The sequence below is a fragment of the Vibrio sp. 1CM8B genome (assembly GCF_023161685.1).
In the GTDB taxonomy this organism is placed as follows: domain Bacteria; phylum Pseudomonadota; class Gammaproteobacteria; order Enterobacterales; family Vibrionaceae; genus Vibrio; species Vibrio coralliirubri.
On sequence record NZ_JALNTU010000006.1, the window covers coordinates 115344 to 303826 of the forward strand.

156 protein-coding genes, 1 tRNA gene, 1 other RNA gene and 1 pseudogene (1 of these 159 only partly in view) are annotated in these 188483 nt (G+C 44.7%); 44 read left to right on the forward strand and 115 right to left on the reverse strand.

Features of this window, described 5'->3' with window-relative positions:
• The 18 genes from mutT to rsmI all read right to left on the reverse strand — a co-directional run.
• On the reverse strand, window positions 1-14 hold the 5' portion of the coding sequence (gene mutT / locus MSG36_RS14065) for an 8-oxo-dGTP diphosphatase MutT (protein WP_048618233.1). The gene continues 385 nt to the left of window position 1, outside the view; 14 of the gene's 399 nt are visible here — the first part of the coding sequence; the start codon lies at window positions 12-14; its stop codon lies off the left edge, out of view.
• A 307-nt stretch (window positions 15-321) separates the two neighbouring features.
• Complete coding sequence (gene secA, locus MSG36_RS14070) at window positions 322-3048, reverse strand: preprotein translocase subunit SecA (protein ID WP_061039495.1); 2727 nt, start codon at window positions 3046-3048, stop codon at window positions 322-324.
• 390 nt (window positions 3049-3438) lie between these two features.
• Complete coding sequence (gene lpxC / locus MSG36_RS14075) at window positions 3439-4356, reverse strand: UDP-3-O-acyl-N-acetylglucosamine deacetylase (protein ID WP_010434751.1); 918 nt, start codon at window positions 4354-4356, stop codon at window positions 3439-3441.
• Between the two features lie 96 nt (window positions 4357-4452).
• Entirely contained in the window at window positions 4453-5682 is a 1230-nt protein-coding gene (ftsZ, locus tag MSG36_RS14080; RefSeq protein WP_017059291.1) for a cell division protein FtsZ, read from the reverse strand.
• A gap of 31 nt (window positions 5683-5713) precedes the next feature.
• Window positions 5714-6982: a cell division protein FtsA gene (ftsA, locus tag MSG36_RS14085; protein WP_010434747.1), complete on the reverse strand. Its 1269-nt coding sequence runs from the start codon at window positions 6980-6982 to the stop codon at window positions 5714-5716.
• Entirely contained in the window at window positions 6975-7754 is a 780-nt protein-coding gene (locus MSG36_RS14090; protein ID WP_029235089.1) for a cell division protein FtsQ/DivIB, read from the reverse strand. The genes ftsA and MSG36_RS14090 overlap by 8 nt, the downstream gene beginning before the upstream one ends.
• Before the next feature lie 191 nt (window positions 7755-7945).
• Window positions 7946-9406, reverse strand: coding sequence for a UDP-N-acetylmuramate--L-alanine ligase (gene murC, locus MSG36_RS14095; protein ID WP_017059288.1), 1461 nt, complete (start codon window positions 9404-9406; stop codon window positions 7946-7948).
• Window positions 9407-9419: 13 nt separating this feature from the next.
• Window positions 9420-10481 carry an undecaprenyldiphospho-muramoylpentapeptide beta-N-acetylglucosaminyltransferase gene (gene murG / locus MSG36_RS14100; RefSeq protein WP_081230866.1) on the reverse strand — a complete coding sequence of 354 codons (1062 nt, stop codon included), beginning with the start codon at window positions 10479-10481 and terminating at the stop codon, window positions 9420-9422.
• Between the two features lie 12 nt (window positions 10482-10493).
• Window positions 10494-11690 carry a cell division protein FtsW gene (gene ftsW / locus MSG36_RS14105; protein ID WP_048609688.1) on the reverse strand — a complete coding sequence of 399 codons (1197 nt, stop codon included), beginning with the start codon at window positions 11688-11690 and terminating at the stop codon, window positions 10494-10496.
• Window positions 11691-11712: 22 nt separating this feature from the next.
• On the reverse strand, window positions 11713-13029 hold the full coding sequence (gene murD / locus MSG36_RS14110) for a UDP-N-acetylmuramoyl-L-alanine--D-glutamate ligase (RefSeq protein WP_248368426.1): 1317 nt from the start codon (window positions 13027-13029) through the stop codon (window positions 11713-11715).
• Window positions 13030-13086: 57 nt separating this feature from the next.
• Window positions 13087-14169 carry a phospho-N-acetylmuramoyl-pentapeptide-transferase gene (mraY, locus tag MSG36_RS14115; RefSeq protein ID WP_019824581.1) on the reverse strand — a complete coding sequence of 361 codons (1083 nt, stop codon included), beginning with the start codon at window positions 14167-14169 and terminating at the stop codon, window positions 13087-13089.
• A complete protein-coding gene (murF, locus tag MSG36_RS14120; protein WP_248368428.1) occupies window positions 14166-15539 on the reverse strand; it encodes a UDP-N-acetylmuramoyl-tripeptide--D-alanyl-D-alanine ligase in 1374 nt (457 codons plus the stop codon). Before murF ends, mraY begins: the two co-directional genes overlap by 4 nt.
• The gene (gene murE / locus MSG36_RS14125) at window positions 15539-17023 is read right to left on the reverse strand and encodes a UDP-N-acetylmuramoyl-L-alanyl-D-glutamate--2,6-diaminopimelate ligase (protein WP_248368431.1); all 1485 of its coding nucleotides are present in this window, start codon (window positions 17021-17023) and stop codon (window positions 15539-15541) included. Before murE ends, murF begins: the two co-directional genes overlap by 1 nt.
• 18 nt (window positions 17024-17041) lie before the next feature.
• A complete protein-coding gene (locus tag MSG36_RS14130) occupies window positions 17042-18799 on the reverse strand; it encodes a penicillin-binding transpeptidase domain-containing protein (protein WP_048618225.1) in 1758 nt (585 codons plus the stop codon).
• Window positions 18796-19113 (reverse strand): cell division protein FtsL, encoded by a 318-nt coding sequence (gene ftsL, locus MSG36_RS14135; RefSeq protein WP_019824585.1) that lies wholly within the window; start codon window positions 19111-19113, stop codon window positions 18796-18798. Before ftsL ends, MSG36_RS14130 begins: the two co-directional genes overlap by 4 nt.
• Window positions 19114-19116: 3 nt before the next feature.
• The gene (gene rsmH, locus MSG36_RS14140) at window positions 19117-20067 is read right to left on the reverse strand and encodes a 16S rRNA (cytosine(1402)-N(4))-methyltransferase RsmH (RefSeq protein ID WP_248368433.1); all 951 of its coding nucleotides are present in this window, start codon (window positions 20065-20067) and stop codon (window positions 19117-19119) included.
• 228 nt (window positions 20068-20295) lie between these two features.
• Window positions 20296-20735, reverse strand: an RNA gene (rnpB, locus tag MSG36_RS14145) — RNase P RNA component class A.
• 176 nt (window positions 20736-20911) lie between these two features.
• Window positions 20912-21778 carry a 16S rRNA (cytidine(1402)-2'-O)-methyltransferase gene (rsmI, locus tag MSG36_RS14150; protein ID WP_019824587.1) on the reverse strand — a complete coding sequence of 289 codons (867 nt, stop codon included), beginning with the start codon at window positions 21776-21778 and terminating at the stop codon, window positions 20912-20914.
• Between the two features lie 61 nt (window positions 21779-21839).
• On the opposite strand from rsmI, the gene MSG36_RS14155 reads away from it, so the two are divergent.
• From MSG36_RS14155 to MSG36_RS14170, 4 genes are read left to right on the forward strand one after another with little or no spacing between them, the layout of a single operon-like run.
• On the forward strand, window positions 21840-23657 hold the full coding sequence (locus MSG36_RS14155; RefSeq protein ID WP_050622289.1) for a penicillin-binding protein activator: 1818 nt from the start codon (window positions 21840-21842) through the stop codon (window positions 23655-23657).
• Entirely contained in the window at window positions 23644-24042 is a 399-nt protein-coding gene (locus tag MSG36_RS14160; protein ID WP_048614934.1) for a YraN family protein, read from the forward strand. The genes MSG36_RS14155 and MSG36_RS14160 overlap by 14 nt, the downstream gene beginning before the upstream one ends.
• A gap of 2 nt (window positions 24043-24044) precedes the next feature.
• Entirely contained in the window at window positions 24045-24635 is a 591-nt protein-coding gene (locus MSG36_RS14165) for a phosphoheptose isomerase (protein ID WP_004729817.1), read from the forward strand.
• A 16-nt stretch (window positions 24636-24651) separates the two neighbouring features.
• Window positions 24652-25257: a BON domain-containing protein gene (locus MSG36_RS14170; RefSeq protein ID WP_017059276.1), complete on the forward strand. Its 606-nt coding sequence runs from the start codon at window positions 24652-24654 to the stop codon at window positions 25255-25257.
• 91 nt (window positions 25258-25348) lie between these two features.
• Here the strand turns inward: MSG36_RS14170 and sspB are convergent, their stop codons facing one another.
• From sspB to zapE, 8 genes are all read right to left on the reverse strand, one after another.
• A complete protein-coding gene (gene sspB / locus MSG36_RS14175; RefSeq protein WP_017072808.1) occupies window positions 25349-25843 on the reverse strand; it encodes a ClpXP protease specificity-enhancing factor in 495 nt (164 codons plus the stop codon).
• A 6-nt stretch (window positions 25844-25849) separates the two neighbouring features.
• Window positions 25850-26485, reverse strand: a complete 636-nt coding sequence (gene sspA, locus MSG36_RS14180; protein WP_009848943.1) for a stringent starvation protein SspA — start codon at window positions 26483-26485, stop codon at window positions 25850-25852.
• Window positions 26486-26582: 97 nt separating this feature from the next.
• Window positions 26583-27320 (reverse strand): cytochrome c1, encoded by a 738-nt coding sequence (locus MSG36_RS14185; protein WP_048614931.1) that lies wholly within the window; start codon window positions 27318-27320, stop codon window positions 26583-26585.
• On the reverse strand, window positions 27317-28582 hold the full coding sequence (locus tag MSG36_RS14190; protein WP_017061435.1) for a cytochrome bc complex cytochrome b subunit: 1266 nt from the start codon (window positions 28580-28582) through the stop codon (window positions 27317-27319). The genes MSG36_RS14185 and MSG36_RS14190 overlap by 4 nt, the downstream gene beginning before the upstream one ends.
• Complete coding sequence (gene petA / locus MSG36_RS14195) at window positions 28582-29172, reverse strand: ubiquinol-cytochrome c reductase iron-sulfur subunit (protein WP_017061434.1); 591 nt, start codon at window positions 29170-29172, stop codon at window positions 28582-28584. The genes MSG36_RS14190 and petA overlap by 1 nt, the downstream gene beginning before the upstream one ends.
• 330 nt (window positions 29173-29502) lie before the next feature.
• The gene (gene rpsI / locus MSG36_RS14200; RefSeq protein WP_004740758.1) at window positions 29503-29895 is read right to left on the reverse strand and encodes a 30S ribosomal protein S9; all 393 of its coding nucleotides are present in this window, start codon (window positions 29893-29895) and stop codon (window positions 29503-29505) included.
• Window positions 29896-29908: 13 nt separating this feature from the next.
• A complete protein-coding gene (rplM, locus tag MSG36_RS14205) occupies window positions 29909-30337 on the reverse strand; it encodes a 50S ribosomal protein L13 (RefSeq protein ID WP_010434689.1) in 429 nt (142 codons plus the stop codon).
• Window positions 30338-30584: 247 nt separating this feature from the next.
• Window positions 30585-31688 carry a cell division protein ZapE gene (gene zapE / locus MSG36_RS14210; RefSeq protein WP_248368435.1) on the reverse strand — a complete coding sequence of 368 codons (1104 nt, stop codon included), beginning with the start codon at window positions 31686-31688 and terminating at the stop codon, window positions 30585-30587.
• A 219-nt stretch (window positions 31689-31907) separates the two neighbouring features.
• Between zapE and zapG the strand changes: the two genes are divergently transcribed.
• The 3 genes from zapG (at window position 31908) to degS (ending at window position 35068) form a co-directional block, all read left to right on the forward strand.
• Window positions 31908-32363: a Z-ring associated protein ZapG gene (zapG, locus tag MSG36_RS14215; RefSeq protein ID WP_019824592.1), complete on the forward strand. Its 456-nt coding sequence runs from the start codon at window positions 31908-31910 to the stop codon at window positions 32361-32363.
• A 126-nt stretch (window positions 32364-32489) separates the two neighbouring features.
• Complete coding sequence (locus tag MSG36_RS14220; RefSeq protein WP_048609680.1) at window positions 32490-33845, forward strand: Do family serine endopeptidase; 1356 nt, start codon at window positions 32490-32492, stop codon at window positions 33843-33845.
• A 158-nt stretch (window positions 33846-34003) separates the two neighbouring features.
• The gene (gene degS, locus MSG36_RS14225) at window positions 34004-35068 is read left to right on the forward strand and encodes an outer membrane-stress sensor serine endopeptidase DegS (RefSeq protein ID WP_017061430.1); all 1065 of its coding nucleotides are present in this window, start codon (window positions 34004-34006) and stop codon (window positions 35066-35068) included.
• A 102-nt stretch (window positions 35069-35170) separates the two neighbouring features.
• On the opposite strand, the gene parC is transcribed toward degS, so the two are convergent.
• From parC to nudF, 6 genes are all read right to left on the reverse strand, one after another.
• Window positions 35171-37429, reverse strand: coding sequence for a DNA topoisomerase IV subunit A (parC, locus tag MSG36_RS14230; RefSeq protein WP_248368437.1), 2259 nt, complete (start codon window positions 37427-37429; stop codon window positions 35171-35173).
• Between the two features lie 3 nt (window positions 37430-37432).
• Window positions 37433-39313 (reverse strand): DNA topoisomerase IV subunit B, encoded by a 1881-nt coding sequence (gene parE / locus MSG36_RS14235; RefSeq protein ID WP_017061428.1) that lies wholly within the window; start codon window positions 39311-39313, stop codon window positions 37433-37435.
• 239 nt (window positions 39314-39552) lie between these two features.
• Entirely contained in the window at window positions 39553-40158 is a 606-nt protein-coding gene (yqiA, locus tag MSG36_RS14240; RefSeq protein ID WP_050649506.1) for an esterase YqiA, read from the reverse strand.
• 15 nt (window positions 40159-40173) lie between these two features.
• Window positions 40174-40998: a 3',5'-cyclic-AMP phosphodiesterase gene (cpdA, locus tag MSG36_RS14245; protein WP_017061426.1), complete on the reverse strand. Its 825-nt coding sequence runs from the start codon at window positions 40996-40998 to the stop codon at window positions 40174-40176.
• Window positions 40999-41057: 59 nt separating this feature from the next.
• Window positions 41058-41498: a DUF1249 family protein gene (locus MSG36_RS14250; protein WP_008222561.1), complete on the reverse strand. Its 441-nt coding sequence runs from the start codon at window positions 41496-41498 to the stop codon at window positions 41058-41060.
• 4 nt (window positions 41499-41502) lie between these two features.
• A complete protein-coding gene (nudF, locus tag MSG36_RS14255) occupies window positions 41503-42132 on the reverse strand; it encodes an ADP-ribose diphosphatase (protein ID WP_017061425.1) in 630 nt (209 codons plus the stop codon).
• 227 nt (window positions 42133-42359) lie between these two features.
• Here nudF and tolC point away from each other — a divergent pair, with 227 nt between their 5' ends.
• Window positions 42360-43688 carry an outer membrane channel protein TolC gene (gene tolC / locus MSG36_RS14260; RefSeq protein WP_048614922.1) on the forward strand — a complete coding sequence of 443 codons (1329 nt, stop codon included), beginning with the start codon at window positions 42360-42362 and terminating at the stop codon, window positions 43686-43688.
• 90 nt (window positions 43689-43778) lie between these two features.
• Here tolC and hldE read toward each other — a convergent pair whose 3' ends face one another.
• The 3 genes from hldE to MSG36_RS14275 all read right to left on the reverse strand — a co-directional run bounded on the left by hldE (window position 43779) and on the right by MSG36_RS14275 (window position 49661).
• Window positions 43779-45209, reverse strand: coding sequence for a bifunctional D-glycero-beta-D-manno-heptose-7-phosphate kinase/D-glycero-beta-D-manno-heptose 1-phosphate adenylyltransferase HldE (gene hldE / locus MSG36_RS14265; RefSeq protein ID WP_061039505.1), 1431 nt, complete (start codon window positions 45207-45209; stop codon window positions 43779-43781).
• 121 nt (window positions 45210-45330) lie between these two features.
• Complete coding sequence (gene glnE, locus MSG36_RS14270) at window positions 45331-48180, reverse strand: bifunctional [glutamate--ammonia ligase]-adenylyl-L-tyrosine phosphorylase/[glutamate--ammonia-ligase] adenylyltransferase (protein WP_061040381.1); 2850 nt, start codon at window positions 48178-48180, stop codon at window positions 45331-45333.
• Window positions 48181-48404: 224 nt separating this feature from the next.
• Window positions 48405-49661 carry a methyl-accepting chemotaxis protein gene (locus MSG36_RS14275; RefSeq protein WP_048614916.1) on the reverse strand — a complete coding sequence of 419 codons (1257 nt, stop codon included), beginning with the start codon at window positions 49659-49661 and terminating at the stop codon, window positions 48405-48407.
• 97 nt (window positions 49662-49758) lie between these two features.
• On the opposite strand from MSG36_RS14275, the gene MSG36_RS14280 reads away from it, so the two are divergent.
• Window positions 49759-50508 carry a potassium channel family protein gene (locus MSG36_RS14280; protein WP_050643150.1) on the forward strand — a complete coding sequence of 250 codons (750 nt, stop codon included), beginning with the start codon at window positions 49759-49761 and terminating at the stop codon, window positions 50506-50508.
• Between the two features lie 51 nt (window positions 50509-50559).
• On the opposite strand, the gene MSG36_RS14285 is transcribed toward MSG36_RS14280, so the two are convergent.
• Window positions 50560-52077: an inorganic triphosphatase gene (locus MSG36_RS14285; RefSeq protein ID WP_017102953.1), complete on the reverse strand. Its 1518-nt coding sequence runs from the start codon at window positions 52075-52077 to the stop codon at window positions 50560-50562.
• Window positions 52078-52284: 207 nt separating this feature from the next.
• On the opposite strand from MSG36_RS14285, the gene MSG36_RS14290 reads away from it, so the two are divergent.
• The 3 genes from MSG36_RS14290 (at window position 52285) to MSG36_RS14300 (ending at window position 55173) form a co-directional block, all read left to right on the forward strand.
• Complete coding sequence (locus MSG36_RS14290; protein ID WP_010434644.1) at window positions 52285-52965, forward strand: TIGR00153 family protein; 681 nt, start codon at window positions 52285-52287, stop codon at window positions 52963-52965.
• Window positions 52966-53093: 128 nt separating this feature from the next.
• Window positions 53094-54356, forward strand: coding sequence for an inorganic phosphate transporter (locus MSG36_RS14295; protein WP_048609672.1), 1263 nt, complete (start codon window positions 53094-53096; stop codon window positions 54354-54356).
• A gap of 205 nt (window positions 54357-54561) precedes the next feature.
• Entirely contained in the window at window positions 54562-55173 is a 612-nt protein-coding gene (locus tag MSG36_RS14300) for a TIGR04211 family SH3 domain-containing protein (RefSeq protein WP_048614910.1), read from the forward strand.
• A 105-nt stretch (window positions 55174-55278) separates the two neighbouring features.
• On the opposite strand, the gene MSG36_RS14305 is transcribed toward MSG36_RS14300, so the two are convergent.
• Window positions 55279-56226 carry a general secretion pathway protein GspB gene (locus MSG36_RS14305; RefSeq protein ID WP_248368439.1) on the reverse strand — a complete coding sequence of 316 codons (948 nt, stop codon included), beginning with the start codon at window positions 56224-56226 and terminating at the stop codon, window positions 55279-55281.
• The gene (locus tag MSG36_RS14310) at window positions 56226-57896 is read right to left on the reverse strand and encodes an ExeA family protein (RefSeq protein ID WP_248368441.1); all 1671 of its coding nucleotides are present in this window, start codon (window positions 57894-57896) and stop codon (window positions 56226-56228) included. The genes MSG36_RS14305 and MSG36_RS14310 overlap by 1 nt, the downstream gene beginning before the upstream one ends.
• 36 nt (window positions 57897-57932) lie before the next feature.
• On the opposite strand from MSG36_RS14310, the gene MSG36_RS14315 reads away from it, so the two are divergent.
• Window positions 57933-59249: a multifunctional CCA addition/repair protein gene (locus MSG36_RS14315; protein WP_248368442.1), complete on the forward strand. Its 1317-nt coding sequence runs from the start codon at window positions 57933-57935 to the stop codon at window positions 59247-59249.
• A gap of 92 nt (window positions 59250-59341) precedes the next feature.
• On the opposite strand, the gene MSG36_RS14320 is transcribed toward MSG36_RS14315, so the two are convergent.
• The 3 genes from MSG36_RS14320 to folB are packed head-to-tail and all read right to left on the reverse strand — an operon-like array spanning window position 59342 to window position 60999.
• Entirely contained in the window at window positions 59342-60145 is an 804-nt protein-coding gene (locus MSG36_RS14320; RefSeq protein ID WP_010434624.1) for an undecaprenyl-diphosphate phosphatase, read from the reverse strand.
• 15 nt (window positions 60146-60160) lie between these two features.
• Complete coding sequence (gene folK / locus MSG36_RS14325; RefSeq protein ID WP_017061413.1) at window positions 60161-60643, reverse strand: 2-amino-4-hydroxy-6-hydroxymethyldihydropteridine diphosphokinase; 483 nt, start codon at window positions 60641-60643, stop codon at window positions 60161-60163.
• Window positions 60640-60999 carry a dihydroneopterin aldolase gene (gene folB, locus MSG36_RS14330; RefSeq protein ID WP_004735969.1) on the reverse strand — a complete coding sequence of 120 codons (360 nt, stop codon included), beginning with the start codon at window positions 60997-60999 and terminating at the stop codon, window positions 60640-60642. Before folB ends, folK begins: the two co-directional genes overlap by 4 nt.
• 138 nt (window positions 61000-61137) lie before the next feature.
• Here folB and plsY point away from each other — a divergent pair, with 138 nt between their 5' ends.
• Complete coding sequence (gene plsY, locus MSG36_RS14335; protein WP_193840835.1) at window positions 61138-61734, forward strand: glycerol-3-phosphate 1-O-acyltransferase PlsY; 597 nt, start codon at window positions 61138-61140, stop codon at window positions 61732-61734.
• 43 nt (window positions 61735-61777) lie between these two features.
• Here the strand turns inward: plsY and MSG36_RS14340 are convergent, their stop codons facing one another.
• Both MSG36_RS14340 and tsaD read right to left on the reverse strand, forming a co-directional pair.
• The gene (locus tag MSG36_RS14340) at window positions 61778-62593 is read right to left on the reverse strand and encodes an alpha/beta hydrolase (protein WP_248368443.1); all 816 of its coding nucleotides are present in this window, start codon (window positions 62591-62593) and stop codon (window positions 61778-61780) included.
• A 105-nt stretch (window positions 62594-62698) separates the two neighbouring features.
• The gene (tsaD, locus tag MSG36_RS14345) at window positions 62699-63715 is read right to left on the reverse strand and encodes a tRNA (adenosine(37)-N6)-threonylcarbamoyltransferase complex transferase subunit TsaD (protein ID WP_019826876.1); all 1017 of its coding nucleotides are present in this window, start codon (window positions 63713-63715) and stop codon (window positions 62699-62701) included.
• 258 nt (window positions 63716-63973) lie between these two features.
• On the opposite strand from tsaD, the gene rpsU reads away from it, so the two are divergent.
• The 6 genes from rpsU (at window position 63974) to MSG36_RS14375 (ending at window position 70185) form a co-directional block, all read left to right on the forward strand.
• On the forward strand, window positions 63974-64189 hold the full coding sequence (rpsU, locus tag MSG36_RS14350; RefSeq protein ID WP_004396009.1) for a 30S ribosomal protein S21: 216 nt from the start codon (window positions 63974-63976) through the stop codon (window positions 64187-64189).
• 25 nt (window positions 64190-64214) lie between these two features.
• Entirely contained in the window at window positions 64215-64658 is a 444-nt protein-coding gene (locus tag MSG36_RS14355) for a GatB/YqeY domain-containing protein (RefSeq protein ID WP_017069475.1), read from the forward strand.
• Between the two features lie 119 nt (window positions 64659-64777).
• The gene (dnaG, locus tag MSG36_RS14360) at window positions 64778-66529 is read left to right on the forward strand and encodes a DNA primase (protein ID WP_017061408.1); all 1752 of its coding nucleotides are present in this window, start codon (window positions 64778-64780) and stop codon (window positions 66527-66529) included.
• A 99-nt stretch (window positions 66530-66628) separates the two neighbouring features.
• Complete coding sequence (gene rpoD, locus MSG36_RS14365) at window positions 66629-68473, forward strand: RNA polymerase sigma factor RpoD (RefSeq protein ID WP_017061407.1); 1845 nt, start codon at window positions 66629-66631, stop codon at window positions 68471-68473.
• 163 nt (window positions 68474-68636) lie between these two features.
• Window positions 68637-68712 (forward strand) — tRNA-Ile (locus MSG36_RS14370).
• A gap of 204 nt (window positions 68713-68916) precedes the next feature.
• Window positions 68917-70185, forward strand: coding sequence for an O-acetylhomoserine aminocarboxypropyltransferase/cysteine synthase (locus MSG36_RS14375; RefSeq protein WP_146490501.1), 1269 nt, complete (start codon window positions 68917-68919; stop codon window positions 70183-70185).
• A 421-nt stretch (window positions 70186-70606) separates the two neighbouring features.
• On the opposite strand, the pseudogene MSG36_RS14380 reads toward MSG36_RS14375, so the two are convergent.
• From MSG36_RS14380 to MSG36_RS14490, 23 genes and pseudogenes are all read right to left on the reverse strand, one after another.
• Window positions 70607-70809 (reverse strand): annotated as a pseudogene (locus MSG36_RS14380) (transposase); the annotation flags it as partial.
• Between the two features lie 128 nt (window positions 70810-70937).
• Complete coding sequence (locus MSG36_RS14385) at window positions 70938-71378, reverse strand: DUF411 domain-containing protein (RefSeq protein ID WP_237304580.1); 441 nt, start codon at window positions 71376-71378, stop codon at window positions 70938-70940.
• 19 nt (window positions 71379-71397) lie between these two features.
• Window positions 71398-71958, reverse strand: a complete 561-nt coding sequence (locus tag MSG36_RS14390) for a hypothetical protein (protein ID WP_248368445.1) — start codon at window positions 71956-71958, stop codon at window positions 71398-71400.
• A gap of 18 nt (window positions 71959-71976) precedes the next feature.
• The gene (locus MSG36_RS14395) at window positions 71977-72531 is read right to left on the reverse strand and encodes a cupredoxin family protein (RefSeq protein WP_182287720.1); all 555 of its coding nucleotides are present in this window, start codon (window positions 72529-72531) and stop codon (window positions 71977-71979) included.
• A gap of 67 nt (window positions 72532-72598) precedes the next feature.
• Entirely contained in the window at window positions 72599-75724 is a 3126-nt protein-coding gene (locus MSG36_RS14400; RefSeq protein WP_248368446.1) for an efflux RND transporter permease subunit, read from the reverse strand.
• Window positions 75724-77433: an efflux RND transporter periplasmic adaptor subunit gene (locus MSG36_RS14405; protein ID WP_248368448.1), complete on the reverse strand. Its 1710-nt coding sequence runs from the start codon at window positions 77431-77433 to the stop codon at window positions 75724-75726. Before MSG36_RS14405 ends, MSG36_RS14400 begins: the two co-directional genes overlap by 1 nt.
• Window positions 77434-77446: 13 nt before the next feature.
• Complete coding sequence (locus tag MSG36_RS14410; RefSeq protein ID WP_248368519.1) at window positions 77447-78766, reverse strand: TolC family protein; 1320 nt, start codon at window positions 78764-78766, stop codon at window positions 77447-77449.
• A 164-nt stretch (window positions 78767-78930) separates the two neighbouring features.
• Entirely contained in the window at window positions 78931-79353 is a 423-nt protein-coding gene (locus MSG36_RS14415) for a hypothetical protein (protein WP_054963215.1), read from the reverse strand.
• A gap of 77 nt (window positions 79354-79430) precedes the next feature.
• On the reverse strand, window positions 79431-80750 hold the full coding sequence (locus MSG36_RS14420) for a heavy metal sensor histidine kinase (RefSeq protein WP_054963216.1): 1320 nt from the start codon (window positions 80748-80750) through the stop codon (window positions 79431-79433).
• On the reverse strand, window positions 80747-81430 hold the full coding sequence (locus tag MSG36_RS14425; RefSeq protein WP_054963217.1) for a heavy metal response regulator transcription factor: 684 nt from the start codon (window positions 81428-81430) through the stop codon (window positions 80747-80749). The genes MSG36_RS14420 and MSG36_RS14425 overlap by 4 nt, the downstream gene beginning before the upstream one ends.
• A gap of 30 nt (window positions 81431-81460) precedes the next feature.
• Window positions 81461-81802 carry a P-II family nitrogen regulator gene (locus MSG36_RS14430; RefSeq protein ID WP_248368450.1) on the reverse strand — a complete coding sequence of 114 codons (342 nt, stop codon included), beginning with the start codon at window positions 81800-81802 and terminating at the stop codon, window positions 81461-81463.
• Window positions 81803-81854: 52 nt separating this feature from the next.
• Complete coding sequence (locus tag MSG36_RS14435; RefSeq protein ID WP_237304587.1) at window positions 81855-82235, reverse strand: DUF3316 domain-containing protein; 381 nt, start codon at window positions 82233-82235, stop codon at window positions 81855-81857.
• Between the two features lie 283 nt (window positions 82236-82518).
• On the reverse strand, window positions 82519-82761 hold the full coding sequence (locus tag MSG36_RS14440) for a hypothetical protein (RefSeq protein WP_054963220.1): 243 nt from the start codon (window positions 82759-82761) through the stop codon (window positions 82519-82521).
• Window positions 82762-82780: 19 nt separating this feature from the next.
• A complete protein-coding gene (locus MSG36_RS14445) occupies window positions 82781-83068 on the reverse strand; it encodes a hypothetical protein (RefSeq protein WP_054963221.1) in 288 nt (95 codons plus the stop codon).
• A gap of 180 nt (window positions 83069-83248) precedes the next feature.
• Entirely contained in the window at window positions 83249-85969 is a 2721-nt protein-coding gene (locus MSG36_RS14450; protein WP_077461582.1) for a heavy metal translocating P-type ATPase, read from the reverse strand.
• Window position 85970: 1 nt separating this feature from the next.
• Window positions 85971-86405: a MerR family transcriptional regulator gene (locus MSG36_RS14455; RefSeq protein ID WP_237304589.1), complete on the reverse strand. Its 435-nt coding sequence runs from the start codon at window positions 86403-86405 to the stop codon at window positions 85971-85973.
• A gap of 388 nt (window positions 86406-86793) precedes the next feature.
• Complete coding sequence (locus MSG36_RS14460) at window positions 86794-88422, reverse strand: Tn7-like element transposition protein TnsE (protein WP_237304590.1); 1629 nt, start codon at window positions 88420-88422, stop codon at window positions 86794-86796.
• Window positions 88423-88432: 10 nt separating this feature from the next.
• Window positions 88433-89950, reverse strand: a complete 1518-nt coding sequence (locus tag MSG36_RS14465; protein ID WP_239032805.1) for a TnsD family Tn7-like transposition protein — start codon at window positions 89948-89950, stop codon at window positions 88433-88435.
• Between the two features lie 2 nt (window positions 89951-89952).
• Complete coding sequence (locus MSG36_RS14470; protein ID WP_248368452.1) at window positions 89953-91611, reverse strand: AAA family ATPase; 1659 nt, start codon at window positions 91609-91611, stop codon at window positions 89953-89955.
• Window positions 91611-93695, reverse strand: a complete 2085-nt coding sequence (locus tag MSG36_RS14475) for a transposase (protein ID WP_237304592.1) — start codon at window positions 93693-93695, stop codon at window positions 91611-91613. The genes MSG36_RS14470 and MSG36_RS14475 overlap by 1 nt, the downstream gene beginning before the upstream one ends.
• On the reverse strand, window positions 93682-94512 hold the full coding sequence (locus tag MSG36_RS14480) for a TnsA endonuclease N-terminal domain-containing protein (RefSeq protein WP_237304593.1): 831 nt from the start codon (window positions 94510-94512) through the stop codon (window positions 93682-93684). Before MSG36_RS14480 ends, MSG36_RS14475 begins: the two co-directional genes overlap by 14 nt.
• A 139-nt stretch (window positions 94513-94651) precedes the next feature.
• On the reverse strand, window positions 94652-96484 hold the full coding sequence (glmS, locus tag MSG36_RS14485; protein WP_146490500.1) for a glutamine--fructose-6-phosphate transaminase (isomerizing): 1833 nt from the start codon (window positions 96482-96484) through the stop codon (window positions 94652-94654).
• Window positions 96485-96590: 106 nt separating this feature from the next.
• Complete coding sequence (locus MSG36_RS14490) at window positions 96591-97361, reverse strand: DeoR family transcriptional regulator (protein ID WP_146490499.1); 771 nt, start codon at window positions 97359-97361, stop codon at window positions 96591-96593.
• 429 nt (window positions 97362-97790) lie between these two features.
• Here MSG36_RS14490 and pykF point away from each other — a divergent pair, with 429 nt between their 5' ends.
• Both pykF and MSG36_RS14500 read left to right on the forward strand, forming a co-directional pair.
• Window positions 97791-99203, forward strand: a complete 1413-nt coding sequence (gene pykF, locus MSG36_RS14495; protein WP_017061403.1) for a pyruvate kinase PykF — start codon at window positions 97791-97793, stop codon at window positions 99201-99203.
• 176 nt (window positions 99204-99379) lie between these two features.
• Window positions 99380-100051 carry a GntR family transcriptional regulator gene (locus MSG36_RS14500; protein ID WP_019826885.1) on the forward strand — a complete coding sequence of 224 codons (672 nt, stop codon included), beginning with the start codon at window positions 99380-99382 and terminating at the stop codon, window positions 100049-100051.
• Between the two features lie 580 nt (window positions 100052-100631).
• Here the strand turns inward: MSG36_RS14500 and MSG36_RS14505 are convergent.
• From MSG36_RS14505 to MSG36_RS14550, 10 genes are all read right to left on the reverse strand, one after another.
• The gene (locus MSG36_RS14505; RefSeq protein WP_248368454.1) at window positions 100632-102515 is read right to left on the reverse strand and encodes a diguanylate cyclase; all 1884 of its coding nucleotides are present in this window, start codon (window positions 102513-102515) and stop codon (window positions 100632-100634) included.
• A gap of 113 nt (window positions 102516-102628) precedes the next feature.
• Window positions 102629-103123, reverse strand: a complete 495-nt coding sequence (ilvN, locus tag MSG36_RS14510) for an acetolactate synthase small subunit (RefSeq protein ID WP_008219984.1) — start codon at window positions 103121-103123, stop codon at window positions 102629-102631.
• A gap of 1 nt (window position 103124) precedes the next feature.
• On the reverse strand, window positions 103125-104864 hold the full coding sequence (locus MSG36_RS14515) for an acetolactate synthase 3 large subunit (RefSeq protein WP_048618189.1): 1740 nt from the start codon (window positions 104862-104864) through the stop codon (window positions 103125-103127).
• Window positions 104865-105324: 460 nt separating this feature from the next.
• The gene (locus MSG36_RS14520; protein ID WP_017062927.1) at window positions 105325-107133 is read right to left on the reverse strand and encodes a long-chain fatty acid--CoA ligase; all 1809 of its coding nucleotides are present in this window, start codon (window positions 107131-107133) and stop codon (window positions 105325-105327) included.
• A 201-nt stretch (window positions 107134-107334) separates the two neighbouring features.
• On the reverse strand, window positions 107335-108294 hold the full coding sequence (leuO, locus tag MSG36_RS14525) for a transcriptional regulator LeuO (RefSeq protein WP_019826889.1): 960 nt from the start codon (window positions 108292-108294) through the stop codon (window positions 107335-107337).
• 346 nt (window positions 108295-108640) lie between these two features.
• Entirely contained in the window at window positions 108641-109696 is a 1056-nt protein-coding gene (locus MSG36_RS14530) for an MJ1255/VC2487 family glycosyltransferase (RefSeq protein ID WP_048609658.1), read from the reverse strand.
• Between the two features lie 54 nt (window positions 109697-109750).
• Complete coding sequence (locus MSG36_RS14535; RefSeq protein WP_017068816.1) at window positions 109751-110275, reverse strand: phosphatase PAP2 family protein; 525 nt, start codon at window positions 110273-110275, stop codon at window positions 109751-109753.
• A 312-nt stretch (window positions 110276-110587) separates the two neighbouring features.
• Window positions 110588-113695 carry an efflux RND transporter permease subunit gene (locus MSG36_RS14540; protein ID WP_248368457.1) on the reverse strand — a complete coding sequence of 1036 codons (3108 nt, stop codon included), beginning with the start codon at window positions 113693-113695 and terminating at the stop codon, window positions 110588-110590.
• Window positions 113692-115029 carry an HlyD family secretion protein gene (locus tag MSG36_RS14545; protein WP_248368460.1) on the reverse strand — a complete coding sequence of 446 codons (1338 nt, stop codon included), beginning with the start codon at window positions 115027-115029 and terminating at the stop codon, window positions 113692-113694. The genes MSG36_RS14540 and MSG36_RS14545 overlap by 4 nt, the downstream gene beginning before the upstream one ends.
• Window positions 115029-115688 (reverse strand): TetR/AcrR family transcriptional regulator, encoded by a 660-nt coding sequence (locus MSG36_RS14550; RefSeq protein WP_048609655.1) that lies wholly within the window; start codon window positions 115686-115688, stop codon window positions 115029-115031. The genes MSG36_RS14545 and MSG36_RS14550 overlap by 1 nt, the downstream gene beginning before the upstream one ends.
• A 568-nt stretch (window positions 115689-116256) precedes the next feature.
• Here MSG36_RS14550 and leuA point away from each other — a divergent pair.
• The 5 genes from leuA to MSG36_RS14575 all read left to right on the forward strand — a co-directional run bounded on the left by leuA (window position 116257) and on the right by MSG36_RS14575 (window position 122079).
• Window positions 116257-117804 carry a 2-isopropylmalate synthase gene (gene leuA / locus MSG36_RS14555; RefSeq protein WP_019826902.1) on the forward strand — a complete coding sequence of 516 codons (1548 nt, stop codon included), beginning with the start codon at window positions 116257-116259 and terminating at the stop codon, window positions 117802-117804.
• 97 nt (window positions 117805-117901) lie between these two features.
• Window positions 117902-118993 (forward strand): 3-isopropylmalate dehydrogenase, encoded by a 1092-nt coding sequence (gene leuB, locus MSG36_RS14560; RefSeq protein WP_248368463.1) that lies wholly within the window; start codon window positions 117902-117904, stop codon window positions 118991-118993.
• 117 nt (window positions 118994-119110) lie between these two features.
• Window positions 119111-120523 carry a 3-isopropylmalate dehydratase large subunit gene (leuC, locus tag MSG36_RS14565; protein WP_248368466.1) on the forward strand — a complete coding sequence of 471 codons (1413 nt, stop codon included), beginning with the start codon at window positions 119111-119113 and terminating at the stop codon, window positions 120521-120523.
• Between the two features lie 14 nt (window positions 120524-120537).
• Complete coding sequence (gene leuD / locus MSG36_RS14570; RefSeq protein ID WP_017061388.1) at window positions 120538-121140, forward strand: 3-isopropylmalate dehydratase small subunit; 603 nt, start codon at window positions 120538-120540, stop codon at window positions 121138-121140.
• Window positions 121141-121296: 156 nt separating this feature from the next.
• Window positions 121297-122079: a DUF547 domain-containing protein gene (locus tag MSG36_RS14575; RefSeq protein WP_248368468.1), complete on the forward strand. Its 783-nt coding sequence runs from the start codon at window positions 121297-121299 to the stop codon at window positions 122077-122079.
• Between the two features lie 100 nt (window positions 122080-122179).
• Here MSG36_RS14575 and MSG36_RS14580 read toward each other — a convergent pair whose 3' ends face one another.
• Entirely contained in the window at window positions 122180-122725 is a 546-nt protein-coding gene (locus MSG36_RS14580) for a DUF924 family protein (protein WP_248368470.1), read from the reverse strand.
• 57 nt (window positions 122726-122782) lie between these two features.
• On the reverse strand, window positions 122783-123637 hold the full coding sequence (gene djlA / locus MSG36_RS14585; RefSeq protein WP_248368472.1) for a co-chaperone DjlA: 855 nt from the start codon (window positions 123635-123637) through the stop codon (window positions 122783-122785).
• Window positions 123638-123786: 149 nt separating this feature from the next.
• Here djlA and lptD point away from each other — a divergent pair, with 149 nt between their 5' ends.
• The 6 genes from lptD to MSG36_RS14615 all read left to right on the forward strand — a co-directional run bounded on the left by lptD (window position 123787) and on the right by MSG36_RS14615 (window position 130555).
• Window positions 123787-126120: an LPS assembly protein LptD gene (gene lptD, locus MSG36_RS14590; protein ID WP_248368474.1), complete on the forward strand. Its 2334-nt coding sequence runs from the start codon at window positions 123787-123789 to the stop codon at window positions 126118-126120.
• Window positions 126121-126163: 43 nt separating this feature from the next.
• The gene (gene surA, locus MSG36_RS14595) at window positions 126164-127462 is read left to right on the forward strand and encodes a peptidylprolyl isomerase SurA (protein WP_048609649.1); all 1299 of its coding nucleotides are present in this window, start codon (window positions 126164-126166) and stop codon (window positions 127460-127462) included.
• Entirely contained in the window at window positions 127449-128441 is a 993-nt protein-coding gene (gene pdxA, locus MSG36_RS14600; RefSeq protein WP_017062941.1) for a 4-hydroxythreonine-4-phosphate dehydrogenase PdxA, read from the forward strand. Before surA ends, pdxA begins: the two co-directional genes overlap by 14 nt.
• The gene (rsmA, locus tag MSG36_RS14605; RefSeq protein ID WP_017062942.1) at window positions 128438-129253 is read left to right on the forward strand and encodes a 16S rRNA (adenine(1518)-N(6)/adenine(1519)-N(6))-dimethyltransferase RsmA; all 816 of its coding nucleotides are present in this window, start codon (window positions 128438-128440) and stop codon (window positions 129251-129253) included. Before pdxA ends, rsmA begins: the two co-directional genes overlap by 4 nt.
• 88 nt (window positions 129254-129341) lie before the next feature.
• Window positions 129342-129722: a Co2+/Mg2+ efflux protein ApaG gene (gene apaG / locus MSG36_RS14610; RefSeq protein WP_004735899.1), complete on the forward strand. Its 381-nt coding sequence runs from the start codon at window positions 129342-129344 to the stop codon at window positions 129720-129722.
• A gap of 29 nt (window positions 129723-129751) precedes the next feature.
• Window positions 129752-130555 carry a symmetrical bis(5'-nucleosyl)-tetraphosphatase gene (locus MSG36_RS14615; protein ID WP_248368475.1) on the forward strand — a complete coding sequence of 268 codons (804 nt, stop codon included), beginning with the start codon at window positions 129752-129754 and terminating at the stop codon, window positions 130553-130555.
• A 56-nt stretch (window positions 130556-130611) separates the two neighbouring features.
• On the opposite strand, the gene folA is transcribed toward MSG36_RS14615, so the two are convergent.
• From folA to rplU, 6 genes are all read right to left on the reverse strand, one after another.
• Entirely contained in the window at window positions 130612-131091 is a 480-nt protein-coding gene (gene folA, locus MSG36_RS14620) for a type 3 dihydrofolate reductase (protein WP_248368476.1), read from the reverse strand.
• Between the two features lie 39 nt (window positions 131092-131130).
• On the reverse strand, window positions 131131-131604 hold the full coding sequence (locus tag MSG36_RS14625; protein WP_017062945.1) for a threonine/serine exporter family protein: 474 nt from the start codon (window positions 131602-131604) through the stop codon (window positions 131131-131133).
• The gene (locus tag MSG36_RS14630) at window positions 131604-132371 is read right to left on the reverse strand and encodes a threonine/serine exporter ThrE family protein (RefSeq protein WP_048657975.1); all 768 of its coding nucleotides are present in this window, start codon (window positions 132369-132371) and stop codon (window positions 131604-131606) included. Before MSG36_RS14630 ends, MSG36_RS14625 begins: the two co-directional genes overlap by 1 nt.
• 164 nt (window positions 132372-132535) lie before the next feature.
• A complete protein-coding gene (gene cgtA, locus MSG36_RS14635; RefSeq protein WP_017061377.1) occupies window positions 132536-133708 on the reverse strand; it encodes an Obg family GTPase CgtA in 1173 nt (390 codons plus the stop codon).
• A 323-nt stretch (window positions 133709-134031) separates the two neighbouring features.
• Window positions 134032-134289, reverse strand: a complete 258-nt coding sequence (rpmA, locus tag MSG36_RS14640) for a 50S ribosomal protein L27 (protein WP_004735905.1) — start codon at window positions 134287-134289, stop codon at window positions 134032-134034.
• A gap of 19 nt (window positions 134290-134308) precedes the next feature.
• A complete protein-coding gene (gene rplU, locus MSG36_RS14645; RefSeq protein WP_004740823.1) occupies window positions 134309-134620 on the reverse strand; it encodes a 50S ribosomal protein L21 in 312 nt (103 codons plus the stop codon).
• Between the two features lie 268 nt (window positions 134621-134888).
• On the opposite strand from rplU, the gene ispB reads away from it, so the two are divergent.
• Window positions 134889-135860 (forward strand): octaprenyl diphosphate synthase, encoded by a 972-nt coding sequence (ispB, locus tag MSG36_RS14650; RefSeq protein ID WP_248368477.1) that lies wholly within the window; start codon window positions 134889-134891, stop codon window positions 135858-135860.
• A gap of 96 nt (window positions 135861-135956) precedes the next feature.
• Here the strand turns inward: ispB and MSG36_RS14655 are convergent, their stop codons facing one another.
• Together MSG36_RS14655 and mdh are read right to left on the reverse strand one after the other, a co-directional pair.
• A complete protein-coding gene (locus MSG36_RS14655; RefSeq protein ID WP_017061375.1) occupies window positions 135957-136148 on the reverse strand; it encodes a hypothetical protein in 192 nt (63 codons plus the stop codon).
• A 124-nt stretch (window positions 136149-136272) separates the two neighbouring features.
• Window positions 136273-137208 (reverse strand): malate dehydrogenase, encoded by a 936-nt coding sequence (gene mdh / locus MSG36_RS14660; protein ID WP_009847834.1) that lies wholly within the window; start codon window positions 137206-137208, stop codon window positions 136273-136275.
• 332 nt (window positions 137209-137540) lie between these two features.
• On the opposite strand from mdh, the gene argR reads away from it, so the two are divergent.
• The 4 genes from argR to MSG36_RS14680 all read left to right on the forward strand — a co-directional run bounded on the left by argR (window position 137541) and on the right by MSG36_RS14680 (window position 142702).
• On the forward strand, window positions 137541-138011 hold the full coding sequence (gene argR / locus MSG36_RS14665) for a transcriptional regulator ArgR (protein ID WP_004740827.1): 471 nt from the start codon (window positions 137541-137543) through the stop codon (window positions 138009-138011).
• A gap of 342 nt (window positions 138012-138353) precedes the next feature.
• Window positions 138354-139322 carry a TAXI family TRAP transporter solute-binding subunit gene (locus tag MSG36_RS14670; protein WP_017061374.1) on the forward strand — a complete coding sequence of 323 codons (969 nt, stop codon included), beginning with the start codon at window positions 138354-138356 and terminating at the stop codon, window positions 139320-139322.
• Between the two features lie 255 nt (window positions 139323-139577).
• Window positions 139578-142157 (forward strand): TRAP transporter permease, encoded by a 2580-nt coding sequence (locus MSG36_RS14675; protein WP_248368478.1) that lies wholly within the window; start codon window positions 139578-139580, stop codon window positions 142155-142157.
• 107 nt (window positions 142158-142264) lie between these two features.
• Window positions 142265-142702, forward strand: a complete 438-nt coding sequence (locus MSG36_RS14680) for a universal stress protein (RefSeq protein ID WP_048609641.1) — start codon at window positions 142265-142267, stop codon at window positions 142700-142702.
• A 104-nt stretch (window positions 142703-142806) separates the two neighbouring features.
• Here MSG36_RS14680 and MSG36_RS14685 read toward each other — a convergent pair whose 3' ends face one another.
• Window positions 142807-143769 (reverse strand): D-2-hydroxyacid dehydrogenase, encoded by a 963-nt coding sequence (locus MSG36_RS14685; RefSeq protein WP_248368480.1) that lies wholly within the window; start codon window positions 143767-143769, stop codon window positions 142807-142809.
• A 34-nt stretch (window positions 143770-143803) separates the two neighbouring features.
• Window positions 143804-144538, reverse strand: a complete 735-nt coding sequence (locus tag MSG36_RS14690; RefSeq protein WP_248368482.1) for a pseudouridine synthase — start codon at window positions 144536-144538, stop codon at window positions 143804-143806.
• Window positions 144539-144696: 158 nt separating this feature from the next.
• On the opposite strand from MSG36_RS14690, the gene MSG36_RS14695 reads away from it, so the two are divergent.
• Complete coding sequence (locus MSG36_RS14695) at window positions 144697-145974, forward strand: divalent metal cation transporter (RefSeq protein WP_248368483.1); 1278 nt, start codon at window positions 144697-144699, stop codon at window positions 145972-145974.
• A 111-nt stretch (window positions 145975-146085) separates the two neighbouring features.
• On the opposite strand, the gene rapA is transcribed toward MSG36_RS14695, so the two are convergent.
• Entirely contained in the window at window positions 146086-148995 is a 2910-nt protein-coding gene (rapA, locus tag MSG36_RS14700) for an RNA polymerase-associated protein RapA (protein ID WP_248368485.1), read from the reverse strand.
• 466 nt (window positions 148996-149461) lie between these two features.
• Between rapA and MSG36_RS14705 the strand changes: the two genes are divergently transcribed.
• Window positions 149462-150841, forward strand: a complete 1380-nt coding sequence (locus MSG36_RS14705; RefSeq protein WP_248368487.1) for a PhoH family protein — start codon at window positions 149462-149464, stop codon at window positions 150839-150841.
• 108 nt (window positions 150842-150949) lie between these two features.
• Here the strand turns inward: MSG36_RS14705 and tldD are convergent, their stop codons facing one another.
• The 26 genes from tldD to MSG36_RS14835 all read right to left on the reverse strand — a co-directional run bounded on the left by tldD (window position 150950) and on the right by MSG36_RS14835 (window position 181534).
• A complete protein-coding gene (gene tldD / locus MSG36_RS14710) occupies window positions 150950-152395 on the reverse strand; it encodes a metalloprotease TldD (protein ID WP_017061366.1) in 1446 nt (481 codons plus the stop codon).
• Between the two features lie 19 nt (window positions 152396-152414).
• Window positions 152415-153227 (reverse strand): carbon-nitrogen hydrolase family protein, encoded by an 813-nt coding sequence (locus MSG36_RS14715; RefSeq protein ID WP_248368490.1) that lies wholly within the window; start codon window positions 153225-153227, stop codon window positions 152415-152417.
• A 95-nt stretch (window positions 153228-153322) separates the two neighbouring features.
• The gene (locus MSG36_RS14720) at window positions 153323-157198 is read right to left on the reverse strand and encodes a YhdP family protein (protein WP_248368491.1); all 3876 of its coding nucleotides are present in this window, start codon (window positions 157196-157198) and stop codon (window positions 153323-153325) included.
• 10 nt (window positions 157199-157208) lie between these two features.
• Complete coding sequence (gene rng, locus MSG36_RS14725; protein WP_017061363.1) at window positions 157209-158678, reverse strand: ribonuclease G; 1470 nt, start codon at window positions 158676-158678, stop codon at window positions 157209-157211.
• Between the two features lie 20 nt (window positions 158679-158698).
• Window positions 158699-159322, reverse strand: a complete 624-nt coding sequence (locus tag MSG36_RS14730; protein ID WP_052880166.1) for a Maf family protein — start codon at window positions 159320-159322, stop codon at window positions 158699-158701.
• Window positions 159323-159329: 7 nt separating this feature from the next.
• Window positions 159330-159818 (reverse strand): rod shape-determining protein MreD, encoded by a 489-nt coding sequence (gene mreD / locus MSG36_RS14735; RefSeq protein WP_017061361.1) that lies wholly within the window; start codon window positions 159816-159818, stop codon window positions 159330-159332.
• Window positions 159808-160695, reverse strand: a complete 888-nt coding sequence (gene mreC / locus MSG36_RS14740) for a rod shape-determining protein MreC (RefSeq protein ID WP_004735927.1) — start codon at window positions 160693-160695, stop codon at window positions 159808-159810. The genes mreD and mreC overlap by 11 nt, the downstream gene beginning before the upstream one ends.
• 94 nt (window positions 160696-160789) lie before the next feature.
• On the reverse strand, window positions 160790-161833 hold the full coding sequence (locus tag MSG36_RS14745; protein WP_017062957.1) for a rod shape-determining protein: 1044 nt from the start codon (window positions 161831-161833) through the stop codon (window positions 160790-160792).
• Window positions 161834-161983: 150 nt separating this feature from the next.
• The gene (locus tag MSG36_RS14750) at window positions 161984-165916 is read right to left on the reverse strand and encodes a DUF6701 domain-containing protein (protein ID WP_248368494.1); all 3933 of its coding nucleotides are present in this window, start codon (window positions 165914-165916) and stop codon (window positions 161984-161986) included.
• Between the two features lie 2 nt (window positions 165917-165918).
• Window positions 165919-166371, reverse strand: coding sequence for an MSHA biogenesis protein MshP (locus MSG36_RS14755; protein WP_248368496.1), 453 nt, complete (start codon window positions 166369-166371; stop codon window positions 165919-165921).
• Entirely contained in the window at window positions 166361-167083 is a 723-nt protein-coding gene (locus MSG36_RS14760) for a prepilin-type N-terminal cleavage/methylation domain-containing protein (RefSeq protein WP_017062960.1), read from the reverse strand. The genes MSG36_RS14755 and MSG36_RS14760 overlap by 11 nt, the downstream gene beginning before the upstream one ends.
• Entirely contained in the window at window positions 167083-167445 is a 363-nt protein-coding gene (locus MSG36_RS14765; RefSeq protein ID WP_017062961.1) for a type II secretion system protein, read from the reverse strand. Before MSG36_RS14765 ends, MSG36_RS14760 begins: the two co-directional genes overlap by 1 nt.
• Complete coding sequence (locus MSG36_RS14770) at window positions 167442-167939, reverse strand: prepilin-type N-terminal cleavage/methylation domain-containing protein (RefSeq protein ID WP_248368497.1); 498 nt, start codon at window positions 167937-167939, stop codon at window positions 167442-167444. The genes MSG36_RS14765 and MSG36_RS14770 overlap by 4 nt, the downstream gene beginning before the upstream one ends.
• Before the next feature lie 152 nt (window positions 167940-168091).
• Window positions 168092-168562 carry a type II secretion system protein gene (locus MSG36_RS14775; protein WP_248368498.1) on the reverse strand — a complete coding sequence of 157 codons (471 nt, stop codon included), beginning with the start codon at window positions 168560-168562 and terminating at the stop codon, window positions 168092-168094.
• A gap of 35 nt (window positions 168563-168597) precedes the next feature.
• On the reverse strand, window positions 168598-169173 hold the full coding sequence (locus MSG36_RS14780) for a prepilin-type N-terminal cleavage/methylation domain-containing protein (RefSeq protein ID WP_248368499.1): 576 nt from the start codon (window positions 169171-169173) through the stop codon (window positions 168598-168600).
• Window positions 169174-169252: 79 nt separating this feature from the next.
• On the reverse strand, window positions 169253-169708 hold the full coding sequence (locus tag MSG36_RS14785) for a hypothetical protein (RefSeq protein ID WP_048618132.1): 456 nt from the start codon (window positions 169706-169708) through the stop codon (window positions 169253-169255).
• 3 nt (window positions 169709-169711) lie between these two features.
• On the reverse strand, window positions 169712-170935 hold the full coding sequence (locus tag MSG36_RS14790; protein ID WP_048609623.1) for a type II secretion system F family protein: 1224 nt from the start codon (window positions 170933-170935) through the stop codon (window positions 169712-169714).
• Window positions 170936-170947: 12 nt separating this feature from the next.
• Complete coding sequence (locus tag MSG36_RS14795) at window positions 170948-172672, reverse strand: GspE/PulE family protein (protein ID WP_048614829.1); 1725 nt, start codon at window positions 172670-172672, stop codon at window positions 170948-170950.
• Entirely contained in the window at window positions 172662-173828 is a 1167-nt protein-coding gene (locus MSG36_RS14800; RefSeq protein WP_248368500.1) for an MSHA biogenesis protein MshN, read from the reverse strand. Before MSG36_RS14800 ends, MSG36_RS14795 begins: the two co-directional genes overlap by 11 nt.
• A gap of 2 nt (window positions 173829-173830) precedes the next feature.
• Window positions 173831-174670 (reverse strand): AAA family ATPase, encoded by an 840-nt coding sequence (locus tag MSG36_RS14805; RefSeq protein ID WP_050622248.1) that lies wholly within the window; start codon window positions 174668-174670, stop codon window positions 173831-173833.
• Window positions 174671-174723: 53 nt separating this feature from the next.
• On the reverse strand, window positions 174724-176367 hold the full coding sequence (gene mshL, locus MSG36_RS14810) for a pilus (MSHA type) biogenesis protein MshL (RefSeq protein ID WP_086971235.1): 1644 nt from the start codon (window positions 176365-176367) through the stop codon (window positions 174724-174726).
• Between the two features lie 15 nt (window positions 176368-176382).
• Window positions 176383-176715, reverse strand: a complete 333-nt coding sequence (locus tag MSG36_RS14815; RefSeq protein ID WP_017061346.1) for a hypothetical protein — start codon at window positions 176713-176715, stop codon at window positions 176383-176385.
• Window positions 176708-177355 (reverse strand): type 4a pilus biogenesis protein PilO, encoded by a 648-nt coding sequence (gene pilO / locus MSG36_RS14820; protein ID WP_248368501.1) that lies wholly within the window; start codon window positions 177353-177355, stop codon window positions 176708-176710. Before pilO ends, MSG36_RS14815 begins: the two co-directional genes overlap by 8 nt.
• Window positions 177355-178797, reverse strand: coding sequence for an MSHA biogenesis protein MshI (locus MSG36_RS14825; RefSeq protein ID WP_248368502.1), 1443 nt, complete (start codon window positions 178795-178797; stop codon window positions 177355-177357). Before MSG36_RS14825 ends, pilO begins: the two co-directional genes overlap by 1 nt.
• 2 nt (window positions 178798-178799) lie before the next feature.
• Window positions 178800-180815 carry an RNase E specificity factor CsrD gene (csrD, locus tag MSG36_RS14830; RefSeq protein ID WP_248368503.1) on the reverse strand — a complete coding sequence of 672 codons (2016 nt, stop codon included), beginning with the start codon at window positions 180813-180815 and terminating at the stop codon, window positions 178800-178802.
• Window positions 180816-180976: 161 nt separating this feature from the next.
• Entirely contained in the window at window positions 180977-181534 is a 558-nt protein-coding gene (locus MSG36_RS14835) for a single-stranded DNA-binding protein (RefSeq protein ID WP_017061342.1), read from the reverse strand.
• 278 nt (window positions 181535-181812) lie between these two features.
• Here MSG36_RS14835 and MSG36_RS14840 point away from each other — a divergent pair, with 278 nt between their 5' ends.
• From MSG36_RS14840 to MSG36_RS14855, 4 genes are all read left to right on the forward strand, one after another.
• Complete coding sequence (locus MSG36_RS14840) at window positions 181813-182460, forward strand: LuxR C-terminal-related transcriptional regulator (protein ID WP_029405754.1); 648 nt, start codon at window positions 181813-181815, stop codon at window positions 182458-182460.
• A gap of 156 nt (window positions 182461-182616) precedes the next feature.
• Window positions 182617-183489, forward strand: a complete 873-nt coding sequence (galU, locus tag MSG36_RS14845) for a UTP--glucose-1-phosphate uridylyltransferase GalU (RefSeq protein ID WP_248368504.1) — start codon at window positions 182617-182619, stop codon at window positions 183487-183489.
• A gap of 149 nt (window positions 183490-183638) precedes the next feature.
• Complete coding sequence (gene uvrA, locus MSG36_RS14850; RefSeq protein ID WP_248368507.1) at window positions 183639-186470, forward strand: excinuclease ABC subunit UvrA; 2832 nt, start codon at window positions 183639-183641, stop codon at window positions 186468-186470.
• Window positions 186471-186566: 96 nt separating this feature from the next.
• Window positions 186567-188330 (forward strand): PglL family O-oligosaccharyltransferase, encoded by a 1764-nt coding sequence (locus MSG36_RS14855; RefSeq protein ID WP_248368510.1) that lies wholly within the window; start codon window positions 186567-186569, stop codon window positions 188328-188330.
• Window positions 188331-188483 lie beyond the last annotated feature (153 nt).

A 188483-nucleotide genomic window follows, 5' to 3' on the forward strand; every position in this document is an offset into this window, starting at 1 on the left:
TGGATTCTTTTCATGTGTTGGTGTTCCTTCTATGTCCCTAGCGTCATTCCCTACAATGAGGAACGAATTAGATAGGGAATCTGCTCTTTTGTTAGTTCGAAAGATCCCCGACTCGCTCGTCCCTCACTCTCGAGGATGACGCTATCGAAACCTTATTATTTTCACATACAAAAAGAGCCGCCTAAGCGACTCTTTTTATCAATAAGTTTGTGTGAAGCTAAGCTGTGACGTGGTGAGTGCAAGGAGGAGGCACAGAGCTTACGTTAGTAAGTGAGTACCTCCGACACTGCAATCATCCGTTACAGCAACGATTCACCAGACTTAGTCTATTTTACCGTGACACTGTTTGTACTTCTTGCCACTTCCACATGGGCATGGTTCGTTACGACCCACTTTACGCTCATCACGTACTACCGTTTGTGGAGATGCCGCTTCAGCTTCATCGTCAGCTAGCTGGTTTTCAGCCGTTGCATGTTGTGCTTGTGCACGACGCGCCGCTTCTTCAGCTTGAGCTTGACGTTGAGCTTCCATCTTTTCAACTTCTTCTTGTTGCTGAACGCGAACTTTAGAAAGGATGGTAACAACGTCTGTTTTTAGTACATCTAGTAGGCCTTCAAACAGTTCAAACGACTCGCGCTTGTACTCTTGTTTCGGGTTCTTCTGAGCGTAACCACGTAAGTGGATACCTTGACGAAGGTGATCCATCGCAGCCAAGTGCTCTTTCCAAAGACCGTCTAGCGTTTGTAGCATCACAGATTTCTCGAAGTTACGCAGTACTTGAGCACCAACCACTTCTTCTTTCTGTTTGTACGAATCAACCGCCATACCAAGAATACGCTCACGCAATGCTTCTTCATAAAGCTTGTCGTCTTCGTCTAACCAACCTTGAATATCAAAGTCTAGATCGAAGTCATTCTTCAGACGATCTTGTAGACCCGCGATATCCCACATGTCTTCAAGAGACTGAGGTGCGATGTATTCATCAATCACTGATGCTAGTACATCTTCACGGTTGTGTTCGATCATTTCGCTGATGTCGTCAGAACTCATCAGTTCATCACGAAGCTCATAAACCACTTTACGTTGGTCATTGGCTACATCATCGTACTCAAGAAGCTGCTTACGAATATCGAAGTTACGACCTTCAACTTTACGTTGTGCTTTTTCAATTGAGCGAGAAAGCATCTTAGATTCGATAGCTTCGCCCTCGTCCATACCACTTTGGATAAGACCAGCCATACGATCCGATGTGAAGATACGTAGCAGAGAATCTTCCATTGATAGGTAGAAACGAGAAGAACCCGCATCACCTTGACGACCAGAACGACCACGTAGCTGGTTATCGATACGGCGAGATTCATGACGCTCAGTACCAATGATGTGCAGACCACCTGACTCAAGCACTTTATCGTGGATTACCCTCCAGTCAGCTTTGATCTTCTCGATCTGCTCTTTGGTTGGATTCTCTAGCTTCTCAACTTGTGCCTGCCAGCTACCACCTAACACGATATCGGTACCACGACCAGCCATGTTAGTTGCGATAGTTACCGCGCTCGGCATACCAGCTTGTGCAACGATCTCTGCTTCCATTTCGTGGAATTTAGCATTTAGAACGCTGTGCTTAATTTTTGCTTTTTTCAGTGCGTTAGACAGTAGCTCAGACTTCTCGATAGAAACCGTACCAACCAATGATGGCTGACCAGCTGCTACACGGTCTTTGATGTCTTCAATGATCGCATTGAACTTGTCTTCTTCAGTACGATAAACCACATCTGGCATATCGTTACGAACCATAGGTTTGTTGGTTGGGATAACCACCGTTTCTAGGCCGTAGATAGACTGGAATTCGAAAGCTTCTGTATCGGCTGTACCTGTCATACCTGACAACTTTTCGTATAGACGGAAGAAGTTCTGGAATGTAATCGATGCTAGCGTCTGGTTTTCATTCTGAATCTTCACACCTTCTTTAGCTTCAACAGCTTGGTGTAAACCTTCAGACCAACGACGACCTGGCATAGTACGACCAGTATGTTCATCAACGATAACCACTTCGCCTTCTTCAGTAACGATGTAGTCGACGTCTTTCTCAAACAGTACGTGTGCACGCAGCGCTGCATTAACATGGTGCAATAGGCTGATGTTTGTCGGAGAGTAAAGCGTATCACCCTCTTCCATCAGGCCGTTTTTGACCATTAGCTCTTCTACAAATTCTTGACCGTTTTCAGTCAGGTGAACTTGTTTCGATTTCTCGTCCATGGTGTAGTGACCTTCACCACGGTACTCTTCAGAATCTTCTTTATCTTGGCGCTCAAGGTTAGGGATCAACGTGTTAATACGCGTGTAAAGATCTGAACTATCTTCAGCTGGGCCAGAGATAATAAGTGGAGTACGAGCTTCATCGATTAAGATTGAGTCAACCTCATCGACAACAGCAAAGAAGCGCTCACGTTGAACACGATCTTCAGCACGGAAAGCCATGTTGTCACGTAGGTAATCGAAGCCAAACTCGTTGTTTGTTCCGTATAGGATATCCGCTTGGTACGCTTCTTTCTTCTCTGGTGGAGCCATGTTTGGCACGTTCACGCCAACAGTCATACCAAGGAATTCAAATAATGGGCGGTTTGTTTCCGCATCACGCTTCGCTAGGTAGTCGTTCACCGTTACTACGTGAACACCTTTGCTAGGTAGGGCGTTAAGATAAGCTGGTAGGGTTGCTGTAAGAGTCTTACCTTCACCAGTACGCATTTCTGCAATTTGGCCAGCATTTAGAACCATGCCACCAATCATTTGCACGTCAAAGTGACGCATGCCGTAAACACGCTTAGACGCTTCACGTACCGTAGCAAATGCTTCAGGTAGAAGTTGGTCTAGCGATTCACCTTTATCTAAGCGCTCACGAAACTCAACCGTTTTTGCTTTTAGTTCTTCGTCTGAAAGAGCTTCAAACGTTGGTTCGAAGTTATTAATTTCTTTTACAATTTTTCTAAGGCGGCGCAGTGTTCTGTCATTGCGACTGCCAATTACCTTTGTCAGCAGCTTAGTAATCATGTGCTTGGAATCTCTTCGTTCTCAGATCGTCCGCGATCTATTTTAAATGCCGTCAGTGTCTCTACTAGCTATGAACTAGTCTTCAGTTACTAACCAAGGATACTGAGATAAATCTAGTATCTTTGATATTGTACTTGAGAGTAGAGTTTTCAAGGCTTGAGTTAAAATTAATGCCCTTTAGTGTAAGTAATTTTCACACCAACAACCATTTATAACCCCATTTGTTTGATGTGCTTGGAACTTTTCTTTCTAATTGCTGATGGATTAGCCAGACTGCAGCTCATTGGGAGACAACTTTCGGATGTTGACGACACTGTATCTGGAAAATAGATACAAAAAAACCAGGTCAATGACCTGGTTTTCGAAATCTTATATTGTTGTAAACAACAATTACGCTAGAACCATTCCTGGCTCAGCAAATGCAACAGGAGAGCCTACCTCTTCTTCGAATGTTGCCCATTCCCAAGCTTCTGCGTCAGCAAGTACTGCACGTAGTAGTTGGTTGTTTAGGCCGTGACCTGATTTGTATGCTCGGAACTCACCAATAATAGCGTGTCCACACATGTACAAGTCACCAATCGCATCTAGTACTTTATGAGTTACGAACTCATTGTCAAAACGTAGACCTTCTTCATTAAGAATTCGGTACTCGTCAAGTACGATAGCATTATCAAAGCTACCACCAAGTACTAGGTTTTGAGATTGTAGATACTCAATGTCGCGCATGAAGCCGAAAGTACGAGCGCGAGAAATTTCTTTCACAAAACCTTGTGAAGAGAAATCAAACAACAAACGTTGCTCATCAGATTCAATTGCTGGGTGGTTAAAGTCGATCTCAAAGTCCATACGGAAGCCGTTAAATGGAACAAATTCTGCCCACTTATCGCCATCTTCAAAACGGATAGGCTTTTTGATACGAATAAAACGCTTCGCTGCATTCAGTGTTTCTACACCCGCTTGCTGTAGCAAGTATACGAATGGGCTTGCGCTACCATCCATAATTGGGATCTCAGGAGCATCTACTTCAACAATAATGTTGTCGATGCCCATACCCGCTAAAGCTGCGTTAAGGTGTTCCACTGTAGAGATACGTACGCCTTCGTCATTAACAAGAGCTGTACATAGCATAGTGTCACGAACTGACGCTGGATCAGCTGGGAAATCTACAGGTGGATTTACATCTGTACGACGATAAACAATACCTGTATTTGCAGCTGCCGGGCGAAGAGTAAGTGTGACTTTACGACCAGAGTGGAGACCCACACCAGTTGTTTTCACAATTTCTTTCAGAGTACGTTGTCTGATCATCTGCTTGCCTCGTTATCAGTGCTACAAATCACGGTCAGTATTTACCGACCGCGAATTTTACCATTAATTCGACGATAGTCAAATTTTGGGTATTTGTTAATCAGCCTGACGTCGTAAGAATGCTGGAATATCTAAGTATCCACTCTCTTTCTCAGCCTTAGGTGCTGCACTTTGGCTAGCGCCTGTACCTGAAGAAACAGGTGACGTTGTTGGCTGCGGCTTAACTTGAGGTTTAACCTCAGTTTTTTCTTGCAATGGTTGTGCCACTTTCTCTTCCACTTTTGGTGCAGTTTGAGCCGCTACCTGTGGTTGAGGAGTTGGTGCCACCTTAGCTTTACCACCAGCAACTAATGTAATGTCTGGTTTTTTCTCTGTGCCGATACCAGTTGCTACAACAGTTACACGGATTTCATCCGTCATATCAGGGTCTAGAGAAGTACCAATCACAACTGTTGCGTTATCAGATGCGAATGCCTTAACTGTATTACCTACTGTTTCGAACTCATCTAGACGCATATCTAGGCCTGCTGTGATGTTCACAAGAACGCCACGTGCGCCAGCTAGGTCGATGTCTTCTAGTAGTGGGCTAGAAATTGCCGTTTCAGCAGCTTCTTCAGCACGGTCTTCACCTTTTGCGATACCGCTACCCATCATTGCATGACCCATCTCAGACATTACGGTGCGAACATCCGCGAAATCGACGTTAATCATACCAGGGCGAGTAATTAGCTCAGCGATACCTTGTACAGCGTTTTTAAGTACATCATTGGCACTTGCGAAAGCTTCTAGCAGAGTTACGCCGCGGCCAAGTACTTTAAGTAGCTTCTCATTTGGAATCGTAATTAAAGAATCCACATGTTTAGAAAGCTCTTCAATACCTTGCTCAGCAAACGCTAAACGCTTTTTGCCTTCAAAGCTAAATGGCTTAGTTACAACAGCAACCGTTAGCACACCCAACTCTTTCGCAACTTCAGCAATAACTGGAGCAGCACCTGTACCAGTACCACCGCCCATACCAGCTGCGATAAATACCATATCGGCGCCAGTTAGAACTTCTTTAATTCTTTCTCGATCTTCGAGAGCTGCATCACGGCCTACTTGTGGGTTTGCACCAGCGCCCAAACCTTTAGTGATATCACCACCAATTTGGATCACGCTGCTCACGCTTGTTTTACGAAGTGCTTGTGCATCAGTGTTAACACTGATGAATTCTACGCCTTCGATTGATTCACGTACCATGTGCTCAACAGCGTTACCGCCACCGCCACCAACTCCAACGACTTTAATTACTGCATCGTCAGACATTTCCATCATCGGTTCAAACATGTGTTATCTCCGTTTTTTCCTGCAACTCAGGTTAAAACTCTTTTTGTATCCAATTACGCAATTTGCCAAATAAACCAGACATAGAAGGTGCTGAACGCTTAGGTTCGCTGTAATCACCTTCATCACTGATCTGACAATCTCTTGCGTAATGAAGTAAACCAACCGCCGTAGAATGATACGGCTCTTTAACATAGTCAGTTAAGCCACTAACTTCTAATGGCTTACCAACTCGAACTTGATTGCGGAAAACACGTTCCGCACACTCTACCAACCCGTCAATTTGTGCCGCTCCACCAGTGAGAACGACGCCAGCTGCAAGGTGGTGTTTAATACCTTCATCTCGTAGCTGTAATTGAACCGTATCAATAGTTTGGTTAACGAGACCCATAAGTTCAGTGTAACGTGGTTCAATCACTTCCGACAAAGTTTGTCGTTGCAAACTTCTCGATGGGCGACCACCAACACTTGGGACGTTAACAGAATCATCCTTGCTTACGAGTTCACTCAGAGCGCAACCATGGTTTACTTTTATCTCTTCAGCATCGCTCACTGGCGTGCCGAAAGCGAAGGCAATATCACTGGTTACTGCATTTCCTGCGTAGGAAAAGACTTCTGTGTGTCGAAGTGCGCCGCCAGTCCAAATGGAAATATCCATTGTACCCGCACCGATATCTACCACACACACTCCAAGCTCTCTCTCGTCCTCAGTAATTACCGCATTGCTTGAGGCAAGTCCTGAAAACACGATTTGTTCTACAGTGAGACCACATCGTTCAACAGCTTTAATAATGTTTCTCGCCATGTCGCTATGGCAAGAAATTAGGTGAACACTGACTTCCATTCGAACACCAGATAAACCAAGTGGGTTCTTAATCCCTTCTTGATAATCAATGGTAAATTCTTGTGGGATCACGTGCAGAATTCTCTGCTCATCACCTATTTTAATTGATTTCGCGGTATGGATCGCTCGATCCATATCGTCTTGAGACACCTCTTCATCAGAGATAGTGCCCATGCCTTTTTCAATTCGGCTTGCGATATGTTTACCCGATAGCGAGATAAATACATTGCTGATTTGGCATTCCGCCATCAACTCTGCTTGATCAATAGCTCGCTGAACCGACTTAACTACCGACTCTAGGTCGTTTACACCACCTTTATCCATACCTCTGGATGGGCTTTGCCCAGAACCAATGATATTGATTTGACCATCAGGCAATATTTCACCAACCAGAGCTGATATGGTCGCAGTGCCTATATCAAGACCAACGATTATGTTGTCATCTGCGGTCTTAGTCATCTGTGCTCTCTTCTAACTCTTGCTCTGGAAACCAGCCTACAGCGGCTCCCGTATCATACCTGAGGTCGATGTAGCTCACTTGATTCGCTTTACTACCAAGTTCGTTGTAAAGCGAAATGAAGCGTTCAACACGCTCATCTAAAGAATCTTTACCTAGTTCTAAACGGATACCGTTATCTAGGATTATTTGCCAAGCGCGACGCTCATTGAGAACGAGTGAGGTAACGGTTAACCCTAGACTGTTAATCAAAGGGGTTATCTGTCGCCACTTTTCTATCACTTCTTGGCTGGTGCCGTCTGGGCCGTAAAGCTTAACTCTATCGCCCTTCAACAGGCCGATATCACCATTAAACACCTGACCATCATCATTCAGCAGCATGTTACCGTTCCAGATTGCTGCTGCATGGTACTCAGTCAAAAATACTTTTATTGTGTCTGGCCACTGCTTACGAATGGAGACCACTGAGACCCAAGGTAACGCTTCTAAACTGTCTTGCAACACACCGATGTCTTGCGACATGAAGGTTCCAATATGCTCTAGCTCGCTAAAGGCATGTTGAACATCACCAGCGGTTACGTAAGTTAAGTCGCCTTGAAGTACTATTTTGGAGAGAGGCAATCGCTGATCGTCCCACATCCAAGTCAGTGTGGTATAGAAAAGAAACCCAATGAATAGCAATACCATGACAAAAAAAGACCCACCTAAGGCGTGTTTCTTGAGCGACGGTAAACTGAATAGGTGGCGGTTTTCGCTAAAAGTACTTTCTACCAAAGCCCGCATTCCCTGTCGTTGGTTCGCAATTCTATTCCCTATCTTCGTAATAGAGGTAAAAGCACTTACTTTAACCTATGAATTATACTGAGCAAAATCAAACTATCAAACGTTGATAATAAGATTTTTGGTCAATTTTAGGTCAATCGCAAGAAGTGAGCGATTGACCACAGTCTGTAGACAGTATTCTGTTACGCGTTCTGCATTTTATTAATGTCTAACTGTAACGATTCCAACTGCTTCGCTACTCGACCAACATCGCCCGCACCCTGCGTTAAAACAAGGTCACCACCTTGAATTACGTTAGCTAAAGCCGATGGCAGTGCGTTGATATCGGCAACAAAGATTGGATCTATCTTACCACGCCCGCGAATAGTTCGACTTAATGAACGTCCGTCAGCCCCTGCAATAGGTTTCTCACCCGCAGAATAAACATCTAACAGAATTAGGACATCAACCTGCTCAAGAACGTTCGCAAAATCATCATACAGATCGCGAGTACGGCTATAACGGTGCGGTTGGAAGATCATTACAAGACGTTTATCAGTCCAGCCACTTCGTGCTGCTTGAATCGTCACATCAACTTCGGTTGGGTGATGACCGTAATCATCGACCAACATTGCAACGCCTTTACCTGTTTCGTACTCACCTAGGTGATCGAAACGACGCCCCGTGCCTTCAGTTCCCGCCATCGCTTTGAGAATCGCTTCATCGCTGATGTCATCTTCTGTTGCAACAGCAATCGCCGCGGATGCATTCAATGCATTGTGACGACCTGGAATGTTTAACGTGATATCAAGGTTTGCTTTACCTTCACGTACTACCGTGAACTTACCTTGTTGACCTTCTTGTACGTAGTTCTCAATACGAATATCCGCATCTTCAGAGAAACCATAAGTAATCACCTGGCGACTTACCTGAGGGATAAGCTCACGCACTACTGGATCATCAACACACATCACAGCCTGACCGTAGAATGGTAGGTTGTGTAAGAAATCGATAAACGTCTGCTTTAGCGTTTCAAAATCGCCGCCGTAGGTATCCATATGATCCGCTTCAATGTTAGTTACGATACTAACCATTGGTTGCAGATGTAAGAATGACGCATCACTCTCATCGGCTTCAGCGATAAGAATACGGCTTGAACCTAAACGTGCGTTAGTGCCAGCACTTTTCACCAAACCACCGTTTACGAAGGTTGGATCTAGACCTGCTTCCGAGTAAATCTGTGTCACTAGCGCAGTCGTGGTTGTTTTACCGTGCGTACCTGCCACAGCAATGCCGTGACGAAAACGCATCAGCTCAGCCAGCATTTCTGCACGACGAACGATCGGTGTGCGCGCTTCACGAGCTGCAATAATTTCTGGGTTTTCTTCGTTGATAGCGGTTGAAACCACCACCACACTTGCGTCGGCAACGTTGCTTGCTTGGTGACCGATATAAACGGTCGCACCCTTGCTAACTAAACGATCAGTCACTGGGTTTTGAGCAATATCAGAACCCGTGATCTGGTAGCCTTCATTTAGCAAGACTTCAGCAATCCCGCTCATTCCGGCACCACCAATACCAATGAAGTGGATAGATTTAACACGGCGCATCTCTGGCACCATTGCACGGATTTGCGCTAAGTCTTGGGTATGTTCAATCGTCATCAATTCAATCTCATTATTTTGCTAAAGCTTTAATCGCTTCAGCGACGGTCACATCAGCATCAAGCTTGGCGGCTTGACGAGCTTTTGTAGCCATCATTTTTAATTCATTTCTATCAAGCTGCGCGATAGTGTTCGCCAGCTTATCAGCCGTTAGTTGAGGCTGTTCAATCATTAACGCTGCGCCACATTCAACTAAATGGTCGGCATTCAACGCTTGTTGTCTGTCTTTGTGCATAAACGGAACGAAGATAGATCCGACACCTGCCGCAGACACTTCTGATACGGTTAATGCACCTGAGCGACACACTAATAGATCTGCCCACTCATAAGCTTGCGCCACATCATCAATAAATTCAGTCACTTGAACATTATCAACAGAATGTGATTTGTATTGCTCAATAACTTGTTGTTGATTGTTCTTACCCGCTTGGTGCATCACAGTGAAGCCTTCACCAAGCTGCGCCATCGTTACTGGCATGGTATCGTTTAGGATTTTGGCGCCCTGACTGCCGCCCATAACCAATATGCGGATGTCACCATCTCGCTCAGCCATGCGTTGCTCGGGTTCAGCTAAGGCAACCACATCTTCGCGTACTGGGTTACCCACCACTTCTGCGGTAGGGAAAGCACCAGGGAAAGCTTGGAAAACCTTTTTAGCAATCTTAGACAGCCATTGGTTGGTTAAACCTGCCACTGCATTTTGTTCATGCAGAACCACTGGAATGCCAGACAACCATGCCGCGATACCACCCGGGCCACTCACGTAACCACCCATGCCAAGCACCACATCAGGTTGCCATGCTTTAATGTGTTGTCTTGCTTGAAGTATGGCATTAATAATCTGAAACGGCGCTTTAATTAACTTGCTAATGCCTTGACCACGCAGGCCTTTCACCTTGATGAAGTCGATCTCAATACCATGCTTTGGTACCAAATCCGCTTCCATTCTGTCTGCCGTTCCTAACCAGCGAATTTCCCAGCCTTGTTGCTGAAGCTTTTTAGCTACCGCTAACCCTGGGAAAACGTGACCGCCAGTACCACCAGCCATCACTAAAAGTTTTTTGTTTTGTTTCATCACGTTAGATTCTTATTCTACTAATTCGTTTTGATTATCGGCTTGTTCTTTTTGTTGCATTCGACATTCGTGATCGATACGCAGCAGCATAGACACCGCCACCGACATCACGATAAGGCTTGAACCACCATAACTGATCAGCGGCAAGGTTAGACCTTTGGTTGGGACAATGCCTGAAGCTGCACCCACGTTAACAAGCGTCTGAAATGCAAACCAAATACCGATACCAAATGCTAGATAACCACTGAATACTTGGTCATTTTCAAAGGCCTTTTTACCAATAAAAATGGCTTTAAAAACCAAGCTAAAGATCAGTATCAACACCAAGGTCACGCCAACAAAACCCAATTCTTCTGCCAACACAGCAAATACAAAATCGGTGTGCGCTTCGGGTAGGTATTCGAGTTTCTGAATTGAGTTACCGAGCCCTTGTCCCATCCAATCACCACGGCCGAAAGCCATCAATGACTGAGTTAACTGGTAACCACTGCCGAACGGGTCGTTCCAAGGTTCCCAGAATGAGGTAACACGTCGAACACGATAAGGTTCTATAACAATCAAACCGACGACCGCAGCAATACCTGCCACCATCAAGGCGATAAACTGTGAAAGCTTAGCACCAGCAATGAATAGCATGCCGAACAGGGTCACTAGCATTACGACCACAGTACCTAAATCGGGCTGGCCCAGTAGCAACACGGCAAAGGCGCCGAACACCATGATCGGTTTACCAAAACCACCGAAGAAGGTTTTTCTCACTTCGTCCTGTTTACGGACCAAGTAGCCCGCCATAAAGATAAACAGCGATAACTTGGCGACTTCAGCAGGTTGTAAGTTAAATAGCCCTAAAGGGATCCAACGCGATGCGCCGTTAACCGATTTACCGACGGCCAATACCACAATCAGCAAGAAGAAGGACAAGCCCAGTAGATACATACTGTATTGAAACCAGCGCTGCATCGGGATTTGCAATATGACGCTGGAGACACCTAACGCCAACACAAGGAAGATGGCATGACGGAACATAAAGTGAAATGGCTGATCGGTTAAACGAGCACTGATAGGAAACGAAGCCGACGTTACCATCACTAAGCCCGTCAGCATCAGTCCAAGAGCAATCCATACCAATTGACGATCGTAAAGCGCCTCTGGTGTGGCACGGTTAAGCCATTGCCAAATAGATTGATTGATCTCTTTCACTCTTTGCACTGAATGTTAGTCCTTCAACACGTTAGGCATACTCATGAGCAAGTTCAGTGAACGCATCACCTCTCGCCATGAAGTTATTAAATTGATCGAAGCTAGCACACGCTGGGGACAACATCACCATATCACCGGCAACTAACTGCTTCGAGATACTCTCAATAATGTCACCCATAGTTTCAAACGTCTTAGACGATGGGTGTAACGGCATAAATTGCGCGGCATCTTCACCAAAACAACACAGTTGAACGCGCTCTAGTTGCGACAACACTGGCTTAAGCTCGCTAAAGTCGGCACCTTTACCAACCCCACCAACCAGAAGATACAAAGTACCTTGGCACTCTAAGCCCGACAGAGCCGCTAATGTACTGGCTACATTAGTCGCTTTTGAGTCGTTAACCCATTTGATTTCGCGTTTGTCAGCCACCACTTGGCAGCGATGCGTCAAACCATTGTAGGCCTTCAAGGCTTCAAGGCTTTTGCTGTAATCAATACCGACTTGTTTAAGTAGTGCTAGCGAGACTAACGCATTTGCCACATTGTGACGTCCAACCAATGTTAAATCTTGGGTAGCAAGTACAGGCTTACCGTTGTCCATTAGCCATTCGGTACCATCAACTGTCGCGACACCAAACTCTTGGTCATCGAGTCCGAATGTTACTAGTGACATGTTGTGGTCTGGATACGTCTCTTTGTCGTCGCGGTTAACAATCGCATATTGAGCATTGTTAAAGATTCTTAGTTTGGCATCGCGGTAATCGGCCATGCCTTGGTAGCGATCCATATGGTCTTCTGACAGATTCAGAAATGCTGCTGCTGCTAAGTTTAGGCTTGATGTTGTTTCTAACTGAAAGCTTGAAAGCTCAAGAACATATAAATCAGCATTAAGCTCTAGAAGATCTAAGGCAGGGATACCAATATTGCCACCGACACCGACATTCAAACCCGCCGCCTTTGCAAGTACACCAGTAAGGTCAGTCACTGTGCTCTTGCCGTTTGAACCCGTGATAGCCACAACGGGTTTGTCTACCGCCCAGCCAAACAGTTCAATATCGCCAACAACCGGAGTTCCCGTTTGAATAACATCTTGAATTTCCGGTGTCGCTAAAGCGATACCTGGGTTAGCAACCACCAAATCAGCTTCCGCTAACCATTGACTATTCCAACTTCCAGAATGCAGCTCTACCGATTCAGGCAAAGATTCTCGGCCCGGTGGTAGCTCTCGCGTATCAATCACCTTCACATGCGTATGAGGCTGATATTTTACGAGATGTTTAACGACAGAGAGCCCGGTAATACCGAGCCCCACAACCACTACATTTTGAATATTTTGCCAACGTTCCATTTAAACAAGATGCTCTTAATAGTTTTAAAGAGCCCCTACTCAGAGGCTCACATAGGATTAACGAACTTTCAGTGTCGCTAGGCCAACCAGTACTAATACCATTGAGATGATCCAAAAACGCACGATTACACGCGGCTCTGGCCAACCTTTGAGTTCATAGTGGTGGTGAATCGGTGCCATGCGGAAAATACGCTGACCACGTAATTTGTAAGAGCCCACCTGCAGAATCACTGACAGAGTCTCCATTACAAACACACCGCCCATGATAACCAGTACCAACTCTTGGCGAACTAACACAGCAATCACACCCAATGCACCGCCAAGTGCTAGTGAGCCAACATCGCCCATGAATACTTGTGCTGGGTAGGTGTTGAACCATAGGAAACCTAGGCCTGCACCGACGATAGCAGTACATACAACCACAAGCTCAGAAGTGTATGGGATGTATGGAATGTGTAGATATGCTGCGAAGTTAACGTTACCTGTCGCCCAAGCAATCACAGCAAAACCAGCAGCAACCATCACCGTTGGCATAATCGCCAAACCATCTAGGCCGTCTGTTAGGTTTACCGCGTTACTGGTACCCACAATAACAAAATAAGTCAGTACGATGTACAATAAACCTAATTGTGGCATCACATCTTTAAAGAAAGGAACAACCAGTTGGGTTGCCGCAGTATCATGTCCGTGAGCATACAGAGCAAACGCCACAACCAATGCAATAGCCGATTGCCAGAAGTACTTCCAACGAGCAATCAAGCCATCTGTGTTTTTACGAACCACTTTACGGTAGTCATCAACAAAGCCAACCGCACCGTAACCGCCAAGGACAACCAATACCGCCCAAACGTAAGGGTTAGAAAGATCAGCCCACATTAATACCGTAATAATAATGGCAGCTAGGATCATCACGCCGCCCATGGTTGGTGTACCACGTTTGCTAAAGTGAGATTCAGGGCCGTCATTACGAACAACTTGGCCAATTTGTAGCATTTGCAGACGCTCAATTAAACGAGGTCCCATCCACAGCGACAGACATAAAGCCGTCAAAATACTCGCGATTGCACGAAACGATAGGTATTCGAACAAACGGAAAAAAGAAAGGTGTGGCTGTAGTAGCTCTGCAAGCCAAATTATCATGAAAAGTTCTCCTTTAAAGCAGCGGCTATTTTACTCATTCCTGCACTATTCGCGCCTTTTACCAACAAGGTATGTGACGCGTTTTCTGGCAAGCATAAGTGCTGCTCTATGTGCGCGATCATCGCTTGATGCGTTGCAAAGTGGGTACCATTACAGACCTCACTAATCACCTTGGTATCATCACCGTAAGTGAGTACATGCTCAAAAGCGAATGGGGCAGCATATTCACCGACTTGACGGTGAAGTGCAAGGCTTTCATCGCCTAATTCAGCCATATTGCCTAAAATCAACCAACGCTGACCTTTGAAGCTCGACAGCAGTTTGGCTGCCGCCTTCATCGCGGGTACGCTGGCGTTATAACTGTCATCTATCAACTTGATATTCTGACTTAATTGTTGAACCTCAACTCGCCCTTTGACAGAGATAAGATTCGCTAAACCATTTTTTATTTCTTCAAGCGTGGCACCAAACTGAATGCTCAACGCTGCTGCCGCCAACGCATTTGCTACGTTATGCTGACCAATAATGCCAAGCTCAACCGGCATAGCGCCTTGCGGTGTTTGCATCTCAAAGCACGCTTCGCCCTGCTCATTAATGCGAATGTTCTTAGCAAAGTAATCTGCCGTGTTGTCGCTCTCTGAAAATGTCAGTACCGTTTTATCTGCGAGTACTTCATTCCAAAAGTCGCCACCGTTGCTTTCTAGATTAACAATAGCAGTATCACCAGCAGCAAGCCCCTGAAAGATTTCACCTTTCGCTTGTTTAACACCATCAATTGAACCAAAGCCCTCTAGATGCGCGGCTGCGACGTTATTCACCAACGCCACCTGTGGTTTCACAAGCTGCGTGGTATAGGCAATTTCACCAATGTGGTTCGCGCCCAGTTCTATCACGGCATAGTCGTCATTGGGTTCACTGCGCAGCAAGGTTAGTGGTACTCCAATATCATTATTGAAGTTACCCGCTGTAAACAACACCTTGCCACGTTGTTGTAGAATACTCGCGACCATCTCTTTGACGGTCGTTTTGCCACAGCTTCCTGTTATCGCCATGGTTGGCACGTTACATTGTTTGTGGATCCAAGTACTTAGCTGACCTAAAGCAAGTTTAGTGTCTTCAACAACAACTTGAGTAATATTTAGGTCAAGTTTTCGTTCGACTAACAACGCGCTCGCATTTGCCTCAACCGCTTGATGACAAAAGTCATGCGCATCGAAGCGTTCTCCGACAATAGCCACAAACAATGCGCCTTCTTCAACGGTGCGAGTGTCGGTAGAAACGGCATTAATTGCGGCATTGTTTGAGTTACCAGCCTCAATCAACTCACCGCTGACCGCTGAACAAATCTGTTCGAGTGATACATCAATCATTATGAAATACCTAAAAGTTGAAGCGCAGACTCTCGATCTGAGTAATGGATCGTTTCGTCTTTTAATACTTGGTAATCCTCATGGCCTTTACCAGCCAAAAGAATAATGTCATTGCTGTCTGCCTGTTCAAGCGCGAACTTAACCGCTTGGTAGCGATCGTGTTCCACAAATGCAGATTCTGGTTTGCTTAAGCCTGCCAGCATGTCTTTGACAATCAGGGCCGGATCTTCGCTACGAGGGTTGTCATCTGAAATAATGATTTTATCGGCGAACTGCTCTGCGGTCGCTGCCATCATAGGACGCTTACCAGTGTCACGGTCACCGCCGCAGCCAAAGATAGCCCACAATTTTCCAGAACAGTGAACTCGCAGTGCTGCTAATGCTTTTTCTAAAGCGTCTGGCGTATGCGCGTAGTCGACAACCACTTTTGCTTTGTTCGGCACTTGGAATAGCTCCATTCGGCCAATCACAGGTTGCAGCTGAGGCGCAGTGTCGACCAAGACTTGCTTATCGATACCTAATGACAGCAAGGTCGAAAAGGCAACCAGTACGTTTGATGCGTTGAACTGGCCAATCAATGGAACCGAAAGATCGCCTTGTCCCAAACTACCATCGAAAGAGAGCTTAATCCCAGTTTCAGCATAGGCAACATCAGATGCCCATACCGACTGTTGATAGCCTGTTAATGGAAGTAATGAAACAGCAATCGCATTCGATAAATCTGTCATCCAAGCTTTGCCCACTTCGTCATCAACATTTATCACAGCGTGCTTGCATTTGTGCTCAGTAAACAGGCTCTTCTTAGCCAAAGCGTACTCTTCCATCGTGCCATGGTAATCAAGATGGTCACGGCTCAAATTAGTGAATACACCGACTTCGAAGTCCAAGGCTTTAACGCGACCTTGCACCAAGCCATGAGAAGATATTTCCATAGCTGTGTAAGCCGCGTTTTCTTCAGCTAACTCACTCAGTGTGCGTTGTATTTCAATCGCACTACCTGTGGTATTCGCCGCGGTTTTTAGATTGTCTAAAAAGCCATTACCTGTGGTGCCCATTACCGCAGAGCGTTGACCAACGAGGTCAAGCCACTGAACAATCAATTGAGTGATGGTGGTTTTGCCATTGGTGCCGGTAACACCAATCAGCTTAGTTGCTTGAGACGAGTAAACACGACCGGCCAACTCAGATAACACCAAGTTAAGGTCTTTAATATAAACAACCGGAACAACATCCAACCACTCAATCAGACCATGGGCCTTTTCAGCATCCGCTTGTGCGATAACGGCATTGGCTCCCTGTGCGACCGCTTTGTCGATGAAACGACGGCCATCAACAGCATGCCCAACTACCGCAACAAAAATATCGCCGTCTTTGATGGCACGACTATCTAACTCCAACTGTTCAACGGCAATCGCATCCAGCTCAGGTGAACTAAAGTCACCCCAAGGAGAAAGTAAAGATGACAGCGTGAGGCTATTACTCATATTGAATCCTGATTGGCTCTATTCTTGAAACTTGTTTTCATCAGCAGGGACATTCAGTATTTGCAGTGCACCCTTCATGATTTCAGAAAAAACGGGGGCTGCAACTGAACCGCCATAGTAAAGGTCACCTTGAGGCTCATTGACCACAACAACCAGCGCGACTCTTGGGTCACTAACCGGGGCAAAACCTGCGGTAATCGCAATGTATTCGTCGCTGTATCCGCCAGCTTCAGCCTTACGAGACGTACCCGTTTTTGCTGCAACTCGGTAACCAGGAACCGCCGCTCTTGTTGCTGTGCCGCCTTTTTGAGTCACCCCTTCGAGCATATTCAAAACCAGTTCAGCGTTCTCGCGCTTGATGATCTGCTTAGAAAAGTCTTGGTCGTTACTCTTAATAATATGAATCGGTTCATACATGCCTTTGTTGGCTAGCGTCGCATACGCATGAGCCAACTGCATCGGTGTAACAGACAGACCGTAACCGAATGATAGTGTTGCAATTTCAAACTTAGACCAGCGACGACGATTCGGAAAAATACCGCTCGTTTCACCGATTAAGTTCAGCCCTGACATTTCGCCCAGACCAACAGAACTGTACATCCCAAGCAGAGCTTCTAAAGGCATGTTAAGTGCCAGCTTCGCCACACCGATGTTACTCGACTTCTTGAGGATCAACGCTAAATCAGCCTTACCGACTTTAGACGAGTCTCGCACACGACTGCCACCGATCTGCATGATGCCGTTGCCAGTATCAATAACGATATCTGGATCAGCAGTACCGTTCTCTAGTGCTGCTAAAACCACAAAAGGTTTCACGGTAGAACCGGGCTCCATCGCATCGGTAAGTACGCGGTTACGCATCTTAAAACTTTGCAAGTCAGCACGATTGTTCGGGTTATAAGAAGGGGCATTGACCATCGCCAACACAGCGCCGGTTTTTACATCCAACAAAATAGCAGAGCCAGAAGTCGCCTTATGATCGGCCACCGCCTGTTTAATAGCTCGGTAGGCGATCGCTTGTAATCGTTGATCGATCGTTAGCTCGAGTGGTTTGCCTTCTTCACGCTCTTCCAAAGCAATGTTTTCAACAACACGTCCGTAGCGGTCTTTACGAATCGTTCGCTTACCCGCCTCGCCTGTGAGCCACTTGTCATAGCTGCGCTCAACGCCTTCTAGGCCGTGTCCATCAATGCCGGTAACACCGATAAGGTGCGCACTGACTTCGCCTGCAGGATAGTAACGTCGAGATTCAGCTTTCAGGCCAACACCCACCAGCTTAAGCTCACGGATATACTTAGCCATTGCAGGGCTAACTTGTCTTTGCAGGTAAATAAATCGGCGGGATTTGTTGCTAGAGATCTTATCGATCATCGATTGTCGCTCTAAGCCAAGTACATCGGCTAACGCGTACCAACGATCAATTTGGGCCATGCCATTTTTATCGAAAATGGTTTTAGGATCGGCCCATACCGCTTCAACTGGAACACTCACAGCAAGCGGCTCGCCATTACGGTCTGAGATAATACCGCGAGCAGAAGGAATGGCCTTAACACGTACCGAGCGAAGGTCGCCCTGACGAATTAAGTTATCTGGTTCAATGATTTGGATGTAAGCCACACGACCAACCAGTGCAGCAAAGGCAAGAAACACGAAAGCAATAACGACGTTGAAACGCCATTTAATAAGAATTGGATCCGAATCCTTTTCGCTCGTCACACGCTCTTTCGTTGATTTCTTAACGGTTTTTGCGGGTGCTTTTTCCTTTTTACCGGTCATTTCAGTGTGATCACAACTTCTTTTTCAGAGTCTGGACGTTTCATGTCTAGCTCTCTTTTTGCCGATGCTTGAACGCGACTATGTTCAGCCAGAGCTGTCTCTTCAAGCATTAAATTTCGCCACTCATCATCAAGCTGTTCTCGCTCCACCAACGCCGTGTCTTTTTGCGTGATCGCCTGACGTGACATATGTGTCGTAAGAACGACCCCCATCGCACTCGCAAAGATGCAGATAAGAAGCATCAATGGGACCTTGCCCACGGAGATCAAATCAAAAAATATTATCTTGGCTAAGTTCGGTTTGGAGGTCTTCATTGACTATAGCTTTTCTGCGATTCGTAATACTGAGCTACGCGAACGAGTATTCTCATCCACTTCATCTTTAGAAGGCTTGATCGCTTTACCAACAGGTTTAAGATCGGCACTACCTAAAGCTTTAATTTGATCTTCTGTTAGCGGTAAACCATGAGGAACCTGTGGCCCTTGGCTCTCTTTACGGATAAAGCGCTTCACCATGCGGTCTTCAAGAGAGTGGAAGCTGATAACAGAGATACGACCTTGAGGAGCAAGAATGCTTGCTGCACCTTTCAGTGCGGTATCGATCTCTTCAAGTTCGCTGTTGATATAGATACGAAACGCTTGGAAAGCACGTGTTGCTGGGTGCTTTTTCTCTTTGAAGCTTTTTGGAGCTACATCCGAGATAAGCTTAGCCAGTTGACCAGTACGCGTTAGTGGTTCGTTCTCTTCATTCTCTTGATAAGCAATGATGCCTTTCGCGATACGACGAGCATGTTTGTCTTCACCGAACTCACGGATAACCCATGTGATGTCATCAAGATCGGCTTCAACTAACCACTGAGAGACAGGAATACCGGTTGTTGGGTCCATACGCATATCAAGCGGGCCGTCTTTCATGAAGCTAAAGCCACGCTCAGCGTCATCTAGCTGTGGTGAAGAAACACCTAGATCCAGTAACACGCCATCCACTTGACCGACTAAGTCATAACGCTCTGCATATTCAGCCATACCTGAGAACGGGCCGTGAATAATCGTAAAACGAGGGTCATCAATCTTTTGCGCTTCTGCAATCGCTTGTGGATCGCGGTCAATACTAAAGAGTCGTCCATTCTCGCCCAGTTTAGACAGGATTGTACGGCTGTGACCACCACGGCCAAAAGTACCATCTATGTAGGTACCGTCAGGTTTGATCGCAAGTCCGTCAATAGATTCGTTAAGCAATACTGAAATATGTTTGAATGCTTCTGTCATAGTCTTCTCAGTGAGTGGATTGAGCCATTAGTTCGGCAATAATTTGTTCTATTAACGTTTTAGTGTACTGATTTCACGCCGTATCTCCACCATATTGTGTATAGGCTTTGGGAATTTTTGACCCAAGCTCATATCAGGGTGAAGGATTCTAAGGAAATCTAAATAATTTACGTCAATATAAAGCAAAAAACCCATCACTACCGTTAAGTAATGATGGGTTCTTTATATAGGTGGAGTTGACACATACGCCGGGTTCTGTTCCGCTTGCGCGGCGGTAACCATTCGTCTAGGCCTGCAATCGCTCACAGGCTCAAGCAATCTACCCGCCCCCATACGCGAGCAACGCAATGTGAGGGCCTATTTGATCTTGCTCCGGGTGGAGTTTACCTTGCTACGAACTGTTGCCAGTCGCACGGTGCGCTCTTACCGCACCCTTTCAGCCTTACCTGTGCCCCTTCCGAAGAAATGAGGCCATCGGCGGTCTTCTCTCTGCTGCACTTGTCGTGGGCTCGCGCCCCCCAGACGTTATCTGGCACCCTGCTCTATGGAGCCCGGACGTTCCTCCCCTCTACCAGTCTCCCGAAGGACTTCAACGTCAGTTTCCCGAAGGACCTCAACGTCAGTCTCCCGAAGGACATCAGCAAAGCAGCGATTACCCGTTCAACTCCGAGGGCGGATTGTATAGAGATTAGGGTGCAGTGTCTAGCGAGATCACAAATATGGTGCAAACCTCTAAGCAACTGCGTGATTTTCACACAATTCAGACAAAAAAAGAGGAATGACGGCAATACCATCATTCCTCACAAGCTTTTCAATACAGGTTAGCTACTCTATAAAGAGGCTTCTAGTTGTCTAGATGCTCTAGGCCCCATTTGTATAAAGCGTTCTTTTTCAGATTGTAGATTTCTGCCGTCATCGCCGCCGCTTTTTTAAGCGGCAGTTCTTTGGTTAGAATGCCTAGTGTGCGAGTCGCTTCGTCTGGCAATTCTGTGCTCGCTTCTTCACGGTGGCCGTGAATCAGTAACACCATCTCACCGCGTTTACGGTTCGCGTCTTCTTCAATCCACTCAATAAGTTCACCGAGTGGCAGCCCTTGGATGGTTTCGAAGGTTTTGGTTAGCTCACGCGCCAATACAACCTCACGGTCAGGGCCAAGAATCTCGAGCATATCTTGTAGAGAGTCTGAAATACGGTGCGGTGATTCATAAAAGATGCAGGTGCGCTCTGCCTTTGCGATCTCTAAGAACTTGTCTTTACGACCTTTGCTTTTTGGCGGTAAGAAGCCTTCAAAGCTGAAACGATCTGACGGTAAACCAGAAGCACTTAACGCGGTAATCACAGCGCAAGCACCAGGAAGTGGCACAACTCTCACACCCGCTTGACGACATTGTGAGACAAGATGGTAACCTGGGTCACTAATTAAAGGAGTACCCGCATCAGAGACTAATGCGATAGACTGACCTTCTAATAACCTTTCGACTAGAACTTGCGCTTTAGTTTGTTCATTATGATCATGTAAAGCGAACGTTCTGGTTGATATATTGAAGTGAGCAAGCAGCTTACCCGTGTGGCGTGTGTCTTCGGCTGCAATAACATCGACACTTGATAAAATTTCAATTGCTCTTTGAGTGATATCTCCCAAATTTCCGATTGGGGTTGGCACAATGTAGAGAGTTGGGCTCTCTGTGAGCAAGGTTTTGTTATCTGTCATTTGTTTACCATCACTTCAACGATTAATATAGATACAAATTTATACGGAATTTAAAGAACTCATGGCAACGATGAACCATAAGAGACTCAGTGTACCACGCTTACTAACTCCAATTGCATTAGCAATTACATTGGCGGCTTGTTCTTCAGGTCCTCAAGCACCAACGAGCGTTGATATTACACTAGATCCAGCGCAATCAACTGAAAGTTACATGATGCAGGCGGATAGTAGCAAAGGAAGTCTACAAAACGACTGGTTAATCATGGCGCTTAAGGCTTCTGTGCAAGCTGGAAAAACCGATCAAGCAACTCTGCTTATTAAACGCTTAGCAAAACAAGAGCTGAGCGAAACGCAACAAGCGGAATGGCAATTAGCTCGCGCTCAACTGTTGGTAAATAACTCGCAGCCTGAACAAGCTTATAGCCAACTGAACTTCCAGCCTTGGTGGAAACTTCCGAACGAGCAGTGGAAAGATTATCACGAGCTACGCGCGAACATTTCTGAAATGCAAAGCGAGTATTTTGAAGCAAGCCGTGAGTTAGTTCTTTATTCAGAATATCTAGACGCTGACGACGAGCTCCAACAACAAGCTGCTGACCGTATTTGGCAAAACCTAAATAGCTACTCTCAATATGAGATTCTAGAGCTTAAGACGTCACCTACAGAAGACGTTCTTGCAGGTTGGTTACAGCTGGCGATTTACATGAAGACGCTGAACTCAAACCTTCCAAACCTGCAGGAAACCCTGTCTGATTGGCTAGCAGAGAATCCTCAACACCCAGCAGCGACATACACACCTCAGGCGATCACTGACATCTTAGCGCTAGAGATCAGCAAGCCAACCAGCACTGCACTATTACTGCCTCTAACCGGTAAGTACGGCAAGCAAGCACAACTTGTGCGTGACGGTTTCATCTTTGCGATGATGAATGACAAAGAGCGTGAAGAAGATGCAACGCTGACGGTAATGGATACCAACGTGCAAAGTGCAGCTGAGATTAAAGCGACACTGGAAGAGAACAACGTTGATTTCATCGTTGGCCCGCTGATCAAGAGCAACATCACTAAGCTTCAGCAAGCGCAGAAAAACCACGAAAACTCGATTCCAGCTTTAGCTCTGAACATTCCAACGCAACTAGAACCTGATACTAACATTTGTTATCTCGCTCTATCGCCAGAACAAGAAGTTGCTCAGGCAGCGAAACACCTATTTGCTCAAGGCTACAAGTATCCGCTTATCCTTGCGCCAAGAGGACGTTTAGGTGAGCGTGTTGAGCAAGCGTTTAAAGAAGAGTGGAAAAAATACAGCAGCAACGATGTGGCTATCAGCTTGTTCTCTGACAAACGCCAACTGCAACGTAATGTGAATCAGGTATTTGGCTTGCAAGAGAGCCAACAACGTATCGCTCAAATGGATGGGTTACTGAACCTAGACCTAGAAACAGAGCCACGCAGCCGTCGTGATATCGATTCTGTCTACATTGTGGCTAAGAACTCAGAGCTAACGCTAATCAAACCCTTCATTGAAGTTGCAATTAACCCAGATGCGAGCCAACCCGCTCTGTTCTCAAATTCACGCAGCAACAGCGGTGATAAGCAGTATGAAGACCTAACCGGCGTGTTCTACAGCGACATCCCACTATTGGTTGAGAACAAAAACGAGCTTAATAAAGAGCTCAACGACCTATGGCCTGCACACTCAAACGGCCAAAAGCGTCTGCAAGCACTGGGAATGGATGCATACTACCTAATGGATGCACTGCCACAGATGAAAGCCGTACAGGGTTACAGCATTCCAGGTGAAACGGGTGTGCTAACCATCGATAACAACTGTGTGGTTCAACGTGAAATCAGCTGGGCAGAGCATGGGGCTTTTTAGCCGAAAGTTCCTATCCAAACCAAGCATCACCCACAAACAAGTGGGTGATAAATACGAGACCGTGGCAAAATCTTATCTGATTAACCACGGTTTATCGTTAATAGAACAAAACTTCATAGCAAAATGTGGCGAGATTGATCTTATAATGCGCCATAACAATACGGTTGTGTTTGCCGAGGTAAAATACCGCAAGCAAACCCGCTACGGACATGCCGCCGAAATGGTGACTGCCAAGAAGTCACAGAAACTGCTCAAAACAGCCAATGTTTGGCTTATGCAGCAAGGCTTGTCGGTGCACTCTACAGATTTCAGGTTTGATATTGTTGCCATTGAAGGGCCGAATGACACTATCGACTGGATTCAAAACGCGATTACCCAAGGATAAACATGCTAGACAGCATTAAAGAAAGTTTCACAGAAAGTATTCAAATCCAAATTGCGGCTGCAGAAGCTCTGCCTGACGCAATCACGCATGCCGCTCAAGCCATGGTTGCGACCTTGCTTAACGGAAACAAAATTCTTTGTTGTGGTAATGGTGGTTCGGCGTCGAATGCTCAGCAATTTGTGTCGTGCCTACTCAACCGATTTGAAACAGAGCGCCCTAGCCTTCCAGCGATGGCACTCACAGCAGACAACACCACGCTAACGGCTGTGGCTAACGACTACCACTATGAAGAGATCTTCTCTAAGCAGGTGCGTGCATTCGGTCAAACTGGCGATATTCTGTTGGCTATCTCGACTAGCGGTAACAGCAAGAACATCATCAAGGCAATGGAAGCGGCGGTAACTCGCGACATGACAATTATCGCCTTTACAGGTAAAGATGGTGGTGAGATGGCAGGTTTGCTTGGTGAACACGATGTAGAGATTCGTATCCCCTCACACCGTACAGCGCGTATTCATGAAGTACACATGGTGACACTACACTGCCTATGTGACCTAATCGATCAAGTACTCTTCCCTGCTCACGAAGAGTGATATACGGAGCATCACAATGAAATCATTAACCTCTATGAGGCTGTTTAAGCTGATTAGTGTTTCGCTACTTACACTGTCTCTGTCTGGTTGTGCTGGCATTTTCATTGCTGGTGCAGCAACCACTGCAAACCTAGTCACGGATACGCGAACAACCAAAGAGATTTGGAACGACAACAACATCGAATTTGAAGTTGCAGCGATTACCAATAAACAACCATTCCGTGGCAACGTACGTGTCACGGCAAGCTCTTACCGAGGTTCGGTGGTACTGATGGGGCAAGCAACCACAGATTCAGAGCGCCGCGCTTTTGAAAACCAAGCCAAAGAAGTGGCTGGCGTTGAGAGTATCCACAATCAGGTTCGAGTTAAAGAACCTTTGTCTGTGAGTGCAATCAGTAAAGACAGTTGGATTACCACTAAGGTGAAATCAGCTCTGCTTGCAAATGCTGAGCTTAACGGCATCAAAGTAAAAGTGATTACTGAGGATTCAGAAGTATTCCTGCTTGGCCTCGTGACTCGAGAGCATGCCGATATCGCGACAGAAGTTGCACGTAATATCTCTGGCGTAAAACAGGTCATTCGAGCGTTTGAATATGGTGAAGAAGAGACGGCTGTTAACTAGCCTAAAGCCAGTCAATTGAATGCTATAAAGCAGAAAAGAAAAAGCAGCGACGAGTCGCTGCTTTTTTATTTGGTTCGTTATTTAACTAACGTTATTTGATAACACGAAGGCTTGGGCGACCTTTCGCTGGGCGAGGTGGCTCAGGATCTGAGTCAGGCTCTTCAGCATCTACATCTGCCGTTGCTACGCTCAAAGATGGGCCTTTTTCTGGTTCTTCAAAAGGACTTTCTTCAATCCCTTCTTCAAACGCTTCCATGTAAGCCTCTTCAGGTTCAAACATGGTACCAGCACCATTTTCACGAGCATAAATCGCTTGTACTGCGTAAAGCGGAACGATCACAGAGTGTGGACGACCACTAAAGCGAGCACTAAACGTCACAGCTTCGTTACCCAGCTCAAGTTGTCCAACCGCACGAGGCGCGATGTTCAGAATGATCTGACCATCTTGAACAAACTCTTCTGGAACTCGCACGCCCGGTAATGTTGCTTCAACAACAAGGTGTGGAGTTAGTTCGTTATCAACCAGCCACTCATAAAATGCACGAAGCATGTATGGTCGGCGTGGAGTCATATTAGAAATATCCATAAACGCTTAGCGAACGAGTCGCATCTCACGCTCAGCTTCAGTTAGAGAAGCTAGGAATGAATCACGTTCGAATACGCGGTTCATGTAAATCTTAAGCTCTTTAGAACCAGGACCAATTAGTTCGATACCAAGCTCAGGTAAACGCCATAGTAGCGGAGCTAGGTAACAATCAATTAGGCTAAACTCTTCGCTCATGAAGTATTCATATTCAGCGAAGATAGGAGCAAGAGTCAGTAGGTCGTTGCGCAGTTTAACGCGAGCTGCTTCAGATTCTTCAGCGTTGCCTTTAACGATCTTCTCTGCAACTGAATACCAGTTACGCTCAATGCGGTACATCATTAGACGGCTGTTACCACGAGCAACCGGGTATACAGGCATCAACGGTGGATGAGGAAAACGCTCATCTAGGTATTCCATGATGATCTTTGAGTCATATAGAGCAAGCTCACGATCAACAAGAGTAGGTACTGATTTGTACGGGTTCAGTTCAACAAGCTCTGCTGGTAGATTTTTTTCATCAACCAACTCAACTTCAACACTTACGCCTTTTTCAGCAAGAACGATGCGCACCTGATGGCTATACATATCAGAAGCACTTGAGAAAAGAGTCATTACAGAACGTTTATTGGCAGCTACAGCCATGGAGCCCTCCAGTACACTTTAAATAAAAACAATGGAGGCCTAAAGCCTCCATTGAACATTAACATAATTTGGGAATTAGCACGGTATTATAGCACAATTAGTGCACATCACGCCAATACTCTTTCTTCAGCAAAATCACGATGATAGTGAAGATTACTAAGAAGGCCATTACCCACCAACCCATAGCGTGACGCTCAAGTTGAACTGGGTCGCCCGAGTAAACCAAAAAGTTAACAAGGTCACGAACTGCTTCGTCGTATTCACCAGCACTTAATTCGCCAGAGCCATCAGTCTCAGTGCCAACAACCACCGTCACTTCCTCGCCATCTACCATATGAGTATCGTAGATTGGTGTTGGGATACCTTGCAGTTCTTCAAGAACGTGCGGCATACCAACGCTTGGGAAAACAATGTTGTTCACGCCAAATGGACGAGACGGATCTTCATAGAAAGTACGAAGGTAAGTGTACAGCCAGTCTGCGCCACGAACACGAGCAACCAATGTTAGGTCTGGTGGCGGAGCACCAAACCAACTTGCCGCTTGATCAGAAGGCATAGCATTAACCATCAGGTCACCAATTTTCGCTTCAGGGTCGAAAATCAGATTTTCCTTCATAAGATCAACTGGGATCTCTAAATCATTCGCAACACGTTCATAGCGCTGGTACTGCGTTGAGTGACAAGCAAAACAGTAGTTCATGAACATCTTAGCGCCATTTTGCAATGAAGCTTTGTCTGTTAAATCATTGTTCGCTTTGTCTAATGGTACGTTTGCACCCGCTGCCATCGCCAGTGACGGCAACATAGCAAATAAAATTACAATCCACTTTTTCATTTGAATGTCACCCTTTCTGGTAATGGTTTCGTCGCTTCATTTTTACTGTAGAACCACAGTAGAACGAAGAACATGAAGTAACCTAAGCTAAAGATTTGAGCCAGTAGTGTGTATGTTGGCGTTGCTGGAAGCGCACCAAGTACACCAAGCGCAATAAAGCTTATTGTGAATTGGATGATGTTAATCAAATGAAGTTTGCTACGGTAACGGTAAGAACGCACTTTACAACGGTCGAACCATGGTAGTAGGAATAGCACAACAATAGATGCGCCCATTGCTACAACACCTAGCAACTTATCAGGAACAGCACGCAGAATTGCGTAAAACGGCGTGAAGTACCATACCGGAGCGATGTGCTCTGGTGTTTTCAGTGGGTTAGCAGCTTCAAAGTTTGGCGGCTCAAGGAAGAACCCACCCATCTCTGGGTTAAAGAACAGCACATAACAGAAGAAGAATAGGAAACCGGCCACACCAACCATATCTTTCACGGTCCCGTATGGGTGGAAAGGAATAGAGTCAATGATGTCGTATTTCTTAGTGTAATCCTTGTGGAATGGGAACTGCGTTTTGTAGTCGTCGCCCATTGTGCCTTTAGGAAGTTTCGTCTCGATACCGTCTGGGTTGTTCGAACCCACTTCGTGCAGTGCTAGTACGTGAAGTACGATAAGCAGCAGAAGTACGATTGGTAGAGCGATAACGTGCAGTGCGAAGAAACGGTTCAGCGTTGCACCAGAGATGATGTAGTCACCACGGATCCAAAGCGTTAGGTCATCACCGATAACAGGGATCGCACCAAACAGAGAAATGATTACCTGAGCACCCCAGTAAGACATTTGACCCCATGGTAGTAGATAACCCATGAAAGCCTCAGCCATAAGCACTAAGAAGATCAACATACCGAAGATCCAAAGTAGCTCACGAGGTTTTTGGTAAGAACCGTAAATTAGGCCACGGAACATATGCAGGTAGATAACAACGAAGAATGCCGAAGCACCTGTTGAGTGCATGTAACGTAGTAGCCAACCGTATTCCACATCACGCATGATGTATTCAACAGAAGCAAATGCACCCTCACCTGACGGTACGTAGTTCATTGTTAGCCAAATACCCGTAAGGATTTGGTTAACCAGTACCAACATTGCCAAAGAACCGAAAAGGTACCAAAAGTTAAAGTTCTTAGGCATTGGGTATTCAGATAAATGCTTTTTATAAGCATTCATCGCGGGTAGACGTTTCTCTACCCAATCAAGCAATCCTTGCATTACGCGTCTCCCTCGTCCACACCGATCATGATCTTAGTGTCACTCAAATACATATGCTTTGGTACAACAAGATTCAATGGAGCTGGTACGCCTTGGAATACTCGACCTGCCATATCAAACTTTGAACCATGACAAGGACAGAAGAAACCAGACTTAACACCCTGAACTTGTTCTGCAAAAGAATCCGGCAGGTAAGTTGGAGAACAACCTAAGTGCGTACAGAAACCAACAGCAACGAAGAATTCCGGCTTAATTGAACGGAACTCGTTCTGTGCGTATTCTGGTTGTTGTTCAGCTTCAGATTGAGGGTCACGAAGTTGACCACCGATCGATTTTAGGTTTTCTAGTACCGACTCAGCACGGCGTACAACCCATACAGGTTTACCTTGCCACTCGACACGAACCATTTGTCCCGGTTCTAACTTACTGACTTCCACTTCCACCGGCGCGCCCGCAGCTTTCGCCTTGGCACTCGGATTCCATGATTTAATAAAAGGCACGGCTACAGCAGCTGCTCCTAAACCACCAACAACGGCTGTTGTTGCGGTTAAGAAACGCCTGCGACCGTTATTTAAAGGCGCGTTGCTCATCCAAACATTCTCCCATTTGCTCCTTGTGGATTGAAATAATTCCGATTAAAGAGCATGGCTAACAAAATATGTATTTAGTTCTATTTATTGACGGCAAATGATAAATAAAACCCTACTTTTTGACAAGATAAAGCTACCTTTTTGTAACAATCATGAGGCAAAGCGCACATTGGGTTACAAAAGCTTTCTAAATATAAGAATTTGGAAATAAAACGAGGGAGGGAAAGCGTTTAGAGGGGGTATAAAAACAAAAAGCCCGGCATATAGCCGAGCTTTGAACCACAATTCCAGTCGTAAAACTGGGAGCGTGTACTTTTTCGTAAAGAAAAATTAACGCTTAGAGAATTGAGGTTTACGACGTGCTTTACGTAGACCAACTTTCTTACGTTCAACGCAACGAGCGTCACGAGTAACGTAGCCAGCTGCACGTAGAGCAGGACGTAGAGTTTCATCGTACTCCATAAGAGCGCGAGTGATACCGTGGCGGATTGCGCCAGCTTGACCAGAAATACCACCACCAGAAACAGTGATGTAAAGGTCAAGTTTCTCAGTTAGTTCAACTAGCTCAAGAGGTTGCTTAACAACCATACGAGAAGTTGGACGACCGAAGTAAACATCAAGGCTACGCTTGTTGATTACGATCTCACCAGAGCCTGGTTTGATGAAAACACGAGCTGCTGAGCTTTTGCGACGACCAGTGCCGTAGTATTGATTCTCTGCCATTTTCATAATCCCCTTAGATGTCTAGTACTTGTGGCTGTTGAGCAACATGGTTGTGCTCAGTACCAGCGTACACTTTAAGCTTACGGTACATCGCGCGGCCTAGAGGACCACGTGGAAGCATACCTTTAACTGCTAGTTCTAAAACCATTTCTGGTTTCTTAGCAATTAGCTTTTCAAAAGTGATAGTTTTAAGACCACCTGGGAACTCAGAGTGACGGTAGTAAACCTTACCCTTAGCTTTGTTACCAGTTACAGCAACTTTCTCAGCGTTAACAACGATGATGTAATCACCAGTGTCTACGTGAGGAGTGTATTCTGCTTTGTGCTTGCCGCGTAGGCGAGAAGCGATTTCACTTGCTAGACGGCCAAGAGTTTTGCCTTCAGCGTCTACAACATACCAGTCGCGTTTTACAGTTTCTGGTTTAGCAACGAAAGTTTTCATGCTAATAATTACCTATTTAAAAAATTTACACTTAAGGAATACTCGCGTATTCCCACTGTCTAAGAGTTACCATTCATCACCCCTTCGAGTGTTGGAAAACTCTTGGCATAACGTGATTTTACTCATCGCTAGAGGCCCGCAGTAACGGTAGGTCGCAGGATTATAGAGAAGAGCGAAGAAAAAATCACCTCTTTTTGAACAAAATCACGATTTTTTTAATTCTATTTCTTATTCGAGATAATCAAAGCTAACTTAAGTGTTCTTTTGCCAAATATTCATGACTCTGCATTTCAATTAAACGCGACTGACAACGTTTAAATTCAAACTCTAGCTGACCATGGGTGTATAGCTCTTCTAGCTCCACTTCCGCTGAAATAATCAGTTTCACATTGCGCTCGTAGAACTCATCAACTAATGCAATGAAGCGCCTCGCAGCGTCATCTGAAGTCGCGCCCATTTGCAACACATCCGCCAATAGAACCGTGTGATAAACCCGAGACAACTCAATATAGTCGTTCTGGCTACGAGCCGACTGACAAAGCTGAGCAAAAGTACCATGCAGTACGCCATCACTCGCTTCGACTACATCTAATTGACGGTGATTAACCTCTATCTGCTTAAGCTTCTCTTTATCTTCGCCAACCAGCTGAGCGTAATACTTTTCGAGATTGATATTCGCTTGGCTATCTAGCGGGTAATGGTAAATCTCAGCCTGTTCTAAGGTGCGTAGACGATAATCAATGCCACTATCGACATTAAGGATATAACAGTTGTCTTGAATGAGCTTAATGGCCGGTAAGAAACGCGCTCGCTGTAACCCGTTGCGATACAGATCCGCAGGTGGGATATTAGAGGTCGCAACCAAGATAACGTTTCGAGCAAATAACTCTTGGAACAAGGTTCCTAGGATCATCGCATCGGTGATGTCTGAAACAAAGAATTCGTCGAAACAGATAATGTCCGCTTCTTCCTTCAACTTGTCTGCGACTAAAGGCAATGGATCACTCACATTACCTAGCGCCTTTAGCTCATCATGAACTCGATACATAAAGCGGTGAAAGTGAACACGCATTTTTTTAGTGGTCGGTAAGGCATCGTAGAACGTATCCATTAAGTACGTTTTTCCTCGCCCTACGCCCCCCCAAAAATAGAGACCTTTCGGTGGCTGTGGCAGTTCTGGCTTTTTGCCCAGTAATTTCTGGAAGCGAGTCAGTTGAGGAATGGGCGTATTCATGTAATCTTGAAATTGATGAAAGAGTTCATCTAAAGATTTAACGGCTTGCTCTTGTGCTGGATCTCTTTGAAATCCATGTTCTTTTATATCTTGTTCGTATTTTTTAATGGGATTCATGACGACATTTCCACAATGAAAGCAATATCAGACAACAACTAAAAATGAGCCCAAACAGTACGAGGAATAACGTGATGTGGTGAATAATGCAGCATCAAACTGCTAACTAGCGCACACGCATTTCTCTTTATACTGCGGCTTTCTCATAGTACCATGGAGCCGTATCACGTGTAACTAAGCAGTAACAAACATGTTAAAAAACAATAATAAGGAGCTGTTATGCCTTGGATGTATGCCGTTGCCGGTTTACTAGTCGGAGTTATTTTAGGGGTCGCTATCTCTCGTCTCATGACACCTGAATACAAAAAACAAAAGAACGTACAGAAAGAATTAGATAGCGCAAAGTTTGCCCTTGAGCAGCAGCGACAAGAGCTGGCTGATCACTTTGCGAAATCCGCAGAAATGTTGGACACCTTAGGTAAAGACTACACAAAACTGTACCAACACATGGAAAAAACAAGCTCAGAGCTGATTCCTAACCTGCCAGAGCAAGATAACCCGTTTGTGAAAACAGCCGCTGCCCATTCGGACAAACCACAAGAGAAGTCTTCAGCAAAAGAGGCGACACTTGAGGAACAACCGAAAGATTACGCTAATGGCGCAACCGGTTTATTTACAGAGCAGAAGAAAGAAATCATGGATGCTCCCGATGTTGTAACAGCAAAAGCATCGTAAACATTTAACACTTCTGTGAACTTTACAAAGGTTTTTGAGTCATAACTTTCACTCAGGTCATTTGAAACTTCTCATACTTATTAAACGTATAAGAGGGTTAAGACCTTAACTAGAGAGGAGTTTATGATGAAAAAACCTTTGCTTGCTTTATCAGTACTGACTTTAAGCTTAAGTTCAATCATCACCCCCATTCAAGCAACAGCCGCACTGCCATTAAGTGTGGGTAATGAACAATTACCGAGCCTTGCTCCTATGCTTGAACAAGTGACCCCCGCTGTGGTTAGTATTGCCGTAGAAGGCAAACAGGTACAACGTCAGCAAATCCCTGAACAATTTCAATTCTTTTTTGGTCCCGAACAAACACGAGAGCGTCCATTCCGCGGATTAGGCTCTGGAGTCATCATTGACGCCAAGAAAGGTCATATCGTGACCAATTACCATGTCATTAATGGCGCGGACGATATAAAAGTAAAACTGCATGATGGTCGAGAGTACGATGCTGAGCTTATCGGCGGCGACCAGATGTCTGATATCGCACTGCTAAAATTAGAAGAAGCCAAGAACCTTACCCAGATAAAAGTCGCAGACTCAGACAAACTAAGAGTTGGTGATTTTAGTGTCGCGATCGGTAACCCATTCGGACTTGGGCAAACCGTAACATCCGGTATTGTTTCTGCGCTCGGTCGTAGCGGCCTGAATCTAGAAAACTTTGAAAACTTCATTCAAACCGATGCAGCAATCAACAGCGGCAACTCTGGTGGCGCGCTAGTGAACCTCAACGGTGAGCTAATTGGTATCAACACCGCCATTCTTGGCCCTAACGGAGGTAATGTCGGTATCGGCTTTGCAATCCCTTCTAATATGATGACAAACCTGACAGAACAAATTCTCGATTTCGGTGAAGTAAAACGCGGCATGCTTGGCGTTCAAGGCGGAGAAGTGACCTCCGAATTGGCAGAAGCACTCGGTTATGAATCAAGTAAGGGCGCCTTTGTTAGCCAAATCGTCCCTGACAGCGCAGCAGATAAAGCAGGACTGAAAGCGGGCGATATCATTGTCTCTATTAATGGCAAACGCATTGATACCTTCAGCGAGTTAAGAGCTAAGGTCGCAACACTCGGCGCTGGTAAGCAGATTGAGCTAGGTGTGGTTCGTGACGGTAAGAGCAAAACCTTTGATGTGACGCTTGGTGAATCCACCAATAATAAAACACAGGCTGAGAAGCTCCATGAAGGACTGGCCGGTGCTGAGTTAACCAACACAACAGAGAGTGACTCGGCAACGGGCGTCAAGGTATCGAATGTTGCTCAAGGCTCACCAGCCGAAGCCTATCAACTTCTGAAAGATGACATCATCATCGGAGTAAACCGTCAAACGGTTAAGAACCTTGCTGAGTTTAGAGAGATTCTTGAAAAACAACCTGGTGTACTGGCGCTTAATATCCAGCGAGGCGACCGAACTATCTATCTTGTAATTCGATAGTCTTACGTCAGCGCAATTACAGGGAGGCTCAGTAAGTTTGCTTTAAACTTACTCAGTCTCCCTTTTCTTTAGATCAATCAAAATGCTATGCTTCACTTGTAATCAAGTCAGTCATCCATTGATGGAGGCTTCACACCTTACTTGTTGAAGAGGGAAACATGCTGTCCTTTCTATTTCGTTCTATTTCCCTTGGACTCGTTTCAGCGGCGCTTATTCTTCTCGCATTCCCGAGCTTAAGACCAGCGATTGTTGCTGACGTCACTAGCCCTAAAGTCGATAATATTGGCTCTCTTCAGATTTCATTTAATCAAGCAGTTCGCCGTGCGGCACCTGCAGTGGTTAACATTTATAGCCGTAAATACGCTGAAAGCGATCGCAACAAACTGCTCACTCAAGGTTTGGGCTCTGGGGTGATTGTTAGCGAAAAAGGCTACATCATTACCAACTTCCATGTAGTGGCTCAAGCAGACCAAATAGTTGTGGCACTTCAAGATGGCCGAGTTGCCGCTGCACAATTGGTTGGCTCAGACAAGCGCACCGATATCGCGATACTTAGAGTCAGCGGTGACAACCTACCAGTGATCCCACTCAATCCTAATTACAAAGCCAACGTCGGTGATGTAGTACTGGCTATCGGTAACCCATACAACCTAGGTCAAACAACAACCTTCGGTATCATCTCTGCAACCGGCCGCTCTTCGATCAGTGCTGATGGCCATCAAGCCTTTATCCAGACCGATGCGGCAATCAATGAAGGTAACTCAGGTGGCGCGCTGGTGAACTCACAAGGTGAGCTAGTCGGTATCAATACCGCTTCTTTCCAACAAGCTACCGACATGGAAACCTATGGGATCTCATTTGCTATCCCCTATCCGCTTGCTAATAAAATCATGGAAAAAATCATCGCCGATGGTCGTGTGATTCGTGGCTATATTGGTATCGATGGACAAGACATCAACTCAGTCACCTCACGCATGTTGGGTACTAAGAATATCGGCGGGATCGTTGTGTTGGGGATAGACCCTAATGGTCCGGCTGCCGATGCGGGTTTTGAAGCTCAAGACATTATTGTCAGTATCAACGATAACCAAGTAAATGGTCGCCAGAGTGTAATGGATATCGTTACCGACCTGCGACCGGGTACAGTTATCGATGTGGGTATATTGCGCCAAGGTGAAAGCAAAACCTTAAAGGTGACCATCGCCGAAGATACTCGCCTGTAGAGCAAACTCTGTAAGCAGTGATTCAAGCTGCTAATACACAAGTACAAAAAACCCAGCTCATAGGCTGGGTTTTCTTTTATCTAAAGATTGTTTCAAGTATCTCTACGATTCACTTTGCTCTTCGATATCGATGCGAGTCACTCGCTGTAGTCCTCTAGGCAGTAGACCACCACGACGACCACGTTCACCACGGAAGTTTTCAAGATCCGCAGGTTTCAAACCAAGCTTACGTTTACCGGCGTAGATAGTCAGCGTCGCATTCTCTGGGATAGCCATAAGATGCGAGACAAACTCTTCACGCTCTTTTGCTTTCGCAGAAGGAATGTTGATGATCTTGTTACCCTTACCTTTACTCAACTGAGGTAGGTCTTTAATCGGGAACAACAACATGCGGCCTTGATTAGTAATCGCCAGAATCTGGTTACTGTCCAAGTCAGCAATCGGGCTTGGCAACATCACTTCAGAAGCTTGTGGCAAGTTAACTAACGCTTTACCACTCTTGTTCTTAGACAATAAATCACTGCCTTTACAAACAAAACCGTACCCAGCATCAGAACCCACTAACCATAGCTGCTCATTCTCTCCCATCACCACTTGGCGAATCGAAGTGCCAGGGCTGACGTTCAGGCGGCCTGTAATAGGCTCACCTTGGCTTCGAGCCGACGGTAATGAATGAGACTCAAGGGAGTAACTTCGACCATCACTGCCCAGGAATACCGCTTGTTGGTTACTCTTACCCTTAGCGCTCGCCAAGAATTTATCACCAGATTTGTAGTTCAAGCCTTCAGCATCAACCTCATGCCCTTTAGCATGACGAATCCAACCTTTCTCAGACAACACAACCGTGATTGGTTCGCTTGGTACTAAGTCGCGCTCTGTTAGCGCTTTCGCTTCAGCACGCTCAATCAGAGGCGAACGACGATCATCGCCATATTTATCCGCATCTGCTTGGATTTCTTTCTTGATCAGCGTATTCAAGCGACGCTCTGAACCGAGTAGCTTTTCAAGCTTTTCACGTTCAGCTTCAAGCTCTTCTTGCTCAGCTCGAATCTTAAACTCTTCTAACTTAGCTAAGTTACGAAGTTTAATATCAAGAATCGCATTGGCTTGAATTTCAGAAATGTTGAAACGGCTCATTAGCACAGGACATGGTTCGTCTTCTGTACGAATGATCTCAATCACTTCATCGATATTAAGATAAGCGGCAAGCAAACCTTCTAAGATGTGCAAACGTGCTAGTACTTTATCTAAACGGTACTGCAAACGACGGCGAACCGTTGTGCGACGGAACTCAATCCACTCTTTCAGGATTTGAACTAAGCCTTTCACTTGAGGACGGTTATCTAAACCAATCATGTTCAAGTTAACGCGGAAGTTTTTCTCTAGATCTGTAGACGCGAACAAGTGACTCATCAATTGGTCACAGTCGATACGATTTGAACGAGGAACGACAACAATACGCGTTGGGTTCTCGTGATCCGATTCATCACGCAAGTCGTCAACCATTGGCAGCTTCTTAGCGCGCATCTGGTTGGCGATTTGTTCTAGTAACTTCGCACCTGACACTTGATGAGGTAAAGCCGTGATAACAATATCAGAGCCTTCCTTGTGCCAAACCGCGCGCATCTTGATGCTGCCACGTCCAGTACGGTAGATCTTTTCGATGTCCGATTTCGGAGAGATAATCTCAGCTTCTGTCGGGTAATCTGGACCTTGAATGAAACCCATCACATCTGAAAGCTCAGACTTAGGCGTATCAATTAGGTGAATGGCTGCATTAGCGACTTCACGCACGTTGTGTGGTGGAATATCGGTCGCCATACCTACCGCGATACCAGTGATACCGTTAAGCAGGATATGAGGCAGACGGGCAGGCAACATTTGAGGCTCTTTCATGGTGCCATCAAAGTTTGGTTGCCAATCAACAGTACCTTGACCTAGTTCACCTAGAAGAACCTCAGCAAACTTAGATAATTTCGCTTCGGTATAACGCATCGCAGCGAACGATTTCGGGTCATCCGGAGCACCCCAGTTACCTTGACCATCGACCAATGGGTAGCGGTAAGAGAAAGGCTGCGCCATCAATACCATCGCTTCGTAACAAGCAGAGTCACCGTGTGGGTGATACTTACCTAATACGTCACCAACGGTACGTGCTGATTTTTTGTATTTCGATGCAGCCGACAAGCCTAGCTCAGACATCGCGTAGATAATACGACGCTGTACTGGCTTCAAGCCATCACCGATATACGGCAATGCACGATCCATAATCACGTACATTGAGTAATTTAAGTAGGCATCTTCGGTGAACTTGCGCATTGGCAGCTGTTCAACGCCATCATATGTAATTTCGTTAGACATCCATTATACCTCGGCCATATCACCGTTAGTCTGTAGCCATGTACGGCGATCATCTGCACGTTTCTTACCAAGCAGCATGTCCATCATCTCGTTGGTCGCTTCGCTGTCATCAATCGTTAACTGAACAAGGCGACGAGTGTTTGGATCCATGGTGGTTTCACGCAACTGAAGTGGGTTCATTTCACCCAGACCTTTGAATCGTTGCACGTTGATCTTGGCTTTCTTCTGCGATAATCGCTCAAGCACACCGTCTTTCTCTGCGTCATCAAGTGCGTAGAACACTTCTTTACCGCAATCGATACGATACAGAGGAGGCATTGCCACATAGATATGACCCGCTTCAACCAATGCATGGAAATGGCGGGTAAACAATGCACAAAGCAGTGTCGCGATATGAAGACCATCCGAGTCCGCATCGGCAAGGATACAGATCTTACCGTAACGCAGGCCTGATAAATCATCGTTGTCCGGGTCGATACCCAGAGCCACCGAAATGTCGTGCACTTCTTGCGAGGCCAATACTTGGTCTGCTGACACTTCCCATGTATTTAGGATCTTACCGCGAAGTGGCATCACCGCTTGGAACTCACGGTCACGAGCTTGTTTAGCAGAACCACCCGCCGAGTCCCCTTCCACGAAGAAGATTTCGGTACGGCTTAAATCTTGAACTGAACAGTCAGTTAGCTTACCCGGCAGTGCTGGGCCTGAAGCGATTTTCTTACGCACTACCTTTTTGCTTGCGCGCATACGGCGATGGGCATTCGCAATACAAGCTTCTGCTAGCTGTTCTGCCAGTTGTGGCTTTTCGTTCAACCACAGGCTAAACGCATCTTTTACCACACCAGACACAAACGCAGCAGTTTGACGGGAAGACAAGCGCTCTTTTGTTTGACCAGCAAACTGCGGATCTTGCATCTTCACCGAGAGTACGTACGAACAGCGATCGAAGATATCGTCGCCCGTTAACTTAACGCCACGCGGCAGCAAATTACGGAATTCACAGAACTCACGCATTGCATCAAGAAGACCTTGGCGAAGACCGTTTACGTGTGTACCACCTTGTTTAGTCGGTACTAAGTTCACGTAACTTTCGGTGATCATGTCGCCGCCTTCTGGCTGCCAGATGATCGCCCAGTTTGCCATTTCTGTTTCAGCAACGAATTCGCCAACATACGGTTCTTCAGGCAGCAAGGTGTAACCTTTCACGCCTTCGGCAAGATAGTCTTTTAGGCCATCTTCATAGAACCATTTATGCTCTTCACCACCGACTTTGTCGATAAAGGTAATTTCTAAACCTGGGCAAAGCACTGCTTTTGCACGTAGGTTGTTAATCAGACGAAGTGTCGAAAATTTAGGGCTATCGAAGTACTTAGGATCAGGCCAGAAATGTACTGATGTACCGCTGTTACGATGACCACAAGTGCCCGTTACAGTAAGCTCTGTTACTGCATGACCGCCTTCAAGTGCGATCTCGTGAACCTGACCTTCTCGGCGTACGGTCACTTCAACACGTTTTGACAGCGCGTTTACAACCGAGATACCTACACCGTGCAGACCACCAGAGAACTTGTAGTTGTTGTTTGAGAATTTACCGCCAGAGTGGAGCTTAGTTAAAATCAGCTCAACACCTGAGATCCCTTTTTCAGGGTGGATATCGACAGGCATACCACGGCCGTCATCGGTAACTTCTAACGATTGGTCTGCATGAAGCACCACTTTGATCTTCTTAGCGTGTCCCGCTAGTGCTTCATCGACCGAGTTATCAATGACTTCTTGGGCAAGGTGGTTAGGTCTTTCTGTCTCGGTATACATTCCCGGGCGGTGTCGCACAGGATCGAGACCTTCAAGTACCTCGAGGTCTTTTGCATTATATTGTTCAGTCATAATACGGAGTTTACTCAAAAAGTTTGCGTCAGTTCGCTGGCTCCAGTTTCACTAAAGCAGAATCATTACTATGAACCGTCATAGTAGAACGAACGAGCGAAGTATTGGGGAATATAGTCTGGAAGCTGAGTAATGATGTCAAGCTAGTTCAAAAACTAAGACATCAAACTATGATATTTCACCATTGATAGATGAAATAACAGGCAAACAAGAGAAAATCACTTGGTTGGTGGAACAGATTAAAGATTTAGAAAGGTGATGATTTGTTGTGGGTAGCGTTCAAAATCAACAAAGCTATGATCCCCGCCCTCTTCTACTGTCTGTGTTGCACCTTGGTACTTCTCTACCGCTTGTCGGTAATCCAGAACTTCGTCTTCCGTTTGCTGAAGTAACCAGAAGTCGCTCGGCTTAGCGATAGCCGAAACCTCTAACGCCTTCAGTTCATCAATATGTTTTGTTTCCAGTACATATCGTTCATCTGTGTATGGGTTTACTTGTTCACCTAAATAGTCAGCAAGAAGCTCATACGGCTTCACTGCTGGGTTTACAACCACCGCTTTAAAACCATAGTGACTATTCAGCCATGTTGAAAGATAGCCACCCAGCGAGCTACCGACCAACGCTATTTGATATTGCTCTTTATATTGCTCCACCAGCTGCTGCAAATGAAGTGCCGCTTGCTGAGGGAAACTCGGCAGTTGAGGAGTTACAACTTTAATATCAGCGCGATGCTCCGCACAGTAATCTGCCATCACATTCGCTTTATGAGAACGTGATGAGCTGTTAAACCCATGAATATAGAGAAGCAGCGGTGGCTTAGTCGCTTGCTGATTAGAACCTGGCATCAATAACCACCTTCATTAGTAACCAGCAGCCTTAAAATCAGGCAAGAACTGTCCATGAGGCAGACGACGAACTTGCGTGCTGACGGTACCGTCTTGATGTAATTCAATCTCTCTCCAACCCGGAGACAAAGTATCAACCGCGAAGTCATCTGAGTTAGGTTTGAATTGCACACAAGTCGACGGTGTTGCCATGACTTGTACACCATGATGATCTCGGTTCATGTCTTGATGAACGTGACCACACAGTACGGCTTTAACATTGGTGTGCTGTTGAACCACATCCCAAAATTGATCGGCGTCTTTTAGGTTATGTTGATCCAACCATGCGCTGCCAACCAATAATGGATGGTGGTGCAATAGAACCAAGGTATTACGTTCAGGGAACTCCGTCAGCTTTTGTTCTAACAGATCAAGCTGTTGATCGCTGAGGCGACCATGAGGCACACCAACCACCTGCGAGTCTAGCATCACCATCTGCCAGTTATCGCCTAGCAAGACATGCTCAACACACTGTATTTGTGGTGATGGTAGAACACTGCCCATATTAGGCTTAAAGTCATGGTTCCCTGGCAGCCAATAGCATGGCTTTTCCAAAGGTTGAATCCCTGACTCAAATTTCTGGTACGACTCAGCACTGTGATCTTGAGAGATATCACCGGTTGCTAAAATCGCTTGATAGTCAAAACCCTGACTAACAATGCCATCGACTACAGCACGAAAGCTATCTTGAGTGTTGATGCTTAATAAGCTGCCATTGCTCGGCGCAAATAAATGCGTGTCCGTTAGCTGCACAAGCTTAATAGTGCTCTCATCAAATTTTGAAGTGTGTGATAATTCCAAAATAACAAATCCAGATACGTTACTGTTTAGACTTTAAAAGTGTTGATAAATCGGCTCAATTAAAAGGCAATTGGGGTTCGGCTGATACCAGTTTTTAAACAAAACGTTAACCATTCCCCAAGAAATTTATTCAATTGAAATTTCTCGTCCTTTTGCAGAAGCTTAGTGTTGGGGTAGTCATATTTCGCTTTGACTCGCGAAAAATCCCCGCTAGCGCACACTTCTGCAACTCGAGCGTCGTGATATAGCCTGACAGACATTTTTGGCAAAGGAAACACTGGCATCGCGTCACTCTGACATATATCTATTAATGTGGTGTATTTTGTGACCTCATTCACTGTCAATTGATACACCATATTAACGGCTTGGTAACAGCGAACGTCACCAACCTCATGCCCAACCGGTAACAAAGCGTTCAGTTTGGCATAGTTAGTCTCGTAAACTCGCATCAATTCAGCAAGATCAACATGATACGGTTTTTTGACCGCGATATTTGGCATGGCGTTAATCTATCCACTCTGACTGTAATTCTTGGTAGTTCAATTGTAGCCACTGTAGCGCAATGATTGTGGCTCCATTTTCAAATACACCATCTTTTACCAACTGATAAGCAGCTTCGCGACTCATCACTTGTACACGAATGTCTTCACCTTCGTAGTCCAATCCGTGTACCCCTTTGGCTGTCGTTGCATCAACACAGCCAACAAAGACGTCGAGCTTTTCAGAGCAACCACCAGATGAAGGGTAATACGAAGTAATAGGCAACACAGATCCGACTTCGACTCCGGCTTCTTCCATCGCCTCACGACGAGCGACATCTTGTGGTGATTCATCGGTATCAATGATCCCAGCAACAATTTCGTATTGCCATGGGTTCTCATGCTCTAAGGCACCGACACGGATCTGTTCGACGATCACCACTTCATCACGCACAGGATCATAAGGTAGCAAAGCGGCAGCATGTCCACGCTCAAACATCTCACGCTCTATTGGTTGACTCCAGCCGCCCTCAAACAGTCTATGTTTAAATGTGTACTTAACCATTTTGAAAAAACCACGAAACAGCGTCTCTTTTGAGACTATTTCCACATCTTGCGGAGTAAACTCATGTCGTTGATTGTCATACTGTTGCATTTGGTACCTCACTAAGTGATCTTTATAGTTTACTCATTGTCCGAGTTAACTACCAAGGATAAGGTTCAACTTTTTATATAAAATTTATAATTAAAGTTAAGTTTTAAAAAATAAATATTGCACAAGTGGACAGTTAACTGTAAAAAAGTGCAAAGTTTCGAGTAAATTACCACCAAACTGGGTTAAACTCTTCTAAAGAAAATTCCATAAAAGGCAGGAATAGGAAAATGAAAAAACTGCTTCCACTATTTATCAGTGCAGCAATTGGCAGCCTGAGTTCGTCAGCTTTTGCTGATACGCTAGCTGAAGTTTACGACCAAGCAAAACAGAACGATCCACAACTTCTTCGTTCAGCAGCGCAGCGCGATGCCGCTTTTGAAGCAGTAACGTCAAGCCGTAGCTCTTTGTTACCGCAAATCAACCTAACTGCGGGATACAATTTAACTCGTGGAGAGACTGATCTTGATGCTGGTCCTACAAACGACAACGATAGAAATGCATTAACTGCTGGTATTAGCTTTTCTCAAGAGCTTTACCAACGCTCTTCTTGGATCACACTAGACACGGCAGAGAAAACTGCTCGTCAATCTGATTCAGCTTACGCGGCAGAACAACAAGCCTTGATCCTTCGAGTTGCGACAGCATACTTCGAAGTGCTTAGAGCTCAAGATAACCTAGAGTTTGTTCGTGCAGAAAAAGCAGCGGTTGCTCGTCAACTAGAACAAACTAAACAGCGTTTTGAAGTGGGTCTTTCAGCAATCACCGATGTACACGATGCGCAAGCTCAGTACGATGGCGTTTTGGCTGATGAAGTTCTTGCAGAGAACGACCTAACGAATAGCTACGAAGGTCTACGTGAGATTACAGGTCAGGAACACTCTAACCTAAGCATCCTAGATACTGATCGTTTCTCAGCAAGCAAATCTTCTGAATCTGCAGTTGCACTTGTTGAACAAGCAGAACAAAAGAACCTTAGCTTATTGGCTGCACGTATCTCACAAGATATCGCAAAAGACAATATTTCCCTTCAGAGTTCAGGCCACTTACCATCTTTAACACTTGATGGTGGCTATGATTATACTGATATCGGTTCAAGTGCAACTTCCGACGGTACAACAAACGACTTCAATGTGGGCATTAACTTAAACGTTCCTCTATACACGGGTGGTAGCACAACTTCTTTGACTAAACAGGCTGAATACAACTACGTTGCAGCAAGTGAAGATCTAGAAGCAACTTACCGTAGCGTTGTAAAAGACGTACGTGCATTCAACAACAACATCAGCGCTTCGATTGGTGCTCTACGCGCTTACGAACAGTCTGTAGTGTCTGCTCAGTCTGCTCTAGAAGCAACAGAAGCTGGTTTTGATGTAGGTACTCGTACTATCGTTGACGTACTAGACTCGACTCGTCGTCTATACGATGCGAACAAAAATCTTTCAGATGCTCGTTACAACTACATCCTAAGTGTACTTCAGCTTCGTCAAGCGGTTGGTACGCTAAGCGAACAAGACATTGTTGATGTAAACGCAGGTCTAAAAGTAGCAAGTAAGTAACTCTTAATTACTCAAGTTACCGTTACAAAAATGCCGCTCATTGAGCGGCATTTTTATTATCTATCAAATATTGGTATTGAGCGCTATAGCTTAGCCTCGACCACCTTTAATCGCTTTAATGATTTCAGTGGTAGAGCAACCATCTTCAAAGTTAAGTACTTTCACTTCACCACCTGCAGCAATCACTTCCTCACCACCAGCAATCTCTTCAGGTTTGTAATCACCACCTTTCACAAGAATGCTTGGCAATACCTCAGAGATCAAACGTTGAGGTGTATCTTCAGAGAATGGTACAACCCAATCAACCGCCCCTAAGCCAGCCAATACCGCCATACGACGATCAGTTGGGTTCACAGGGCGACCAGGGCCTTTCAAGCGTTTCACTGATTCGTCAGTATTCACCGCAACGATCAAACGGTCACCAAGCTCAGCCGCGTGATTCATGTAAGAAACATGACCAGCATGCAGAATATCAAAGCAGCCATTGGTCATCACCACTTTCTCGCCTTTCGCACGAGCACGCTTCACCGCTTCAACCAGTGCCGCTTCAGAGATAACCCCGTAGTCTGTGTCTTGGCTACCGTGAATCGCTTCCGCCAACTCAATCGTAGATAGAGTAGATGTACCAAGCTTACCTACTACCACGCCCGCAGCAGCGTTCGCCAGAGCACACGCCTCGTCCAGTGGCTTGCCAGCAGCAACCGAAGCCGCCAGTACCGAGATAACCGTATCGCCGGCACCCGTCACGTCATATACTTCTTTCGCTTGAGTCGGCAAATGGAATGGGGCCTGACCTTTACGAAGCAGCGTCATACCATGTTCACTGCGAGTCACTAACAATGCTTCAAAGTCGTATTTTTCGATTAAGGCAATGCCTTTCTCGATAAGGTCTTCTTCAGATTTAACCTTACCAGCTACCAACTCGAACTCTGCCATGTTTGGCGTAAGCAACGTTGCACCACGGTAACGCTCTAAATCAGCCCCTTTTGGATCGATGAATACCGGAACATTCGCTGCACGCGCTTTTTGAATAAAGCTTTGCACATGCTCCAACGCACCTTTTGCGTAATCAGATAAGATTACCGAACGCACATTTGGCAGCGCTTGTTCCATGCGAGACAGTACCAATTCAGGGTCCGTATTCTCGAATTTATCTTCAAAATCAAGACGGATCAACTGTTGACCACGACTCATCACACGCAGTTTAGTAATGGTTGGGTAGTCTTCCAACTCAACGAAATCACACTTAACCTTTAGTGCGCCTAAGGTATTTTTTAATACCTCAGCAGGCTCATCTTTACCAGTTAAACCAACGACATGAGCATGGCCACCAAGAGAGGCAATGTTCATTGCAACGTTGGCAGCACCACCAGGACGCTCTTCGTTATTTTCTACTTTCACAACGGGAACTGGTGCTTCTGGTGAAATACGGCCAGTTGGGCCATACCAGTAACGGTCAAGCATTACGTCACCGACAATAAGAACACCTGATTGGCTGTAGTCAGGTAGAATTGGTTTCATTGTTGAGCTCCAAAAATCGAATCTGGCTAGAGTCTAGCACACTGATTACAGTGGCTAAACTACAGATAAATGAGTAAAAGCCTATCAAGATAAACATAGCACTCACTACGCTATGACTGAATTATACTTCCATCCACTGCTTCCATGCTTGAACAACATGTTCTCTTTCCATTTCAAATTTTTCAATCGCCACATCCGCATCAAGATTGAGTAGATTGCGGTGGTGGATTTCATCTCTTAACGTTGTATAAGCATGAGTTAATGCCATCCCTTGCTGCTCATCCATAATCCCTTGTGACAACAAGCTTTCGAAGATTCGTACATTGTCACACCAACGAGTAAGCTTTGGCTTCTCATTACTGTATCGAAGGACTAAATATTGCGCCAAAAACTCAATATCGGTAATACCACCCGCATCTTGTTTGAGCATGAATCGATCAGCTTTTTTACCGCCTAAATGGCCGCGCATTTTTTCACGCATATCCACAACGGACTTTTTGAGTGTTGCCTCATCACGCGCCAAGCACAAAACCTCATGACGCGTTTTGTTAAATGCCGAAGCCAATAAGTCATCACCATAAATCATACGAGCACGAGTCAAGGCTTGGTGTTCCCAAGTCCACGCGTCATTGTGCTGATACTCGTCAAAGGCATCGGTTGGACTCACCAACAGGCCAGATGCACCTGAGGGGCGTAGGCGAGTGTCGACTTCGTACAGAATGCCAGAAGCGGTTCTGGTCGAGAAAATATGAATAATACGCTGCGCCAGTCTTAAGTAGAATTGGCGTCCATCGATCTCTTTCTTACCATCAGTATAGATGTGTACCGGGCAGTCGTGCATGAACACGATATCGAGATCGGAGTTATAACCAAGCTCCCAACCACCGACTTTGCCATAACCAACGACAGCAAAACCGCGACCTTCGCGATCTTTAACATGGGTCGGTTCACCAAACTTGGCGGAGACTTGTAACCAAGCTTGATTGACCCCCGCCTCCACAATGGCTTCTGCTAAGTAGGTAAGGTGATCGCTGACCTTCATGACAGGTAGAGCACCCGCTATATCCGCGGCTGCAATTCTCAAAATACAGGTCTGCTTAAACTGACGCAGGCCTTCCATCTGTTGCTCCATATCATCTTCAGGGATACGGGCTAGGTAATCACGCAGCTCGGTCTTGTAAGACTCTAAAGGCACTGGATTGTAAAGTTGTTGAGGGTCGATAAGCTCATCTAACAGGATTGGATAACGACCCAACTGCTCCGAGATCATCGGACTTGCCGTACATAAACGAACTAACTGAGTCAACGCGGCTGGGTGTTCATCTAGTAGTTCAAGGTAAGTGGTACGCGTAACAATTTTATGCAGCAGATGCAGTACTCGCGACAAACCAAACTCGGCATCCTTAGCGGTGTACAGTGCTTGAAAGACTTTTGGCATCAGTCGATTGAGGACTTCACGACCGCGTGGGCCAAGGGTCTTCTTCGCTAGATCGGCTTTAAACTGAATAATCGTTTTCGCGGCTTCCGGTGGGTTAGCAATCGCAATATCATGCTCCAGAACATGTTCAATCACATCTGGTTTATGAGCCATATCCCACAGTTCGCTAAAATGACTCGCGATCGGATTAGCGTCATCTTCATCAACGCCTATCAGGTCTTCGAACACGGTATGTACATTCGCCATATGGGCGCGAGTTGCAGTAATCAAGCTATCCCAATCAGAAAATTGCATGGCAACCGCAAGCTGAAGTTGCTCGAATTCACCGTCAGGTAAGGTTTGAGTTTGCTTATCAGCCATTGCTTGCAATAGGTTCTCAAGGCGACGCAAAAACAGATAAGCCTCACGTAGGTGCCCTACCTCTTCAGACTCTAGCAGATGAAGAGATTCAATAGCACTTAACGTTTCCAACAGCCCTCTACCACGAAGGCTCGGTTCACGACCACCGCGAATCAATTGGAAAACTTGAGCGATAAATTCCACTTCGCGAATACCACCAGAACCAAGCTTGATGTTGTTCGAGAGGCCACGACGGCGTACTTCGCTGCTGATCATGGACTTCATTCGGCGCAGAGATTGAATCGCACTAAAATCAATATAACGGCGGAACACAAACGGGCGTAGCATTTGGCGAAGCTCTTGATACTCCGGATACATCTCACTGCCCATCACGCGCGCTTTAACCATGGCGTAGCGTTCCCAATCGCGCCCTTGCTCTTGGTAATAGTCTTCAAGTGCAGCATAGCTCATCACAAGTGGACCACTCTCACCAAACGGGCGCAGGCGCATGTCGACTCGATAGCAGAATCCATCGAAGGTTTGCTGATCAAGCGCCTTGATAATACGTTGCCCTAGACGGGTGAAGAACTGCGCATTGGCAATACTGCGTCTTGCACCTTGGGTTTCGCCATTCTCTGGGTAGGTGAAGATCAGATCGATATCGGAAGAGAAGTTAAGCTCACCGCCCCCTAGCTTGCCCATACCAATGATCAACATCGGCTGTGCTTCGCCTTGTTCATTACAAGGCATGCCCCACTCTTTACAACAAATATCATACTGCCATTGATAGGTCTCGAAGATCATCGCCTCAGCCAACATCGATAGATGATTTAGGCTCTGCTCTAGTTCCCACGAACCCATGAAATCACGCCAAGCAATGTAGGTCATTTCTCGATTGCGGAATTGACGCAGCACGCGTTGACCGCTCATTTCATCGGCGCAACCAGAAAGTAATTCAGCTAGTCGTTCTCGGTACGCTTCAGCACGTTCTTCGCATGCCAACATATCAGGTAAGTCACCGCATAAAACCGTATCACGCTGTAGGCAATCTCCAACAAAACAGCTTAAACCGAGTACACGTTTAAGATCTTCAGTCAGTGGCTCAGACCAAGTATTGATGGCTTCACTTTGATGCTCTAATAATTGCTCAAAAGCAGACTGGGAGTGAGTGATGAGTTGAGAAGGCAATGGCATGTTTCTTCCTTGTATAAGCTGCGCGCCGAACAATCGGTTTATCGATTCAGTTCTTCAATAACGAGTTTTCATAACTAAAGGTAAGTTATACCAAAGTTACGCCAATAAAAAACGCCCACATTAGCAATGTGGGCGTTTTATCGATTAACTTATCTGGTTGAGCTTACAACCGAGAAAAAGTGTCTGGGAATAAGCCTTTACCGATGAAGATTAGGTGCTAAGGACTAAACCTTAAACTGCTTAATCTTACCGTCGAGTTCTTGCGCGTTGCTTTCCATAAGCTGAGAGGTCTCTAGCAGCTCACTAACAACAACCACAGAAGCTTCAACAAGCTCGCGAACATTGGTTAGGTTAACACTCATCTCTTCAGCAACACTGCTCTGTTGACCTGCAGCGGTCGCGATCTGGAAGTTCATATCATTAATTTGGTTTACTTGGCTTACGATGCCATCAAGCTCTGTTCCTGCATTGGTTACCAGATCAACGCCTTCCGCCGCTTCTACAACACTCTTCTCCATCAGCTCTACCGCAGAATTAGCGCTGCTTTGTAGATGACTGATCATGTCTTGAATCTCTACCGTTGCTTGCTGAGTGCGCTGTGCAAGGTTACGAACCTCATCGGCAACAACCGCAAAACCACGACCCGCTTCACCTGCACGTGCCGCTTCAATCGCAGCGTTCAATGCTAATAGGTTCGTCTGTTCTGAAATGCCTTGGATAGTACCAACCACACTGCCAATTGAGTCAACGCGTTCTTCTACTTGGTTTACCGCTGCTGCTGATGCTGCGATATCTGAAGATAGCTCACTCATCTTAGACACTGATCCTTGCACGAACTTCTGACCAGTAAGAGCTTGACCTGATGCCTGTTCCGTCAATGACGAAGCGCTTTGTGCGTGCTCAGCAACAGTTTGTACCGTAGACGTCATCTCACTCATTGCTGTTGCCAACTGATCGATCTCGTTGAACTCTTCTTGAGCTGACTCTTTGGTTTCAGACATGCTGATGGTCATCACTTCCGTCAGAGCAAACAGCTCATCAGAAGAGGCCACCTGAGTTTTGATCATATCGTTCAGTTGAACGCGAGTTTTTTCGAGTTCACGTGCCACATCGCCGTATTCATCTTTACAGTCCATTTGAATCGGCACGGATAAGTTCTTGTCGGCCATGGTTTTAATGGCGTCATTAAGGTATTGAGTCTGACGCAGCATAACGCGCGCCGCTGCTAATAGAAGAACCACAAACACAATGATCATCAAGGCTGTTTGCCAAGCCACTTGAACTAGGTAAGTCTCGTAATGCTGCTGTGCGACTTGCGCATTGTTGGTTACAGCAAGCAATGAATCGTAAAACGTACTTGCGTCCCAAAGCTGCTTCGAAATGATCAAGATAGTACTGAATATCATCAGCATGACCATTTTTGGAACGAGTCGAACGTCAGAGATTATCCTTTCCCACGGCTTGAATGACAGTTTAGTCATTGTCAGTTCTCCATTAATTCTTATATATTGATGGCTTCTATATCCGCGAGGTGGCTATGTCAGTCAAAGTTCGCGATTTATTTTGAGCCTCGTATGAATGTTGAATAATACCAAAGACGCCACCAAGCCGATGAGCTTATTGTCACTGATTCTCTCTTTCTTAGCGTTATTTGTGATCTCAGGCTTATTGTTCGTACCGATCGATAAAGAATCGAAACAAGTCCTTATCGGCCTCGATTTTATAATCTGTAGTGTTTTTCTTTTTCAGCTCACAATTGATCTATTCAGGTCACAAAACAAAAAAGAATATCTAAAAGTACACTGGATCGATTTCTTAGCAAGCATCCCAATGATCGAGCCACTTCGTTTCGCTCGCATTTTTCAGATCCTGCGTGTCATTCTTGTGCTTCGCTCGGGTAAACGTGTTTTCAGAGAGCTCTTTCGTAATCGCAAAGAAACCACCCTCGCCTCAATTATATTGCTGCTGGTCATTCTCCTAACCATAGGGGCCGGAACAATATTGCTGTTAGAACACAAAGATCCCGGTGCCAACATCACCACTGGCCAAGATGCTTTATGGTGGGCTTTCGTGACCATCAGTACGGTGGGATATGGCGATCATTATCCAGTCACGAGCTCCGGAAAATTAGTCGCGTCTCTGGTGATCATTTGCGGTGTCGGTGTGTTTGGTATGATTTCAGGCTTGATTACTTCTTTGATCACCTCCCCAACTCATCATGAGAATCAACGAGCGGAAAACAAAGAGAAACACCTTGAGAAGATCATCGAGCAGCAACAGAAGATCTTAGAGCGACTCGAAAAGCTTGAGCAACAAACAAAAAAATAGGGCCGAAGCCCTATTTTCAAATTCATACTTATATTGATATAGATATTGAATCTAGTCTTGCCAGTATGGCTCAACCTCAACACTGATTTGGCGTGTCTGTTCCATCGCATGCAGAATGGACACTTCTTGACGAGCTAGCCAACGCTCTAGCTGAACCTTCTCATCACCTTCTAACTTCTCAGTCAAAGGCTCCAGTGTTTTAAGTGCCAACAAGTCATCAATGCCTTGCACCATATCGGCCCATGGCAAGCGGAAACTGTTTCGCTCAGCGTCATCATATAAACTCGCGAAACCAACACCAGAATACAGATTACGCATCAAACGGTATTGCTGCTCAATATACGCTTGGCTGGTCATCACTCGCTCTGGCGGGAAAGCTTCCATCAAGTCTGCCCATGTGCGATCGAGTTGCTGCACGGAAAACCATTCGATACCACGACCCATTTGCTCACGCGCTTTCTCATCTAAGAAAGGCTGCCAGCCACGAGACAAGATCCAACGGCTCAGATCCAACAATAAACCGGTGTAACGAGCAGAGCTCAGCAAGGTAAGCAGATCTTCACGATCTGGCAGTTGCTCTTGCATCTCTTTAAGCTCAGCGACTAAGAACTTACGCGCATCGAGTTTACGTAGTACGTGTCCTTTATCTTCCAGCAAGTCTTCGAAGTGATCATAGCTTTTCAGCCAGTCGAGCTCTTGCTCAAGCCATTTCAACTCTTGACGTAAAATAGCACTCGCGCGTCTTGGGACAATGCCACCGTAGATAGTGAAGGTTTGACGAATAAAACTCAGCGAGTGACTGATCTCATGCAGCGCTTCAATCGATTGGCGCTCGGTGAAGATCTGCTCGTGATAGTGCCAATGAGCGAGAGCATGCTCTAAAGATTGAATGAAACACGATTCAACGGTATCACTTTTGTCAGTATCAACTAAGGTCAAAGGAGTGACTTCATCTCCTTGATAACCTTGAGCAAGGCGGTAACCCTTAGCTGCTTTGCTTAGGTTACCCAAACGCATACCACCTTGTTCGCAGAATTGGCGAGACAATGTAAATAGTGCATCCGTCTGACCGGATTTAAGTTCCAACTCAACTTCGCAAATCGGTTCTTGCAGGTCGCCTGATTCAACAAAGCCTTGATCGAATGCGACCTCGACTTGGCTACCATCAGGCATACCAATCAACCACTGCTCACGCGTGAAGTTAGTAGAGAACAGAGGAGTCAGCTCAGCTTGCAGCGTTTCGATGTCTTTACCTGCTGGCCAGATATCCTCTGGGTGCAAGGCTAGCTTAGGTTCGTTGCTGTCGTGCTCTGCATTGTATTCAGGCCTTTGGTGCAGGCCAGCAACCACACGACCAGCAGTCTTTACGGTTTGTACAAATACGTCATCAAAGCGTCGAATGCGTAAGCCTGTATCGTGCTTACGTAGCCAGTTGTCAGCGGTGTCAAAGTAGATGTTACCTAGCTCACGACAACTGTGCTGAAGTACTTTAGTTTCAGCAATTTTATTGCGTAAAGTCTCTGAAAATTCAGGAGAAACAAAAAACTTCAGTTCTATCTCGGTTTCCATAGTTATACCTTTCTGTGAAGATAGGGACAGGATATTGCCAATTTGAAAAGTCGGCAAGTCAGAAATATCGCCCTTATGATGATCTAAAACAGTTTTAATGAGAGATTGATTAGGTTAACATGCGCGACTTTGTAGCCATCGCTTAACATTTCACCATGAATATGGTGTATGTTGTTTTAAGGTTATTATTTATTAGGTTGGATGACCATGCCAGTAAATACAATTATGGGGTTATTTGCAAAGTCCCCAATTAAACCTTTGCAGCGTCACGTAGTATGCGTGAACGAATGTTGTTCTCACCTAGTTAATTTCTTTGAAGTTTCTTCAAAAGGTGACTGGGAAAAAGCATCAGAAATTCGAGCTCAAATTTCTCACCTTGAGAAAGAAGCTGACGTACTAAAACGTGAAATTCGCCTTAAACTTCCTCGTGGTTTGTTTATGCCAGTTGATCGCACCGATATGTTGGAGCTATTAACGCAACAAGACAAACTCGCAAACCTAGCGAAAGACATTGCTGGCCGTGTATATGGTCGTCAACTTGTCATTCCTGCTCCAATGCAAGAAAACTTCATCGCTTACGTTAAACGTTGTCTAGATGCAGCGAACCAAGCACAAAACGTAATCAATGAATTAGACGAATTACTTGAAACTGGCTTTAAAGGCCGTGAAGTAACACTCGTTGCCGAAATGATTCATCAATTAGATGTAATTGAAGATGACACGGATGCGATGCAGATCGAACTACGCCAACAACTAATGGCAATTGAAGGCGATCTGAATCCAGTTGATATCATGTTCTTATACAAAATTCTTGAATGGGTTGGTGGTATTGCAGATCAAGCACAGCGTGTAGGCGCTCGTCTTGAAGTAATGCTTTCTCGATCTTAAATCATACGTTAACCATATAACGAAGAGCATTTTTTGAACAAACCACTTATGCGCTGAGTATTTCTCTCGCTGAGCGGTTTTTTGCGTCTAAATTTGTTCCGCTTGTTATCAAACAACTAGGTATTACGATGGATATCCTTGCTAACTACGGCACTGTCCTGATTATTGTTGCAGCAGCTTTCGGTTTCTTGATGGCTATTGGTATTGGTGCAAATGACGTTGCGAACGCAATGGGCACCTCAGTAGGCTCTAAAGCTCTAACCGTTAAACAAGCGATCATTATCGCAATGATCTTTGAATTCGCAGGTGCTTACCTTGCGGGCGGCGAAGTAACAGACACGATCCGTAAAGGTGTTATCGAAACGTCTCTATTCGCTCATCAACCTGATGTACTTGTGTACGGCATGATGTCAGCACTTCTTGCTGCTGGTACATGGCTACTTCTCGCTTCTTACATGGGCTGGCCTGTTTCTACGACTCACTCAATCATCGGTGCAATCATCGGCTTTGCGTGTATTTCTGTAGGTACTGAAGCTGTAGACTGGAACAGTGTTCAAGGTATTGTGGGCAGTTGGATTATCACACCCGTTATTTCCGGCTTCTTCGCTTACGTCATATTTGTAAGTGCTCAACGACTGATTTTTGATACAGAGAACCCGCTATTCAACGCGAAACGCTTTGTACCGGTATACATGTTCATCACAACGATGGTGATTGCACTTGTAACCATCAAGAAAGGTCTCAAGCACGTTGGTCTTCACCTAAGCAACACTGAAGCATGGGTTTGGGCTGCTGCCGTTTCTGCGCTTGTTATGGTCGGCGGTTACCTATACATCCAGAAGAAATTTGCTAATCGTGAAGAAGACCACGGCTTTGCCGGTGTTGAAGGCATCTTCTCTGTACTAATGGTTATCACAGCTTGTGCGATGGCATTTGCACACGGTTCAAACGACGTTGCGAACGCGATTGGTCCACTGTCTGCTGTTGTATCAACCGTTGAGCACATGGGTGAAATCACAGGTAAGAGTACTATCGCATGGTGGATTCTTCCTCTAGGTGGTTTCGGTATCGTTGTTGGTCTTGCAACAATGGGTCATAAAGTAATGGCAACCGTTGGTACTGGTATTACAGAACTAACACCTAGCCGTGGCTTTGCTGCACAACTTGCAACTGCATGTACAGTTGTACTAGCTTCAGGTACTGGCCTTCCAATCTCTACTACACAAACACTCGTTGGTGCAGTATTAGGTGTTGGTTTTGCTCGTGGTATCGCAGCACTAAACTTAGGGGTTGTACGTAATATCGTGGCTTCTTGGATTGTGACATTGCCAGCTGGTGCTCTACTTGCTGTTGTGTTCTTCTACGGAATTCAAGCTGCGTTTACTATGTAATCGCTACTGCGTTAGTGAATACTAGCGTCAGAACAGTGTGAGCTTCAGTAGCGATATGTAAATGCCATGTCATTATTGACTCAAACGCACAGAAAGGGAGGCTTTGCCTCCCTTCTTTGTTGCACCGCATAAAGAAACTAAATATTATTTGCTGATTGAGGCTGACTCATACGCCTACCCAATTTGAATCGTTAAGGGATTTACTGTGAAAAAACTGATTAGCTTAGTTTTGTTCGCAATGCTTGCGGCTCCAGCTGCCTTTGCACAAGAACGTTATATTGCTGACAAACTATTTACTTATATGCATTCTGGCCCAAACAACACATTCCGTATCATCGGTAGTGTTGATGCTGGTGAAAAGATTACATTCCTACAAACTAACAAGAGTACGGGTTACACCCAAATTCAAGACAACCGTGGCCGTAAAGGTTGGGTTGAAAGCAAGTTTGTGAGCACTCAAGAAAGCATGGCACTGCGTATGCCTAAGCTAGAGAAAGAGCTGACGGAAGTTAAAGGTAAGCTAGCGAATGCTCGTCAGAGTGCTGACAGCGAAAAAGCTGGCCTAGCAAGCTCTCTAGATTCTCGTAACAAGCAGATTGCTGAACTAGAACAGAACTACAGTGAAATTAGCCAACAGCTAACGAGCTCTCAAACAGAGAACCGTGAACTGCGCGCTAAGCTAGACACTCAAAAAGACGACCTGCTATTGAAGTACTTCATGTACGGTGGTGGTGTTGCGGGTATTGGTCTACTTCTAGGCCTTGTTCTGCCACACATCATGCCTCGTCGCAGAAAATCACCAAACGGTTGGGCGTAGACGTAACGCTTGTATCAGGTACAGTAAATTCAGTATCGAATATCAAAAAGGAGCACCGAGGTGCTCCTTTTTATTTGTCTGTTCTCTAGATGCGTTTAGAGCTATCTAACCTTTCCACTCATACAGAGCTGGGATTTCTATCTTCTGCTGATTGAATTCTATGATCACCGATTGTGGCTTAATCTCCAATAATTGAATGTCTTGTCCAATCCAATCTCCTTGCGCCACTTCTTGGCCGTTCACTTTTACCCAACGCTTGGTTTCGCTACTCGAGTACATATGGGTTTGTAGGTCTAACTTAGGAAGGACTCCTGATAAGCTATTGGTGTGCGTTTCCAACTCAATGACCTGAGAACCTCTTTGCCCTGCGGGTCTAGAGTCCATTGGTTCAGGAGCGCTTTGTTGCTCACCCATAATGGATTCAAGCTTCAATGCCAAATCAGGTGGCAACTCACTGAGGTCTAGCCCTTGCAGCAGGTCGCTGTCTGATTGCTGATAATTGCCTTTATCGCTTACACCAGGTCCAACTTCAGGCTCAGCTAATGACAGCTCTGAATCATCTATCGTTCGCGTACTGCTCTCGGCTATGACTACCGGCACAGTAACTCCACTAGAGAGGTTAGTGCTGTCAAAATAAACCTGAGCATAAACCTCTTGCCGAGGTAACGACTTTAACGCCTTACTTGTCGGTGCTGAACGCACCACAAACAGAGGCCCATCTTCCATTTCTTCTTCCGCATTCAAGTCAGCCGTTTCGACATCCTTGAATTGAGCTGGCTGTGGTTCTGTGTTCGAAGTGGTGACAGCTTGGCTAGCCGTTTGCTGTTGATGGTAAGATTGATAAGCCAGAACGCCACCTACCAACAAAGAAGGAACCAAGATTAAGAGTAGCCCCATCGCTAACGATGAACCTCGCTTGTTGCTCATCCCTTTTGCAGAATTAGGAACATGATGATTCTGGTAGCCTTTGAAGCTTAGTTTGCTAAGAGAGTGCTGATTAATAGAAGACGGCTTGTGAGACGACTGTTTAAGTTCGTGCATAATACGTGACATTAACTTTCGTCCCCTTCTAGTGACATCAGCTTAGGCGAATCGAGTTGAGCTAATCTCTGCAACCTTGCCAAGGTGCGCTTACCTGCAATGCCATCAACAGACATACCCTGCCACGTTTGAAATGCTTCGATTTTCATTTTTAACTCATAATCAAATACATCACTACCGGAAACAACCTCTCCTAAAACTTCAGAAAGCAGTAGATCAAGTAAAGCAACCGCTTCACCTTGATAGCCCTCTTTGAGGGTCTCTCGCAGCGGCTGTTTCCAAATAGCGACATAATCGCCTTGCCAGATTTGCTCTAAGGATTGCTTCGGCATCACCAACAACTTTTCATTCACCAGTAACTCGACAGCATCCTCAGACACACCATACAGCACAGCAAACACTGGCTTTTGGTCTATGTCGAGATTAAGTACCACAGGCACGCCTAGTTCTAACAATGTATCCAAATTGGCCTGTTGCTGCTCGCATACAAAGACACTTTGTGGCTCACTTAAACACAAGCCATCACGCAGTGAAGATTGATATCCCCACAGCGTATACAAGTCTTTGATAGCAAGAGAACGATTGGTCCCCTGCATCAAATGTTGTTGAATGTGTTGTGGCAATTCAAACTTGGCAGGTTTTGGCTCGGCAACAAACTTAGGAACATCTGCCACCAATGAACGCTGAGTGTGTGCTAACACTTCAGTCTGCGCTTCACCTGAAGTTTCGGCAGATAGCCATGAATTGATATAGCTTGGAGCGAAGTTAAAGGTCGCAATTGCAAGACCAACGCTTAACGTCGCAATCCCTGCGTATTGGAATAACTTGGGCGCAACACGAGAAGTTCGAGGTTTCTCGACGTGATACACATCGGCCTGAAAGGACATAACCTGCTGACATGCTCGGTTAACCGTTTCATTGCTCGGTAGCTGCTCTCCATCATGAAAAGCCAACTGCAGTGCTTTATCACACACCAAGTTAATGAGCCTTGGTATACCATGCGTATATTGAGCAATCAGCTTGATAGAGCGGTTCGAAAACAACATCTGCTCGCCACCCGCCGTCTCCAAACGAAACGCGATGTACTTGCCGGTTTCTTCGGTATTAAGAGGCAGTAAGTGATAACGACCAGTAATGCGCTGTGCTAGCTGACGTAGCTGCGTGGTTTGTAAGTGCTGTTGTAATTCAGGCTGGCCGACCAACAGTACTTTTAACAGCTTGCGACTGTCGGTTTCCAAGTTTGTTAGAAGGCGTAACTGCTCCAACACATCGGCAGCGAGGTGTTGGGCTTCATCGATCACCAATAGGGTTTGAATGCCTTCGGCATGGCTATCCAGTAGAAAATAATGAATAGCCTGACTGAGCTGTTTCAACGATGCCTGTTCTGGGTACTCGACCTCAAACTCATCGCAGATAGCTTCAAGTAAATCGGTATTGGAAAACGTAGGGTTAAGTATAAGGCCAGCCTGAGTATGACTATCCAATGAAGACAACATCGCCTTAGCGACCGTTGTTTTCCCTGTACCAACCTCACCAGTAAGCATCGCAAAGCCCCCACCCTCGCCTAAACCGGCTTGTAGGTTCTGCATCGCTTCTTGATGGCGCTGACTCAAAAACAAGTAGCGAGAATTTGGTACAATCGAAAATGGCATCTCAACGAAGCCAAAATATTCCTTATACATGTGCTGCCCTATAATTACGATTAATGGAAAGTACCATTGCTTGCAGTAAAGTCCAGCAGTGATAAAACATTTCGAGGTGATAAGTTGCAAATTTACGATAGCCTACCAAAAGACAACGGGCTACAACGCTATCTAGTCGGTGGAGCAGTGCGCGATAAGCTGCTCAATATTGATAGTTATGATAGAGACTGGGTCGTGGTAGGGAGTACCCCTCAACAGATGGAAAACCTTGGCTTTACTGCTGTGGGAAAAGATTTCCCCGTATTCTTGCACCCAAAAACCAAAGAAGAGCACGCACTGGCTCGCACTGAGAGAAAATCCGGTTCCGGTTACACTGGCTTTGAGTGCTACTTCGCTCCAGACGTGAGTTTGGAAGAAGATCTGATGCGTCGAGATCTGACCATCAACGCTATAGCTCAAGATGATAAAGGCCAACTTCACGATCCTTACCATGGTCAGAAAGATCTCTCAGATCGTATCTTAAGACATGTTTCAGACGCTTTTGTTGAAGACCCTCTTCGTGTGCTGCGTGTGGCTCGCTTCGCCGCCAAGCTTCACCATCTTAACTTCACGGTTGCACCTGAAACCATGGATATGATGAGTGAGATCGTTCAATCTGGTGAGCTGGCACACCTCACTGCAGAGCGAGTTTGGCAAGAGTGGCATAAGTCTCTTAGTACGCCGCACCCTGAAGTGTTCCTCTCTGTATTGAAAGAGTGTGGTGCATTGGCAGTCGTATTACCTGAGATTGACGCTCTATTTGGCGTCCCTCAACCTGAAAAGTGGCACCCTGAAATCGACACCGGGATTCACACGCTGATGGTTGCTCAACAAGCAGCGCTATTAAGCCCATCGTTACCAGTACGCTTTGCTGCTCAAGTGCATGATTTAGGTAAAGGCGTCACGCCAGAAAGCGAATGGCCAAGCCACAAAATGCATTGCCACACAGGTTTGAAGATCATTAAGAAGCTGTGTGAGAGAGTCAGAGTGCCCAATGAGTTCAGAGATCTTGCGTTGTTAGTGTGCGAGCAGCATTCTAATATCCACCGCGCAGGTGAACTTAAGCCAACCACCTTTCTCAAGGTTCTCAACAAGTTTGATGTTTGGCGTAAGCCAGATAGACTCGACGATATACTGCTTTGCTGCCAAGCCGATCACGCAGGCCGAAAAGGATTAGAAGATCAGCCGTATCCTCAAAAAGCGCGTTTTGAAGTAGCTTACCAAGCGGCGCTTCAAGTCGAAGTCAAAGCGATCATTGCCGATGGTTTTAAAGGTAAAGATATTCGAGAAGAACAAGAGAAACGCAGAGCCATCGCAATTGAAGGTGCCCTATCAGAACTCGCTGCCAGTTAATCGTCACCGCTCTAATTCAAACGCATTAAAAAGCCCGCTGTTAAGCGGGCCTTTTGTTTCAATCTTTACAGCGAGACCGATGTCCGCGTCTGTTACTGCATCATTAAGAAAGCAAACAGACCACAACCTAGAATCAGGCGGTAGATAACGAACGGTGTCATGCCCATACGAGAGATAAGCTTCAAGAAGAAGTGGATACAGATGTAAGCACTGATGAAAGACACCGCAACGCCCGTTAGCAAAGTGCCAACATGGATTGGGTCACCGCTTGTCACCAACTTAAGACCTAAATAACCACCAGCCAGAGTGATGATTGGGATAGACATTAGGAAAGAGAATCGAGCTGCCGCTTCACGAGTGAAACCAAGGTAAAGCGCCGCGGTAATGGTTGCGCCAGAACGAGACGTGCCCGGAATGATCGCCATTGCTTGAGCAAGACCAATAAACAGCGCCTTTTTCCAACCAGCTTGGTATTCGTCATCGCGCAGGCTTGAGTTCTTGTCCACCCACCATAGCAATAGACCAAAGATAATCGTTGTCGTCGCGATCACCCACGCACTGCGTAAGTAAAGCTCAACAATATCTTTCATCAACAAGCCAAAGATACATGCAGGAATCGTCGCGAGAATGATCATCCACGCTAACTTCGCTTCTTTACTGCGATCGCCTTTAAACACGGAGCCAAAGAATGCGCTCAACAGAGAGACCACTTCTTTACGGAAATAGATAACGACAGCTGCCAAAGTACCAACGTGGACAGCCACATCAAAAGCCAAGCCTTGATCTTCCCAGCCTAAAACAGCAGAAGGAAGGATTAGGTGTGCAGAACTGGAAATAGGTAAAAACTCAGTAAAGCCTTGCACCAACGCCAATATAAACGCTTCAAAATAACTCATTACTTACCTTAAAAATTATAGTTTTATATCTACGACAGAGAGCGAGTCTAATTGCTGCATCTTCTGCCATATTTCACTGACGGTTCTTCCGTCTTGCGGGATCACTCGCGCAGGACAAAGATCATAAAGCGGTTGTGTTACAAAAGGATATTTGTAGATATCACTGCGTGGTAATTCTGGTTCACGCTCAGAAACCTCCTCTCCAAACAGCACAATATCAAGATCGAGTTTTCGATCTTGTAGTTTGTGCGCATCTTGAGAGCGACCCCATTTAAACTCAATTTTACGCAGCTGCTGTGAAAATTCAGTCAATGAGAGTGACGTGTCGAGCTCTATCACAAAGTTATAAAACGGATGGCTATTAAAACCGACGGGCTCACAGTGATAGATTTTAGAGCATTTAAGGTTAGTCCCTAACGATTGAAGCTCTGTCCATGCCACCCTTGCATGCTTATCGCGGTCTATGTTCGTGCCAACACCAACATAGGCTACTGTCATGCTTGACCTCGTTCGATGATCACGCCAACGGCTTTTGCTTGTGGCACTGCGCCAGGTTTCGCTAAGCGGATTTTAATCCACGGCACAGAGAATTGAGTCATGATCAATTCAGCGACTTCTTCAGCCACACGTTCAACCAATAGGAATCGGCCATTCGCAATGTGGTCAAGCACAGCAGTACTCACAGTCGAGTAGTCCAGAGCATCAACTACATCATCACTCTTACCCGCTGGGCGGTTGTCATGAGCCATTTCAATATCAAGCACAAGTTTTTGTTTAATCTCTTGTTCCCAATCGTAAACACCGATCGTTGTAATTACTTCTAGCTGTTCAATGAAAACTTTATCCAGTGCCATGACTTGTCCTTTTAGAGGTCGGATACCCATATGGGGGAAAAAAACGTATTATTTGCGTAATTCGAGATATGATATCAATTACTCTTGGATTGAGCATTATTTTCCCATCGTTAGGCTTATAACCGTTTAAGGAAAGACATGACCCCATTGGCACTAATCATGATCATTGCAGCCTATTTGCTAGGTTCAATCTCTAGTGCGGTCTTGATATGCCGAGTCTTAAGACTTCCTGATCCAAGAACGGTAGGCTCCAATAACCCGGGCGCCACCAATGTACTGCGCGTTGGCGGCAAAGGCGCAGCAGCAGCCGTCCTCCTGTGTGACATGCTGAAAGGCACTATCCCTGTCTGGCTTGGCTACTACCTCAAGATCGACCCAATCATTCTAGGGATTGTGGCAATTGCGGCGTGCCTAGGTCATATGTATCCGATCTTCTTCCACTTCAAAGGTGGTAAAGGCGTGGCAACCGCACTCGGCGCTATCGCCCCAATAGGATTCGATCTAACAGGAATGATCATGGCGACTTGGTTAGTGGTCGCGTTTTTGTTTCGTTACTCTTCTTTAGCGGCACTGGTTACTGTGCTACTTGCCCCTTTCTACGCTTGGTTAGTCAAACCTCAATACACACTGCCTGTAGCCATGCTGTGCTGTTTGATCGTGTTGCGTCACCATCAGAATATCCGCCGCCTACTCGATGGCAGCGAACCAAAGCTCGGACAAAAAAAATCGGCTTAAACTGTCACGTCTAAGCCGAACCATAATATTCAGTATTTAAAGCTTATAGCAGATGTTTATCTAAAAACGTCTTCAGCATTGTGTTCACAAACTCTGGTTGCTCTAACGAGCTAATATGACCTGCGCCAGGAATCACCACTAATTCACTGCCCGTAATGCAATCGTGCATTAGGTATGACTCAAGTACCGGACGTGGTTTATCTTCTTGTCCTACAGCAATCAAAACAGGCAGAGCAAAGTTCTCTACCGATTCAATCATATCGCGACGTCCAAACACCATTCGACCGATGCGTGCCACTTCTTCAGCGTTGTCGCCCTCAAGAGCTGATAACTGCTGAGTAAAACCTTCAACTAAAGCTGGCGTGTTGGTTTGAGCATCATTAGCGAAGAACAGTGGCACAACCGCTTCAACAATTGGCTGAGGAACCGTCTTGGTTTGAGTGATGGTATCTAACATGTTGAAGTACTTAGCGTGAGCAACTTCTGGTTCTAAACCCACAAAAGTATCCATTAGAACCAAAGACTTAATACGTGCAGGTGCAAGCTCCGCTAACTCAGTCCCCCACATACCGCCAACCGATAAGCCAACCACTGAGAATTCTTCGATCTCTAAGTGATCAAGCAGAGCCAAAACGTGCTGAGCGTAATCTTTCAAGTTACGCATCGAAGTGGGTGCTGCTTGAGATTCACCATGAGACCAAAGCTCTGGAACAATACAGCGATACTGAGCCTTTAATGCTTCGATCTGCGGCTTCCACATTGCACTATCCCAAAGGTAACTGTGGCCGAGTACAACAACAGGGCCTTGACCTTCATCTAGGTACGCCATCGATTGATTGTCTACTGTGAACTTGTTCATTTTCTTCCCTAATCTCTATCAGCAATTATTTATCGACATACAGTCGGTAAGCTAGGATATAAAACGGCCGCACAAGGCGACCGTTTATCGAAACACTATAGTCAATTACGCAATTGGCTCTAGCTGGTCAATAGGCCAACGCGGTGTGGCATGAACAGACAAATCAGCCGTTTCGCCATTCTTCAGGCGCTGCATGCCCGCATAAGCGATCATCGCACCATTATCTGTACAGAACTCAGTGCGTGGGTAGTACACCTCACCACCGATTTTCTTAGCAAGAGCTTCAAGCTCAACACGCAGTTGCTTGTTAGCACTTACACCGCCAGCAATCACTATACGTTTCATGCCTGTTTCTACCAAAGCGCGCTTACACTTGATTACTAAGGTTGCACAAACAGCTTCTTGGAATGCGTAAGCGATATCAGCGCGAGTTTGGTCATCATTATCGTTATCACGAATGGTATTCGCTGCGAACGTCTTCAGACCAGAAAAGCTCATATCTAAACCCGGACGATCGGTCATTGGACGCGGGAACTTAAAACGACCCGGAGTGCCTTTTTCTGCTAAGCGAGATAGCAGTGGGCCGCCAGGGTAATCTAAGCCCATCAGTTTCGCGGTTTTATCAAACGCTTCACCCGCTGCATCATCAATCGATTCACCAAGGATTCGGTATTCACCAATACCTTTCACTTCTACCATCATGGTATGGCCGCCAGAAACCAGCAGAGCCACAAATGGGAATGGAGGTGGATTGTCTTCCAACATTGGCGCAAGAAGGTGACCTTCCATATGGTGAACAGGCACAGCAGGCACGCCCCACGCATAAGCAATACTGCGACCAATCGTTGCACCGACAAGCAGTGCACCCACTAAACCTGGACCAGCCGTGTAAGCCACACCATCAATGTCTTTCGACGTTAGGTTCGCTTCAGCTAATGCCGCTTTAATAAGAGGAATTGTTTTTTTCACGTGGTCACGCGAAGCTAGCTCAGGCACCACACCACCGTAATCGGCGTGCAGCTTTACTTGGCTATATAATTGATGAGAAAGCAGCCCTTGCTCATCATCATAAATCGCGATTCCTGTTTCATCACAAGAGGTTTCAATACCAATAATGCGCATAATTTTCTCGGCACGCTTTCGTCTAAAATGGGAAATTAGCGCAATATTACCCTGCCTAAGCTCTTCAAACAAATATTGTACAGACTATAATCGACAAAGTGCTTTACAAAGCCACTATGATCGGATTAAAATTCCGCACCATTTTTGATCAAGCTGGTTAATGGCCAAACGCGAATAGAGAGTTAGCTCGATGGGTAACTTCTCTGATTTGGTACTGAGTGGCCAGCGATAATGAATAACCCCTGAGGTGAAAGGCATATGCCAATAGTTAAAGTACGTGAAAACGAACCGTTCGACGTTGCACTACGTCGTTTCAAGCGCTCTTGTGAAAAAGCAGGTATCCTTTCTGAAGTTCGCCGTCGCGAGCACTACGAAAAGCCAACTACAGTTCGCAAACGCGCTAAAGCAGCAGCTCAAAAGCGTCACGCTAAGAAGCTAGCTCGCGAAAACGCACGTCGCGTTCGCCTGTACTAATAACTTAATCCATAAGGACTGAGTTATGGCTCTTATTGAACAACTCAAAGAAGAGCAAAAATTAGCGATGAAAGCCAAGGATAAACCGCGCCTTGGCACTATCCGCTTAGCTCTTTCAGCAATTAAGCAACGTGAAGTTGACGAACGGATCACTCTGAACGACGACGACATTCTTGCTGTATTAGTTAAAATGGTTAAGCAACGTCGCGATTCTGTTGCTCAATATGAATCGGCAAATCGTCAAGATCTTGCTGACGTGGAAAAAGCAGAAATTACGGTACTTGAAGGCTTTATGCCTCAACCGCTAACTGATGAAGAAGTTATTGCACTACTTGATAGCGCAATCGCCGAAGCTCAACCAGCGGGCATGCAAGACATGGGTAAAGTAATGGCTATCTTGAAACCACAAATTCAAGGGCGTGCAGATATGGGTAAAGTTAGTGGTTTAGTTCGTTCTAAACTCGCTTAATCCCAAATCAAATTGCAACAAGCCGTGCAATCCTTCGGAACGCACGGCTTGTTTGTATCTGTAACCTATTCAAACTATTATTATCCACACTCTCAGTTAGTGCATTTTTCTAAGGTTTTATGGCAGGACACATCCCGCGTAGTTTCATCGATGATCTCCTAGCGCGTCTCGACATTGTTGACATTGTGGACGCACGCGTGAAACTTAAGAAAAAAGGCAAAAACTATGGTGCTTGTTGCCCATTCCACAACGAAAAGACCCCTTCTTTTAGCGTAAGCCAAGAAAAACAGTTTTATCACTGCTTTGGTTGTGGCGTACACGGTAATGCTATCGACTTCATTATGGAGTTCGAACGTCTCGATTTTGTTGAAGCTATTGAAGAGCTAGCCTCTTTCTTAGGTCTCGATGTTCCTAGAGAACAGCGCAGCGGCGAGATATCAACAGCACCAAGAGCCAACAGCGAACAAAAACGTAACCTCTACGATTTGATGGGCGGCATCAGTAATTTTTACCGCTCTCAACTGAAAATATCAGCCAACAAACCTGCGATTGATTACCTAAAGAATCGTGGCCTTTCTGGCGAGATTGTCCAGAAGTTTGGTATTGGTTATGTGGCCGATGAGTGGGACTTAGTTCGTAAGAACTTTGGCCAACAGAAAGAAGCCCAAGACATGCTCGTGACTGGCGGCATGCTAATTGAGAACGATAAGGGTAACCGATACGACCGATTCCGTGGACGCGTAATGTTCCCGATTCGTGATCGTCGTGGCCGTGTGATTGGTTTTGGTGGTCGTGTATTAGAAGACGGCACACCCAAATACCTCAACTCACCAGAAACGCCTATCTTCCATAAAGGTAAAGAGCTTTACGGCCTTTATGAAGTGCTGCAAGCCTACCGTGAACCGCCGCAAATACTTGTGGTTGAAGGTTACATGGATGTCGTGGCACTCGCGCAATATGGTGTCGATTACTCAGTAGCATCACTGGGCACCTCGACAACTGGCGACCACGTTCAAATGTTGTTCCGTCAAACCAGCACTGTGGTTTGTTGTTACGATGGTGACCGAGCAGGTAAAGAGGCCGCATGGCGCGCACTAGAAAACGCACTTGAGTATCTGAAAACAGGTAACACGCTTAAGTTTCTGTTCTTGCCCGACGGTGAAGACCCAGACAGCTATATTAGAGAGCATGGCAAAGCCGCTTTTGAACAGCTGGTCCACAATGCGACGCCACTGTCGACCTATTTGTTCGATAACCTGATTGAAATACACAAGTTAAACTTGGGAACAACCGAAGGGAAATCAGCACTGCGTGCACACGCCAGCGCCTTGATTAATAAAATCCCTGACAGTTACTTCCAAGAATTGCTCGAAAAACTGCTCGATGAGCGAACTGGATTTGATAACCAATTGAGACGTGCGCGTGTTCATACACAGAACCCGACACCTCAACCACATAAAGAGCTGAAGCGCACTCCAATGCGTGAAGTTATCGCTTTGCTTATCCAAAATCCGAGCTATGCTGATATGGTACCGGATTTATCAAGTGTCAAAGGCTTACAGTTGCCCGGACTAAGTTTATTCGTCGAAGTACTTGATAAATGCCACGAGCATCCCCATATCAACACAGGCCAATTATTAGAGCATTGGCGACACAATAAACATGAGGCTCTTCTGTCTCGTCTCGCGAGCTGGGAAATCCCCCTCGACGAAGACAATCAAGAAGACATATTTTTAGACTCATTGGACAACATACTTGCCCAGTGCGTTGAAAAACAAATTGAAAACCTGCAGGCCAAAGCAAGAAGCGTCGGTTTATCAGCCGAAGAAAAAAGGGAGCTACTAGCTTTAATGCTAGATCTAAAAGCGTAACCCTGTTTGATTAGTCAGCATTTAATAAATTTGTTAACATAATTGGTTTGCATTTGAGAATGCAACGTCCTTCACCAGACCTGAAGTTGGATATCATCTATGGATCAAAATCCGCAGTCACAGCTAAAATTACTTGTTATTAAAGGCAAGGAACAAGGCTATCTGACCTACGCCGAAGTAAACGACCACCTACCTGCAGAAATCGTGGATTCTGAACAGGTAGAAGACATCATTCAAATGATCAACGACATGGGTATCAAGGTAGTTGAAACTGCACCTGATGCTGATGATCTAGCACTTAATGATGACGATGCCAATATAGATGAAGATGCAGCCGAAGCTGCAGCTGCTGCGCTTTCAAGCGTAGAAAGCGAAATTGGCCGTACTACTGACCCAGTTCGTATGTACATGCGTGAAATGGGTACGGTTGAACTACTGACTCGTGAAGGCGAAATCGACATTGCGAAACGTATTGAAGATGGTATCAATACAGTTCAACTATCGGTTGCTGAGTACCCAGGCACTATTCCATACATCTTGGAACAGTTTGACCGCGTACAAGCAGAAGAGATTCGCTTAACAGACCTAATCAATGGCTTTGTTGACCCAGACGACGATGGCACAGCTGCGCCAACTGCGACTCACATCGGTTCAGAACTTGCTGAAACTGATCTGGAAGACGAAGACAAAGAAGACGCTGAAGACGACGAGGAAGAGGAAGAAGAAGATACAGGTATCGATCCTGAGCTTGCTCTTGAGAAGTTCACAGCGCTTCGTACTAGCTACCAGAACCGTCAGCTAGCGATCAACGAGTACGGCCATGAAAGCCCGAAAGCAACGCTTGCAACGACAATGATGCAAGACGTATTCAAAGAGTTCCGTCTAACACCAAAACAGTTTGATTACCTAGTAAACGAACTGCGTAACTCTATGGATCGCGTACGTACTCAAGAACGCCTAATCATGCGTCAAACGGTTGAGTACGGCAAAATGCCGAAGAAATCTTTCATTGCTCTATTTACTGGTAACGAATCTAGCGAAGCATGGTTGGATGAAGTTCTTGCTTCAGACAAGCCATACGCAGAAAAGATCAAACGTAACGAGCACGACATCCGTCGCTCTATCCAAAAACTGGATATGATCGAACGTGAAACGTCTCTTACTGTTCAAAGCATCAAAGATATCAGCCGTCGTATGTCTATCGGTGAAGCGAAAGCTCGTCGTGCGAAGAAAGAGATGGTTGAAGCGAACTTACGTCTAGTAATCTCGATTGCTAAGAAGTACACAAACCGTGGTCTACAATTCCTGGATCTAATCCAAGAAGGTAACATCGGTCTGATGAAAGCGGTAGATAAGTTTGAATACCGTCGTGGTTATAAGTTCTCTACTTACGCTACTTGGTGGATCCGTCAAGCAATCACTCGTTCGATTGCCGACCAAGCTCGTACTATCCGTATTCCGGTTCACATGATCGAAACGATCAACAAACTAAACCGTATCTCTCGTCAAATGCTACAAGAGATGGGTCGTGAACCACTTCCGGAAGAACTGGCTGAACGCATGCAAATGCCTGAAGACAAGATCCGTAAAGTACTGAAAATCGCTAAAGAGCCAATATCAATGGAGACACCAATCGGTGACGACGAAGATTCGCACCTAGGTGATTTCATCGAGGATACAACGCTAGAACTACCTTTAGACTCTGCGACGGCAACAAGCCTACGCGGTGCAACTAAAGACGTTCTTGCTGGCCTAACACCTCGTGAAGCTAAAGTACTGCGTATGCGTTTCGGTATCGACATGAACACTGACCACACTCTTGAAGAAGTGGGCAAGCAGTTCGACGTAACTCGTGAACGTATCCGTCAGATCGAAGCAAAAGCACTGCGTAAACTTCGTCACCCAAGCCGCTCAGAAACTCTGCGTAGCTTCCTAGACGAGTAATCACACGCTTTAGTGTGGTTAGCTTTTAAGCATAAATAAGAAAAGGTGAGCGTTGGCTCACCTTTTTTTTATCTGTGTGATTTAAGTGGCTAAGATGTAAGCGGAATTGCCCCTTATAGTGTCTAGACACCACTGAATGCTTCCCCTATAATCTATGCCCTACGGCCCCTTAGCTCAGTGGTTAGAGCGCACGACTCATAATCGTTCGGTCCCCAGTTCAAATCTGGGAGGGGCCACCAAATTAGAAAAGCCAGAACAGTTCATGCTGCTCTGGCTTTTTGCTTTTCTAAATCTGTACAACTCACGCCCTGCACTTCCTAACCAATATCGAATCGTCCCGCATACAATTCCAATTGCCTCTCTGTGACTAAACATACTTTTCTTTTATAAAAAAATCGGCAATATGAGTGCACACAAATCATTCAATAGTTCAGGGAAGACTCATGAAAGACGAAACACTCTCGATTCACTTCGGTTACGACACTGATCCAACAACCAAATCGGTTGCCACACCTATTTATCAAACCGTCGCGTACGAATTCGATGACGCACAACACGGCGCCGATCTCTTCAACCTTGCGGTGCCAGGTAATATCTACACACGGATAATGAATCCAACCAATGACGTGTTAGAAAAACGCATGGCGGCCTTAGAAGGTGGGATTGCAGGCTTAGTCGTGAGTGCGGGCAGTGCTGCGATCAACTACGCGATTCAGACGTTGGCACAAATAGGTGACAACATTGTTTCAACGCCTCAACTTTACGGTGGTACTTACACTCTATTTGCTCACATGCTGCCAAACCAAGGAATTGAAGTTCGTTTTGCTAAAGACGACAAACCTGAAAGCTTAGCGGCACTGATCGATGAAAAAACTAAGGCGGTTTACTGTGAAAGTATTGGTAACCCAGCAGGTAATATTATCGACTTAGAGCGTGTTGCAGAACTTGCTCACGCACAAGGTGTGCCTGTAATTGTTGATAATACGGTGGCAACGCCTGTGCTGTGTAAACCTATCGATTTTGGTGCCGACATCGTGGTGCACTCACTAACCAAATACGTGGGTGGTCACGGTACAACGTTAGGTGGCGTGATTGTCGACTCAGGTAAATTCCCATGGGCACAGCACAAGGACCGCTTCCCTGTGTTTAATCAGCCAGAGCCTTCTTATCATGGCGTGGTTTATACCGAAGCCTTTGGTGAGGCTGCATTTATTGGTCGCGCTAGAACGGTTCCACTACGCAATACAGGTGCAGCACTGTCACCCATGAATGCTTTCATGTTGATGCAAGGTTTGGAGACGTTGTCGTTACGCATGGAGCGACACACAGAAAACGCATTGAAAGTAGCGGAGTACCTTCAGCAACATGAGAAAGTAAGTTGGGTGAGCTACGCTGGTTTACCAACGTCTGAGTTCTACCCGCTTGCTGAAAAATACATGCAGGGTAAACCATCGGCTATTCTGTCTTTTGGTTTGAAGGACGGTTATGAAGCAGGTGTCCGCTTCTACGACGCGCTACAAATCTTCAAGCGCTTGGTGAACATTGGTGATGCCAAGTCTCTGGCTTGTCACCCTGCTTCTACAACACACCGTCAATTAAGCGAAGCTGAACAGAAACAAGCCGGAGTATCACCAGAGATGATTCGCCTCTCAGTAGGTATTGAGCACATTGACGATATCTTGGCTGACCTAGAGCAAGCACTGAGCGCTTAGTGACGCTAAAGCTTTAAGTAACAGACATAAAGAAGCCCATCACTGGATGGGCTTCTTGTTATCTTGTCGAAGGACATTAAAGTTTGAAACTTTTCTCTCCTGTAAGGTTTAATACCAAGTAGCTCTAGATACAAAAAGTGACAATAAAGTTTGAAACTAAATTGATCAATAACCTTCTGTACAACAGAATTATGACAGTAAAGTTTGAAACTTTTTGAGCGTTACAAGAGACAGTCCTTTCTAATCATTTAGTGGTTGGTCAACCCGAGTCTCGCTTAACAAACTTTTGGATAAAGCGGAATGATGGGGGCTCGTTGCAGTTAGTGTAAGTGCTGCTTTTAATTAACTTAACAACCACCTACTAAAGTAGGTGGGTTAGTATTGCGGACTGAAAGTCCGGATACGGGTCAAAGACCCGTTGTTAGTCGTTTTCAGTTCGAAAGTTATCTTCGACCTTCGGCTCAAAATGATGCTCTAGATATTCTTCGATCATTGTTTCACTTGGATCCGTTCGGTGGCTAATACCAAAAGATGCACGTGATCTTTGCTGACCCCTTTGAGTATGTCGATTTCAAACATTTGACATACTTGCCTGATTAGCTCTCGTGCTTTCAATCCAACTTCAACTATGTGCAAAGCTGTAAAGTATCATAGCTAAAGCTGACCGACTAAAGTCGGTGGTTTTAACCTTCTAGGAGACTAATAAAAGAGCTCCTCTCTTACCTCAAGAGCCCAAAATGCTTAATCGACTTTTAGTACTTATTGTACAGCTTCATGTGACCTGTCTTGTCAAAAGACACCACATTAAAGCCGTTATACTCTTGCCCTGGTCGTGCCATTCCCGGCGAATGCTGCGGCATACCAGGAGCGGCAATTCCTGAAATATTTTCAGGTTTCTCCTCAAGCAAACGTTTGATATCAGACTCAGGAACATGCCCTTCAATCATATAGCCATCAATGACAGCTGTATGGCAGGACATCAGTTGATTAGGCATACCAAACTCTTGTTTGACATCACTCCAATCACGAGCATGGTTAACATTCACTTCATAGCCTTTCTTCTCCATAATTGCAGCCCATTCCTTGCAGCAACCACAAGTAGGCGATTTATAAAGCTCAATAACAGGCTTAGCAAAGACGTTAAAACTCAAAATCAAAGATGAAAGTGCAATAAGTCTCAATTTTTTACTCATAAAGTTACCTAACTAAAATCTATTTTACGTTAATACTGACGGCTTCATCGCCATAACTCAGCTCATATACTCCCTTTTCAGGAAGCCACTCAAAGTACTGAGTTTCATACGGCTCTACACGCAGTGTTAAATGTTTACCAGCCAAAGGGGAGAGATCAATTGACATCGACTCAAACGTTTTATTTAGTACCACCAACTGACTCTTCTCACCGCTATCTATAGAGACTGAAAGCAGCGCCCCTTTGGTGCCTTCATACATCCAATCCACTAATTGAAACGCTCCAAGATACTCCATGTAATCTGCTAGGTTTATCTTATCCTGTTCACTTAGTGCATCGCCTAAAAGCTTCATTGTTTGTTCATACTCTAGGCTATATTTCAGATCATTTAAGGAGCGACCTCTGATGTTCCCACCAACGTTACCTCCCCCTTGACCGTATAGCCCATGACACGCAATACATCCATATCCACCTACAGTACGAAAAGTGGACTCACCGGCAGAAATTGAGCCTTCCGAAGCATAGGTATGCAAGCTCACACTAAACATACCCGCTAGCATGAATGAGCGCTTTAACATCATTAAACTCCTTTATAGCGCCTATAAACTCACTTTTTTAATCATGCCTGCTTCTGCATGCCCTGGAATATTGCATGCAAATTCAACCTTGCTATCCCCGTGGAAGTGCCAAAACAACTGCTTAGCTTTACCCGGTTTTACTGTAACTGCATTCCCAGAATCATGCATATGATGAGGCATTTTCTTCATCATTTCTCGATGTTCAAGTTGCTCTTTCGCTGAACCAATAGTGAACTCGTGATCAATCTTGCCAGCATTCATAACCACAAATTGAACTACATCATTCGGTTCAATTTGTACTTCTTTTTTGAACTTGATTGTCATGTCATCTGCCAACACAACATGGACCACTTTATCTGGCTTTGCACCTGTTGCTGGCATACCAACATCCAACATTCCCTCCATATTCATCATAGAGTGATCCATTTTTGAATGGTCCATATCTCCATTATTCATATTACTGTGGTCCATGCTCTCACGGTTCATAGAACCGTGGTCCATCTTTGAATGATCCATCTCTGCCATAGCTGACGCTGCTGTCATTGAAAGTAATACGGCTAGTAGTGTCTTTTTCATGGTTATATTCCTTACTATTTCATTAATAAGTTTACGGGCTAAGTTCGTTCTTAGCCCGAATGTGTGTTTAGTCGTGTTTCAGTTCGCGTGTTTTCCAAAGCTTGAAAATCGCTGGAAGAACAAGAAGTGTGAGTAACAGAGCTGAGGCCATGCCACCAATCATCGGTGCTGCGATACGCTGCATTACCTCAGAGCCAGTGCCCTCACCGTACATGATTGGGATAAGACCGATGATCACCGTAAGTACCGTCATCATTACCGGACGAACACGTAATCCAGCTCCCTCTCGAATCGAGCTACTCAAATCATCTACATTCAGTGATTTGCTCTGTTCTTGTGCATCCAGTTTGGTGTAGTGCCATGCTTGGTTGAGATACACCAACATGATGACCCCGATCTCGACGGCAACCCCAGCCAAAGCAATAAAGCCAACGCCCACCGCGATAGAGAAATTGTAGCCAAGGTAATACATCAACCACAGCCCCCCAACCATGGCTAACGGTAGAGTTAGCATGATGATCATCACTTCACCAATACGGCGGAAACTCAAGTAAAGCAAAAGCATAATGATGGCAATCGTAATAGGCACCACGACAACTAAGCGCTCTTTCGCTCGCTCCATGTACTCATATTGGCCTGACCAAGCAAGTGAATAGCCAGCTGGCATATCAAGTTGTTTTGCAACCGCCTGCTTTGCCTCTTCAACGTAAGAGCCTAAGTCTCTGCCATCAATATCAACAAACACCCAACCATTTGGACGAGCATTCTCTGTTTTAATCATTGGTGGACCATCTTCATAGCGAATATCGGCAACATCAACTAAAGCAATTCTAGCGCCACTTGGGGTAACCAATGGTAATTGCTGTAGCTTAACGACTGAATCACGATAGCCTTGAGGGTAGCGAACATTAATTGGGTAACGCTCGAGGCCTTCAATCGTTTCACCAATGTTCATGCCACCTACTGCGGTAGAAACAACTTGTTGGATCTCCTTAATGCTAAGAGCGTAGCGAGCTGCAGCTTTGCGATTGATATCAATAGTCACATAGCGACCACCAGCAACACGCTCTGCATATACAGATGCAGTGCCTGTAATGTTGTTTAGGATAGGTTCAAGTTGAGCACCTATTTTCTCAATTTCAGCTAAATCACTTCCAGCTATTTTTATTCCAATTGGAGTTTTGATACCGGTTGCCAACATATCGATGCGCGTCTTTATAGGCATCACCCATGCGTTAGTTAAACCAGGAAATTGAATCAAGTCATCAAACTCTTTTCGTAGTGACTCAGTTGTCACGCCCTCACGCCACTGATCACGCGGTTTAAGCTGAATAACGGTTTCAATCATAGTTAAGGGAGCAGGGTCTGTCGCAGTGTCAGCACGACCGACTTTACCCCATGTTGTCTGTACTTCGGGTACCGTCTTAATTAGCTTGTTTGTCTGCTGAAGCAACTCTCGCGCTTTACCAATAGAAATACCTGGATAGGTGGTTGGCATATACATCAAGTCACCCTCATCAAGAGGAGGAATGAACTCACTACCGAGCTTCATTGTTGGATAATAAGCAGACCCCATAAGAGCAATAGCCAATACAATCATGCTTTTCGGGTGCTTGAGACTAATATTCAGTAAGGGCTTGTAAAGGGCAATTAGACCTTTATTAATAGGGTTCTTGTTCTCTGGTAATATTTTACCGCGAACAAGATATCCCATGAGCACCGGCACTAACGTAATAGCAAGGCCGGCTGCTGCCGCCATTGCATAAGTTTTAGTAAAGGCGAGTGGCGAGAACATCTTGCCTTCTTGACCTTCCAATGCGAATACAGGAACAAAACTTAGCGTGATGATCAGTAGCGAGAAGAACAGCGGTGCACCAACCTCTTGCGCCGCATCACCAATCACTTGCCATCGGTTTTTGTCAGTCAATGGAGTCCGTTCAATGTGCTTATGTACGTTTTCTATCATAACGATAGCACCGTCTACCATTGCACCTATCGCGATTGCAATCCCTCCTAGCGACATGATATTGGCGTTGATACCTTGCCAATGCATGACAATAAAGGCTCCTAAAATACCGACAGGGAGACTCAATGCGATAACGAGCGAAGACCGAATATGGAATAGGAACAACGCACATACAATAGCGACAACAATGAACTCTTCTGCAAGCTTTTTCCAAAGGTTCTCAACCGCTGCATTGATTAACGTAGAACGATCGTAAGTAGCCACTATCTCAACACCATCAGGCAAGCTACCCTGAAGCTCGTTTAGCTTATCCTTAACATTATTGATCACTTCGCTCGCGTTTTCTCCAAAACGCATGACAATTACGCCACCTACGGCTTCGCCCTCTCCATTTAATTCAGAGATTCCTCGTCTCATCTGTGGTCCGAGGTCAATATCAGCAACGTCACCTAATAATAGGGGGGTTCCTTTTTTGCTTACCTTGAGTGGAAGCGCTTTAATGTCATCAATACTAGACAAGTAACCAGTGGTTCGAACCATGTGCTCAGCTTCAGCAACTTCTACTACAGACGCGCCACTTTCTTGGTTACCATTTTGAATAGCCATATTGACTTGTTGTAAGGTAAGGTCATATGCGCGTAATTTAGCTGGATCAATTTGTACTTGGTACTGTTTAACCATACCGCCAACAGTTGCAACCTCAGACACCCCATCAACAGTTTGCAGCTCATATTTCAAGAACCAATCTTGTAAGCTACGCAGTTCAGCAAGGTCATGCTTTCCAGTTTTATCTTGCAATACATAATTATAAATCCAGCCCACACCTGTCGCATCTGGACCAAGGGTTGGCTTAGCGCTTGGGGGAAGGTTTGGCGCAACTTGACTTAAATATTCAAGCACTCGCGAACGTGCCCAATACATGTCTGTTTTGTCATTGAAGATGATATACACATAGGAATCACCAAAGAACGAATATCCACGAACAGTTTCAGCGCCAGGAACCGCAAGCATCGCCGTTGTCAGAGGATACGTAACTTGGTCTTCCACCACTTGGGGTGCCTGACCCGGGTAACTTGTTTTTATGATAACTTGTACGTCTGATAAATCAGGTAAGGCATCTACAGGAGTGTTTTTTACGCTATAAAGCCCACCAAATACGAGGGCAAAAGTGGCTACCAACACTAAGAAGCGATTGTTGATAGACCAGCGAATAATGGCACCTATCATTACTTATCCTCACTTTTAACTAACTCTTTGAGAAGATAATCGGATCCTTGTTTCTCAACTAGAAACCGAACTTTGTCACCCTCCTGAAAACCTGAGAGTTCAAAGTCACCACCGACTGAAAAGTTGAGCTCACCTGCATCCCAGGACCAATCAGCCACAGGGGCATGATTTAGTGTCACCATACCAAAGTCCGCCATTAACATAGAGACATCACCGTCTATCCATACTTCTGTATTTATGCTCAGCTCACTTACTTTGTAATCAACGATTTCATATTGACCCGATTCAGATTTTTGCATTTCAAAATCAATCGTTTGACCTTTTGAAAGTTGGTCCATTTCAACGTTCTCTGATACCATAAAATTCATGGTCATTCTTGGCCAGTCCCACTCAGGAACAGGTTTATGATTAATAGTTAGCATTCTATGCCCAGCCATTACGTCTGTAATTTCGCCGGTTGCCCACGCCGTTTCAGCAGTTGGCTCAACACCATTGATTCTGGATAGATCGGCAGACTGACTTGATTCAGAGTCCAACATGAAGTGCGCGGACGTAACAACACGATCTCCTCGTTGCATTCCCTTTATGACCTCAATCTTGTCAGCGGACTCACGACCAACTTCAATTCTGGCAGAGCGATATTTTCCATCTCCCTCAGCCAGAACCACGCGAGTCATACCGCCAGAGCGGATGACTGAGGAACGTGGAATGGTTAACACTTCATCACTTGATACCGGTTTTAGCGCGACGTTAGCGAACATATTCGGCTTAAGTTCACCTTGTGGGTTATCGAATCGAAGGCGGACACGCAATGTACGCGTGCTAGGGTCAAGAATGGGATAGACATAATCCACTTCACCATTCCATTCTCCACCTGGTAAGGCATCCAATGTCATCGATGCTTGACTGCCTTGTTTAATCCAATGGGATTGACGTTCAAAGACTTCTGCATCTACCCATACTTGATTCAAAGGACCTGCGCTGATCACCGCTTGAGCTGGAGAAAGGTAGCCACCTTCACGAATATTGAGGCTTGCAATAACGCCGTCTGCCGGTGCTTTAATTTCAATGGTTTGTGACGCTTTACCTCGACGGGCGATGGATTTAATTTGATTGCGGTCAACCCCCAAAGTGATCAAACGATCGGTAGCACCTTGTATCATTCCTTTACGTTGGGTCTTATAGGCACTGATCAGTTCTTCTTGTGCTTTTACAAGCTCTGGGGAATACAGAGTGAACAGCGTGTCACCTTGATTCACTTTTTCACCAACGGCATTGATATAAAGCTTTTCAACCCAACCCGATACTCGAACATTGGTCTGCCAAAGTTGACTCTCATCAAAGGCGACATAACCGACAGTTTCGATGCGTGGTGCTAGGACCTCTTGCTTTACGGTATCTGTTTTTACACCGAGGTTATTTTCAACCGCAGGATCGATTTTTACTGTTCCAGGCTTGTCGTTACTACCATTGAGGTCATCAGCATACACAGGAATAAGATCCATCCCCATAGGCGACTTTCCCGGTTTATCTCGCTGATAGTTTGGGTCCATCGGTGCGACCCAATACAGTGGTTCATCACTTGATTTAGACTCAGAAACTGTCATTCCAACCATGTTATAGTTCATGCCTGAAAGGTAAATATTCGCTCCATAACCCAATGCGCTGCCGATTAGTAACGCTAGGCTTGCAACTTTAAATGTACTCATCTTGATTCCTTTATTATTGTTCTTTGTACTGAGTGTTTGGCGCAGAAACTTGATATTCGAAACCACCAAGTAACATGGATAACTTGCTATTGACCTGGTTCATATCGGTTATTAGGCGAGCAAGCTCCATTTGAAGAGCCAATTCATCGGTTGATGCAGTAATGACATCACCAAACTGAGCAGTATTGTTCTGATAACCGCGCTCTATCGCTTCAATGCGGGCTTTGGACTGAGGTAATAAGCGCTCTTGGTAGCGCTGAATGCGTTCAATGAGATTCATTCTGTCCGTCATTAATGCGTTTACTTGGGCGTTCATTTGAGCGAGCAGCGTATCTTTTTGATATTGCGCTGCGCCCACTTGGTATTGAGCGGCCGCTACATTTTTATCTTGGCGGTTATCAGTGAACAAAGGGATATCCATAGTAAGATAGGCACTCAGCAAATCTGAAGCTGGTTCACCTTTCATGTTGTCAGATTGACGGTAGGCATACATCACTTCGACACCAAATTGTGGTGTATAAGATTGTTCAGCAACCTCAACTTGGGTGCGATTAGCAGAAATGTTGGCGTCAGCCATTTGCGCCATAGGATGTTGGTTAAGCAGTGAGTAGTACTGAGTGTTGCTGGTTTGCTGCTCTAAAAGCGTATTCAAACGCGGCCAGTCTAATTGATAGCCTGCCTGATTCGAATCAATGGAACGATGATTTAACCACTCTGAGCCTAGCCATTCTGATAACTGAGCTACGGCTCGATTTTGCATTTGTTGATTCGATTGCAGCTTTTCGTCGAGCTTATTGACTTGAAGTTGGGTGTTAAGCAGATCTTGCGCTTCGCTCTTACCAATTGAGTAATTGGTTTGAATATACTGCTCCATCTCTACCATGAGACGTTGATTAGATTCAATCAACGTTTCTGCGTATTGAAGGTAGCCCAGCTCCAACCATAGTTGAGTAATACTATTCGCCACTTCACGTTCACGAACTTGAACCTGATACGCCATACCATCGGCCTGTTGATTCGCTTTACGTTGGTTAAGATCTAACGTTGCACCTCGTTCAAACTGTTGCATTAATCCAACAGAAATGTTCGTCATAGGATCTTCGTCAAACTTAAATGAATCCACAGGTAAACCGCCAAAGCCCACCTTAAGTTTTGGATCCATGAGAGTCGAGCTTGCAACGCCCGTTTCACGCATCGCCTGTGACTGCGCAGCATATTGAGAGCGACTCGTATCATTTGCTAGAGCCGCTTCAATTAGGGCGTTCAACTGCTGCGTCGAAGCCGCGATAGTTTGTGGAGTCGCGTTCGACCCCGCATGTGACAGGGCAGGCATTGCATAAAGTGCAATTGCAAACCCAAGGCTCAGGGGGTTAAATGCCCTGAAACCGTTTAATTCAATACTCATTGTTGTTTATCCACGATAAAACGATATGGACATACCTCAACTTCTGCCTTCCAGCAGATAGAATTGAGAGCTAAATAGTTATGATAGTTGAATTAAACAGAGGGTGGACGCAGTAAGCTCTGAATACGAGTTACTGTTACGCCTATTTTGATTGGGTGACGCAGAGCCTGTTCAGGTTCAGAGATGCTGATTAATCGAGAAGATGAGAGTGGAAAAAATACGCTAGTACACACACTTTTACAGCAGTCCCCACCAGAGGTAGATGAACCATCGCAATGAGTAGAACTATCGCTCTTTGTCATCTCTATATCCATCGGTGGGCAGCCTATCATCGCATGATGGCTTGCTGTAGTCTCAGACATTTCCATCGAGTCATGGTGAGAACGTTGGGTTTGAATTGAAGAGGACGATATTGCACTCATATCCATCATTGGCATACTCGAGACGTAGCTCGACATCAACATCGCTAAGATGCTGATAATCAAAATACTTGTTTGTCTCAAAGAGTCTGTCATATCGTACCTTTTCACTACGCGTTCATAATACATTATAAAAACTGATGAACAATAGTGATATTTCAAATTTATTGGTGTTAAAGATTATTGAAAATAAAGACGAATTCAGTTCGCTCATCCTTCGCATTTACTAAGATATCTCCGTGATGTGCTTTCATGATAGCCTTAGCTATAGGAAGTCCTAATCCAGCCCCAACACTTCCGTTATGGGCACGCGACTTATCTGAACGATAGAACCGTTCAAATATATAGGGCAAAGAGCTCAAAGGTATAGGCTCACCAACATTGCTGATTATCACCTTGTTGCTCGTTTCTGATTCGGAGATTACTACCGATATATCCGTATTATGGAAGCAGTGCCTCAACGCATTAGACAACACATTACCAAATGCTCGTTGAAGCATATCTTTGTCACCGAACAGAGTCGAGGAACCATCTAGGGTAAATCGAACATTTTTTTCTTCTGCCAACACATCATAATATTCAAGCAAAGGGTTGATTACTTCTCTCAACTCTAACTCTGCATCGGTCTTGTGCAGAAGCCTATTCTCTGATTTAGCTAGGTATAATGTATCTGAAATGGTCTTATTGAATCGCTCTAGCTCTTCGATGTTTGATACTAGAATGTCTTGATACTCTTCAACGGAGCGCTCTATACCAAGTGCCACTTGAGTCTGGGTCAAGATATTGTTCAACGGTGTTCTTAACTCATGAGCAATATCTGATGAAAACTCACTCAACCTGAGATAACCTTCTTGCAACCTCTCTAGCATTTCATTTTGAGAAATAATTAAGTTGCTTAACTCCTTTGGAAGTGAGTCACTTGGTATACGAATGCTGAGGTTGCTAGTATTCACTTGCTCGATATACTCTTTTAATTGTTTCAGTGGCTGTAACCCATTTCTAACAATGATTAATGCATAAGCACCCGATAAACTCAGTGTTAAAACTAATGTCCAAAATAGAATGGTATTTAGCTTGTCGAAAAACAGCTTGTGATGAGTCACATTCATTGCGAGCACGATCGCACCGTTTTCTACCTCAGGATAATCGAACTTAAAAGCATGAAAACGGTTGTTGCCTACACTCCATTCATATGAAGAGCTACCTATCAGCTCAGATGGAAGGTCAATAGCTTCATTGTTCGTTTGCACCACCTGTTGATTGTTTAATATCCAGGCTGAGATATCCCATGACTGGAACAAGTCTAGATCTCGCTCAACAGTACTTATTAAAGGAAGGAGTTTTGTTTCTAGGTGCCTATAGTCCTGCTCATTAAAATGGTTCTTGATAGCGTGTTGGATCGTTAAAGCAAACACGACTAAAACTACAAAAGAGGCTGTGACAAACATAAACACCAATTTGCGTGCAATTGATTGATTTAGTAATTTTTTCATTCTACGGCGTCATCAAGCTTGTACCCCATACCTCGCACGGTCTGGATAAGTTTGTTCTGATAAGGCTTGTCGATTTTCGTCCTCAATCTTTTCACTGCTGCATCAATGACATTCGTATCACTATCAAAGTTCATATCCCAAACAGCGGACGCTATCTGAGTGCGAGTGACAACTTGACCCCTCTTCGTAAATAAATATTCCAGCAAAGAAAACTCTTTTGCCGTCAGAGGGATCGTGTCATTGTTTCGAGTCGCCTTTCGTTTAAGTAAGTCGAGGCTCAAATCAGCAATACTTAGAACAGACTCAGTTTTGACCGTGGTAGTTTGGTGACGTAATGCATTTTTGACTCTTGCAAGCAATTCGACAAAGGCAAAAGGCTTAACAAGGTAGTCATTCGCTCCAAGTTCAAGTCCTTTCACTCGATCTTCAACCTGATCTTTAGCTGACAAAATAATGACAGGTGTAGATATTTCACTGCTGCGAAGTGTCTGCAATAACTGCCACCCATTCAACTTTGGTAGCATAATGTCTAAAACAATGAGATCATATTCATAAGTGGTCGCTAAGTACAACGCATCAACACCATCGGTAGATAGATCTACAGTGTAGCCTGATTCAATTAGGCCCTTTTTAAGATAAGCTCCAGCTTTCTCTTCATCTTCTACAACGAGTAATTTCATATAAGAAAAATGCCTTCATTTCCTTGGATGTTATACATCGAGCTTGTGATTATATGATGGGTTAGAAATTTGATTTTTCGTATTATTATCAAACAACAAAACGTTTTCTATGACAGACGTAACACCATTTCCTTCTTGTGACACACATAGAGTATCTAGTAATGCACCAACCAAACTCTGAGTATGGCTATGACCAATGAAAACATCTAGTTGGTAATGTGTATTTAAAGCATGGGTATCAATTAGGTTTGCATGACTTCCACGCCCTTGTACTTGATAAATCGTGAAGTTTCGCACCCCTTCCTCTGCGAGAACTGATTCAATATCCTCAAGCTTTTGTTCCTGAAATATTACCGAAACTTTATCAATCATAGCTGCTCCTTAGCCCTTAGAACAAGTTAAGGTTCTAAGGGCTCTGCTGAGTTTAGTTGTTGCCATCTCGTTCTTTATAATGGACATAAAGATGTACTTTCGCTACATATTCTAGCTGACCTTGAGTATTCAATCTTTCTTGAACAGTTACATACCCTCCATCTTCTAGGTGAGTCTTATCTCGACCAATACCATAACTTCTTATAAGGACTAGAGCTGCATTTAAGTCTCGCCCGCTCATACCCTCAAACTCTAACAGTTTTTCTGCCCCTAACGTGTATGCTTCTTGTTTAGAGCCCACTGCATCAGTAGATACCGTTTTATGATCTACTCGACTAATGTAATTGCCACCGGTATACAACGGCTGAGCAATTGCAGCGGCGCTAGTCAGCAAAATAGAGCTAGTTAATAGCATTTTGTTTAATAAGTTCATTTACTTTTCCTTTTCTGTTTTGATGAACTCAGTTTAGCTAAATTATTGTGACGATTTCCGGCACTCAAATATGACATTTTTGTCATATTGAGATTTAGGTGGTAGGTAATCAAAAAACTTTTCACCACAACAAAATCAAGCAACCCTATAAGCAGCCTTGTTGTAATTGCGATGAATCCTGTGGCAATAAACGATAAAGAGCCGCCCAGTTAGCTGAGGCGGCTCTTTTTTACTAGAAAAAGTAAAGGGGATCTCTTTTTCTGATTACGAGTATTTCATTGGTTCAGCTACTCATCATTTTTTTGCACTCTTCTGGCATGTCTTCCATGTTCATGCTTTGCATCATTTGCATGTGTTCCATCATTCCTTCGTGATCCTTCACTTGATCCGTATGAGGTCGATTAGCATGTACTTTCTCATTTTGAACGGCATGGTGGTCTCGATGCTGATCATCGATGGAACTTGTTGCTAGCACTGGCATCGCAACTAGACCACTTAATAACACTGATACATATAACTTTTTCATAAAATCACCTAACCCTTACTTATGCTTTGAACTGTTGATTGTTTTCAATTTTTTCCACCGATTGCTCGTTGGCTTCGGAGCCTTTCTTTTCACTCGGCATCATCATCTTCATCATTAAACCATGCATCGCTAAACAGATGATTAATGGAACAATCGCACTACTAAGGTATGCCCAACTAAACATCTCTTGGCTAGAAGAGAGAATAAATAATGGAATACCCACCATTAGTAACGCGCATAGAACCATCATCCATCCATGACCTTTATGATGACCATTCTTGTGACAATCTGATTTTTTGCTTTTCATTCTCTTGCTCTCCAAAATAACTTTAACTCGTTTAACTGAGATTCAGTTTATCGCAACGTTTAGATCAGGAGTGGGGAGGGATTCATGACAGTTTTGTCACCTTAGCCGTTTTTCTTACCCCAAAACCACCAGACTATAAACACGATTGCTGTAAGACCTAATATATTGACTAACATAGTATTACTCCTCATTGGTTGTAGAGGCTGAAGCTGGTGTATAAAAGCGCAAGCGATTAGCATTGGTTACAACAGTAACAGAGGACAGTGACATCGCAGCCCCAGCGATGATCGGACTTAATAGCCAACCCGTGAACGGAAACAGAAGCCCTGCTGCCACAGGAATACCCAAGCTGTTATAGATAAACGCCCCCCACAAGTTCTGCTTAATGTTTTTCATTGTGGCAGTACTGATCCCAATCACATCTGAGATACCGTGGAGTGAGCTGCGCATCAAGGTAATATCGGCACTTTCAATCGCGACATCCGTACCACTGCCAATAGCAAAACCAACGTCTGATTGAGCAAGTGCTGGCGCATCATTGATACCATCACCGACCATGCCGACAACATGCCCTTTCGCTTGCAACTGTTTAATCCAGTCAAGCTTATCCTCAGGCATCAATTCCGCATGATATTCATCAACATTCGCGAGTGATGCCACCGCCTTCGCTGTATTGTGGTTATCCCCCGTTAGCATCACGACATGAATGCCTTGCTGATGAAAACGATTTATCGCACTTCGAGCATCATCTCGAATCGGGTCACTGATACCGAACAGCGCTTGCACTTGAGCGCCTATCGCAAAATACACCACTGTGGTGGCTTCTTGCTCCCACTGCAATGCATGCTCTGTAACCAATTCAACATTGACGTTAAACTGTTTCATCAGCTTGCGATTGCCAAGCAACACGCGTTGACCCGCATACTGAGCCTGAACACCAAGTCCGGTTAATGACTCGAAATCTGACACTTCTGGTAAGCGCGCTTCATCACGCACCTCACTTTGAGTAAATGCGATTAACGCTTTAGCTAGCGGATGGTTAGATCCTTTCTCCAAAGCATTGACCAGAGGCAGAAACTCTGAATCATCTGACAACGAGACAAAATTTGTTACTTCAGGTTTACCTTGAGTAATCGTACCGGTTTTATCCAGTACGACGACATCCAACTCACTGGCTCTTTGTAACGCTTCTCCATTTCGGATTAGCCCGCCAAACTCGGCTGCCTTACCGACACCGATCATAGTAGAAATCGGCGTTGCTAGACCAAGTGCACAAGGGCATGCGATGATCAACACCGAGGTAGCTGCCACTATCATATAGACTAAGGAAGGTTGAGGGCCAAAGTTATACCAAACCAGCGCTGTCAGAATCGATAGAATCATCACGGTTGGTACAAACACTGAAGACACTTTATCGGCTAGATGGCTGATTGGTGGCTTTGAGTTTTGCGCGTTCGACACCATGCTGATGATCTGAGCAAGAACGGTATCACTGCCCACTTTCTGCGCCTCAAAAACGAAACTTCCGTGGTCATTAATCGTCCCGGCAGACACTGAGCTGCCCACTTGTTTAACAACAGGAATTGGCTCTCCAGTGAGCATAGACTCATCAATCGTTGTCTCGCCCTCTGTAATCACACCATCAACCGGGACTTTTTCACCGGCTCTAACCCGAATCAAGTCGCCTGTGATAACTTGTTCAATCGATAAAGACATCTCCTTGCCGTCACGAATCACCATGGCAGTTTTGACTCTCAAATCAAGCAAACGCTTGATAGCCTGCGAAGTTCTGCCTCGAGCCTTTAACTCAAGCGCCTGTCCTAAATTGATTAAACCAATGATCATGGCTGTAGCTTCAAAGTAGAGGTGCCTTGCACTTTCCGGAAGCCACTGCGGCCCGACAACGACCACCATTGAATAGAGCCAAGCGGTACCCGTTCCCAGCGCTATTAATGTGTCCATGTTCGCATTACGGTTCAGAAAGGCCTTCCAAGCTCCAGTAAAAAAGTGCTTGCCCGCACGGACTAAAATGAAAAATGTCACTAAACCTAAGGCCAACCATAGTAACTGCTCAGATTGCGTATTGACATTCATTGGTCCGCCGAACAGACCGTACACCATCAACGGTACTCCGAGACCAAGACCAATAACGCTTTGTTTTACTTTAAAGCGATACTCCTCAGATTCACGCTCTTCTTTGAGGTCATTTGCTAACGCCTGATCGACAATTTCTTCTGCGTCATATCCTGCGCCTTGTATCGCCTCAATTAGTACGCTGGCAGGCTGACTTGAAACCACGGTCGCCGTTCGATTCGCAAAGTTCACGTCAACAGAGTCGACACCTGACACCGATATAAGAGCACCTTCAATCGTGTTAACACAACTTGCGCAAGTGACACCGATTAATGACAGCTCGATACTGACATCCAACGCCTGTGTTGTTTTCACTTTGTTCGATTTAATTACATCCGTAGTTTGTGGTTGCGTGTCATCAGTCATATCGCTATAACCCAGTTCGACTAATACGCTTTCAATGTCATTGCCGTTCAAACTGCTATTCACAACCAATGTTTGATTTTCTAAATCAACAACCACTTGAGCAGCACCATCCAATGCACCTATCGCTTGAGTGATTTTACCCACACAGTGTTGGCAAGTAACATTAGATACTGATGTACGGTACTCTTGTTGCGTAGGTATTGAAGCCGCATAACCTAACTTTGCAAGGACTTCTATCGCGCTTTCTGGCAGCAACGTGGTTATGAGCTCTGCTCTGTTTTTCGTATCATTAATAGTGAAAGATACATCAGGGTCTCTTTCACGTAACCCATCTACAATTTTAGCGACACATCGGCCACAGTTAATGCCGGAAAGTGCTAGAGAATACTGTGTTGTGTTCATGTTAGTTTTCCTCGGGTAATACTTGATGGTGCTTCTCAGACCAGTCCTCGATTAAGCAACATAATGCGTTGCCGTTGGGCTCCATATCCGGTTTTTCATTCCACTCTGCGTAAGTTGCTTCCATCATGGCTAAATGGCGTTGTTGCTCTTCGATCTTTTGCTTGGTTTCTACGATTTTATCAGTCAGCATTTGCCTCACAGCTGGGCAAGGAGTCAGCTCTTGCTCGGAGTAATCAATGATTTCTTGAATCTGGCTAAGGCTAAAACCAATAGATCGCGCATGAGAAATGAACTTCAGGCGATTAACGGCACTTTGCTGGTACATCTTGTAGCCATTGTTGGGATCTCGCTCTGCATAAAGAAGGCCTTTTCTAGTGTAAAACCTGACTGTTTCAGCAGTCACACCTGCTGCTCTCGCAATTTCAGTTGTCAACATAATCCATGCCTCTGAAGGTTTAACGCACATGAAACTTTATTCGTTTTATGTTGCTAGCCAAAAATAAATGCGACTAAAAATATAATCACAAACAACCCAATAAACAGTTTAAGTAACAACTTAGGGTCACTGCTCCCACCGTTTGGGGCTTTGTTACAACAACTCATAACTATCTCCAATTCGTTACCAATGTGTATTAGTTGTAGCTTAAAACCTATGTGTTAGACATAGGTCAAGCATATTGAGAAAAAATTTAAGAGGAATATTATTGGTGAGGGATAAATTGGAAGCTAATTAAAAACAATGTAATGGACATTAACTCTAAATCATTTGGAGGCACTTCGAATTCAGATAGTGCCACGAATCGCTTGCCACATAGCTAAAAACACTAGAGTTTCTCAGCAACCCTCCCGGCCCAGTCTAAGATAGATTCAGTTGGAATACCTGTAGGGTGCCCCTCTACTGATTTAGGGTGAGAAATGCCAATGTGCTTTTTGAAGCCAAACATGGCATCCATTTCTTGTGTTGGCCATCCAAGAGATTTTGTCACCACGCCTTTTTTGATTCTAGAAAACTGATTTTTCCAGTTACGAGTATCGTTCTGCCTAACGCATTTGGTTGAGAGCCATTTATTCAGGCCCGTTACATCAACTTCGAGCAAGTAATTCACATGACTATTTCGCTCCACGACAACGCAACGAATCGTTCTCTTTGCATCAGAGTCAATCAAGTGGCATTTACTACGTCCAACCTGATCTAGCTCATGAGTGTACGAGTCAATGATTGTGCAGGCGTATTTTTCCTCTAGCATTTGCACCATCATGTTAAAGGCCGTAAAACGAGAGGCATACTCCTCTGATCTATCAGTGCAATCTTGCATACCTCCACCCATGTCTGCCGAAGGTATCTCACCATTACTGCCAGGTTCATTGGTACTGACCATATCACCAGCTTTCTTAGCTGCATCTTTGCTTCTATCTGGCCGATGACTTCTTTTAGGCGTTGTTGCTTTCGACGTTGAAAAACGATTTTTAAACCTTACTGAGCAAGTATTTTCACCTAGTAAGAATGCATGGTTAGCATCGGAAGCCTCACGCTCATCATCGATAATATGCTCTTCTGGCCGCTCGTATGGTTCAGGGCATTTTCCACCAGTGGTTGACTCTTGGCCTTCATCTGGATGCGTAAAAGAAGGATTATGGAAATAGACCCTAGACGGCATTTGAGCATTAATTCCAATATCCGTGATCTTTTCAACCAGAAAGTAGCGGCCACTTGCATCAAGCCGGCCTTCATACGAGAAAGACCACCCAGACATTTGAGGGGGGTCGAAGTGAAATAGCCAGCGCTTATACCCCATAGATACATCTCGGTCCTTCTCGACGTTAAAGTATCTAAAAATCGATTCAAATGAACGCTTTGCATTGCTATCAATAAGTAACCAGCTCAACATTGCTCTTGTTGCAGAATCATTGAATGCGGAAGGAGGGAAGTTTGATGTTTGCAACACTTCGATATTGGTATAATCCTCCTTGGTGTTGACTTCGACTTTGAAGTCGGTGAGCAAACGAGAAGACATTAATGACGCTCGCGATAAGTAAGAGCTGGCATAAAATAGGACCCTTGCCAACTCTAGCTGAGGAATAATCAGTTTAGGGGCAGCGCCTCGGTCTAATACAAATGCATGTTGCGCTGACTCTTTCTTTCTCAAAGACTCTGCTGACTCTGAGTCGGGGAACTCACTCAAGTTACTGTGTCGAAGGAGCTCATTACTTCTAAATTTATGACGCCCTCGTTTAGCGTAACTTTCTGATAACCCTCTTTGATTAATTATTTTTCCTCGATACAAAGCAGGAACGTTAGAAAATGCAGTCGCATGAAAATTATTTTTCTGCTGTGGGGGATAGCACCAAACCTCAATTAAAGGCCGGTAAGACTTATCACTTTCCCGCACCAATATCTTACCAGTATGAACTACACGCACATCATCATCACACTTGTAAAACCTCGCTCCCATCAGTCCATCCTTATTTTAGATTTGATCCCGTGGCTACCCAGCCAAGTAAGTCGTCGACGATTGGCACTATTCTTTCTTTAGGAAGGCTTGCTGAACGCATCAATTGCCAGCAACTCATTCCTAAACCTGTTTTTGATTTTGCGATTACAGCTATGACTAGCCGACGAGCTTGAAACTCAAAGACGCTTTCTTGATACCGATTCAAAGCAAAAGATAGCAAGGGTAATAAGTTCAGTTTTTTGCTCACCGAACCGTAATCATCTAGCTGCTTAAGTAAGAAATTTTTGCTTCTTCGAGGACCATCAACAACAGTATCTAATCGTTCTACAATCCTAATAAACTGCTTAGTTAGTGATCGGTCTCTTGCTCTCCAATCTACTTTTTTCTGCCTTACATGCGATTGGGATTGATGGACTCGATTGAAAGCTAATAGCCAATCTCTATCATTTCGGTATAGCCAAGCATACAGTGCACCACCACCAGGAAGTTTGCGTGCTCTCTTAACCGGGGCGTTACCTATTAAATGACGCCACAGCTCACGTTTTTCTTCACTTGGATTTGGCACAAGCTGAGCATTGTCCTTCGGGATCGATACCGTCACTTTATCTTTTGATTTTACTTCTTTTATGATCTCACTAGCCGACATTTCAGGAATAAAAGCACACCAAACCGTTAAGTGCTGTAGATAGCTAAAAGCTTTACGATGACGGCGAAATAACGTGCGAAGCCAGTTAGTATCTCTATCAGAGTTGATGGTTAGCTCAGGGGTAACGATCTTGCTTACAACTAAGTCCGCAATCTTATCGTGAGCAATCTGTTTAGGGCCTTTTCCACACCCAAAGTCGTGTGCTAGATGATTGTAGAAAAGGCTCCATTGATGCTGAGTCGGGGAGCCTTGGGCTGGTAAACACATTACCTCTTTAGCTTTGCTCGCTAAGTAAGCAAACCGCTGCGCTGTTATATTCTGGTGGTTACATAAAAAGGGCTGACATTGTATTCGGCCACATGCATGGTACGTGTGCCGACTATCATGGTAAGAGGTTGTCGATTTATTCAGAAGGCCGTGCTCAGGGCAATAAGGTAAGGATGGTAAAAACCACAACCTAGACCAATAACTTTCTCCATATTTTTGCTTTTGCTCCGCGACACAAGCTGGGCAAACACGAAAGTTATCCGATGTTTTTACAATAGAAGCTGGGGCTCCCAGCATTAGATGAACAGAGCCCTTAGCGCAATGTTCCATTCGCTCCATCGCTCTAATCCTAATGCTTTCATCAACAAAAGGAGCGTAAATCGGGAACATTGTATGCTCATAAATAAGCTCTTGAATATCAAATCGTCCCGTGTTGATTAGCAGCTCTGATATCGATGACAAATGACTAGGCAGGTCAATTGTCGCAATCACTCTTCTGTCACCAAACACTTCATCTAGTAGCTGTTTAGAACTTGTTATCGCACTGCGAATTCCAGCTCTAGCCACCAAGCTATAGATTAATTCATCTGGGTATGGGACAGGGAAGCAGCGCAATATTAAACCGCCTTTTCTAGCAATGACTGAATGTCTAAAATCAAACCAGACTTTGACATTGCTGTGTACACTTCTTTATCAGAACCAGATTGAGAGTGAACAAATCTCAAGTCCTCACTATCAAGCGTATGCCACTGAGTCTGTTTGATTGATGATGCCCTCTTGCCCTTACTTGGCTTAGCCTCTTTTTTAGATTGTAACTGTTCAGGATTAGTGAGATGTTCATGTACCAGTGGCAGTAAGCTTATCCATGTCAAATCAGGATATTGATCAAATAGCTGTCGTATTACAGGAGCTAAAAGCGTTGAGTCAAACTCATCTTTTAGGGCCATATACACTCGCCGCTCTTCATCGGTTCTAAGCTGTTGATATGCAAACTCCTCTGGTGTCTGCTGAGCAGTTGTGGCTACCTGTTTTTGCAGCTCAAGCAACCTTTTATCAGTGTTGCTTAGTTTAAGATCTGAAAATTTAATCATTTCTTCAACGTCACCAGAACGCAGGGCTGCTAGCATTGGATGGACAGGTTTTAATTCATCCTCGTAAACCTGTTGCATTAATTTAGGCGTAATCCTTTCTACTTTTGTCGCGATTGCTCTCAACTGACACAAGACATATAGCTTAACCACAATATCTAGAACACCTTGGCTCAGGTCATACCATAGAGAACGAATGTCATCCGACAGCACCTCATCACGTTTTTGTAGCCATTGAAGAGTCCATAACTTATCCGTGAGCGCTTTCCACTCTCTTCCTTCTTCCATTGGATCCCAAAAAATCGCACCAAGACCAGAGCCTCGCCTTGCAGATCTCATATCAGCTTCAAATATCTCGCGAGCTCGTGGTGTTCCGACCAAAATAACAGGAAGACCAATGGTATTTACTAATGTCACAAAAAAATTGAGCATTTTCTCAGATCCACCAGAGCGAGAACGGCTAAGATGCTGTATTTCATCAATAATAAGAACACCTACTGCGTGAGTATTTGCAACTTGGGCCATTGCAGCCAAAAGTGTTTCAATACTGGGCCTTTTGCTCATCGAGTATTGTCTTTCGTAGTTGGATGTTCCTAATGCTCTATCCATCGCACGAAAAAAGTTCAAGCACAGCTCTTTAAGTGATCCATCATGGGAGCAGTCAATTTTTAGATAAACGACTTGCTCAAGATTTCTGTCAGGGTGGTAAATAACTTGAGGATATAACGACAAAAGCTGCTTGATCGCTGTTGTTTTGCCATTGCCGCTACATCCAATCAATGTCATGCTTTGGGCTGTAGAACAAACTTCCGTGAACTTTATCGCCTTCAAATCACCAGATAAAACACGCTCGTAACCATTTTGTATATGTCTTGCCCAATCACCTGTTTCGGGATTTCTTCCAACATAGCCACGCCGTATCATCAATGAAAGTCGTTCATGTAACTGTATGTGCTGACTGAGGGGCTGGAAAAAATCATCAATAACACGACAGATACTATGCGCTCTTTCAATGCCATTTCGATGAATATCTTCTGCGGTGCACCTTAACGAGCCCTTTAGAGCAATCGAATCGACCAGGAAACTATTTATCGGTGGTAGTGCTTCTATCAGCGGGTTATCTCGATAAGCTGAGAGTGTTGCACTTTGATAGACGGCAACTACACGATGATCTTGGCATTTTTTCATCAGTTATCATCCTCATCATCAAATAGCTCCGGTATGAAGTCAGGCAGTTGATAACTTTCCTCCTCTCCCTTTATAGGTATCACCAGCGCGACTTCTTCTTGTTTTGCCCTAGCGGGCTGTATTGCTAATTCCTTTCTCTCTTTCTCTCGCGCATTCCGTTTATTGTCTTTAATTTCATTTATCTTTTGCGCGTTGCTCAATGTACTGGTTTTACGATTCTTTTTAGCCTTCTTCAGTTTCTTTTCAAGAAGATCATCAAAATCCCGTTCTACTGGTGCAAATTGATAGTTAGCCTCAGCCAAACTCTGTTTTTGAGCCGCTTGACGTTCCCATACTTGATACCAAGTTAGATCACGGAACTCTCTACTTCGACTAGAAAGATCACAAACCCAAAATGTATTTTTTCCTTCTTCAGGAAAAAGATATATGTGATTAGCAGAACCAAGCTCATAAGCTGCAAATAGTTTTTTAGGTCTAGATACTTCCGAAGAGCGGTGCATCCATCCTATCTGAATAATTTCTTTTCCTGTGTAGGTTAATCCCCATAACTTTATGCCTAACTCGGATACAGTGACTTTTTGACGCGGTAACAGCAGTACCTTTGCAAGATCCGTATCAATGGCTCGTATACGTCCAGTACGATGTTGAAGCCCCCACTTCCAAAGTTCAATTGGGATCGAGGGAAGGTTTTCTGGCATATCAGGAGCACGATCGTACTTTTCTAAAGGTTTATTTAAGTTGTGAGCAAGTATTGAATAGAGCAATATCTCAACAAAGTCAGATCTCGCCACAGCAGCTTCAACTCTATAATCTTTTTCACCGTGCTTCTTAACCTTGTTACCAGTTACGACACCTGGCATATAGGGCTTGAACTTAGCCTGTAATGTGCCAAATGATCTCTCGACAATGCCTTTAGCATCGCCTCTTCGAGGTGGAGCACTTTCAAGTCGAACACCAATAGCATCAACCAAATAATTTGCTTGGTGGCTCATCAATTCACCGCGATCAGCTAGCAATACATCAGGAATACCTATGCATGGCCACTGTTCTTCTGAAATATCGATACCATATTTTGCGCAGGTTTCTACTTTGCTGCTAAAGCTGCATATCAGGGCTTTCATTGCAACGGGGAAAGATGGATTATCGAAACCAATATAAAAACCAGCAACCATTCGACTAAAAACATCAATGACCATATAAATCGTCGGCCGACCGATAACCTTGTCTGCATCGTCATCATCTACTAAGTAAATATCTGCAATGGTGGCATCAATCTCATATCGACTACCTGGGCCTAAAGCTTGCTCGGTTGCAGTTCCATGTAGTGGCCTAACATCTTTATTGTAATTGCCTTGAGGTGTTTGAACGGTAAGCTTTGTGACCTTGCTATACTCGGTTTTGTAGAAATATCTAAATTGGCGGAGTGTTGGAATTTCATGCTCTTCAGCATCTGGGTTCTTTAATTTATATGCTTTTGAAAACTTCCTATGTGCATAAGCAACGGAGTTCCCTTTATCATTCATCAAATATTTATCACAAATAATTCGGAACTGTTTTCTGATTTCTTCAGTGACTTGTTTGCCATCACCGACGCCGTAAACCCTAGACTTACCAGCTTTATTTGTTGTGAAGTTTCTTCTCTTTCCGGCAGCGCCTGAGTTTTTGTAATCTGGTATTAGAGCATTTTTTATTTGTCCACGCTGCCAATATCTCCGAACTAAACGATAGATGGTCGATTTTGTTTTATTTGAACTGGCAACCGCATGACTAAACCTTTTTGCTCGAACTCTTTTGTCAAACGCTCCTTCGCCATCTACGATAGGCTTAATCAAATCAAAGTCGTTGTGCCTTTCCTGATATACATTTGACTCTTTGCTCCAAGATTCTCCTTGAAGATATGAATAAGGGTCAGGAATTTTTTCTATACGCCCTTCATCGACCCAGTTGCGGCATTCATCAAAATAGACTCTTTCAGGTAAACCTTTATCCTCATCAATAGCGATCCAATAGAAGTAACTTGTCTCAGTAAAAAGCACGCGGTACGCCTTACCGTTAAACGCTAGAGTTTCGTTAACTGGCCACATTACGATGCCCCCCGAACAAAGATCCGCTTCTAAACGCAATTTCTTTAGCTTTCAAACTATAAAATGGTAAACGAATATCGAACGTAATAAGCCTTGCTGCACACATTAAACGAATATCATAAAGTGACTGACCAAGATCTTGCTGGTATGCCATGTCATACTCTTTACACAGTTCAACGACTTTTCTTTCTGGGTGTTGAACAAAATAAGCACCGATATGCCCAAAAGTAAGCGATAGCTCATCCGTTATTACTTCATCAAAGTATCCCTTAACCCCGTATAGCCACTCAATATTCGATACGACTGTTTTGTCTATCTCTTTATCTGTCACTAGGAACCAGGGGATTTTTTTGAGCTGCCAATAACGGCGTTCTATTTCAAGCTTTTCAATGGTTCTTGGGTCTTTTAAATCTTTGGAGTACTTTGCTTGAATAGCAAACTTAGGCTGGGTTTTAGAAGCTGTGTTAATCAAAAAATCTGAGGACATGACAAGGTTTATCCCTCCTTGCGAAGGGTGCCAAAGCTGACCTTCCTTGGAAATATTAAGAGTGTCATCCCTGTTGAGTGGAAACTGCTCACGAATGTCTGTTACGGCAGGGTTATGGTCTAGAAGTAGAAAGACTGCGAACTCAAGATCCGATAGTACATGATGAATTCGGCCAGTTAGGTGAGAGTAGACTCTCTGAGATCGGCCTTCTGAAGGAACCTCAGTAACATACAGCCACGGCTTATAGTTGGAAAGCCTTCCTGCACCTCGGCCTTCATTTATCCGCTTGATGATTTGTTTTTCAGTTAAAACGTACTTTGATTTTGCCATAACAAAAACCCGGTTAACTTTTAATCAGTTTAACCGGGTTTAAAAAGTTTTCAACTTTAGTGTTACAGTTTCAAACTTTAATGTCACAGTTTCAAACTTTAATGTCTACCGACATATCTATATCTTAGCAAGTGCACGATTATTCAACGGTAACAGCTTTCGCTAGATTACGAGGTTGGTCAACGTCGGTACCTTTGATCAACGCAACATGGTAAGACAGCAGCTGCATTGGTACTGTGTAGTAGATAGATGCCGTTACTTCACTTACGTGAGGCATCTTGATAATCTTCATGTTCTCATCGCTTTCGAAACCAGCAGCTTCATCTGCAAATACATACAACAGGCCGCCACGAGCACGGACTTCTTCAACGTTTGATTTCAGCTTCTCTAGCAAGTCGTTACTTGGTGCAATAACGACAACTGGCATATCTGCATCGATAAGAGCCAAAGGACCGTGCTTAAGCTCACCAGCCGCGTATGCTTCTGCGTGGATGTAAGAGATCTCTTTCAGTTTAAGAGACGCTTCCATCGCGATTGGGTAGAACTCACCACGACCTAAAAACAGAGTATGGTGCTTATCAGCAAAGTCAGGTGCTAACGCTTCGATCTCTTTGTCAAACGCGAGTGCTTTCTCAATGTCAGCTGGCAAGTCGTGCAGTGCTTTTACGATTTCCGCTTCTTTCTCTTCATTGATACGACCTTGTAGGCGACCAATTGAAGTAACCATCATCAGCATTGCTGCTAGTTGAGTTGTGAACGCTTTCGTAGAAGCAACACCGATCTCCGTTCCTGCGCGAGTCATAAAAGCAAAGTCAGATTCACGAACCAGCGAAGAACCGGCAACGTTACAGATGGTCATTGCTGACATGTAGCCCTTCTCTTTTGCAAGACGAAGTGCAGCAAGCGTATCCGCAGTTTCACCAGACTGAGACAGAGTCACCAACAGGCTATTCGGGCGAACAACGAAGTCACGGTAACGGAACTCAGAGGCGATCTCTACGTCACAGCTTACGCCAGCTAGAGATTCAAACCAGTAGCGAGCTGCCATGCCTGAGTTATAAGAGGTACCACATGCGATGATCTGTACGTGTTCAACCTTGCTGAGGATCTCTTCCGCTTTAACACCGATTGCGTTAGTGATAACCGAAGTGTCAGAGATACGGCCTTCCATTGTGTTGATCAGCGCGGTTGGCTGTTCGAAGATCTCTTTCTGCATGAAGTGACGGTATTGACCTTTATCACCAGCATCATGTTCTGCGTTTGATTCTACGATTTCACGCTCTACACGCTCACCCGCTACATCAAATACCGTTACATCACGACGAGTAACCTCAGCAACATCACCTTCTTCTAGGTACATGAAGCGACGAGTTACACTTAGCAGTGCAAGTTGGTCTGATGCCAGGAAGTTCTCACCCACACCAAAACCAATAACGATAGGGCTACCAGAACGAGCCACAACGATACGGCTAGGATCTTTACGATCAACAACAACCGTGCCGTACGCGCCGTCTAATTGTTTTGCGGTTTTCTGTAGCGCTTCAACCAAAGAAGCTGAAGTGCGAAGTTCCCACTCAACTAAGTGAGCGATAACTTCTGTATCTGTTTGTGAAGTAAACACGTAGCCACGCTCTTGCAGCATAGCGCGCAGTGCTTCGTGGTTTTCGATAATGCCATTGTGCACAACGGCAATATCGCCAGACATGTGTGGGTGGGCGTTCGCTTCAGATGGCTCACCGTGTGTTGCCCAACGAGTGTGAGCGATACCTGTACCACCAATCACATGTTGCTCGTCTACCGCGTCAGCGAGCTCTTGTACTTTACCAAGGCGGCGGACACGAGTTAAGTTAGCTTCGGTATCAACTACAGCGACACCCGCTGAATCGTAGCCTCGGTATTCTAGGCGGCGAAGGCCTTCTACTAAAATTTCGGCTACATCACGCTGTGCTACTGCACCAACAATTCCACACATAGTTTTACTCCATCAATTTCGTTTATTCCTATTGGCAGCAAGCAAAGGCCATATCTTTATTAAGATCAATTATAGGAAGGTAAATGCATAATACTTAAATTTGTTTTTACGCTGGATCGGTCAGGATCACGCGAACATCATGTGATTCGATACTTGCTATGGATTCTTCGCCTAAGTCTGTATCTGTAATTAAGATGTCAATGTGTTCCCATGCCAGCTCTAAGTTCGGGATCTTTCGTCCCACCTTTTCCGACTCAACCATCACGATCACTTCTCGTGACACTTCAGCCATTACTTTGCTTAGGCCAACCAACTCATTAAACGTGGTTGTACCTCTATCAAGGTCGATACCATCGGCCCCGATGAATAGTTGGTCAAAATCGTAAGCGCGAAGCACCGACTCTGCGACTTTGCCTTGGAAAGAGTCCGAATGCGTATCCCAAGTGCCGCCAGTCATTAATAATGTAGGCTCGCTTTCAAGCTCATTAAGCGCATTAGCGACGTGCAATGAGTTGGTCATAACAACCAAGCCACGCTTGGCATTAAGCTGCTGAATTAGGGCACCTGTAGTACTGCCACTATCGATCACGATGCGGTTATGGTCGCGAATTAAATCTGCAGCGGCTTTTGCCAATGAAACCTTTCGAGTCGAAACTTGTTGACCCAGTTCTTCATTAACAACCTCTTTCGGTAACGAAATCGCACCACCATAACGGCGTAAAAGCTGACCGTTTTTCTCTAAAGACGCCAAGTCCTTTCTAATAGTGACCTCTGAGGTTTCGAACTTAGCGGATAATTCATCAACACTAACCTCCCCTTTTTCATTCACTAGGTTAGAAATTGCATGTCTTCTGAGCTGCGTGTTTCGTTTCGACATTTAAAAAAGACCATTAAGTTTCGATATGAAAGATATTATAGTTACAACGAAACTATTTAGTCCATTTATTTTGATCCAAAAAATTAATAAATAGCGATAAAACCTTGTCCTAAGACAATTGTTAAGCAGTGATATTGAACTCATTAGGTGGTAGAATCCGCACCCGAAAAGAAAAAAAATTACAAAACTGACTGTTATTTTTTTGCAACTTACCGCCTATATAGTGGGGTAAGTCACATAAAACCGATATTGAATCAAAATCTTTTGGTCATAAAATGACTAAAATTGATGAAAGACTTACAACTCTGAAGGACATATTGGAAGTCCCGCGCTTTTACACAACAGGCACAAAATGTTGATGTAGCGGACCAATCTTCAGAACTTAAATAAATTTCAAATTGTAACAATACTTACCGGAGAGTACCTTCCATGAAAAAGACCAAAATCGTATGTACGATTGGCCCTAAAACTGAATCTGTAGAGAAGCTAACTGAACTAGTAGATGCTGGCATGAACGTTATGCGTCTTAACTTCTCTCACGGTGATTTCGCAGAGCACGGCACTCGTATCGCGAACTTCCGTAAAGTAATGGAAAACAAAGGTGAGCAACTTGCTATCCTTCTAGATACTAAAGGTCCAGAAATCCGTACTATCAAGCTTGAAGATGGTAACGACGTAGATCTAGTAGCTGGTCAAGAGTTCACTTTCACAACTGACGCAACAGTTGTTGGTAACAAAGACGTAGTAGCAGTAACTTACCTAGGTTTCGCTAAAGACCTAACAGCGGGTAACACTATCCTTGTTGATGACGGCCTAATCGAAATGGAAGTTATCGCAACAACAGAAACTGAAGTTAAGTGTAAAGTTCTTAACAACGGTGCTCTAGGCGAAAACAAAGGTGTTAACCTTCCTGGCGTTTCTGTTCAACTTCCAGCTCTTTCTGAGAAAGACAAAGCTGACCTTAAGTTTGGTTGTGAACAAGGCGTTGATTTCGTTGCTGCTTCTTTCATCCGTAAAGAAGAAGACGTTAAAGAAATCCGTGAGCTTCTAAACGCTAACGGCGGCGAGAACATCCACATCATTTCTAAGATTGAAAACCAAGAAGGTGTAGATAACTTCGATTCAATCCTTGAAGCTTCTGACGGCATCATGGTTGCTCGTGGTGACCTAGGTGTTGAAATCCCAGCTGAAGAAGTAATCTTCGCTCAGAAGATGATGATCGAGAAGTGTAACCGTGCACGTAAGATGGTTATCACTGCAACTCAAATGCTTGACTCTATGATCAGCAACCCACGTCCAACTCGTGCAGAAGCGGGTGACGTTGCGAACGCAATCATGGATGGTACTGATGCTGTAATGCTTTCTGGTGAAACTGCTAAAGGTAAGTACCCAGTTGAAGCTGTTACTATCATGGCTCAAATCGCGAACCGTACTGATTCAGCTCTTAAAGCCGAGCTAGGTTCTCGTCTAGACAGCCCACGTCTACGCATCACTGAAGCAGTATGTAAAGGCGCTGTAGACACTGCAGAGAAGCTAGCTGCTCCTCTAATCGTTGTTGCAACTGAAGGCGGTAAGTCTGCACGTTCAGTACGTAAGTACTTCCCAACTGCAAACATCCTTGCTCTAACAACTAACGAAAAGACAGCTGCACAGCTAGTTCTTACTAAAGGTGTTAAGCCAGTTCTTGTTGACTCTATCGAGAACACAGACGCGTTCTACATCAACGGTAAAGAAATCGCTCTACAATCTGGCCTAGGTAACAAAGGCGACATCGTAGTTATGGTTTCTGGTGCTCTAGTAGCTTCTGGTACTACAAACACGGCATCTGTTCACGTTCTATAAGAATGAACCGATTCGCATAAAATATAAAAGAGGGCTTCGGCCCTCTTTTTTTATGAAACAAAATCTTGCCTAACTTTTCAGTACGCTGTATTATCATTCACAATAGAACTACGTACTGTTAACTTCCAATTGGCTCTTTCTAAGAGACGGATTAGCAGACTAGAAATCATATATAGATGAGGTTTGTAATGTCTAGTCCTACGCTCACTGACAAAGTATCAAAGATGATTCGCCAAGATATTCTTAATGGTGAGTTAACCCCAGGCCAAAAGCTCGTTGTTGCTGATCTAAAAGCACGCTACAACGTTGGCGCATCCCCTATTCGTGAAGCCTTGGTACAATTATCTTGGAGCAAATACGTAAAGCTTGAGCCACAAAAAGGCTGCTGGGTATCTCCTGTATCAAAGAAAGAACTGAATGACCTCTACGAAAGCCTTCGTGTTGTCTCTTCTGTTCTGCTTAAAAAAGCGATTTCAGCGGGTGATGAGAGCTGGGAACTAGATGTATTAACGTCTTACCATAAACTGTCGCGAGTGCAGTACGTATCTGAAGAGTTTGATTGTGTTGAGTGGGAAGAGCGCCATCAGCAGTTCCATGTTGCGTTACTTGAAGGCGCTGATTCAGAGAACATGTTTAAGTTCTTTGATGACCTAATTAACCAAGTGAAACGTTACCGCTTCCTCGCTATGTCTGCAGAAAGCGCATCTGATGATCTGTTCAATATTGATGAGCACGAAATGATCATGAAGCTAGTACTCTCTAAGAATGTAGAACAAGCGACAGAACTGCTTGATCAACACTTACTAGGTTCAATGAAACGAATTGAAGAAGTTATCGAAGCGGCATAATGCCAAGATAGATTCTCACCAAATAAAAACGGAGCCCAACGGCTCCGTTTTTTTTCCAGTACCACGACTGAACTACCACCCAAAAAACTCTTTGTGATGAGTATTGAGCAGCACAACCATAGGTAAAAAATACAATGCACTAAGCTGAAAGCCAAGAATGGCTAATGTGCCTATGGTTAACCTCACTAAAAAATCGACAAACATACCACGCCTCTTTTAACCAGACTGTATGATCCCCAAACTCTTGCTCCAGCTAACCTAATTCTACTGCTGCCTTTCAAGCTATTGATAAGGCTAGCTAACCAGCTGAATTAAGTTAACGGTGTCATCCTTTTACATCTGGTAAACACTCTATTTATTACATCGTTTAACACGATGTAATCTGAAGCAAAGTAGTTTACTTACTGTTCATTTTAGCTCAAATTCTCACCAGCATTAGACTTTAGTCTAACTGTATAGATTTTGTAACACAGGTCGCTCAAAAGTGAGATTCCTAATAAAAAGAGGGAAAGGAAAAAGGAGTCGGGGCGCGACTTGAAGAGGTGAAGCAAATAGAAGACAGGACTAGATAGAAGCGAGCCTAAGCGACATCATCATAGCTAGGACACATAGAGACCGTATTACGACCAGACGATTTAGATTCGTAAAGCGCAACATCCGCACACTTGTACGAGCGAGTACTGTTACTGGTTAAATCCGTAAAGCCAACACTCACTGTTACCTTAGTTCCGGCCGCTAGCTCAATCTCGATTCGTAAGCGATCCAATACGCGCTTTGCTTCTGGCAGTGAGGTGTGTGGCATCAAGAGTGCAAACTCTTCTCCTCCGACACGTGCAACAAAATCCGTCCCACGAAGGCTGTCTTGCAGAAGCTTAGCAACACCAGCGATCACACGGTCGCCTTCGTCGTGGCCAAGTTCATCATTGATTCGCTTGAAGTTATCGATGTCGACTAAGGCTAAGCAAGTGGTCGCTTCGTTCGGGTAACGCTCAACCAAGCGAGAATAGTAGGCCAACTGCTCTTCGAACTTTCGTCGGTTCCAGAGGTTACTCAAAGAGTCACGTTCACTTAAAATCCTCAAACGCACCTCAAGCTCCTTCCTTACGGAAATATCAACCAACGAGGTGATGTAGTAACTGACTTTGCCTGAATTGTTTTTGACCGCATGCACTCGCATGATCGCAGTAAAAGGAATACGCAGCTTGTTCTTACACTGAACCTCCCCTTCCCATACTTCTTCTTGCTCTAAATGACTCCAAATAGCCGAGCTTGAGAGCACTTGATCGGTATTCTCAAGCAACAGTTGCAATGCATTCTGACCGATAACTTGTTTTTTGCAGTACCCTGTCATGTTCTCAAATTCGTTATTGATCATCATTGTGCGGTGCTGCTTATCAGAGATCATCACTGCCGACATGCCATTCAATGCGGCGCGTGCCAATTTACTCTCCAGGCTTCGGCGTCGGTAGTGCGTCACCAGGTAAGCAAATGGGAAGGCGAAAATCAGCACCGTTAGCAATACAAACACTTCTTCTTGAGAGAGGTCACTTAAGCTCGGTTCAGCCCTATCCATCAATTGCTTCTGATTAAGTTGAATCAGCAAATGAACCTTTTGACTGTTCGCGAGCATAACCGTGTTAAAAGCAAACAAATTACCATCTTCAAAAACGTGTCCCACCTGATCATTGGAGATCGCATCCCACGTCTTCGGCGCGATATTTTTCAGGTTGTAGCCTTTTCTTTCAGGAATAGAGTCTCCGAACAATTTACCGCTGTTGTTACTCGCGATGAAGTAGCCCGCGTCATTGAGAACTTCTGCTCGAAGATCGTTATCAGGTGAAAAGCTCAGACGCGACGATAAGCCCCATACATCGAGATTGATGACGAGATAGCCTACTCTTTCGTCAGGGGTTTCTACGGGGGTAAAGACACGGATTACCGGCGAATAAGGGAAGGTGACTTCACCATGCTCAGTTTCAAGCTCAATACCCCAACCGCCAATCTGTTCGGCTTCTAGTTTTTGAGCGTATTGGAAGTAGTTAGAATCCGACCTATCTTGCAGTTGTTGAGGAAACGTCACTCTACCGGTATCAGAGGAATAGTTAACGCGTACCAGTTCTTTGCCTGTGACATCTAACAGATGGATTTGTGTATACCACTTCTGATTCACGAGAACAGATTGCCAGACCTCTTCAAGTAGATGTTTGGTTTGGTCTGAGGGAGAAGAAGCAAAGTTAACCAAGCTCTGGCTATGACTGAGTAGATCCATTACCGAGACTAACTGAGTCTTGAGAAGATCGTAATCTCGCTTGGCATACACTAATTGATGAACGGCTTGCTTAGCTGAGTAGTCAAAGCTCTGCTGTTTTACTTCTTTGTAACGCTGTAAATAATACAGACAGACTGCAGAAGACAATATGATAGAGATAATCAGCAATGTAATTATTGATTTTTTATTTCGCATTGCTAACTCAGATGAATGGAAGTGCAGCGCGGGATTATAGCACTCTAAAAAATTAACAAAATAAAAGCCGCTTAAAAAAGCGGCTTTAAAGTTATTTTTTAAAGACTTATCGTCTAGGCTTTCAACGCACGTTCGCCTCGTGCGATGCCAACAACACCACTTCGAGCTACTTCAAGCACTTCCGTCACTTCAGACAGCGCCTGAATGAAGGCATCCAGTTTCTCGCTCGTACCCGCCATTTGAACCGTATATTGAGAAGCCGTGACATCAACAATCTGACCACGGAAGATATCTGCTGTGCGCTTCACTTCCGCACGAGCAAAGCCGCTCGCACGAACTTTTACCATCAACAGCTCGCGTTCGATGTGCTCAAGTTCAGACACTTCTTGTACTTTAAGTACGTCGATTAGCTTATGTAACTGTTTCTGAATCTGCTCAAGCTGCATTTCGCTCGAGTTAGTGGTTACGTTCAAACGAGACAGCGTCGGATCATCGGTTGGAGATACGTTCAAAGACTCGATGTTGTAGCCACGCTGAGAAAACAAGCCAACCACACGAGAAAGCGCACCAGGTTGGTTTTCCATTAGTAGTGAAATAATGTGTCTCATATTATGTTCTCTCCGTTTTGCTTAGCCACATGTTATCCATACCCTCGCCTTTGATCTGCATTGGGTATACGTGCTCGGTGTCATCCACACTGATGTCGACAAATACCAAACGGTCTTTCATCGCTAGTGCTTTTTCCAATCCTGATTCCAATTCATCCGGAGATGAAATGCGCATACCAACGTGGCCATAAGCCTCAGCGATAGCAGCAAAATCAGGAACAGAGTCCATATATGAGTTAGAGTAACGGCCTTGATAAACAATGTCTTGCCACTGTTTTACCATGCCTAGGAAACGGTTGTTAAGGTTAATAATCTTAACCGGGATATTGTATTGCAGCGCAGTCGACAGCTCTTGGATATTCATTTGAATACTGCCGTCACCGGTTACCACAACCACTTCTTCGTCTGGTTTAGCAAACTTAACGCCCATACCAGCTGGCAAACCAAAGCCCATCGTACCTAGACCACCAGAATTAATCCAACGACGTGGCTTGTTAAACGGGTAGTACAAAGCAGCAAACATTTGGTGTTGACCTACGTCAGAAGCAACATAGGCATCGCCATTGGTTACTTTATGCAGTGTTTCAATTACTTGCTGTGGTTTGATGCGCTCAGACGATTTCTCGTAAGCTAGGCAGTCACGCTCTTGCCACTGCTTAATTTCACTCCACCAACTTTCAATCGCTTCTGCATCGTTAGTGCCGCCTTGCTCAACGAGCAAGTTCACCATGCTCTCTAGAACCTTTTCAGCTGAACCTACAATCGGCAGATCCACTTTTACGTTCTTAGAGATTGAAGATGGGTCGATATCAATGTGCATGATCTTCGCATCAGGGCAGTACTTATCTAGGTTATTGGTCGTTCGATCATCGAAACGTACGCCAATACCAAAGATCAAATCCGCATTGTGCATCGCCATATTGGCTTCATACAAACCATGCATGCCCAACATACCCAAAGAGTTCTTATGGGTGCCAGGGAAAGCGCCAAGTCCCATTAGGGTGCTTACCACAGGTAAATTCAGTGCCTCTGCTAATTTTAACAGCGGCTTATCTGCCTCAGAAATAACCGCACCACCACCGACATAAAGTACCGGCTTCTTCGCTTCAAGAAGGGCTTTTAGCGCCTTTTTGATCTGACCTTTATGACCCGTAACCGTTGGGTTATACGAACGCATTTTGATCGTTTCTGGGTATTCATAAGGAAGCTTGATTTGTGGGTTTAAGATGTCTTTCGGCAGATCAATAACCACAGGACCGGGACGTCCTGTCGTTGAAATATAGAATGCTTTTTTAACGACTTCAGGGATATCTTCCGCTTTCTTAACTAAGAAGCTGTGTTTAACGATCGGGCGTGATACACCCACAATGTCACACTCTTGGAAGGCGTCATTACCAATGAGGTTATTTGGTACGTTACCAGAAATAACAATCATTGGGATTGAGTCCATGTAGGCGGTTGCAATACCAGTAACGGTATTGGTCGCACCTGGACCAGAACACACAAGTACTACACCCGGTTTACCGGTAGAACGAGTATAGCCATCTGCCATGTGGGTAGCGGCTTGTTCGTGTCGCACTAATACGTGTTTAATTTCAGCAGTTTTAGCATGCAGCGCATCGTAGATATCAAGTACAGAACCACCTGGGTAACCAAAGATTTGTTCTACACCCTCTTCAATTAGAGACTGCACCACCATCTCAGCGCCGGATAACATTGCTGTTTCAGGTTTTGTTGTCATATTGCTCTCCTCACCAGTTTCCAATCATATTTGGTGAACATGTTGGGCTGGTTTTTCATAGTCTAGGGCTTATTCGTAGCCTAATTCGAAATACTTCCACTTTTTCGGCTATGGCTGTCTGTCGTGATAACAACAAACAGTAATACGAAACAACTTTAACGCTTTATTATCATCTGGTCTAACACCTGTTATTCGGCAACTGTGCCAAAAAACCAACTATTAGCTCAAAGCATCAAATAAAACCCAACTCAGCCCCAATCACCAGTTTTAAAAACTGGTTACCAGACAAAAAAAAGCACTTAATATTTCAATAGATCGCTATTTATCGATAAACAGCGAGCCTGCTGGTGTGCGCTTTCGCACATTGTGCTGTGTCATTAGATACAAAAAATCCCCCTAAAAATGCAATCACATTCGTAGGGGGATTTTTAAACAACTGAAAATTTATCTAAGCAGAAAACTACTTATCTTTAGGCTTTTCGTTGTACATTTCTTCGATTTCGTCTTGATACTTATCGTTGATAACTTTACGACGCAATTTCTGAGTTGGTGTCAGTTCACCATCATCCATAGAAAATGCTTTTGGTAGCAGTTTGAATTTCTTTACTTGCTCAAACTTAGCCAGTTCTTGCTGTAGGTCATTCACACGCTTTTCTAGCATCTCGACGATTTGGTGATGCTTAACAAGCTCAACGCGATCGTGATACTTGATATTAAGCTCTTTGGCGTACTCTTCTAGCGAGTCATAACAAGGAACAATCAGCGCAGAAACGAATTTGCGCGTATCAGCGATAACAGCAATCTGTTCGATAAAGTGATCTTTACCAATCGCGCCTTCAACCACTTGCGGTGCAATGTACTTACCACCAGAGGTTTTCATCAGCTCTTTGATGCGATCAGTAATGAACAGGTTACCATTTTCATCAAAATGACCCGCATCACCGGTTTTCAAGAAACCGTGCTCATCGAATGTCTTAGCGGTCTCTTCTGGCATCTTGTAGTAGCCACGCATCACCATTGGACCACGAACAAGAATCTCGTCCTTAGCACCAATTTTTACTTCTGCGCCCGGCATCGACATACCAATCGAATCAGGGTTAAAACAGCGGTCATCCCAACAAGATACTGTTGCTGTGGTTTCTGTCATGCCGTAGCCAAGTTTTACGTTGATGCCGATAGCATGGAAGAAGCGACCAATCGTCTCATCAAGCTTCGCACCACCACATGGCATGAAGTTAATGTTACCGCCGAGTAGAGCGCGCAGTTTAGATAGCACAAGCTTATCGGCTAACGCATGGCTCTTCTTCAGCATCAACGATGGAGTACGACCTTCTTGGTGACAAACTGAAAGCTTTGCTCCCATGTTCACCGCCCAAGTAAATAGCACTTTACGAATAAATGGCGCTTTAGATACCTTCTCGTGAATCGCAGAGAAGATCTTCTCGTAGAAACGTGGAACCGCACACATTACGGTAGGTTTGACATCACTTAGCGCATCACGCACTTGCATCGTATCTTGCAGGTAGCAGTTGGTTGCGCCTTTATAGAGAACGTAGAACGTCCAAGCACGCTCAAATACGTGTGATAACGGTAGGAAACACAATGAGACATCATCTTTGCTTAGGCTAAGGCGCTCATCGTGGCCTTCTAACTGGTAACCAATATTGGTGTAATCAAGCATTACGCCTTTTGGCTGACCTGTGGTACCAGAGGTATAGATAAGAGTTAGTAAGTCGTCCATGCTTGCATCAGCAAGACGCACGTCAAGTTCAGCTTGTTGTGCTTCAACGCCACGCGCCATGAAGTCATTCCAAGAGACGGCAAAGCTGTGTCCTTGCAGGTCGATGTCATCAGACATAGCCACAACAACTTCTAGCTGCTCGCACTCTTCAAACAGGCTAACCGCCGCATCGAATTGAACTTGCTCACCAACGAATAAGATCTTCACATCTGCATTTTGGATGATGTAAGAAGACTGTGCTGCTGTGTTCGTTGGATAAATCGGCACAGTCACAAGGCGTGCTTGTAAAGATGCAAAATCTGCCACGGTCCATTGAGGCATATTGTTCGAATAGATACCGATCTTATCCTGAACTCTCAGTCCTTGAGCCAACAGTGCTAATGAAAGCGTATCGATTTGTTGTCCAAACTGTTCCCAGCTAATGCCTTGCCATACATTGTCTACTTTGTGCTTCAAAGCTGTACGGTTGCCGCCTTGGGCAATTTGGTCACGAAGTCTTTTTACGATATGAAAATCTAAATTGGCCATCTCTTTACCTTTGGCTTACACCTGTAAGCTTTTTTGAGCGCACAAGTGTACCTCTGATCATGGAAAAGGCAACTGATGAAGCTCAAAGTTATAAGTAATAGTACGTCTCACGCTAAGTTTTCTACCTACTAAAATAGCGCGCATAAAAAAGCCCCAAGCCAGACTCCTAGCTTAGGGCTTATAAATCATAGGGATTAGTGTCTAGTTAAGTGCCACTACTTCGCCACAGATCATCATTAACTGATCTCGTAACCAAATGTGTCCTTTGTCCTTTTCACTTGATTCGTGCCAGCTTAGGAAGCCAGAAATCGCCGCATTATCGAATGGGAAATCTAGAATCTGAAGCTGCTCTTTGTTTGCTGCATGTTCTACCATCCAACGAGGAGCAATTGTTACTAGTTCAGATTGGCCTACAACGTAAAGAACGTTGCTCAAGCTCGTACCTTCGTAGAAAGGCGTGCAATCTAGGTCACGGTAAGCTTGCTCAGAGAAGCTACGTTGACCGTGGATGCGAGACAGTTTTGCGTGCTTTTCGTTAAGCAGCTCTGCCGCAGAAACTTCACCGTTGATGCGTGGGTGAGAAGCAGAAGCAACCACAACTAATTCATCTTGGAAGATTTCAGTGCTTGAGAAGCCTTGCTCATCAAAACGAGCGTAATCAATAACGAAGTCGATTTCTTGGTAGCGCATACGCTCAGAAAGTTGACGATCGAATTCAGCATCCATGTGCAGTTTAACGCTCGGTGCTTGGTCGTTGATTGTCGACATAATCTTAGGAGCAAAACGCATGTCACAAGGGCTGCAAATCGCAAGTTTGAACAGGCGAGAAGACGACTCTGGAGAGAACACAGAACTTGGTAGTTCGTTGCGTACTAATTGTAGCGCTTGGCGGATTGGACCAAACAGCTGACGAGCACGTTGAGTCGGTTGAATACCACGACCTTGACGCATGAATAGTTCGTCGTTAAACATCACTTTTAGACGAGCAACAGCGTTACTTACAGCAGGCTGAGACATACCCAGATTGTGAGCTGCACGTGTAATGTTTTGCTCTTGCATAACTGCATCAAATACAGTCAAAAGATTTAAGTCGACTCCACGAAGTGTGCTTTCCATTCTGTAGCTTGCAATAGCACTCATTGCGTCTTTTTTATCTAACATTCAAGTTGCCTCTTGTCGGTTCGACAGCGTTAAATTGGTAATGGTATGAGAATAGATAACCACTAATTCTTATATTTATCAGACCGATGTTTTTCGGATTGACATTACTATTAACCAATACATCTCGAGCTACCAACAAGATTGATAAAGAATAATTTTATTTTATCTTAATGATTAAATAACATCTAAAAATCAGTAATTTATATAGTTATAAAAAAATATAAAAAGCGTAACTTATGAGTTTGATTTCGACTTATTTAGCTGTTCTATCTTTTGGTTACAATTGTTACAATTTATTGAACCGATGAATTAGTTGACCAGCTGATTCAGAAATAACACTTATGAGTTAGGTGAGCGATGCATAACTTGGAAAGTCTACCTTGTCCCAAAGTTGCTTTCTTAAGTCATCTTGATTAGACCAATTCCCCGCTAATACCCACTCAACGAGTGCACTTGCCACGTCTGGATAGGTGACCACTTCAGCCTGTTTTTCACTGAGCCAAGCACGCAAGATAGCCGCATCTAAAAAGGTCATGGTTTGAGCTAACCCAAGAGCCTCTAGCGTCGCCACATTGCTCTGTTGTTCGAACTGCCCTTCGAGTGGTTTGAGAAGCAATTTCTTCCCCAAAGTTAGGGCTTCAGATGGCAATTCAAAGCCGCCATTTGCGACCACTCCAGAGCACTGATTGAGGTCGAATTGGAAGCCCGCATGACTGAGTGGTTTGAACTCAATATTTTCGACTCGGCTGTGCTCAATAACATCCGGGTGGTAACAGACAAAGTTGTGCGAAATAAACTTCATCAGCAGCTCTGAGATCGACTCAAGATCCTCAAATGGCAAATAGACCAACGTAAAGTCTTGTGCTGTTTTGGTTTGTTGCTCACCAACCAGCGTGTGAACGATAGGCGGCAAAATCGGCTGTTCAAAGTGATACCAGTGCAAGCCAATTGAGTGCTCGGTTGGGGCGAAATGTTGAATCACTGAATGTTCAATCCAGTTGCCCCCTTCTTTGGGTACATCATAACGAAACGCATTCTGGTGGCTTATCCCAATGCATGGCACACCTTGTCTCTTAGCCGCCCATGCAGTGACAGGCTCAAAATCATTAATCACTAAGTCATAAGGCGTAAGATCGATCTGGTTAATCTCACGGAGAAATCGCCAGATGTTGTTCTTCATGAATGTTTTGCCGTATTTAACCTGCCCCTGCTCGCTGTAAAAAGTTAAGCCGCTGCGGGTCTGATAGTTGCCAAACGCTTCCATCGAAAAGTATTTGCTCTCATCTCGCCCAGAGAACAGAAAATCGACATCAATATTTTGCTGACGAAAAGCGACGGCCATTGCTCTCGCTCGAGCGATGTGCCCATTTCCTGTGCCTTGTACGCCATATAAAATTTTCATGCATGTTCCTTTAAATTTGCCACTTAAGCTCGGCAGTGGTTGCCAACAAAATAATTACAAGATGAAGCTGATAGCGAGGCTGGTACAAGCGATACCCAAGGCTGCGCCAATCAGTACGTCCGTTAAAAAGTGCACACCGAGCAGGATTCGAGAGCCTGCAATCGCAGTTGCCCATACCAAGCTAAAGAGGTACAAGCTCGGATAGAAATGCCCGATTAGGGTCGCCATAACAAAAGCAGCAGCGGAATGCCCTGAAGGCAGGCTGTATTTATCGGATGGCACAATATGAGAGTGAAGTAGTGAAGAGAATTCAGCTGGTCGACGGCGCTTGAGGGTATTTTTAGCAAACCAATAAATAGGCAGTTCGATTGCGAAGGCGGTTAAGCCCACCAAAAGAAAGTCTCGACCGGTGTTGCTATCGGCCAGCAGTGCAATCAAGGCAATCAAAACATAAAGGTGTCCATCTCCAGTATGAGACACCGCTTTACTGAGCGTTGCATGTTGCCCGCCATAGCGGTTGTTTAAACAGAAAACAGAAAATGCCACATCCCAGCGGACAATAGGTTCGATAGTACGCATACGATCTCCTTAACAATCCTTATTCAGTTAAGGCTCAAGTTATGCTCAACAAATGACAGTTAAGTGACGTTTTGAATGAACTAAAATGAAATTTCCCATGCTTGATAGACAGGTCAATGGATCAAGTCAGGATAGCGATAGAAACGACCGATAAAAATAAAGCGACCCAAGGCCGCTTTATTCTTCTATGTTTTCACTTCTTTATATAAGCAAGCAAACGCTACTTCTATCGAGTTAATGGTTATAGCGTTCGCTAATGATACTAGAGCTCGCTAATAATAGTAGAGCTCGCAAATAATTAAGTGTTAAAGGCTATAGCGCTAATGGCTCGTGCTTTTTCACCAAACCGAAATCCGCCAATATCGCGTAGGCCGCTGGGATCATAAACAGCACTAGTAAGGTCGAGGCAAATATGCCGAATACGATCGAAATAACCAATGGCTGGATAACCTGTGCCTGTAAGCTGGTTTCCGTCAATAGCGGTAGCAAACCTGCCGCAGTCGTCATTGAGGTCAAGAATACCGCTCGGAAACGCTCACGACTGGCTTTCACCACCGAGTCATGCACGCTATCTCCCTCATCGACATGGTGACGAATGTACTGCACCAACAAGATGGAATCATTAACCACAATACCGGCAAGCGACACAAAACCCATCATACTTGGCATACTCAAAGAGTGCCCAAGTATCCAGTGACCAACGACCACCCCAATAAAGGCGAGTGGAATCGCCAACATCACGACCACAGGTTCTAAGTAGCTTCTAAACTGATAGCTAAGAATCGCAAACACACCGAATAGGCCAAGTAAGAATCCTTTGCCCATCGAAGCGCCTGTCTTAGCCGCATCTTTGGCCTCCCCTTCGAAATCAAAGCGTAAACCCGGGTACTTCTGAATAAGTTTGGCGGCTTCATCTTTTTGGAACTGAGCCAAAATCGCGGATGAACTCGCTTTCTTATTATCAATATCACCAAAGATACTGATGGTTCTCAGCCCATCAATACGTTGAATTCGCACGTAGTTACGTTGGAAATCTAATGTCGCCAACGTTGCTAGCGGGATCTGACTGCCATCTGCGGTAATAATTGGGAAGTTAGCCAGCTGCTGTATGTCGCCCGCTTGCTCCTTATCAAGACGCACTTCAATCGAGATATTCTCAACACCGATTTGAATCTCGTCCGCCGTTTGCCCAAAGAAAGCCGCTCGTAACTGAGACGCAATCATCTGCCCATTCACATTGTAGGTTTCAGCTCCAGGGCGCAGCTTCACCAAGATCTCTTCTTTACCCATGCGCATGTCATCAAGCACGCCATGCACCCCATCAAACTGATTAAGGTACTCCTGAATATCCAAAGAAGCAGATTTCAACGCGCTCAGGTCATCATGTTTGGCACGGATTTCAATAGCACGACCGCCCGGCCCCATGGTCGGTTGCTTGAACACCAATGAAATAGGATCCGCTAAATCGCCAATATCTTCACGCCACGCATCAATGAAATCATCGATAACCGTGTTACGGCTCTCTGCTCCGCGTAAATCTAAGCGTACTGTGGCTAAGTGCGGGCCAGATTCATTGGCATCGGCGTTGGCATTGAATTGGCTGGTGATGTGCTCGACCAGTGTATTGCCTTCTTCAACCTCTTCGCTCCATTGCTCATTCAAACGCTCAGCAGAAGCGACAATTTTGTCGACCACTTTCTCGGTTTGAGACAATGATGCGCCAGGCGGAAGAATAATACGCGCTTCGGCAATATCACCATCCAGCTCAGGGAAAGGTTGAAACTTAACAACACCACCAGCAATCAAGGCGACCGAAAGCAACAACAGCGTAATCACTCCGCCCATAAAGGCATAACGGAACGTCACGACTTTCTCAACCATGTTCATCAAAGTGGTATTACGAAAGTTCTCGAACTTCTCAAGTAATACAACCTTAAAGCGCAGCGCTGGTTTATCATTCTTTTCTTTGTGTAATGAATGAGATAGGTGATTAGGTAGAATCAAGAAGGCTTCAATCAAGCTCAACGACAGCACCAGAATCAAGACTTGAGGAACGGCCTTAAGCACCGCGCCCATCTCACCATCAAGAAACAGTAAGCTACCAAAAATACACACCGTGGTTAGGAAAGAAGACAGTACTCCGGGAAGCACTTTCTTAACGCCGTTGTACACCGCATCATCAACATTCTGCCCCCGGTCTAAATGGGACGCTATCGATTCAGCTATCACGATGGCGTCATCCATCATAATACCGATTGCCATTAATAAGCCGACTAGCGACATAATGTTGATCGACAAACCCAGGTTGGCCATTAAGAACAAACCACCAAGGAAGGCTACCGGCAACCCCGCCGCTACCCAAAACGAATAACGTAAGCTGAAGAACAGCCACATGGTTGCGAACACCAGCACAATACCTTGCCAACCATTGCTCACCATCATGGTTAGACGATCCCAAAGTACAGAAGAGAGATCGTTGGTCATTTGTAGTGTCACGCCATCAGGAGCAATCGCACTTTGATCTTCAACGAATCGCGTTACGTTCTCTTTGATTCGCAGCGCATCGTCTTCTTTGTTCTTACTGATCTTAAGCAACGCCGAAGGCTTGCCATCAAATAACACCTTTTGTTCATCAAGCTCAAAGCGGTCGGTTATTTTGGCTATGTCTCTCAAACGGATCACCGAGCCATTAGGCGCGGATCCAACCACGATGCTTTCCAGTTCAACAGGCGTAATTCGTCTCTCGTCAAAACGAATCAGGAAGTTTTTGTCTGGTGTTTCAACGTTACCACTCGGCAGTTTTACATTCTGTCGACCAATTTGATCCGCGATATCACCGACACTCAAGCCCAGCTGACGAATAGCTTGAGTATCCAGTTCCACTCGATATTGATGATCAGAAAAACCACTGACCTCGACCAAAGAGACATCGTAATCAAGCTTCATGGTACGCTTAAGATCTTCCGCGTAGGCCTTAAGTTCCGGCCACGACGTTTCGGCTGTTATAGCGATATCAACAACCGGTTCATTCCAATCTAGCTCTTGAACAACAGGCGATTCAATCTCAGTCGGAAAATCATTGATCGAGTTGATCTGGGTTTGCACATCCACCAGCATTCGGCCGATGTCCGCTTTTTCATTTAACTTGAGAATTAAACGAGCACTGCCTTCGATCGCTTCACACTGAGTCTCTTCAATGTTAGCTAGGCCATCGACGGCATCTTCCATTCGTACACACAAGCTTTCTTCCACTTCTTGTGGTGATGCACCGGGATAAACGATGGCCGCCATAATATATGGCGGATCATAAGCGGGGAAGGTTTCACGCTTGATGGTTGATAATGAGCTTATACCCATGATCAATAACCCAAGCATCAACAAGTTTGCAGCTGTTGGGTGCCTAGAAAAGAACTTGATCATGACGCACTCTCCTGAGTATCCGATTCAAGCTTAACCTCTTCAGAGTTCGACTCTTTCAGTAACATGCCTTCAATTGCTGGCAGGACGTCATTAAGAACCAGTTTATCTCCAGTTTGTAGCTCGCCACTCACAACCACTTGATTGTCTCTACGATAAAGCACTTCAACATTGACCACTTGCAAACGCTGATTGTCATCCATCAGGTAAACCTTATCACCATGCAGTGCTCGCTCTGGAACCACCCAGCTTAGATTGGCGATACCCTCAATCTCGGCTTTGACAAACATACCGTTAACCAAAGGCGTTGCGCTGTCTGGTTGCAATTGTGAGTAGTCTTGAGCGATCTCGAGAATAATCCCCGCTGTCGCTTGGTTTTCATCAACTGTTTCGCTGATTCTTGCCACCTTCGCTGGCCAACTGAGGTTCAGGTTGCCGCTGTTAAGTTGAATGCTTGCTTTGATTGGCGCTTCATAAGGGTTAGGGATTCCTGCAGCATCACGAGGGAACTGGTTAAAGCTGGAGGCTAAAGTTTGCATATCGTGAATAGAAAGTTGCGCCTCCACTTCCATGACATTAATCCCGTGAGCAATAAACATCTCCTGCTGAATGTTAACCACTTGATTTTGTTCGATATAAACCTGAGCAATTCGCATTGCCCTTGGCAAAGTGATAGTGGTCTTATCGAGAGAGCGCTGCGCCTCTTTTACCTTAGACACATTGACCTTAATCACCGCTTCCGCGACGCGTTTTTCATCTGGCATTAACGCGATTTGGTTCGCGATATCTAATACCAACTTCTGCTGAGACAATGCACTTTGCTGCTGTAGATCGACATCAGACTGAGAAGTGAGACCTTTCTTACGCAGATCTTGTTTACGCTGTAGCTCTTTATTGCTGATCACCAAACGATTCTTTTCTATCTTAAGAGTCTGATTGAGGTTATCTTCTTCTTGATTCAATTTCGCTAATGAGGTTTGGCTTGATTTTAGATCCGCCTCTGCCTGTATTAGCTTCAATTCATAATCCAATGGATCAACCTTGAGCACGACCGTTCCCGCGGGGATCACCTGACCTTTTTCAAGATCTGGATGTCGATACACTATTTGGCCTGTCACCTCTGCAATCGCTTTCCATTCGACTTTAGGCACCACTTTGCCAAAGCCAACCGCTAACGGTGCTATCAGTTGTTGCTCTAGGCTCACTGTATCAACTAAGCGGGCTCTATCACCCACAGGTTTGGTTGGAAGATCCGGCTTAAAGTTAATCGCGGCGACAAGGCCAATAACACCAACCGCAAGTGCTGGAAAGAAGAGTAGTTTTTTATTTATTTTCATTATCTTTGGTCCTGCACGGAAGAAGGGCTCGGTGCGTTAATAAAGCCTTCAGTCATCAATTGAATGTTGTGTTCGATTAAACGATTAAGAAATTCTTCATTAATCTCAATCCCATGGATTGCCAATAAAGGCGGCGGAGCGATGAAAGGAAACACCATCAAGCTTACATACGAAACACGGCACAATTTTGGATCCATGTTCTGTTTTAAGATGCCTTGTTCAACCAACTTTTCAAAAATGACATCTTGGGCTGGCTTTGCAACATCGAGGAAAACCTTTTCGAGCAACTCTCTTTGCACTTCAGAGGGAGGCATATTCATCACTTGAGCTATCAAGCGCGGAAACTTCGGTACCTTGACCATCTCTTTGTAGTAAGTCCTCATTAAATCAAGAAAGTTCTCATGACTGCTTTCTTCAACCAACCTTTGCATTTGCAATTGCATCGGTCGTAGCGTTTCACGCAGCATCGCTTCAAACAACCCGGCCTTACTGCCAAAGTAATAACGGATCATCGCAATGTTGACACCCGCACGCTCAGCAATCAGGCGCGTCGAGACCTTGTCGTATGGCTGAACGACAAACAGATCACGAGCATGCTCAATCAATAACTGCCGAACATCTAAATTCTTTTGAGGTCGCCCCGCTTTTCGTGCCGTCATGGCAAAAATCCATCTCTATAATTAATCATCTGATTAATTATAGAGATAAACAGGCGTAACAGTAGAAGATTAATTACTCACTATTTAATCAAGTGATTAATTAATTTGGTCACGCTTGTGATTTTTTTGGTGAATCGTTCCATCAAAAAGATTTACTACAAAGTTTTAACCTACACATAAGCCAAACGATAAACTAACCCCCCAATACAAAACCACCAATCAGATGATTTAGCCAATAACGCAACACAAAACAGCACAAACCAAACCAAAACGTCGCCAATGCACGCTGATATTGGATTTTCTTGTTTGACGCTCAGAATAAATTGCGGTAAATATGGTGTTAACAGTTTATTTACGGATATTTGTGTAATGATTTTTTCTTCTTCTCGACTGCTGAAACTTCTCCTTATCGTGAACCAATCGCGCGGGTAAGTTGTGGGTCAAGAACTACACAAATATTAAAACCCGCGCTGAGCGGGTTTTTTTGTAACTGGCACTTTTAAAAGAACATCATTCTTAATAATAATTTGGATAGCAATCGATTCATTATCGATATAAGGAAGCACCCATGAACGATCAAGTGATAATTTTTGACACGACCTTACGTGATGGCGAGCAAGCGTTGGCAGCAAGCCTTACGGTAAAAGAGAAATTACAGATCGCTTATGCACTTGAACGACTGGGTGTAGATGTTATTGAAGCGGGTTTCCCTGTGTCATCCCCAGGCGATTTCGAATCAGTACAAACCATCGCAAAGAATATTAAAGATAGCCGCATCTGTGCGCTTTCTCGTGCCGTTGCAAAAGATATCGATGCCGCTGCCGAAGCACTAAAAGTAGCTGATCAGTTCCGTATTCATACCTTTATTTCAACATCGACGGTTCACGTACAAGACAAATTACGCCGCAGCTACGACGATGTTGTCGAGATGGCAGTGAAAGCGGTAAAGCATGCGCGTAACTATACCGATGATGTTGAGTTCTCTTGTGAAGATGCCGGTCGTACACCTATCGACAACCTATGTCGCATGGTTGAAGCCGCGATTAACGCGGGCGCAAAAACCATCAACATTCCAGACACCGTAGGCTACACAGTACCGAATGAATTTGGTGGCATTATCCAAACGCTATTTGATCGCGTACCAAACATCGATCAAGCGATCATCTCTGTTCACTGTCACGATGACTTAGGCATGTCGGTTGCTAACTCAATTGCGGCTGTTCAAGCAGGTGCTCGACAAATTGAAGGCACAATCAATGGTATTGGTGAGCGTGCGGGTAACTGTTCTTTAGAAGAAATTGCAATGATCATCAAAACTCGTCAAGAGCTATTAGGTGTTCATACCGGTTTGGACCACAAAGAGATTCACCGTACCAGTAAGTTGGTTAGCCAGCTTTGCCATATGCCAATTCAAGACAACAAGGCAATCGTAGGTGCTAACGCATTCAGCCACTCTTCAGGTATCCACCAAGACGGCATGCTTAAGAACAAGAACACTTACGAGATCATGACACCTGAGTCTATTGGCTTGAAAAACAAAGCTTTGAATCTAACCAGCCGCAGTGGTCGTGCAGCCGTTAAGAGCCACATGGACGCAATGGGCTACAAAGACAATGAGTACAACCTAGATTCATTGTACGAAGACTTCTTGAAGCTTGCTGACCGTAAAGGCCAAGTGTTCGATTACGATCTAGAAGCACTAATGCACTTCGCAAATCTACGTGACGAAGATGACTTCTATAAACTTAACTACCTAAGCGTACAATCTGGTAGTGTTATGTCTACCACCAGCATTAAGCTGCAATGTGGTGACGAAGAGAAATGCGAAGCGGCTGTCGGTAACGGCCCGGTTGATGCTTTATACCAATGTATCTACCGCTTAACAGGTTACGAAATTGCATTGGATAAATTCGACCTTACCGCGAAAGGTGAAGGCGAAGATGGCTTAGGCCAAGCTGATATCATTGCTAACTATAAAGGCCGCAAGTACCACGGTACGGGCGTTTCAACGGATATCGTTGAGGCCTCTGGTCAGGCGCTACTGCACGTTATTAATAGCATTCAACGCGCAGACACCATCGCTGAAATGAAACAGCAAAGAATCGCGACAGTTTAAACACCCAATAACAGAGCCCTAGAGCCGATGTTGTTGGCTTTAGGGACAAAATTTAAAACGAGCGAAAGAGCTCAGTAACAAGAATTAAAGGATTAACATGACTGATAAATCATACAAGATTGCCGTACTACCTGGTGATGGCATTGGCCCAGAAGTAATGCAGCAAGCACACAAAGTGCTAGACGCGATTGAAAAGAAGCACGCGATTAGCTTCTCTCGTGAAGAGTATGATGTTGGTGGTATCGCAATTGATAACCACGGCTGTCCACTTCCAGAAGCGACAGTAACAGGCTGTGAAGAATCTGACGCAGTACTATTTGGCTCGGTTGGCGGACCTAAATGGGAACACCTTCCACCAAACGATCAACCAGAGCGTGGTGCCCTACTTCCTCTCCGTAAACACTTCCAACTGTTCTGTAACCTACGTCCTGCACAAATCCATAAAGGTCTAGAGTCTTTCTCGCCTTTGCGTGCTGACATCTCAGGTAACGGCTTCGACATCGTTGTAGTTCGTGAACTAACTGGCGGCATCTACTTCGGCCAACCTAAAGGTCGTGAAGGCGAAGGCGCAACTGAGAAAGCTTTTGATACAGAAGTTTACCACCGTTACGAAATCGAACGTATTGCCAAGATTGCTTTTGAATCTGCTCGTCTACGTAACAAAAACGTTTACTCAATCGATAAAGCAAACGTTCTTCAGAGCTCTATCTTATGGCGTGAAGTGGTTGAAGAAATCTCGAAAGACTACCCAGATGTCACGCTAAACCACATGTACATCGACAACGCGACCATGCAGTTAATCAAAGATCCATCTCAGTTTGACGTAATGCTATGTTCAAACATATTCGGCGACATCATCTCTGATGAGTGCGCAATGATCACAGGCTCTATGGGTATGCTCCCTTCTGCAAGCTTGAACGAAAGCAACTTCGGTCTTTACGAACCAGCAGGTGGCAGCGCACCAGATATTGCAGGTAAGAACATTGCGAACCCAGTCGCGCAAATTCTTTCTGCTGCACTAATGCTTCGTTACAGCCTAGGCGAAGAAGCGGCAGCACAAGACATCGAAGCAGCGGTATCTAAAGCACTTTCTGCAGGCGAGCTAACGGCAGACCTTGCAGGTAAGAACCAAGCACTGACTACCTCTGAAATGGGTGACAAGATCGCTGAGTACATCTTAGCTTCATAAGCTAAATGCTCCGATTAGAAGCAAGTACATAAGAATAATATCAAGCCAAGTCAGCGTAAACCGCATGGCTTGGCTCGAAACAAACACTGGGACTGATGCTCCCAAGGAAGAAAAGCTATGTCGACAAACCAGCAAGCAAAAACCTTATACGAAAAAGTTTATGACGCTCACGTTGCGGTTGCAGCAAAGGGCGAAACGCCAATTCTTTATATCGATCGTCACTTAGTCCACGAGGTAACGTCCCCACAAGCCTTTGATGGTCTGCGTGAAAAAGGCCGTAAAGTTCGCCAAGTAGGCAAAACTTTTGCGACCATGGATCACAACGTATCGACACAAACTAAAGACATCAACGCTTCTGGTGAGATGGCTCGTATCCAAATGGAAACGCTATCGAAGAACTGTGAAGAGTTTGGTGTCACGCTTTACGACCTAAACCACAAATACCAAGGTATTGTGCACGTAATGGGTCCTGAGCTAGGTATTACGCTACCAGGCATGACCATCGTATGTGGTGACTCACACACGGCTACACACGGTGCATTTGGTTCTCTTGCATTCGGTATCGGTACTTCTGAAGTTGAGCACGTTCTAGCAACGCAAACGCTAAAACAAGCTCGTGCTAAAACGATGAAGATCGAAGTAAAAGGTAAGGTTGCTCCGGGAATCACTGCAAAAGACATCGTGCTAGCGATCATCGGCAAAACAACGGCTGCTGGCGGTACTGGCTATGTGGTTGAATTCTGTGGTGAGGCAATTACAGACCTTACGATGGAAGGTCGTATGACAGTATGTAACATGGCAATCGAGCTAGGTGCGAAAGCGGGTCTAATTGCCCCTGATGCAACGACATACGAGTACATCAAAGGCCGCAAGTTCTCTCCAGAGGGCGAAGACCTAGAAGCGGCAATTGAATACTGGGACACACTGAAAACCGATGCTGACGCTGAATTCGATGCCGTTATCACGCTAGAAGCTGCAGACATCAAACCACAAGTCACTTGGGGAACAAACCCAGGTCAGGTTATCTCGGTAGACACACCAATCCCAGCACCTGAAAGCTTCGCTGACCCTGTAGAAAAAGCGTCGGCTGAAAAAGCATTGGCTTACATGGGCCTTGAAGCAGGTAAATCTCTATCTGATTACAACGTCGATAAAGTGTTCGTGGGTTCTTGTACTAACTCTCGTATCGAAGACATGCGTGCAGCAGCAGCGGTAGCGAAAGGCCGTCAAGTAGCGAAACATGTGCAAGCGCTTATCGTTCCGGGTTCAGAGCAAGTTAAAGCACAAGCTGAAGCTGAAGGCCTAGATAAGATCTTCATCGAAGCAGGCTTTGAATGGCGCCTACCGGGTTGCTCAATGTGTCTTGCAATGAACAACGACCGTCTTGGTCCACAAGAGCGTTGTGCTTCAACATCAAACCGTAACTTTGAAGGTCGCCAAGGCCGTGATGGTCGTACGCACCTAGTTAGCCCAGCAATGGCTGCAGCAGCAGCGATCGCTGGTCACTTTGTCGATATTCGTGAACTTTAATTAGAGGATTTAACATGTCAGGTTTTCAACAACACACCGGATTAGTCGTTCCTCTAGATACGGCCAACATCGATACTGATGCGATCATTCCAAAGCAGTTCCTACAAAAAGTGAACCGCATTGGTTTTGGTAAACACTTGTTCCACGATTGGCGCTTCCTAGACGATGCTGGGCAACAGCCAAATCCTGAGTTTGTAATGAACGAGGCACGTTACCAAGGCGCTTCGATTCTACTGGCTCGTGAGAACTTCGGTTGTGGTTCATCTCGTGAACACGCACCTTGGGCGCTTGCCGATTATGGTATCCAAGTAATGATCGCACCAAGCTTTGCCGACATTTTCTACGGTAACTCGATCAACAACCAAATGGTGCCCGTTCGATTGACTGAGCAAGAAGTGGATGAGCTATTCCAATTCGTTGAAGCGAATGAAGGTGCAGAAATTACGGTTGATCTAGAAGCAATGAAAGTCAGCGCGAACGGCAAAGAGTACTCGTTTGAAATTGATGAGTTCCGTCGTCACTGCTTACTGAATGGTTTAGATAATATCGGCCTTACACTTCAACACGCCGATAAGATTTCAGAGTTTGAAGCTAAGATTCCTAGCTTCCTAAAATAATGAGACGTTTCTGAATAAATCTAAAGGTTGGCCAAGTGCCAACCTTTTTTATTTGTCTAAGCTTTTAACTTAACTTCATATGTTTATTTAAATGAAGAGCAATGAAAGAAAATGGTAAGCCATAAGGTCTTAGTAGTCAGTCATCAGGAGAATGCCATGAAACAACTACTTTTTATTGTCAGCCTACTTTTCTCAACCTTAGCTTGGTCTGCGCCTAAATCCGATCTTTGGCCATACTGGAACCAAAGCGACGAAACCAACCTAGAACAGGTATCTCATCAAGATTGGCAGCAACTCCTCGATAGCTACTTGGTTAAACAGGGGCAAAATACGTTAGTTCGCTATAAAGCGGTGAACACTGCCGATAAGACAAAACTTAAGCAATACATCAAGCAACTCGAACAGGTGAATCCGCTCAACTATTCAAAAGCGGAGCAGTATGCCTACTGGGTTAATCTATATAACGCCGTGACTGTCGATTTGATTCTTGATGCCTACCCGATCAAATCCATAACTAAACTTGGCGGACTATTTAGTTTCGGGCCGTGGGGAGATGATGTAGTAGTCGTTAACGGGAAATCACTGACACTCAATGACATTGAACACCGAATCCTCAGACCAATTTGGCAAGACCCTCGTACGCATTATGCAGTGAACTGTGCCAGCCTAGGTTGCCCTAACTTACAACCTGACGCTTTTACCTCTGACAATATTGAAGCCTTGCTAGAGCAAGCTGCAACTGAGTTTGTAAGCAGTGACAAAGGCGTACTGGAAACAAATAACAAGCTTCAACTATCATCGATTTACGAATGGTTTGCTGTGGATTTTGGTACAGAGAAACAACTTATTCAACACTTAGACCAGTATCGAATAAAGCCGGTGACTAACACTGAGAAAATCAGTTATGACTATGATTGGTCACTTAACCAAGCAAACTAGTTTTAGCGTTAAAGCTCATGAATGAAGCTAAACAAAAAAGAGGCTAGAGGTTTTTATTAACCGCTAGCCTCTTCTCAATTCTTTGACCGTATTTCTACGATTAAAAGCTTGAGCCCGGTTGCTGCAAGAATTCAATTTCTTCAGGAGTCGAAGCTCGCCCTAGCACTTCATTACGATGAGGGTAACGACCAAAACGCTCAATGATAACCTTGTGCTTAAACTCAAAATCCAAATTATGTTCTAGTCCCGTTTGAGAAAAGAGTTCCACGGCTTGTTCATGGACTAACAAAGATTCACTGTGCATATAAGGCATATACAGGAAGCTTTTCTGTTGCTCGTTAAGCTGGTGATCAAAACCACCCGCTACCGCCTCTTGGGCTAGAGCCAACGCCATCGGATCAGAAGAAAATGCTGTCGGGCTGTTTCTACCTATATTTCGAGAAAACTGATCAAGCACGATAATCTCAGCCAATCGCCCTTGCGCAGTTTGGCGCCACTCAAATAGCTCGCCTTGAGTGGCTGCTTTATGCAATTCAGAAAATCGAGACTCTATCAAAGTGTCAATCTCGGCGCCGCCAGTAAACCAATCTTTAGGCGTCAACTCATCGAACCAAAATTCTAGAACATCCTGATACGTTACCGTCATATAATTCCCTTTAATAAAAAACCGAGTAACTTTGTTATTACTCGGTTTAGTGTTCGATTACTTAAAACCTTTGACCTTCTTTATCAGGTCATAAGCATTTTGAATTTCTTGCGATTTCTCTTTCGCAACATTCATCATCTCCGGCGGTAAGCCCTTCGCCATCAGTTTATCTGGGTGATGCTCATTCATCAGCTTGCGGTAAGCTTTCTTCACCTCTTTACCGTCAGCACTTTCACTCACACCAAGAACCTTATATGCGTCGCCTAGCTGGTTCTGTTGTGAAGCTTGTTGCCAACCAGATGACTGACCTTGATGATGACCACCACCAAAGCTTCCGCCCTGTTGTTGGAAACGGAATGCCGCTTCTTGCATTTGCAAACGACGCTCGAGTTGCTCTGCAGAGAAGCCAAGGCCTTGAGCAATCTTATGCAAAACCTGACGCTCACTTGGGTGCAGGCTTCCATCTGCAAATGCGGCAGATACTTGCAGTTCTAAAAAGAACTGAAGAAGATCAAAACGACCACCCGATGAGATTTTCACTCGATCAAGTACGTCGCTCAGAGGGAAGTCGCTCTCTTTTCCATCTCGGAATGCATCTTGCGCCGCTTTGCGTTGTTCGCCATGCAAGTTCATACGCTCCATCATGGTAGAAGCGAGTTGAATCTCTTCTGGCGTTACCTGCCCTTTCGCTTTAGCAACGTGCCCCATAACCGCAAAAGCGGATTTAAAAAACTCGTTCTGTCTTTCTGCTTGGCTTGGACCTCGACCAAAACCAGAGCTATTGAAGCCTGATTGGTTCAATCGGCGAGCTTTATCGAATTGGTGTCCTAAAAACAGACCAAAAACTAAACCGAGTGGCCCTCCAAATAAAAAGCCAAAAAACGCGCCCAAAATTTTGCCAAATATTTGCATTATGTGTTCTCTATCTATGAATTTTATCTGAGTAATGCTGTCTGATGATGCTGAATGCTATTATTTCCTTTATCATAAGGAAAATGCTTTATTAATTGGATTGATACTAGATCAACCCTTCATCTAGTGACACAGGATAGTTCAACTTCATGCAATCTTTTTCCCGCACCTTGTTAGCCGCGTCTATAAGTACCGCGTTATACGTGTCGACAACTCAAGCTGAAACAATCACCGATAGTAGTGTGCAGGAAATGCCCTCTATAGATCAATGCTTGATCGAGCCCGCTGCAGAAAACGAGACACAGCTACCCGCTCACGTTGAGTCAGATCGCTTAGAAGCTATCAATGGTGACAAGGCAATATATTCAGGTGACGTAGTCGTTACGCAAGGGAACAAGACCATCCTTGCCGATAACGTAACCCTGCACCAACAAGAAAATATCGTTGTAGCTGAAGGCAACGTAAACTTTAGTGACGGTCAAATCAAATCTATCTCAGACAGAGCGACCAATAATCTGACTACAGATGAAATGACGCTTGAGAACACCGATTATGAATTCCTTTGCGAGCCCGGTCGCGGCGACGCTGTTTATATCGCAAAAACAGGTAAAGCGGTTTATGAGATTGAAGATGGCTCCATTACCTCTTGCCCTATCGGCGATAATGCTTGGCGTCTAAGAGCATCAAGTATTGACGTCGATCAAAATGAAGAACAAGCAACCTTCTATAACCCACGTTTTGAAATCCAGAGCGTACCTGTTTTCTACCTGCCTTATTTAACTGTTCCTATTGGCGATACTCGTAAAACTGGTTTCTTGTATCCAACAGTTTCATACGGTTCAAGCGATGGTTTTGAAGCTGAAATCCCTGTTTATTGGAACTTAGCGCCAAACTACGACTTGGAAACCACTTTTAAGTACATGCAGGAGCGTGGTACACAACTTAATAGTAAATTCCGTTACTTAAGCGATTTTGGCTCAGGTAGTATCGAGTCTGAATATTTGCCGGATGACAAAAAATACTCAGAAAAAGGCGACCGTTGGGGTGCTCAACTTCAGCATTCAGGGATATTCCAGCAATCGTGGTTGTTTGAAGTCGACTATTCAAAAGTCAGTGATATTGATTACTTTACCGATCTAAGTTCTGGTATTGGTAACCGTGAAGATGGCCAACTACTTCAGGAAGGCCGAGCGACATACCGCTCCCAAAACTGGGATGCATCGGTACTTGTTCGAGATTTCCAAGTTCTGACTACAAGCAATAACCTACCTTACCGCCTAATGCCACAGCTAGAGTACAATTATTATGCTCCTGAGGTGATGGAGTACTTAGACTTCGACATGATTAGCCATGTATCTCTGTTTGATACAGATGCTTCAGGTAAGCCTTCTGCGACTCGTGTTCACGTTGAGCCAGGGATCACGATCCCTGTCGGAAATACCTGGGGCACATGGACAACAGAAGCTCGACTACTTGGTACTTACTATCAACAAGACCTTGACGGCGTTGATACAGGTGCGGGTTCTGATTATGAAGGCTTAGAAGAATCGGTAAGCCGAGTTATTCCAGAGTTTAGAAGCCACGCAGGTATCGTCCTAGAACGCGACACCACTATTGTTGGCAACTATACTCAAACACTCGAACCGCAAGTCCAGTATCTTTACGTGCCAGAAGAAGATCAAAGCGATATTGGTCTTTATGATACTACGCTGTTACAAACCGATTACTACGGCCTATTTAGAAGCCGTAAATACAGTGGTGTAGACCGTATCGCATCTGCGAATCAAATTAGTTATGGTGCATCGTCTCGTTTCTTCGATGATGAGTATAAAGAGCGTTTGAATATTTCTTTTGGTCAGATTTTTTATATCGATAAAGATACAAAACAGACTTTAGACAACGACGACTCTGATAAGAAAACTAATTATTCGTCTTGGGCTATTGAAATGGATTTCAACTATGATGACTATCTGTTCTACCATGGTGGCGTGCAATACGACATCGATACCACTGCGATGCAACTTGCAAACAGCACATTAGAATATCGCTTCGCAGGCGGTTACATACAAACCAACTACCGCTATGTAACAGAAGAGTACATAAATGAAACTGTAGATTTTGACGTATCATCAATTACGAGGGATGGTATCTCACAAGCAGGTCTACTCGGAGCCTACCAAATTTCGCCAAAGTGGAATACCAGTGCTCAATATTTCTATGACTTAACCACACAAGAAGATCTAGAGTGGTTGGCTCGTTTAAACTACAAATCGGATTGTTGGTACATCGGCTTTACTTATAGTAACCGTTTAACAAACAACATTAGTAATCCAAATACTACGCCTGAATATGAAAATAACTTCAGCGTTAACTTCGGTATTGTAGGCTTTGGTACCAACATTGGTTCTGACTCAGGAGCCGTTGGGGATAGCAGCTCTGACAACTCTCTAAGCTATGGTCGCCCATTCTTCTTAAACAACTAATTTTCTTTATTGATAAAACATCAGTAAATTTAAAGGATTACACATGACATTGTGGAAACGCACATTAATTGCTATCGCAGCGACTTGTACTTTATCAACAAGCTTTGCAGCGCCGGTCGAGCTAGACAGCGTAAAAGTTATCGTTAACGAGGGCGTTATCTTGCAAAGCGACATCGATGCTTCGATGAAGACGCTGCGTGCAAACGCTAAGAAAAGCGGGCAAACATTGCCATCGCAAGATGTGCTCAATGAGCAAGTGCTCGAAAAACTGATCATTGATACTATTCAAACTCAAGAAGCGGAACGTATTGGTGTACGTATCGATGATGCTCGACTTGATCAAGCAATCGAAGGCATCGCGAAAGACAACAACCAAACAGTTGAACAACTCACAGCATCGGTTGCGGAAGAAGGCCTTAGCTACAATGCATTTCGAGAGCAAGTAAGAAAAGAGATTGCAGCAAGTGAAGCACGTAACGCCTTAGTTCGTCGTCGTATCAATATTCTACCTGCTGAAGTCGATAACCTAGCGGATATCTTAGCGCAAGAGACTAATGCGACCGTTCAATACAAAATTGGCCACATTCAACTGCGCTTTAATGATGACCAAACCAAAGAAGAGTTAGAAGCTCAAGCGACTGAACTAGTCGAGGAACTGAACTCAGGCAAAGATTTCAGCACCATGGCTTATACTTACTCTAAGGGTCCTAAAGCGCTGCAAGGTGGTGATTGGGGTTGGATGCGTAAAGAAGAGATGCCAACTATTTTTGCTGATCAAATCAAAATGCAAAATAAAGGCAGCATCATCGGTCCTTTCCGTAGCGGTGTAGGTTTCCACATTCTAAAAATTGAAGATGTGAAAGGCTTAGAAACCGTAGCAGTGACTGAAGTTAATGCTCGTCATATCCTGATTAAGCCAACCGTAATCTTGAGTGATGATGGCGCGAAGGAGCAACTTGAAGAGATCACGCGCCGCGTAAACGCAGGTGAAGCGAGCTTTGGTGACCTTGCACAGCAATACAGCCAAGATCCAGGTTCTGCAGTACAAGATGGTGAGCTAGGCTACCAAACACCAGATTTATATGTACCAGAGTTCAAACACCAAGTAGAAACGCTACCTGAAGGCAAAATCAGTGCGCCATTCAAAACCGTACACGGTTGGCACATTGTTGAAGTACTAGACCGTCGCGAAGTAGACCGCACCGATTCAGCTTTGAAAAACAAGGCTTACCAAATTCTATTTAACCGTAAATTTAACGAAGAAGCGGGTGCTTGGCTACAAGAAGTAAGAGCAAGTGCCTTTGTTGAAATGGTTGAGGACGACCAAGATGACAACAACTAAACGTATTGTCATAACCGCAGGTGAACCTGCTGGGATAGGTCCAGATTTAACTTTGGCTCTATCTCAAGAAAGCTGGCCTCATCAACTCGTGGTTTGTGCCGATAAAACACTGCTATCCGAGCGAGCCAAAATTCTTGGTATCGAAGTCGATCTGCTAGATTATGACGCAAACGCAGCTAAGCAACCTCAACGTGCTGGCACACTGGTAGTGAAACACGTTCCACTTGCTGAAACGGCAGTTGCAGGCCAACTCAACGAGGCTAATGGTCATTACGTATTAAATACTTTAGAAACCGCAGCAATTGGCTGTATGAATGATGAATTTGATGCTATTGTCACCGGCCCCGTTCACAAGGGTGTAATTAACCGAGCTGGCGTTGCTTTTAGTGGCCATACCGAGTTCTTTGCAGAGAAGTCCAACACACCACTGGTGGTGATGATGTTGGCAACTGAAGGGCTGCGTGTTGCGCTAGTAACAACGCACATCCCACTAGCTTATGTATCTCAAGCTGTGACCGAAGACAGATTAGAGCAAATTATTGCTATTCTGAATAAAGATTTGGTTGAGAAATTTGCGATTGAGAAACCAACTATCTACGTATGTGGCTTGAATCCACATGCTGGTGAAGATGGTTGTTTAGGGCGTGAAGAGATTGAAACCATCACCCCGACGCTAGAAAAAATTCGCCAAAAAGATGGCATCAATTTAGTTGGCCCATTGCCAGCAGATACCATCTTTAATGAAAAATATTTGCAAGATGCAGATGCTGTTTTAGGTATGTATCACGACCAAGTACTCCCAGTATTGAAATACAAAGGGTTTGGTCGCTCAGTGAACATCACGCTTGGCTTACCGTTTATTCGCACATCAGTCGACCACGGTACCGCCTTAGACTTGGCAGGGAAAGGCCAAGCCGATACAGGGAGCTTTAGAACAGCGCTCACGCACGCCATTGAATTAGTAGAGAAAAAGCAATGAGAAATGATGTCCACTTAGGGCACAAAGCGCGTAAACGTTTTGGTCAAAACTTCCTTAACGATCCATACATTATTGATGGCATCGTATCGAGTATTAACCCACTACCCGGTCAAAACTTGGTAGAGATCGGTCCTGGTCTAGGCGCAATTACTGAGCCTGTGGGTAAGCTTGTCGATAAATTTACCGTTATCGAATTGGATAGAGACCTTGCAGAGCGTCTTCGTAACCATCCAGATCTTGCGGACAAGCTAACGATTCGTGAAGGCGATGCGATGAAGTTCGACTTCCAAGAACTGGTTAAGCCAAACAATAAGCTACGCATCTTTGGCAACTTGCCATACAACATCTCTACACCATTGATGTTCCACCTTTTTGAATTCCATAAAGACGTGCAAGACATGCACTTTATGCTTCAAAAAGAAGTGGTTAACCGTCTAGCAGCTGGCCCTGGTAGCAAAGCTTACGGCCGCCTTACTGTAATGGCTCAATACTACTGTAAAGTGACGCCTGTGTTAGAAGTGCCACCAACGGCCTTCGTTCCGCCACCGAAAGTAGACTCAGCAGTCGTTCGCCTACAGCCATACGAAGTGCTGCCTTACCCGGCAAAAGATCTAAAATGGCTAGATCGCGTGTGTCGTGAAGGCTTTAACCAGCGTCGTAAAACAGTTCGTAACTGCTACAAGAGCTTAATCGATAAGGAAGTGCTTGAAGAGTTAGGTATCAACCCAAGCATGCGTCCTGAGAACTTAACGCTTGAGCAGTTTGTCGACATGGCAAACTGGTTGTACGACAGCCACAACGCTGACAAATAAATAAAAAAGGCTCCTACACTTCGGTTAGGAGCCTTTTTTATGTAATACTTTAATTACATTAAGTATATCAACAACAAAAGGTGCGAATATGGATATATCTACGCCTTGTATCAAATGCCAGGTTCACTCTAAGTACATAGAAGAACAATCTGAGCCAACGAAGAATCGTTATGTCTTCGCCTACATTATTACCATCAAAAACCTAAGTAAAACAACGGTGCAGCTTATGTCTCGCCGTTGGTTAATTACCGACTCTAACGGTAAACAACTCACCATTGAAGGTGATGGTGTGGTTGGGCAACAACCCGTAATCGAAGCCAACGACGAGTACACCTACACAAGTGGCACGGTCATCGAAACCCCTGTTGGTGTTATGCAAGGTCACTATGTGATGACCGATAATAAGGGCATTGATTTTATTACCGAAGTTGACCCATTCAGACTCGCAATCCCTAATATTCTTAATTAGCCGTACATCCGTATCTACAGGAAATTATTGTGTCGAATTATATTGTAGGAGACATCCAAGGGTGCTTCGACGAACTTCAATTACTGCTTGAAACTATCAGCTTTGATAAACACCAAGATACGTTATGGGTCGCCGGAGACCTAGTCGCTCGAGGCCCTAAATCATTGGAGACGCTACGCTTTATTCGTAGCCTTGGTGACGCAGCTAAGGTTGTATTAGGCAACCACGACTTACACCTTCTGGCGGTGTCTTTAGGGCTATTTCCATCGAAACCAAAAGATAAGACTCAAGCGATTCTTGATGCTGAAGATCGTGAACTGCTACTCGAATGGTTAAGACAACAGCCTTTGCTTCATGAACACCCAGAGTTCGTGATGTGCCATGCGGGTATCTCACCGCAGTGGAATATAGAAAGAGCACGTATTGAAAGTCGAGAGATCGAATCCTTGTTAAAGTCCGATAAATGGCAATGGCTAATAGAAAACATGTACAGCAACGCACCTGATTTATGGCATCTGGATTTACATGATATTGAGCGCTATCGCTATGCGATCAATAGCCTGACAAGAATGCGTTTCTGTTTTAAAGATGGCCGTCTCGACATGGCATGTAAGCTACCACCGAGTGAAATTACCGATGAACCATTAGTACCGTGGTTTGACCTTCCACAACGCATAAAGCTCGATAAAACCGTTGTCTTTGGACACTGGGCTGCACTTGAAGGCTATAACGGAAAAGACGTGATTGGACTTGATACTGGCTGCGTTTGGGGAGGAGACTTAACCGCACTTCGCTGGGAAGACAAACAGTTTTTTACTCAAAAAGCGTTATAGATATACGAAACACTTGCGCTACTCGTGCAGCAGCGCAAGTGTTTTTAAATTAGGACTTAACGCTCGAGAATCACAAACTCCATATTGTGTTTGTTTTTCTCGTCAGCTTGATAGCTCTCGTTAAAGCTCTGCTTCCAACCTTCACCCCAGTCTGGAAATTGTGTATCTCCATCGACATCAAAATCGATATAAGTCAGATACAACTTGTCTGCTTTAGGTAGGCAAGTTTCATAGATTGAACCACCACCGATAATCATCACTTCATCGACACCGTTGACCAGCTCTAGTGCTTTATCAATCGAAGTAACAGTCGTCACCCCTTCAATTTCCAAACTCGCATCACGGCTAATCACAACGTTTAATCGACCAGGTAAAGGGCGCCCGATCGAATCATAGGTTTTACGCCCCATGACTACAGGCTTACCCATAGTCGAGCGTTTAAACCATGCAAAATCCGCAGGCAAGTGCCAAGGCATCTGGTTGTCTTTACCTATTACACGGTTATTGGCCATTGCTGCAATCATACTGATGATCATAAATCGAAAGTCCTGTCCTTAACTGAGAGAGATTTGATGCTAGACGATAGGTCTGCGTCGGTAGAATAACAGCCCTGGTACAGCTAAGCCAACCGCCAGTCCAGCGATAATGAACATTGATTTCAAAAAGTTCTCCATCAACATTGCCAGTAACTCAGGCGTATAGCCTGCCCTGTTAATCTCTACCATAGCAATCATTGCCTTGAAGGCAAACACGCCTGGGACCATAGGAATCAAGGCAGCAACCGTAAATACCTTAGGATGCGCTAACAGTTTATGTGACCAATGAACCCCTATCATGCCAACCACCGTCGCGGCAAAGAACGTTGCCCATTCGATTGGAATACCAAAGTGCATCATCAGATAACGGCTACCATGGCCGATAGAGCCGCCAAGTGCACAATAAATTAAAGCGCGTTGCGGGACGTTAAACACCAATGCGAATCCAACCGCAGGAATCGCGGCGAAAAACATATCATTGAGCAAACCTAAAAACAGTTCGAAAATACTCATTAGCTCGCCCATCCCCAAACATCAGATAAACTCATCGCTGCCACAATACCCAAGCTCGTCGCCAAAGTTAATAAGCTGGCCATGGTAAAGCGCGCTAACCCCATATTAATATGGCCTTTAAGCATATCAGCGACAGAGTTAATCAGAGGGAAGCCGGGTACTAACATCAATACCGATGAAGCCATCACGATGGTTGGTTGGCCACCAATATTGTAAAGGACGGCTTGAGCTGAAATGGTCGTGGTAACGAATGCTGTGATTGCAAAGTTTAACAGTGGGTTAAAATGGCGATGACCAATCTCTTGTCTGACGATCATGCCACAAGCAGACGCAATAAAGGTCATCATGAAAACCTGCCAATCTCCGCCCGCAAGCCGACTAAAAGAAGCGCACGACAACCCTATCATCACAACCACTAACCAACGGTTGTAGCGCTCGGGGCTGATGTTTTGAATCTTTTTATACGCCAAATCATAATCGAGAATTCCCTTCTCCATCATGATGCAAATGCGTTGAATGTCGGTGATAACCTGCATGTTAATGCCACGATCAGCACAACTTCGAGTGGTGGTAATACAGTGATCATCCATTACGGTAGTTACAACAAGCGCATTGGCTGACAGTGCGACTTCAACCTCATTCACCCCACAAGCAATGCCGATGCGGCGCATGATATCGCCGACCAGAGTGCTCTCTGCCCCGTGCGCCAATAACATTTGTCCTGATTGAGCGACGAGTCTTGAGATCGCTCTTTGCTTTGATGCCATGATTTCCTTCCCATAGGCGTTAACTAGTTAGAATAAATTCTGCATTAAAATTCGATAAGACATAATGATTTAGATACAAAAAAACCGCAATTTTCATTGCGGTTTAATAAAACTATCAGTGTACTTGGAAGAAGCGACCGATGTGTTATGAGAAACTAAGAGGATTAGTCACGAACATAGATAACATGGCCGTCATCTTCTTCGTCATCCCAATCGTCCCAATCGTCGTCATCTTCAGTAACGACATTCTTACCGCTCATCGCATCTTTATGGTAGTCATCCCACATAAAGTCTACTTTTTCTTCTTCTTCAACTTCTACAACTTCGCGAGGTAGGTTTTCCATAAACTCACCAAGTTTGAAGCAAAGATCTTTGGTGCCGATTTTATTCACAGCAGAGATCTTGAAGTACTCGCCTTCCCAGCCCAAAGCATCGATGATTTCTTGAATCTTTTCGTCTGCTTCGTCTTCTGGCATTAGGTCAACTTTGTTGAACACTAACCAACGAGGTTTCTGTGAGACTTTTTCACTGTATTGCTCAAGCTCATCGATGATCGTTAGGGCATTCTGAATAGGATCAGATTGATCGATCGGCATAATGTCGATCATATGCAGAAGAACACGACAACGCTCAAGGTGCTTAAGGAAACGAATACCAAGACCAGCGCCATCAGCTGCGCCTTCGATTAGACCTGGGATATCGGCAACAACGAAGCTCTTTTCAGGGACAACACTTACCACACCCAAGCTTGGGATCAAGGTAGTGAACGGGTAGTCAGCCACTTTTGGTTTCGCAGCAGATACTGAACGAATAAAAGTAGATTTACCTGCGTTTGGTAGACCAAGCATACCAACATCAGCTAATAGAAGAAGCTCTAAACGCAGTTCACGAACTTCGCCTTTAGTACCCATTGTCTTTTGACGAGGAGCACGGTTAACAGACGATTTAAAACGCGTGTTACCAAGACCGTGCCAACCACCTTTACCAACCATCACTTTCTTGCCGTGTTCAGCAACTTCAGCAACGATTTCGTTGGTGTGGATATCAACTGCACGAGTACCTACAGGCACTTTAAGTGTAATGTCTTTACCACGTTTGCCAGTGCAGTTACCACCGCGACCGTTCTCACCACGCTCTGCGTTGTAAAAACGTTGGAAACGATAATCGATCAGCGTGTTTAAGTTCTCATCCGCTTGGATGTAAACATCACCACCGTCACCGCCATCACCGCCGTCAGGACCACCTTTAGCGACGAATTTTTCGCGCCAAAAGCTAACTGTACCATTACCGCCATCACCGGCTTCTATTTTTACTACCGCTTCATCAACGAATTTCATTTTTTAACTCCGCACTTACGTTGCGTTACCACTCATCAAGGAGTGATATAAATTCTAGCAGATCCGTGTTTAGATCGATCACCTAAGATCTAGGCCGACCTGCAACCAAGGAACAAATAAGGAGAGGTTCTTTGCTTCTTATTTCTTAAAAACAAACGGCTTCTTAAAAACCAAACTGTTTATCAAAAAATAAAACGGCTTCTCAAAACCAAAACAAGAGCGTCTGCTTTTTTATTCTTGCTATAAATAAAAAACCCTGCCGAATCGGCAGGGCTTTTGAATTCAGCTTGAAAGCTAATAAAATAATCTAGTTAAAAATTAAATTACTCAGCTTCGATGCTTACAAACTTACGGTTTTTAGGACCTTTAACAGCAAATTTCACTTTACCTTCAGTAAGAGCGAAAAGAGTGTGGTCTTTACCGATGCCAACGTTTGTGCCAGCGTGGAACTTAGTACCACGTTGACGAACGATGATGTTACCTGCAAGAACAGATTCACCACCAAAACGCTTAACACCAAGACGTTTGCTTTCTGAATCGCGGCCGTTATTAGTAGAACCGCCAGCTTTTTTATGTGCCATTGTTAAACTCTCCTAATACTTAAGCGTTAATGCCAGTGATTTTCACTTCAGTGAACCACTGACGGTGACCAGCTTGCTTACGCGAGTGCTTACGACGACGGAACTTAACGATTTTTACTTTATCGCCACGACCGTGTTGTACTACTTCTGCAGTAACCTTGCCACCTTCAACAAGAGGTGCACCAACAGCGATTTCTTCGCCGTTAGCAACAAGAAGAACTTTATCAAATTCAACAGTTGCACCAGTTTCAACGTCTAATTTCTCTAAACGAAGTGTTTGACCTTCGCTTACTCGGTGTTGTTTGCCACCAGATTGGAAAACAGCGTACATATTTTACTCCGCTTTTTCCGCACAGCCTATGGTTGTTAATTGTACAACTCGGGTGTGCGCTAAACTAATCAATAGGGCGCAGATTCTACGGGAATCATGGCGCTATGACAAGCCATATTTTTAAAAAATTGGCGAAAACCTGTTCGCCAAAGAAAAGTGCGGCAATCATGCCCTTTAGCGATGTATTAATCAACGTTTTTTAGTGTATTATTCAACAATTAAATACAACGTATAAGCCTTACAGGGTCTAACTTCAGCCGGATGAACAATGGATTTTAAAGCTATCCAAACGCTTACTGCCAATGATATGGCAAAAGTGAATGAAACAATTCAAGCCCAACTTAATTCTGACGTAAGTTTAATCAACCAGCTTGGTTTTTATATCGTTAGTGGTGGTGGCAAACGCCTACGCCCTTTGCTTGCTCTTTTATCTGCTCGCGCACTCGGTTACCAAGGTGAAGCTCATATCACCTCTGCAGCCTTTATCGAGTTTATTCACACCGCAACCCTGCTTCACGACGACGTTGTCGATGAATCGGACATGAGACGCGGTAAAGCGACGGCCAATGCCGCTTTTGGTAATGCCGCTAGCGTTTTGGTGGGTGACTTTATCTACACACGCTCATTCCAAATGATGACAACGCTAGGATCTTTAAAGATCCTTGAGCTAATGAGTGAAGCGGTAAACGTGATTGCCGAGGGTGAAGTTCAACAATTAATGAACTGCAATAACCCAGACACCACAGAAGAAAGCTACATGCAGGTGATCTACTCTAAGACTGCTCGTTTGTTCGAAGCTGCGACCCAAATCGGTGCGATTCTTACTGAGTCATCACCAGAGATCGAAACAGCAATGCAGAACTATGGTAAATACCTAGGCACCGCTTTCCAACTGATAGACGATGTGATGGATTACACTGCAGATGGTAAAGAGATGGGTAAAAACGTTGGTGACGATCTAGCCGAAGGCAAGCCAACACTGCCTCTACTTTACGCAATGCATAATGGCTCTCCTGAACAAGCCAGCATGATTCGTGAAGCGATTGAGAAAGCGAACGGCATGGAACGTCTCGACGACATTATGGCTGTGATGAAAGAGACAGGCTCTTTAGAGTACACAACAAATAAAGCCTACGAAGAGGCTGATAAAGCCATCGCTGAGCTTTCTGTACTTCCTGACTCTGAATATAAGCAAGCGCTAACCACGCTCGCACACTTAGCTGTTAAACGCAGAAAGTAAGCTCGTTGATAGACAACTAGCTTCTATATAAATAACAAAAAAGAGCCTCAGGGCTCTTTTTTCAGTTTTGAACAAATATTTGTAAGAGCGCCAAATTCAATATCGACTCGCTTCTAATGATAACGGCAGTTGAGCTTCAATTTCTTCCAGCTCTTCCATTGGCACTGCGTATTGCTCGTGCCCGTTGTAAGTCTCTACTAACGCGTACTGCTCTTGCTCATCAATTACCAATACTTTTCCTAAGTGCCCCAAATATTCGACATTCATACCCTTCTGAACAGTAGCCATAACATTTACCTTCACCTTGGTTGTAGAGTCGAATACGAGTAGTTTGAACTTCAGGATCAAAAAAGCCGATCATAATGACCGGCCCTTAATAATTAGCTTTAGACTGAGTTAAATAGCGTCTCGCTTATTTAGCGAATTCAACACCAATCTCAATATCGCCATTTAGCGTTTCAAGCATGCTATCTAAAGCGTTACGTTCGAAGTCGCTCAGCTCACCGTAGCTAAGGATCGCTTCAGCGCCCTCTTTGCCAAGTTTAACTGGCTGTGCGAAGAATGGAGCGTGCTCGCCTTCACCTTCAACGTATGCACATTCAATCACGTTCTCTTCACCTTGAAGCGCTTTCACTAGAGCAAGACCGAAACGACAAGCCGCTTGACCCATAGACAGTGTCGCACTGCCGCCGCCAGCTTTAGCTTCTACTACTTCTGTACCTGCATTTTGGATACGAGTCGTTAGTGCTGCGATTTCTTCGTCAGTGAACTCTACGCCTTCAACTTGAGAAAGTAGAGGAAGAATCGTTACGCCTGAGTGGCCACCGATAACAGGAACACGGATGTCGCCTGGATCTTTGTCTTTTAGTTCAGCAACGAACGTTTCAGAACGAATCACATCAAGAGTCGTAATACCGAATAGACGACGCTTGTCGTAAACGCCCGCTTTCTTCAGTACTTCAGCCGCGATTGGCACTGTTGTGTTTACTGGGTTCGTGATGATACCAACACAAGCAGTAGGACAAGTAACTGCGATTTTCTCTGCAAGAGACTTAACAATGCCAGCATTCACATTGAAAAGATCCGCACGATCCATACCAGGCTTACGAGCAACACCTGCTGAAATAAGTACAACATCCGCACCTTCTAGTGCTGGTGTTGGATCTTCACCCGCGTAACCTTTGATCGAAACAGGCGTTGGGATATGGCTAAGATCGGCAGCAACACCCGGTGTTACCGGAGCGATGTCGTAAAGTGCAAGATCTGAACCAGCAGGTAGGCGGTTCTTAAGTAGTAGGGCTAGGGCTTGACCGATGCCACCAGCGGCACCAATAACAGCTACTTTCATTGTTATTCTCCTTGAGAGCTTTCTCTTATAGATTCTTTGTAGGGTAATTCTTGAGCTAAATCTAAGTTAAAAAACTATATTAATCACAAAGTGATTACAATCAATTAACGCTAGCTTTGCGACTTCGCGCAAGTCAATAAAACCGTGCTACACAGCAAGTTCGCATTATGGCGATAATCGACTGAAATAACAAAATAAGTCGTCGCAAATAACACATTATTCTATTAAATATTTACAGTGATATGACTAACAAATTACAGGGATGTTTTGGCTAAAATTGAATATGTATGCGAGAATATGCAAACATCTTTGTTAATGAATAAGAATGACATATGCGCAATACAGAAAAGCAAGACAACTTAGTTCGTGCATTTAAAGCCTTACTAAAAGAAGAACGTTTTGGCTCACAAGGCGAAATTGTGGATGCCCTAAAACACGAAGGTTTTGAAAGCATCAACCAGTCTAAAGTCTCGCGTATGTTAACCAAGTTTGGTGCCGTTCGAACTCGTAACGCAAAAATGGAGATGGTTTACTGTCTTCCTGCTGAACTTGGTGTTCCGACCGTTTCTAGCTCTTTACGAGAATTAGTACTAGATATTGACCACAACAATGCATTGGTGGTGATACACACAGGCCCTGGTGCGGCGCAGCTGATTGCTCGTTTATTAGACTCACTAGGTAAGTCGGAAGGTATACTGGGCGTAGTCGCAGGTGATGACACTATCTTCATTACTCCAACGTTATCGGTTACCACTAAGCAACTGTTTGATTCAGTGTGCGAACTGTTTGAATACGCAGGATAATTGATCACTGTTTCATAACTATCAGCCTTACTAATGGATCACGAACATCTATTCGCTTCGTGATCCAAATCACATCCTAGAATATCCATACTCCCTTCCCGAAATTACACTAAATCATTGATTTTAAAAAACTCAGTAGCAAATTAAACACGAGATCTAGACATCATTTGTTAGATTTTTTAGCTATATCTTTTAACATTCGAGTAATTTTCTGCCAATTTTTGATATTATTCAGCCACTTTTTCATCACATGGATTGAAAAAGGTGCCGTTTCCAAATAGGAAACTCCAGAAACGACTACACTTGTTTCAGGGTTAATAATGAATAAAGGAAGGGAAATTCATGGCATTTACCAAACTTATTAAAGTTGGTGCTATTGCAGCTGCTGTAATGGGCGCTGGCGCTGTTAACGCTCAAGAGTTCATCACAATTGGTACTGGTTCAGTGACGGGTGTTTACTATCCGACTGGTGGTGCAATTTGTAAACTAGTGAACAAGGGCCGCAAAGACCACAACATTCGTTGTTCTGTAGAGTCTACTGGTGGTTCAATCTACAACGTTAACACCATCCGTGCTGGTGAACTAGATTTCGGTGTTGTTCAATCGGACTGGCAATACCACGGCTACAACGGTACAAGTAAGTTCAAAGATCAGGGCGAATACAAGAAACTTCGCGCGATGTTCTCTCTACATACAGAACCGTTCAACATCATCGCTCGTACTGATGCTGGCATCAACAATGTGTCTGACCTAGCAGGTAAGCGTGTAAACATTGGTAACCCAGGTTCTGGTGACCGTGCAACGATGGGTGTTGTAATGGACGCTATGGGCTGGACTAACGACAGCTTCAAGCTTGCTTCTGAACTTAAAGGTTCTGAGCGTTCACAAGCACTTTGTGATAACAAGATTGATGCATTCATCTACATGGTTGGTCACCCGAACGGATCAATCAAAGAAGCAACAACGTCTTGTGATGCAAAACTGGTTTCAGCAACAGGTCCACAGATCGACAAGATCGTAGCTGAAAACCCATACTACGCTTACAGCACAGTTCCTGCTGGTATGTACCGTGGTACTGACGCTGACGTAAACAGCTTCGGTGTTGCAGCAACTATGGTAACAACCTCAGACGTTTCTGAAGAAGTTGCATACAACGTTGCTAAGGCAGTATTTGAAAACTTTGACACTTTCAAACGCCTACACCCAGCATTTGCTAACCTGAAAAAAGAAGACATGGTTAAAGCGGGTATCTCTATCCCTCTTCACCCAGGCGCAGCAAAATACTACAAAGAAGTGGGCCTTCTAAAGTAACTCTACTTTAAGCCTACTACACCAATAAGGAGGCTAGCCCTCCTTATTGACTTTTCACGTTTTATAAAAATAATTTAAGTGAAAAGAGCAACCCTTTAAGTTTCTCCAATTTGGAGGACTTACCTTCGTATCAAGCCTAAGACAAAGACGAACAAAGAACGCACTTCCCTATCCATTCACTACACTAGATAGGAAATAAATAACGTTTGGTTGTTCGTAAGAAAAGGCAGACCATCAATAATAAGGATAAAGTACATGACGCAGACAACATCACCGTCTCCAGATGTGCAAGAAATGGTGGCACAATCAGATACTGGTGCGCGTAGCCCTCGTGGTATCCAAGGCCGTATTTTATGGTTTGTGCCTCTATGTTGGTCACTGTTCCAACTTTGGTATGCATCTCCGCTGCCGTTCATTTTTAACTTCGCAATTTTAAACGACACTGAAGCTCGAGCAATTCACCTTACGTTTGCTATTTTCCTAGCCTTTACCGCTTATCCCGCCATGAAGAATTCGCCTAGGGATCGCATCCCCGCAGTCGATTGGATACTAGCGCTTGTAGGTAGCTTTTCAGCTTCTTATATCTATATTTTCTATACTGAACTCGCTGAGCGCTCGGGCGCACCAACAACATTCGATATTGTTGCGGCTGTATTCGGTATGGTTTTACTGCTTGAAGCAACACGACGCGCTTTGGGTCCACCTCTTATGGTTGTGGCAGCAGTATTCCTACTTTATACCTTTGGCGGCCCTCACATGCCGGACGTTATTGCCCACAAAGGTGCGAGCCTGAACAAGGCAATGTCGCATCTGTGGTTAACGACTGAAGGTGTATTCGGTGTGGCACTTGGCGTATCGACGTCATTCGTATTCTTGTTTGTACTGTTTGGTGCAATGCTAGAACGTGCTGGCGCTGGTGCTTACTTTATTAAGGTCGCATTCTCACTGCTTGGTCACATGAAAGGCGGCCCAGCAAAAGCAGCCGTTGTAGCATCAGGCCTGTCTGGTTTGGTATCAGGTTCATCTATTGCAAACGTGGTAACCACGGGTACCTTTACTATCCCACTAATGAAGCGCGTTGGTTTCCCAGGTACAAAAGCCGGTGCGGTAGAAGTCGCGGCTTCAACCAATGGTCAATTAACACCACCTATCATGGGTGCAGCCGCCTTCTTGATGGTTGAGTATGTGGGCATTTCGTATGTAGAAGTAATCAAAGCCGCGCTACTGCCCGCTCTGATCTCTTACATCGCTCTGATTTACATTGTTCACCTAGAAGCATGTAAAGCAGGTATGACCGGCCTACCACGTCGCCACACGCCAACTATCGTACAAAGCCTACTATCTTTCACGGGTACCATTTTAGGTCTGTGTGTTATCAGTGCCGCGGTTTACTACGGTGTCGGTTGGACGAAAGATGTCTTTGGCGATGCTGCAACACCAATCGTAACGGTGGCTCTATTAGTCGCTTATGTTGCTTTGGTTCGCGTATCAGCAAAATACGCAGCTGAAGGTGGCATGGAAATCGATGCAGATTTAAAAGAAGTTCCGGATCCAGGCCCAACGATTAAATCTGGCCTGCACTTCCTACTGCCTATCGTAGTACTAGTTTGGTGTTTAACAGTTGAACGTTTCTCTCCAGGTCTATCTGCATTCTGGGCAACAGTATTCATGATCTTCATTTTGATCACTCAGCGCCCTCTTATGACTCTGATGAACAAATCTGACGATCTTGCAGAGCAAACTAAAGCCGGTTTCGTTGACCTAGCAGAGAGCTTGGTTTCAGGCGCACGTAACATGATCGGTATCGGTGTAGCGACAGCGGCAGCAGGCACGGTTGTAGGCGTGGTGACTCTGACAGGTATCGGCCTTGTAATGACGGACTTCGTTGAGTTTATCTCAGGCGGTAGCATCATTCTTATGTTGCTATTCACTGCAGTAATCAGCTTGATCTTAGGTATGGGCTTGCCAACAACGGCGAACTACATCGTTGTATCAACGCTGATGGCGCCGGTAATCGTGACCCTAGGCGCTGCGCACGGTCTTATCATCCCACTGATTGCGGTGCACTTATTCGTGTTCTACTTCGGTATTCTTGCCGATGACACGCCTCCGGTAGGTCTGGCAGCCTTTGCGGCCGCCGCGATTGCGAAATCAGACCCGATTCGTACTGGTATTCAAGGCTTTACCTACGATATTCGTACCGCGATTCTGCCATTTATGTTCATCTTCAACACCCAACTCCTGTTGATGGGTATTGATTCTTGGTGGCACTTAGCGCTAACGATTTTCTCTTCTGTAACTGCGGTACTTATCTTTGCAGCAGCAACACAAGGTTGGTGGTTCACGAAGAACAAGTGGTGGGAAACGGTGCTGCTTATCGTTCTGACCTTCTCTTTCTTCCGCCCTGGTTTCTGGTGGGACATGATCTATCCAGAGAAAGTTCTTTCACCTGGAGTTGAGATCGCTCAAATCACAGAAAATCTATCTGTGGGACAATCACTTGAATTGAGAGTAGGTGGCGAAAACTTAGAAGGTAACTATTCTGAGAAAACAGTTCGCCTTCCGTTTGAAGATTCTGCGACAACAAGTGAAGACCGCATTGCTTCAATGGGCCTAATGCTGACACAAGCTGACAACAAGATGATTGTTGATATGGTTGAGTTTGGTAGCCCTGCAGAAGCCGCTGGCATTGACTTTGATTGGGAAATTAAATCCGTTATCCAAGATGCAGATCGACCAATGAAAGAGTGGGTATTCTTACCTGCCCTACTGATTTTGATTGGTTTAGCGATGAACCAAAGAAGACGTGCTCGTAAGGATGAGATTAGCGCGTAATGGATAGAGCCAAGTAGCGCTCTACTCTATTTGGCTTTTTTACTACATGGAAAAGATAATTACAGCGTTTGGTATGTACTAAGCGCTGCTCAAAAAGAGACGAATACATGTATAGACAAATCCTTGTTCCCGTTGATCTTAACGACAAAGGCTTTTCTGATAAAGCAGTCGAGCTAGCGGTATGGCACGCGAAACACAGCAATGCTGAAGTCCACATTCTGAACGTACTACCGGGCATTCACATGTCGATGGTTGCGTCTTACTTCCCGAAAGATGCAGCGAACCAAATGAAGCTTGATGTGAAAAATCAGCTCAAAGAGTTTGCTGACAAGCACATTGACGATGAAGTGGTGTATAAGGTTCACGTTGCCGAAGGCAAGACTTACACAACGATTCTAGATTACGCAGAAAAACTGGGCGCTGACCTTATCGTGATGCCTAGCCATAAGCGTTCGAAAATCGACAAAGTTGTGCTTGGTTCTGTTGCAAGCAAAGTGGTACAGAACTCACCAATCAATGTATTGGTAGTTAAGCCGCAAGGCTAAATCACTTAATCGACACAACGATCTAAAAAGGTTGGCCTAAAAGCCAACCTTTTTTGTTTTGTGTTCGCACCGTTTAATACCAATCGTAGTAAAGATCTCAAGAATCAACGCACTAAGTTCTGCGGATTACCCGCGACAAACCCATCAATATTATCGATTAAGATATCAGACAGCTTTTGAATTGAACTGTCACTGCCCCACGCCACATGGGGTGTCAGCAATAAGTTAGGTAGGTGACTGTTGGCCAATAGTGGATTCGAGTTGTCTGCCGGTTCTTGTGTAAACACATCCATGCCCGCGCCTGCGATCTCATTACTTTTCAAAGCTTCAACCAAGGCTTGTTCATCGACAAGTCCACCTCGTCCCGCATTGATCAACACCGCGCTTGGTTTCATCATTGCTAGCTCTTGCTCTGAAATCAGATTACGAGTCGCTTCAGTCAATGGACAATGTAGGCTGATCGCATCCGCTTGCTTTAAAACAGTTTCAAAAGGCAAATAGCCTTCTCGACAACAGTCTGCCCCTTTACGCTCAGCAAAGATGACGTTCATACCAATAGCTTTTGCCAGAATCGCGGTCGCTTGCCCTAAACTGCCACTACCGATTAATCCCAATGTGCTGCCTGCAATATCTTGAATCGGATGTGTAAAGAAACAGAACTGCTTATCCTTCTGCCACTCTCCCGCTTCAATATCTTGGTGATAACCGACAAGGTTTCGCTTGAGCGTAAATAGCATTGCAATCACATGCTCAGGCACTGATTGAGTCGCGTAGCCCTGTACGTTAGCCACCGCGATATTGTTGCTCTTGCAGTAGTCGACATCGACATTATTGACGCCTGTCGCTGACACAGCGATCAGCTTGAGTTGTTGTGCTTGAGCTAAATTATCAGCGTTGAGCACAACCTTATTGGTGATAACAACATCCGCTCCTGCAACGCGTTCATCAACGAGTTCTGGATCAGTAAAGTCATACTCTACCCACTGATGTTCAAAGCTAATAGGTTTTAAATGGATTTGAGATGGGATGGTGGCTCTGTCGAGAAAGACCACTTTCAACTTCGGCATTGTACGTCCTTGAATTGGTATTGATGAGACCATTCTAAGCTTTTAGCTTACTGTAGTCTGGAAGCTCTGGCGCAATTTCAAAGTGCTGCTCGATTTGTGGCGATGCTTGAGGATAAAACTCACACGGAACAAAGGCTTTGAATAACTGATCATCAGCCGGATGATAAAAACTCAGTTCACACGCGTGCAGAGCTAACCTATCGCTATAGTTAAACGCATCTGGCGTTGCATAAAACTCGTCGCCCACAATTGGGTTCCCTATTTCCATACAATGCACACGTAACTGATGAGAGCGGCCGGTAATCGGCAGTAACTTCAACAATGTCGTTTGAGCCTCTTGTTGCTCCATCACATAGCGAGTCTGAGATGATTTACCGTCCTCGATACACACTTTCTGCTTCGGGCGATTCGTCCAATCGCAAATAAGAGGAAGGTCAATCAATCCCTCTTTCTTTTCAACTGAACCCCATACTCGTGCGTAATAAAGTTTGTGAGTCAGTCGGTATTGAAATTGCTTCTTCAGATGTCGCTCTGCTGGTTTATGTTTAGCGAGCAGCATCAAGCCCGATGTCGACATGTCCAATCGATGCACGACTTGAATCTCCGGAAATTCGACAACTAACCGACTCCACATACTATCGTAATGTTCTGGCAATCTTCCCGGCACTGAAAGTAGGCCAGCAGGCTTGTTCACCACAAGAATATCGTCATCTTGATAGACAATATCAATCCACGGTTCACGTGGTGGTGCGTACTGTTCTAACGCCATTGAAGCCTCTTAATTACTAGTGGATAAATAATTTACAGTTGATTTGTTTATTATTAAATACAATTTCCAATATTTTTGTACATAAAAGTTGACGACTTTACGAAACATGGTATTGATAGAGTAACGGAAAATAAGAAGTCAGCATCAAAGGAAAAATGATGGAAAGTACGGTTAAAACCACCAACACAAAAACACCAGCCTCAGCTCCCCTATCAAGCTTGATCAAGTCCCTTGGCCCAGGAATTATGATGGCCGCAGCAGCTGTAGGTGGATCTCACTTAGTCGCCTCAACCAAGGCTGGTGCGATTTATGGTTGGCAGCTTGCCGCACTTATTATCCTGGTAAACATATTTAAGTACCCATTCTTCAGAGCTGGTATCCAATATACTCTTGGTACAGGGCAAAGTTTGGTGGAAGGATACTCTAACCTTGGCCGACCTTACCTTGTTATCTTTTCGATACTGAGTGCCATTTCCGCCGTGGTAAATACTGCAGCACTACTGTTATTTAGTGCAAGCCTACTTAGCTACTTTGTTCCTTTCGAATTAGCCACCAGCACATTGTGCATGATCGTTTTAGCGACCTGTTTGATCATTCTTTTTGCTGGCCATTATCGCGCGCTCGATACACTATCTAAAGCGATCATGGCGATCTTAACCATCACAACCTTAGCCGCAGTCGCCATTGCTATCGGTTCTCCAGTCGAACCTGATGCTGCTTTTGTTCCACCGTCGCCTTGGTCGTTGGCGGCTATCGGCTTTATCGTGGTGACCATGGGTTGGATGCCTGCGCCTATCGAAATATCAAGCATCACCTCTATGTGGCTAAAAAGCCAAAAAGAGAAGCAGGAAGTGACCGCACAATCAGCACTGTTCGATTTTAATGTCGGCTACATTGGTACGGCTCTGCTTGCTTTAGTATTCGTCGCGTTAGGTGCGTTGGTACTTCACGGTTCAGGTGTTGAACTGTCTCGCTCTGGCGTTGGCTTCACTCATCAATTGGTCGGTATCTACGCTTCGACAATTGGTGAATGGTCTCGTCCGCTAATCGCTCTTATCGCTTTCTTCTGTATCTTTGGTAGCACGATTACCGTTATCGATGGCTACTCTCGCGTGCTTGCTGAATCACAACGCCTATTATTCAAAAAAGATTCAAGCCCTAGAATGCTGCAAGGCTGGATCATCATTGTCTCTCTCGCGGCATTAGCGATTGTGATGTTCTTTAGCGCTGCACTGATGCCAATGCTTGATTTTGCGATGGTACTTGCCTTTGCGACTACGCCATTCTTCGCGCTGCTTAACTTCATCCTAGTGAATAAGGCTAAGCTTCCAGAAGCACTAGCCATTGGCAGCAAGCTAAAATGGTTGTCTATCGCGGGTCTTGTTTACCTGTTTGGTTTCTTAGCCGTATTTGTTTGGTGGAAGTGGTTGATGTAATTCTTCAGCCAATACATCTTTCAACAACCAATACAGCTTTCAAACACTAGATAAAAATAAGGCCTTCATGATGAAGGCCTTATTTCGTTGAAGCATCTCGCTAATTCAAAACTAGTTGTGAGAAACCACAATCAAGCGTAATGAATCTAGCTGAACCTGAGCTTTGCTGATGTAACCGGTCAATTCATTGATTTGAGCTTCGATTACCTCTAGCTCTTCATCACGAATGTTAGGGTTCACGGCTTTAAGCGCTTGTAGACGCTCTAACTCACCGTTTAGGTTAGTCTGCATGTCTCGTTGAGCTTGTTCACGCACTTCTTCCACTTTAGGAAGTACGTGCGTCTCACCCGCTTCGATTAACTTATGAATCTCACCTTGTACCGAGTTAACCAACTTGCTCGCTAGGTGACGGTTTACAGGGCTTAATTGGCGGTTAAAGCTATCGAACTCAACCTGAGCTGATAAGTCATTACCACGGGCATCCATCATCAAACGAATTGGCGTCTTAGGTAAGAACTGGCTGATACCGCTGCGTTTCGGCGCTTGCGCATCCACAAGGTAAACCAGCTCAAGCAGGATAGTACCCACTGGCAGCGCTTTGTTTTTCAGTAGCGATACCGCTGATGCACCAACACCTTCACTCAGTAGCAGATCGATACCGCCCTGAATCATCGGATGTTCCCAGCTAATGAAGTTCATGTCTTCACGAGAAAGGGCGGTATCACGATCGAACGTGATGGTTGCGCCTTCGTATGGTAAGCCAGGGTAGCTTGGTACCATCATGTGCTCAGATGGTGTCACGACTAGCGCATTTTCACCTTTGTCGTCTTGGTTCAAACCAATCGTGTCGAACAAGCTCAGTGCAAACGTTACTAGGTTAGTATCGCCATCAGTTGATGCAATCTTCTCTGCGATTTCGTGTGCTTTGTCGCCGCCGTTTGAGTGCATCTCTAATAGGCGATCGCGACCTTTTTCTAGATCCGCTTTTAGGCTTTGATTTAGCTTGGCAGACTCTTCAATCACTTCATCAAGCTGCTCTGTATTACCAGAAGCCAGCATTTCGATAAGAACATCTGAGTACTTGTCGTAAACTGTGCGACCAGTTGGACATGTCTCTGCAAATGCATTTAGACCCTCATCAAACCAACGCGCAAGAATCGCCTGTGACGTGCCTTTTAAGTAAGGGACATGGATGTCGATGTCACGCAGCTGCCCGATACGGTCCAAACGACCAATACGTTGTTCAAGCAAGTCTGGGTTGAACGGAAGATCGAACATTACTAGCTGGTTCGCGAACTGGAAGTTACGACCTTCAGAGCCGATTTCACTACAGATCAGAACCTGAGCACCGCCCTCTTCTTGAGCAAAGTAAGCCGCCGCTTTATCACGTTCAAGGATCGACATGCCTTCATGGAATACGGTTGCACGCACACCTTCACGCTCACGCAGTGCTTGCTCTAATTGAAGCGCCGTACTTGCACGTGATGCGATCACTAGGATCTTCTCGCTGCGCTTATCTTGAATCTTTTCAATCAACCAGTTAACACGTGAATCGAACTGCCACCAGCTTGAGTCTTCACCTTCAAACTCTTGGAAGATCTCTTCTGGATACAGCATCTTCATCGCGCGAGCTTCTGGTGCCATCTTGCCACCGATCATGCCCGATACACGCATCGAGGTTGTGTACTGCGTTGGAATGTCCATCGGCAGTAGGTTTACGTTACGCTTAGGGAAACCTTTGATAGCAGCACGTGTGTTTCTAAATAGAACACGGCCAGTACCATGGCGATCCATAAGGTTATCAATCAGTTCTTGGCGAGCCAGTGCTTGCTCTTCTTCGCTGCTATCACCTTCGATAACGCGGAATAGAGGCTCTACATCTTGCTCAGAAAGCAGTTCAGTAATCTGATTCTTCGCACTGTTTTCAAGCTTCACGCCAGAGAATAGAGCTGTTACAGCATCAGCAACCGGTGCGTATTGGTCTTCTTCTTCAACGAATGCTTCGTAATCGTAGAAGCGGTCAGGATCAAGCAGACGCAGACGTGCAAAGTGACTCTCACGACCTAGTTGTTCAGGCGTTGCTGTTAGTAGTAGCACACCAGACGTATTTTCCGCTAAGCCTTCAACCACCTGGTATTCGCGGCTTGGTTTGTCTTGGCTCCACTCAAGGTGATGCGCTTCATCGACAACCAGCAAGTCCCACTCGCCTTCAAGTGCTTGCTCGTAGCGCTTACGGCTCTTACGTAGGAAATCCAAAGAACACAGAACGTACTGCTGGGTATCAAATGGGTTGTCCGATTCAGCAAACGCTTCAATACAACGCTCTTCATCGAAGATAGAGAAGTGCAGATTGAAACGGCGCATCATCTCTACTAACCATTGGTGCTGTAGAGTTTCAGGAACCACAATCAGAATTCGTTCAGCACGGCCAGACAACACCTGTTGGTGGATGATCATGCCCGCTTCGATGGTTTTACCTAGGCCAACTTCATCAGCCAGTAAAACGCGCGGAGCGTGACGACGGCCCACTTCATGAGCGATGTATAGCTGGTGAGGGATCAAGCCAGCACGCATACCACACAAGCCACGCATAGGGCTCTTGTGTTGTTGGTACTGGTTACTCAACGCGCGGTAACGCAACACGAAGTTATCCATACGGTCGATTTGACCTGCGTACAGTTTATCTTGTGGCTTGTTAAAGCGGATCTGGTTACTTAAGAAGATTTCACGCAGAGTGACTTCTGTTTCTTGGGTATCTTCGCGAGTACCTAAGTAGGTTAGCAGTCCTTTGTCTTCGATAACTTCTTCGACAGACAGAGACCAACCTTCTTGGCATTCGATGACATCGCCTACATTAAACGTTACTCGGGTTACGGGAGCATCAGTACGTGCATAAACACGGTTTTCTTCTGACGCTGCAAACATTAGTGTCACTGTGCGAGCATCCATTGCTACAACGGTACCTAAACCTAAATCGCTCTCCGTATCGCTTATCCAGCGTTGCCCCAAAGCAAATGTCATGAATCGACTACCTCAATCTTATAGTTGGAATTTGGTCTTTTTAACTGCAGTTTCAAACAAGAACGTTCTCGCTCCTGAACTAAAAATATAGCCAAAAATGCCTAGTTTGCAGCCACTTTTTAAGTGCGCTCTAGATAATAAATATCTCAAGAAAATGGTGCAGAAAAAGGTCGCTAATCTTACTCGATGCTGTGATTTAGGTCACGCCTAAAGGAGATGATTTCGTGCTTTTTTTCTGTTTTCGCCAGTGCAATCAAACTGTCAAAAAATCATGGTTAATCTATAGGTAGCAGATTGCTGCTCTCAAACGAATACGCCATAGTCATCTACAACGATATGGTGGTATTCCTCTAGATGAAGTTTAGGCGAGTAGTTGACTATCACCAGAATCAGATACTAATCTTTATATGAGCTTTATCTACGTTCAATGAATGCAAGGCAAGCCGCACGTCGGCAAGGAGATGCTATGGGCGAGACCAACCGGAAGCTATTTGTTTTAGACACCAATATCCTACTTCACGAACCCTTCGCTATATTTTCTTTCCAAGAGCACGATGTCGTTATCCCCATGACAGTGCTAGAAGAACTAGACAGAATCAAAGACAGTAAGAGAGACGTTGCCCGAGATGCGAGAATTGCGATACGAACTCTCGAAGATCTATTCAGGGAAGCTACACCAGACCAAATATCGGAAGGTATCCCTTTCACCAAAGACATTAAAGCCTCAGGCAGTATTTCAATACTCGCCGATTACGAACTTCAAGAAAGCATCAAAGCCTTTGCCGACGATAAGGCAGGCGATAACCGAATCCTCAACGCTGTACTCTACCTTCAAAACAAACGCGCGCCACGCGAAGTGGTTCTCATCACCAAAGACATCAACATGCGCTTACGTGCAAAAGGCGCGGGGGTGCGTTTCGTTGAAGATTATCAAACCGACCAACTCATCGATGATATCCAATATCTCACCAAAGGCTTCCAACAACTCGAAGGCGCATTTTGGGATGGCATCGACAACGTCGAAAGCAAAAACCTCGGCGGAAAAACCTTACACACGTTAGCAAGAGAGCCTTTCGAGCCGACCTTCCTCAACCAATATGTGATTGATGAAGAGAGCGACTTTGCAGCAAGAGTTGAAGAGATTGAGCCAGAAAGCATTACCCTGAGAGACCTCAGTCGCGAACGACTGATGAATCGCAGAGCATGGGACATCACACCCAAAAACGTCTATCAAGGTATGGCGATCGATGCCCTGCTCGACCCTGATATTGATCTTGTGATTCTCACTGGCGCAGCGGGTAGTGGTAAGACACTGTTAGCCATGGCTGCAGCACTTGAACAAACCATTGAACGTAAGCAGTTCGATAAGATCATCGTAACCCGAAACACGCCCGACATTGGTGAGTCGATTGGTTTCCTCCCTGGTACCGAAGAAGAGAAGATGCTGCCTTGGTTGGCAGCTGTGACCGATACACTGGAAGCGCTGCACAAAAACGACCACTGCACCGAAGGGTCGATGAAATACATCTGTGACAAAGCGAATATCCAGTTCAAATCGATCAACTTCATGCGCGGCCGTTCCATCCAAAATGCGTTTGTGCTTCTCGATGAGTGCCAGAACCTCACCGCATCACAAATCAAAACCATCATCACCCGTTGTGGTGAAGGGACCAAGATTGTTTGCTCAGGTAACCTAGCGCAGATAGATTCTTCTTACTTAACCCCTGTTACTTCAGGTTTAACCTACATGGTTGAGCGTTTTAAAAACTTCGAAGGCAGTGCCAATATCCACCTCAATGGCGTGGTACGTAGCCGACTGGCAGAGTTTGCCGAAGAGAACATGTAGTGATTCTATACGCTCACTGAATCAGTAATATAAAAACAAAAAGCGCCTCACAATAGAGGCGCTTTTCAATTTAATATTTTGAAGTAAGTCGGCAGAGGTTAGTCTGAATTACTCAGTACCACCAACAGTTAGCGAGTCTAGCTTCAATGTTGGTTGACCAACACCCACTGGTACACTTTGACCAGCCTTACCACACACACCAACACCACGGTCGATACTTAGGTCGTTACCGACCATAGACACCTGCTGCATTGCTTCAATACCAGAACCGATTAGCGTCGCGCCTTTCACTGGGTGAGTGATCTTGCCGTTTTCAATCATGTACGCTTCAGAAGCTGAGAATACAAACTTACCTGATGTGATATCCACCTGACCGCCACCGAAGTTCGGTGCGTAGATACCTTTCTCAACCGTCGCAATGATCTCTTCTGGCGTGTGCTCACCCGGTAGCATATATGTATTCGTCATGCGAGGCATAGGAAGATGCGCGTAAGACTCACGACGACCGTTACCTGTTGGAGCAACACCCATTAGACGCGCATTCAGCTTATCTTGCATGTAACCTTTTAGGATGCCGTTTTCGATTAACGTGTTGTACTGACCGTTAACACCTTCATCATCGACGTTCAATGAACCACGAAGATCAGTCAATGTACCGTCATCGACAATCGTACATAGGCTTGAAGTTACTTGCTCACCAACTTTACCAGAGAATACTGATGACTCTTTACGGTTGAAGTCACCTTCTAAGCCGTGGCCTACCGCTTCATGCAGCAGAACGCCCGGCCAACCAGAACCTAGAACCACAGGCATTGCACCAGCAGGTGCTGCAACCGCTTCAAGGTTAACTAATGCTTGGCGAATCGCTTCATCAGCAAATTGGTAAGCAACTTGAGTACCTTTGTCATCACTTAAGAAGAAATCGTAACCAAAACGGCCACCACCACCAGCACTACCACGCTCACGACGATCACCCTTCTGTGCAAGTACGCTAATAGACAAGCGAACCAGCGGACGAATATCACCAGCGTAAGTGCCATCAGTAGCAGCAACCAGCATCTGCTCATGCACACCACTTAGGCTTACCGATACTTCCGTCACCATCGGCTCTTTAGTGCGAATGTAAGCATCTAATGATTTGAGTAATTCTGTTTTCTGCTGTTTTTCCCAGCTCGCTAGCGGGTTAACTGCATCATAGTAAGCTTGATTAGAGTTGCGCTTGAACGCTTGAACCTTGCCGTTTTGACCTTGTTTAGCGATACCACGAGCCGCAATTGCGCTCTGCTTCAGACCATCCAGTTGGATTTGGTCAGAGTAAGCAAAACCGGTCTTTTCACCAGATACTGCACGAACACCAACACCGCAATCGATATTGAAAGAGCCGTCTTTAATAATGCTGTCTTCTAGCACTAAAGATTCGTGCCAGCTTGACTGAAAGTAGATATCAGCATAATCAATTTGGCGGGTAGCAATGCTCGCCAATGTATCTGCGATATTTTGCTCCGTAAGCCCTGTCGGGTTCAGTAGCGCTTCTTCAATTTGATTAATGCTCATAGATGGCTCTTGTTTGTAATTAAAATTGATTGGTAAATCGAGAGTGTTGCGCGATCGGCATATTTTGCCTAATGGACTCGCAACTGGATGTGTCTATCTCAACCACCATACTTTTAGGATCTTGGTCTAACTGTGCGACCACTCGTCCCCATGGATCAACCACCATTGAGTGTCCCCATGTTTCTCTTTGGCAAGGGTGTTTTCCGCCTTGACCTACCGCGACAATCCACGACTGTGTTTCAATCGCGCGGCATCTTAACAGTGCTTCCCAGTGCGCTTGACCTGTTACCGCTGTAAAAGCCGCAGGCACCACAATGATTTGTGCCCCTTGCTTACGTAACTCTGAATACAAGTGTGGAAAGCGCACATCATAACAAATACTCAAACCTAAGCGACCAAAAGGCGTTTCCGCTGTCACAACTTGGTTGCCCGGAGTGAAAATATCTGACTCTCGATAACACTTATGTGCGTCAGCGACATCCACATCAAACATGTGTAGCTTGTCGTAATGAGCAACGAGGCAACCAAAATCATCAATCACCAAGGTTGTGGTCGTCACGCCGTTAGTTGTGCTTATCGGCATGCTACCAATAACGATCCAAATTCTATGAAGCTTTGCTAGCTCAGAGATTTTGTTTTGCTGTGGGCCGTCATTTAAAGGCTCTGCATACTGGTGATAGTCGGCTTTACTGCCAAAGACTAACGCGTTTTCAGGGCTCACAACCCACTTAGCCCCTAACTCTTTGCACTTTGCTACTTCTTGAGCAAGGTACTCAAAGTTCAATTCAGGGCTAGGGCCTGATGTCATTTGAATCAACCCAACACAATCCATGTGTATCGCTCCTCCATTCATTATGATTCAGAAATCAGCATTTCACCGTATATTAGCTGATTAGGATACTAAGGTCTTTTCGGCTAATTTAAGGTTTATTCGGCTAATTTTCTCAGCTTCTCTGGTAGCTGGAACTCGCCAGAGCTACGAGAAAGCTCGCTCACCGTTGGTGAATCCAATGGTCCTTTCACCGAATAATTTACTTGGGTAAAGACTTCCACAACTGGCGAAATAACTGTGGTCACCGCCAATACGTACAGTGCCGTTTGAGGGGTTACCGCAAAGGCCGTTAACACAGGAATACCCGAGGTAATATCTGGGGTAAAGTTCACCTCAGCATCAACCTGACGCGTGTTGAGGTTAGCGATACCTTTGATTTTCATCTCACCGGCGACCGCATCCATATTCAGATCATTGGTCAGGAAAATACCATTTTGAATCTCGCCCGTTCCGGTGATGCTGTTGAAGGCCATACCTTTATCAAACACATCTGAGAAATCGAGCTGCATCTTACGGATGATCGAATCTAGGCTAAACAGGCCAAGCAATCGAGCTGCGCCGCTCACATCCGAGATAATGCCTTTACCAAACTTAGTTTTAACGTTGCCATCAAGGGTATCCATTTTGATCCCCCAAGGCGAACCATCCCAATTTAGTTGACCTTCCAACGCGAATGGCGCTTTTTGAATCCCGGAAGTAATACCGAAGCGCTCCATAAGTTCGCTGTTGTTTTCACCTTCAACATCAACGGTTAACGATGAATGACTCTTGTCACCTTGCAGTTCCCACCAGCCACTCACATCCGCTTTGTTGCCGCCGCTTCGAACCTGGATTTTGTTCCACTCGATACGGTCTTCGTTCCGAGTCATTTCAACATCGACCTTACCAACCTTGTAGCCTTGCAGCCAAAAGTCATTCAGCGTCAGAGTCAGGTTTGGCATCGCATCGTGGATCTTTCTATCCAATTTGGAAATCAATGGCGCTGCTTGCTCTTTGCGTTGTAACAACTGCTGATCTTGATTGTTCTTATCACTCCATTCAGGCACAAACAAATGCAGACGATCCAGTGAAACCGTCAAATCGTAAGGTGGTAGGTAGTTAATATCCCCTTCTAGCTCTTGGCTAGACACTTCCATTTGCCATGCTTGTTTGTTCTTGCGAGCACTAAAATCGACGTCATTCCAAGAGATACCACCCAAGATCAGCTCTTTACTCTCAAAGGTAATACGGCTTGGAGCAGGTATGGTTGGCGTGTTCATTTGGCTAAGTACAGCCGTTGAAGGCTTTACTGGTTCCATCACAACCGATAACCAATCATCGGCATTGAATTTATCCGTACGAATCAGTGCGTGATGGCCAACAACCGGGCTAATTTTGTAGCCACCGCGACCGAGCACTAAGTTGGTCGCCGTTAACTCAGGCACGTCGCCTGTGATATCAATCTCAGCTTGGTACTTGGTGTTTGGCAATTGCAGGCGCGCGGTAATCGTCTCTTGGTTACCCGATGCCTGTAGCCTTGCAGAGCCACTTTCTAGTGATTTTTTCTCCAAAGGATACGGGTAATCACTCGCCAAGTATTTTAGATCTGACTGTAAGTCTAACTGGTAGGTAAAGCCGATATCATTAAGCTGGATATCAATCTGACTTTGCCATTGCGCATGACCTGACAAGCGACTTAACCATTGCTCACCAATGTAAGGTTCTAGAGGCTTAACGTCCCAATCACCTAACACATCAATATCAACTGCATAGCCAGGACCATCATTCAGGCCTTTAAAATCAAGCGAGATACCTTGGTTAAGCAGATCAGCAGCGAGGCCATTTGCCGTCACCACATCATTATCAAATTCAATGCGACCCGTGGTGTTCTCAAGCACCATTGGTGGCGCTTCAATCTCAACATGGTTGCCACTTAAGTCGGCGTAACCCCACGCTCTTGCTTCTTTTTCAGAATCAAACGGAATATTCAGCTGAAATTCAGAAGAGACATCACCACTCACTTGAAGTGCGGTTAACGCTGCACCTACTGATCCCACCAGTGGCGAAGACGTCATGTAATCGCGCACTGCATTGCCAGACGCCGTTGCTTTAGCTTCAATTTCAATATGGCCGCCTTCCCCTAAATAAGGAATGCGTCCAGTGATTCGGTCGGCTGTCACATCCATCAATTGAGCGGAACGAGAGTCCAGATGCATCGCATCATTTTCAAACAACAGATCAAGCTGAAGGTCAGTAATCAATGGCCACGCGGTATCAAAGCTGAATTTCGCGTCTTCTAAGCCCACCCAAACTTGGAAAATACCATCGTGGTTAGTGTATGGGTATTGAGACAAATCACCATGCCACAACAGTTTTACGGTGTCCGCTTTACCAGCTTGAATCGCAGTTGAAAGGTAATCCGTTAGATCTTGCCCAAGGGCCAGCGTAGGTAAGTAGCGCCATGTTTCACCGACATTGTAAGCGTCCGCTTCGCCATAGAAGGATAAGAACGGGCTCGCATCTTTTGGAAAGTCTAAGCGGAATGCGCCTAGTACTTGTAAATCGGGCGTGGCCGCTGTGATTTTGTCTGACCACAGTTTCCAGCCGTTTTCATCTTGCTGCCAAACAATATCAACCTGACCTTGTTTGATATTCAAAGGGGCTTGGAAGACATCACCATAAGGGAACACATCATCAATAACGTGCAGGCTAGCTTTCGCTTCCGAAGCCGAACCAAACACACTACCTGACACTTGACTAAAGCCTGGGACTAATTCCCACTGCTCGATAGCAAGATCAGAAAAACTGGCTGAATAACGTAAACTGTCGATTCCTGAATCCATAGAGACACGGATATCAGAAACAGAGCCTCCCGGCGCCAATACGTTAATCATTTTGGTTGATTGTTCAGAGTCAGGCAGCAGCTTAATCAATGGAGTAATGGTCGCAATATCCAGCTCGGAAACGTTGAGTTGCCATGGACCTTGGTTCCACTTGAACGCGACGTCGAGTTCCGGCCAAGGTGTGTCATCCGTTCTAAGGTTTAGTGAGTGACCATTTACTTGCCAACCATCATCCGTCGGAGACAACTTAAATACACCGGACTCAAGCATGAGGTCATGCTCACCATCTTCGTTCCACGTCAATTCTGAGGGTAAAACCTCAACATAAGCGCTTACCGGTTTGCTATTGCGCAGTGTAAGCCAGCTATTCAAGCTCACAGTACCCGTTTCAATACCGGATTCCGCCTGCATATAACGAGTTAACCAAGGCTTAACCGAGATACTGTCGGCACTGACATAAAACTCACCCGTCATATCCGTTAACGAGCCGCCATCAATAAAGTTAGCGCTCACTGACAAAGAGTTTAGATTGGCATCTTTGATACTCACCACACCTTCCGCAAGGTGATGTTTACCTGAGTTTTGCCATTTCAAAGTTTCGATATCAAGCTGACGTTCTTCATCAGAGATAGTTCGATATAAAAGAGTGGAATCTTTGGCGGTCACATCCACCAAAGTTTTCAGAAGTAAATTATCGAGCTCTTGTATCACTCGCTTGGAGGAACCGGGATCTTTAGGTTCGTCTTTGCCGTTTTGTCCGGCAAACAGATCAATTGAGCGAATATCAAGATACATTTGATTCATGACCAAGTCGGCCACAACCGGACGCATCTGTACGACCGATTGAATCAAGTCAAACTCGACTTCAACACGCTCGACAGAAAAGCTCACATCTTCCGCATTGGGAAGGCTGGCTTTAACGCCTTGCAGAGCAATAGAGGGGTGAGTGTTACGCCAAAAACCGCCCACGTCTTGAATTGAAAAATCAAAACCGGAGTGTTGGTTTACCCAAAGCTCAATTTCAGATTGATACTTGTTTAAATTGGGCAAGGCTACACGCAGTGTAGTAACGGCAATGGCTAGCGTTACTAAGAGAGTAACCACTAACCATAAACATGCACGTAGAATCAGAGTAACGCTTGAGCTCACAAAATTTCCATTACATCATAACAACATCAAACTGCTCTTGTATGTACAGAGGCTCAGCCTGGATTTTAACTTGCTTACCAATAAAGACTTCAAGCTCCGCAAGCGCATGAGATTCATCGCCCTCTAACGCCTCAGCTACGGCAGCTGCCGCATAGACCACAAATTTATCGGCGTCGTACGCACGGTTCACTCGCGTGATCTCTCGAAGAATTTCATAACAAACGGTTTCAACTGTCTTCACACTGCCACGGCCTTCACAAGCCGGACAGCTTGAACACAGGATATGCTCAATACTTTCACGAGTACGTTTACGAGTCATCTCAACCAAACCAAGCTGCGTGAAGCCATTAATATTGGTTTTCACACGATCTTTGTCGAGCGCAGCCTCTAAAGAAGTTAGTACTCGCTTACGATGTTCCTCAGACAACATATCAATAAAGTCGATAATGATGATGCCACCTAAATTACGTAGACGCAGCTGACGAGCAATCGCTTGAGTCGCTTCTACGTTGGTGTTGAAAATCGTCTCTTCTAGATTACGACGACCAACAAACGCGCCAGTGTTGATATCAACCGTGGTCATCGCTTCAGTTTGGTCGATAATCAGATATCCACCAGACTTTAATTCGACTTTACGATCCAATGAACGCTGAATTTCGTTCTCGGTATCGTACATATCAAAGATAGGTTTATCACCTTCATACAGCTCAAGCTTGTCTGTCAGCTCAGGCACGTATTCAGAGGTAAACTCTTTGAGGTTTTCATATTCTAGGCGAGAATCGACCTGAATCTTGCTCAGCTCAGTACCGACGAAGTCACGTAAGATACGTTGGCTTAGGCAAAGTTCACCATACAAGCGAGTGCGCGCTTTGTGTTTACCACGACGCTCAAGAACCTTTAGCCAAAGTCGCTTCAAGAAAGCGGCATCTTGTGCAAGTTCATTCGAGTCAGCGCCTTCAGCCGCAGTGCGAATGATGAAGCCACCATGTTCGTCACAGTAACGAGACACGACTTTTTTAAGGCGGTTACGTTCAGATTCGCTGTCGATACGTTGAGATACACCAACATGACTTGCGCCCGGCATGAATACCAGATAACGAGACGGTAGAGTGATGTCAGTGGTTAAGCGGGCACCTTTAGTACCTAGAGGGTCTTTGACCACTTGCACCACAATGTCTTGCCCTTGACGAACAAGCTCTGAAATATCACGAACCTGAAATTGCTTCTTTTCGTTTTCAGCGACACATTCAGTGTGTGGGACAATATCAGAGGCGTGTAAAAAAGCTGCTTTCTCAAGGCCTATATCCACAAAAGCCGCCTGCATTCCCGGAAGAACACGGCTTACACGTCCTTTATAGATATTTCCTACGATACCGCGTCGAGCATCTCGTTCGACATGGATCTCTTGAAGAGCCCCCCCTTCAATCATGGCCACACGAGTTTCACTCGGGGTCACGTTCAGCAACAATTCAGCACTCATGGTGCACCTCAGATTAGTAATTATAAGAATTCTTGCAGTAGCTGGTCCGTTTCAAATAAAGGTAAGCCGACAACGGCGTAATAACTACCTTCGATTCGGGTGACAAAGCGTCCGCCCAAACCTTGGATCCCATAGCTACCGGCTTTATCGCATGGCTCCCCTGTTTGCCAGTATTGTTCTATTTCTTTTTCACTGAGGGGTTTAAACCATACGTCGGTAATAATGATTTCTGTTCTTTGCTTTTCTTCTGAAACCACAGAAACCGCCGTCATCACTTGGTGACGTTCATTTGCTAACTGAGTAAGCATGCGCTTAGAGTCAGCAAAATCGGTCGGCTTCTCAAGCACTTGCCCTTGGCTTACGACGACCGTGTCAGAACCAAGAACGACTATATCAGAGCCAAGAACTACAGTATCAGAACTAGGAACGACATGCTGCCTTTCAGAAGGGTTATCTTTCAATAAAGACAACGCAGCTAAGGCTTTATCTAAAGATAGTCGCTTAACATACTCTTCGGCGGTTTCTTGAGTGTGTTTACACTCTTCAACATCGGTTACAAGGACAGAAAACTCATAACCGAGTTGAGATAGCAATTCTTTGCGGCGTGGAGAACCGGATGCCAAAACTAAATGTTTCTTTTCCATCGTCACGCTACCTCACATGCCAATGACGACGCACGCGTCTCATTAATAAAAACATCCAAGGCCAAAGTATACAGTTTATCAATGCGCTCCATAACGATAACGGATTGAAAACAACATCTTGGATCAAATATTCACCAAAGAAGATCAACACCTCAAACAAGACCGTTAACGCGGCAATGATCATCGCTTGCTGCCATAACGCCATGTTACGAATGACGAGGAAGTTCATCGCAATAATGTACATCACTATTGCCATCATCATGCCTCGAATACCCAGAGTAGAGCCGATCAAAAGGTCCCACAATAAGCCTAGAATCAAAGCACTACCCACGTTAACACGATGCGGTAGAGCCAAAACCCAGTAACACGTAACCAGCAGTAACCAAGATGGTCTAAATAGATCTAAGCTACCAGGCCAAGGGATCGTCTGCAGAATCAGAGCTATTAAAAATGAGCAGAAAATTACTACCTTGCTTCTCAAAACGCTATTGGCCATCTTCGCCCTCTAACAATGCTTGTTCTATGCTCGATTGATCCGCTTGCATCTGTTTGTTTTCATCAGGCCATACAAGCAGCAGGTATCTGAGCTTATCGAACTCAACCACAGGCTCTGCTTTAATCACAGCGAATTCACGTTTCGGGTCGTAATCAACGGCAGTAACATAGGCGACTGGATAACCTTCTGGATATACACCACCAAGACCCGATGTCACCAACAGATCTTCTTCTTGTATATCGGTACTGGTTGGAATGTGCTCTAGCTGGATCTCATCAATCATGCCATTGCCCGAAGCAATCACACGGATGTCATTACGAATAACCTGCACAGGGATCGCATTGTTCGCATCAGTGAGTAGTAGAACACGACTATTATGAGCAGCAACGAAAGTAACTTGGCCAACGATGCCTTTTTCGTTGATCACCGGTTGACCTTCATACACCCCATCAATCTGACCTTTGTCGATCACGACTTGATGACGATATGGTGAAGTGTCTACCGCCATAACTTCTGTGACGACTTTCTTCTCATCACGGATAAACGGAGACCCTAAAAGCTTACGAAGACGCTTGTTTTCTTCTTGATATTGCTCAAGCAGAATCAGCTCGCTCTTCAGACGCAAGACTTCTCGTTTAATATTATGGTTGGATTCAATTAACCCTTTGCGAGTGCTAAAACGGTCGTAAACACCATCGAACATAGTGCGAGGCAAGTTGGCTGCATATTGAATAGGCGCAACCATGCTGTTTAATAGATAGCGAACATTTGAGAAAGCATCTAAACGACTATCAGCCAGCATAAGGCTGGCTGATAAAATTACAGCAAAAAACAGGCGCAATTGTAGAGAGGGACCTCTACCAAAAATTGGCTTCATTCTATATTTGGTCCTAGAGCTACATTTGATCCTATAGACAAGGTCCTAGGCTCTTTACATAAAACTAGATAAGAAAAGAGCCTAACACTAGATATTATTCTTCGCTGAACAGATCGCCGCCGTGCATGTCGATCATCTCTAGCGCTTTACCGCCACCTAGAGCAACACACGTTAATGGCTCTTCTGCAACAACAACAGGGATACCTGTTTCTTCTGTTAACAGACGATCAAGGTCTTTAAGCAGTGCACCACCACCTGTTAGTACCATACCGTTTTCTGAGATATCAGAAGCCAGCTCTGGTGGACACTGTTCAAGTGCAACCATCACTGCAGATACAATGCCAGATAGAGGTTCTTGAAGTGCTTCAAGGATTTCGTTTGAGTTTAGGCTAAAGCTACGAGGCACACCTTCAGCAAGGTTACGACCACGTACTTCGATCTCTTCTACTTCATCGCCAGGGTAAGCTGAACCGATTTCGTGTTTGATCTTCTCTGCTGTAGCTTCACCGATCAGGCTGCCGTAGTTACGACGAACATAGTTGATGATCGCTTCATCAAAACGGTCACCACCGATACGTACAGAAGACGAGTAAACCACACCGTTTAGTGAGATAACCGCAACTTCAGTAGTACCACCACCGATATCAACAACCATTGAACCTGTTGGCTCAGAGACACGTAGGCCAGCACCAATCGCAGCAGCCATTGGCTCATCGATTAGGTAAACCTCACGAGCACCAGCACCTAGCGCTGATTCACGGATAGCACGACGCTCAACTTGTGTTGAACCACAAGGTACACAAACCAAAACACGAGGACTTGGTTTAAGCACACTGTTGTCATGCACTTGTTTAATGAAGTGCTGAAGCATTTTTTCCGTTACGTAAAAGTCGGCAATTACACCATCTTTCATCGGGCGGATCGCTGAAATGTTACCAGGCGTACGACCAAGCATTTGCTTAGCAGCGTGGCCAACAGCAGCGACACTCTTTGCAGAACCCGCACGATCTTGGCGAATAGCTACAACTGAAGGCTCATCAAGAACAATGCCTTGGCCTTTTACATAAATAAGGGTATTGGCTGTACCTAAATCAATCGATAGGTCGTTTGAAAACATGCCACGAAGTTTTTTAAACATATTCTTCGCTCATCCTGCAAGAATTAGAAGACAAAAATTGCACTAAATGTACCAATGCCTTGCTGTTACGGCAAGGCATTGAAGTACAAACATGGACTGAAACCCGCAATTTCTTACAGATTCCTAACTTAAGGGGCAAAAATTATATTATTACTGACCTGTTAAGCCACTTTCACCTCGGTAGATCACACGATCGTTACCGCGGTAGATACCAAATGTGACGACGGTGGAGGGATCTTCATCGCCTAATTGGCGCCAGTTGTAGCGCAACCATGGTTGATCTTGATCACCACCACTACATGAGATGTTATTTCCGCCATCGCTATCAGGCTCAGAGGCATCCATTCTCAACCACAGACGAACTTGCTCACGTGGCGCATCTGTTCCAGCTGGCGTATTTTGGTTTGCTGTGACCTCTTCTTCACCGCCCTTTACATTTCCATCACCACTAAGCATTGCAGACGTAATAGCCTTGCCTTCGCTGTGCCAAATCACCTGTCTACAATAATTTGCACCATTAAAACTACTGCTTCTTTTATTCTGGTCATCTTGATAGCTATCATCAGTGTTGAGAACAAACTCACTACCATTCCAGAATTCAACTCTTAGTGGGATAGTCAATATGGCATTTGAGTTACCACCAATATCATCGAGCGCCATTCGACCATATCGGGCAGGAGGTTGAACTGGGAATGCAGCTGAATCGGTAACAGGGTCTGAATCCGTAAATGACACAGGATCAACTCCTGTAACTGTTAAACCAAAATTAGTGGCTATTGAGCTAGCATCATTGGTATTGAAAGGACCATCTCTGCGGCTAACGTCATCTGAATCCGTAACTCTTTGCAGCTCAGCTGCATTGTCATTCAGTAACCAATGTTTACGATCAACAGACCAAGACCCAGCGTCCGTATCTAGCAAGAAATCATTATCTATACTGGTGTCATCCAGAATACCAAAACTAGCTTGCAGGTCTGAACTGAAGAATCGGTAGTTATTGAGCGCATCATCCGTATCACTCTCACCTGATGCCATTGGATATACTTGGTGAACTGTAGAGTCATAAGGTTGACTTAGGTACGCAACATTATTTTGGTCCGCAACAATCCATTCCGGAGTACCTTGAACAAAGAATTTAGGATAAAAGCGACCTATCGATTTGCTGCCAGATAAGCCACCTAAAATTGAACCGTAGAAACTCCCAGTTTCTGTCACAATAAAGTTAAAGCTACCCGCCTCTGAGTACTTCAAACTATCGAACTTATAACCTTTATTCGCCTGGTCATTCGACGAAATTTGTTTAGTTAACTGAGCCTCAGGGGTTAAATCACCTAGCTCGGCGTCTTTAACTGAAGGAGAGTCTAAAGTCGTTGTAACTTCCACACTTGCTGTCGACTTAAAGTAATTATTCGTCAATAAATTATCATCAGTACAAACATCAGATGAGTTAGTATGCTTGATTGGACGAGCATACACATCAAATGACTCTCCTGCAGCAGCGAAGCTGTCTGAGTCTTTCTCGTTGCTGTTTCCATCCGAACTCTTATTAGTACAAATTGCAAATTTCCACGGACGAGAGTATACAGAGAAGCTCCCTTCAACATCATAACTCCCATCTTCTGGGCAGCCAGCGAAACCAGTACAATCAAAGCTACTATCTTTTAAAGTGACGTTGAAAAGCCCTGACTCAGAGATAGTTAAGTCAGTTGAGGCACTGCCTTTTTTGAACTCAGGTAAGTAAGTCAGCGAGCCATCGGAGCCACTCCAAGAACTATCAAGTTCGTGAGCAATAGTAACTTCATCCCCAGCTTCACCTACATAATTTTCAGCAACTACGATTGAATCACCAGAATCACACGCTAAAACTTTAGTTACTGTCGGTGTAGCCTGCCCCGCAATAACGTCAAGACGATTTGTTGGAGCACTGCCATCCACTAAAGAGAATTTAAATGGTACGAACTTGAACTGACTTTCTACCTCTTTGCCAGAATCATCTACTAATGTCGCCGTTAGCTTATAACCCGTATCAAAATCAATATTGGCAGTATCTTTAGCGACAACTTTTAAAGTTAATTCACCATCATCATTTGAAACATAGTTAGGGTATGCTCCAGTACCTTTACTTACAGAAACATCAAACTCCTCAGGAGTTGGCGTGATATCTATAGTCACTCCTAGGCTTTCTGCCACACTATTATTCGAAGTGTTAATCGTGAATTGAGGGGAGTCGTCGCCACACATCAAGGCTAGATCCGTCGCAGGGGAAATATCTATCTCGTAATCATCTGCGGGCTCAAAACACTTGTTCGTAGCTATGATCTCAGAACCATTGTTTAAGGTTATGCTTTTCGCAGTAACAGCCCCTTCAACCACGGCGTTATTACTCAAGATAACGTTTTTTTCACTGTACAATAAACCGACAAATTTGGAGTTATTTGCTAAATCAACCCAAGAATGGATAACGCCACCATTATAACTAAGATCGTGGACGTAAACCGTTAATTCACCGTTATCTAGTGCAGAGAAGTTGGAACCATTACTTAAAGCAAAGCCTTTCGTATGTATTTCAACAGCATTCCCCGGAGGTATTTCTATGTCACCAATGGCATTAATACTATCAATCCAGTACGTCCCTGTTTTAAAAACCAGTGTCGCATTATTATTTATAGTTAATGTCCCAATAGATTCGTTATTTTGAAAAATTCTCGTTTGGTTGTTCTGTACCGTTACTGTTTCCAAACCAGAATCTGGAGCTTGAAAGCTTTCTAATTGCTGTTTAGTTACACGCAACCCGGTATCACCAAAACACTCCGTCCCATCACAACCCTTGCTTTTACGATCAGTTACGTCAGATTGAGCAAAGCCAATATACCTTTTGCCTCCAGATATAGGAGCTCCCGATATATTTGCATTATTTTCAATGGTTATTGATGCTTGGTTATTACTATTCCATGTTTGAGCGGGCGATGGAAACAACTCACAAATTTCAGACAATGGCGGCTTATCAAATAAAAAGTACGAATAGGGCTCTACAACATGCGCACGTTCATAATCTTGAGTCATGTCTTCTTCGTTGATTAAAGCAACACCCGTTGTCGATACTGAACAGCGCCTCAACCAGCCGCCATTGTTACCATTACGTGTACGCTTTGACGCGAGTAATGTAGGGATACCCGAAAAACCAGAAGCTGAAAAATCTTGTACAAGCTGACAACCTTCTGTGATTGGTTTGATAACCCTATCATCGATATTCAGCGTATTTGATGTTGACCCTTGGCCAAGCCAAAATTTCTGCCCATTTATAAACCCTTCTCCTAGCCCTGCGACAAAAGCAACTTGTTCATTACTAGTAAGCTGAGCATTAGATGAAACTTCTGAGCGATCAAGGACTAGATTAAATGCATTTGTTGTCGGGTTTAGAGCTATTGGGGTTAACCAAACAGGAGCGCTACCTTGCATATTGCTCAAGCTTTGAATCTGTACTAAAACGCCCGGAGAAGAGCTAAACTTGGATGACAAGCCAAAATCACTGAATTGCACCAACTTACTATTATTAGACCCACCACCAACATTTGAATAAGTACGGTTATAATCAACGGTTCCTGCGACTAACTTCGCCCCACTATCAAACTCCAGTACGCCAGGTTCAATGACCAAATAATCGATATTTTCCATTGGAGCATCAACGTACTCCACTAAAGGATCGCTGGCATTGGTGCTACATCGCCACTGCCCTTTATTATTCTGTTTCAAGCGAACACACGCCGCATCATGGGGCGGAAGTAGCTGCTTTATCGTTGCCTGACTCGATGAAATAGACCAAACACGGAGATCAGAAGGGTATTCTGTCGTTTTACTATTAAAGTTTGAGCGGGTCGCATTAACCGTTGACATGACAAACACCAAAGGCGCTGAATCATAGGTTTTTTCAAACTCAATGACACACTCTACTTTTGATCCGGAAATAGTACATTTATCGGCGGGAATCGTACCAAACTCAAACTGAGGGTTAGTATTAATATTAGCTTGAACTAATGGAGATAAAAAAAGCGCAACTAATAATATTGAAAAATGCTTTATCATAACTACTCCTTCACCCAAAGTTCTTGATTACGTTGCACTTGGCTCACACCAGAACCGCAAATTACCGAAGACTCTAGAACATAGAAAACAAAGCCATCAAGCTCTCCTCGATTGGAACACTGCACTCGCTCAAGAGAGCAATTCACCGAAGCCGTATCAACCATAGAGCTTGCTACCGTAAAAATCCCACCTCCGGGTTGGAGATCATTGCTTCTACAAACACTAGCAACAGCAGAAGAAGCCTGAGGATCAGGATCCGGATAAAACTGAGTCATAACATATTCATTAACAGAGTGACTGAGCAACCAAGCTTGTGTGCCAAGTACAACTCGAGTGTTTGAATCATTATCAGACCAACTCGTTCGACTCAAACTTGTCGCTAAGAAACCAAACACCACGATAACAAAGATGACAATGACTAACGCACTACCTTTTTGGGTTGATTTACGGGACATTAATCACCTGTATATCTTGCTCAAACACTGTGGACTCATTATTTTCTGCAAACTCGAGAATCAACTCAACAACACCGTTACTCTGAACATCCGCAGGTTGATAACTCAGAGTGCTATTCTCACTCATAACTCGATCGCTTATTGTGACACCATTACGAGTTAGTAAATTACTATTCGCAAGGCAATACTCCACAAGGTTATTTGAGTCAAAAATGTAGTGCCTTTTACCTACAGATTCACTGACAAGAGTGTTAGCTCCATTTGGAATAGAAAAGTATGCAGCAGATACGCTCGGAGGAACCACACTATCAAGAGGGTATACATTATTTAGGTTGTTGATATCCGTATGTGGTCTAGTCGGATTTATAACCAATGACATAGATTGTAATGAACTACTTGTCGCTCCAGTATCACTAACTAGAAAGTTAATGTCTGCCCCCGAGGTAGCGTAAAAACCTGAATCAACAATTGGATAGAATGATACGCAACCGCTACTTACAGAAGCAGGAAACAGATTAGGTACAGCATGCCTCACTTCACGCGAAAGCTTTTCCAGTACAAACCTAGCTTCGGTTTGTAGCCGAAAGCGCTCTACAGAGCCAAAATAGCCTCTCATACCGAGTTCAGTAAAATTTGCGACACCAAGCAAAACGATACTTGAGATGACAATAGCTAAAATCATCTCTATAAGCGTAAACCCTTTCCCTTTCATTAATACTCCCCTTTATAAGCGACTAAAGTGATAGGAGGATTATTGCTTGCGGTAATTGTTAAGGTAAATTTCTGCATAGATGTAGTTGGCGTATCGTTAGTAACGACCAAATCCACATCAAAATTAGTGTAAGTGCTGCCGAGTTCAATTGGAGTGCCGGAGCTCACCGAGCCGTAATCTCGAGCTAAAAGATCGGTCATAATACTTTGACCTAATGCCGAAGCTCGGTTGGAATAATTCACTTGCCCTGAAAGCGCGGATTGTGGTGCAAGAAAAGTAGAAAATGCGAGCATTGCAAAACCAAGTAGTACAATAACAATGATCGACTCGATAAGCGTAAAGCCACTATTTACGTACTTCATGGGCATACCTGATTACTTGGATAAACAAAACCTTGAGAATTGATACAAACCCAAGCCTTGTCTGAACTATTATTGGATGAGATGATAATTTGAACACCAGATGAGGCGGTATTTTCAGGGTTACCCAAAAGGTTGAATTCGATTGGAGAAGTGTAGCTAGAGGTCGGTATAGACGAGAAACTATAATCATCACTAGCAATAACATCACTTCTTGTTTCAGATGTGTTGTCACAAGCAGATTGCGAACCGATACAATTGTTCGCAGCCACTAAACGTAAGCTTTCAGCACCTGACACAGTCATATCCATATTGGATTGCATTCGATTCAACTGAACTTGCCGAACAACAGAAGAAACCTGCTCTTGAAGAGCATATAATTCATAGCTTTGGCGTCCACTAAAACGGCTAATGGCGGTTGCACCAAGAATAGCAAGTAAAAGAATCACCACAATCAATTCCACTAGAGTGAAACCTTTGTTTGGCTTTATGCCCATATACATCCTAAGCAACTTAAACGTAGCTCTACATTACAAGATAGAGTAAAAACAATGAATATATCTATTGTGAATATTAGAGATTTATTAGTTTATTTCTAAAATAAAAAAGGCCGGCAAATGCCGACCTCTAACTTACCGTAGCAAGCTATTTAGTTACCATTACAACCAGCACCAAGAGTTACTGTTGTAGAGGCAGCTGAGGCAGCTGTTGTGCCTGTAGCTTGTGTATAAGTAACAATACACTCATCTTCACCAACATCCGCTCCAGAGAAGCTGAATGAGATAGTACCTGTACCACCGCTAGTCACATTCTCCCAGTCATCTGTTAAACCAACAACAGCCGCACCAATACCAGTCTCAGTTGCAGTAGGGTAACCGAAAGCAATATCAATACCTTCCACATTTTGTCCTGCAGAGATAGCTTCTAAACCGTCAATTGCAGCCTTGCCATAAGTAATACCAGCAGCTCCGTCAATTGCCCCCTTCAAACCTTGAAGTGATGACTCACGAGCATCATCTTGAAGGTTTAGGAAACGAGGTGCCGCAGTTACAGCAAGAATACCTAGAATAACAATTACAACCACTAGTTCGATTAGGGTGAAACCGCCTTGTCTTTTCATAGTTAAGCTCTCTCTATGTTTAATTTTACGCAGACTTACTGCAAAGTTACGGTCACACGACCAGTTTTAATTTCGTAAACAAATTCATGCTCGGTACTACCTTCTAATTGAACGTAAGTACAGGTTGCATCACCTGAATTCGCTTGCGCTGAATATTTGTAATTTGAGTCATTAGCGACATCTGAAACCACACCTACTTTAGGTGGGTTTTGCAGCAAGTTTTCCATCAACTCAGAACATGTTTCATCTGAAATATCTTGTGGAGCAGTGCTCGAATTATTGTTCAGAGTCCACGGATAGCCATCACGAAAGCCGGTCTCGACGTTGTTACTGTTCTTTGATCTCGTTAACCAAAAATCAACACCATCATAATTTACAGTATTGTATGTTTCAACACCTATCTTCTCTGATGGCCTAGCTTCTGCTTCCCACTGTGCTCTTGCCGACAGTACTGCAGTCGCAAAGCCACCAGCTACGCCTTCAATGCTTGATTTCTTGGCTTCATCTGTCACATCTAAGAAGCGAGGTAGGGCTGCAACCGCCAATAAACCAACGACCACGATCACTATGACTAATTCGACAAGGGAGAAACCCTTTTGATTCTTAAGCATTTTCTACCTACTCATCTAATTATTAACGCGCATTATACATTCGCGCTCGTATAAAACCATAAAAAAACTGTCAATATTTTCACAAAGCCAAAATATTGGCTTTCACACTAAACCTTTCTCTTTCGAGCAATATATCTATCTGATATTTATCAGTATAATGATAACTGCAGTGAAAGTGTATGTTATCACTTTTATCTTCAACACTTGGAGAGCTTAGCCCTAAAATGCTCCCTTGAGGATATAATTGATCCAGCCAATAGTTACAGTCTCGCTCCGTACCTTGGATAGGCATTACCCACCCAGTTCTGCTGTAGATCTTTGGGGGTTCCGAGCCTTCTTCTTGCCCAGCACCCGATAACAAATACTGCTGTTTGAACAAATTGGCTTGCTCTAAAATCCGCTTGCTCGCGACGATAAATGCCGTGTTAGTCGCTTCTTCTTCTACCGTTTTGAATGCAGAAAGCACACCGACAATAAGAAAAAGAATAACCACTGTCCAAATAACAAAACGTGAGCGTTGTAGGTTATTTAGCATTCCCTAGCCTTTGATTGCATCCAACATTCCCCACATCGGCAAGAATATACCTAGCGCCAAAATCAGCACCATGCCCGCAACGATGGTTAACAAAATGGGTTCAATTCTGGCGGTCAAAGTTTTCAGATCGTAATCGACTTCGCGGTCATAAAAATCAGCCACTTCAAGTAATAACTCATCAATACGGCCTGTCTCTTCACCGACGGAGATCATTTGTATGACGAGCGGTGTGAAAATTTCGCTGTTAATCGCGGTCGATGAAACTGTACTACCGGCTTCAATGGCCGACTTCATCGCTTGAACTCGCAACTCTAGAAAACGGTTATCTAAGGCTTCCGCCGATAACGCTAGCGACTGGTTCAGTGGAACACCCGCTTTAAGCATCAAAGCAAAAGTACGTGAGAAGCGTGACAACAGTGCTCGATTCACCACTCCACCAATGACCGGCATTTTTAAGCGTAACCGATCCCACTTTTCTAGCCCTTTGTCTGTCTTAACCCAGGCTTTAAAAGCAAAGATAAGACCAAAGATCACGCCAAGCATTAAGCCCCAGTAATTCACAAAGAACTCAGACATACCAATCAAGATACGAGTTGGCAGCGGCAGGTCGACACCAAAGCGCGCAAACATGCTTGAGAACTGTGGAATCACCTTGATGTTAAGAATGAACATTGCGATCAAGATAAAACTGATCACGAATGTTGGGTAACGCATCGCAGTCTTAATTCGTTTGCGAGTCTCAACTTCCTGTTCGTAGTATCCAGCTAATTGCAGCAAAGCCTGATCTAGACGACCTGTGTTTTCACCAACACCAATCATCGAGACGAACAACGGACTGAATACCTTTGGGTGCATCTGCATTGATGCCGCTAGCCCACGACCATTAGTTAGCTCAGCAACCACTTCTTCTAAGGCGGCTTTCAACTGCTTATTTTCACAGTTTTGAGTTAGGCCTTTCATCGACCTTAATAGCGGTACACCTGCTTTGGTTAGGCTGTATAACTGTCGACAAAACAGAACCAAGACTTCAAGCGGAACATTCGGCGAAAATAGGCTCGATACATCCATATCTAAGACTGAACCACCACTTTTACCCAGTTTGATCGAGGTTGGAATGATCCCTTTGCTCATCAAGCTTTCAGCAGCAAGATCTTCGTTATTCGCGTCTAACTGCCCACTTACTTGGCTACCATCAGAGCTGCGACCTACATAACGATATGTTGGCATATCATTCTACCCCTACAGATAAATTGGGTCAGTGGCACCGGACGCATCACCTTCGCCAAGATGCATTATCTCATCAAGACTCACGACACCTTGCAGAGCCAGTTCCATCGCAGAAGCCAGTAACGGTTTATAGTTTTCAGACTGTCTCGCCGTTTGAGCAAAACCAACCGCATCGTTCGCTCTCAGTGCATCCATCATGTTTTGCTCTAGCTCCAACATTTCAAATACACCAATTCGCCCGCGGTAACCGGTTAAGTTACAGTTCTGGCAACCACGGCCTTTCATAAACGGCACACCCACTTGGTTAGGGAAACGGACGCTCAGCCACTGCTTGCGAGGTTCATCTAACTCATCCTCAACCTTACAATCGGTACACACTTTACGAACTAATCGCTGTGCGACTACTGCTCGAACGGCGCTCGCAACCAAGTAACCTGGAGCACCCATATCCATCATACGCAACGCACTGTCTACCGCATCATTGGTATGCAGCGTACTTAATACTAAGTGACCGGTCAGTGCAGCTCTCAAGCCAATCTCAACGGTTTCGTGGTCACGCATCTCACCGATAAGAATGATATCGGGATCCTGACGTAGAAAGGTTCTCAAGATAGTAGAGAAATCGAGGTTGATCTTAGGGTTTACCTGAACTTGGTTCACACGAGGAAGGCGGTATTCCACGGGGTCTTCCGCAGTAATGATCTTTTTACCCGGTTCGTTGAGCTCACTTAATGCCCCATACAGGGTTGTGGTTTTACCTGAACCAGTTGGGCCGGTAACCAAAATCATGCCATGTGGACGGCGCAGTTGTTGACGCAGACGAACCAAAAGGTCACTCGGTATGCCCGACTCTTCTAGTTTACGTAGGCCTGCTGATTGGTTAAGAAGACGCATAACCACTGATTCGCCGTGCTGCACCGGCATGGTAGACATACGAATATCAACCGACTGACCTTTAGCACGGATATTAAAGCGGCCATCTTGAGGAAGACGCTTCTCTGAGATATCGAGGTTTGCCATCAGCTTTAAGCGCAGTACCAGAGCAGACGCGATATTCACTTCATTCAGCAATGTTTCATGCAGTACACCATCAATACGCTGACGAAGACGCAATACGTTTGAATCTGGCTCGATATGAATATCCGAAGCGCCAACCTGAATAGCATCTTCAAATAGCGAGTTGATCAGCTTAACGACGGTAACTTCATCACTGTCTTCTTCAGCGATATCGAAATCAAAGGCATCATTAACTTGGTGTTCAGCGTGAAGTTGCTCAGCAAACGAGGCAATCTCTTTGGTTCTTCGATAATAGCGATCGAAGCCATCAACCAATTGCCTCTCTTGAGCAACAACGAATTCCAGCGCGTAATCGCCGAGCTGACCAAGCAAAGACTCTTGGGCAAACAGATCGGCTGGGTCACTCATAGCAACACGCAAAGTGTCACCTTGGCGTCCAATCACTAAGGCGCGAAGGCGACGAGCATGTACTTCGGGCAAAAGCTGTACCGCTTCAACATCGACAACAGCTCGGCTTAAATCAATAAGAGGAATCGCTAACTGCTGCGACAAAAAGCTCAGCATTTGCTGTTCTGACAAGAAGCCAAGCTCAATTAGCGCATCACCGAGCTTACGCCCAGTACTTTTCTGAGCGGCCAGTGCTTGTTCAACTTGAGCCTCAGTGATAATGCCTTCTTCGACAAGCAAATCACCAAGTCTTTTTCTTAATCTAATTTGCATCGCCGCTCTCCTCTAAAGCATTGAGTATTTTTAACCGGTCACGCACAAAGCTTTGTGATTGAGATGAGATACCGACTCTAGTCAACGCACCTTGGTATGACGCTTTAGCTGCTGTGAAATCGAGCTGACGTTCTTGCTGAATCGCTAAGCCCAACCACCAGCGAGCATTATCTGAATCGACCTCAACCAACTTTTGGTAACTTTCCAATGCCACTTCTTCTTGCTGACTCTTTTGACTAAGCGCCGCACGCATCGCCAAATAATTTTGGGTAGGGTTCGGTGGTAAATGTATTAACGGACTTAAAGCCGCTTCTGATTGATTCGCTTTTACCAGCAGTTTTGATAACCCTAAACGCAGTTTTTCACTGTTGATGTTGAGCTTGATACCAGACTGATAAAGCTCATAGGCTTTGCGAGTATCGCCTTTACCAAAATAGAGAATCGCAAGTTTCTGGCGAACATCTTCATTTCGTGGCGTGTAGCGTAGAGCTTCAGTGTAGCCCTTCAACGCACCAGTAAGATCGTTCGCATCTAGCGCTTTCTGAGCTCGACCTTGTGCATTCACAGATAGCTGTTCCGGTGTTAACTCAACCTGCTCGATCAACATTCCGCTATTTTCTGAACCACCAGTGGCTACAGGCTCATTATAGATAGGCGCAGGATCTTTTTTGGCCACACTCGCAACGTAAACCGGTTGGGGAACTTCAATATTAGTCGCTTTAGGCGCGCTTAGAGGTTTAGCTGGTGTTGTTTCTTTTGGGGCAGACATAACAACTGATTCGGAAACATCGGGCTTAGCTTGAACGCTTTTTACCATCACGGTGTTTTCTGTTGAAAGGTTCGCAGAGTCTAGCGTCATCAATTTCTTGGTTGGCGATGAGATAGGTTGAGCTGCTTCCTGAATGCTATTTGAATCATCAACGACAGAAACTTGAACCTGTAAATCTCGAGTTGAGATTGACTGCTCAACAATAGACGGCTCAATCACAGGGCCTTGTGATATCGCCCAGCCGCCCATCGCTAAGCTCAAACTAAAACCCGCAACAACCCAAACTAGGGGCGAACGCGTTTTTACTTTAGGTACGACTGCCGCTTCTATCGAAGTCGCTGATTTTTTCTTTGCCAATTCAGACAAGGCGTTGTTAATGACGCTCATAATTAATTCCAACCCCACAGTATTGGCGTTTTAAATTTAGGCTTACACACATCGTACGTTTCATGCATAGCTGAAAACAGATGTTGGTTGTCGATACTTTTCTTATCTTCACTGAACGAAAGCAATAGAGCCTTATGGCAAAGTTGGTTTATCAATCTAGGGATACCTAACGACGAACGACAGATCGCCTTTTTTTGATTCAAGCTGAATAACTCAGGGCTGCCACCAGATTTAGCGATTCGATTATCAATATACGCCACCGTTTCATCGAGAGTCAGTGGCCTCAGTGTCGAACTAAATGTGATTCTTTGGCGAAACTGCCTAAGGTGGTAAGCCTCTAATCGAGCATCCAATTCTGGCTGACCTAATAAGACAATCTGCAGCAGTTTTTTATCTTCCGTTTCAAGGTTACCAAACAACCTTAATGTTTCGAGCGCTTCATCCGATAGAGCCTGAGCCTCATCAAGAATAGCCACCACTCTTAATCCAGAATTGTGCAATTCAATGAGCTTATGCTGAATGTTATCAACCAAGGTTGCTTCATTATCGACAGCTAAACCAAGCTCTGTAGCAACCGCCTGGCGCAAGTCAGCCCCTGATAGCACAGGGTTTGGTAAGTAGATCAGGGCTGTGCAGTCATGTAGGTGATTGACCAACATCCGGCAAACCATGGTTTTTCCAGTGCCGACCTCTCCGGTCACCTTAATCACGCCCTCGCCCATTTCCAACGCCGAGATTACCGTCTGAATCGCTTCGAAATGAGGCGCTAAACCATAAAAGAAATCGGTATTCGGCGTTAAGGTAAATGGCAGTTGTTCAAAACCAAAGTGAGCTTGATACATACGACGACCTAGCTTAGTGAGACACTGCCACTCTATAGAGAGAAAGTAAGCAACTACTCTTCATCAGGGAACCACTGTTGAAGAAGATCACGTGAACGCTCCAACTCATTTTGCCAAGTATTCACACCCACGATCGTTGGCTTAAGCAAGATCACGAGCTCAGTTTTTTGCGTTAGCTGATTGGTATTACGGAACAAATGGCCTAAGGCTGGAATATCACCGAGGAATGGAACTTTAGAGGTCACATCACTGGTGTTGGATTTCATTAATCCGCCAATCACAACCACATCGCCATCTCGTGCTCGAATCACTGAGTCAGATTCACGAATAGAGCTTTTCGCCAAAGGAAGTTGCACCAAACCCGTTGTTGAACCTAGGTTGAGCTCTTTTACTTCTTCCTCTACTTCAATAACGGCTGGGTGAACATGTAAGAACACGCTACCTTTGTCATCTATCTGAGGGGTCACGTCTAAAGAAATACCAGAGAAGAACGGAGTTAGTTCAACCTCAGGCGCCACATTCGCGTTGTCACCACTGCCTACCGAACTTGATAAATCTGTTACGTAGTACTCATCGGTACCCACTTTGATAACCGCTTTCTGGTTGTTTGCCGCGGTGACTCGTGGGCTTGATAGAACGTTCAGATCACCTTGAGTATCCATAAAGCTCAATACCGCTTCGAAACTGCCATCTGAGATCGTTACGTTGGTTTGTCCGCCTAACAAAGAGCTGATCGCATCTAATGGAGGTAATGTACTTGCAGGACGGTCGATAACCACACCACCACTACCAATCGACTTAGATAAATTAGACCAGCTAATACCTTGCTGGTAACCATCACTCAAGGTTACTTCCATGATTTTGGCTTCTAGAATCACTTGACGCTGCAAGCGTTGTTGAGAAATACCTAAGAACTCTCGAACCTCACGAATTTCATCCGGGTAAGCACGCACTGTAATCACACTCGCTTGCGGAGTCACGACAACGCTTTGCCCATCACCCGAACCAATTAAGTGAGCAACCGCCGCTTCAAGCTGTGGCCAAAAATCACTTTCAGAGGTCGTTTCAATCTCCGTACCACCATTCGATGTCGAGTTTGATGAATTAGAAGAGTTAGATGAATTTGACGAGTTTGAGTTCGAATTCGAGTTTGAAGAGCTCGATGAATTCGAATCTGAGTTAGAGATCGTGCCTGTGGTGATCGTCGTTAGTGAGCGACCAGAACGCTTAACTTGTAAGTAATCGACAGGGATCGTTACGGTGCGAAGACCGGCAGGATAAACTTGAATCACTTTGCCACGCTTTTCAATATCGTAACCATACATATCTTGAGCAACAGCCAGTACCTCATCTAACGTCACGTCGGTTAGATTAAGCGTAAGGTTTCCAGACACACTTGGGTGAATAGCCGCGCTATACTCCGTACCTTTCACTAGGCTTGCAAAAAAGGTTCTCGCTTCAACGCCTTTTGCCTGAATACGGAAACGTTTAACCGTTTCCATCCCCGGAGACATAGAGTCAGAATTAAGCTGAGGCATAAGGTCATCTTGAACCGACGAAGGCAGCTCATGAAGCGCTCTGCTATTGGCTTCATTAATTGATTCGTTTAAAGATTCTTTAATCTCAACAGGATCTCTATGCCCCATCGAACAGCCGACTAAAGATGACACTAGGATTGCTACTACAAGTTTACGCATGTCTTCACTCTAACCTTAATTATTCTTAACATCTAAAGAGAACATCTCTAATTTCCACTGCTTAGAGCTTCTCTGCAGAGTGACGTATTCTGGATCTATGTTCTTAACTCGGTACCCTCTGATCGTTTCCCCTTGTCCGAGAATCTGACCATTCATAATCGCATAGCAAGGCGTATCTCCCTTACACACGATGCTTTCTAAAGAAGGCAAGCGATAACGAGTTGGTGCTTTCTTAGCAGGCGCCGTTTTCTGTTGAGGTGAAAGCCAGCCTAATGGCGCCGTGGGATCTTGCTCAGCCCACACAAAAGAGCTACTAAATAGCAAGGACAACAAAAGAGTTCTAACCACCGATAAACTCCTGTCTAGTACCTAATGTGTAAACCTCGAACACCAGTCGAGCTTTGGGATATTCTTCTACTGAGTATTCAAATGTGCGCCAGTAGTAACTCACAGGTAGAGACTCAAGTGCTTGAAGGTAAGCTGAGATATCAAAGTAACTGCCGGTTAGCTCCATTCTTACAGGGTGAAGAAAGTAGCCTGAATATTCGCTGGTCTCTTTATTGTTCGAAATCGCTTCTGGTTTTAATGATTCTAGCGATTCAAGCTTTAGCCCATTACCGGCGTTAAGAACGCTCTCCAATAACTGCGACATTTGAGAAGGTGTGATTAATCCATCGACAATCTGCGAAAGTTGAAGTGAGAGATCTTGGCTCTCCACCAGCAATTTTTTGTACTCTCGATTAATGTCTTTGTTTGGGTCTTTATTTAACTTAGCTTGCAGAACAAGTAGCTCACCCTGCTGCCTTTGGTTCGATTGGGTCAGGCTGGTCGCCTTGGCATTTTTAGCTTGTAGGTCGAGATACGCTGGCTCAACCAATAAGGTGAACAACAACATCGATAGGCCAACAAAACCACACACGAAAAGTAGCCATTTTTCTCTTTGACTTAATGCAAGAAACTTATCGCTCAGCTGGTTCCACTGCTGCATTATTTACTCTCCCGACGAGTACTTAGCTCGAACGTCACCACATCCTGATCATTACGACCAATTTTTAGTTTTTCAAAAGTGCGTCCAACTAAATTAAGCTCACTTTTGAACTGACCAATCCAGTTCGGAACGACATTTGCGTTACGAGCCAAGCCACTAAGATCTAAAGTATCGTGGGTCATGTAGATGTGCGAAAGAGAGATGTCATTTCGGCCTAATTTAGCTAAGGAATTCATGACGCCAGAATACCCGACTTGTTGGGATTCGTCGTATTGCCCAACAGCCTTCAAAGCCTCTTTTTTAGCCTCAGTCTCACGTTTGAGACGCGCAACCGCCGCCACTTTCTCTGGAGACGGTTTATGCTGAGTTAACTTACTATTCAATTGGTTAACTTGATTGTTAAGTTGATTCGAGTCTTGTTGCAGGGCTGTTAGTTCTTTATCGAGATTAGAAACTTGATACTGCATTGCGAAGTAACCACCAAGCAGCAAAACACAAACTACTCCCCAGCTCGCAACAACATTGGTCAGCGTAAAATATTCTTTTTTAGGCTTAAGGTGTTCTGGATAAAGATTGACCTTAAACGTCTCTTTTCCCGCTGCGAGTTTAACCAGTAAACTCTCTGAATTATCACGCTCACCTTCAACCAACAATGAAACTGTCGAGCTCAATGTACTGTTTAAGGCACTTTGTAACTCTGCTTCATCTTCTTCGTCACAACAGATTTTCAGCTGGTGAAGCTGGGTGCCTTTAATTTGCGAAGAAAGGTAATCAATCGAGCGTTGAAGCTCTAAAGCGAGACCATCCAACTGCAGAGCACTTGACGCAACACCGGTTAAAGGCGGGACAACACTGCGGATGGTTCTTTGAAAACAAACGGTATTTTCGACAAATGCACCCAACTTAAAGTGTGAATTGGTGCTTCGCTGTAAAAGAATGAAATTAGACAGTTCACCAGCGCTGTAACCCCAGATTTCATCTTCAGGAGCAACGCCTATTAATTCAACCTGAGCCGAATTAGCAATATTCAAAAGCTTGTCCAACAGCTTTTTAGGCAAAACGTATACTTGCAGCTTGTTCGACGTTGGTAACGCGACCGCACTCGCGGTAATTTCCGTTACTCTTTCTAAAACAAGATCTTTGAGTAAAAAAGGCAGTGCTACCGACCATTCACTCTCTGGAATGTCCGGTTTATCAATTTGGTAGGTTTGGTAGTAGTTAGCACAAACAATTAATTGGACGCTATGACTGGTAAACGCCTCACTGCTAAGCGATTTTTTTAGCGCACTCTCCCAGTCCCCATTAACCACGGGAATGCTGGCTACTTGAGGCTCTTGTTCTGTCGATGAAATATAAATGGCATCATTGCCCAGCAGGACAACTTGCGAGCTACCTTTATTATTCGTTGGCTTTATTTTGTCTAAAATCGCTTTAAAATTCATTCTTAACTACTACTCTTACGCCATCGATTTCTTCGTCCAACTTTGACAACAGATTCCGCTTTCACGGCCTTTTCTGCTTGATTAGGCAAAGGAATAATTTGTTGTTCTTCGTCGAAATATCGCCCTTGATAGCCGTTAATGCCTAACTCTATCAAGGTATTCTTTTCTTGTTTTGTCTCGACTCCAACGGCAATAACTTGAGTTGGAGAATCACCGCACGCCCCAATTAAGCTTCGAACAAACAGTTGGTTCTCATGCCTTTGATCGATTTTCTTAATTAGGCTTCGATGAAGCTTAATATAATTAACCTTCAAATCCTTGATGTAGTGAGTGCTAACAATGGTTCGTCCAGCTTGGCCGACCACAACTTTACACCCTAAACCCCGCAGCATCTTTGCCACCGGTCTCATATAATCAAGATGAGCAATCAAGTGCCCTTCTGGAAACTCAAACGCAAGCTGAGTTCGGTGCTGAGCAGAGAGCTGTAACAACTCACTCCTAAACCACTTAAAGTGCTGTTTATTAGCAAACGGGGTAACATTCAGATTCACCGAATAGTTGATAGGTTGAGTTGATTCTTTCAGCGATTTCAACACAACCTTTAGAACCGATTGGTCCATTTGAGCTTGGTAACCCACTTGCTCTACCGCAGGCATAAATCGAGACGATTTCAATAAACCTTTATCAGGATCCTGAATTCTAGCGAATATTTCTCTATGTAATTCATTAGCTTGACCAGATTCCGGCATAAGATAACACCGCTGAGCAAAGATTACTAAATTTTCAGGAAGCAGCGCTTTATCAAGTAATGTTCTCCAACGAACACTGCCTCTATCAAGCTCATTCTTATTCTCTTTCGGGTAACGACTCCAGTTATTAATACGCTCTAACTGAGCACTCTTTAATGCTGTTTCCGTTTCATCCATGATCTGGCTGTGACGCTCACCTTCGGTGTACATGGTCACACCGATATGACACCAGTTATCCGACTCCAAAGGCTCTGGCGGGGTTAGCTTATCTAACTGCCTTAAACACTGAGCGGCCAAGGTCGCAATATCTTTTGCGCCCTGGTGAGGGATAAATACAGCAAAGTCCGCTTCGTAATAGCGAGAAAAAATAACATCGGGATAGCGCTGAACGATATTCGACAGTACTTCACCGACTTCAATAATAAAGCCGTCGGTGGTTTGCTTGTCGTTTGCATCACTAACTTGCTCCCATTCGTCGATACGTATCAGTAACACACCGCCTCGTGCACCACTTTCATGCAGTGCCGATTCCAGCTTATTATCGAATAAAACTCGGTTTGCGGTTCCCGTAAGTTTATCTAGGAAAGTATGGGTACGAATAAAGGTATCAAAGCGACTTCGTTCTTGACGAGCATCTTGCAGCTCCTCGATCAAGACATCTAAGGCTTCACTTGCGGTATAAGGCCACTCTCGCTCATCTCCCTTTGCATGAGCTTCAACCTGACCGGCCAAGATCATTCTTCCTCGCTCTTCCAAGATCTCAGAACCCATGAGTTGCTCTTTCAACCAACGAACACCGCGAGCAAGACAGAACAGAACCAATGCGACAGCCAAAGTAATTGACCACATCGCTTCCATTGAGTAGTTGTAGCCAATATAAGGAGGAAGTGCTTTAAATTCGATTCGGTAGCCTTCATTACGCTCTAAAATGAAGCTTTTCTCATAAAGACGATTAGGATCAATTTGTGGGGAGGTATCTTTGAAACGATAAACGATGCCTGTCTTGTTCGAGAGTTTCATCTCAACAATATTGCTCGCCTGCAACATCTTAGGCATCCAACGCTGCATTGAATACGCGGCGTCGGGGTCTTCCATCTCTTTATCTACAACGTCGACAATGCCAACCAAATAATGGTCTAAATATTCCTGTCCAATACGCTTAAAGGAAAGTGTGCCACCAATAAAAAGAATGAACATCGCGCTGATCACTATCACGGTGACAAATGCGACCAATCGAGTGCTCAATTTTAGTGTCGGGGTATATCTCATGAATAACGAAATCCTTTTCAACTCACATTATACCGTATTGCTACTTATACTATAAATTGACGTTGTAAATAAAGCGTTAAGAATTGTAGGTAACAAAAAGCCGCGATGAACGCGGCTTTTTCCAATTTAATACTGTCTTTATAATATATTAAAAACAGGGCTTAAAATGGGATGTCATCATCAAAATCCATTGGCGGCTCATTATATTGAGGTTGAGCCTGCTGAGGAGCTTGTTGAGGTGCTTTCGGCTGCTGTTGAGCTGGAGCACTGTATTGTTGCTGCTGTTGTTGTGGCTGCTGTGGCTGACCCCAACCACCTTGCTGTTGGTTGTTACCCATGCCACCTTGAGCAGGAGCACCACCTTGAGCACGGCCGCCAAGCATTTGCATTACACCATTGAAGCCTTGAACAACCACTTCTGTTGTGTAGCGATCTTGACCGCTTTGATCTTGCCATTTACGAGTTTGAAGTTGACCTTCAATGTAAACTTGAGAACCTTTACGTAGGTACTCACCAGCAACTTCCGCTAGCTTGCCAAACAGAGCAACACGGTGCCATTCTGTTTTTTCACGCTGCTCGCCAGTTGCTTTATCACGCCATGACTCTGACGTTGCAATGGTAATGTTCGCTACTGCGCCGCCATTTGGCATGTAACGAATTTCAGGGTCATTACCTAGGTTACCCACTAATATAACTTTGTTAACTCCACGGCTAGCCATGATTTGCTCCGTCTAAATTCATAGTCTCAGAAAATTTTAGCGCACAAGAATAGCATGCTTTTCTGCAGTGATAAATCGCATTCCTATTCTCTACTCACTACAAAGAATAAAAACGTAACAAATCATGATATTCAGAGCGATGTTGCTTTTTTCTCCACTTACAAACCACTCATTTACTTTGATAATTGATATTCAACGCAAGTCACTATTAATGCGCTAGAGAAGCGAAAGCCTGCATGACAACGTGGAATCTAATCCCCCTTAAACAGGACGTTTCAATGAGAAAATCACGATACGCTCGCACTTTGCATTTTCTGTGCATCGACCCAAACGACACCTATCTACATGTAAAAGAGATAGAAAAGCACTTATCTATTATTCTCTACAAAATGACGCCCGACGAATTAATGTTAGTTGATAGAAAGCAAAGTAACCGGATCTTGCTCGTTGATTATAGAGAGGTGCCACAACTACTGATTATTTGTCCTAACCTGACTGTTATGTGGAAAAACCATGAGATCATCTTATTCAATGTCCCTCAACAACTTCCGACATCTGAGCTTCTTACCTATGGGGTACTAAAAGGGCTCTTTTACAACACCGAGCAAAAAGACAAGATTGCTCGTGGTCTTCAAGAAGTCATCGATGGTGAGAACTGGCTGCCAAGGAAGGTAACCAATCAACTGCTGTTTTATTATCGTAATATGGTCAATACCAACACGACACCAACCAATGTCGATTTAACCATTCGCGAGATTCAGGTGATTCGCTGTCTTCAGTCAGGGTCATCAAACACACAAATCGCCGATGACTTGTTTATTAGTGAATTCACGGTTAAATCTCACCTTTATCAGATATTCCGTAAGTTGGCGGTCAAAAATAGGGTTCAAGCCATTGCTTGGGCAAACCAGAACCTACTTGCATAATCGATCGGCCTCTTAATCTGATGATAATTTTGAGGGAAGCTCTAGTAAACCATAGGTATTGTTGCTGAATTTTCGACATAACTTGTGCTAGAGTTGCCCTCAGAAATATCAACAACTCAGTTGAATCAATAATTATTATAGATAAAGGGTCTTATCATGATCAAAAAGTGCCTTTTCCCGGCGGCTGGCTACGGTACACGTTTTTTACCTGCGACCAAGTCAATGCCTAAAGAAATGATGCCTGTCGTAAACAAACCTCTGATTGAATACGGTGTAGAGGAAGCTATCGAAGCTGGTATGGATGGAATGTGCATCGTTACTGGACGTGGTAAGCACTCGATCATGGATCACTTTGATAAAAACTACGAGCTTGAACACCAGATCAGCGGTACCAATAAAGAAGATCTATTGGTTAATATCCGCGAAACGATTGAAGCGGCAAACTTCACCTACATTCGCCAGCGTGAGATGAAAGGCCTTGGTCATGCTATCTTGACTGGTCGTGAGCTGGTAGGTGATGAACCTTTTGCAGTAGTGCTTGCTGATGACCTTTGTGTGAACGAACAACAAGGTGTACTGGCTCAGATGGTTGCGTTATACAAACAGTTCCGCTGTTCTATTGTTGCTGTACAAGAAGTACCTGAAGAAGAAACTCATAAGTACGGTGTTATCTCTGGCGAAATGATCAAAGATGACCTTTTCCGAGTTGATGACATGGTAGAGAAGCCAGAGCAAGGTACAGCACCAAGCAACCTAGCGATCATTGGTCGTTATATTCTGACTCCAGATATCTTTGAATTAATCGAGCAGACTGAACCTGGTAAAGGCGGCGAAATACAGATCACTGATGCTCTATTAAAACAGGCAAAAGCAGGCTGTGTATTGGCTTACAAATTTAAAGGCCAGCGTTTTGACTGTGGTAGTGTTGAAGGCTATATCGAAGCAACAAACTACTGCTTCGAGAGCCTATACAAGAAAGACCAGCAGCAAATCGAGCTAGGTAAACACTCGACAAAGAAAGAAGCATAACGACTGGTTAATCACTAGCGTTACTAATCTTAGAAAGGGCGATTCTGTGAGTCGCCCTTTTTGTTTACTGTTTTTTTATCCAGTAAAACTTTGCACAAATCTCACTCTATGTAATACTTTAGCCACTTAAAATTACATGGTCTATTGAGATGGATAAAATAGAAATTAGAGGCGCTCGTACGCATAACCTCAAAGACGTCAACCTAACCATTCCACGTGACAAACTGACTGTCATCACCGGATTATCAGGTTCAGGAAAGTCGTCACTTGCGTTTGACACACTCTATGCAGAAGGTCAGCGCCGCTATGTTGAATCTCTTTCTGCTTACGCTCGTCAATTTCTATCTCTTATGGAAAAGCCGGATGTCGACCATATTGAAGGCCTTTCTCCAGCAATCTCAATAGAACAAAAATCGACTTCACATAACCCTCGCTCAACTGTCGGTACCATTACCGAAGTCTATGATTACCTGAGACTACTTTACGCTCGAGTAGGCGAACCTCGCTGTCCAGATCACAACATCCCTCTAGCAGCACAAACCATCAGTCAAATGGTCGATAAGGTCTTAGAACTGCCTGAAGGTTCAAAGATGATGTTGATGGCACCGATTGTCAAAGAGCGCAAAGGTGAGCATGTTAAAACACTGGAAAACTTAGCTGCGCAAGGCTTTATCCGTGCCCGAATTGATGGTGAAACCTGTGATCTATCCGATCCACCAGCACTTGAACTTCATAAGAAGCACACCATTGAAGTCGTGGTAGACAGATTCAAAGTTCGTCCTGATCTTCAACAGCGTTTAGCCGAGTCATTCGAGACCACATTAGAGCTATCTGGCGGCATCGCTGTCGTCGGTTGGATGGACGAAGCAGATCAAGAAGAAATCGTATTCTCTGCTAACTTCGCTTGTCCAAAATGTGGTTACAGCATGCAGGAACTTGAGCCTCGCCTGTTCTCATTTAATAACCCGGCAGGAGCCTGTGGTACGTGTGATGGCCTTGGTGTTCAACAATATTTTGATCCAAGCCGAGTAATTTTAGATGAGAACCTAAGCATTGCTGAAGGTGCGATAAAAGGTTGGGATCAAAAGAACTACTACTATTTCCAGATGCTAACATCGTTATCAGAGCATTATGGTTTTGATCTATATGCGCCATTTAATTCTCTACCGAAAAAGACTCAAGAGATCATTCTAAAAGGATCAGGTCGTACTGAAGTAGAATTCAAGTACATCAATGACCGAGGTGATATTCGAGTTAAGCGTCATCCATTCGAGGGCATTTTAAATACCTTAGAGCGCCGTTATCGTGATACTGAATCTAGCGCGGTGCGTGAAGACCTTGCCAAATACATCTCAACCAAGTCTTGTTCAAGCTGTGATGGCACTCGCTTAAGATTAGAAGCTCGAAATGTTTTCATTGGTGATACAACACTGCCGGAAATCGTTGAACTGAGTATTGCTGACGCACTACAATTTTTCCAAGAATTGAAGTTAGACGGTCAGCGTGGGCAGATCGCAGATAAAGTGATGAAAGAGATCAATGACCGTCTGCATTTCTTAGTCAACGTTGGTTTGAATTACCTTAACCTATCACGCAGTGCTGAAACGCTGTCTGGTGGTGAGGCGCAACGTATTCGTTTGGCGAGCCAAATCGGTGCCGGTTTAGTGGGCGTTATGTATGTACTGGATGAGCCATCAATTGGTCTCCACCAGCGCGATAATGAACGTCTACTACAGACCTTAATTCACCTTAGAGACTTAGGTAATACCGTGCTTGTTGTAGAGCATGACGAAGATGCAATTCGTTGTGCTGACCATGTTATCGATATCGGCCCTGGTGCAGGGGTACACGGTGGTCACGTAGTGGCAGAAGGTACCATGCAAGACATCATCGAAAACCCGAACTCTTTGACAGGCCAATACCTGAGCGGCGCTAAAGAGATTGCAGTGCCAGAAAAGAGAACACCTATCGACAAGAAAAAGGTCGTAGAAATCGTTGGCGCAACAGGGAACAACCTAAAGAATGTGACCGCGACAATTCCTGTTGGATTGTTCAGTTGTATTACGGGTGTATCAGGTTCGGGTAAATCAACGCTGATTAATGACACCTTCTTTAAAGTCGCCCACACTCAATTAAACGGGGCCACGACTGCAGTTCCGGCACAGCACAAAAAGATTAAAGGGTTAGAGCATTTTGATAAGGTGATCGACATAGACCAAAGCCCTATCGGTCGCACCCCTAGATCAAACCCTGCGACCTACACCGGTATTTTCACCCCTATCCGAGAGTTATTCGCAGGCACTCAGGAATCACGTTCTCGTGGTTACAAGCCAGGTCGATTCAGCTTTAACGTTCGTGGTGGTCGTTGTGAGGCTTGTCAGGGTGATGGCGTAATCAAGGTAGAGATGCACTTCTTACCCGATGTGTATGTGCCTTGTGATGTGTGTAAAGGTAAGCGTTATAACCGTGAAACTCTAGAGGTTCGCTACAAGGGCAAGACCATAGACGAAGTTCTAGAGATGACCGTAGAAGATGCTCGAGAATACTTCAACCCTGTGCCTGTTATCGCTCGTAAGCTGCAAACATTGATGGATGTTGGCCTTTCCTACATTCGCCTTGGACAAGCGGCAACAACCTTATCTGGTGGTGAAGCTCAGCGTGTTAAATTAGCGCGTGAACTGTCTAAACGAGACACGGGAAAAACCTTATACATTCTCGATGAACCAACCACAGGCCTTCATTTCCACGATATCCAGCAGCTGTTAACGGTGCTACATAGACTGCGTGATCACGGTAATACGGTTGTCGTGATTGAACACAACCTAGATGTCGTTAAAACAGCAGACTGGATCCTCGATCTTGGCCCAGAAGGTGGGCAAGGTGGTGGTGAGATTGTTGCAGAAGGTACACCTGAAGATGTGGCGTTAGTCGAAGGTTCACACACTGCTCGCTTCCTTAAGCCTATGTTAAATTTGAAGTAGGTGTAAAATAGCGCCCTGCGGGCAGACAGAAAAATGTTAAAGTAACAGAGCTTGTTTCAGAAGGAACAAGCTCTGTTTTTATAAGGTTAGGGATTTATGGCAACAATACACACTAGCGGTACCCAGCTAGAAAATCAGGTCACTCAGCTACCACTCAACAAAGCATTTCTGGCTTCTTTAGCTGTTGTATTCTTGTTAGCTATGCATTTTTTCATGCCGAACCCTGGAGGTTCGGGCCTTGCTCTATCCTTTAACCCAACAACTTGGCTAGCGCTAAGCTTCACGCTAGCGATTGGCTTTTACCAACTCGCGACCAATCGAGTACTCAAGTATTCCAAATTAACAATTGGCTTGTTGATTAGCTGTATCATACTCACGCTACCCATTTTATACAGCAATGCTGCACCTCAAGGAGCGTCAGGACGCTTGCTTGGATTGTGGGCGGGCTTTGCCTTATTTGTGGTGCTGCAGCAATTTAAGTTCAGCAATAAACACAAGCAACGTATGTTGTGGTTCATTGTGCTTGCTGTTGTTATACAAGCACTGTTTGGCTATGTGCAATATTTCTTATTAGAGCCTGGTAACCTATTTGGCTACAACACAGCGGCAAACCGACCATATGGGATATTTCAACAACCGAATGTAATGGCAAGCTTTCTTGCTACTGGTTTTGTGCTGTCCGCTTACCTTTTAGCAAGACAGCCAGCTAAATATAATCACAAAATTAGCGAGTCATTCTTACTATACCTAACCCCAACCTTAACCGTACCCTTGCTGATCATCATCGCATCACGTACCGGATGGTTGGCCGCTGTCATTGGGTTTATCTACATTCTGCCCTATCTATACAAGTTCTCGACCAAGAAACGCTTCTACGGATGGTGCGCGTCAGTGCTCGTCGGTGTCGTCGTCGCTTTTACGGTGATCAGCCTCAGTGCAACAGATAGTATCGCTAGCAAGAAAGCAAACCTAGAAAGCCCGCGAGCTTATACGTTCCCACAAGCTCTAGATATGATGATCGAAAAGCCATTCACAGGTTATGGTTACGGGAAATTTGAGTCTGAATACACACTATATACAGCTCGCCAACATCAACTCAACTCGAACTATCACCCAGGTCTTCCTTCAATGGATCACCCGCACAATGAGTTCCTATTTTGGGGAGTGGAAGGGGGAGTCGTACCAATCATTGGGATCTTGATTGCTGCAATATTGGTTATGTCACGCATAGCAAGTTCTGCAAAGGGAACGCGTCTAGCCCTGCTCGCTTTATTTATCCCGATCCTGTTGCACTCTCAACTTGAGTATCCTTTTTACCACTCGGCGATTCACTGGATAACATTCATTATTTTGATTTACTGGGTCGATCAACGATCTTCCCGACATTATCAACAGCCGTTCAGTATCATCAGTAAAACCCTGTTTAGAGTCTCGAGCTTAGTGATACCTATCTTGGTAAGTTATTATATGTTGAGCGCCCTGCATACCAACTATGTACTGACTAAGTTTGAACTATCTAGACCTAAGAACCCAGATATTCTTAAGCAGGTAACGAACCCCGTGGTGTGGAAAGATCGCTACGATTGGGACATATACAGCACTTACCTTAATATTGGCCTCTACAAAGCCGACCCGAGTCTTATACAACCTTACATCGATTGGTCACTGGAGATCATAAAGAGCAAACCAAGACCGGCTTTCTACAGCAATCTGATTCTGGCGTATCAAGGCCTAGGAGAAGAAAGTAAAGCAGAGCAAATTCGTAGCGAAGCGAACTTTTTATTCCCTAACAGAGACTTTTCAAAGGTTCAGTATAAGAAAGTGTCACAGGCAGAAGATAACGTTTCGTTTGCAGAATAATGTTAAGAATTCACAACGCAAGCACCATTTAAATAGGAGCTTGGGTCGATACAAAAAAGCGCACGATCTCTCGTGCGCTTTTTTGTATTTTTCTGTCCCGTCCTGAAATGTGTTTACACATTGAGGACGAATTATGACTACTTCAAATAATAC

Coding starts and splice junctions, on each gene's coding strand:
- secA (WP_061039495.1), bottom strand. CDS start 3,048: ATGATTACTAAGCTGCTGACAAAGGTAATTGGCAGTCGCAATGACAGA.
- lpxC (WP_010434751.1), bottom strand. CDS start 4,356: ATGATCAGACAACGTACTCTGAAAGAAATTGTGAAAACAACTGGTGTG.
- ftsZ (WP_017059291.1), bottom strand. CDS start 5,682: ATGTTTGAACCGATGATGGAAATGTCTGACGATGCAGTAATTAAAGTC.
- ftsA (WP_010434747.1), bottom strand. CDS start 6,982: ATGACTAAGACCGCAGATGACAACATAATCGTTGGTCTTGATATAGGC.
- murC (WP_017059288.1), bottom strand. CDS start 9,406: ATGACGATTGAACATACCCAAGACTTAGCGCAAATCCGTGCAATGGTG.
- murG (WP_081230866.1), bottom strand. CDS start 10,481: ATGAAACAAAACAAAAAACTTTTAGTGATGGCTGGTGGTACTGGCGGT.
- murD (WP_248368426.1), bottom strand. CDS start 13,029: ATGGAACGTTGGCAAAATATTCAAAATGTAGTGGTTGTGGGGCTCGGT.
- mraY (WP_019824581.1), bottom strand. CDS start 14,169: ATGATAATTTGGCTTGCAGAGCTACTACAGCCACACCTTTCTTTTTTC.
- murF (WP_248368428.1), bottom strand. CDS start 15,539: ATGATTGATGTATCACTCGAACAGATTTGTTCAGCGGTCAGCGGTGAG.
- murE (WP_248368431.1), bottom strand. CDS start 17,023: ATGAGTAATAGCCTCACGCTGTCATCTTTACTTTCTCCTTGGGGTGAC.
- MSG36_RS14130 (WP_048618225.1), bottom strand. CDS start 18,799: ATGACCGGTAAAAAGGAAAAAGCACCCGCAAAAACCGTTAAGAAATCA.
- ftsL (WP_019824585.1), bottom strand. CDS start 19,113: ATGAAGACCTCCAAACCGAACTTAGCCAAGATAATATTTTTTGATTTG.
- rsmH (WP_248368433.1), bottom strand. CDS start 20,067: ATGACAGAAGCATTCAAACATATTTCAGTATTGCTTAACGAATCTATT.
- rsmI (WP_019824587.1), bottom strand. CDS start 21,778: ATGACAGATAACAAAACCTTGCTCACAGAGAGCCCAACTCTCTACATT.
- MSG36_RS14155 (WP_050622289.1), top strand. CDS start 21,840: ATGGCAACGATGAACCATAAGAGACTCAGTGTACCACGCTTACTAACT.
- MSG36_RS14160 (WP_048614934.1), top strand. CDS start 23,644: ATGGGGCTTTTTAGCCGAAAGTTCCTATCCAAACCAAGCATCACCCAC.
- MSG36_RS14165 (WP_004729817.1), top strand. CDS start 24,045: ATGCTAGACAGCATTAAAGAAAGTTTCACAGAAAGTATTCAAATCCAA.
- MSG36_RS14170 (WP_017059276.1), top strand. CDS start 24,652: ATGAAATCATTAACCTCTATGAGGCTGTTTAAGCTGATTAGTGTTTCG.
- sspB (WP_017072808.1), bottom strand. CDS start 25,843: ATGGATATTTCTAATATGACTCCACGCCGACCATACATGCTTCGTGCA.
- sspA (WP_009848943.1), bottom strand. CDS start 26,485: ATGGCTGTAGCTGCCAATAAACGTTCTGTAATGACTCTTTTCTCAAGT.
- MSG36_RS14185 (WP_048614931.1), bottom strand. CDS start 27,320: ATGAAAAAGTGGATTGTAATTTTATTTGCTATGTTGCCGTCACTGGCG.
- MSG36_RS14190 (WP_017061435.1), bottom strand. CDS start 28,582: ATGCAAGGATTGCTTGATTGGGTAGAGAAACGTCTACCCGCGATGAAT.
- petA (WP_017061434.1), bottom strand. CDS start 29,172: ATGAGCAACGCGCCTTTAAATAACGGTCGCAGGCGTTTCTTAACCGCA.
- rpsI (WP_004740758.1), bottom strand. CDS start 29,895: ATGGCAGAGAATCAATACTACGGCACTGGTCGTCGCAAAAGCTCAGCA.
- rplM (WP_010434689.1), bottom strand. CDS start 30,337: ATGAAAACTTTCGTTGCTAAACCAGAAACTGTAAAACGCGACTGGTAT.
- zapE (WP_248368435.1), bottom strand. CDS start 31,688: ATGAATCCCATTAAAAAATACGAACAAGATATAAAAGAACATGGATTT.
- zapG (WP_019824592.1), top strand. CDS start 31,908: ATGCCTTGGATGTATGCCGTTGCCGGTTTACTAGTCGGAGTTATTTTA.
- MSG36_RS14220 (WP_048609680.1), top strand. CDS start 32,490: ATGAAAAAACCTTTGCTTGCTTTATCAGTACTGACTTTAAGCTTAAGT.
- degS (WP_017061430.1), top strand. CDS start 34,004: ATGCTGTCCTTTCTATTTCGTTCTATTTCCCTTGGACTCGTTTCAGCG.
- parC (WP_248368437.1), bottom strand. CDS start 37,429: ATGTCTAACGAAATTACATATGATGGCGTTGAACAGCTGCCAATGCGC.
- parE (WP_017061428.1), bottom strand. CDS start 39,313: ATGACTGAACAATATAATGCAAAAGACCTCGAGGTACTTGAAGGTCTC.
- yqiA (WP_050649506.1), bottom strand. CDS start 40,158: ATGCCAGGTTCTAATCAGCAAGCGACTAAGCCACCGCTGCTTCTCTAT.
- MSG36_RS14250 (WP_008222561.1), bottom strand. CDS start 41,498: ATGCCAAATATCGCGGTCAAAAAACCGTATCATGTTGATCTTGCTGAA.
- nudF (WP_017061425.1), bottom strand. CDS start 42,132: ATGCAACAGTATGACAATCAACGACATGAGTTTACTCCGCAAGATGTG.
- tolC (WP_048614922.1), top strand. CDS start 42,360: ATGAAAAAACTGCTTCCACTATTTATCAGTGCAGCAATTGGCAGCCTG.
- hldE (WP_061039505.1), bottom strand. CDS start 45,209: ATGAAACCAATTCTACCTGACTACAGCCAATCAGGTGTTCTTATTGTC.
- glnE (WP_061040381.1), bottom strand. CDS start 48,180: ATGCCATTGCCTTCTCAACTCATCACTCACTCCCAGTCTGCTTTTGAG.
- MSG36_RS14275 (WP_048614916.1), bottom strand. CDS start 49,661: ATGACTAAACTGTCATTCAAGCCGTGGGAAAGGATAATCTCTGACGTT.
- MSG36_RS14280 (WP_050643150.1), top strand. CDS start 49,759: ATGTTGAATAATACCAAAGACGCCACCAAGCCGATGAGCTTATTGTCA.
- MSG36_RS14285 (WP_017102953.1), bottom strand. CDS start 52,077: ATGGAAACCGAGATAGAACTGAAGTTTTTTGTTTCTCCTGAATTTTCA.
- MSG36_RS14290 (WP_010434644.1), top strand. CDS start 52,285: ATGCCAGTAAATACAATTATGGGGTTATTTGCAAAGTCCCCAATTAAA.
- MSG36_RS14295 (WP_048609672.1), top strand. CDS start 53,094: ATGGATATCCTTGCTAACTACGGCACTGTCCTGATTATTGTTGCAGCA.
- MSG36_RS14305 (WP_248368439.1), bottom strand. CDS start 56,226: ATGTCACGTATTATGCACGAACTTAAACAGTCGTCTCACAAGCCGTCT.
- MSG36_RS14310 (WP_248368441.1), bottom strand. CDS start 57,896: ATGTATAAGGAATATTTTGGCTTCGTTGAGATGCCATTTTCGATTGTA.
- MSG36_RS14320 (WP_010434624.1), bottom strand. CDS start 60,145: ATGAGTTATTTTGAAGCGTTTATATTGGCGTTGGTGCAAGGCTTTACT.
- folK (WP_017061413.1), bottom strand. CDS start 60,643: ATGACAGTAGCCTATGTTGGTGTTGGCACGAACATAGACCGCGATAAG.
- folB (WP_004735969.1), bottom strand. CDS start 60,999: ATGGCACTGGATAAAGTTTTCATTGAACAGCTAGAAGTAATTACAACG.
- plsY (WP_193840835.1), top strand. CDS start 61,138: ATGACCCCATTGGCACTAATCATGATCATTGCAGCCTATTTGCTAGGT.
- MSG36_RS14340 (WP_248368443.1), bottom strand. CDS start 62,593: ATGAACAAGTTCACAGTAGACAATCAATCGATGGCGTACCTAGATGAA.
- tsaD (WP_019826876.1), bottom strand. CDS start 63,715: ATGCGCATTATTGGTATTGAAACCTCTTGTGATGAAACAGGAATCGCG.
- rpsU (WP_004396009.1), top strand. CDS start 63,974: ATGCCAATAGTTAAAGTACGTGAAAACGAACCGTTCGACGTTGCACTA.
- MSG36_RS14355 (WP_017069475.1), top strand. CDS start 64,215: ATGGCTCTTATTGAACAACTCAAAGAAGAGCAAAAATTAGCGATGAAA.
- dnaG (WP_017061408.1), top strand. CDS start 64,778: ATGGCAGGACACATCCCGCGTAGTTTCATCGATGATCTCCTAGCGCGT.
- rpoD (WP_017061407.1), top strand. CDS start 66,629: ATGGATCAAAATCCGCAGTCACAGCTAAAATTACTTGTTATTAAAGGC.
- MSG36_RS14375 (WP_146490501.1), top strand. CDS start 68,917: ATGAAAGACGAAACACTCTCGATTCACTTCGGTTACGACACTGATCCA.
- MSG36_RS14385 (WP_237304580.1), bottom strand. CDS start 71,378: ATGAGTAAAAAATTGAGACTTATTGCACTTTCATCTTTGATTTTGAGT.
- MSG36_RS14390 (WP_248368445.1), bottom strand. CDS start 71,958: ATGATGTTAAAGCGCTCATTCATGCTAGCGGGTATGTTTAGTGTGAGC.
- MSG36_RS14395 (WP_182287720.1), bottom strand. CDS start 72,531: ATGAAAAAGACACTACTAGCCGTATTACTTTCAATGACAGCAGCGTCA.
- MSG36_RS14400 (WP_248368446.1), bottom strand. CDS start 75,724: ATGATAGGTGCCATTATTCGCTGGTCTATCAACAATCGCTTCTTAGTG.
- MSG36_RS14405 (WP_248368448.1), bottom strand. CDS start 77,433: ATGAGTACATTTAAAGTTGCAAGCCTAGCGTTACTAATCGGCAGCGCA.
- MSG36_RS14410 (WP_248368519.1), bottom strand. CDS start 78,766: ATGCCTGCCCTGTCACATGCGGGGTCGAACGCGACTCCACAAACTATC.
- MSG36_RS14415 (WP_054963215.1), bottom strand. CDS start 79,353: ATGACAGACTCTTTGAGACAAACAAGTATTTTGATTATCAGCATCTTA.
- MSG36_RS14420 (WP_054963216.1), bottom strand. CDS start 80,750: ATGAAAAAATTACTAAATCAATCAATTGCACGCAAATTGGTGTTTATG.
- MSG36_RS14425 (WP_054963217.1), bottom strand. CDS start 81,430: ATGAAATTACTCGTTGTAGAAGATGAAGAGAAAGCTGGAGCTTATCTT.
- MSG36_RS14430 (WP_248368450.1), bottom strand. CDS start 81,802: ATGATTGATAAAGTTTCGGTAATATTTCAGGAACAAAAGCTTGAGGAT.
- MSG36_RS14435 (WP_237304587.1), bottom strand. CDS start 82,235: ATGAACTTATTAAACAAAATGCTATTAACTAGCTCTATTTTGCTGACT.
- MSG36_RS14440 (WP_054963220.1), bottom strand. CDS start 82,761: ATGAAAAAGTTATATGTATCAGTGTTATTAAGTGGTCTAGTTGCGATG.
- MSG36_RS14445 (WP_054963221.1), bottom strand. CDS start 83,068: ATGAAAAGCAAAAAATCAGATTGTCACAAGAATGGTCATCATAAAGGT.
- MSG36_RS14450 (WP_077461582.1), bottom strand. CDS start 85,969: ATGAACACAACACAGTATTCTCTAGCACTTTCCGGCATTAACTGTGGC.
- MSG36_RS14455 (WP_237304589.1), bottom strand. CDS start 86,405: ATGTTGACAACTGAAATTGCGAGAGCAGCAGGTGTGACTGCTGAAACA.
- MSG36_RS14460 (WP_237304590.1), bottom strand. CDS start 88,422: ATGGGAGCGAGGTTTTACAAGTGTGATGATGATGTGCGTGTAGTTCAT.
- MSG36_RS14470 (WP_248368452.1), bottom strand. CDS start 91,611: ATGAAAAAATGCCAAGATCATCGTGTAGTTGCCGTCTATCAAAGTGCA.
- MSG36_RS14475 (WP_237304592.1), bottom strand. CDS start 93,695: ATGTGGCCAGTTAACGAAACTCTAGCGTTTAACGGTAAGGCGTACCGC.
- MSG36_RS14480 (WP_237304593.1), bottom strand. CDS start 94,512: ATGGCAAAATCAAAGTACGTTTTAACTGAAAAACAAATCATCAAGCGG.
- glmS (WP_146490500.1), bottom strand. CDS start 96,484: ATGTGTGGAATTGTTGGTGCAGTAGCACAGCGTGATGTAGCCGAAATT.
- MSG36_RS14490 (WP_146490499.1), bottom strand. CDS start 97,361: ATGTCGAAACGAAACACGCAGCTCAGAAGACATGCAATTTCTAACCTA.
- pykF (WP_017061403.1), top strand. CDS start 97,791: ATGAAAAAGACCAAAATCGTATGTACGATTGGCCCTAAAACTGAATCT.
- MSG36_RS14500 (WP_019826885.1), top strand. CDS start 99,380: ATGAGGTTTGTAATGTCTAGTCCTACGCTCACTGACAAAGTATCAAAG.
- MSG36_RS14505 (WP_248368454.1), bottom strand. CDS start 102,515: ATGCGAAATAAAAAATCAATAATTACATTGCTGATTATCTCTATCATA.
- ilvN (WP_008219984.1), bottom strand. CDS start 103,123: ATGAGACACATTATTTCACTACTAATGGAAAACCAACCTGGTGCGCTT.
- MSG36_RS14515 (WP_048618189.1), bottom strand. CDS start 104,864: ATGACAACAAAACCTGAAACAGCAATGTTATCCGGCGCTGAGATGGTG.
- MSG36_RS14520 (WP_017062927.1), bottom strand. CDS start 107,133: ATGGCCAATTTAGATTTTCATATCGTAAAAAGACTTCGTGACCAAATT.
- leuO (WP_019826889.1), bottom strand. CDS start 108,294: ATGTTAGATAAAAAAGACGCAATGAGTGCTATTGCAAGCTACAGAATG.
- MSG36_RS14530 (WP_048609658.1), bottom strand. CDS start 109,696: ATGAAAATTTTATATGGCGTACAAGGCACAGGAAATGGGCACATCGCT.
- MSG36_RS14535 (WP_017068816.1), bottom strand. CDS start 110,275: ATGCGTACTATCGAACCTATTGTCCGCTGGGATGTGGCATTTTCTGTT.
- MSG36_RS14540 (WP_248368457.1), bottom strand. CDS start 113,695: ATGATCAAGTTCTTTTCTAGGCACCCAACAGCTGCAAACTTGTTGATG.
- MSG36_RS14545 (WP_248368460.1), bottom strand. CDS start 115,029: ATGAAAATAAATAAAAAACTACTCTTCTTTCCAGCACTTGCGGTTGGT.
- MSG36_RS14550 (WP_048609655.1), bottom strand. CDS start 115,688: ATGACGGCACGAAAAGCGGGGCGACCTCAAAAGAATTTAGATGTTCGG.
- leuA (WP_019826902.1), top strand. CDS start 116,257: ATGAACGATCAAGTGATAATTTTTGACACGACCTTACGTGATGGCGAG.
- leuB (WP_248368463.1), top strand. CDS start 117,902: ATGACTGATAAATCATACAAGATTGCCGTACTACCTGGTGATGGCATT.
- leuC (WP_248368466.1), top strand. CDS start 119,111: ATGTCGACAAACCAGCAAGCAAAAACCTTATACGAAAAAGTTTATGAC.
- leuD (WP_017061388.1), top strand. CDS start 120,538: ATGTCAGGTTTTCAACAACACACCGGATTAGTCGTTCCTCTAGATACG.
- MSG36_RS14575 (WP_248368468.1), top strand. CDS start 121,297: ATGAAACAACTACTTTTTATTGTCAGCCTACTTTTCTCAACCTTAGCT.
- MSG36_RS14580 (WP_248368470.1), bottom strand. CDS start 122,725: ATGACGGTAACGTATCAGGATGTTCTAGAATTTTGGTTCGATGAGTTG.
- djlA (WP_248368472.1), bottom strand. CDS start 123,637: ATGCAAATATTTGGCAAAATTTTGGGCGCGTTTTTTGGCTTTTTATTT.
- lptD (WP_248368474.1), top strand. CDS start 123,787: ATGCAATCTTTTTCCCGCACCTTGTTAGCCGCGTCTATAAGTACCGCG.
- surA (WP_048609649.1), top strand. CDS start 126,164: ATGACATTGTGGAAACGCACATTAATTGCTATCGCAGCGACTTGTACT.
- pdxA (WP_017062941.1), top strand. CDS start 127,449: ATGACAACAACTAAACGTATTGTCATAACCGCAGGTGAACCTGCTGGG.
- rsmA (WP_017062942.1), top strand. CDS start 128,438: ATGAGAAATGATGTCCACTTAGGGCACAAAGCGCGTAAACGTTTTGGT.
- apaG (WP_004735899.1), top strand. CDS start 129,342: ATGGATATATCTACGCCTTGTATCAAATGCCAGGTTCACTCTAAGTAC.
- folA (WP_248368476.1), bottom strand. CDS start 131,091: ATGATCATCAGTATGATTGCAGCAATGGCCAATAACCGTGTAATAGGT.
- MSG36_RS14625 (WP_017062945.1), bottom strand. CDS start 131,604: ATGAGTATTTTCGAACTGTTTTTAGGTTTGCTCAATGATATGTTTTTC.
- MSG36_RS14630 (WP_048657975.1), bottom strand. CDS start 132,371: ATGGCATCAAAGCAAAGAGCGATCTCAAGACTCGTCGCTCAATCAGGA.
- cgtA (WP_017061377.1), bottom strand. CDS start 133,708: ATGAAATTCGTTGATGAAGCGGTAGTAAAAATAGAAGCCGGTGATGGC.
- rpmA (WP_004735905.1), bottom strand. CDS start 134,289: ATGGCACATAAAAAAGCTGGCGGTTCTACTAATAACGGCCGCGATTCA.
- rplU (WP_004740823.1), bottom strand. CDS start 134,620: ATGTACGCTGTTTTCCAATCTGGTGGCAAACAACACCGAGTAAGCGAA.
- ispB (WP_248368477.1), top strand. CDS start 134,889: ATGGATTTTAAAGCTATCCAAACGCTTACTGCCAATGATATGGCAAAA.
- MSG36_RS14655 (WP_017061375.1), bottom strand. CDS start 136,148: ATGGCTACTGTTCAGAAGGGTATGAATGTCGAATATTTGGGGCACTTA.
- mdh (WP_009847834.1), bottom strand. CDS start 137,208: ATGAAAGTAGCTGTTATTGGTGCCGCTGGTGGCATCGGTCAAGCCCTA.
- argR (WP_004740827.1), top strand. CDS start 137,541: ATGCGCAATACAGAAAAGCAAGACAACTTAGTTCGTGCATTTAAAGCC.
- MSG36_RS14670 (WP_017061374.1), top strand. CDS start 138,354: ATGGCATTTACCAAACTTATTAAAGTTGGTGCTATTGCAGCTGCTGTA.
- MSG36_RS14675 (WP_248368478.1), top strand. CDS start 139,578: ATGACGCAGACAACATCACCGTCTCCAGATGTGCAAGAAATGGTGGCA.
- MSG36_RS14680 (WP_048609641.1), top strand. CDS start 142,265: ATGTATAGACAAATCCTTGTTCCCGTTGATCTTAACGACAAAGGCTTT.
- MSG36_RS14685 (WP_248368480.1), bottom strand. CDS start 143,769: ATGCCGAAGTTGAAAGTGGTCTTTCTCGACAGAGCCACCATCCCATCT.
- MSG36_RS14690 (WP_248368482.1), bottom strand. CDS start 144,538: ATGGCGTTAGAACAGTACGCACCACCACGTGAACCGTGGATTGATATT.
- MSG36_RS14695 (WP_248368483.1), top strand. CDS start 144,697: ATGGAAAGTACGGTTAAAACCACCAACACAAAAACACCAGCCTCAGCT.
- rapA (WP_248368485.1), bottom strand. CDS start 148,995: ATGACATTTGCTTTGGGGCAACGCTGGATAAGCGATACGGAGAGCGAT.
- MSG36_RS14705 (WP_248368487.1), top strand. CDS start 149,462: ATGGGCGAGACCAACCGGAAGCTATTTGTTTTAGACACCAATATCCTA.
- tldD (WP_017061366.1), bottom strand. CDS start 152,395: ATGAGCATTAATCAAATTGAAGAAGCGCTACTGAACCCGACAGGGCTT.
- MSG36_RS14715 (WP_248368490.1), bottom strand. CDS start 153,227: ATGGATTGTGTTGGGTTGATTCAAATGACATCAGGCCCTAGCCCTGAA.
- rng (WP_017061363.1), bottom strand. CDS start 158,678: ATGAGTGCTGAATTGTTGCTGAACGTGACCCCGAGTGAAACTCGTGTG.
- MSG36_RS14730 (WP_052880166.1), bottom strand. CDS start 159,322: ATGGAAAAGAAACATTTAGTTTTGGCATCCGGTTCTCCACGCCGCAAA.
- mreD (WP_017061361.1), bottom strand. CDS start 159,818: ATGGCCAATAGCGTTTTGAGAAGCAAGGTAGTAATTTTCTGCTCATTT.
- mreC (WP_004735927.1), bottom strand. CDS start 160,695: ATGAAGCCAATTTTTGGTAGAGGTCCCTCTCTACAATTGCGCCTGTTT.
- MSG36_RS14745 (WP_017062957.1), bottom strand. CDS start 161,833: ATGTTTAAAAAACTTCGTGGCATGTTTTCAAACGACCTATCGATTGAT.
- MSG36_RS14750 (WP_248368494.1), bottom strand. CDS start 165,916: ATGATAAAGCATTTTTCAATATTATTAGTTGCGCTTTTTTTATCTCCA.
- MSG36_RS14755 (WP_248368496.1), bottom strand. CDS start 166,371: ATGTCCCGTAAATCAACCCAAAAAGGTAGTGCGTTAGTCATTGTCATC.
- MSG36_RS14760 (WP_017062960.1), bottom strand. CDS start 167,083: ATGAAAGGGAAAGGGTTTACGCTTATAGAGATGATTTTAGCTATTGTC.
- MSG36_RS14765 (WP_017062961.1), bottom strand. CDS start 167,445: ATGAAGTACGTAAATAGTGGCTTTACGCTTATCGAGTCGATCATTGTT.
- MSG36_RS14770 (WP_248368497.1), bottom strand. CDS start 167,939: ATGGGCATAAAGCCAAACAAAGGTTTCACTCTAGTGGAATTGATTGTG.
- MSG36_RS14775 (WP_248368498.1), bottom strand. CDS start 168,562: ATGAAAAGACAAGGCGGTTTCACCCTAATCGAACTAGTGGTTGTAATT.
- MSG36_RS14780 (WP_248368499.1), bottom strand. CDS start 169,173: ATGCTTAAGAATCAAAAGGGTTTCTCCCTTGTCGAATTAGTCATAGTG.
- MSG36_RS14785 (WP_048618132.1), bottom strand. CDS start 169,708: ATGCTAAATAACCTACAACGCTCACGTTTTGTTATTTGGACAGTGGTT.
- MSG36_RS14790 (WP_048609623.1), bottom strand. CDS start 170,935: ATGCCAACATATCGTTATGTAGGTCGCAGCTCTGATGGTAGCCAAGTA.
- MSG36_RS14795 (WP_048614829.1), bottom strand. CDS start 172,672: ATGCAAATTAGATTAAGAAAAAGACTTGGTGATTTGCTTGTCGAAGAA.
- MSG36_RS14800 (WP_248368500.1), bottom strand. CDS start 173,828: ATGAGCGTCATTAACAACGCCTTGTCTGAATTGGCAAAGAAAAAATCA.
- MSG36_RS14805 (WP_050622248.1), bottom strand. CDS start 174,670: ATGTATCAAGCTCACTTTGGTTTTGAACAACTGCCATTTACCTTAACG.
- mshL (WP_086971235.1), bottom strand. CDS start 176,367: ATGCGTAAACTTGTAGTAGCAATCCTAGTGTCATCTTTAGTCGGCTGT.
- pilO (WP_248368501.1), bottom strand. CDS start 177,355: ATGCAGCAGTGGAACCAGCTGAGCGATAAGTTTCTTGCATTAAGTCAA.
- MSG36_RS14825 (WP_248368502.1), bottom strand. CDS start 178,797: ATGAATTTTAAAGCGATTTTAGACAAAATAAAGCCAACGAATAATAAA.
- csrD (WP_248368503.1), bottom strand. CDS start 180,815: ATGAGATATACCCCGACACTAAAATTGAGCACTCGATTGGTCGCATTT.
- MSG36_RS14835 (WP_017061342.1), bottom strand. CDS start 181,534: ATGGCTAGCCGTGGAGTTAACAAAGTTATATTAGTGGGTAACCTAGGT.
- MSG36_RS14840 (WP_029405754.1), top strand. CDS start 181,813: ATGAGAAAATCACGATACGCTCGCACTTTGCATTTTCTGTGCATCGAC.
- galU (WP_248368504.1), top strand. CDS start 182,617: ATGATCAAAAAGTGCCTTTTCCCGGCGGCTGGCTACGGTACACGTTTT.
- uvrA (WP_248368507.1), top strand. CDS start 183,639: ATGGATAAAATAGAAATTAGAGGCGCTCGTACGCATAACCTCAAAGAC.
- MSG36_RS14855 (WP_248368510.1), top strand. CDS start 186,567: ATGGCAACAATACACACTAGCGGTACCCAGCTAGAAAATCAGGTCACT.